Source organism: Curtobacterium sp. ME-Dv--P-122a, assembly GCF_030209645.1.
Taxonomy (GTDB): domain Bacteria; phylum Actinomycetota; class Actinomycetes; order Actinomycetales; family Microbacteriaceae; genus Curtobacterium; species Curtobacterium flaccumfaciens.
Genome location: NZ_JARVRO010000009.1, coordinates 1 through 181,376 on the forward strand (window position 1 = coordinate 1; position 181,376 = coordinate 181,376).

At 71.8% G+C, this 181,376-nt stretch carries 163 protein-coding genes, 2 tRNA genes and 1 other RNA gene; 104 read left to right on the forward strand and 62 right to left on the reverse strand.

The window, feature by feature from the left end; all coding sequences use genetic code 11:
- The first annotated feature begins 162 nt into the window (after positions 1–162).
- The 9 genes from gltX to QRN49_RS10670 all read left to right on the forward strand — a co-directional run bounded on the left by gltX (position 163) and on the right by QRN49_RS10670 (position 15,175).
- A complete protein-coding gene (gene gltX / locus QRN49_RS10630; RefSeq protein ID WP_284755681.1) occupies positions 163–1,650 on the forward strand; it encodes a glutamate--tRNA ligase in 1,488 nt (495 codons plus the stop codon).
- A gap of 6 nt (positions 1,651–1,656) precedes the next feature.
- The gene (locus QRN49_RS10635) at positions 1,657–2,688 is read left to right on the forward strand and encodes an NAD(P)/FAD-dependent oxidoreductase (protein WP_284755682.1); all 1,032 of its coding nucleotides are present in this window, start codon (positions 1,657–1,659) and stop codon (positions 2,686–2,688) included.
- 45 nt (positions 2,689–2,733) lie between these two features.
- Positions 2,734–2,805, forward strand: a tRNA-Gln gene (locus QRN49_RS10640).
- Between the two features lie 380 nt (positions 2,806–3,185).
- The gene (locus QRN49_RS10645; RefSeq protein WP_284755684.1) at positions 3,186–5,951 is read left to right on the forward strand and encodes an AMP-binding protein; all 2,766 of its coding nucleotides are present in this window, start codon (positions 3,186–3,188) and stop codon (positions 5,949–5,951) included.
- A 427-nt stretch (positions 5,952–6,378) separates the two neighbouring features.
- The gene (locus QRN49_RS10650; protein ID WP_245165670.1) at positions 6,379–7,350 is read left to right on the forward strand and encodes a glycosyltransferase family 2 protein; all 972 of its coding nucleotides are present in this window, start codon (positions 6,379–6,381) and stop codon (positions 7,348–7,350) included.
- The gene (locus QRN49_RS10655) at positions 7,347–8,312 is read left to right on the forward strand and encodes a glycosyltransferase family 2 protein (RefSeq protein ID WP_071405691.1); all 966 of its coding nucleotides are present in this window, start codon (positions 7,347–7,349) and stop codon (positions 8,310–8,312) included. Before QRN49_RS10650 ends, QRN49_RS10655 begins: the two co-directional genes overlap by 4 nt.
- Positions 8,309–11,872, forward strand: a complete 3,564-nt coding sequence (locus QRN49_RS10660; protein ID WP_284755689.1) for a glycosyltransferase — start codon at positions 8,309–8,311, stop codon at positions 11,870–11,872. Before QRN49_RS10655 ends, QRN49_RS10660 begins: the two co-directional genes overlap by 4 nt.
- A 58-nt stretch (positions 11,873–11,930) precedes the next feature.
- Positions 11,931–14,222 (forward strand): PIG-L family deacetylase, encoded by a 2,292-nt coding sequence (locus QRN49_RS10665; protein WP_284755691.1) that lies wholly within the window; start codon positions 11,931–11,933, stop codon positions 14,220–14,222.
- Entirely contained in the window at positions 14,207–15,175 is a 969-nt protein-coding gene (locus QRN49_RS10670; protein WP_284755692.1) for a glycoside hydrolase family 16 protein, read from the forward strand. The genes QRN49_RS10665 and QRN49_RS10670 overlap by 16 nt, the downstream gene beginning before the upstream one ends.
- Before the next feature lie 72 nt (positions 15,176–15,247).
- On the opposite strand, the gene QRN49_RS10675 is transcribed toward QRN49_RS10670, so the two are convergent.
- The 4 genes from QRN49_RS10675 to QRN49_RS10690 form a co-directional block, all read right to left on the reverse strand.
- Positions 15,248–16,459, reverse strand: a complete 1,212-nt coding sequence (locus QRN49_RS10675) for a glycosyltransferase family 4 protein (protein ID WP_284755693.1) — start codon at positions 16,457–16,459, stop codon at positions 15,248–15,250.
- Positions 16,456–17,988 carry a lipopolysaccharide biosynthesis protein gene (locus QRN49_RS10680; RefSeq protein ID WP_284755695.1) on the reverse strand — a complete coding sequence of 511 codons (1,533 nt, stop codon included), beginning with the start codon at positions 17,986–17,988 and terminating at the stop codon, positions 16,456–16,458. Before QRN49_RS10680 ends, QRN49_RS10675 begins: the two co-directional genes overlap by 4 nt.
- Positions 17,985–18,947 carry a beta-1,6-N-acetylglucosaminyltransferase gene (locus tag QRN49_RS10685; RefSeq protein ID WP_284755697.1) on the reverse strand — a complete coding sequence of 321 codons (963 nt, stop codon included), beginning with the start codon at positions 18,945–18,947 and terminating at the stop codon, positions 17,985–17,987. Before QRN49_RS10685 ends, QRN49_RS10680 begins: the two co-directional genes overlap by 4 nt.
- Positions 18,948–19,060: 113 nt before the next feature.
- Positions 19,061–19,234 (reverse strand): hypothetical protein, encoded by a 174-nt coding sequence (locus QRN49_RS10690; RefSeq protein ID WP_163343513.1) that lies wholly within the window; start codon positions 19,232–19,234, stop codon positions 19,061–19,063.
- 157 nt (positions 19,235–19,391) lie between these two features.
- Between QRN49_RS10690 and QRN49_RS10695 the strand changes: the two genes are divergently transcribed.
- A complete protein-coding gene (locus tag QRN49_RS10695) occupies positions 19,392–20,705 on the forward strand; it encodes a glycosyltransferase family 2 protein (protein ID WP_284755700.1) in 1,314 nt (437 codons plus the stop codon).
- Positions 20,706–20,807: 102 nt separating this feature from the next.
- Here QRN49_RS10695 and QRN49_RS10700 read toward each other — a convergent pair whose 3' ends face one another.
- Positions 20,808–22,136, reverse strand: a complete 1,329-nt coding sequence (locus QRN49_RS10700) for a glycosyltransferase (protein ID WP_259572851.1) — start codon at positions 22,134–22,136, stop codon at positions 20,808–20,810.
- 294 nt (positions 22,137–22,430) lie between these two features.
- Here QRN49_RS10700 and QRN49_RS10705 point away from each other — a divergent pair, with 294 nt between their 5' ends.
- The 10 genes from QRN49_RS10705 to QRN49_RS10750 all read left to right on the forward strand — a co-directional run bounded on the left by QRN49_RS10705 (position 22,431) and on the right by QRN49_RS10750 (position 30,092).
- Entirely contained in the window at positions 22,431–23,714 is a 1,284-nt protein-coding gene (locus QRN49_RS10705) for an ABC transporter substrate-binding protein (protein WP_111029128.1), read from the forward strand.
- Between the two features lie 104 nt (positions 23,715–23,818).
- Positions 23,819–24,844, forward strand: a complete 1,026-nt coding sequence (locus QRN49_RS10710; protein WP_502868999.1) for a carbohydrate ABC transporter permease — start codon at positions 23,819–23,821, stop codon at positions 24,842–24,844.
- A gap of 65 nt (positions 24,845–24,909) precedes the next feature.
- Entirely contained in the window at positions 24,910–25,752 is an 843-nt protein-coding gene (locus QRN49_RS10715) for a carbohydrate ABC transporter permease (RefSeq protein ID WP_241660376.1), read from the forward strand.
- Between the two features lie 5 nt (positions 25,753–25,757).
- On the forward strand, positions 25,758–26,255 hold the full coding sequence (locus tag QRN49_RS10720) for a hypothetical protein (protein ID WP_284755704.1): 498 nt from the start codon (positions 25,758–25,760) through the stop codon (positions 26,253–26,255).
- A 21-nt stretch (positions 26,256–26,276) separates the two neighbouring features.
- Positions 26,277–27,293, forward strand: coding sequence for a LacI family DNA-binding transcriptional regulator (locus QRN49_RS10725; RefSeq protein WP_284755706.1), 1,017 nt, complete (start codon positions 26,277–26,279; stop codon positions 27,291–27,293).
- Between the two features lie 10 nt (positions 27,294–27,303).
- A complete protein-coding gene (locus QRN49_RS10730; protein WP_284755707.1) occupies positions 27,304–27,939 on the forward strand; it encodes an MBL fold metallo-hydrolase in 636 nt (211 codons plus the stop codon).
- Positions 27,940–28,316: 377 nt separating this feature from the next.
- Positions 28,317–28,392: transfer RNA gene (locus QRN49_RS10735), tRNA-Glu, on the forward strand.
- A gap of 271 nt (positions 28,393–28,663) precedes the next feature.
- Positions 28,664–29,104 carry a fluoride efflux transporter FluC gene (locus tag QRN49_RS10740; RefSeq protein WP_284755709.1) on the forward strand — a complete coding sequence of 147 codons (441 nt, stop codon included), beginning with the start codon at positions 28,664–28,666 and terminating at the stop codon, positions 29,102–29,104.
- Complete coding sequence (gene crcB / locus QRN49_RS10745; RefSeq protein WP_152377728.1) at positions 29,101–29,490, forward strand: fluoride efflux transporter CrcB; 390 nt, start codon at positions 29,101–29,103, stop codon at positions 29,488–29,490. Before QRN49_RS10740 ends, crcB begins: the two co-directional genes overlap by 4 nt.
- Positions 29,487–30,092, forward strand: a complete 606-nt coding sequence (locus QRN49_RS10750; protein ID WP_027465908.1) for a histidine phosphatase family protein — start codon at positions 29,487–29,489, stop codon at positions 30,090–30,092. The genes crcB and QRN49_RS10750 overlap by 4 nt, the downstream gene beginning before the upstream one ends.
- A gap of 344 nt (positions 30,093–30,436) precedes the next feature.
- Here the strand turns inward: QRN49_RS10750 and QRN49_RS10755 are convergent, their stop codons facing one another.
- Positions 30,437–31,504, reverse strand: coding sequence for an FUSC family protein (locus QRN49_RS10755; RefSeq protein WP_128780091.1), 1,068 nt, complete (start codon positions 31,502–31,504; stop codon positions 30,437–30,439).
- A 202-nt stretch (positions 31,505–31,706) separates the two neighbouring features.
- On the opposite strand from QRN49_RS10755, the gene leuC reads away from it, so the two are divergent.
- From leuC to QRN49_RS10785, 6 genes are all read left to right on the forward strand, one after another.
- Positions 31,707–33,164, forward strand: a complete 1,458-nt coding sequence (gene leuC, locus QRN49_RS10760; protein ID WP_284755712.1) for a 3-isopropylmalate dehydratase large subunit — start codon at positions 31,707–31,709, stop codon at positions 33,162–33,164.
- Positions 33,164–33,760, forward strand: coding sequence for a 3-isopropylmalate dehydratase small subunit (gene leuD / locus QRN49_RS10765; protein ID WP_111023957.1), 597 nt, complete (start codon positions 33,164–33,166; stop codon positions 33,758–33,760). The genes leuC and leuD overlap by 1 nt, the downstream gene beginning before the upstream one ends.
- A complete protein-coding gene (gene murA, locus QRN49_RS10770) occupies positions 33,760–35,127 on the forward strand; it encodes a UDP-N-acetylglucosamine 1-carboxyvinyltransferase (RefSeq protein WP_071405672.1) in 1,368 nt (455 codons plus the stop codon). The genes leuD and murA overlap by 1 nt, the downstream gene beginning before the upstream one ends.
- A gap of 5 nt (positions 35,128–35,132) precedes the next feature.
- Entirely contained in the window at positions 35,133–35,957 is an 825-nt protein-coding gene (locus QRN49_RS10775) for a lysophospholipid acyltransferase family protein (RefSeq protein WP_214542186.1), read from the forward strand.
- Between the two features lie 79 nt (positions 35,958–36,036).
- A complete protein-coding gene (locus tag QRN49_RS10780) occupies positions 36,037–37,050 on the forward strand; it encodes an NAD(P)H-dependent glycerol-3-phosphate dehydrogenase (RefSeq protein WP_031259730.1) in 1,014 nt (337 codons plus the stop codon).
- 59 nt (positions 37,051–37,109) lie between these two features.
- Positions 37,110–38,192, forward strand: a complete 1,083-nt coding sequence (locus QRN49_RS10785) for a D-alanine--D-alanine ligase family protein (protein ID WP_284755713.1) — start codon at positions 37,110–37,112, stop codon at positions 38,190–38,192.
- Positions 38,193–38,263: 71 nt separating this feature from the next.
- On the opposite strand, the gene QRN49_RS10790 is transcribed toward QRN49_RS10785, so the two are convergent.
- Entirely contained in the window at positions 38,264–38,749 is a 486-nt protein-coding gene (locus QRN49_RS10790) for a DUF3515 family protein (RefSeq protein WP_111110137.1), read from the reverse strand.
- Between the two features lie 24 nt (positions 38,750–38,773).
- Between QRN49_RS10790 and thiL the strand changes: the two genes are divergently transcribed.
- Positions 38,774–39,769, forward strand: coding sequence for a thiamine-phosphate kinase (thiL, locus tag QRN49_RS10795; protein ID WP_284755714.1), 996 nt, complete (start codon positions 38,774–38,776; stop codon positions 39,767–39,769).
- Between the two features lie 18 nt (positions 39,770–39,787).
- Here thiL and QRN49_RS10800 read toward each other — a convergent pair whose 3' ends face one another.
- Positions 39,788–40,348 (reverse strand): RsmD family RNA methyltransferase, encoded by a 561-nt coding sequence (locus QRN49_RS10800; RefSeq protein WP_111023963.1) that lies wholly within the window; start codon positions 40,346–40,348, stop codon positions 39,788–39,790.
- Positions 40,349–40,445: 97 nt separating this feature from the next.
- Here QRN49_RS10800 and QRN49_RS10805 point away from each other — a divergent pair, with 97 nt between their 5' ends.
- The 7 genes from QRN49_RS10805 to QRN49_RS10835 all read left to right on the forward strand — a co-directional run bounded on the left by QRN49_RS10805 (position 40,446) and on the right by QRN49_RS10835 (position 49,634).
- Positions 40,446–42,674 carry an ATP-dependent DNA helicase RecG gene (locus QRN49_RS10805; RefSeq protein ID WP_244993152.1) on the forward strand — a complete coding sequence of 743 codons (2,229 nt, stop codon included), beginning with the start codon at positions 40,446–40,448 and terminating at the stop codon, positions 42,672–42,674.
- A gap of 37 nt (positions 42,675–42,711) precedes the next feature.
- Entirely contained in the window at positions 42,712–43,197 is a 486-nt protein-coding gene (gene coaD, locus QRN49_RS10810) for a pantetheine-phosphate adenylyltransferase (protein ID WP_284755715.1), read from the forward strand.
- 130 nt (positions 43,198–43,327) lie between these two features.
- On the forward strand, positions 43,328–43,900 hold the full coding sequence (locus QRN49_RS10815) for a YceD family protein (protein WP_071405664.1): 573 nt from the start codon (positions 43,328–43,330) through the stop codon (positions 43,898–43,900).
- 55 nt (positions 43,901–43,955) lie between these two features.
- A complete protein-coding gene (gene rpmF, locus QRN49_RS10820) occupies positions 43,956–44,159 on the forward strand; it encodes a 50S ribosomal protein L32 (RefSeq protein WP_017888273.1) in 204 nt (67 codons plus the stop codon).
- A gap of 13 nt (positions 44,160–44,172) precedes the next feature.
- Positions 44,173–44,898, forward strand: a complete 726-nt coding sequence (gene rnc / locus QRN49_RS10825; RefSeq protein WP_173034235.1) for a ribonuclease III — start codon at positions 44,173–44,175, stop codon at positions 44,896–44,898.
- Positions 44,899–44,902: 4 nt separating this feature from the next.
- Positions 44,903–45,874: a bifunctional DNA-formamidopyrimidine glycosylase/DNA-(apurinic or apyrimidinic site) lyase gene (mutM, locus tag QRN49_RS10830; protein ID WP_284755716.1), complete on the forward strand. Its 972-nt coding sequence runs from the start codon at positions 44,903–44,905 to the stop codon at positions 45,872–45,874.
- A 31-nt stretch (positions 45,875–45,905) separates the two neighbouring features.
- Positions 45,906–49,634 (forward strand): AAA family ATPase, encoded by a 3,729-nt coding sequence (locus QRN49_RS10835; RefSeq protein ID WP_284755717.1) that lies wholly within the window; start codon positions 45,906–45,908, stop codon positions 49,632–49,634.
- A 99-nt stretch (positions 49,635–49,733) separates the two neighbouring features.
- Here the strand turns inward: QRN49_RS10835 and QRN49_RS10840 are convergent, their stop codons facing one another.
- Positions 49,734–49,892, reverse strand: a complete 159-nt coding sequence (locus QRN49_RS10840) for a hypothetical protein (protein WP_171907827.1) — start codon at positions 49,890–49,892, stop codon at positions 49,734–49,736.
- A 106-nt stretch (positions 49,893–49,998) separates the two neighbouring features.
- On the reverse strand, positions 49,999–50,868 hold the full coding sequence (gene ftsY, locus QRN49_RS10845) for a signal recognition particle-docking protein FtsY (RefSeq protein WP_017888268.1): 870 nt from the start codon (positions 50,866–50,868) through the stop codon (positions 49,999–50,001).
- 217 nt (positions 50,869–51,085) lie between these two features.
- Here ftsY and QRN49_RS10850 point away from each other — a divergent pair, with 217 nt between their 5' ends.
- Positions 51,086–52,111 (forward strand): TerC family protein, encoded by a 1,026-nt coding sequence (locus QRN49_RS10850; RefSeq protein ID WP_110859106.1) that lies wholly within the window; start codon positions 51,086–51,088, stop codon positions 52,109–52,111.
- 167 nt (positions 52,112–52,278) lie between these two features.
- On the opposite strand, the gene lipA is transcribed toward QRN49_RS10850, so the two are convergent.
- A complete protein-coding gene (lipA, locus tag QRN49_RS10855) occupies positions 52,279–53,262 on the reverse strand; it encodes a lipoyl synthase (protein WP_284755718.1) in 984 nt (327 codons plus the stop codon).
- Positions 53,259–53,996 (reverse strand): lipoyl(octanoyl) transferase LipB, encoded by a 738-nt coding sequence (gene lipB, locus QRN49_RS10860; RefSeq protein ID WP_194654852.1) that lies wholly within the window; start codon positions 53,994–53,996, stop codon positions 53,259–53,261. Before lipB ends, lipA begins: the two co-directional genes overlap by 4 nt.
- 84 nt (positions 53,997–54,080) lie before the next feature.
- On the opposite strand from lipB, the gene QRN49_RS10865 reads away from it, so the two are divergent.
- Both QRN49_RS10865 and ffh read left to right on the forward strand, forming a co-directional pair.
- Positions 54,081–54,731, forward strand: coding sequence for a VOC family protein (locus QRN49_RS10865; protein WP_284755719.1), 651 nt, complete (start codon positions 54,081–54,083; stop codon positions 54,729–54,731).
- Positions 54,732–54,775: 44 nt separating this feature from the next.
- On the forward strand, positions 54,776–56,326 hold the full coding sequence (ffh, locus tag QRN49_RS10870; RefSeq protein ID WP_282820063.1) for a signal recognition particle protein: 1,551 nt from the start codon (positions 54,776–54,778) through the stop codon (positions 56,324–56,326).
- Between the two features lie 206 nt (positions 56,327–56,532).
- Here ffh and QRN49_RS10875 read toward each other — a convergent pair whose 3' ends face one another.
- Complete coding sequence (locus QRN49_RS10875; protein ID WP_027465888.1) at positions 56,533–57,672, reverse strand: glutamate--cysteine ligase; 1,140 nt, start codon at positions 57,670–57,672, stop codon at positions 56,533–56,535.
- A 119-nt stretch (positions 57,673–57,791) separates the two neighbouring features.
- Between QRN49_RS10875 and aroA (QRN49_RS10880) the strand changes: the two genes are divergently transcribed.
- From aroA (QRN49_RS10880) to trmD, 8 genes are all read left to right on the forward strand, one after another.
- On the forward strand, positions 57,792–61,034 hold the full coding sequence (gene aroA, locus QRN49_RS10880) for a 3-phosphoshikimate 1-carboxyvinyltransferase (RefSeq protein ID WP_284755720.1): 3,243 nt from the start codon (positions 57,792–57,794) through the stop codon (positions 61,032–61,034).
- Positions 61,031–62,209, forward strand: coding sequence for an acyl-CoA dehydrogenase family protein (locus tag QRN49_RS10885; RefSeq protein WP_284755721.1), 1,179 nt, complete (start codon positions 61,031–61,033; stop codon positions 62,207–62,209). The genes aroA (QRN49_RS10880) and QRN49_RS10885 overlap by 4 nt, the downstream gene beginning before the upstream one ends.
- Before the next feature lie 84 nt (positions 62,210–62,293).
- Positions 62,294–63,157, forward strand: coding sequence for an SDR family oxidoreductase (locus tag QRN49_RS10890; protein ID WP_284755722.1), 864 nt, complete (start codon positions 62,294–62,296; stop codon positions 63,155–63,157).
- A 4-nt stretch (positions 63,158–63,161) separates the two neighbouring features.
- Positions 63,162–65,297, forward strand: coding sequence for an oxidoreductase (locus QRN49_RS10895; protein WP_284755723.1), 2,136 nt, complete (start codon positions 63,162–63,164; stop codon positions 65,295–65,297).
- A 164-nt stretch (positions 65,298–65,461) separates the two neighbouring features.
- The gene (rpsP, locus tag QRN49_RS10900) at positions 65,462–65,875 is read left to right on the forward strand and encodes a 30S ribosomal protein S16 (protein ID WP_027465884.1); all 414 of its coding nucleotides are present in this window, start codon (positions 65,462–65,464) and stop codon (positions 65,873–65,875) included.
- Between the two features lie 3 nt (positions 65,876–65,878).
- Positions 65,879–66,115: an RNA-binding protein gene (locus tag QRN49_RS10905; RefSeq protein ID WP_017888258.1), complete on the forward strand. Its 237-nt coding sequence runs from the start codon at positions 65,879–65,881 to the stop codon at positions 66,113–66,115.
- Positions 66,116–66,134: 19 nt separating this feature from the next.
- Entirely contained in the window at positions 66,135–66,680 is a 546-nt protein-coding gene (rimM, locus tag QRN49_RS10910; RefSeq protein WP_181421130.1) for a ribosome maturation factor RimM, read from the forward strand.
- 5 nt (positions 66,681–66,685) lie between these two features.
- Positions 66,686–67,378 carry a tRNA (guanosine(37)-N1)-methyltransferase TrmD gene (trmD, locus tag QRN49_RS10915; protein WP_111023974.1) on the forward strand — a complete coding sequence of 231 codons (693 nt, stop codon included), beginning with the start codon at positions 66,686–66,688 and terminating at the stop codon, positions 67,376–67,378.
- A gap of 170 nt (positions 67,379–67,548) precedes the next feature.
- Here trmD and map (QRN49_RS10920) read toward each other — a convergent pair whose 3' ends face one another.
- Complete coding sequence (map, locus tag QRN49_RS10920; RefSeq protein ID WP_110863976.1) at positions 67,549–68,331, reverse strand: type I methionyl aminopeptidase; 783 nt, start codon at positions 68,329–68,331, stop codon at positions 67,549–67,551.
- A 168-nt stretch (positions 68,332–68,499) separates the two neighbouring features.
- Between map (QRN49_RS10920) and rplS the strand changes: the two genes are divergently transcribed.
- The 9 genes from rplS (at position 68,500) to QRN49_RS10965 (ending at position 75,519) form a co-directional block, all read left to right on the forward strand.
- A complete protein-coding gene (rplS, locus tag QRN49_RS10925) occupies positions 68,500–68,856 on the forward strand; it encodes a 50S ribosomal protein L19 (protein WP_017888254.1) in 357 nt (118 codons plus the stop codon).
- Positions 68,857–68,980: 124 nt separating this feature from the next.
- The gene (gene lepB / locus QRN49_RS10930; RefSeq protein WP_027465880.1) at positions 68,981–69,724 is read left to right on the forward strand and encodes a signal peptidase I; all 744 of its coding nucleotides are present in this window, start codon (positions 68,981–68,983) and stop codon (positions 69,722–69,724) included.
- Positions 69,721–70,428, forward strand: a complete 708-nt coding sequence (gene rnhB / locus QRN49_RS10935; RefSeq protein ID WP_111023976.1) for a ribonuclease HII — start codon at positions 69,721–69,723, stop codon at positions 70,426–70,428. The genes lepB and rnhB overlap by 4 nt, the downstream gene beginning before the upstream one ends.
- Positions 70,429–70,473: 45 nt before the next feature.
- On the forward strand, positions 70,474–70,797 hold the full coding sequence (locus QRN49_RS10940; RefSeq protein WP_017888251.1) for a DUF2469 family protein: 324 nt from the start codon (positions 70,474–70,476) through the stop codon (positions 70,795–70,797).
- A gap of 117 nt (positions 70,798–70,914) precedes the next feature.
- Positions 70,915–71,265, forward strand: coding sequence for a histone-like nucleoid-structuring protein Lsr2 (locus QRN49_RS10945; RefSeq protein ID WP_017888250.1), 351 nt, complete (start codon positions 70,915–70,917; stop codon positions 71,263–71,265).
- 151 nt (positions 71,266–71,416) lie between these two features.
- Complete coding sequence (locus tag QRN49_RS10950) at positions 71,417–71,806, forward strand: YraN family protein (RefSeq protein WP_111054700.1); 390 nt, start codon at positions 71,417–71,419, stop codon at positions 71,804–71,806.
- Positions 71,803–73,326, forward strand: a complete 1,524-nt coding sequence (locus tag QRN49_RS10955) for a YifB family Mg chelatase-like AAA ATPase (protein ID WP_284755728.1) — start codon at positions 71,803–71,805, stop codon at positions 73,324–73,326. Before QRN49_RS10950 ends, QRN49_RS10955 begins: the two co-directional genes overlap by 4 nt.
- A complete protein-coding gene (dprA, locus tag QRN49_RS10960) occupies positions 73,326–74,561 on the forward strand; it encodes a DNA-processing protein DprA (protein WP_284755730.1) in 1,236 nt (411 codons plus the stop codon). Before QRN49_RS10955 ends, dprA begins: the two co-directional genes overlap by 1 nt.
- A 25-nt stretch (positions 74,562–74,586) precedes the next feature.
- Positions 74,587–75,519: a tyrosine recombinase XerC gene (locus tag QRN49_RS10965; RefSeq protein WP_502869000.1), complete on the forward strand. Its 933-nt coding sequence runs from the start codon at positions 74,587–74,589 to the stop codon at positions 75,517–75,519.
- A gap of 32 nt (positions 75,520–75,551) precedes the next feature.
- Here the strand turns inward: QRN49_RS10965 and QRN49_RS10970 are convergent, their stop codons facing one another.
- Positions 75,552–76,154 carry a murein hydrolase activator EnvC family protein gene (locus QRN49_RS10970; protein WP_284755732.1) on the reverse strand — a complete coding sequence of 201 codons (603 nt, stop codon included), beginning with the start codon at positions 76,152–76,154 and terminating at the stop codon, positions 75,552–75,554.
- Positions 76,155–76,487: 333 nt separating this feature from the next.
- Between QRN49_RS10970 and QRN49_RS10975 the strand changes: the two genes are divergently transcribed.
- From QRN49_RS10975 to QRN49_RS11020, 10 genes are all read left to right on the forward strand, one after another.
- Positions 76,488–77,930, forward strand: coding sequence for a sugar porter family MFS transporter (locus QRN49_RS10975; protein ID WP_051596806.1), 1,443 nt, complete (start codon positions 76,488–76,490; stop codon positions 77,928–77,930).
- Positions 77,931–78,252: 322 nt separating this feature from the next.
- Positions 78,253–79,170 carry a 30S ribosomal protein S2 gene (rpsB, locus tag QRN49_RS10980; RefSeq protein ID WP_284755735.1) on the forward strand — a complete coding sequence of 306 codons (918 nt, stop codon included), beginning with the start codon at positions 78,253–78,255 and terminating at the stop codon, positions 79,168–79,170.
- A gap of 88 nt (positions 79,171–79,258) precedes the next feature.
- Complete coding sequence (tsf, locus tag QRN49_RS10985; protein ID WP_027465873.1) at positions 79,259–80,086, forward strand: translation elongation factor Ts; 828 nt, start codon at positions 79,259–79,261, stop codon at positions 80,084–80,086.
- 127 nt (positions 80,087–80,213) lie between these two features.
- On the forward strand, positions 80,214–80,933 hold the full coding sequence (pyrH, locus tag QRN49_RS10990; protein ID WP_071406376.1) for a UMP kinase: 720 nt from the start codon (positions 80,214–80,216) through the stop codon (positions 80,931–80,933).
- 47 nt (positions 80,934–80,980) lie between these two features.
- Complete coding sequence (frr, locus tag QRN49_RS10995; RefSeq protein ID WP_027465871.1) at positions 80,981–81,535, forward strand: ribosome recycling factor; 555 nt, start codon at positions 80,981–80,983, stop codon at positions 81,533–81,535.
- A gap of 65 nt (positions 81,536–81,600) precedes the next feature.
- Positions 81,601–82,545, forward strand: a complete 945-nt coding sequence (locus QRN49_RS11000; protein ID WP_111024009.1) for a phosphatidate cytidylyltransferase — start codon at positions 81,601–81,603, stop codon at positions 82,543–82,545.
- 77 nt (positions 82,546–82,622) lie between these two features.
- The gene (locus QRN49_RS11005; protein ID WP_071406375.1) at positions 82,623–83,171 is read left to right on the forward strand and encodes a DivIVA domain-containing protein; all 549 of its coding nucleotides are present in this window, start codon (positions 82,623–82,625) and stop codon (positions 83,169–83,171) included.
- 147 nt (positions 83,172–83,318) lie between these two features.
- On the forward strand, positions 83,319–84,227 hold the full coding sequence (locus QRN49_RS11010; protein ID WP_284755743.1) for an aggregation-promoting factor C-terminal-like domain-containing protein: 909 nt from the start codon (positions 83,319–83,321) through the stop codon (positions 84,225–84,227).
- 12 nt (positions 84,228–84,239) lie between these two features.
- Entirely contained in the window at positions 84,240–84,542 is a 303-nt protein-coding gene (locus QRN49_RS11015; protein WP_110863985.1) for an Rv1322 family protein, read from the forward strand.
- Positions 84,539–85,288: an alpha/beta hydrolase gene (locus tag QRN49_RS11020; RefSeq protein ID WP_282819771.1), complete on the forward strand. Its 750-nt coding sequence runs from the start codon at positions 84,539–84,541 to the stop codon at positions 85,286–85,288. The genes QRN49_RS11015 and QRN49_RS11020 overlap by 4 nt, the downstream gene beginning before the upstream one ends.
- A gap of 87 nt (positions 85,289–85,375) precedes the next feature.
- Here QRN49_RS11020 and QRN49_RS11025 read toward each other — a convergent pair whose 3' ends face one another.
- Positions 85,376–87,217 carry a coiled-coil domain-containing protein gene (locus tag QRN49_RS11025; RefSeq protein WP_284755747.1) on the reverse strand — a complete coding sequence of 614 codons (1,842 nt, stop codon included), beginning with the start codon at positions 87,215–87,217 and terminating at the stop codon, positions 85,376–85,378.
- Positions 87,218–87,401: 184 nt separating this feature from the next.
- On the opposite strand from QRN49_RS11025, the gene QRN49_RS11030 reads away from it, so the two are divergent.
- Both QRN49_RS11030 and QRN49_RS11035 read left to right on the forward strand, forming a co-directional pair.
- Positions 87,402–89,144: a DUF8094 domain-containing protein gene (locus QRN49_RS11030; RefSeq protein ID WP_284755749.1), complete on the forward strand. Its 1,743-nt coding sequence runs from the start codon at positions 87,402–87,404 to the stop codon at positions 89,142–89,144.
- Positions 89,141–90,151 (forward strand): tetratricopeptide repeat protein, encoded by a 1,011-nt coding sequence (locus QRN49_RS11035; RefSeq protein WP_284755750.1) that lies wholly within the window; start codon positions 89,141–89,143, stop codon positions 90,149–90,151. The genes QRN49_RS11030 and QRN49_RS11035 overlap by 4 nt, the downstream gene beginning before the upstream one ends.
- Before the next feature lie 88 nt (positions 90,152–90,239).
- On the opposite strand, the gene glgB is transcribed toward QRN49_RS11035, so the two are convergent.
- From glgB to QRN49_RS11050, 3 genes are all read right to left on the reverse strand, one after another.
- Positions 90,240–92,792: a 1,4-alpha-glucan branching protein GlgB gene (gene glgB / locus QRN49_RS11040; RefSeq protein WP_209131823.1), complete on the reverse strand. Its 2,553-nt coding sequence runs from the start codon at positions 92,790–92,792 to the stop codon at positions 90,240–90,242.
- A complete protein-coding gene (locus QRN49_RS11045) occupies positions 92,789–94,789 on the reverse strand; it encodes an alpha-1,4-glucan--maltose-1-phosphate maltosyltransferase (protein ID WP_181242956.1) in 2,001 nt (666 codons plus the stop codon). The genes glgB and QRN49_RS11045 overlap by 4 nt, the downstream gene beginning before the upstream one ends.
- A 174-nt stretch (positions 94,790–94,963) precedes the next feature.
- Entirely contained in the window at positions 94,964–97,072 is a 2,109-nt protein-coding gene (locus QRN49_RS11050; RefSeq protein ID WP_284755753.1) for a glycogen debranching protein, read from the reverse strand.
- A 59-nt stretch (positions 97,073–97,131) separates the two neighbouring features.
- Between QRN49_RS11050 and QRN49_RS11055 the strand changes: the two genes are divergently transcribed.
- From QRN49_RS11055 to QRN49_RS11065, 3 genes are all read left to right on the forward strand, one after another.
- Positions 97,132–98,313, forward strand: coding sequence for a cysteine desulfurase family protein (locus QRN49_RS11055; RefSeq protein WP_284755889.1), 1,182 nt, complete (start codon positions 97,132–97,134; stop codon positions 98,311–98,313).
- A 68-nt stretch (positions 98,314–98,381) separates the two neighbouring features.
- A complete protein-coding gene (locus QRN49_RS11060; RefSeq protein WP_284755755.1) occupies positions 98,382–98,579 on the forward strand; it encodes a hypothetical protein in 198 nt (65 codons plus the stop codon).
- A gap of 2 nt (positions 98,580–98,581) precedes the next feature.
- The gene (locus tag QRN49_RS11065) at positions 98,582–99,079 is read left to right on the forward strand and encodes a hypothetical protein (RefSeq protein ID WP_284755757.1); all 498 of its coding nucleotides are present in this window, start codon (positions 98,582–98,584) and stop codon (positions 99,077–99,079) included.
- Here the strand turns inward: QRN49_RS11065 and QRN49_RS11070 are convergent.
- Positions 99,072–99,707: a hypothetical protein gene (locus tag QRN49_RS11070; protein ID WP_284755759.1), complete on the reverse strand. Its 636-nt coding sequence runs from the start codon at positions 99,705–99,707 to the stop codon at positions 99,072–99,074. The genes QRN49_RS11065 and QRN49_RS11070 overlap by 8 nt on opposite strands.
- Before the next feature lie 151 nt (positions 99,708–99,858).
- On the opposite strand from QRN49_RS11070, the gene QRN49_RS11075 reads away from it, so the two are divergent.
- Entirely contained in the window at positions 99,859–100,353 is a 495-nt protein-coding gene (locus QRN49_RS11075; protein ID WP_214564971.1) for a GNAT family N-acetyltransferase, read from the forward strand.
- Positions 100,354–100,495: 142 nt separating this feature from the next.
- Here the strand turns inward: QRN49_RS11075 and QRN49_RS11080 are convergent, their stop codons facing one another.
- Positions 100,496–101,518 (reverse strand): LacI family DNA-binding transcriptional regulator, encoded by a 1,023-nt coding sequence (locus QRN49_RS11080; RefSeq protein ID WP_111029174.1) that lies wholly within the window; start codon positions 101,516–101,518, stop codon positions 100,496–100,498.
- A gap of 68 nt (positions 101,519–101,586) precedes the next feature.
- Here QRN49_RS11080 and QRN49_RS11085 point away from each other — a divergent pair, with 68 nt between their 5' ends.
- From QRN49_RS11085 to QRN49_RS11130, 10 genes are all read left to right on the forward strand, one after another.
- On the forward strand, positions 101,587–102,474 hold the full coding sequence (locus tag QRN49_RS11085) for a sugar phosphate isomerase/epimerase family protein (protein ID WP_284755764.1): 888 nt from the start codon (positions 101,587–101,589) through the stop codon (positions 102,472–102,474).
- Between the two features lie 2 nt (positions 102,475–102,476).
- Positions 102,477–103,472: a Gfo/Idh/MocA family oxidoreductase gene (locus QRN49_RS11090; protein ID WP_284755766.1), complete on the forward strand. Its 996-nt coding sequence runs from the start codon at positions 102,477–102,479 to the stop codon at positions 103,470–103,472.
- Positions 103,473–103,516: 44 nt separating this feature from the next.
- Positions 103,517–104,626, forward strand: a complete 1,110-nt coding sequence (prfB, locus tag QRN49_RS11095; RefSeq protein WP_110863996.1) for a peptide chain release factor 2 — start codon at positions 103,517–103,519, stop codon at positions 104,624–104,626.
- A 61-nt stretch (positions 104,627–104,687) separates the two neighbouring features.
- A complete protein-coding gene (gene ftsE / locus QRN49_RS11100) occupies positions 104,688–105,443 on the forward strand; it encodes a cell division ATP-binding protein FtsE (protein WP_111023996.1) in 756 nt (251 codons plus the stop codon).
- Entirely contained in the window at positions 105,440–106,354 is a 915-nt protein-coding gene (gene ftsX / locus QRN49_RS11105; protein ID WP_027465852.1) for a permease-like cell division protein FtsX, read from the forward strand. Before ftsE ends, ftsX begins: the two co-directional genes overlap by 4 nt.
- 131 nt (positions 106,355–106,485) lie before the next feature.
- Positions 106,486–106,962: an SsrA-binding protein SmpB gene (smpB, locus tag QRN49_RS11110; RefSeq protein WP_027465851.1), complete on the forward strand. Its 477-nt coding sequence runs from the start codon at positions 106,486–106,488 to the stop codon at positions 106,960–106,962.
- A gap of 95 nt (positions 106,963–107,057) precedes the next feature.
- Positions 107,058–107,434: a transfer-messenger RNA gene (ssrA, locus tag QRN49_RS11115) on the forward strand.
- Positions 107,435–107,596: 162 nt separating this feature from the next.
- Complete coding sequence (locus tag QRN49_RS11120; RefSeq protein ID WP_284755770.1) at positions 107,597–108,460, forward strand: hypothetical protein; 864 nt, start codon at positions 107,597–107,599, stop codon at positions 108,458–108,460.
- A 48-nt stretch (positions 108,461–108,508) separates the two neighbouring features.
- Entirely contained in the window at positions 108,509–109,702 is a 1,194-nt protein-coding gene (locus QRN49_RS11125; protein WP_284755772.1) for a sensor histidine kinase, read from the forward strand.
- Complete coding sequence (locus tag QRN49_RS11130) at positions 109,699–110,355, forward strand: response regulator transcription factor (RefSeq protein ID WP_259572779.1); 657 nt, start codon at positions 109,699–109,701, stop codon at positions 110,353–110,355. The genes QRN49_RS11125 and QRN49_RS11130 overlap by 4 nt, the downstream gene beginning before the upstream one ends.
- Before the next feature lie 148 nt (positions 110,356–110,503).
- Here QRN49_RS11130 and QRN49_RS11135 read toward each other — a convergent pair whose 3' ends face one another.
- The 6 genes from QRN49_RS11135 to QRN49_RS11160 form a co-directional block, all read right to left on the reverse strand.
- The gene (locus QRN49_RS11135) at positions 110,504–111,067 is read right to left on the reverse strand and encodes a GlcG/HbpS family heme-binding protein (protein ID WP_284755790.1); all 564 of its coding nucleotides are present in this window, start codon (positions 111,065–111,067) and stop codon (positions 110,504–110,506) included.
- A gap of 123 nt (positions 111,068–111,190) precedes the next feature.
- Positions 111,191–112,507 (reverse strand): LLM class flavin-dependent oxidoreductase, encoded by a 1,317-nt coding sequence (locus tag QRN49_RS11140; RefSeq protein WP_111029177.1) that lies wholly within the window; start codon positions 112,505–112,507, stop codon positions 111,191–111,193.
- Positions 112,508–113,893: an O-acetylhomoserine aminocarboxypropyltransferase/cysteine synthase family protein gene (locus QRN49_RS11145; RefSeq protein WP_284755793.1), complete on the reverse strand. Its 1,386-nt coding sequence runs from the start codon at positions 113,891–113,893 to the stop codon at positions 112,508–112,510.
- 90 nt (positions 113,894–113,983) lie between these two features.
- Positions 113,984–114,697 (reverse strand): M50 family metallopeptidase, encoded by a 714-nt coding sequence (locus QRN49_RS11150; protein ID WP_181440684.1) that lies wholly within the window; start codon positions 114,695–114,697, stop codon positions 113,984–113,986.
- Positions 114,698–114,860: 163 nt separating this feature from the next.
- Positions 114,861–116,675, reverse strand: coding sequence for a glutamine--fructose-6-phosphate transaminase (isomerizing) (gene glmS / locus QRN49_RS11155; protein WP_284755795.1), 1,815 nt, complete (start codon positions 116,673–116,675; stop codon positions 114,861–114,863).
- A 402-nt stretch (positions 116,676–117,077) separates the two neighbouring features.
- Entirely contained in the window at positions 117,078–119,777 is a 2,700-nt protein-coding gene (locus QRN49_RS11160; protein ID WP_284755797.1) for a helix-turn-helix transcriptional regulator, read from the reverse strand.
- A 525-nt stretch (positions 119,778–120,302) separates the two neighbouring features.
- Here QRN49_RS11160 and QRN49_RS11165 point away from each other — a divergent pair.
- Positions 120,303–121,889: an MFS transporter gene (locus QRN49_RS11165; RefSeq protein WP_284755799.1), complete on the forward strand. Its 1,587-nt coding sequence runs from the start codon at positions 120,303–120,305 to the stop codon at positions 121,887–121,889.
- Positions 121,890–121,907: 18 nt separating this feature from the next.
- Here the strand turns inward: QRN49_RS11165 and QRN49_RS11170 are convergent, their stop codons facing one another.
- The 4 genes from QRN49_RS11170 to aroA (QRN49_RS11185) all read right to left on the reverse strand — a co-directional run bounded on the left by QRN49_RS11170 (position 121,908) and on the right by aroA (QRN49_RS11185) (position 126,693).
- A complete protein-coding gene (locus tag QRN49_RS11170; protein ID WP_284755801.1) occupies positions 121,908–122,696 on the reverse strand; it encodes an inositol monophosphatase family protein in 789 nt (262 codons plus the stop codon).
- 19 nt (positions 122,697–122,715) lie between these two features.
- Positions 122,716–123,888, reverse strand: coding sequence for an ABC-2 transporter permease (locus QRN49_RS11175; RefSeq protein ID WP_282819651.1), 1,173 nt, complete (start codon positions 123,886–123,888; stop codon positions 122,716–122,718).
- Between the two features lie 369 nt (positions 123,889–124,257).
- Positions 124,258–125,304, reverse strand: coding sequence for a ribosome small subunit-dependent GTPase A (gene rsgA / locus QRN49_RS11180; protein WP_194654821.1), 1,047 nt, complete (start codon positions 125,302–125,304; stop codon positions 124,258–124,260).
- 3 nt (positions 125,305–125,307) lie between these two features.
- Positions 125,308–126,693, reverse strand: coding sequence for a 3-phosphoshikimate 1-carboxyvinyltransferase (gene aroA / locus QRN49_RS11185; RefSeq protein WP_284755804.1), 1,386 nt, complete (start codon positions 126,691–126,693; stop codon positions 125,308–125,310).
- Between the two features lie 81 nt (positions 126,694–126,774).
- Here aroA (QRN49_RS11185) and QRN49_RS11190 point away from each other — a divergent pair, with 81 nt between their 5' ends.
- Both QRN49_RS11190 and QRN49_RS11195 read left to right on the forward strand, forming a co-directional pair.
- A complete protein-coding gene (locus QRN49_RS11190) occupies positions 126,775–127,626 on the forward strand; it encodes a sigma-70 family RNA polymerase sigma factor (protein WP_284755891.1) in 852 nt (283 codons plus the stop codon).
- A complete protein-coding gene (locus QRN49_RS11195) occupies positions 127,623–127,865 on the forward strand; it encodes a zf-HC2 domain-containing protein (RefSeq protein ID WP_027465838.1) in 243 nt (80 codons plus the stop codon). The genes QRN49_RS11190 and QRN49_RS11195 overlap by 4 nt, the downstream gene beginning before the upstream one ends.
- A 19-nt stretch (positions 127,866–127,884) precedes the next feature.
- Here the strand turns inward: QRN49_RS11195 and QRN49_RS11200 are convergent, their stop codons facing one another.
- Entirely contained in the window at positions 127,885–129,294 is a 1,410-nt protein-coding gene (locus tag QRN49_RS11200; RefSeq protein ID WP_284755807.1) for a LamG-like jellyroll fold domain-containing protein, read from the reverse strand.
- A gap of 80 nt (positions 129,295–129,374) precedes the next feature.
- Complete coding sequence (locus tag QRN49_RS11205; protein ID WP_284755809.1) at positions 129,375–129,956, reverse strand: hypothetical protein; 582 nt, start codon at positions 129,954–129,956, stop codon at positions 129,375–129,377.
- A 114-nt stretch (positions 129,957–130,070) separates the two neighbouring features.
- Between QRN49_RS11205 and QRN49_RS11210 the strand changes: the two genes are divergently transcribed.
- Entirely contained in the window at positions 130,071–130,511 is a 441-nt protein-coding gene (locus QRN49_RS11210; protein ID WP_181440596.1) for a GNAT family N-acetyltransferase, read from the forward strand.
- A 76-nt stretch (positions 130,512–130,587) separates the two neighbouring features.
- Here the strand turns inward: QRN49_RS11210 and QRN49_RS11215 are convergent, their stop codons facing one another.
- On the reverse strand, positions 130,588–134,370 hold the full coding sequence (locus tag QRN49_RS11215; RefSeq protein WP_284755811.1) for a multifunctional oxoglutarate decarboxylase/oxoglutarate dehydrogenase thiamine pyrophosphate-binding subunit/dihydrolipoyllysine-residue succinyltransferase subunit: 3,783 nt from the start codon (positions 134,368–134,370) through the stop codon (positions 130,588–130,590).
- A gap of 177 nt (positions 134,371–134,547) precedes the next feature.
- On the opposite strand from QRN49_RS11215, the gene guaB1 reads away from it, so the two are divergent.
- Positions 134,548–135,987 carry a GMP reductase gene (gene guaB1 / locus QRN49_RS11220; RefSeq protein ID WP_111054022.1) on the forward strand — a complete coding sequence of 480 codons (1,440 nt, stop codon included), beginning with the start codon at positions 134,548–134,550 and terminating at the stop codon, positions 135,985–135,987.
- 96 nt (positions 135,988–136,083) lie between these two features.
- Here the strand turns inward: guaB1 and QRN49_RS11225 are convergent, their stop codons facing one another.
- From QRN49_RS11225 to QRN49_RS11240, 4 genes are all read right to left on the reverse strand, one after another.
- Complete coding sequence (locus QRN49_RS11225; RefSeq protein WP_027465832.1) at positions 136,084–137,121, reverse strand: hemolysin family protein; 1,038 nt, start codon at positions 137,119–137,121, stop codon at positions 136,084–136,086.
- Entirely contained in the window at positions 137,118–138,500 is a 1,383-nt protein-coding gene (locus QRN49_RS11230) for a hemolysin family protein (protein WP_284755815.1), read from the reverse strand. Before QRN49_RS11230 ends, QRN49_RS11225 begins: the two co-directional genes overlap by 4 nt.
- Positions 138,501–138,656: 156 nt before the next feature.
- The gene (locus QRN49_RS11235) at positions 138,657–139,739 is read right to left on the reverse strand and encodes an NADH:flavin oxidoreductase/NADH oxidase (protein ID WP_284755816.1); all 1,083 of its coding nucleotides are present in this window, start codon (positions 139,737–139,739) and stop codon (positions 138,657–138,659) included.
- Between the two features lie 9 nt (positions 139,740–139,748).
- A complete protein-coding gene (locus tag QRN49_RS11240; protein WP_146246970.1) occupies positions 139,749–140,381 on the reverse strand; it encodes an HAD family hydrolase in 633 nt (210 codons plus the stop codon).
- 24 nt (positions 140,382–140,405) lie between these two features.
- Between QRN49_RS11240 and QRN49_RS11245 the strand changes: the two genes are divergently transcribed.
- Entirely contained in the window at positions 140,406–141,266 is an 861-nt protein-coding gene (locus QRN49_RS11245; protein WP_284755819.1) for an ADP-dependent NAD(P)H-hydrate dehydratase, read from the forward strand.
- Between the two features lie 265 nt (positions 141,267–141,531).
- Here the strand turns inward: QRN49_RS11245 and QRN49_RS11250 are convergent, their stop codons facing one another.
- Positions 141,532–142,242, reverse strand: coding sequence for a YceI family protein (locus QRN49_RS11250; RefSeq protein ID WP_284755820.1), 711 nt, complete (start codon positions 142,240–142,242; stop codon positions 141,532–141,534).
- Positions 142,243–142,327: 85 nt separating this feature from the next.
- On the opposite strand from QRN49_RS11250, the gene QRN49_RS11255 reads away from it, so the two are divergent.
- Together QRN49_RS11255 and QRN49_RS11260 are read left to right on the forward strand one after the other, a co-directional pair.
- On the forward strand, positions 142,328–143,641 hold the full coding sequence (locus QRN49_RS11255) for a glycosyltransferase 87 family protein (RefSeq protein WP_284755822.1): 1,314 nt from the start codon (positions 142,328–142,330) through the stop codon (positions 143,639–143,641).
- A complete protein-coding gene (locus tag QRN49_RS11260) occupies positions 143,638–143,946 on the forward strand; it encodes a thiamine-binding protein (protein WP_071404568.1) in 309 nt (102 codons plus the stop codon). Before QRN49_RS11255 ends, QRN49_RS11260 begins: the two co-directional genes overlap by 4 nt.
- 3 nt (positions 143,947–143,949) lie before the next feature.
- Here QRN49_RS11260 and QRN49_RS11265 read toward each other — a convergent pair whose 3' ends face one another.
- Entirely contained in the window at positions 143,950–144,138 is a 189-nt protein-coding gene (locus QRN49_RS11265; protein ID WP_262133148.1) for a hypothetical protein, read from the reverse strand.
- A 128-nt stretch (positions 144,139–144,266) separates the two neighbouring features.
- Here QRN49_RS11265 and QRN49_RS11270 point away from each other — a divergent pair, with 128 nt between their 5' ends.
- The gene (locus tag QRN49_RS11270; RefSeq protein WP_111038590.1) at positions 144,267–144,446 is read left to right on the forward strand and encodes a hypothetical protein; all 180 of its coding nucleotides are present in this window, start codon (positions 144,267–144,269) and stop codon (positions 144,444–144,446) included.
- Positions 144,447–144,570: 124 nt separating this feature from the next.
- Entirely contained in the window at positions 144,571–145,836 is a 1,266-nt protein-coding gene (locus tag QRN49_RS11275) for an MFS transporter (protein ID WP_111024824.1), read from the forward strand.
- Positions 145,837–146,011: 175 nt separating this feature from the next.
- Here QRN49_RS11275 and QRN49_RS11280 read toward each other — a convergent pair whose 3' ends face one another.
- From QRN49_RS11280 to QRN49_RS11305, 6 genes are all read right to left on the reverse strand, one after another.
- Complete coding sequence (locus tag QRN49_RS11280; RefSeq protein WP_017888182.1) at positions 146,012–146,683, reverse strand: response regulator transcription factor; 672 nt, start codon at positions 146,681–146,683, stop codon at positions 146,012–146,014.
- 87 nt (positions 146,684–146,770) lie between these two features.
- Entirely contained in the window at positions 146,771–148,093 is a 1,323-nt protein-coding gene (locus QRN49_RS11285) for a hypothetical protein (RefSeq protein WP_111024825.1), read from the reverse strand.
- Positions 148,090–149,247, reverse strand: coding sequence for a sensor histidine kinase (locus QRN49_RS11290; protein WP_259532658.1), 1,158 nt, complete (start codon positions 149,245–149,247; stop codon positions 148,090–148,092). Before QRN49_RS11290 ends, QRN49_RS11285 begins: the two co-directional genes overlap by 4 nt.
- 132 nt (positions 149,248–149,379) lie before the next feature.
- Positions 149,380–150,582 (reverse strand): homoserine O-acetyltransferase MetX, encoded by a 1,203-nt coding sequence (gene metX / locus QRN49_RS11295; RefSeq protein WP_284755831.1) that lies wholly within the window; start codon positions 150,580–150,582, stop codon positions 149,380–149,382.
- Positions 150,583–150,840: 258 nt separating this feature from the next.
- Positions 150,841–152,172: a bifunctional o-acetylhomoserine/o-acetylserine sulfhydrylase gene (locus QRN49_RS11300; protein WP_110864019.1), complete on the reverse strand. Its 1,332-nt coding sequence runs from the start codon at positions 152,170–152,172 to the stop codon at positions 150,841–150,843.
- Positions 152,173–152,460: 288 nt separating this feature from the next.
- The gene (locus QRN49_RS11305) at positions 152,461–153,549 is read right to left on the reverse strand and encodes an acyltransferase family protein (protein ID WP_194621822.1); all 1,089 of its coding nucleotides are present in this window, start codon (positions 153,547–153,549) and stop codon (positions 152,461–152,463) included.
- A 123-nt stretch (positions 153,550–153,672) separates the two neighbouring features.
- Here QRN49_RS11305 and QRN49_RS11310 point away from each other — a divergent pair, with 123 nt between their 5' ends.
- From QRN49_RS11310 to QRN49_RS11330, 5 genes are all read left to right on the forward strand, one after another.
- Entirely contained in the window at positions 153,673–154,446 is a 774-nt protein-coding gene (locus QRN49_RS11310) for an SDR family oxidoreductase (RefSeq protein WP_111033738.1), read from the forward strand.
- A gap of 113 nt (positions 154,447–154,559) precedes the next feature.
- Positions 154,560–155,087: a phosphoribosyltransferase gene (locus tag QRN49_RS11315; RefSeq protein ID WP_181436808.1), complete on the forward strand. Its 528-nt coding sequence runs from the start codon at positions 154,560–154,562 to the stop codon at positions 155,085–155,087.
- Positions 155,084–155,803 carry a Type 1 glutamine amidotransferase-like domain-containing protein gene (locus QRN49_RS11320; RefSeq protein ID WP_284755836.1) on the forward strand — a complete coding sequence of 240 codons (720 nt, stop codon included), beginning with the start codon at positions 155,084–155,086 and terminating at the stop codon, positions 155,801–155,803. Before QRN49_RS11315 ends, QRN49_RS11320 begins: the two co-directional genes overlap by 4 nt.
- Before the next feature lie 5 nt (positions 155,804–155,808).
- Positions 155,809–156,492, forward strand: a complete 684-nt coding sequence (locus QRN49_RS11325) for a uracil-DNA glycosylase (RefSeq protein ID WP_284755839.1) — start codon at positions 155,809–155,811, stop codon at positions 156,490–156,492.
- A gap of 9 nt (positions 156,493–156,501) precedes the next feature.
- Positions 156,502–157,107, forward strand: coding sequence for a GNAT family N-acetyltransferase (locus QRN49_RS11330; RefSeq protein WP_027465815.1), 606 nt, complete (start codon positions 156,502–156,504; stop codon positions 157,105–157,107).
- Positions 157,108–157,214: 107 nt separating this feature from the next.
- Here the strand turns inward: QRN49_RS11330 and QRN49_RS11335 are convergent, their stop codons facing one another.
- Entirely contained in the window at positions 157,215–157,913 is a 699-nt protein-coding gene (locus QRN49_RS11335) for a FadR/GntR family transcriptional regulator (protein WP_181433269.1), read from the reverse strand.
- Between the two features lie 207 nt (positions 157,914–158,120).
- Here QRN49_RS11335 and QRN49_RS11340 point away from each other — a divergent pair, with 207 nt between their 5' ends.
- Both QRN49_RS11340 and QRN49_RS11345 read left to right on the forward strand, forming a co-directional pair.
- Positions 158,121–159,677 (forward strand): GntP family permease, encoded by a 1,557-nt coding sequence (locus QRN49_RS11340; RefSeq protein WP_071404580.1) that lies wholly within the window; start codon positions 158,121–158,123, stop codon positions 159,675–159,677.
- On the forward strand, positions 159,674–160,243 hold the full coding sequence (locus QRN49_RS11345) for a gluconokinase (protein ID WP_284755842.1): 570 nt from the start codon (positions 159,674–159,676) through the stop codon (positions 160,241–160,243). Before QRN49_RS11340 ends, QRN49_RS11345 begins: the two co-directional genes overlap by 4 nt.
- Positions 160,244–160,259: 16 nt before the next feature.
- Here the strand turns inward: QRN49_RS11345 and QRN49_RS11350 are convergent, their stop codons facing one another.
- The gene (locus tag QRN49_RS11350) at positions 160,260–161,183 is read right to left on the reverse strand and encodes a L,D-transpeptidase (RefSeq protein WP_284755844.1); all 924 of its coding nucleotides are present in this window, start codon (positions 161,181–161,183) and stop codon (positions 160,260–160,262) included.
- A 24-nt stretch (positions 161,184–161,207) separates the two neighbouring features.
- Complete coding sequence (locus QRN49_RS11355; protein ID WP_284755846.1) at positions 161,208–162,881, reverse strand: ABC-F family ATP-binding cassette domain-containing protein; 1,674 nt, start codon at positions 162,879–162,881, stop codon at positions 161,208–161,210.
- A gap of 52 nt (positions 162,882–162,933) precedes the next feature.
- Here QRN49_RS11355 and QRN49_RS11360 point away from each other — a divergent pair, with 52 nt between their 5' ends.
- Complete coding sequence (locus QRN49_RS11360; protein WP_176708923.1) at positions 162,934–163,350, forward strand: HIT family protein; 417 nt, start codon at positions 162,934–162,936, stop codon at positions 163,348–163,350.
- A 36-nt stretch (positions 163,351–163,386) separates the two neighbouring features.
- Here QRN49_RS11360 and QRN49_RS11365 read toward each other — a convergent pair whose 3' ends face one another.
- On the reverse strand, positions 163,387–163,686 hold the full coding sequence (locus QRN49_RS11365; RefSeq protein WP_284755850.1) for a hypothetical protein: 300 nt from the start codon (positions 163,684–163,686) through the stop codon (positions 163,387–163,389).
- 40 nt (positions 163,687–163,726) lie between these two features.
- Here QRN49_RS11365 and QRN49_RS11370 point away from each other — a divergent pair, with 40 nt between their 5' ends.
- The gene (locus QRN49_RS11370; protein WP_284755852.1) at positions 163,727–165,172 is read left to right on the forward strand and encodes an amidase; all 1,446 of its coding nucleotides are present in this window, start codon (positions 163,727–163,729) and stop codon (positions 165,170–165,172) included.
- A gap of 99 nt (positions 165,173–165,271) precedes the next feature.
- Here QRN49_RS11370 and QRN49_RS11375 read toward each other — a convergent pair whose 3' ends face one another.
- The 6 genes from QRN49_RS11375 to QRN49_RS11400 are packed head-to-tail and all read right to left on the reverse strand — an operon-like array spanning position 165,272 to position 171,298.
- Positions 165,272–166,057, reverse strand: a complete 786-nt coding sequence (locus QRN49_RS11375) for an ABC transporter ATP-binding protein (RefSeq protein WP_284755854.1) — start codon at positions 166,055–166,057, stop codon at positions 165,272–165,274.
- On the reverse strand, positions 166,054–166,884 hold the full coding sequence (locus QRN49_RS11380; protein WP_284755856.1) for an ABC transporter ATP-binding protein: 831 nt from the start codon (positions 166,882–166,884) through the stop codon (positions 166,054–166,056). Before QRN49_RS11380 ends, QRN49_RS11375 begins: the two co-directional genes overlap by 4 nt.
- The gene (locus QRN49_RS11385; RefSeq protein WP_194653125.1) at positions 166,881–167,750 is read right to left on the reverse strand and encodes an ABC transporter permease; all 870 of its coding nucleotides are present in this window, start codon (positions 167,748–167,750) and stop codon (positions 166,881–166,883) included. Before QRN49_RS11385 ends, QRN49_RS11380 begins: the two co-directional genes overlap by 4 nt.
- Entirely contained in the window at positions 167,747–168,700 is a 954-nt protein-coding gene (locus QRN49_RS11390; RefSeq protein WP_071404591.1) for an ABC transporter permease, read from the reverse strand. The genes QRN49_RS11385 and QRN49_RS11390 overlap by 4 nt, the downstream gene beginning before the upstream one ends.
- A 46-nt stretch (positions 168,701–168,746) precedes the next feature.
- Positions 168,747–170,291 (reverse strand): ABC transporter substrate-binding protein, encoded by a 1,545-nt coding sequence (locus QRN49_RS11395; protein WP_284755861.1) that lies wholly within the window; start codon positions 170,289–170,291, stop codon positions 168,747–168,749.
- Positions 170,288–171,298 carry an alpha/beta fold hydrolase gene (locus QRN49_RS11400; protein WP_282818878.1) on the reverse strand — a complete coding sequence of 337 codons (1,011 nt, stop codon included), beginning with the start codon at positions 171,296–171,298 and terminating at the stop codon, positions 170,288–170,290. Before QRN49_RS11400 ends, QRN49_RS11395 begins: the two co-directional genes overlap by 4 nt.
- Before the next feature lie 66 nt (positions 171,299–171,364).
- On the opposite strand from QRN49_RS11400, the gene QRN49_RS11405 reads away from it, so the two are divergent.
- Both QRN49_RS11405 and QRN49_RS11410 read left to right on the forward strand, forming a co-directional pair.
- Positions 171,365–172,264: a siderophore-interacting protein gene (locus QRN49_RS11405; RefSeq protein WP_284755866.1), complete on the forward strand. Its 900-nt coding sequence runs from the start codon at positions 171,365–171,367 to the stop codon at positions 172,262–172,264.
- Entirely contained in the window at positions 172,264–173,082 is an 819-nt protein-coding gene (locus QRN49_RS11410; RefSeq protein WP_284755867.1) for an ABC transporter ATP-binding protein, read from the forward strand. The genes QRN49_RS11405 and QRN49_RS11410 overlap by 1 nt, the downstream gene beginning before the upstream one ends.
- Before the next feature lie 630 nt (positions 173,083–173,712).
- Here the strand turns inward: QRN49_RS11410 and QRN49_RS11415 are convergent.
- The 5 genes from QRN49_RS11415 to QRN49_RS11435 form a co-directional block, all read right to left on the reverse strand.
- Positions 173,713–174,069: a Fe-S oxidoreductase gene (locus tag QRN49_RS11415; protein WP_284755869.1), complete on the reverse strand. Its 357-nt coding sequence runs from the start codon at positions 174,067–174,069 to the stop codon at positions 173,713–173,715.
- A gap of 2 nt (positions 174,070–174,071) precedes the next feature.
- Positions 174,072–175,475: a dihydrolipoyl dehydrogenase family protein gene (locus QRN49_RS11420; protein WP_027465800.1), complete on the reverse strand. Its 1,404-nt coding sequence runs from the start codon at positions 175,473–175,475 to the stop codon at positions 174,072–174,074.
- 55 nt (positions 175,476–175,530) lie between these two features.
- Positions 175,531–176,352: an arginase family protein gene (locus tag QRN49_RS11425; RefSeq protein ID WP_282818843.1), complete on the reverse strand. Its 822-nt coding sequence runs from the start codon at positions 176,350–176,352 to the stop codon at positions 175,531–175,533.
- A gap of 44 nt (positions 176,353–176,396) precedes the next feature.
- Positions 176,397–177,122, reverse strand: coding sequence for a PspA/IM30 family protein (locus QRN49_RS11430; RefSeq protein ID WP_017885772.1), 726 nt, complete (start codon positions 177,120–177,122; stop codon positions 176,397–176,399).
- Positions 177,123–177,202: 80 nt separating this feature from the next.
- A complete protein-coding gene (locus tag QRN49_RS11435; protein WP_284755875.1) occupies positions 177,203–179,128 on the reverse strand; it encodes a TPM domain-containing protein in 1,926 nt (641 codons plus the stop codon).
- Between the two features lie 284 nt (positions 179,129–179,412).
- On the opposite strand from QRN49_RS11435, the gene QRN49_RS11440 reads away from it, so the two are divergent.
- Together QRN49_RS11440 and QRN49_RS11445 are read left to right on the forward strand one after the other, a co-directional pair.
- Entirely contained in the window at positions 179,413–179,616 is a 204-nt protein-coding gene (locus tag QRN49_RS11440; protein WP_017885770.1) for a hypothetical protein, read from the forward strand.
- A gap of 72 nt (positions 179,617–179,688) precedes the next feature.
- Positions 179,689–180,243: a 4'-phosphopantetheinyl transferase family protein gene (locus QRN49_RS11445; RefSeq protein WP_284755877.1), complete on the forward strand. Its 555-nt coding sequence runs from the start codon at positions 179,689–179,691 to the stop codon at positions 180,241–180,243.
- Here the strand turns inward: QRN49_RS11445 and map (QRN49_RS11450) are convergent.
- Entirely contained in the window at positions 180,227–180,994 is a 768-nt protein-coding gene (map, locus tag QRN49_RS11450; protein WP_284755879.1) for a type I methionyl aminopeptidase, read from the reverse strand. The two genes, QRN49_RS11445 and map (QRN49_RS11450), sit on opposite strands and share 17 nt — an antisense overlap.
- A gap of 32 nt (positions 180,995–181,026) precedes the next feature.
- On the opposite strand from map (QRN49_RS11450), the gene QRN49_RS11455 reads away from it, so the two are divergent.
- On the forward strand, positions 181,027–181,296 hold the full coding sequence (locus QRN49_RS11455; RefSeq protein WP_027465796.1) for a helix-turn-helix domain-containing protein: 270 nt from the start codon (positions 181,027–181,029) through the stop codon (positions 181,294–181,296).
- The last annotated feature ends 80 nt before the right edge of the window (positions 181,297–181,376 follow it).

A 181,376-nucleotide genomic window follows, 5' to 3' on the forward strand; every position in this document is an offset into this window, starting at 1 on the left:
ATGGTACTGCAAGGGGGACCTTGTGGGAGAGTAGGACGCCGCCGGACTTAACGTAGAAACACCAGGGCACCCCTGACCATTCGTGGTCAGGGGTTTTCTGCGTTCCCGGCCCGTCCACAGAGCAGGTGGCAGGGACAGACACCGCGGTAGGGTTGTCGGGTCATGACTGCGCCATTCACCACCGCCTCCGGCTCCGACATCCGCGTCCGCTTCTGCCCGAGCCCGACGGGGACCCCGCACGTGGGGCTCATCCGCACCGCGCTCTTCAACTGGGCCTACGCCCGCCACACCGGCGGCAAGCTCGTGTTCCGCATCGAGGACACCGACGCCGCCCGCGACAGCGAGGAGTCGTACGCGCAGATCCTCGACGCGCTCCGCTGGCTGCGGCTCGACTGGGACGAGGGCGTGGACGCCGGCGGCGAGCACGGACCGTACCGGCAGTCGGAGCGCACCGCGATCTACGACGACGTGATCGCGAAGCTCAAGGAGTCGGGACACATCTACGAGTCCTTCGTCACGCCGGACGAGATGGAAGCCCGCAACAAGGCGGCCGGTCGTGACCCCAAGCAGGGCTACGACAACCACGAGCGTGATCTGACCGATGCCGAGCGCCAGGCGTTCCGCGACGAGGGCCGCGAGCCGGCGCTCCGTCTGCGGGTGCCCGACCGTGACCTGAGTTTCGACGACCTGGTGCGCGGGGAGATCACCTTCAAGCAGGGCACGTTCCCCGACTTCGTGGTGGTCCGCCCGAACGGCAAGCCGCTGTACACGTTCACCAACCCGGTCGACGACGCCCTGATGGGCATCACGCACGTGCTCCGGGGCGAGGACCTGCTGTCGTCGACCCCGCGCCAGATCGCCCTGTACGAGGCGCTGTACGAGATCGGCCTCGCGCCCTCCATCCCCGTGTTCGGACACCTGCCGTACGTGATGGGGGAGGGCAACAAGAAGCTCTCGAAGCGTGACCCCGAGTCGAACCTGTTCCACCACCGCGCCGCCGGCATGATCCCGGAGGGGCTCGTCAACTACCTGGCGCTGCTCGGCTGGTCGATCGGGCCCGACCGCGACGTGTTCTCGATCGACGAGATGGTCGCGGCGTTCGACGTCACCGACGTGAACCCGAACCCGGCCCGTTTCGACCACAAGAAGGCCGAGGCGATCAACGGGGACCACATCCGTCTGCTGGCGCCGGAGGACTTCCGGTCGCGCCTGCTGCCGTACCTGTCGGAGTTCATCAGCGACCCGGCGACACCGGAGCAGCTCGAGGTCCTGACCAAGGCGGCTCCGCTCGTGCAGGAGCGCATGCAGCTGCTCGGCGAGGCACCGGCGATGCTCGGGTTCCTGTTCACCTCCGACGCCGACCTGGTGGTCGAGGACGACGCGCTGGCCTCGCTCAAGGGCGACACGGCGACGGTCCTGAACGCGAGCACCGCCGCGCTCGAGGGTGTCCAGGACTGGACCACCGAGGCCATCGAGGGTGCGCTCCGTTCGGCCCTCATCGACGAGCTCGGCCTGAAGCCCCGCGTCGCCTTCGGCCCGCTGCGCGTGGCAGTGTCCGGGCGTCGCATCAGTCCGCCATTGTTCGAGTCGATGGAGATCCTGGGCAAGGAGTCCACCCTGACCCGGCTCCGCGCCCTCGCGGCGCGCTGACCGACCGTGAGCAGCACGGAGCACGCCGACCAGGTCGTGCACGACGTCGCGGTCATCGGCGCCGGGCCGGCCGGGCTGAGCGCTGCGCTCAACCTGGTCCGGGCGAAGCGGACCGTGCTGCTCGTCGACGCGAACCGACCCCGGAACGCCGCGACGCTGCGGTCGCACGGGTTCCTGACGCGCGATGGCATCTCGCCGCTCGAACTCCGCAAGCTCGGGCGGACCGAGGTCGAGGGGTACCCGGAGGCGACGGTCGTGCAGTCCGTCGTCGACCTGGTGACCCCGGACCCCGACACGGACACCTGGCGGGTGCACGGTTCGTGGCGGGGCGCCGAGCTCGAGGCCCGGGCCCGGACGGTCGTCGTGGCGACGGGGTTGCGTGAGGAGTTCCCGTCGCTGCCGATGCTCCGCGCGTTCTACGGCACCGCGGTGCACAGCTGTGTCGAGTGCGATGCGTACGACAAGGCCGGGCAGCCGCTCGCGTTCATCTGCGAGACCGACGACGTCGTCGACCGCGCACTGCTCATCGCCGCGTGGACCGACGACCTGATCGTCTACACGAACGGGGTGGCGCCGCTCGACGACGCCGGCCGCGCTCGACTGGCGGCCGCCGGGATCGTCGTGGACGAGCGGGTCGTCGAGGACCTCGAGGGCGATCGCACCGGGATGACCGGTGTCCGGCTCGCCGACGGCCACGTCGAGCCACGGACCGGCGGGTTCGTCCGACCGGTGTGGCACGCCGACCTCGACTGGCTGCGCACCAGCGCCACCACGAGTCCGAGCGCAACGAGCGGGAACACGGCCGCGAACGACGACACGCCCGAGGCGCTCGACGGGCTCCAGCGCGACACGCAGGGACTCCTCGTGGTCGACCGGGTGGGCCGGACGTCCGTCCCGGGGCTCTACGCCGTGGGAGACGTCACACCTCCCGGGCCGGAGCAGCTCATCGTCGCCGCCGGACACGGAGCCGCGACCGCCGCCGCCGTGCACCGAGACCTGGTGGGTGGTCTTGCGGACCTCCGGGATGCTGTACAGTAGTTGATCGTGCCCCGGGTGACCGGGCCAGAAGGCCGACAGGCCTTTTGGGGTATGGTGTAATTGGCAACACAGCGGTTTCTGGTACCGTCGTTCTTGGTTCGAGTCCAGGTACCCCAGCACTCGACGAACAGCCCTCGGGACATCCCGGGGGCTGTTCTCGTTTCCGGGACCTTCTCGTTTCCGGGACCTTCTCGTTCCGAGCGTCCTCATCGGCGATGCACGGCGCATCCACGGTGCCACCACGGCTGATCCGGAGGTTGCGCGGAACCGCACGATCCCCGAGCCGGGGGAGCCGCCGTGCGGGAGGCGCCCACGGCGGTGGACCGGTCGTTCCGGAGTCGTACCGTCCGGGGCGGACGCAGGCCGCGCCTCCCGGCCGGTTGCGGTTCCCCGCACCGGGCCGACGCCTGCTCGCGGGCCGGGGGAACGCGGACCTACGGTCGGAGGACCGTCGCGGGAGTCGTGGCGGTCCGCTGCTGAGCACCCGAGGTGTCATCGTGACCTCCGTCGACCCGCTGACGACCGTCGATCCCTGGAACCACCCCGCAGCCGTGCCCGCGGCGGCCGACCACTCCGTGCTGGACCGCTGGGACCGCGTGGTGGCGCTCCGGGGCGACGCCGCCGCGCTCGCGGGGGACGGCCGTCCGTACACCTACGCCGAAGCGGACCGGGCCTCGCGCGCGCTGGCCGCAGCCCTGGCCGTGACGCTCCGACCCGACGACCACAGCGGCGCCGGTGTCGGCGACACCCCGGGCGGGGCGTCGAAGCCGGTCGGGCTGATGGCGGGGCAGTCGACCGAGGCCGTGATCGGCATCCTCGCGCTGGTGCGTGCCGGACGGACCGTGGTGGTGCTCGACGACCACCTGCCCGCAGCACGCCTGGCGCACGTGGCCCGGCTCGCCGGCGTCGACGAGATCGTGGCAGACACCGAGCGTGCAGCGCTGGCCGCCGACGCGGTCGCGGAACGGGACGGCCGGGTGCACGCACTCGGCGAACTGCTGGACGCGGGTGAACCGGGCGCGGCCCCGTCGGCGGACACCGTCGGCGTGCGCCCGGGAGGGCGGGACCCCTTCGCCATCGTCTTCACCTCCGGCTCGACCGGCATGCCGAAGGGCGTCGTCCTGACGCACCGGCAGCAGATCGCCGACGCCGAGCAGGACGCGGTCGCGCTCGGCCTCGGCCCCGGCGACCGGCTCGGTGTCGTCCTGCCGCTCTCCTTCGCGGCCGGGCTCCTGTTCTCGTTCGACACGTTGCTCTGCGGCGGCACCATCGTGCTGCTCGAGCCGCGTGAGCTCGGTGTCGAGCGGCTGCTCGGGCGGTTCCGGGACGACGACGTGAACGTGCTCGTCTGCACCCCGCACCTGCTGCGCTCGATCATCGGGTCGCAGAACGCCCCCGGGTCGCACGGGACGGCCGCCGGGACCGCACCGGTGCTCGGCGGGCTGCGCTTCCTGATGACCACGGGCGAGTCCGTCACCGGCGCCGACCTCGCCGCTGCCCGACCCCACCTGGACCCGGACACGCTGCTCCTGAACGCCTTCGGCTCGAGCGAGACCGCGTGCGTCGCGTACTGCCCGGTGGCCCCGGGTGAGCCGGTGCCCGAGGGCGTCGTGCCCGCCGGGTGGCCGTTGCCCGGCAAGACGGTCCTCGTGCTCCGAGAGGACGGCAGCCCTGCCGACCCGGGGGAGACCGGCGAGCTCGTCGTCGTCTCCGACGCCCTGACCGCGGGCTACTGGGGTGCGCCGGAGAAGACCGCCGAACGGGCGGGACACACCGGCGAGGCCGAGGCCGTCGCCGGCATCCCCGTCGGGACCCCGAGCTGGCGGCAGGGCGACCTGGCACGCGTCGACCCCGACGGGCGGCTCGTGCTGCTCGGCCGATCCGACGACGCCGTGAAGGTCCGTGGCTACCTGGTCGAGCCGAGCGAGGTCGAGGCGGCGCTCCGCGCGGTCCCCGAGGTGCACGACGCGGTCGTGACGGCACAGGTCGACCCCGGTTCCGTCACCCGGCTCGTCGCCTACGTGGTCGGTCGCCCGGGGCACCGCACCCCGGCACCGGGTGCGCTCCGACGGGCGCTCCGTGAGCGGCTGCCCGAGTACATGGTGCCGGCCTCGATCGTGCCGATGACCGAACTGCCGCGGAACGAGCGCGGCAAGGTCGACCGGGCCGAACTCCCCGGGGCGCCGAGCGTCGAGACCGAGATGGTCGAGGGCGAGTACGACCAGTGGGAGCTCGTCGTCGGGCAGATCTGGGCCGAGGTGCTCGGGCTCCGGGGCGTGCACCTGGACGAGGACTTCTCCGCCCTCGGCGGCGACTCGCTGTCCGCCGAGGAGATGCTCGCCGTCGTGCAGGACCGGCTCGGGGTCGACCTGCGCTCCTCGGACGTGCTCGAGCACCCGACGCTCCGCGCCTTCGCCCGACGGGTGCGGAGCGGGACGAGCGCGCTGCCGAGCCACCCCGACGTCGTGAAGGTGTCCGAGGCGCGCGAGGGCGGCCGTCCGCCGGTGTTCTGCTTCGCCGGTGGCGGTGCCCTGGCGCTGACGTTCCTGCCGCTCTCGCGGCACCTGCCCGCGCACGACCTGTACGCGTTCCAGCAGCACGCCCTCGAACGCCGCGGGATGCCGGACTGGAACATCGAGCGGAGCGCCCGCCGCTACCTCGCCCTGATGCGCATCGTCCAGCCCCGCGGCCCCTACCTGCTCGTCGGGCACTCGCTCGGCGGACTCGTCGCGCTCGAGATCGCCCGGCTCCTGACCGAGAGCGGCGAGCAGGTGGAGCACGTCGTCCTGCTCGACACCTACCTGCCCCGCACGAAGTCCGAACAGGCCCGCCTGCACTTCGGCCGGATGGAGCCGCGCGACCAGCCGAACACCGCCGTCCGGGCCGTGCAGCGGGGGCTCGACCGCGCCGTCAGGCGGGTCCTGCCCGCGGGCGTGCCGTACGGGGCACTGTTCGCCAAGCGGCTCCGCGCGTACACCGCCGGCGTGCTGCGGCACGGTGGGCAGAAGGACTTCGACGCCTTCTTCGACCAGGCCGAGATCGTCACCAGGCGCCACCACCCGACGCCGTTCCACGGGCGCGCCACCTACGTCCTCGCCGACGCCAACCCCGACGCCGCCGGGTGGTCCGCCCTGCTGCGCGGGCCCACCGAGATGGTGCGGATCGCGAGCGAGCACACGTCGCTGCTGCGGGAACCGCACGTCGCCGAGCTGGCGGTCGCGCTGCGGGCCGCCTTCGAGGCGGCGGACGTGCCGCAGGGCTGAGACCGGCCCACGGGCGGACGGGAGGCGCGGTGCCGGCTGGCACACCTCCCTCGCAGGCTCGGTCAGCGCGCCCCGCGCAACGCTTCGCGTTGCCGCTCTGCGGGGCGCGCCCGTCCGCTCGTCCTGCGTCCACCACCCGCCGGCCGCCGCGCCGGACCGCGAACCTGCACGACCGTTGCGGGTTTCCGTATCCGCACCCGGGTGTCCGCAAGGGACCGCACCGCGCATTGACCCTCCCGCTGGCCACGGCGATGGTTGGAACCGCGGGGGAGAGTACCCACTCACCCGCGGCAAGCAGGCGGCGTCGTACCCGCGTCCCGCTGCTCGACCGACGACGGTCACCGTCGTCGATGCGTCATCCGAGGACGCGCCGCTCGTCTCGACGAGCCACCACCCGACAGCAACCCTGACCCGACAGGACCGCGCCATGCCCGCACGTACCGTTCGCCCTGCAGACCCGAGGGTCTCCGTCGTCATCCCGGCACGGAACGAGGCCCGCAACCTCGAGATCATCCTCCCGAAGCTCCCGCCCGTGTACGAGGTGATCCTGGTCGACGGCAACTCCGTCGACGATACCATCGCCGCCGCCCAGCGCGTGATGCCCGACATCCGCGTCGTGCACCAGACCCGCAAGGGCAAGGGCAACGCCCTGGCCTGCGGCTTCGAAGCGGTCACCGGCGACATCGTCGTCATGTTCGACGCCGACTGCTCCGCGGACCCCGACGAGATCCCGCGGTTCGTCCAGGCGCTCGTCGACGGCGCCGACGTCGCGAAGGGCACCCGGTACTCGCTCGGCGGTGGCAGCGACGACATCACGATCGTCCGGAACATGGGCAACCGCGGCCTGAACATGCTCTGCAACATCATCCTCGGCACCCGCTACAGCGACCTCTGCTACGGCTACAACGCCTTCTGGGCGGACGTCCTGCCGGAGATCGGTCTGCTGTCGTCCGAGCTGCCGAAGCCGGCCGACGGTTCGATGCTGTGGGGCGACGGGTTCGAGATCGAGACCGTCCTGACCTGCCGCTGGTCGGCCGCCGAGCTCGCGATCACCGAGGTGCCGAGCCACGAGAAGCTCCGCGTGCACGGTTCCAGCAACCTCAACGCCGTGACCGACGGCATCCGCGTGCTGAAGTCGATCATGCACGAGCGTCGTCGTGCCGCGATCGGCCGTGCCGAGGTCCGTCGCGCGGCGATGAGTGTCGTGCCGCCGGCCGAGCAGCTGGCCGCGCCGGCTGCTGCGCCGGTTGCTGCTGCTCCCGTCGCTGTTCCCGTCGCTGCGACGCCCGTCGCCGCTGCGCCGGTCGGTGCGTCCGTCGCGACCCCCGTCGCCGCGTCCGCCGTCGCCGGGGCAGCCGTCGTCGCGTCCGTCGTCGCCCTCGAGGAGGACGTCGCGTGACGACCGTCGCGGTCGTCATCTGCGCCTACACCCAGCAGCGCTGGGGCGACCTGCAGGACAGCGTCGAGTCGGCCAAGCGCCAGCCCGAGGCCCCCGAGGTCGTCGTCGTCATCGACCACGAGCCCGAGCTCCTGGCCCGCGCCGCCGCGCGCTGGCCGGAACTCCGGGTCGTCCCGAACACCGAGGACCGCGGACTCTCCGGGGCCCGGAACACCGGTGTCGCCCTGACCGACGCCGACGTCGTCGCGTTCCTGGACGACGACGCCACCGCGGACCCCGACTGGCTCGGACACATGCTCACCGCGCTCGAGGACCCCGACGTCGTCGGTGTCGGCGGTCGTGCCACGCCGTCCTGGCCGACCGCGACCGGCCCCGGCCCGTACGCCGACGAACTGCTCTGGATCGTCGGGTGCTCGTACCGCGGGCTGCCCGAGACCCCGGGCGACGTCCGCAACGTCATCGGATCGAGCATGGCGTTCCGCCGCGACGCGATCCTGCTCGCCGGCGGCTTCCGCTCCGGCATCGGCCGCGTCGGCAACCAGCCGCTCGGTTGCGAGGAGACCGAACTCTGCATCCGCATCGCCCAGGCCCGTCCCGGCGCGCGGATCCGGCACGAACCGCGCTCGAACGTCTCGCACCGGGTCTCCCCGGACCGTGTGACGATGCGCTACCTGCGCCGCCGCAGCTACTACGAGGGCATCTCGAAGGCCGTGCTGAGCCGTCGGGTCGGCACCGGCGACTCGCTCGCCAGCGAGTCGACCTACCTGACCCGGGTGATCCCGGGCGCCGTGCTGCGCGAACTGCGCCACGTCGGTCGTGGCGGAGGCCTGCGGGCGTACGCCATCGCGCTCTCCGTCGTCTCGACGGTCGCGGGCTACGCCGTCGGCCGGGTCCTCGGCACCGTCGTCGTGCGGACCCCGCCCGCACCCGCACCGCTCCCGCAGCCGGTGGGCACACCGTGACCCGCGCGACCCTGGCGATGGTCCTCTCGCCGGTCGTGACCGGGCCGCTCGTCCCCACCTGGGACGGCGCGCTCTGGGTCGGCGAGGTGGACCGTGCCGACGTGCACGCGACGAGTCACCGGGACGTCATCGCCCTGCAGGGATCTGCCGGGTACGGGCGTGCCCGCCTACTCGTCCGCGACCACGGCGAGCCCCTCGGCTTCGTCGAGGCCGAGATCACCGAACGCCGTCGCATCGGCGGCACCATCGACGTCCGTGCGCTCCTGCGCGCGATCCGGCCCATGCCGGCACCCGAGCGTCGGCCGGCAGCAGGTCTGGTGCTGCCGTCCGTCACCGTGGTGCTCTGCACGGACGGCGCCGCCGGCACGACCATGCGGTCGGTGCTCGCGAACGGGCACCCCGACTTCGACGTCGTCGTCGTCTCGCACGGCGCCGACGACGGCGGTGTGGCGACCGTCGACATCGGCGGACGCCGCATCACCACCATCCCCGCGCCCGACGGCGGACTCGCCGCCGCGCGGAACGCCGGCCTGCTCGTCGCGACCGGCGACGTCGTCGCGTTCGTGGACGAGGGCGCCGTCGTGGACGGCGACTGGATCGCCGCGATCGCCCGCGCCTTCGCGGCCGACCCCGACGTGGCCTGCGTCACCGGGCTCGTCCCGAGTGCCGAGCTCCGGACGCCGGCGCAGCGCTGGCACGACGACCGCACCCCCGGTGGGCGGACCGTCCGCCGGCGGGTGTTCCGGCTCGACGACCCGGTCGACGACCTCCCGCTGCACCCCTTCGCCGCCTCGGCCTACGGCACCGGCGCGAACCTCGCCGTGCACCGCGCGACCGCGCTCCGGATCGGCGGGTTCGACACCGCCTTCGGGCCCGGCACGCGCGTCGGCGGTGGCGACGACCTCGACCTCTTCACACGACTGCTGTTCGCCGGATCCGCGATCGCCGTCGAACCGGCCGCGATCGCGTGGCAGCGATCGGCGGACGACGTCGCGTCGCTCCGCGCCGCCGCTGCCGCGCACGGCCACGGACTCGGAGCCTGGATGACCAAGAACGCACTCGACCGCGACACGCTGACCGCCTCGGTGGACGCGGCGCCGGAGGCCATCAGCGCCTTCGCACGCCTCGGCCTCGAGCAGGGCGACGACGTTGCCGACGCTGCTCCGGCGAACGGCCACGGGACGGGTGCCGCGCGTGACGCGGACACCGTCGACGCCGTCGACGCGGAGTTCGCGGCGACGAAGCGCCGGTTACGTCGCGTCGAGCGGCGCTCCGTGCTCACCGCACCGGTCCTGGCGCTCCGCGAACGCATGGGCGGCGCGGGGACGATCGACCGGACGGCGCACGGTCGCCACGAGCTGCAGCGCGGCCTCGACACCGCCGGGCCGGCACGACCGACCCCGGGTGGCGCGATGAGCCCGGCGGCGCGACTCGGTGCCGCCGCGATCGTCGTGCTGACGCTCGTGCTGGCCGCCGTCGGCAGCGTCGTCGAGCTGCCCACCCTGCGGGCGAGCGCCGTCGCGGTCTTCCTGTTCGCGCTGCTCGGGGTCGCCCCGATGCTGCTCGTCCGTCCGATGTCCCTCGCACGGTTCGCCGTCCTCGCTGTCACGGGGTCGCTCGTCGGCACGATCGGCATCGGCTACACCATGGCGACCTTCCACATCTGGGCGCCGACGGTTCCCTTCGTCGGTGTCGTCGTGCTCACCGCGGCGGCGCTCGCCGTCTCGGTACCGCGTGACCTGGCGGAGCTCCGTCGCGCCGGCCTCGTGCGCCGCGAGACCGCCCGGCCCCGGTGGAGCACGACCGCCACCGCGACGGCGCTCTCGCTCGGCGGGCTCGTCGTCGTGGTCGTCGCTGCGCTCACCCACATGGGCGACCCGGTGCCCGCAGGCCTGTTCGGCTCGCTCGGCCCCGGCCTGGTCGTCGGCCTCGTGCTCGTCGTCGCCGCGGCGGTCATCGCCCTGGTCCGCGGCCGCGCGCTCGCCGTGCCCGTCGTCGTGCTCGGCGGTGTCGTGCAGCTCGCCCAGGCGATCACGTACGGCGTGCCCACCGTGACCGCCGCCGCGCGGCACATCGGTGTCGTCGAGTACATCCGCCAGTTCGGTGGGACCAACCCGTCGGCCGACATCTTCCAGACCTGGTCCGGCCTGTTCGCCGGCGCGGCCTGGGTGGCCGACGTCGGGGGCATCGTCAACACGATCCTCATCGCCGCGTGGGTGCCGGTCTTGCTCGCCTTCAGCACGACCATCGCCGTCGGGGTCCTGGCGGCGCACTGGCTGCCCGGTGCCCGTCGGCCGTGGATCGCAGCGCTGCTGACCGCGATGACCGGTTCGCTCAACACCACGTACTTCTCGCCGCAGTCGACCGGCATCCTGATGTCGATCGTGATCCTCGTGCTCGCCACCGGACCGCTGCGCGATGCCGCAGTCACCACCGCCGACGGCTCCGTCGCCGCCAAGCCGCGGGCACGGCGGGTGGGGCTCTCGCGGATCGTCGCGATCACCCTCATCGGCATCGTGCTCGCCGTGACGCACCAGATCTCGCCGTACCTGACGGTCGCCGCACTCGTCACGCTCATCGTGTTCCGGATGCTCCGCCCCTGGTGGCTGCCCGTCGTCGTGCTCGTGCCGGCGGTGGTCTTCGCCGCGCTGAACGGCGACATCCTCGGACGGTTCCTGTCGCTCGCGGCGGTCGGACGGGTGCTCGACAACGTGCAGCCGCCCGCGCACGACATGACCGTCCTGCCGAAGCCGCTCGTCACGCGTCTGGCGTTCGACATCCCGGCAGCCGCGCTCGTCGTGCTCGGGCTCATCGCCGTGCTGACGGTGCTGATGCGGCGCGACCGGACGCACTGGGCGCTCCTCGCCACCGCCGCGAGCCCGATCTCGCTGCTCGTCGCCACGAACTACGGCCAGGAGGGCGTCTTCCGCGTCGTGCTCTTCGCGACGCCGTGGATCGCGATCCTGGCGGCGGCGCTCCCGATGCCCGCCGGTCGGTTCGCCCCGGTCGGGGCGGTCCTGCAGCGGGGGATGCGCCCGTCCGCCGTCCGGTTCGCGGTCGCCGGAGCAGCGGTGGCGGCGCTCGTCGCGATCGGTGCGTTCGGGCAGACCTCGCTCGACTGGAACCGCGTCATGACCCGGAGCCAGTCCGCGGCGACGCAGTACTACGACCGCACGGCACCCGCGGGCTCCGTGATGCTGCTCACCGGGTCGGCCAACGCCGTCCCGAGCAACACCGGCGCACGGTACTTCGACGTGGGCTACCTGTCCCGCGAAGCACTCGGCCCGTACCCGGACCCGACCGGCGGCTACGACGCCGAGGCGGACCTGTCGAACGTGACGCGGGAACTCGTCGTGAACTGGTCTGCCACCGGCTACTACGCCCTGGTCGCGGAGCCCTTCGGCGCCTACGACGAGCGGTACGGCTACCAGAGCGACGCCGACTACCAGGAGCTCGCCGCCGCCATGGCGTCCTCGCCCTACTGGAAGCGGGTCTGGTCGTCGGGGACGACCGCGATGTACGAACTGACGACGGAGGGCCTGCGCCATGCGACCGACTGAACCGACCTCCGACAGACCGCGACGGACGCGACGGGCCACCGTCGCGTCCGTCGCGGGCGTGGTCGCCACGGTGCTCGCCGTGCTGGTCGCGCCGAACCTCGCGGTCCAACCCGCCGCGGCCGCGGCCGCGGACTGCAGCGCCGGGCGGGTGCTCAACGTCGTCGCCCACCCCGACGACGACCTGCTCTTCCAGGGCACGGACCTGCGGAAGGACATCGACGCTGGGCGCTGCGTGCGCTCGGTGATCGTCACCGCCGGTGACGCCGGCAAGCCCGACTGGTACTGGCAGGAACGCCAGGTCGGGCTGATGGCCGCCTACGCGAGCATGGCGGGCGTCGACCCGGCGTCGACGACCGGCTCCACGACGGTCGCCGGACGGACCCTGCTCACCGAGACCCTGACCGCCGACCCGCGGATCAGCCTGGTCTTCATGGACCTGCCGGACGGCAACGTCGAGGGCAACGGCTTCTGGGCGAACGGCTACGAGAGCCTCCAACGCCTGTACACGGGCGACATGGACACGCTGCACACCGTCGCGGACGCCCCGCACGCCGCCACGTACACGCTCGCGCAGCTCCGGGCGACGCTGCAGGGGATCGTGCAGGACTTCGCACCGACGGACATCCACACCCTCGACCACGAGGGCGAGTACGGCGACGGTGACCACAGCGACCACCACACGGTCGCGTACCTGACCGACCAGGTGCAACAGCAGTACACCGGCACGCACGGCTTCACCGGGTACATGGGGTACCCGATCGCCGACCGTCCGGCGAACCTGACGACGGCCGAGACCCAGGCGAAGGCCGACGCGTTCTTCACCTACGCCGCGCACGACAGTGAGACCTGCGCCTCGTACGAAGCCTGCTCGGCTCGACCCGAGACCTCGTGGCTCAGCCGGCAGTACACCGCCGGCTCGCCGGTGCCGACCGACCCCACCGACCCGACCGACCCCACGGACCCGACCCCGACCCGGACGGACGTGACGGGTTCGGCGTCGGTGACGGCGAGTGCGGAGAACCCGGCTGACGGTCAGACGGCCGTGAAGGCGGTCGACGGTGTGGTGAGCGGGTACCCGGATGCGCCGACGGCGGAGTGGGTTGCGCCGTCTGGTCGTGCGGGGACGTGGATCCAGCTCGGGTGGGCGGGGGCGACGGCGTTGGACGCGGTCGACCTCGCTGATCGGCCGAACGCGGTGGACCAGGTGCTGGGTGGGACGTTGACGTTCTCGGACGGCTCGAGTGTGCAGGTGCCGGCGTTGAGCAACGGTGGTGCGGTGCAGCGGATCACGTTCGCGGCGCGCAGTGTCACGTGGGTGCGGTTCACGGTGACGGCGGTCAGTGGCGGGACGCAGAACGTGGGCCTCGCCGAGATCCGCGCGCTGGCCCCGGCCGACACGACGACGCCACCGCCGACCCCGACCCGGACGGACGTGACGGGTTCGGCGTCGGTGACGGCGAGTGCGGAGAACCCGGCTGACGGTCAGACGGCCGTGAAGGCGGTCGACGGTGTGGTGAGCGGGTACCCGGATGCGCCGACGGCGGAGTGGGTTGCGCCGTCTGGTCGTGCGGGGACGTGGATCCAGCTCGGGTGGGCGGGGGCGACGGCGTTGGACGCGGTCGACCTCGCTGATCGGCCGAACGCGGTGGACCAGGTGCTGGGTGGGACGTTGACGTTCTCGGACGGCTCGAGTGTGCAGGTGCCGGCGTTGAGCAACGGTGGTGCGGTGCAGCGGATCACGTTCGCGGCGCGCAGTGTCACGTGGGTGCGGTTCACGGTGACGGCGGTCAGTGGCGGGACGCAGAACGTCGGACTCGCCGAGATCCGCGCGTTCTCCCCGGCGAGCAGCGGCGGTACGACGCCGACGCCGACGCCGACGCCCACGCCGACCCCGACGCCGACGCCCACCCCGACGCCCACTCCGGGCCTGCGGGACGTCACCGGCTCGGCGACCCCGACGGCGATCGCCGACAACCCGGCCGACGGCCAGACGGTCGCGAAGGCTGTCGACGGCGTCGTGTCCGGCCACCCGGTCGACCACACCGCGGAGTGGGCCGTGCCCTGGGGACGGACCGGCATCTGGATCCAGCTCGACTGGTCCGCCCCGGTCGCGCTCCAGCGCATCGTCCTGCACGACCGTCCGAACAGCGACGACCAGATCACGAGCGGCACGCTGACGTTCTCGGACGGCAGCCAGGTCGCCGTGGGCGAGCTCCCGAACGACGGCAGCGCCCGGACGGTGGACTTCACCGCCCGCAACGTCACCTGGGTGCGGTTCACCACCACCGGGGTGTCGAACAGCACGATCAACGTCGGTCTCTCGGAGGTCCGCGCATGGACAGCTGGATGACCCCGGACGAGGACGGCCGCCGTCCCGTCGCCGAGCAGTCGGCCGCCGCGCACGGTGCCCCACCCGCGCACGGCCTCGGCGCCTCCCGTCACCGCACCCCGCTCCGGACACGGGGACGACGGGTCGCGATCGTGGCCGCCGCCCTGGTGGTCGCGGTCGGTGCCGTCGCCGCGGCGACCACCGGCACGACGTCCGTCGGCCCCGGACCCAGCGGGGTCGCGATGCCGACCGGCGACGGGGACGGCTGGAAGCGGGTGTTCTCCGAGGACTTCGACGAGTCCGCCCCGTCCGGCGGGTTCGAGGCGGCCTACGACGACCGGTTCACCGTCTACCACGGCTTCGCGGACACCGCGGGGACCGGTCGGTACCAGGCGTCCACGCTGAGCGCCCACGACGGGATGCTCGACATGCACCTCCGCACGACGAAGGCGGGCACCCCGCTCGCCGGCGGGGTCGTGCCGCTCGTCGACGGACGATGGGGCGGACAGACCTCGGGCCGGTACAGCATCCGGATGAAGAGCGACGAGGTCGACGGCTACGGGGTGGCGGTGCTGCTCTGGAGTGACGAGAACGTCTGGGCGCACGGCGAGATCGACTTCCCCGAGGGTGCGCTCGGTGCGCCCGCCTGGCTCAACGTGCATTGCCTGGTCGACCCGGCCGAGAAGTGCATCCACCACGAGACCGACGCATCGCTGGCCGATTGGCACACGTACACGATCGAGTGGACGCCCTCACGGATGTCGTTCCTGGTCGACGACGAGGTCGTCGGGAGCACCACCCAGGACATCCCCGTGGAGCGCATGCACCTGGTCGTGCAGACGGGATCCCTCGAGGGCCTGCCGCCCCGGGACGCCGCCGGGTCGTTGCTGGTCGACTGGATGACGATCGACGTGCCCGCGGACGGCGAGAGCCCCCGGGCCACGCTGCCGTCCACGGAACCCACCGCCGGCTGACGCCGCCGAGCCCGGCGCAGATCGATGCCGCCGCAGCCCGGCGCGCACGCACGACGCCGGGCCCGGCGCCGTTCAGCGCCGGGCTTGTGCCAGCAGCGCCTGGAGCAGCGCTCGCACGTGCGGCTCGCGCCCGTAGCGGTCACGCACCCACGCGCGGCACCGTGCGGCGAGTGACGGGTCGAGCTCGGCGTCGTCGAGGGTGTCGAGCAGCTTCTCCGCCAGTGCGTCGGGGTCGGCCGGGTCGACGGTGTACCGCGCCCAGTCGCCGGACAGGATCTCCCCGGTGCCGCCCGATGCGGCCGCGACGACGGGACGGCCGGCGGACATCGCCTCGACCACGACCCGGCCGAAGCCCTCGGGCTCGATGGACGGCGCCACCACGACGTCGGCGGCGTGCAGGAGCGGGACGACGTCGTCCCGCTCGGGGAGCACGAGCACGGAACCGGCGGGGAGCGCGTCGATCGCGGCGTGCACGGCGTCGGCTTCCTCCGGGTAGAGGGCACCGGCCAGCACGAGGAGCGGCGCGGGTGCCGCGTGACCGGCCACGGGGGGAGTGGTGATCGGCACGCGTGCCGCGGCGCTCGTGCGGACGCGACCCCACGCCTCCAGGAGGGCGAGCACGCCCTTCGACCGGGTGAGCCGACCGTAGTAGAGCACCGTCGGGGTGTCCTCGGCGATGCCGAGTGCTGCGCGGGCGTCGTGCACCGACGCCGGGGTCGCGGCCGGGAACGCGTCGGTGTCGACACCGTTCGGCACGATCGTGATGCGGTCCGTCGGCACGCCGGACGCCGCCCAGGCGCGCGCCATCGCGTGCGAGACGGCGAAGTAGCGGGTGCGGCCGCCGGCGATCGGTCCGAGCCGCCGGTAGTTCGGCGCGTGGTGCAGGTGCACCGCGAGCGGGACCCCGGAGACGAGCGACGCGACGCGGCCGAACGGCAGGTACTCGGGGCGGTTCAACCAGAGGACGTCGAGGTGCGATCGTCGGATCCGCAGCCCCTCGCGGGCGAACCGCCAGGCGTCGCGGAGCGCGGTGGTGATGCCGAACCGGTAGTCGGTGGCCTCCACCAGGCGCACGCCCATCGCCTCGTAGGGCGGCGGGCCCTCGGCGGCGCGCGGGGACTGGGCGTTCCGGTGCCAGACCTCGACCTCGTGGCCGGCGGCGACGAGCTCGCGGGTGTCCTCGAGCACGCAGCGTTCGAGTCCGCCGGTGATGGCGAGTCCGGTCACCAGGACGCCGACGCGGAGTCGGCGGGTGCCGTCGGTTGCAGTCTGCCGCGGTCTCACGAGACACCACCCCTTGCGGTCTTCAGTCGGCGGAGGAACCAGGGGAGGCAGGCGACCACCCCGGCGATGCGGACCCAGTTCCAGAGCACGTCCTGCGGTAGGAGCAGGGACGCGGCGGCCACGACGAGCGCGGCGAGGGTCGTCAGGACGATCCGGGCTCCCGGTCCGCGCCACTCACGGCGATCGGGCAGGGCCAGCAGCTGCATGGCGGCCAGGATCGCGTAGGCGACGACGGTGGCGAGGCCCGCGCCGGCGATGCCCAGCACGGGCACGAGCACGAGGTTCGCGCCGATGTTCACGGCGCCGGCGATCGCGGCGATCACCCCGACGGCGACACCGCGGCGTTCGACCAGCAGCAGGCGTCCGGTCGCGCCGCTGGCGACCACGGGGAACGCGGTGATCGCGACGACGAAGACGACGACGGAGAGCTCCTGCACGCGGTACGACGCCGGGGCGAGGATCGGCAGCGCGACCGGTGACACCAGGGTCACGGCGAGCAGGACCGGTCCGAGCATCTTGTACAGCTCGTCGCGGGAGTGCATGGCGAGCTGTCGGCGGGCGACCGGGTCGCGGAGGGCGGCGAAGTGCGGAGCCCACGCTTGGTTCGTGAAGGTCAGGAGCAGGATGACGGCCGAGCCGACGACGTAGGCGATCTGGTAGCGGGCCACCTCGTCCGGGCCGAGCAACCGCTGGACGACGATCCGGTCGCCGGCGTTGAGCACGAAGTACGACAGGTTGCCGAGGGCGATCGGCACGCCGAGGCGGAACGCCCGGGCGGTGGTCTTGCGGTCGAACAGGCCGGCGAGACGCGGGCGGGTCGCCGCGATGCCGATGACCATCGCCACGCCCTGGGCGACGACGCCGCCCCACGCGTAGGTGGTCGCGTCGGCCTGCACCCAGGTGAGGAGCCCGAGGCCGATGGCCGAGCCGCCGATCGAGGACAGCAGGCTCGTGACCGCGAAGACCCGGATGCGGTCCTGGGCGACGAGCAGCGCCAGCGAGATCTGCACGATGGCGGCGGGGCCGGTCCAGAGCACCGCGACGAGGAGCAGCGGGTGGTTGCCGACGAAGCCGGCGGCGTCGGCCCAGACCGGGATCGTGGTGAGCGCGGCGACGGTGACGACGATCGCGGTGACCATGCCGACGGCGAGCAGGCCACGCGCCCGGCGGTCGTCGCCGTCCTCGGCGCGCTGCAGCACCGACGCCTGGTCGATGCCCAGCACGGCCAGCACGACGAGCGCCTGGTACAGGGCGATGGCCGAGGCGAGGACGCCGAACTCGGCCGGCGGCATCAGGTGTGCGAGCACCGGGGAGATGAGCGACGAGACGACGAGCTGCATCGACCAGACGACGACGTACAGCAGGCCGCGGCCGAACAGGACGGAGGCGCCCTTCCGCACCGCGATCGACCCGGTGTCGAGCGACTCGGGCACGGGTGCGATGGGCTCCGCGGCGAGGGGCACGGGCGCGGCTACCTCGGCCTCGCGCGCTGCGCGGGCCTCGCGGCGGGTCTGCGGGGGGAAGCTCACGGCGCGATCACCGCTGCCGCATCCTGCCGTGCGGACGCCGACGCCGACGCCGTCGCGGACGCCGATGCCGTCGCCGCGCCCTGGCGCAGCCCGAAGGCAGCGTCCACGACGTCGAGCAGGTCACCGCTCAGGTCGGTCGAGAACTTCCGCGCGAACAGGTGCTGCACCTCGACGTCCGCGTCCGTCCGACGCTCGAGCAGCTGCCCCGCGTCGGCGACGGTCAACCACGGCGGGCTCTTCCGCGCGGTGCCGTCCCACCCGATCCACCAGAGCGGCTGGGAGACGTGCTCGTCGGCGAACCCCGGTGTCAGCGACGGCGAGTTGAGCACCGACGGCACGAAGGTCTCGTCGGCGACCCAGGTGCGCTGCCAGAACCGGACCAGGTCGGGGCGCTGGTCGACGGTGTCCACGACCGCGGCGGCGTGCCGACGGGCGAGGACCTTGAGCTGCGAGCCCCCGGCGAAGGAGACGTTCGCCGGCACGCGGCGGGGGACCGGCAGCCGGAGCATGTGCTTCCGCCACGCCCAGTGCCGGAACCGGATGCGGGAGATGCCGCCGTCACGGCCCCACGGTGCGAACGGCAGCGGGTTGACCGAGATGAACGACTCCTCGCGGTGGGACTCGAGCAGGGCCGTGATCTCGGCGGGGTTCGCGAGCGGGTAGTCGCTGCCGGTCAGCACGGCCACGTGCGAGGCGTCGGTCTCGGCCAGGGCGGCCCGGTAGCCGGACACCTCGGCGGCGACGTTCTCCCAGCGTGCCCAGCCGGTCCGGATGCGGGGGAGCAGGCGGACGCGGTCCGGCAGTCCGTCGGTCATGGCGCGGAACACCGTCTCGGGGGTGCGCGCGTCGCAGTGCAGGAACACCGGGAACGGGTCGAGCGCCTCGACGAGTCGGCGCACGTGTGCCGGGTCCTCGTGGGCGAGGACGATGCACGCGGGGACCGCGGGGGAGATGGCCATGGACGCGACGCTAACCGCGCCCTTCCGGGGCCGACAAGGCGACCCGTGCCCGTCTGCGGGGAAGCGGCGGTTTCCCGCACCGCCCCCGATCGGTCAGCGCTCGGAGCGCCGGATCAGCGCTTCTTGCGGAACTTCTGGCAGTCGCAGAGGGCGCAGTCCGTGCCCGGACGGTAGTGCTCGTGGGCGTCCTGCACGTGGCCGCAGACGCAGGTCACGGCGTCGACCACGAAGACGCTCTGTTCCGAGGGGAGCACAGCGCCGAGCTCGTCGGTGGGGCCCATCGACATGCGTCCTCCTCGTGCCCGGCGTGCTGCCGCCGAGTCGTCCTCACGATCCTACCGTCCGGGGGTGTGCACTGGCGGCAAACCGCAAGTCGGACGACCGTCGCCGCAACCGCGGGCGGCCGCCGTTGACCCCGCAGCAGGCCCACCGGAGCATCGGACCATGACCGACCAGCAGGCCACCACCACCCGCGTGCTCACGCTCACGCCCGCGATGCCGTCCCCGGACGTGCCCGCCTGGGCCGGCGCGGCCTGGGTCGGTGCCGTCGACCGACGGGAGGCGCTCGCCGCGTCCGCCGTCGAACTCGCCGGCGCCACCGGCTTCCGCCGCGCCCGCCTGCTCGTCCGTGACGGACGCGAGATCGCCGGGTTCGTCGACGTCAGCGTCGACGCGGACGGCGGCGTGGACCCGGCCGAGCTGGGACCGGCCCTGCGCGCGCTGCGCACCACGGGCCTCCCGGACGCCCCCGCGAGGACGCCGGTCGGGCGCATCTCCGTCGTCATCGGCACCCGCGACCGGCCGGACGACCTGCGCCGCTGCGTGCGCTCGGTGCTCGCGTCCGAGCACGACGACTTCGAGGTCCTGGTCGTCGACAACGCGCCCACCACCACCGCCACCCGCGACGTGGTCACGTCGCTCGCGGACCCACGCCTGCGGTACGTCCTGGAGGCCCGACCCGGCGTCTCGCGCGCACGGAACGCCGGACTCGCCCTCGCGTCCGGGGCCGTGGTCGCCTTCGTCGACGACGACGTGGTCGTCGACCGGCACTGGCTCGCAGCGCTCGCCGACGCGTACGCCCGCGACGCGGACGTCGTCTGCGTGACCGGCCTCGTGCCCAGCGGCGAACTCCGGACCCCCACGCAGCGGTACTTCGACGAGCGCGTCACCTGGGCGCGCAACACCGACCGCCGGGTGTTCCGTACGTCGGCGCCGCCGGCCGACCTGCCGCTGTTCCCGTTCTCCGTCGGCGCGTTCGGCACCGGTGCCAACATGTCGCTCCGCCGCTCGGCCGCGCTCGCCCTGGGCGGGTTCGACGTCGCACTCGGCCCGGGCACCCTGGCCCGCGCCGGCGAGGACCCCGACCTGTTCACCCGGGTGCTGTTCTCCGGCGGCGCGCTCGCCGTGGAGCCCTCGGCCGTCGTCTGGCACAAGCACCGGCCGGACCGTGCGGCGCTGCGCTCGCAGGCGCTCGGCTACGGCACCGGCCTCGGCGCGTGGGTCGCGAAGCTCATGCTGCGCCCGCGCACCGCACTGGCCGTGCTGCGTCGGGCGGTCGGGGCGCTGCGGCAGCTCGGGGCGCTCGGGCAGGGCACCGGTGCCGACGCCGACCAGGTGTCCGCCGCGGTGGACGCCGTGGGCGGGTGGCCGGTCGACGACGCGTTCCGCGAGGCGACGGCCGGCCTCAAGCGCGTCGAGCTCGTGGCGGCGCTCGGCGGACCGTGGCGGTACGTCGTCGGGCGGTCGCGGCGCGGGTGACCGCGCTCCGCGTGCACGGCACGCACCGGACGGACGGGAGGCCCGTGGCGACGCTGCCACGGGCCTCCCGTCCGTCCGGTGCGGACGTCTCCTGCACGCCGCCTACGGGCGGAAGCGGCCCTCTTCGACCTCGCGCCAGAACCGACGGCTGCGGAAGTACGCCGCCGGACCCGCCGGGAAGCCGCGGAACTCGTGGTAGGCCAGCGAGCGCGGGATCCGGGTCGTGGAGGCCTCGGTGATGCTCTCGGCCGCGGCGTCACGCCGGCCGGCCAGTCGCGACACGAGCTGCTTCAGTTTGATCTTGCCGGCGCGGGGCATCAGCCGTGCGAGCACGAGCGCGTGCCGGCGGTCCTTCGCGATGAGCTCGCACATCAGCGCCGTGAACCCGACGCCGTTCGAGTGGAGCTGTCCGTGCAGCCCGGCGAGGTCCTGGCGGTGCCGGTGGTGCACGACCGCGCGTGGTTCGAAGCCGATCCGGCCACCGCTCCACAGGATGTCGATGAAGATCGCCAGGTCCTCGCCGCCGCGGGCCGGCACACCGGCACCGAGCACGGGGTCGAACCCGCCGACGGCGTCGAACGCCGACCGTCGGACCGCCCAGTTCGCGCCGGCGCCGTAGCCGCCGATGCCGTACACGGCGAAGTGCTTCTGCACCGAGCCGTCGGGTCGGACGGCGCGGGCCTGCGCGTGCCGCATGACCCCGGGGACGTCGTCCGGCACGATCGTCACCGGCTGGAAGGTGCGCTCGCCGCTGAAGCCGCCGTAGTACGCCTCGTACCAGATCTGCGCGGGGGTCTCGAGCTCGACGGGCAGGATCATCCCGGTGACCGCGGCGACCTCGGGCTCGCGGACGAAGCGCGTGCCGATGGACCGGAGCCACTGTGCGTCGACCCGGACGTCGTCGTCGGTGAACGCGATGATCTCGCCGTGCGCCGCGGCGACCCCGGCGTTGCGGCCGGCGGAGCAGCCCGGACGGCGCTCGGTGACCAGCCGGACGTCGCGGCCCTCGAGCAGCCCGGGCAGGGCGTCGACCTCGGGCAGCTTCACGCGGTTGTCGACGAGGATGACCTCGTACCGCGGGTAGTCGAGGTGCTCGAGGAAGTCGAGCAGCTTCCGGATGTCCTCGACCCGGGTGACGATGGTCGACACGACGATCGAGATGAGCGGGAGCTCGAGGTCGGGGATCGGGGTCTCCGTCGCACCGGAGGTCCGTGCGATGCCGTCCACCAGGGGCGCCATCGCGCGGGCGGCGTCGGCCGGGTCCGCGGTGAGCAGCACGTCGAGGGTGGTGACGGGGAAGCCGTCGCGGTAGCCGACGACGAGCGCGGAGGAACCCGACTCGTCGGCGACCAGGCGCGGCAGCGGAGCGTCGAGGTCGACGCTGACGACCCGACGGGGGCCGGGCACGGTGACGGAGGAGTGCAGGGTCATGGTCGGGACGCTACGACCGCCCGCGGTGTCCGGACAACGGAGCGGACCAGCAGTGGCGGGGTTCGTGCGGGGTTCCGCAGTGCGGTGCGTGTGCCCCGGACGAGGGTGAGCGCTCACCCAGGAAGCCACGGGAACCTCATGGGTCACGCTCAGGTCACGGAACCGATGCAACCGGTTGCGCTCCCGCTGGACCGGGCGTAGCTTCCTCCACCAGCAGGCAGCGGCGCCTGCTCCAGGGCAGTGTCGTCGAACCCGGTCGATGCCCCCTGGTGATCTCAACGAGGAGACAACGCTGTGAAGACAACACGCTCCAGGGTGCGGTTCGCATCCGTTGCCGGGGTCGCCGTCATCGGCCTCGTGCTCACCGGCTGCTCGAGCGGGAGTTCCGGCACCGGCTCGGACGACGCCAAGAGCGGCCAGGACAGCCGCGGCCCCATCACCTACGTGCAGGGCAAGGACAACTCGAACGTCGTCCGCCCGCTCATCGCGAAGTGGAACAAGGCCCACCCGGACGAGAAGGTCACCTTCAAGGAACAGTCCGACCAGGCCGACCAGCAGCACGACGACCTCGTGCAGCACTTCCAGGCGAAGGACGAGAACTACGACGTCGTCGACGTGGACGTCGTCTGGACCGCCGAGTTCGCCGCCAAGAGCTGGCTGACGCCGCTGACCGGCGACATGGAGATCGACACCTCGAAGCTCCTGCCGTCGACGGTGAAGACCGCCACCTACAACGACACCCTCTACGCCGCTCCGCAGACGTCGGACGGCGCGCTGCTCTACTACCGCAAGGACCTCGTCAAGACGCCCCCGACGACGTGGGACGAGATGATGGACGACTGCAAGATCGCGAAGGACGCCGGCATCGGTTGCTACGCGGGGCAGTTCGCGAAGTACGAGGGCCTGACGGTGAACGCCTCCGAGGCGATCAACGGCTCCGGCGGTTCGGTGCTCGGCAGCGACGGTGCGCCCGACGTCGACACCGACAAGGCGAAGGCCGGCCTGCAGAACCTGGTGGACGCGTTCGAGGACGGGAACATCCCGGCCGAGGCGATCACCTACCAGGAGGAGCAGGGCCGCACCGCGTTCGAAGCCGGCAAGCTGCTGTTCCTGCGCAACTGGCCGTACGTCTACAGCCTCGCCAAGACCGACGGCTCGTCGAAGGTCAAGGACACCTTCGGCATCGCGCCGATCCCCGGTGCCGACGGCGTCGGCGCCTCCACGCTCGGCGGCCACAACGCGGCGATCAGCGTGTACTCGAAGCACAAGGCCACGGCGCACGACTTCCTCGAGTTCCTGACCTCGGACGAGACGCAGAAGTTCTTCGCGACCCAGGGCTCGCTCGCCCCGGTCGTCGGTGACCTGTACACCGACCCCGAGCTGACGAAGCAGCTGCCCTACCTGCCGACGCTCCTGAAGTCGATCGAGTCGGCGGAGCCGCGCCCGGTCACGCCGTTCTACCCGGCCGTCACGAAGGCGATCCAGGACAACACCTACGCGGCGCTCAAGGGATCGAAGTCGGTCGACGAAGCCATGAAGGACATGCAGGACGCCCTCAAGTCCGCGACCAGCAGCTAGCGGCTAACACCGCTTGATGGACGGGAGGCCCGTGGCGGGTCCGCCACGGGCCTCCCGTCCGCCCCCTACTTGCGTTCCGACACCCCCGGCAAGGAGGCCGACACGTGTCAGCAGCAACCGAGATCCCCGCAGCCATCCCCAACCCGACGGGCACGGAACCGAAGCGCCAGCGGCGCAAGGGCGGACTCAACGCCGAGCACGGCCGGTGGGCCGTGTACCTCATCGGCCCGACGATCGTGCTCCTGGCGATCGTCATCGGCTACCCGGTCGTCAGCGCGGTCATCCAGTCGTTCCAGCTCGACCAGGGCCTCGACAAGGCCACCGGCCTGTTCGTGCAGGGCGGGTTCGCCGGCATCACGAACTACGCGCACTGGCTCGGCCAGCAGTGCGGCAACGTCACGTGCCCGCCCGGTAGCCTCGGCTCGCAGTTCTGGGTGTCGATGGGCAACACGTTCTTCTTCACCGTCGTCACCGTGCTCGCAGAGACGGTCATCGGCGTGTGGATGGCCATCATCATGAACCGCAACTTCAAGGGCCGCGCGCTCGTCCGTGCCGCGATCCTGGTGCCGTGGGCGATCCCGACGGCCGTCACCGCGAAGCTCTGGTACTTCATCTTCGACGCGAACGGCGTGCTGAACCACGTCCTCGGGCAGCAGATCCTGTGGACGAGCGGCGAGTGGGCGTCCCGGTGGGCGGTCATCATCGCCGACACCTGGAAGACCACGCCGTTCATGGCGCTGCTCATCCTGGCGGGACTGCAGCTGATCCCGGAGGAGGTCTACGAGGCCGGCAAGATGGACGGCGCGTCGACGTTCCAGCGCTTCGTGCTCATCACCCTGCCGCTGATCAAGCCAGCGCTGATGGTCGCGATCCTGTTCCGCGTGCTCGACGCGCTGCGCATGTACGACCTGCCCGCGATCCTCACCGGCGGTGGCGGTGGTTCCGGCAACGCCACCACGACCCTGTCGATCCTGGTCGTCGAACAGATCCGGCAGGGATTCAACTCCGCGTCGGCCCTGTCGACCATCACCTTCCTGGTGATCTTCATCGTGGCGTTCGTCTTCGTCCGGTTCCTCGGCGCCAACGTCGTGCAGACGCAGGCCGCCCAGCAGAAGGGTGAACTCAAGTGACCCTCGCAGCAGACCGCCCGCGGTCCTCCGCAGCAGCACGCGACCGCGCCGTCGACCGCACCGAGGTGCGCGTCCGCCGCGACACCGGGCCGCGCATCCGCACAGCCGTGCAGGCGATCGTCATCGCCGTGTGGTGCCTCCTGCCGTTCTACTGGATGGTGGTGACGAGCTTCCGCGACGTCGGGTTCACGTTCGACGCCACCCCGTGGCCGACGCACGTCACGCTCGACAACTACGCGACGGCGTTCTCCACGTCGCTCGGCAACCACCTCGGTCGGGCGCTCGCGAACAGCCTGCTCATCGGTGGGGTCGTGACGATCATCGCCCTGCTCGTCGGCACCACGGCGGCGTACGCGCTCGCCCGGCTCGAGTTCCGCGGCAAGTCGCTCATCGCCGGCGCGATCCTGGCCGCGTCGATGTTCCCCGGCGTCGCCCTCATCTCGCCGCTGTTCCAGCTGTTCACCGACATCGGGTGGATGGGGTCGTACCAGGCGCTCATCCTGCCGAGCATCTCGTTCGTGCTGCCGCTGACCGTGTACACGCTCGCGTCGTTCTTCCGCGAGATGCCGTGGGACCTGGAAGAGGCAGCCCGCATCGACGGGTGCACCCGGGTGCAGGCGTTCCGGCGGATCATCCTGCCGCTCGCGGCGCCCGCGGTGTTCACCACGGCGATCCTGGCGTTCATCTCGAGCTGGAACGAGTACCTCATCTCGTCGCAGCTGTCGAGCGACGCGACCCAGCCGGTGACCGTGGCGATCGCCTCGTTCGCCGGGTCGCAGCCGCACCAGGAGCCCTACACGGCGGTGATGGCCGCCGGCACGATCGTCACGATCCCGCTCGTCATCCTCGTGCTGATCTTCCAGCGGCGCATCGTGGCGGGGCTCACCGCCGGCGGCGTGAAGGGCTGACGACCATGGCCCAGCGCGGACCCACCCGTCCCACCGCCCACATCGAAGAGTCGATCGGCTTCGTCGGGATGTTCGGCGTCCTGTTCCTCGGCGTCACGGTGTTCTGCGAGCTCACCGGGCGACCGGCGCTCGGCTGGGCGCTCACCCTGCTCGTGTGCGTGCTCGGCGTCGTCGCCCTGGACCGGTGGCGGGTCGCCGTCCTCCGCCGGACCGCACCGCAGGACGGCACGGGTGCGTCCGCTCCCGGGGGCGTCGGTGCTGCGCCCGCGGTCGCCCCGGTGCACACGTCGGTCACCGACCCCACCGGTCGCCGACCCCGACCCGGCGCGGACGGACGGGTGCACCAGCACGCGGGCTGGGACGAGGTCGCACCGGCTGCACGACGGCCGGCGCGCCCCGCACGGGTCCCGCAACGCCGGGCGGGCCGCGGCGTGCCCGCGGTGGCGGCCCGACGGGGTGGACCCGACACACCGGCGGACGTGACGCACGGCACGGACGGCTGACGGGCCTCCCGGGTCGCACCGATGGGGATCCAGGAGATCGCGACCGTCACGGGGCTGTCGAAGTCCACCGTCTCGCGGGCACTCCGCGGCATGTCGAACGTGGCCGACACCACGATCGAGCAGGTGCAGCGGGTCGCCGACGAACTCGGGTACGTCCCGAGCTCGGCGGCGGCCGGCCTCGCCACCGGGCGTCAGCGCGCCGTCGGGGTGGTCGTGCCCGTCATCGACCGCTGGTTCTACGTCAAGGCACTCGGCGGTGTCGACGCGGAGCTCCGCCAGGCCGGGTACGACCTGGTCCTCTACAACCTCGGCGGCCCGGGCGGCGACCGCGACCGGGCGTTCCGACGCTCGATGCTGCGGCACCGCGTCGACGGCCTCGTGCTGCTCTCCCTGGTGCTCGACGCCACCGAACGGGCCGAACTCGAACTCAGCCGGCACCCCATCGTCGTCATCGGCGGCCCGGCACCGGGTCTCCGGAACGTGGGCGTCGACGACCGCGAGGTCACCCGGATCGCGGTCGAGCACCTGCACGGCCTCGGCCACCGGCGCATCGCCTACGTCGGCGGGCAGGACGAGGCCGGCATGAACGTCGCCGTGCCGCACCTGCGACGGGAGGGGTTCCTCGACGCCGTGCGGTCGTCGGGACAGGCCGTGCCGGAACGGTGGTCCCTCGACGGCCGGTTCTCGTTCGCCGGCGGGACCGCCGCCGGGGCCGTGCTGTTCGCCGAACCGGCGTCGGAGCGACCGACGGCGGTGCTCTGCGCCTCGGACGAGATGGCCCTCGGTGTCCTCCTGGCCGCACGCCGAGCCGGACTCGCGGTCCCGGAGGACGTGTCCGTGATGGGGATCGACGGCCACGAGTACGGCGCCACAGTCGGACTCACCACCGTCGCGCAGGACCCGGTGGCCCAGGGACGCACCGCTGCACGGGCGGTGCTCGCCGAGGTCGACGGCGGTGTCGCCGGCCCGATCGCGGCGGCACCGGCGCACCTGGTCGTCCGCGCGACCACGGGACCCCGCCCGCACGGTCCCGCGTAGGGTCGCCCGCATGGAGGTCACGAAACTCGAACACGCCTGCCAGATCATCACCGAGGGCAACACCCGCCTGGTGCTCGACCCCGGCAACTTCACCCGCCCGGTCGACGTCACGGGTGTCGTCGCCGTCGTCGTGACCCACGAGCACCCGGACCACGTCACGCCCGAACAGCTGCACCGGATCCTCGCCGCCAACCCCGACGCCGTGGTGTTCGGCCCCGAAGGCGTCCGCGCGGCGCTCGCCGACTCCGGCATCGCGGTCGAGGTCGTGACCGACGGCGACCACCGCACCGTCGGCCCGTTCGAGCTCTCCTTCCACGGCACCCGACACCAGCTCATCCACTCCTCGGTGCCGATCGTCGACAACACCGGCGTGCTCGTGAACGGCCAGCTGTTCCACCCGGGGGACTCGTACACGGACCCGGGGGTCCCCGTCGAGGTCCTCGCAGCGCCCGTCGGGGCACCGTGGCTCAAGGTCGGCGAGATGATGGACGCCGTCGCGGCGATCGCGCCGTCCCGCGCGTACCCGATCCACGAGGCCACGCTCTCCGACGTCGGCTACGACATGCACACGGGGCGGCTTCGGGAGGCCGTCGAACCCGCGGGGTCGCTCGTCGTGCTGCGCCCGGGGGAGTCGCTCACGATCTGACCGCGCGGGGCGGCGTGGGGCGGCTCCCTGCTCGCTTCGTGAGCAGAACGGGTCGGGTGGGCGTGACCGACGCGACCGTTCCTGCTCACGAAGTGCGGCTCCGGACGTGCGCGCGGTCGGATGGGAGGCCCGTGGCGGGCCCGCCACGCGCCTCCCGTCCGGGGGGCGGTCGCGTCCACGGCCGCGCGACCGATGCGCACGCAACGGATGCGTGTGCAGAATGCGACAGAACGCGCGTCGTTCGACCGGTGTTCCGTCGGAATCTGCACGCGCAGCGAGCGCCGTATGCCGGGCGCAGCACGACGGCGCACCCGGGCGACACGCCCCGTTTTGGTACGGATGCAGGGCTTGTGCAATACTTGTCGAGTTGTCGGAACGGCCCCATCGTATAGCGGCCTAGTACGCTGCCCTCTCACGGCGGTAACGCGGGTTCGAATCCCGCTGGGGTCACCAGCACACGAAACCCCCGCCGAGCTCCTGCTCTGCGGGGGTTTCGTCGTCCCGTCCGACAGACGGTGTCGACCCGGCTCGGCACATGTGCGCATCCACACACCGTCCAGGTGCGGGCGATCGCGGGCGCCGCGGGTGGGGCGGTACGCTGTCGACGTCGCCAGACCCGGCAGTGGGGCCTGCCGGACCCAACCGCGCACCAGCCGCCAACGGTCCCTATCCCGAACACCGCACGCACGGAGACGATCCGGCGTGCTCGGCGATAGGAGTACCGATGACCGATGAGCGCCCACCACACCTGCGATGGGGCTTCATCGCCCTGGTCGCCCTCGGCGGCGCGATCGGGACGGCCGTTCGCGCACTCCTCGCCGCGGCGTTCCCCGCGCACGACGGGATCAGCTGGACCATCCTGGGGATCAACGTCGTCGGGGCGTTCTGCCTCGGGTTCCTGCTCGACGCGCTCGCACGCCGCGGCCCGGACGTCGGTCGTCGTCGTGCGGTCCGGCTGTTCGTCGGCACCGGCGTCCTCGGCGGATTCACGACCTACAGCACGCTCGCGGACGACACCGCGCAGCTGCTCGACCTCGGGCGCTGGACGGCGGGCACCGGGTACGCGCTGCTGTCGGTCGTGCTCGGACTCGTCGCGGTCGTCCTCGGTCTGTGGGTCGCTGCAGCCACCCGCACCCGCCCCGAACCCCGAGAGGACGCCCGATGACCCCGGTGGAACTGGTCCTGGTCGCCGTCGGCGGCGGAGCCGGCGCCGCGCTCCGCTTCGTGCTCGACGGGCTCGTCAAGGGCCGCGTCGCCGGGTCGCGGTTCGCCGGGTTCCCGGTCGGGACCCTGCTCATCAACGTGTCCGGATCGCTCGTGCTCGGGGTCCTGACGGGCCTCGGGCAGGCCGGCACCATCCCCGCCTCGACGGTCGCTGTGCTCGGGACGGGCATGATGGGTGGGTACACGACGTTCTCGACGGCGAGCGTCGAGACCGTACAGCTCCTCCGATCCGGCAAGACCCGGCTCGCCGTCCTGAACGGCCTCGGGATGCTCGTCGTCTCGGTCGGCGCAGCTGCGCTCGGCCTCTGGATCGGAAGGAACTCATGACCTCGGAACGCCCCGGCGAACTCGTCCTCGTCCGTCACGGAGAGACGGAGTGGTCGAAGAGCGGGCAGCACACCGGCCGCACCGACATCCCGCTCACCGACAACGGTGTCGAGCAGGCGAAGCGCGCAGGCCGGTACCTCGGGGACCGGTCGTTCGCGCTGGCGCTGTCGAGCCCGCTGCAGCGCGCCCGCGACACCGCGCACCTGATCGGCGTCGAGCCGGAGCTCGACGAGGACCTGTACGAGTGGGACTACGGCGCGTACGAGGGCCTCACCACCCCGCAGATCAAGGTGCTGCGCCACGGGCCGTGGGACCTCTGGACCGACGGCGTCCCCGCCGGCGACACCCCCGGTGAGAACGCCGCCGAGGTGCGGGTCCGCGTCGAGCGCATCCTGAACCGTGCCCGTCCGGTGCTCGCCGAGGGCCACGACGCGGTGTTCATCGCCCACGGCCACGTGCTGCGGGCACTCGGTGCCGCGTGGATCCGGCTCGCGCCGCAGGACGGCGCCGTGCTGAAGCTCGGCACCGCCTCGGTGAGCATCCTCGGCTACGAGCACGGCCGCCCCGTCATCGACGCTTGGAACATCCAGCCGCGCGACTGACGCGGGGGTGAGGCGGACGGGCTCGCGAAAGCGACAGACCCGCGGCACGCGGTGCCGTCCCGTCCGCGAGGGCGACAGATCCCCGCGGTTGTCCCGCAGCGATCTGTCGCTTTCGCAGGAGGCAGTGGTCGCGACCACGGCCGGACGGGAGGCCCGTGGCGGCGCCGCCACGGGCCTCCCGTCCGCCGTCCGCGCACGTTCCTTCCCCTGTCACGCGCGATGGCAGGCGGAATCGGGCATTCCTGGTCGAAAGGAACGACCTGGTACGCCCGATTCGACCCGGTACGCCCGATTCGACCAGGTACGCCCGGTTCGACCAGGCACGCCCGGAACGACCGGGCGCGTCAGACGGTCCGGATCGCGCTCGTCGCACCGAGGGCACGGCCGCGCCGGCGCTCGATCGCACGCCCGACGAGCAGCAGCCCCACGCTGACCACGGCACCGAGCACGGTCTGCGCGATGCGGTCGAGCGCCAGCAGCTGGGGCGCCTCGGGCAGGCTCAGCCACGACACCGCCAGGGCGAGCGGGGTGAGGAACAGCAGGCACACGGCGTAGTTCCGGGCGACGAAGATCTCGGCGAAGAACTGCCCGACGACGGCCAGCACGACGATCCACCACGCCGACGGCTCGAGCAGCAGGATGCCGACCGCGATCACGGTGCCGCCGATCGTGCCGACCACACGCTGCCCGGCGCGGACCACGGTGTGCCGCTGGCGGATCGCCGGCAGGGTCGACACCACCGCGATGACCGCCCAGTACGGGTGCCCGAGCCCGGGGATCGACTCCGCGACCGCACCCGCGACGAGGGACCCGACGACGTTGAGCGCGACGGTCTCCCAGAGCGCCGGCGTGCGCAGGACCGCGAGCGACCGGTGCTTGCGGTCGGCCAGCGGGCGGAACCGGTGCGGGGCGTGCGGGTGGAGCACCCGGCGGAGCACCGCTCCGGACATCGCGACCAGCCAGGCCCAGACCACCGAGCAGACGATGATCGTCGTGACGAGCGGGACGTCCGCCGGGCGCATCGGCACGAGTGCGGAGACGACGAACGCGAACACCGGGAAGATCGGCTGCGCGGGGATGGCCCGGAGTGTGGAGAGGGTGCAGACCGCGACCACCAGGACGACGACGAGACCCACGGCCTGCAGCCAGAGCGGCGACCCGACGAGCCCGACACCGATACCCGCGAACATGCAGAGCGCCTGCAGTGCGCCCGCGACACCGGTGGTGACGGCACGCTGCCGGTAGGGCTCGGTCGCACCGAAGATGGCGGTGAACCCGGCGAACATGGCGAAGGCGGCGTACCCCGGCATGCCGAGGGCGATGAGCAGCGCGAGCGGTGCGCCACCGGCGATCGCAGCGCGTGCCGCGCCCTCGAGGTTGATGGTCCGGGTCGAGTGCGCAGGTGTCGTCATGTCGCCACCATCTTCCCACCGCGACAGGTGTCGGGGAGTCGCCACGGGCCTCCAGGCCGTGCCGTCACGGGGTGACGGGCGTGCGACGGCGAGGTGACGGACCCGTGACGGGCGGGGTGCCGCGCGTTGGTATACCAATGGTAGAGTCGCCTGATCGCGCCGCGGTCGCGGCGCAACGACGAGGACGAGGAGGGCTGAGCTCATGGGAAAGACGCTCGCCGAGAAGGTGTGGGACGACCACGTCGTGGTCAAGGGCGAGGACGGCAACCCCGACCTCCTCTACATCGACCTCCACCTCGTGCACGAGGTGACGAGTCCGCAGGCGTTCGACGGCCTGCGGCAGGCCGGGCGACCGGTGCGTCGCCTCGACCTGACGATCGCGACCGAGGACCACAACACCCCGACGCTCGCCATCGACCGCCCCATCGCGGACCCGACGAGCCGGATCCAGATCGAGACCCTCCGTCGCAACTGCGAGGAGTTCGGCGTCCGGCTGCACTCCCTGGGGGACAAGGAGCAGGGCATCGTCCACGTGGTCGGTCCGCAGCTCGGCCTGACCATGCCCGGCATCACCGTGGTCTGCGGCGACTCGCACACCAGCACCCACGGGGCCTTCGGCGCGATGGCGTTCGGCATCGGCACGTCCGAGGTCGAGCACGTCCTCGCCACGCAGACCCTGCCGCTCAAGCCGTTCAAGACGATGGCGATCACGGTCGAGGGCACGCTGCGCCCGGGGGTGACGGCGAAGGACATCATCCTGGCCGTCATCGCGAAGATCGGCACCGGCGGCGGCCAGGGCTACGTGCTCGAGTACCGCGGCTCCGCCATCCGTGCGCTCTCGATGGAGGGCCGCATGACGATCTGCAACATGTCGATCGAAGCCGGCGCCCGCGCCGGCATGGTCGCCCCCGACCAGACCACCTACGACTACGTGCAGGGCCGCGACCACGCGCCCACCGGTCAGGACTGGGACGACGCCGTCGCCTACTGGGAGACCCTCGCCACCGACGACGACGCCGTGTTCGACGCCGAGGTGTTCATCGACGCGGACGAGCTCGAGCCCTTCGTCACCTGGGGCACGAACCCCGGCCAGGGCGTCTCGCTGTCCGAGAGCGTGCCGGACCCGGCCGCCTACAGCGACCCCAACGACCAGGCCGCCGCACGCCGCGCCCTGGAGTACATGGACATCACCGCCGGTACCCCGATGAAGGACATCGCCGTCGACGCGGTGTTCATGGGGTCCTGCACGAACTCACGCATCGAGGACCTGCGGGCCTTCGCGTCGATCATCAAGGGCCGCACCAAGGCCGACGGCGTCCGGGTGATGGTCGTACCCGGCTCCGCCCGCGTCCGGCTCGAGGCCGAGGCCGAGGGGCTCGACAAGGTCTTCACCGCGTTCGGCGCCGAGTGGCGGTTCGCCGGCTGCTCGATGTGCCTCGGCATGAACCCGGACCAGCTGGCACCGGGGGAGCGCTGCGCCAGCACCTCGAACCGCAACTTCGAGGGGCGCCAGGGCACGGGCGGCCGCACGCACCTGGTGTCGCCGCTCGTCGCCGCCGCCACCGCGGTGCGCGGCACGCTGTCGAGCCCGTGGGACCTGGAGACCGACGACGAGATCGCGGCGGCGACGTCCGCCACCGCCACCGAGGGGACCTTCTGATGGACAAGATCACCACCGTCACCGGCATCGCCGCGCCGCTCAAGCGGTCGAACGTCGACACCGACCAGATCATCCCCGCGGTCTACCTGAAGCGCGTGACGAAGACCGGCTTCGAGGACGCCCTGTTCTCCGGGTGGCGTCAGGACCCCGACTTCGTCCTGAACCAGGAGCGCTACCAGGGTGCCCGCGTCCTGATCGCCGGCCCCGACTTCGGCACCGGGTCGTCCCGCGAGCACGCCGTCTGGGCGCTCCGTGACTTCGGCTTCTCGGTCGTGATCTCGCCCCGGTTCGCGGACATCTTCCGGGGCAACGCCGGCAAGCAGGGCCTGGTCACCGCGATCGTGACCGAACCGGAGGTCGAGCGCCTGTGGGCCGCCATCGAGGCGAACCCGGGCATCGAGGCGACGGTCGACCTCGTGACGCAGCGCGTGTCGCTGGGGGATGTGGACGTCCCCTTCGAGATCGACGCTTACACTCGTTGGCGGTTGATGGAAGGGCTCGACGACATCGGGCTCACCCTCCGTGACGAGACCTCGATCACGGAGTTCGAATCCCGCCGCTCCAGTTGGCGGCCGAAGACATTGCCGGTGAAGTAGTGAACTCTCTCGTACAGGACGCAGCGGCCGCAGGGGCGCGCGTGGGCCTCAAGTCGGACGAGATCGTCATCCGCGGGGGCAAGCCGCTCGTGGGACGCATCGAGGTCCGTGGGGCGAAGAACCTCGCGACCAAGGCCATGGTGGCGTCGCTGCTCGGTGACACCCCGTCGATCCTCCGTGACGTGCCGGACATCTCCGACGTCAAGGTGGTCCGCGGGCTGCTCGAGGTGCACGGCGTGCGCATCACCGATCCTGCACGAGGCGAACTCATCCTCGACCCGTCGCGGGTCGAGTCGGCGCACTTCGCCGAGATCGACGCGCACGCCGGCTCGAGCCGCATCCCGATCCTGTTCTGCGGTCCGCTGCTGCACAAGCTCGGCGAGGCGTTCATCCCCGACCTCGGCGGCTGCCGCATCGGCGACCGCCCGATCGACTTCCACCTCGACGCCCTCCGCGCCATGGGTGCGGTCGTCGACAAGCAGGTCAACGGCATCCACCTGACGGCCCCGGACGGCCTGAAGGGCGCCTCGATCGAGCTGCCGTACCCGAGCGTCGGCGCCACCGAGCAGGTCCTGCTCTCGGCGACCCTCGCCAAGGGCGTCACGGAGCTGCGGAACGCCGCGATCGAGCCCGAGATCATGGACCTCATCGCGATCCTGCAGAAGATGGGCGCCATCGTCTCGGTCGAGCCGAACCGCGTCATCTTCATCGAGGGCGTCGAGTCGCTCCGCGGCTACACGCACCGCGCGATCAACGACCGCAACGAGGCCGCGAGCTGGGCCTCCGCCGCGCTCGCCACCAACGGCGACATCTTCGTCGAGGGCGCGAACCAGCAGGAGCTCATGACGTTCCTCAACGTCTTCCGCAAGGTCGGCGGCGGGTTCGACATCCAGGAGGACGGCATCCGGTTCTACCGCGAGCTGGACACCCTGAAGCCCGTCGTCATCGAGACCGACGTGCACCCCGGCTTCATGACGGACTGGCAGCAGCCGCTCGTCGTCGCGCTGACCCAGGCCGACGGTCAGAGCATCGTGCACGAGACCGTCTACGAGAACCGCTTCGGCTTCACCGACGCGCTGAACGAGATGGGTGCCGACATCGTCGTGCACAAGGAGGGGCTGCCCGGCCACGACCGCCGTGTCGCCCGCCGCCCGTTCGAGCAGGCCGCCGTCATCACCGGTCCGACAAAGCTGCACGCCGCGAACGTCCGCGTCCCCGACCTGCGCGGCGGGTTCAGCCACCTCATCGCGGCGCTGACCGCCGACGGCGAGTCGCACATCACCAACGTCGGCATCATCAGCCGCGGCTACGAGCACTTCATCCCGAAGCTGCGCAAGCTCGGCGCCGACTTCGACTTCGCTGGGTAGGCACAGTGCCGGTAGAAGGAAAAGGCGACGGTCTGGAGGCCCGTGGCGGCTCCGACGCGCAGGTCGCGACCGGCCTCCCCGTCCGTGGGCGCCGGTGGCGCCGCGGCGAGCTGAACACCGCGTTCCGGATCGTCGCCTCGATCGTCATCCCGACGTTCCGATTCTCGGCGCGCTACCACTGGCACGGACCGAATCGCCTGCCGGCGGAGGGCGCGTTCGTGCTCGCGCCGAACCACTTCACGAACATCGACCCCCTGGTCGTCGGCACCGCCGTGTACATCTCGAAGCGGGCGCCGCGCTTCCTCGCGAAGGCGTCGCTGTTCAAGGTCCCCGTGGTCGGCAAGCTCATGTCCGGCATGGGGCAGATCCCGGTCGAACGCTCCGGCCGGACGCGCCTGAGCGACCCGCTCGGTGGCGGCCGGTCCCTGGTCGAGCAGGGTGGGGCGATCATCGTCTACCCCGAGGGCACGCTCACCCGCGACCCCGACCTGTGGCCGATGCGCGGCAAGACGGGCGCGGTGCGGATCGCGCTCGAGAACGACGTGCCGCTCATCCCGATGGCCCACTGGGGCACGCAGAACATCATGGCGCGGTACGGCAAGAAGCTCCGGCTGTTCCCGCCGTCCCGCGTCGACGTGATCATCGGTGACCCGGTCGACCTGTCGGCGTACCGCGGTCGGCAGATCGACCAGCAGATGCTCGGCGAGGCCACCGAACTCGTCATGCGCGAGATCACCGCGCTGCTCGAGGTGCTCCGTGGCGAACGGGCACCCGCGACCCGCTGGGACCCGGCGGCGAACAACCAGAAGGAGACCGGCCGGTTTGAGTGACCTCCGACCCCACGACGACCGACCCGACCCCGCCGCCGCTGCTCCGGGGGCCTTCGACACCGCCGCGATCCGGGTGGTCATGCAGTCGACCGACAAGCCCCGGGTGGCCGTGATCGGTGCCGGCAGTTGGGGCACCACGTTCGCGAAGGTGCTGGCCGAGGGCGGTGCGTCCACCGTGGTGTGGGCCCGACGCCCCGAGGTCGCCCGCGAGATCACCGAGACCAAGCGCAACTCGGACTACCTGCCCGGCATCAACCTGCCCCGGACCCTGACCGCCTCGACGTCCCTCGAGCGCGTGCTCGACGGCGCCTCGCAGGTGTACGTCTCGGTGCCCTCGCAGACCCTGCGCTCCAACCTCGCCGCGATCCGCGAGCTGCTGCCGGCCGACGTGCCGGTCGTCAGCCTGATGAAGGGCGTCGAGAAGAGCACGGGTCTGCGGATGAGCGAGGTCCTGCTGCAGGGCCTCGGCATCGACCAGGACCGCATCGCGGTGGCCAGCGGCCCGAACCTGGCGCTCGAGATCGCCCGTCGGCAGCCGACCGCCGCCGTGGTCTCGTCGTCCTCGCTGGAGACCGCCACCGACGTCGCCGCCGTCGCGACGAACCCGTACTTCCGGTCGTTCATCAACACCGACGTCATCGGCACCGAGTTCGGCGGTGTGCTGAAGAACCTCATCGCCGTCGCGATCGGCATCGTCGACGGGGTCGGGTACGGCGAGAACACCAAGGCCTCGATCATCACGCGCGGCCTCGCCGAGATGACCGACTTCGCGGTGTCGCTCGGCGCGCAGTCGTCCACGCTGTCCGGGCTCGCGGGCCTCGGCGACCTCATCGCCACGTGCCAGTCGCCGCTGTCGCGGAACAACACCGCCGGGCGGTTGCTCGGCCAGGGCTACCGGTTCGACGAGGTCGTCCGCCAGATGAACCAGACCGCGGAGGGGCTGGCCTCGGTCGCCCCGATCCTCGAGCTGGCCGCGGCGAACGGCGTCGACATGCCCATCGTCAGCCAGGTCGGCGAGGTCCTCGCCGGTAGGCTCGATCCGCGCAACATCGCGCCGCACCTCACCGAGACCGACGAGCCGCAGGGCGAGTGACCGGTCCCGCACCGAGTCACGAAGGGACTCCCGTGCCCACGATCCCCGAGGGAACCCCCATGCCCAGGACCACCGTCGCCGTGCTCTTCGGAGGTCGCTCGAGCGAGCACGAGATCAGCTGCGTGACCGCCGGCGGCATCATGGACGTCGTCGACCGGGCCGAGTACGACCTCGTGCCGATCGGGATCACCCAGGACGGTGCCTTCACGCTGCAGTCGGACGACCCGGCGCAGTGGACGATCCGCGACGGTGCGCTGCCGACCGTGCCCGACAACGGCACGCGGATCGCGTTCCCGACCTCGCCGGCCACCAACGAACTCGTCGTGTCCCACCCCGACGGCACCGTCACCGCGATCCCGGTCGACGTGGTGTTCCCGATCCTGCACGGCCCCTTCGGCGAGGACGGCACGATCCAGGGCCTGCTCGAGATCGCCGGGCTGCCCTACGTCGGCGACGGCGTGCTCGCGAGCGCCCTGGCGATGGACAAGCACGTCGCCAAGGCCGTGCTCGAGCACGCCGGGCTGCGGGTCGCCCCGTGGACTCCGGTGCTCCGCCGGCAGTGGGCGGCCGACCCGGTCGACGTCGCCGAGACGGTAGCGGCACACGGCTGGCCGCTGTTCGTCAAGCCTGCCCGAGCGGGATCGAGCATGGGCGTCTCGCGCGTCGACGAGCCGTCGCAGCTGGGTGCGGCCATGGACCTGGCGTTCGAGCACGACTCAAAGGTCATCGTCGAGCCCCGTGTGATCGGGCGGGAGGTGGAGGTCGCCGTGCTCGAGGGCCGTGACGGTGTGCCGCGCACGAGCCTGCCGGGCGAGATCGTGGTGGCCGAGGACGGCTTCTACGACTTCGCCTCGAAGTACCTGGGCGGCGACGAGTCGCTGCTCTGCCCGGCACCGCTGACCGACGACGAGACCGACGAGATCCGCTCCATCGGTGCCCGCGCGTTCGAGGCCATCGGTGGTTCGGGGCTCGCTCGTGTCGACTGCTTCCTGACCGACGACGGCTTCGTCGTGAACGAGGTCAACACGATGCCGGGCTTCACGCCGCTGTCGATGTACCCGCGCTGCTGGGCGGCGTCGGGGGTTTCCTACGGCGAGCTGATCACGGAGCTCATCGAGCTGGGTCGCGCCGCAGTCCGCTGACCAGTTCGGTCAGCCCTGCACGTCGGCGGGGTCGAGGCACTGGTTGGGTTGGCGCTGCCCCGTCCGCTGGATCAGCCCTGCACGTCGGCGGGGTCGAGGCACTCGTGTCCGTCCTTCGGCAGTGACGACACGGCGTCGGACAGCTCCTGCACGACCGATGACGTGGTCTTCGTCGAGTCGACCACGACCTGCACGGCCGGTGACCGACCGAACGTCGTGTAGACGACCTGGTCGCCGCGGTCGTCGCGGATCCAGTCGACGCCGCCCTGCGAGAAGCACGGCAGGTCGGACACGGTGGGGACGGCGACACCGCAGTGGTAGATCGCCACCTCGGGGTCGCCCCAGGCTGCTGTGGCCTGCGCGTTCGTGTTCCGCAGGTCGAACTTCGAGTCCACGGTCGCGGGCAGTCGGACCTGCACGGCCGCGCACGCCGCTGCGTTCGCCGAGGGGGCTGCGGACATCGACACGGCGTTCGTGCACCCGGTCAGCCCGGCGGCGAGGGCGATCACGGCCCCCACGATCGCGAGGGTCCGAGGGGTGCGGCGCGCGGTGTCCATCGCCGTCCAGGCTACCGTTCTCGTGTGGATGCGACGGACGACGCCTGGGCCGGACCGACGGTGGGGGAGCTCGGCGAACTCGTCGTCCTCGACCGGATCACGAGCCGTCTGCCCGCGGGGACGCCGATCCTCGGCCCCGGTGACGACTGCGCGCTCGTGGCCGCCCCCGACGGCCGCTTCGTCGTGACGACGGACATGATGGTCCACGGTCCGGACTTCCGGTGGGCGTGGTCGTCGCCGACGGACATCGGCTGGAAGGCGGCCGCCACGAACCTCTCCGACGTCGCCGCGATGGGTGCCGTGCCGAGCGGCCTCGTGATCGCCCTCGCCGCACCGCAGGACACCCCCGTGGCCGTCCTCGAAGGCATCGCCGACGGCTTCCGGCTCGCCGTCGACGCACTCGCGCCGGGGTGCGGGGTCGTCGGGGGAGACCTCTCCACCTCGGCGACGTTCACCGTGGCCGTCACCGCCTTCGGTGACCTGCTCGGCCGCGCGCCCGTGCTGCGGTCGGGCGCGGGCGTCGGTGACGTGCTCGCGGTGTCCGGCGAGCTCGGACGTGCCGCCCGTGGGCTGTCCCGGCTGTTCCGCGACGGCGTCGACGACCGGGGCGAGCCGGACCGCACCGCGACGGTCGTGAGCTGCGCGGACGTCGACCCCGACGTCGGACGCCAGCGCCGCCCGGTGCCGCCGATCGCTGACGGGCCGCTCGCGGCCGGGGCCGGGGCCACCGCGATGCTCGACCTGTCCGACGGCCTGGCGATCGACGCCGGTCGGCTCGCTCGTGCCAGCCGGGTGACGCTCGAACTCGATGCCGCCGCCGACCTCGACGAGGTCGCGCTGCACGGTGGCGAAGACCACGGACTGCTCGCCACGTTCCCGGCAGGCACGGCTCTGCCCGGGGGCTTCCGGCGCATCGGTGTCGTGCGCGAGCGTGGGGACGCGGACCTGCTGCGTGCCGGGTCGCCGGTGCCGACGACCGGCTGGGACCCCTACGCGGACTGGGACGGCGCCGCCGGCTGACCGGGCTGACCGGCTGCCTCAGTCGGCGGCGACGGCCTCCCACGCGACGGTCTCGCCGTAGCTGCGCTTGCTGAACGGTGCGAGCCCCGCCGGCCAGGTGGGCTCGGGGGAGCGCTTGCTCCGCTCCACCACGACGACGGCATCCGGCGTCAGCTTCGGCGACAGGGCCTCGAGCACCTCGGCGAGCTCGTGCTCGGTGACGTCGTAGGGCGGGTCGATGAACACCAGGTCGAAGGTGCGGACGGTCCCGCGCAGGTACCCGAGCACCGGCTGCGGCTGCACGTCGATCCGGACGCCCGGCACCCGCTGCTGCACGGCCTTCGCGTTCGCCCGGCAGGCCTGCGCGGCGGCGGACGCCCGGTCGACCAGGACCACCTCGGCCGCACCACGGGACGCCGCCTCGAGCCCGAGCGCGCCCGTCCCCGCGTACAGGTCGGCCACCGACGTGGCCTCGACGAGCCCCCGTGCCTCGAGCGACGAGAACAGCGCCTCGCGCACGCGGTCGCTCGTCGGGCGGGTGCCGGACTTCGGCACCCGGAGCGTCAGGGAGCCGGCGGCGCCGGCGATGATGCGGGTCATGCAGCCACCGTATCGGCCCGGCGGGTCCGGTCCGGCGTTCTCCACAGGCCGCTCGGGAGGCGCGGGTGGGGTCGGTCGTGCCGGGTACCGTTGGAGCGTGGTCACCTCCGGAACCCCCGCTGCGCCGGCCGCGCCCGACCTCGGTCCGGCGCCGCTCGACGCGCGGCTCGCGAACGTGCTCGGCGGTCGGACGGCGACCGCGATCGAGAAGGCCTTCGGCTACCGCACGGTGGGGGAGTTCCTCGAGCACGCGCCCCGCCGCTACGCCGAGCGTGGTGCACTGACTGCCCTCGACTCGCTCGCGATCGGCGAACCCGTCACCATCGTCGCCGAGGTGGTCGACGTCCGTGAACGCACCATGCGCGCGCGCCGCGGCTCGATCCTCGAAGCGAAGATCGGCGACGGCAAGGGCCTGCTCACCCTCACGTTCTTCAACCAGGGGTGGCGCACGAAGGACCTCGTCCCCGGCGCCCGGGGCATCTTCTCCGGCAAGGTCAGCGACTACCGGGGTGCCCGGCAGCTCGCCCACCCCGACTACGAGCTGTTCGACCCCGACGACCCCCGCGCCACGGCGGAGCCCGGTTCCGACGAAGCGATCCGGTGGTCGCGCCAGCCGATCCCGATCTACCCGGCGACGGCCTCGCTCACGTCGTGGCAGATCGCGAAGTCCATCGGGATCGTCCTCGACACCCTGCCGGACCTGCCCGACCCGGTGCCGGCGTCCGCGCGGTCCCGGCTCGACCTCGTGCCGTTCCGCCGGGCCCTCGAGCTGCTGCACCGCCCCGAGAAGGTCGCGGACTTCAAGCGCGCGCAGGACGCCCTGCGCTACCGCGAGGCGTTCGTGCTGCAGACCGCCCTGGTGCAGCGCCGGATCGCGGCCCGTCGCACCGCTGCCACTCCGCGTGTGGCCGCCCCCGGTGGCATCCTCGAGCGCTTCGACGCCACCCTGCCCTTCACCTTGACGGACGACCAGCGGGCCGTCGGGGCCGACATCGACCAGGACCTCGCCCGCACCTGGCCCATGCACCGGCTGATCCAGGGCGAGGTCGGTTCGGGCAAGACGCTCGTGGCGATCCGGGCGATGCTCACGGTGGCCGAGTCCGGCGGCCAGTCCGCGCTCATCGCCCCGACCGAGGTGCTGGCGGCCCAGCACCTGCGCTCCATCGTGAAGTTCCTCGGGCCGGACCTCGCCGCCGAGCTCCGACCGGTGATCCTGACCGGGTCGCAGTCCACCGACGAACGGCGCCGGGCCCTGCTCGCGGCGGTGTCGGGCAGCTCACGGCTGGTCGTCGGCACCCACGCGCTCCTGGGCGACCGGGTGGACTTCGCCGAGCTGGGGCTCGTGGTGGTCGACGAGCAGCACCGCTTCGGTGTCGAGCAGCGCGAGGCCCTCCGCACCAAGGGCACGACCCCGCCGCACGTGCTCGTGCTCACCGCGACGCCGATCCCGCGCACCGTCGCGATGACGGTGTTCGGCGACCTCGACGTCTCGACCATCACGGGCATGCCGTCGGGGCGCGCCGGCGTCGAGACCTTCACGGTCCCGCTGGCGGAGCACCCCGGGTGGGAACCCCGGATCTGGTCCCGCATGGCGGAGGAACTCGCCAAGGGCCGCCAGGCGTTCGTCGTCTGCCCGGCCATCGACGACGCCCACACCGAGGACGACGGCGAGCCGGAGCCGGCCGAGGGCGAGGACGACGCCCCGAAGCGTGCCCCGGCGACCGTGCTCGCCACGGCCGAGCGGATGCGCACCATGCCCGTGCTCGAAGGGCGCTCGATCGCGGTCCTGCACGGCCGGATGACCGCCGACGAGAAGGACCGCGTGATGACCTCCTTCGCTGCCGGCGACCTCGACGTGGTCGTGGCGACGACCGTGATCGAGGTCGGCGTCGACGTCCCGAACGCGGCGATGATGGCCGTCCTCGACGCCGACCGGTTCGGGGTCTCGCAGCTCCACCAGCTCCGCGGCCGCATCGGTCGTGGGCAGTGGGCCGGCGTCTGCCTGCTGGTCACCTCCGCCGAGCTCGAGACCACCTCGCGCGAGCGCGTCGACGCCGTGGCCGCCTCGGACGACGGGTTCGAGCTCGCCCGGGTCGACCTCGAGCTCCGGCGCGAGGGCGACGTCCTGGGCGAACGGCAGTCCGGTGGACGGTCCTCGCTCAACCTGCTCCGGGTGGTCGAGCACGCCGACCTCATCGTCGACGCGCGGGAAGAAGCGGAGCGCGTGCTCGAACCCGATCCCGAGCTCGAGGGGTCCCCGGCCCTCCGTGACGCCCTCGCCCGGCGCCTCGACGAGTCCGACGCGGCGTTCCTCGGCAAGAACTGACCCGGAGCCCGACGGCCCGCGCGGTATCGTCGCTGCCATGGCGCAGATCGCGGTGGTCCCCGGTTCCTTCGACCCCGTCACCCTCGGGCACCTCGACGTCATCGGCCGCGCGGCCGGGCTCTTCGACGAGGTGCACGTCCTCGTGGTGCACAACCCCGACAAGAAGCCGGCGATGTTCGAGGCGGTCGACCGGGTCCGGCTCATCAAGGACTCGCTGGTCGAGGTCGGCGCGCCGGAGACGGTCACGGTCGGCGAGTGGACGTCCGGGCTGTTGGTCGACTACTGCCGGCGGGTCGGGGCGAAGGTCCTGGTGAAGGGCGTGCGGTCCGGCGAAGACGTCGCGTACGAGACCCCGATGGCCATCATGAACCGCCACCTGGCCGACGTCGAGACGGTGTTCCTGCTGCCCGAGGCGTCGCGGGCGCACGTGTCGAGCTCGTTGATCCGCCAGGTGTCGTCCCTCGGCGGTGACGTCACGCCCTACGTGCCGAAGACGGTCGCCGACGCGCTCGCGGCCCGCTGAGCGCGCCCGCTGAGCACGCCCGCCCAGCCCGCCCAGCACGCGCACTGCGCCCCACCGCGTCCGGACACGCCTGTCGCCACCTCGACTCTCGGCCCCGATCGCGCTAGGCTTGTCGATCGTGTCTTCCCCCGTGAACAGCCCCTACGCCCTGCGCGTGCGCGACCTCGCGCACCGGCCGGGTGAGATGCGCGAGCACTCGCTCGACATCGAGGTGCCCGACGCGATGGGGGCGGGTCTGATCGGCGTCCGACAGGGTGCCGAACTGCACATCGACGTCAAACTCGAAGGCCTGCACGAGGGCGTCCTCGTGTCCGGACACGCTTCGGCCGACGCCACGGGGGAGTGCTCGCGCTGCCTCATCGACATCAGCGAACCGATCGAGGTCGATTTCGCCGAGCTGTTCGCGTATGATGCCTCGGAGGATTTCGACTTCTTCGTTCGCGATGACCACGTGGACACCGAACAGGTCGTTCGAGATGCGGTGGTGCTGTCGCTGCCGTTCCAGCCGGTCTGCCGACCGGACTGCCCAGGACTCGACCCGGTGACGGGCGAGCGTCTGGCCGACCTCGGCGAGCAGCCCGCTCGTCAGGTGCTGGATCCCCGCTGGGCAGCGCTCAGCGCGATCGAGCTCGACGACAGCACCGACGGTGACACCACCGCACCGAAGACCACCGAGGGCGAGGAGCGGGCCGAGACCGAGTAGGTCCCGACACCGCCAGCCCCCGTACCGACCACCGACCAACCGAAAGAGATTCACCATGGCCGTTCCCAAGCGCAAGCAGTCCCGTGCGAACACGCACGCCCGTCGTTCGCAGTGGAAGGCCACGCCGATCCAGCTCGTGAAGACGATCGAGAACGGTCAGGTCACCTACAGCCTCCCGCACCGCGCGAAGGTCGTCGAGGACTCGGCCGGCACGCCCCTGTACATGGAGTACAAGGGCCGCAAGGTCGCCGACGTCTGATCGGACCGAACGCATGACGACAACGTCCGGCGCTGCGGGGTCTCGCCCCGCGGGGCCGGACGTCGTTCGTCTGCAGGGCATCCTCGGGGCCGACATCGACCTCGAGCTGCTCCAGCTCGCCCTGACGCACCGCTCCTACGCCTACGAGCACGGGGGCATCAAGCACAACGAGCGCCTCGAGTTCCTCGGGGACTCGATCCTCGGCCAGGCCGTGACCGTGAAGCTCTACCGGTCGTTCCCCGACCTCGACGAGGGTGACCTCGCCAAGCGTCGGGCGAGCCTGGTGTCGACCGTGGCGCTGGCCGAGATCGCCCGGATGATCGGGCTCGGCCGCTACCTGCGCCTCGGCAAGGGCGAGGAACAGACCGGCGGGCGCGACAAGTCGTCGATCCTGGCCGACACCGTCGAAGCCGTCATCGGCGCGACGTACCTGTCGGCCGGTCCCGACCCGGCGACCGAGCTCGTGCTCCGTCTGGTCGAGCCGCTCATGATCGACCCGGACCGCTTCGGCGCCGCGATGGACCCGAAGACGAGCCTGCAGGAGCTCGCCTCGAGCCGCTCGCTCGGCAACCCGGCGTACCGCGTCACCGAGACCGGCCCGGACCACGACAAGACCTTCATGGCGACGGTCGTCCTGCAGGGCGAGGACATCGCCACCGGCACCGGGTCGAGCAAGAAGGCCGCCGAGATGGCCGCTGCGCTCGACGCCTGGACCCGGTTGTCCGGCCGAGCGGCCTGACCGCGTGCCCGAACTCCCCGAGGTCGAGGTCGTCCGCGCCGGCCTCGAACCCGCCGTCAGCGGCGCGCGGGTCCTGCACGTCGACGTGGTCGACGACCGCGCCCTCACCCGGCACGACGGCCCCGCCGAGGACTTCGCCGACCGACTGACCGGTCGCACGATCGCCGCTGCCGTCCGCCGGGGCAAGTTCCTCTGGATGCCGCTGCAGCCCGAGCACGACGGGGACCGCCCCGAGGCGCTCGTCGCCCACCTCGGCATGAGCGGGCAGATCCTGCTCGGCCGTGGTCGACCGGCGGCCAAGCACCGGCGCATCCTCATCGACGTGCAGCCCGCGGGCACCGACCGCTCGGGTGCGGCGGAGCCCCCGGTGGAACTCGAGTTCGTCGACCAGCGCACGTTCGGCTCGATGGCGATCGACGCGATGGTGCCGACGATCGACGGTGCTCCGGCCGGGTTCGGCGGGCAGGTCGACGCGATCGACCCCGATGCCGTGTGGCGCCGCTGGGTGCCCGGGCAGGTGTCGCACATCGCCCGTGACCCGCTCGACCCCGGGTTCGACGACGACCGGTTCACCGCGATGGCCCGGAAGCGTTCGAGCGGCATCAAGCGGGTGCTGCTCGACCAGGGCGTCGTGAGCGGCATCGGCAACATCTACGCCGACGAGTCGCTCTGGGCCGCGAAGCTGCACTACGACCGCGCCGCCGACCGCCTCACCCGTGCCGACCTGCGACGACTGCTCGACGAGGTCCGCGCCATCCTGCACCGGGCGCTCGAGGACGGCGGCACGAGCTTCGACGCCCAGTACGTCAACGTCAACGGGCAGTCCGGGTACTTCTCGCAGCGCCTGAACGTCTACGGGCAGCAGGGGAAGCCGTGTCCACGCTGTGGCACGACGATCGTGCGCGAGGCCTTCATGAACCGGTCGAGCCACATCTGCCCCGTGTGCCAACCCCGTCCCCGCGCCCGCACGCGTTAGCCTGACGCCAACCAGAGCATCCGGAGACCGCATGTACTTGAAGAGCCTGACCATCAAGGGGTTCAAGTCCTTCGCGCAGCCGACGACGTTCGCGTTCGAGCCGGGCGTGACGTGCATCGTCGGCCCGAACGGCTCCGGCAAGTCGAACGTGGTGGACGCCCTGGCCTGGGTGATGGGGGAGCAGGGTGCGAAGACCCTGCGCGGCGGCAAGATGGAGGACGTCATCTTCGCCGGCACCTCGACCCGCGGTCCGCTCGGTCGGGCCCAGGTGCTGCTGACCATCGACAACAGCGACGGTCTGCTGCCGATCGAGTACTCCGAGGTGACGATCGCGCGCACGCTGTTCCGCAACGGTGGCAGCGAGTACGCCATCAACGGCGAGAACTGCCGGCTGCTCGACGTGCAGGAGCTGCTGAGCGACACCGGCCTCGGCCGTGAGATGCACGTCATCGTCGGGCAGGGCCAGCTCGACAAGGTGCTGCACGCCACCCCGGAGGACCGCCGCGGCTTCATCGAGGAGGCCGCCGGGATCCTGAAGCACCGTCGCCGCAAGGAGAAGACCCTCCGCAAGCTCGACGCGATGCAGACGAACCTGACCCGCCTGTCCGACCTGGCCGGTGAGATCCGGCGGCAGCTGAAACCCCTCGGGCGCCAGGCCGAGGTCGCACGCAAGGCCCAGTCGGTCGCCGCGGTCTTCCGCGACGCCAAGGCCCGCATCCTCGCCGACGACGTGGTGCGCCTGCGCCGCGAGCTGCACGACCACCAGGAGGTCGAGGCGGGCCGCAAGTCCGAGCGCATCGTCCTGACCGAGCGGCTCGACCAGACCCGGGTGCGCCAGCAGCACGTCGAGCAGAGCATGGTCGGCGACGACGTCGACCGTGCCCGCACCGTCGTGCACCGGCTCGAGAGCGTGCAGGAGCGCCTCCGTGGCCTGTCGAGCCTGGCGAACCAGCGCCTGATGTTCCTCGCGCAGCAGGCCGACGCGCCACAGCAGGGCCCCACCGTCACCCAGGAGCAGGTCGCCGGGGTCCGTGCCGAGGCCGACCGCCTCGCCGCCCGCGCCGACGAGATGCAGGGTGGCTCGGCGACGACCGCCCGCGCGGTGCAGGACGCCCGCGCCGCGCTGGACACCCTGGACGAACGCATCGCCGCCCAAGCTGCCCGGGTCTCGCAGCACGACCTCGAGGCGCAGCGGCTCGCCAGCGCCGTCGACGTCGCCCGGTCGAAGCGCGGTTCCGCCGTCGCCGACCGCGAGCGCCGGGAACGGGCACTGGCCGAGGCCGGGGAGCGTGCCGAGCGTGCCGCGGCGGCCCTCGCCGAACTCGGTGTCGACCCGTCCGAGGGCGTCGACGAGTCCGCGCTCGCGCAGACCCTGGAGCAGGCGCGCGCCGAGCTCGAACGGGCCCAGACCACGCGCGACGAGCAGCGCGACCGCCTCCACGCCCTCGAACGCGAGCGGGACGCCCTCGACGCCCGGGTCACCGCGCTCGGCATGTCGATCGAGGTCCGCGACGGTTCGCAGGCCCTGATCGACGCCGGTCGCGCGGGCATCGTCGGTCGCCTGGCCGACAGCCTGACGGTGTCGCCCGGGTTCGAGGCCGCGATCGCCACCGCGCTCGAGGGACTCGCCGACGCCGTCCTCGTGGACGACCGCGGTGCAGCGCTCGACGCCGTCGACCACGCCCGCGCTGCTGACCTCGGCCGGATCGACGTCGTCGTCGCGGACGCCGCGTCCGTCACCACCGCCCTGCCCGAGACCCTGCCGGCCGGCGTCCGCCGTGCCACGGACCTGGCGCAGGGACCGCCGGCGCTCGCGTCGATCCTGCGGGACACGCTGGTCGCGGAGACCGACGACCTCGACCTGGAGGCGGTGCTCACGGCCGCCCCGCACGCCACGGTGGTCACGCGGTCCGGCGACCTCGTCCGCGCGGTCCGCGTGACCGGCGGCGGGGAGCGCGTGACCTCGCGCATCGAGCTCGTCGCGGAGCGCGACGACGCCGTGACGCGCCGCGACGCGATCGCGACCGACGCCGAGGACGCGGCCACGGGCCTCCAGGCCGCACGCAGTGCCGTCGAGGACGCACGCCGCCGTGCGGACGAGGCCGACGCAGCATCCCGCTCGTACACGCGGGCGAAGGCCGAGTACGACCGCACGAGTGCGTCGACGCGGGCGAAGGCGGAGAACGCCGCGGCCGAGGTCGAGCGGCTGCGTGCCGCGCTGGCCGAGACCGACGGCGCCGTCGAGACCGCCGAGGCGGTGCTGGCCGAGGCCGAGTCGGCGCACCGGGCCTTCACCGAGCAGGAGCGTCCCGTGGTCGACGCCTCCGAGCGTCCCGCGCTGCAGGACGCGCTCGAGGCCGCACGTGCCGCCGAGGTCGAGCAGCGGATCCAGGTCGAGACCGTGCGCGAGCGGGTGCGCGCCGAACGGAACCGCGCCGACCAGCTCGAACGCCAGCTCGAGGCCGAGCGCGCCGCTGCCGAGGAAGCCGCGCGGCTCGCCGTCATCCGACGCGGCCAGATCCGGACCGCGGAAGCCGTGCTCGCCGACCTGCCCGGGGTGCTCGGTGCGGTCGACCGTTCGCTGGCCGAGGCCCGGGTGCAGCTGGCGACGGAAGAAGCCGAGCGGTCGAAGCGCAACACCGAGCTGCAGACCATCCGCAACGAGGAGCGCGAACTCCGCGACCGCCTGCAGACCATCACCGACGGCGTGCACTCGCTCGAGATGGAGATCTACGAGAAGAAGCTGCACGTGTCCGGCGTCCTCGACCGGGCGCAGAGCGAGCTCGGGCTGACGGAAGCAGTGCTGGTGGCCGAGTACGGGCCGCACGTCCCCGTGCCGGTCGACGTGCTCGTGGACCCGCGGGTGCGCGCGCGGAAGCACCGCGAGGCGGAGCGCGCGGCGGCGGCCGCCTCGGCCGACGCCGCGGGCGTGACCGAGCCGGAGGAAGCTGCTGCAGAAGCGGGTCCCGACGCCGACGACCTGACCCTCGTCGACGCCGAGTCCACGCTGCCCGGCGGCCCCGCCCTGCCCGAGTTCGACACCACCGACGAGGTCGACCCCGCCGACGTCGAGACCGTGCCCTACGTCCGTGCCGAGCAGGAGCGCCGACTCAAGGCGGCCGAGCGCGACCTCGGGCAGCTCGGCAAGGTGAACCCGCTCGCGCTCGAGGAGTTCCAGGCGCTCGAGCAGCGGCACGCGTTCCTCGCCGAGCAGCTCGAGGACCTGCAGAAGACCCGGACGGACCTGCTGACGATCATCGACGAGCTCGACACGAAGATGCAGACGATCTTCGAGTCCGCGTTCAACGACACGAAGGAAGCGTTCGACGTCATCTTCCCGATCCTGTTCCCGGGCGGCTCGGGGTCGATCAACCTGACCGACCCGACCGACCTGCTCGGCACCGGGATCGACGTGCAGGTGAAGCCCGCCGGCAAGAAGATCGACCGCCTGACCCTGCTGTCCGGCGGCGAGCGGTCCCTGGCGGCGGTGGCGCTCCTCGTCGCGATCTTCACCGCGCGGCCGTCGCCGTTCTACATCATGGACGAGGTCGAGGCTGCACTCGACGACGCCAACCTGGGCCGCCTGCTGACCGTGTTCGAGCGGCTCCGCGAGTCGTCGCAGCTCATCGTCATCACGCACCAGAAGCGGACGATGGAGATCGCCGATGCCCTGTACGGGGTGTCGATGCGGCAGGACGGCGTCTCCGCCGTCGTCGGCCAGCGGGTGCAGAAGCGCGAGCCGGCGGACGCGGTCGCCTAGGCGCCCTGGTCGCGACCGGACGACAGAACGGGAGGCGCGGTGCCAGCTGGCACCGCGCCTCCCGTTGTGTCAGGTGCGTCCGGACAGGACGCCGGGTCGCTACGCGCGACCGCGGATCGTCCGGAGCAGCCAGCCGATGACCGCCAGCAGGATGAGCACGATGCCCACCCAGAGCAGGAACTTCAGCGCACCGACGAAGATGCCGCTGAAGAGCAGGACGAGGCCGACGATGATCGCGATGATCAGCAGTGCGGGCATGAGGGTCTCCTATCCCTGGAACGAGACCGAGCAGATGCCCGGACCGTCAGGGACGCTACTCCTCGGCGTGCCGATGCGTTCGCTCAGCCGACGAGGCCGCCTTCGCTCAGCCGACGAGGTTCTGCACGAACACGTGCGGCGTGAAGCCCGTGAGGTCGTTGATGCCCTCGCCCTGCCCGATGAGCTTGATCGGGATGCCGGTCTTCTCCTGCACGCTCAGCACGAAGCCGGCCTTGGCCGAGCCGTCGAGCTTCGTGATGACGAGGCCGGTCACGCCGGCGCCCTCGATGAAGGCCTGAGCCTGTGCGAGGCCGTTCTGGCCCGTCGTCGCGTCGAGGACGAGCAGGACCTCGCTGATCTCGGTCTGCTTCTCGACCACGCGCTTGATCTTGGTGAGCTCGTCCATCAGGCCGGCCTTGGTGTGCAGGCGCCCGGCGGTGTCGATGACGACGATCTCGGTCTGGTCGCGGATCGCCTTCTCGACGGTCTGGTACGCCACCGATGCCGGGTCCTGCCCGGGCTGCGACGGACGGACGACGTCGACGCCGGCGCGCTGGGCCCAGGTGGCGACCTGCTCGACCGCCGCGGCGCGGAACGTGTCCGCCGCGCCGACGAGCACCGTGCGGTCGTAGGTCTTCAGGAACTTGGCGAACTTGCCGATCGTCGTGGTCTTGCCGACGCCGTTCACCCCGACGACGAGCACCACGGCGGGCCGCGCGCTGAGCTTCAGGGTGGTGTCGAGCTTGGAGAGTCGTTCCTCGAGGACCTCGCGGAGCATGCGCTGCAGGTCGGCGGGGTCGGTCGTGCCGTACCGGTCGACGCGGGCGTGCAGGTCCTCGATGATCTCCTCGGAGATGTCGGGCCCGAAGTCGGCGCCGATGAGGGCGGTCTCGAGGTCCTCCCACGTGGTCTCGTCGATCGTCTTGCGCTGGAAGAGGCCGCGCAGCCGTGTGGACAGTGACCAAGAACTCGCCATGCTCCCAGCTTAGAGCGCGGCACATGTCCGCTGTGCCCGGTATGCTCGGGATCACGAAGGGGAGTATTCCCTCTCGGTGACCCCGTCAGTACGGTCCGGAACGATCCGGCCCCGGGGCGCCGGTCGTGCGACACCGGTTCCGGTGCCGAGCGACGGAAGAGACCTTCAGGCCTCGGCGTACCCGCACAGCAGCGGCACGCCCTACCTGAAGGAAACCGTGGACGTCCCACTCTTCGTCTGGCTCATCACGATCGCCGGCATCCTCGCGCTGCTGGTGTTCGACTTCTACTCGCACGTGCGCACGCCGCACGTGCCCCACATCCGCGAATCCGCGTTCTGGTCGGCCTTCTACATCGGGCTGGCGATCCTGTTCGGCATCGGGATCCTGGTGTTCGGCGGCGGGCAGGCCGGTGGTGAGTACTTCGCCGGCTGGCTGACCGAGAAGGCGTTGTCGGTCGACAACCTCTTCGTCTTCCTCATCATCATGTCGAGCTTCGCCGTGCCGAAGGAGTTCCAGCAGAAGGTCCTGCTGGTCGGCGTCGCGATCGCGCTCGTCGCCCGCGGCGTCTTCATCGCCCTCGGCGTCACGATCATCGAGAACTTCTCGTGGGTCTTCTACCTGTTCGGTGCGCTGCTGTTCTGGCTCGCCTGGTCGCAGGCCCGCAGCGGCAACGACCACGGCAGCGAGGGCGAATCCCGGCTCATCCGGATCCTCAAGCGCATCATCCCGACCTCGGACCACTACGACGGCGACCGTCTGACCACCCGCGTCGACGGCAAGCGGCTGTTCACCCCGATGCTGCTCGTCATGGTCGCCATCGGCCTGACCGACGTGCTGTTCGCGCTCGACTCGATCCCCGCGATCTTCGGGCTGACGCAGGACGCCTTCATCGTGTTCACGGCGAACGCGTTCTCGCTGCTCGGTCTCCGGCAGCTGTACTTCCTGATCGCCGGGCTGCTCGAGCGCCTCATCTACCTGGGTCAGGGCCTGGCCGTCATCCTCGCGTTCATCGGTGTGAAGCTCGTCTTCCACGCCATGCACGTCAACGAGCTGCCCTTCATCAACGGTGGCGAGCACATCGAGTGGGCGCCGGAGATCCCGATCTGGTTCTCGCTGGGCTTCATCGCGCTGACGATCGCGGTCGCCACGACCGCGTCGCTGGTGGTCTCGAAGCGCCGCCAGGAGCGCGGGCTCACCCCGACCGGCCAGCCGAAGGAGTCGGTCGAGGCCGACGCGAAGTAGCCGTCACCACCTGACGGACAGGAGGCGCGGTGCCAGCTGGCACCGCGCCTCCCGTCTGTCCGGAGCGTCGTCCGCACGCACGGGATTTCGGCCTCAGCGACAGTTCACGTGCTCGGCAGCCCGTGAACTGTCGCTCAGCGCGAAACGCCGGCCGCGCCGCGCGCGCGTCAGACGGCCTGGCGACCAGGGGTCGCGTCGAGCAGGTGGGCCAGGTGCTCCGGAACCGAGCCGCCGCGGGCCACCGTCGCCCGTGCCCAGAGCCGGCCCGCCCGGTACGACGACCGGACCAGCGGTCCGGCGAGCACCCCGGCGAAGCCCATCTGCTCGGCGACCCGGCGGAGCTCGACGAACTCCTCCGGCTTGACCCAGCGCGCGACCGGCAGGTGCCGGGGCGACGGTCGGAGGTACTGCGTCAGCGTGATGATGTCCGTGCCCGCGTCGTAGAGACGCTGCAGGGCGTCCTCGATCTCGATGCGCTCCTCGCCCATGCCGAGGATCAGGTTCGACTTCGTGACGAGTCCGGCGTCGCGGCCCTGGGTGATGACGTCCAGTGAGCGTTCGAACGTGAACGCCGGCCGGATCCGCTTGAAGATCCGCGGGACGGTCTCGACGTTGTGAGCGAAGACCTCGGGGCGGGCGTCGAACACCGGGCCCAGCTGGTCCGGTCGTCCGTTGAAGTCCGGCACCAGGATCTCGACGCCGGTGCCGGGGGAGTGCTCGTGGATCGCCCGGATGGTCTCGGCGTAGAGCCAGGAGCCGCCGTCGGGTAGGTCGTCGCGGGCGACGCCGGTCACGGTCGCGTACCGCAGGCCCATCTCCGCCACGGAGTCCGCGACCCGGCGGGGCTCGTCGCGGTCGAGGGGTTCGGGCTTGCCGGTGTCGATCTGGCAGAAGTCGCAGCGACGGGTGCACTGCGAGCCGCCGATCAGGAAGGTGGCCTCGCGGTCCTCCCAGCACTCGAAGATGTTCGGGCACCCGGCCTCCTGGCAGACGGTGTGCAGCTGCTTCTCGCGCACCAGGCTCGACAGCTCGCGGAACTCCGGACCCTGGGTGGCACGGGTCTTGATCCACGCGGGCTTCGTCTCGATCGGGGTCTCGGCGTTCCGGGCCTCGACCCGGAGCATGCGGCGGCCTTCGGGGGCGAGGGTCATACGAGGGTCTCCTGTCGGGCGGGCGCGGTGCTGGTGCTCGTGCACGTGCTGGTGCTGGGGGCCGTCGTCCTGATCCGGCGGCCGCTGTGCATGCCGTCGACGGCCTGTTGGACGCCCTGCGCTACCCGGGGCGCGAGGTCGTCGACGGTCACGGGAGCGAGCCCCAGGTGCGCCGCCGCGGCGCTCAGCGTCGTGACCCCGGCGTCCGCGATCCCGCACGGGACGATCGCGGCGTAGGCGTCGAGGGCGTTGTCGCAGTTGATCGCGATGCCGTGGCTCGTCACGCCCTCGGCGACGTGCAGCCCGATGGCGCCGACCTTGGCGGCGGGGGACCCGTCCGTGCCCGGCACCCAGGCGCCGCTGCGACCCGCGACCCGTTCGGCGTGCACTCCGACGGCAGCCGCGGCGTCGATGATGACCTGCTCCAGGTCGCGCACCCAGGCGACGACGTCGAGGGGTTCGGCGAGCCGGACGATCGGGTAGGCGACCAGCTGCCCCGGCCCGTGCCAGGTGATGCGGCCACCGCGGTCGGTGTCGACCACCGGGGCGCCGTTCGTCGGCAGGTCGGACGGTTCGGTGCGGCGTCCGGCGGTGTACACGGACGGGTGTTCGCACAGGACGAGGGCTCCGGGGGAACGGCCGGCGACGACGTCGGCGTGCAGGTCCCGCTGCAGGGCGAGGCCGTCCGCGTAGTCGAGCAGGCCGTGGTGGCGGACGATCTCGAGTTCCGGCATGCGGCGAGCGTACGACAGTTTCTGGACGGCGTCCAACAACCGGGTGCTTGACCTCAACAATGGTTGAGATGGTCCGATGAGGACATGGACATCCGACAGGTACAGCTCGCCACCCGATCGCTCTCCGACACCGCCCGGTTCTACGAACGACTGGGGTGTCCGGTCGAGATCGTCGACGCCACGGTGCGCATCGTGGTGGGGTCGACGCTCCTCGTGTTCCGCGAACTGCCGGAGATGACCGGGGCCCTGCACCTGACGATGACCATCCCCACGGGGACGTTCGAAGCGGCCAAGGCCTGGACCGCCGGACTGACGACGGTGCTCGGCACGGACGACCAGGACGAGTTCGAGGGGCCGCCGAACTGGAACTCGCGGTCGGTCTACTTCGAGGGGCCCGACCAGCAGCTCCTCGAGCTCATCGAGCGGCGGGACCTGCCCGTAGACGTGGGCGAGAACACGGCTGTCCCGCTCGTCTCCGTCAGCGAGGTCGGTGTCCCGGTCCCCGACGTCCTCGGCGCCGTCGAGGCCCTGCGACGCGCCGGTCTCGAGCCGTACGCCAACCCGCCGGGGGAGTCCTTCGCGGCGGTCGGCGACGTGGACGGCCTCGTGATCCTGGTGTCGCCCGACCGGCGCTGGTTCCCGACCGGTGACCGGAGTCCGTCGAGCGCGCCGGTGGTCATCGACGTGGGGCTCGACGCACCGGTCGGACTGACCGAGGGAGTCCTCCTGCGGTGAACGGACCGGCGTCGTCGGCGGGAGCCTTGTAGAATCGACGGATCATGGCGCAATTCGGTTCACTCTCCGATCGGCTGACCGAGACCTTCCGCAATCTGCGGAGCAAGGGTCGGCTGACTCCGTCCGACGTCGACGGCACCGTCCGCGAGATCCGGCGGGCGCTCCTCGACGCCGACGTCGCGCTCGAGGTCGTCAAGGCGTTCACCGCATCGGTGCGCGAGCGTGCCCTCTCCGACGAGGTCAACCGCGCGCTCAACCCGGCACAGCAGGTCGTCCAGATCGTCAACGAGGAACTCGTCGGCATCCTGGGCGGGCAGCAGCGACGGCTCGAGTTCGCGAAGAAGCCGCCGACGGTCATCATGCTCGCGGGTCTGCAGGGTGCCGGTAAGACCACCCTCGCGGGCAAGCTCGGCAAGTGGCTCAAGAAGGACGGCCACACCCCGATGCTCGTCGCGGCGGACCTCCAGCGCCCGAACGCCGTGCAGCAGCTGCAGGTCGTCGGCGAGCAGGCCGGCGTGCACGTCTTCGCGCCCGAGCCCGGCAACGGTGTCGGTGACCCGGTCAAGGTCGCCAAGAACGCCATCAAGGCCGCGATCGACCAGCAGTACGACACCGTCATCGTCGACACCGCCGGTCGACTCGGTGTCGATGCCGAGCTGATGAAGCAGGCCGCGAGCATCCGCAAGGCCGTCGACCCGGACGAGGTCCTGTTCGTCATCGACGCGATGATCGGTCAGGACGCCGTCAACACGGCCCGTGCCTTCCAGGAAGGCGTCGACTTCACCGGTGTCGTGCTCTCCAAGCTCGACGGTGACGCACGCGGTGGTGCCGCCCTGTCGGTGGCCAGTGTGACCGGCCGCCCGATCATGTTCGCGTCGACGGGTGAGTCGCTCGACGACTTCGAGCCGTTCCACCCGGACCGCATGGCGAGCCGCATCCTCGACCTCGGCGACATCCTGTCCCTCATCGAGCAGGCGCAGGGCGCCTTCGACGAGGAAGAGGCGCGCAAGGTCGCGGACAAGATCGCGACCGACAACTTCACGCTGAACGACTTCCTGCAGCAGATGCAGCAGCTCCGCAAGGCCGGCTCCATCAAGGGCATGCTCGGCATGCTCCCCGGAGCGAAGGGCATGCGCGAGGCGCTCGACAACTTCGACGAGCGCGAGATCGTCCGCACCGAGGCGATCATCCAGTCGATGACGCCCCAGGAGCGCGAGCTCCCGAAGCTCCTGAACGGTTCGCGCCGTCTGCGCATCGCCCGCGGTGCCGGATCGACGGTCACCGAGGTCAACGCGCTGGTCAACCGCTTCGAGCAGGCCGCCAAGATGATGAAGACCGTCGCCCGCGGTGGTGTGCCGCAGATGCCGGGCATGGGTCCGATCCCGGGCATGCACGGTGGCAAGAAGCAGCAGCAGGGCGGCAAGAAGAAGTCGAAGGTGGGCAACCCCGCCAAGCGCGCGGCCCTCGCGGCCGGCGCGGCGGCTGCGCCGCAGCAGGCCCCGCAGGGGTCCGGCCTCGGCCTCGGGGGTGCCAAGGGCGGCAAGGCACCGACCGAGGAAGAGCTCGCGTCGCTGCAGAAGTTCCTGGGTCGCTGACGCGGCTCGCGATCGCGACCACCTGACGGACAGGAGGCCCGGTGCCAGCTGGCACCGGGCCTCCCGTCCGTTCGTGGTCCCGTCGCGACGTTCCTTCCCATCGCACGCGCGATGGAAAGTGGAATCGGGCGTACCTGGTCGAAAGGAACGACCAGGTACGCCCGATTCGACCAGGTGCGCCCGATTCGGGGGCGGGCCGGTCGCGGCTAGAGCGCGTCGCGGAACTCGGTCACCAGGTGGCGGACCACGGCGCGCAGGTCGCCGCCGTTCTCCTGCGCGACCTGCAGCTGCCGCTGGTACGAGGCGCCGCGCTCGATCATCGTGTCGAGGTGGTGCAGCTCGTCGAGGCAACCGAGCCGCTCGGCGATCGGGTCGAGCCGCTGCACCAGGTCGTGCACCTCGTCGGTCACGAGCCGCTCGTCGCCGGCGACGTTCGTGATGATCTCGGCCTCCATGCCGTAGCGGGCCGCGCGCCACTTGTTCTCGCGGATGAACCACGGCTGCATGGTGGGCAGGGTCTCACCGGCGTCGAGCCGGTCCGAGCAGGCGGTGACCAGGCACTGCACGAGCGCGGTGACGGCGCCGACCTCGTGCAGGGTCGAGATGCCGTCGGAGACCCGGTTCTCGAGGGTGCCCCAGCCCGGCGAGGGGCGGATGTCCCAGCGGAGGTCCTTCACGCCGTCGATGACGCCGGTGTGCGTGAGGTCGCCGACGACCTCTTCGAAGTTCGCCCAGGCGCCGAGCTGCGGCGGGAGCCCGCCGGTCGGGAGCTGCTGGAACATGAGGGCGCGGTTCGAGGCGTACCCGGTGTCGGTGCCGCCCCAGAACGGGCTCGATGCGGTGAACGCCTGCAGGTGCGGGACGTAGGCGAGCATCGCGTTCATGATCGGGACGGCCTTGTCGCGGTCGTCGATGCCGACGTGCACGTGCACGCCCCAGATGAGCATCTGGCGTCCCCACCAGCGGGTGCGGTCGATGAGGGTCGTGTAGTGCTCGCTGTCCGGGGTGATCTCCTGCTGGTCCCACACCGCGAACGGGTGCGTGCCGGAGCACATCACCTGGGCGTCGAGCGGCTCGGCGGCGTCGATGACCTCGCCGATGATGCCGGACAGCTCGCTCGTCGCAGCCCCCACGCGGTCGTGGACGCTCGAGACGACCTCGACCGTGTTGGTCAGCAGCTCCTCGGTGACGCGGTCGTGGTCACCGAGCCGCTCGTGCACGGCGGCGATGACGGCGGGGGCGCGGGGAGCGAGGTCGCCGGTCGCCCGGTCGACCAGGGGGAGTTCCCACTCGACGCCGATGGTCGACGGGCGGGACTCGGTGAAGCGGATGTCCATGCCGTCCATCCTGCCCGGGTCCTTGTCGGACACGCACAACGAAGCGTTGTCCCGATCGTGCGGATCGTCCTGCAACTAGTTCCACTGTGGGCGTACCGTTGAAATGTTCCTACAGGGAAGAGGTACGCATGCAGTTGGTGGTGCGCGGGACGAACGCCCCGCTCGTCGGAGAACTCGACATCCCGGTCTCGAAGTACCACGCGCACCGCGCGCTGGTGCTCGCGTCGCTCGCGAAGGGGACGAGTGTCGTCTCCGGGGTGAGCGCGACGCGACAGGTGGAGTGGACCGTGGGCACGCTCCGCGCGCTCGGCGTCGACGTCAAGCGGCGCGGGAACGCGTACCACGTGACCGGGCTGGGCGGCCGGTACCAGGCGACCGACGTGGTGGACCACGGTTCGCGCGGTGCCGACGGACTGCTCAACATGGGGTCCTCGGGCACCACGCTCTACTTCATGACCGGGCTCGCCTCGCTGGCCGACCGCCCGATGACCTTGTCGGGCATGAAGTACTTCCAGCGCCGCCCGATCAAGGCGCTGCTCACCTCGCTGACGCAGATGGGGGTGGAGCTCGAGGCGACGAACGACTGCCCGCCCGTCACCGTGCAGCCGAAGCGTCCGCGTGGCGGTGACGTGACGATCGCCGGCACCCTGTCGCAGTGGGTGTCCGGGCTGCTGCTCGTGGCGCCGTTCGCCGAGCACGAGACCCGGATCCACATCACCGGCGGGCGGCTCAACGAGCAGCCCTACGTCGAGCTCACCGTGCGGATGATGCGGCAGTTCGGCCTGACGGTGGAGGTCTCCGACGACTGGCTCGAGTACCGGATCCCGGCGGGCCAGCAGGCCACCCCGCACGACTACGTCATCCCGCCCGACATCGGCTCCGCAGCGTTCGGCATCGCGGCGGCCGGCACCCGCGAGTCGAACGTGCTGCTGCGGGGCATGACGGCCACGACGACGGCCGAGACCGACCACCCGGAAAGCGAGTTCCTGGACCTCGCGACCGCGATGGGTGTCCCGATGCGGATCGACGAGGAGACCGGCTTCGTCCGGATCGAGCACGACGGGTCCCCCCTCCGGCCGCTCGACGTCGACTGCCGTCCGATCCCGGACCTGCTGCCCGTGTTGTCGACGATGGCCACCTTCGCCGAGGGCACGAGCCGACTGTGGAACGTGGCGCACATCCGGCTGAAGGAGTCCGACCGGGTCGCGGCGATGCTCCAGCTGAACCGGATGGGCGGCCGTGCCGAGCAGGGTGCGGACGAGCTGCGGGTCACCGGTGTCGGTGCGGCCGGGTTGCACGGAGCGCCGATGTCCTCGTTCAACGACCACCGCGTGCTGATGTCGCTCGCGGTCGCGGCGTCGGGTGCCGACGGGGTGTCCGGCCTGACCTACCCACACGCCTACCGGATCTCCTACCCGACGTTCCTCGAGGCGATGAACTCCGTCGGGCTCGACATGTCCGTCGGCGACCGGCTCGCAGCCCAGGTGGCACTGGACGACCGGATCGACGCCGCCGAGGCCGACGGGGTCCGCACGCACCTGGGCACGCCCCTCGAGACGTCTGCGGCGCCCGAGCCAACGGAGCAGCCGCTCGCGCAGCCCGCCATGCAGCCCGCCGCTCCGCAGGCCACCGCCCCGCAGCCCGCCGTCGCCGTGCCCGAGCTCGCCGGCGTCGACGCCGACCCGCTCGTCCTGAGCGAGCGGGTCCGTGCCCTGTCCCAGACCGACCCCGACGGCCTGGCCGTGATCGAGGTCGGCGGTGCGACGCCCGTGAACACCACGTGGAAGGAGCTGCAGGACGAGGCCGACCGGGTCTCCGCCCTGCTGCTCGAACTCGGCGTGCGCACGGGTGAATCCGTCGCGATGCAGCTGCCGAACTGGCGCGAGTTCGTGTCGATCACCCTCGGTGCGATCCAGATCGGCGCCGTCGCGACCCCGATCATGCCGGTGTTCGGTCCCCGCGAGACCACGATGACGCTGGCGCGTTCGAAGGCCCGCGTGGTCTTCCTGCCGAACGTGTTCCGGAAGCGCCGTCCCGCGCTCGAACTCCTCGACGTCATCGACGAGGCCGCCGCGCAGGACCGCCGCCTGTCGCTGGAGCACGTGATCGTGCTCCGCGCCGAGGCCCGCGGGCAGGGGGACACCCCGACGAACCAGCCGCCGCTGCCCGCCGACGCCCTGGAACGGGTCGTGGCGAGCGACTGGCACTGGCGCTACTTCGAGAACGCCCTCGCCGCCGTGCACGTCGAGGTGGACGAGATCGCGTCGCACGCTCCCGGGCCGGACGACGTCTGCCAGCTGCTCTTCACCTCCGGCACCACGGGGGAGCCGAAGGGCGTGCAGCACCCGCACCGCACGCTCGGGCTCGCGACCGCCATGCACGTGGCGCAGTCCGGGCTGACCAGCGCCGACCGCATCTACATCCCGTCGCCGCTCGCGCACCAGACCGGGTTCCTGTACGGCATGCTGCTGGCGTTCCGGCTCGGTGCCCCGCAGGTCATCCAGCCGGTGTGGGACGGCCGCGTCGCACTCGAGCAGGCGTTCGGCGTCGCCCGGGCGTCCTTCGTGCAGTGCGCGACACCGTTCCTGACCGACCTCGTCGACCTGGTCGAGGCCGGTGCTCCGCAGCCCGAGTCGCTCCGGATCTTCGTGCCGACGGGCGCCGCGGTGCCCCGCGCACTGGCCCAGCGAGCGAGCACGGTGCTCGGCAGTGCCATCCTCGGCGCCTTCGGGACGAGCGAGACGTGTCTCGGGGCCCTGTCCAGCCCGAGCGACGACCCCGCCGACGCCTACGGTCACGACGGCCGGGCGCTGCCGGGCATCGCGATCCGCATCGTCGACGACGCGGGGATCGAGCTGCCCGCCGGGACCGAGGGCAACTTCGAGCTGCACTCGCCGACGATGTTCGCGGGCTACCTCGACCGTCCGGACCTGACCGACGACGTGTTCACCGCGGACGGCTGGTACCGGACCGGCGACCTGGCGAAGGTCGACGAGAAGGGCTTCCTGTCGATCACCGGACGGGTGAAGGACGTCATCAACCGCGGCGGCGAGAAGATCCCCGTCGTCGAGATCGAGAACCTGCTGTACCAGCACCCGCTGGTCACGGACGTCGCGATCGTGGCGATGCCGGACGAGCGGCTCGGCGAGCGTGCCTGCGCCTGGGTCGTGAACGCCCGCGCGGACGAGCCGCTCGACTTCGCCGGGATGCAGCAGTACCTCGACACGGCCGGCGTGAGCAAGTACTACTGGCCGGAGCGACTCGAGTACACCACCGAGCTGCCGCGCAACGCGGTCGGCAAGGTCCAGAAGAACATCCTGCGCGAGCAGGCGGCCGCGCTCGTCGCGACGAAGGAGAACGAGACACGATGACGATCGTCGAGCAGACGAGCACGGGCTTCGACGAAGCCGCCTTCCAGCAGCTCAAGGCCGAGGTCACCGAGTGGGTCCGCGGCCCCGGTGAGGAGTGGGCGGACGAGATCGAGCGCACCGGCCGGGTCGCTCCCGAGCTGTTCCAGGAGCTCAAGGACAAGGGGTGGCTCAGCCTCGCTGCCCCGACCGAGCTCGGCGGACGGGCCATCCCGTTCTCGCGCTACCTCGAGATCATGGAGGTCGTCTCCCGCTCGCACGCCTCCATCCGCATGCTCGTGCACGTCATCAACGGCACCTGGCGCGCGATGGCCCCCTACGCGACGCCGGAGCAGATCGAACAGGTCGTCAAGCCGAGCGTCGCCGGCGACAAGCTCGTCGCGTTCACCCTGACCGAGGCCACCGCGGGCACCGGAGCGGACATCCGGACGACGGTCCGGCGCGAGGGCGACACCTACGTGATGAACGGCGAGAAGCACCTCATCACCTTCGGCGTCAAGGCCGACCACTGGCTCATCGCCGCCCGCCTCGAGGGGACGAGCGGCCAGGACGGCACGGTCGCGTTCCTCATGCCGAACAACGGGCTGCCGGGTGCCGAGGTGATCGACGACTCCGACACCATGGGCATCCGCGGCACCGACCACGCGATCCTGCGCTTCACCGACGTGCCCGTGCCGGCGAGTGCACTGCTCGGCGCCGAAGGCCAGGGTCTCGAGGTCGCGCTCGGCGGCTTCCTGCTGCCGAGCCGGGTGTCCGTCGCGATGAGCGCCGTCGGGCTCGCGGAGCGGGCGAACGAGCTCGCCGTCGAGTACGCGAACAAGCGTGAGACCTTCGGCAAGCAGCTCTCCAGCCGCCAGGCGATCCAGTTCTACCTGGCCGAGAACTACGCCGACATCGCCGCAGCACGCGCCCTGGTGCTCGAGGCCGCTCGCGCCTACGAGGACGACCGTCCCGACGCCGGCACCCTGTCCAGCGCCTCGAAGATGGTCGCCGTCGACATGCTCGCGCGCGTCACCGACAAGGCCCTGCAGGTGCACGGCGGGCAGGGCTACTGGAAGCGCAACGCCATCGAGCGCGTCTACCGCGACGCACGCGCGCAGCGCTTCGAAGAGGGCACCAACGAGATCCAGAAGCTGATCGTCGGCCGCGCCGTCGTCACCGGCCAGGCCGGGTTCTAGACCGCAACCAACCACCGGACGGGAGGCCCGTGGCGGGCCCGCCCCGCGCCTCCCGTCCGTCTCCCACTCACCTGAAGGACCGCAGTGACCGACAGCACCAACGCACCCATCGCGCTCAACTCGCCCATCGCACTGATCACCGGCGCTTCGCGCGGCATCGGCCGCCTGCTCGCGCAGAAGCTCGGCCAGCGCGGCGTCACCGTCGTGGTGACGTACAAGGGCAACGCCGACCTGGCCGAGGAGTCCCTGGCCGACGTCAAGGCGGCCGGCGGCGACGGCATCACGGCGCAGGTCGACATCGAGCAGCCGGAGTCGATCGACGCCCTGTTCGACCTGGTGCGCGACACCTACGGACGCCTCGACATGTTCGTCGCGAACGCCGCCGCCAGCGCGTTCAAGCCCGTCGCCGACCTCAAGCTGCACCACCTCGACCGCAGCTACGCCACGAACGCCCGCTCGTTCGTGCTCGGCGCCCAGCGCGCCGCGGAACTCATGGACCGGGGCGGCCGCATCGTCGTCGTGACGTCGTACGGATCGCTCCGGGCGTTCCCGACCTACGCCGCACTCGGTGCCGCCAAGGCCATGAGCGAGGCGTACATGAAGTACATGGCGGTGGAGTTCGGTCCGCGCCAGATCACGGTCAACGCGGTGAACGGCGGTCTCATCGACACCGACTCGCTCGAGTACTTCTACACGAAGGTCCCCGGGCAGGCCCCGATGGACACCGTGCTCGAGAAGCTCCCGCTGCAGCGCCCCGGGACGGCCGACGACATGGCCGACGCCGTCGACTTCCTGCTGTCGGACAAGGCCGGGTACATCACCGGGCAGGTGCTCTCGGTCGACGGTGGGCTGACGGTCATCGCCCCGCCGTACTGGTCGGACACGACGTCGCCCCTCCGCGACGCGGTGCTGCCGGCAGACGCTCCGGCCGCGGACACCGCAGAATAGGCGCATGAGCAGCGTCGCTTCCGCCCCCGTCGTGCCGGAGTCCCTCCGGACCGTCGCGTCACCCTGGACCCTCGGCCCCCTGCACCTGGCGAACCGGGTGGTGATGGGGTCGATGCACACCGGGCTCGAGGTGCACGACGACGGCGGAGCAGGCATGGCCGCCTTCTACCGCGAACGGGCGGCCGGCGGGGCGGCGTGCATCATCACCGGCGGCATCGCGGTGAACGACGAGGCCCGCGGCGGTCCGGACTTCGCGGTGTTCGGCGTCGGGGGAGCCGACGAGCGGTTCCGGGTGGCGGTCGACGCCGTGCACGACGAGGGCGGGACGATCCTCGCGCAGCTGTTCCACGCCGGGCGGTACGCGCTCGCGTCGGGCATGGTCGACCGGCACGGCGACCCGCAGCGCGTCGTGGCGCCTTCGGCCCTGCCGTGGGCGGCCGCCCGCGGCGTGGTGCCGACCGAGCTGACGTCGGCAGAGGTCGAGCGGACCATCGAGGGCTTCGCCGCCGCGGCCCGCACCGCCCGCGCGATCGGGTTCGACGGCGTCGAGATCATGGCGTCCGAGGGGTACCTGATCAACCAGTTCCAGTCGCCGCTGACGAACCTGCGCGACGACGAGTGGGGCGGTGACGCGGAACGGCGTCGGCGCTTCGCGATCGAGGTCGTCCGCGCCGTGCGCGCCGCGGTGCCCGAGCTCGCCGTGACGATCCGGCTGTCCGGCGCCGACCTGATGCCCGGCTCGTCGACCGAGGACGAGGTCGACGCGCTCGTGCACGACCTGCTGCCGCTCGGGCTCGACGGCATCTCGGTCGGCATCGGCTGGCACGAGTCCCGCACCCCGACCGTGCAGGCCTCGGTGCCGCACGGGGCCTGGCTGGCGTACGCGACACGGATCGCCGCGGTGGTGCGCGCGTCCCCGTACCCGGACGTCCGCGTGATCGCCTCGAACCGGATGACGGACCTGCGCGACGGCGAGGCCGTGCTCAGCGACGGACTGATCGACGCCGTCGCCCTCGCCCGGCCGTTCCTCGCCGACCCCGCCATCGTGTCGCGCTCGCTCGCGGGTGGGTTCGCCCTGGTTAACACCTGCATCGGCTGCAACCAGGCGTGCCTCGACCGTTCGATCATCGGCGCACCGGTGTCCTGCCTGGTGAACCCCCGTGCCGCCCGCGAGGTCGCGTTCCCCGCCCGCCCGACCACCGACCCGAAGCGCGTCGACGTCGTCGGTGGCGGACCGGCCGGGCTCGCCGCCGCGGTGGACGCCGCACGCCGGGGCCACGACGTCACCGTCTGGGAGGCGTCCGACCGCCTCGGCGGCCAGTTCGGTCTCGCCGCACTCGTCCCGGGCAAGGAGGACTACGCCGCCACGGTGCGGTCCGCCCGCGCCGAGCTCGCGGAGCGGGGCGCCACGATCCACCTCGGACGCTCGGCGACGGCTCGGGACCTCGTCGACAGCGACGCCGTCGTGCTCGCGGCCGGGGTCGTCCCGCGGAGCATCGACGTCCCCGGCAGCGACCTGCCGCACGTGCTGTCCTACGAGCAGGCCCTGCGGAACGGCGTACCCGAGGGCACCGTCGCGATCATCGGCGGCGGCGGCATCGGCGTGGACACCGCGGCGTTCCTGACCGAGTCACCCGACGAGGTCGTCCGGGCCGCCGAGTTCGCGGCCCGCTGGGACCTCGACGTGTCCGAGGAGCTCGTCGGCGACGTGCCGCAGCGCCTCCCCGCGGTACGGCGCACCACCCGACGGGGGTCGCAGGTGACGGTGCTCCGGCGTTCGGGCAAGTTCGGCCAGGGGATCGGCATCACCTCGCGCTGGGTCGCGATCGGTCGGCTGCGGGACGCCGGGGTGCGGATGGTCGGCGGCGTGCAGGAGTACCTGCGCATCGAACCCGGGGTGCTCTGGATCCGCGACGAGCACGGGGACGAGGTCGGCGTCCCGGCGGACACCGTCGTGGTCTGCGCCGGGCAGGAGCGCGCGACCGACGCCGAGGGCGACGCGCCCGACGGACTCGCCACGGGCCTCCAGGCCGCCGGCGTGCCGTACGCCGTCGTCGGCGGCGCGCGTGACGCGCGGAGCGTGGACGCGGTCCGGGCGACGTCCGAGGCCCTCGAAGCGGTGCGGAGGCTCGCGCCGTAGCGAGTCGGCTCGCATCACGGCCGGGAATCTGCAAGAATGAACGGTCGAATCGCCGCAGCTCGACCCTCTATCCAGCTGTGAGCGATCTCTCTCGAGCTTTCGCCGTGTGTGCCCCCACGCCCGCGGTTCCAGTTCAACCACAACGAAAGCAAACAGGAGCAATTGTGGCTGTCAAGATCCGTCTGAAGCGTCTCGGTAAGATCCGTGCGCCCTACTACCGCATCGTCGTCGCCGACTCGCGCACCAAGCGCGATGGTCGTGTCCTCGAGGAGATCGGTCAGTACCACCCGACCGAGGAGCCCTCGGTCATCAAGATCGAGTCCGAGCGTGCGCTCTACTGGCTCGGCGTCGGCGCGCAGCCGACCGAGCAGGTCGCGGCCCTCCTCAAGCTGACCGGCGACTGGGCCAAGTTCAAGGGCGAGAAGGACACCGAGTCCAAGGTCAAGGTCGCCGAGCCGAAGCCGGCCTTCCAGGTCGACTCCTCGAAGAAGGCCGTGCTCAAGCCGAAGTCGGAGAAGACGGCTCCCGCCGCCAAGGCCGACGACGCCGAGACCGCCGACGAGACGACCGAGGCGTAGTCCTTGCTCGAATCCGCGCTGACGCACCTCGTCAAGGGGATCGTCGATCACCCTGACGACGTGCGCGTCGCCAGCTCCACCTCCCCACGCGGCGAGGTCCTCGAGGTGCGCGTGCACCCCGAGGACCTCGGCCGCGTGATCGGTCGCGCCGGGCGTACCGCCAAGGCGCTCCGCACGCTCGTCACGGCCCTGGCCGACGGCAAGCGCGTGCGGGTCGACGTGGTGGACACCGATTCCTAGGGAGACGACCCAGCTCCGGGTGGGTCGAATCACGAAGGCGCACGGGCTCAAGGGCGGCATCAAGCTCGAGCTCTACACCGACGACCCGGATCGTCGGTTCACCCCGGGCGCCACCTTCACGCTCCAGGTCCCCGACGACTCACCGTGGTCGGGCAAGACCCTCGAGCTGGACGAACTCCGCTGGTACAACGGTCACCCCGTCGCGTTCTTCGCCGGGATCGACGACCGCACCGCGGCCGAGTCCCTGGCTCGCATCATCCTCTGGGTCGAGCAGGACGCCGACGCCGAGACCGGTGAGGACGACGCCTGGTACGACCACCAGCTCGTCGGGCTCAAGGTCCTGCGTGACGGCGTCGAGGTCGGCACGGTCGCCCGTGTGGACCACATGCCCGCACAGGACCTGCTCGCGATCGACACGCCGTCCCGCGGCGAGGTCCTCGTGCCGTTCGTCTCGGCCATCGTGCCCGCGGTCGACATCTCCGCCGGCACCGTCACGGTCACGCCGCCGCAGGGCCTGTTCGAGGATCCCGAGGACACCTCGCGCCCCGAGACGGTCACGGACTAGTCCCCGTGCGGATCGACATCGTCACGATCTTCCCGGAGTTCTTCTCCGTGCTGGACGTGTCCCTGCTGGGCAAGGCCCGCTCCGGCGGTCTCCTCGACCTGCACGTGCACGACCTGCGGTCGTGGACGACCGACCGGCACCGCACCGTCGATGACACCCCGTACGGCGGTGGCGCCGGCATGGTGATGAAGCCGGAGCCGTGGGCGCAGGCGCTCGAGGCGCTCTTCCGCCCCGACGGCTCGTCGACCCTGGTGGTCCCGACGCCGGCCGGCACACCCTTCACACAGTCGATCGCACGGTCGCTCGCGTCGACGTCGGAGCACCTCGTGTTCGCCTGCGGGCGGTACGAGGGCATCGACGCCCGCGTCTTCGAGTGGGCATCGTCGCGCGCCACCGTCGTCGAGCTCTCGCTCGGCGACTACGTGCTGAACGGCGGCGAGGTCGCCGCGATGGCGATGATCGAGGCCGTCGGACGACTCGTCCCCGGCGTCGTCGGCAACCCCGAGTCGCTGGTCGAGGAGTCCCACGAGGACGGCCTGCTCGAGTACCCCTCGTACACCAAGCCCGCGTCGTGGCGCGGCCTCGACGTCCCCGACGTCCTGCTCAGCGGGCACCACGCCCGCGTCGGTGCCTGGCGGCACGAGCAGCAGCTGGAGCGGACGCGGCGCGTCCGTCCGGACCTGCTGCCCGACGAGTAGCGCCACCCGTCTCGCGAAAGCGACAGATGTCCGCGGAACATCCGCGGACATCTGTCGCTTTCGCTGTTGTGACGGTCCGCGGGCCGCGAGATCTGTCGCCTCCGTGGGGTGGGGACGACGCGTGACGGACTGGAGGCGCGGTGCCAGCTGGTGCCGCGCCTCCAGGCTCGCTACTGGTCGCGCTGGGCGCGACGCAGGGTCAGGACCTCGGGGCCGGCCTCGGTGACCGCCACGGTGTGCTCGACGTGCGCGGCACGCGAGCCGTCGACGCTGCGCAGCGTCCAGCCGTCGTCGTCCTGGTAGAGCTCGTCGGTGGTCTGCATGAGCCACGGCTCGATCGCGACGACCAGACCCGGCCGGAGCTTCAGGCCGCGACCCGGACGGCCGTCGTTCGGCACGTGCGGGTCCCCGTGCATCGTGCGACCGACGCCGTGCCCGCCGAACTGCAGGTTCACGTCGTGACCGGCCTGGTGCGCCACGTGACCGATGGCGTGCGAGACGTCGCCGAGCTTGTTGCCGGGAGCCGCCTGGGCGATGCCGGCGGCCAGTGCCCGTTCGACCGTGGCGATCAGTGCCTGGTCCTCGTCGCGCGGCGTGCCGACCTGGACGCTGACGGCGGAGTCCGCGACCCAGCCGTCCACGCTCGCGGCGAAGTCCAGGCTCACCAGGTCGCCGTCCTGCAGGGTGCGGTCGTGCGGCAGGCCGTGCAGGGCGGCGTCGTTGACCGAGGTGCAGAGGTTCTTGCCGAACGGCGACATGCCGAACGAGGGGTGGTAGTCGACGTAGCAGCTCTCCGCCCCGCGTTCGGCGATCATCCGGGCCGCGACGCGGTCGAGGTCGAGCAGGTTGACGCCGACGTCAACGGTCTCGAGCAGCTCGTCGAGGACGTCGGCCACGAACCGGCCGGCGACGCGCAGTCCGTCCAGCTCGGCGGGGGTGCGGAGTTCGATCATGGGTCCATCCTCGTCGTTTTGTCTCCCGCGCTCTCTGTGGCAGTATTGAACGCTGTGCCCTGGCTGGACTCTGCCACGGGGGAGTCGCCGACACCGGGCACGCACCACCACTTTCCGAACCTTCGATCCGCGGCGACCCGTGCGCGTCCGCAGAGAGTGAAACCCACCATGAGCCAGCTCCTCGACAACGTCGACGCAGCATCGCTGCGTACCGACGTCCCGGACTTCCGTCCCGGCGACACCATCAAGGTGCACGTCAACATCATCGAAGGCACGCGCTCGCGTATCCAGGTCTTCCAGGGAGTCGTCATCGGCCGTCAGGGCCACGGCATCGGCGAGACCTTCAAGGTCCGCAAGGTGAGCTTCCAGGTCGGCGTCGAGCGCTGGTTCCCGGTGCACTCGCCGATCATCGACCACATCGAGATCGTCACCAAGGGTGACGTCCGTCGTGCGAAGCTCTACTACCTGCGCGAGCTCCGCGGCAAGGCGGCCCGCCGCAAGATCAAGGAGAAGCGCGACGCCTGATCGCCTTCACAGTGAACGTCCGCGAGCCGGACGCCGCTGCGAGCCCCTCGTCCATGTACGGTTGTGCATCGACGGGGGGCTCTTCCCATTTTGCGGGGAGTCAGTGGTTCGAACGAGAGCGGAAATGACGGACACGACAGAGGATTCCGGGCGCAGGCCACGTGCCGAGAAGCAACGGAACGGTGTCCTCACATTCCTCCGCGACCTCGTCATCATCTTCATCGCGGCACTGCTCGTGTCGTTCCTGGTGAAGACGTTCCTGATCCGGTCGTTCTACATCCCGTCGGCGTCGATGGAGAACACGCTCCAGATCAACGACCGCGTCATCGTCAACGAGCTCGTCCCCGGCGCCGTGGCGCTGAAGCGGGGAGACGTCGTCGTCTTCAAGGACCCGGGCGGTTGGCTCACCGGGTCCGAGGTGCCGAGCGTCACGCCGGACACCCAGCCCGCGAAGGCCATCGACTGGGCACTCACCCAGGTCGGTCTCGGCACCGGTGACAGCGACGACCACCTGATCAAGCGCGTCATCGGTCTGCCCGGTGACAAGGTGTCCTGCTGCAACGACCTCGGGCAGATGTCGGTGAACGGTGTGCCGATCAAGGAGCCGTACCTGAAGCTCCCCGCCGGCGCACCGGCCTCGGCGACCGACTTCTCGGTCACCGTGCCGAAGGGCACCATCTGGGTGATGGGCGACAACCGGAACGACTCGAAGGACTCCCGGTACAACGGCGACACCCCGTCGAAGGGCTTCGTCCCGATGTCCGACGTCACGGGTCGCGCGTTCGTCATCTCGTGGCCGGCGAGCCGCTGGACGTGGCTCGACGACCACCCCGAGGTGTTCGCCGGCGTGGAGGAGCGCGACGAGTGACCGCCGTCCGTCCGTCGCTCCGGGTCGAGAAACGTCTGCTCGCCGAGGGCCGCGTGACGGTCATCGGCATGGACGAGGTCGGCCGTGGCGCCATCGCCGGTCCGGTCGGCGTCGGTGTGGCCGCGGTGACGCTCGACATCGGTCGTGTGCCCCAGGGGCTCGCGGACTCGAAGCTGCTGTCGGAGGCGCGCCGGACCGACCTCGTGCCCGTCGTGCAGCGCTGGGCGCGCACGGCGGTCGGCATGGCCTCGGCGGACTTCGTCGACCAGCAGGGCATCGTGCCCGCTCTCGGTGCAGCCGGTGCGCAGGCGCTCGGCTCCCTGGTCGCCGACGGGGTGTCCCTCGACGGCGCGGTGGTGGTGCTCGACGGCTCGTTCGACTGGTTGAGCCGTGCGCTGCCCGCGTCGCTCCGTCCGGCCGCCGATCCGCTCGAGGTCGTCGTCCGGGTCAAGGCCGACCGCGACTGCGCCTCGGTGGCCGCGGCGTCCGTGGTGGCCAAGGTCGCCCGTGACGCGCTCATGATCTCCGCGCACGACGAGGCTCCGCACTACGGGTGGGTGTCGAACAAGGGCTACGGGTCGACGGCGCACTACGACGCGATCCGGGCGATCGGGGCGCACGCGCTGCACCGGAAGTCGTGGCTGCACCAGGCCTCGAGCGTCGCGCTGGACGGGTTCGACGAACTCGACGCCCTCGCCGGTTGAGCCCGTCGTCCGCACGGGCCTCCGTCGCCGTAGACTGTGGGCGCAATGGATGAGGACGAATTCGACGACTACGACCGCGAGGTCGAGCTGGCCCTGTACCGCGAGTACCGCGACGTGGTGTCGCAGTTCCGTTACGTGGTCGAGACGGAGCGCCGTTTCTACCTGGCGAACGAGGTCGAACTCGTGCGCCGTGACACGGAGCACGACTTCTACTTCGAACTGACGATGAACGACGTCTGGGTCTGGGACGTCTACCGTTCCGACCGGTTCGTGAAGGGTGTCCGGGTACTCACGTTCAAGGACGTGAATGTCGAGGAACTCACGACGCGGGAACTCGAACTGCCGAAGGAACTCGCACTCGACGAGTGATCGTCAATTTCCTTTCTCCTGCTTCTTTCTCGGTGAATCGCCGCTGATCCAGACCGTCAGGGAAATGTGCGCGCTATTCTGATCGGGAAACAACCGCCCCACGAACAGGAGCACCCCATGGCACAGAAGGTCACCGTCCAGCTCGTCGACGACCTCGACGATTCCCCCATCACCACCGGTGAAGGCCGGACGGTCGAATTCGCGTTCGACGGCTCGTCGTACGAGATCGACCTGTCGAACGACAACGTCGACAAGTTCCGCGAGGCGATCTCCGACTACATCGCCGCAGCGCGCAAGGTCTCCGGTCGTCGCACCGGCGGCGGTTCCGCGCCGAAGTCCGCCCCGAAGCGCGGCAACTCCGAAGAACTCGGCAAGATCCGCGAGTGGGCCAAGGAGAACGGGTACGAGGTCTCCTCCCGCGGGCGCATCTCGACGCAGGTGCAGGAAGCCTACGCAGCAGCGCACTGACGCTCGTCGCAGCAGGACCCGGGTGATCTCGATCACCCGGGTCCTTCTTCTTTCCTCCACAGGGGCAATTCGCCCACGCTGATTCCACAGACTCTCCGACTCCGCCGATCGGTGTGTTCGTTCCGGAGATCGTTGTCGTGGAGGCAACGACATGGAACAAGACGTGCAACGAGCACCGGGGCGGTCGCTCCGGAACGGCCGACTCGGACGATTCGGTGAAGAACGAGCGGTGGCCTGGCTCGAAACCCGGGGATTCCGCGTGCTCGAGCGGAACTGGCGATGTGCGCGCGGTGAGATCGACATCGTCGCGTGGGATTCCTGCACGCTCGCCTTCATCGAGGTGAAGACCCGTTCCGGTGCCGCCACCGGTCACCCGTTCGAGGCGATCACGGCGGCGAAGCTCACCCGGATGCGACGACTCGTGCCCGAGTGGTTCGACGCGCATCCCGAGGTCTCGGCGCGCGCGGTCCGGGTGGACGTCGTCGCGGTCCACGTCGACGGTCCCCGCACCGTCGTCGAGCACCTTGCGGGTGTGCTGTGACGGGCATCGGTCGCGCTGCCGCGGTCGCGCTGCTCGGGGTCACCGGTCGCCGCATCGAGGTCGAAGCGCACCTGACCAGTCAGCTCCCGGCGTTCAGCATCATCGGTCTGCCCGACACCTCGTTGGGTGAGGCACGGGAACGCGTGCGATCCGCGGCGGCGAACGCGGGGTGTCCGCTGCCCGCCCGCCGGATCACCGTGAACCTGACCCCGGCGGCGATCCCGAAACGCGGTTCGGGGTTCGACCTCGCCATCGCGATGGCCGTGCTCGCCGGTGCCGGTCTCGCGCCGGACGTCTCGGAGCGCATCGTCTACATCGGCGAACTCGGCCTCGACGGGCGGGTGCGTCCGGTCCCCGGCGTGATCCCGATGTTGATCGCCGCGCGCGACGCCGGTGTGGACCGCGTCGTGCTGCCCGTCGGCAACCTGACCGAGGCCCGTGTGGTCGGCGGGGTCCGGATCCGGGGCGTGGACTCGTTGCGGGCGGCGGCGATCGACGCCGGGGCGCTCCTGCCGACGGTCGAGGTCGACCCGGTGCTGCCGGTCCCGGTCACAGCGGTGCCGCGTCCCGTGGCCGAGCTGTCGGACGTCGTGGGGAACCCGGTCGGCGTCCGAGCGCTCATCGCCGCGGCGGCCGGTGGACACCACGCACTCCTGCTCGGTCCGCCGGGCGCCGGCAAGACGATGCTCGCCGAACGGCTGCCCGGGTTGCTGCCCGATCTCGACGACGAGACCGCGCTCGAGGTCGCCGCGGTCCGGTCCGTCGCCGGGCTGGGCCCCGCGTCGTGGAGCACGAAGCCACCGTGGGAAGCCCCGCACCACTCCGCGTCGGCGGTGTCGCTCATCGGCGGTGGATCCGGGGTCCTGCGTCCCGGAGCCGTGTCGCGCGCCACCGGGGGCATCCTGTTCCTCGACGAGGCGCCGGAGTTCCCGCGGGCCGTGCTCGACGCGCTCCGGCAACCGCTCGAGTCCGGTCGGATCACGATCCACCGTGCGGCGGGAGCGGCCGAGTTCCCCGCACGCTGCCAGGTCGTCCTGGCGGCGAACCCCTGTCCGTGCGGCAACGCCGGTGGTGCGCACGGGCAGCCGTGCGAGTGCTCGCCGAGCACCGTCCGCCGGTACATCGGCCGCATGTCCGGGCCGCTGCTCGACCGGATGGACATCCGGGTGCTGGTGCCCCGGGTGACGACGGGTCGGATGCGGGACGCGGACGGCAGCACCCCGACGACGGCGGTCGCGCGTGCGGCGGTCGCGGCAGCACGAGCCCGGATGGCGGAGCGACTGCACGGGACAGGATGGACGCGCAACGCCGAGGTCACCGGGACGTGGCTCCGAGCCGAGGGGCGCATCGAACCCGGGTCGACGTCGGACCTCGACCGCGCACTCGACCTCGGGACCCTGACGATGCGCGGGTGGGACCGTGTGATGCGCCTGGCGTGGACGCTCGCCGACCTCGACGCGGTGGAGCGGCCCACGGGTGCGCACGTCCGCGGCGCCCTGGCTCTGCGGAGCGCGCTGTGATGCCGGCGGGCACGGAGCTCCTCGACACCGTGGCGCGCCTGCTGGGACGGAGCGGTGCCGCGGTGGATCCGGTGCAGGCCGCGGCACGGGTTGCCTGGTCGGCCATCGTCGAACCGGGGGACTCCGTCGCCGGAGAGCTCCTCAGCGGCCTCGGACCCGAGCGCGCACTCGGTGCGGTGCTGCTCGCCGCCGACGGAGACTTCGATTCGCTGCTGGGATGCTGCGTCGACGCCGAGGTGCCGGGTGCGGAGGACCCAGCGGTGCTGCTCGGCGTGCTGCAGACCGCGGTGGAACGCTGGCGGCCCCGATTGGCCGCTGTCGAGGTGGGCGACGTGCTCGCGGCGGCCGGTGCGGTCGGTGCCGGACTGCTGGTCCCCGAGAGCGACGGGTGGCCGACCCCGATGGACGACCTCGGGCCGCACGCCCCGGTGGTCCTCTGGACGCGCAGCACGGGCGCGCGCCTCGGCGACGGGATGCCGGCGCTCGGGGTCGTGGGGTCCCGGGCGAACACGGTGGCCGGTGCCGAGGCCGCGGCGGAGATCACCTCGACGGCGGCGGACGCGGGATGCCTCATCGTGAGCGGGGGTGCCTACGGCATCGACGCGGTGGCGCACCGTGTCGCCGTCGCCGCGGGGACGCCCACGGTCGCCGTCCTGGCGGGTGGCATCGACCAGCTCTACCCGGTGGGCAACGCGCAGCTGCTCCACAACGTGGCGCGGCAGGGGGCGTTGCTCGCCGAGTCGGCTCCGGGGACGCGACCGACGCGGTGGCGTTTCCTGGCGCGGAACCGGCTGATCGCCGCGCTGGCCGACGTCACGGTCGTGGTCGAGGCCGGCGCCCGGTCGGGGGCACTCAACACCGCCCACCACGCCGCGCAGCTCGGCCGGCCGGTGTTCGCGGTGCCGGGAGCGTTCGCGTCCTCGGCGTCGGTCGGGTGCCACCGGCTCATCGCACAGGGGCGGGCGCAGATCGTCGTGCACCCCGGCGATCCGGTCGCGGCGGCGAGGCCGGCGACCGGGACGAGCGGGGGAGCGGTGCCGGACGAACCGCTCCTGTCCGGTCGGCAGGACCCCGAGGTGCTCCGGGTGCTCGACGCGCTCGGTCGTCGCGCTCTGCCCGAGGCCGAGATCGCCCGTCGGGCGGGCATGTCGGCGGCCGACGTCGCCGACGCGCTCGCCCTGGCGCAGCTGCAGGGACTCGTCGTCGCGAGCGGCGGCGGGTGGGGCCGGGCATGACGGTCGACAGTCGTACGCTGACGTCGTGGTTGCGCGGACGGACGGTCGACTGGTGGTGGCGGTGGACACCTTCCTCGGGCACGCCCGGCACGCGCGTGGCCTCAGCGAGCAGACCCTCCGCGCGTACGCCAACGACCTCGAGCAGCTCGTGGCCTTCGCGGACGCCCGAGGGGTCGACCGCGTCGCCGACGTCGAGCTCGAGCTCCTGCGTGACTGGCTGTGGGACGCCGACCACCGGGGGCTCGCCCGGTCGACCATCGCTCGGCGGTCCTCGTCCGTGCGGGCGTTCACGCGGTGGGCGAGCGAGACCGGGGTGACGACGACCGACGCCGGGGTCCGGCTCCGTGCGCCGAAGGGCGGGGCGCACCTGCCCCGCGTCGTGTCGGCCGACCAGGTGCGCGTCCTGCTCGACGGGCTCGGTGCCCGAGGGGCGACGGACGACCCGACGGCGCTGCGGGACCTGGCCCTGGTCGAGCTCCTGTACGCGGCGGCCATCCGGGTCAGCGAACTCGTCGGGATCGACGTGACCGACGTCGATCGCGGACGCTTGACCGTGCGGGTGCTCGGCAAGGGCGGCAAGGAACGCGTGGTGCCGTTCGGGGTGCCGGCGCGGGACGCACTCGAGGCGTGGCTCGAGCGCGGACGGCCCACCCTCGCCGCACGGGCGGAGGGACCTGCAAGCACGGCGCTGTTCCTCGGCGACCGTGGTGCCCGACTCGGCGTCCGCAGCGCGTACCGCGTGGTGGCGCGGTTGCTCGGTGACCTGCCGGGCGAGGGGCCGAGCGGGCCGCACACCTTCCGGCACACCGCGGCGACGCACCTGCTCGACGGGGGAGCGGACCTGCGCGCGGTGCAGGAACTCCTCGGTCACGCCAGCCTCGGCACGACGCAGATCTACACGCACGTGTCGTCGGCGCGGCTGCGCGAGGTCTACCGGACGGCGCACCCGCGCGCCTGACGGGGGGCGACGCGCGTTCCGGTCGGCTCCGCTCACCCGGGCCAGGCCGACTCGGGCAGGAGCACCGGCCACTCGGCGGGTGGCAGGTACGCCATCGGGTCGACGTAGCGACCGTCGACGCGAGCACCGAGGTGCAGGCACGGTGCCGACGCCGGACAGTGCCCGACCGAGACGCGCCCGACCGGCGCGCCCTGCACGACCTCTTCCCCGGCGGCGACCAGGGGTGTCACCGAGTCGAGCGTGCTGACCAGCCCGTAGCCGTGGTCGATCGTCACGACGGTGCGGCCGCCGACCGCGCCGGCGAACGCCACGGTGCCGTCGTCCACCGCCGAGGCAGTGCTGCCGAGGGCGGCCGGGACGTCGAGGCCACGGTGGCCGGCGGCGTAGTCCGAGGACGGTGCCTCCCACGCGCGCTCGACCACCCGCGATCCGGTGGGCCAGACCCAGCGAGCCTCGACCCGCCCCGAATCGGTCGCAGTGCCCACCGACACCCCGGCTCCCGCCGACGGCGCGGCACCGAACAACGCCGTCCCGCTCAGCACCGTCCCGCCCAGCACCGTCCCGCTCAGTACCGTCCCGCCCAGCACCGCTGCGCACACCACGGACAGCAGGACGGGACGTGCGCTCGATCGCATGTCACCAGCCTGGGCAGTGGAACCCGGCCCCGGGGCGGGCGTGGGCGATCCGTGGAGGGGGAGTCGCGCCTCCAGGCCTGGGGAGGAACGTGCCGAGGACGGAAACGACAGAACCGACGTCGTACGACGGCGACAGTGTCGTTCCGCGTCGGCACCCAAGCGAGCCCGCCCGACCCCGCGCCGTCCCGATCACGCCCCCGGTTATGACCAGATCCCGAGCGAGGAGTACAGTCGGGGCCGCTCCGGAACACGCAACGCCGCTCGGACGGCGAACCAGCCGACCGCCGGGGCACCGTGCTGCACACCGGCACGGCGGCAGAACCCAGGAGCATCGTGTCCACCACGACCACCGGGCACGGCGAAGACCGTGCGTTCAAGGGGAAGGTCACCCTGTTCGCCATCGCGGCGGCGGTCGGTGGCTTCCTGTTCGGCTTCGACTCGTCCGTCATCAACGGCGCCGTCGACGCGATCAAGGGCGAGTTCAACCTCTCCGACGCGGCCAGCGGCTTCGCGGTCGCATCGGCCCTGATCGGCTGCGCGTTCGGCGCCTACTTCGCCGGGCGCCTCGCCGACCGCTACGGCCGCACCCGGATCATGTTCTGGGCCGCCGTGCTGTTCTTCGTCTCGTCGATCGGTTCGGCGTTCGCGTTCGCGACGTGGGACCTCGTGATCTGGCGTCTCGTCGGAGGTCTCGGCATCGGTACCGCCTCGGTCATCGCACCGGCGTACATCTCCGAGGTCTCCCCGAAGGCGATCCGCGGGCGGCTGGCCTCGTTCCAGCAGCTGGCGATCACGCTCGGTATCTTCGCCGCGCTCCTGTCCGACCAGCTCTTCGCCGTCACCGCGGGCAGCGCCTCGGCCGAGGTCTGGGGCCTGGCCGCCTGGCGCTGGATGTTCCTGGTCGGGGTGATCCCCTCGGTCGTCTACGGCGTCCTGGCGATCACGCTGCCGGAGTCCCCGCGCTACCTGCTCACCAAGGGCCGTGCTGACGATGCGCGCGTCGTGATGGGCAAGATCGTCCCGCGCGACACCGTGAACACGAGCCTGGAGGAGATCCAGGACGGCATCGAGAAGGAAGCCAACGAGAAGAAGGGCTCCATCCGGGGCAACCGCTTCGGGCTCCAGCCGATCGTCTGGGTGGGCATCATCCTGGCCGTGCTGCAGCAGTTCGTCGGCATCAACGTGATCTTCTACTACTCGACGACGCTCTGGCAGGCCGTCGGCTTCAAGGAAGAAGACTCGTTCCTCATCTCCACGATCACCTCGGTGGTCAACGTCGCCGTGACCTTCATCGCGATCTTCCTGGTCGACAAGGTCGGCCGCAAGCCGCTGCTCGTCGCCGGTTCCGCGGGCATGTTCGTCTCGCTCACCATGGTCGCCATCGCGTTCTCGCAGGCGACGATCGTCGACGGCAGCCCGAGCCTCCCCGGCTCGTGGGGCGTCATCGCGCTGATCTTCGCGAACCTCTTCGTGGTGTCCTTCGGCGCCACGTGGGGTCCGCTCATGTGGGTGCTGCTCGGCGAGATGTTCCCGAACCGCATCCGTGCCACGGCACTCGGCATCGGTTCGGCCGCCAACTGGATCGCGAACTTCATCGTGACGATCTCGTTCCCGGTGCTCTCGGGCTTCAACCTGACGGTCACCTACGGCATCTACGCGCTGTTCGCGCTGCTGTCGCTGTTCTTCGTCATCGCCAAGATCCCTGAGACCAAGGGCCGCTCGCTCGAGGAGATGGGCATCTCCGCCGACGGCGACACGGTGGACGCCAAGGCCTGATCGGCCGGTCGCGCACCGCGTCCGTTCCGCACGGATCGCCGGACAGGAGGCCCGGATCACGTCAGCCGCGAGGCGCGCGTGATCCGGGCCTCCCTTCTGTTAGCATCTATCCAGCAGCGTGCTGATGCGCGCTGACTTCGCGTGTCCACCATGCCCTCACGGGCTCGGTACCCGACCACCGGTCCCGCTCTCACGAGCGGGCGGTCGCGTGCCAGGACACCAGGGACCACGACAAACGGTCGTGATCGACACAACCGCAACAGGTCCGCAGCGACGTGCGAGAGCACGGCTGCGCGCCGAGAACACAGAAGGAGGACGGCACATGGCCGTCGTCACCATCCGCCAGCTGCTCGACAGCGGCGTCCACTTCGGACACCAGACCCGTCGGTGGAACCCGAAGGTGAAGCGCTTCATCCTCGCCGAGCGCTCGGGCATCCACATCATCGACCTGCAGCAGTCGCTGGCCTTCATCGACCGCGCGTACGACTTCGTCAAGGAGACGGTCGCGCACGGTGGCACGATCCTCTTCGTGGGCACCAAGAAGCAGGCCCAGGGCTCCATCGCCGAGCAGGCGACCCGCGTCGGCCAGCCGTACGTCAACCAGCGTTGGCTCGGCGGTCTGCTCACGAACTTCCAGACGGTCTCCAAGCGCCTCGCGCGCATGAAGGAGCTCGAGGAGGTCGACTTCGACGACACGACGAAGGGCTTCACCAAGAAGGAGCTCCTCATCAAGAAGCGCGAGCTGGACAAGCTCCACAAGACCCTCGGTGGTATCCGCAACCTCACGCGGACCCCGAGCGCGCTCTGGATCGTCGACACCAAGAAGGAGCACCTCGCAGTCGACGAGGCGCAGAAGCTCGGTATCCCGATCATCGGCATCCTCGACACCAACTGCGACCCCGACGAGATCACGTACCCGATCCCGGGCAACGACGACGCGATCCGCTCCGTCGGGCTGCTGACCCGCATCGTCGCCGACGCCGCGGCCGAGGGCCTGAAGACCCGCCACAACGGTGGCGACGAGGACGAGGCCAGCGAGCCCCTCGCCGAGTGGGAGCAGGAGCTCCTCGGTGGCCAGACCGCCGCCACGACCGAGGCGCCCGCCGCCCCCGTCGAGGAGAACGACGCTGACGCGCAGGTCGCCGCGAAGGAGATCGGCGAGCCGATCGCCGACGAGGCGAAGAACGCGGAGCCGACGGCCGAGGCCGAGGCAGCCGCGGAGACCACCCCCGCCGAGTGAGTCGCCGGGGCGTCGGACCCCACCGGGTCCGGCGCCCCGACTGCACTCCACTCTCCACACACGTACAGTCCAGAAAGGACTCCAGTCAATGGCAAACTTCACCGCTGCTGACGTGAAGAAGCTCCGCGAGGACCTCGGCGCCGGCATGATGGACGCGAAGAACGCGCTCGTCGAGGCCGACGGCGACTACGACAAGGCCGTCGAGCTGCTCCGCATCAAGGGTGCCAAGGCCGTCGCCAAGCGCGACGACCGTGCCACCTCCGAGGGTGTCGTCGTCGCGACCTCCGAGAACGGCGCCGCCACGGTCGTCGAGCTCGCGAGCGAGACCGACTTCGTCGCGAAGAACGAGAAGTTCACGACCCTCGCCGACAAGGTTCTGGGCGCGGTCGCCGCTGCCGGTGCCGCCGACGTCGCTGCCGCCAACGCCGCACCGCTGGACGGCAAGACCGTCCTCGAGGTCGTCAACGAGTCGGCTGCCGCGCTGGGCGAGAAGCTCGAGGTCCGCACGGTCCGCCGTGTCGAGGGCTCGGCCTTCGAGATCTACCTGCACAAGACCAGCCAGGACCTGCCGCCGCAGATCGCCGTCGTCATCGCGTACGAGGGTGACAACGCCGCCGAGGCGCGTTCGATCGCACAGCACGTCGCGTTCGCGAACCCGACGTACCTGACCCGCGACGAGGTCCCGGCCGAGGCCATCGAGAAGGAGCGTGCGACCGTCGAGGCGATCACGCGCGAAGAGGGCAAGCCCGAGGCTGCGCTCCCGAAGATCGTCGAGGGCCGGGTGAACGCCTACATCAAGCAGGTGTCGCTCCTCGACCAGGACTACGCGAAGGACAACAAGATCTCCGTCGCGAAGGCCGCCGAGAACGCCGGCATCACGATCCAGGGCTTCGCCCGCGTCAAGGTCGGCGCGTAACGAACCCGTGACGGGGTCAGGAACCAACCAGGTTCCTGGCCCCGTTTTTCGCGCGCGCCGGCACGACACGCGCGCGACACATCCGCGAGTACATTTCCACGAGACCACGACGAAGGGTGCGGACCAGATGACCGACGAGAAGACCGGACGACGCCGCGTTCTGCTGAAGCTGTCGGGAGAGGCGTTCGGCGCCGGCTCCCTCGGGGTGAACCCCGACGTGATCGGCACCATCGCCAAGGAGATCGCCGTCGCCGCGCGCGAGGTCGAGATCGCGATCGTCGTCGGCGGGGGCAACTTCTTCCGCGGAGCCGAGCTCTCGCAGCGCGGCATGGACCGCGGGCGCGCCGACTACATGGGCATGCTCGGCACGGTGATGAACGCACTCGCGCTGCAGGACTTCCTCGAGCAGGCGGGCGCTGCGACCCGCGTGCAGTCCGCCATCGCGATGACCCAGGTCGCCGAGCCGTACATCCCGCGGCGCGCCGAGCGGCACCTCGAGAAGGGCCGGGTCGTCATCTTCGGCGCCGGTGCCGGACTGCCGTACTTCTCCACCGACACGGTGGCGGCGCAGCGTGCGCTCGAGATCAAGGCGGACGAGGTCCTCGTCGCCAAGAACGGCGTCGACGGCGTGTACACGGCCGACCCGAAGAAGGACGCCACCGCCGAGAAGCTGCACCACGTGACCTACCAGGACGCGCTGCTCAAGGGCCTCAAGGTCGTCGACGCCACCGCGTTCTCGCTCTGCATGGACAACGGCATGCCGATGCACGTCTTCGGCATGGAGGGCGACGGCAACGTCCAGGCCGCGATCCGTGGCGAGCGCATCGGCACCGTCGTCAGCAACTGACCCCCGGCGCTGACTAGACTCGACGCCAGTACCGAAGGAGTAACACCGTGATCAGTGATGTCCTGACCGAAGCCACCGAGAAGATGGCGAAGGCTGTCGAGGTCGCCAAGGACGACTTCTCGACCGTCCGCACCGGCCGCATCAACGCGGCGCTCTTCCAGAAGATCCCGGTCGAGTACTACGGCACGCCGACGCCGCTCGCGCAGCTCGCGTCGCTGCAGACGCCCGAGGCCCGCACGCTCATCGTGACGCCGTACGACAAGACGGCGCTCAAGGAGATCGAGCGCGCGATCGCGACCTTCCCGAACCTCGGCGCCAGCCCGACGAACGACGGCGACATCGTCCGCGTGACGATCCCCGAGCTCACCAAGGACCGCCGCAAGGAGTTCGTCAAGCTCGTGCGGACGAAGGGCGAAGACCACAAGGTCGTCGTCCGGAACATCCGCCGCAAGGCCAAGGACGACCTCGACGCACTCAAGGGTGAGATCTCCGACGACGAGATCTCGCGCGGCGACAAGGACCTCGAGGCCCTGACGAAGAAGCACGTCGACCAGATCGACGAGTCGCTGAAGAAGAAGGAAGCCGAACTCCTCGAGGTCTGATGCGTCGCTCCGACCAGGGCGCTGACCGCCCCACAGCAGAGCACGGGCCCGCGTCGAGCGGGCCCGTGAAGAAGGGGCTCCGTCAGGACTTCGATGCGCGCGCACGAGCGGCGCGCACCGACTTCGAGGCGCAGCTCCGCCAGCGGAAGGCCGACTTCGGCGCGCGCAACGAAGCGCTGACCGCGCGGACCGGGCGCAACCTGCCGGCGGCGATCGGCATCGCGCTCGCGTTCGCGGTCGTGATGCTCGGCACGCTGCTCCTCTGGCCACCGTCCTTCATGGTCGTCGCGGCGTTCCTGCTGGGCGTCGGCGTCTACGAACTCACGAGCGCGATGCGGTTCGCCGGCCGCGACGTCCCGAGGATCCCGAGCGTCGCCGTCGCGATCGCGATCGTGCCGGCGGCGTTCCTGCTCGGCCAGGTGGCGGCGCTGTTCACCCTGCTCGGCGGCATCGTCCTGATCAGTGTCTGGCGACTGCTCGAGGTCGCCGTCGCGCGGCAGAAGCCCCCGGCGGGCAACGTCGCCCGTGACCTCACGAACGGGCTGTTCGTCCAGGCCTACATCTCCCTGCTCGGCGCGTGCGTCGTGCTGCTCTCTGCCCAGCCTGCCGGCAACCTCTGGGTGATCGGGTTCATCCTCGTCGTCGTCGCGGTCGACACCGGCGCGTACGCCACCGGGCTGAACCTCGGCAAGCACCCGATGGCACCCCGCATCAGTCCCAAGAAGACGTGGGAGGGCTTCGCCGGGTCCGTGGCGGCGAGCATCGTCGTCGGCATCCTGGTGACCGTGTTCATGCTCGGGCTGCCCTGGTGGACCGGTGTCCTGCTCGGTGTGCTCATCTCCGGTTCGGCCACGCTCGGCGACCTCACCGAGTCGATGATCAAGCGCGACCTCGGCATCAAGGACATCTCGTCGTTCCTGCCCGGTCACGGCGGCCTGCTCGACCGCATCGACAGCATCCTGCCGTCCGCCGCGGTGGCCTACGTGCTGTACCTCGTCGTCAACCACTGACTGCGCCCGTGCCGGGCTGAACGCCGCACTCAGCGCGTCCAGGTTGTGCCAGGGGTCCGGACTGGCAGAATGACGCCGTGGCCACCACCTTCCCGACCGCAGCCCGTTCCGCCCTCGGTTACGACGTCGACGAAGTCGAGCGTTTCCTCGAGGACGCCCGGCGCGCGTACTCCGCCGACGACAGCGCCCCCGGCATCGAGGCCGCGAAGATCCGCGCCACGGCGTTCTCGATGCGCAAGGGCGGCTACTCCACGTCGCACGTCGACGCCGCACTCGAGCGACTCGAGGACGCCTTCGCGGCCCGCGAGCGTGAGCGGGAGATGAGCGAGGTCGGCAAGAAGGCCTGGTACGCCGAGGCGCGGACGAAGGCCTCCGACGTCGTGGCGCGGCTCGAACGGCCCGACGGGCAGCGGTTCAGCCGGGTCAGCGTGCTCGGCACCGGCTACCACCCGAAGGACGTCGACGCGTTCGCCGCCCGGCTCGCCGGGTACTTCCGCGAGGGCAAGCCGCTCAGCCTCACCGAGGTCCGCTCGATCGTCTTCCGCCCGAAGCACGGCGGGTACCGCGAGGCGCAGGTCGACGCGCTGCTCGACGCCGTCGTCGAAGTGATGCTCGCTGTCCGCTGACGACGCGCTGTCCCCAGGTGCTTCGCTTTCCGTGATCGTTCCGTTACCCTGGTCCTACTCATGGGCAGGCACACGGCAGACTCAAGCTCCGACCGCGATACCCGCGAGCACCTCAGCCTCCAGGCTTCCGGTGAGCGCCGCGCGGCAATGCAGCGAACCCGCACGACGGAGACGTCGGCGTTCGGGGTGACCCCGCAGGCAGCGCCCGCGACGACGGGTCCGGTCGCCACGCCGAAGTCGGTGGCGGCGAACCGCGTCTCCGACGAGCGTGTGGCGTCCTTCGCCCACGACGCCCTGGCCGACGCCGACCAGCGTCCCGCGAAGCAGCGCACCGCGACGGTGCAGCGCCGTGCAACGCCGAAGCTCGTCAAGCCCACCGCGTCGTCGGTGAACGCCGTTGCCCGCAAGCGCGCGGTCGCCCCGATGATGTCCTTCGTCGGCGTGTTCCTGTTCGTCGGCGGCTCGCTGTTCAACCCGCTGCAGGCCGACGTGGCACAGGCCGCCGTCGACACGCCGGTGCTCGTGAAGACGCCGCCGGCACCCCAGCAGTACACCGCGCACGGCACCTACGCCGTGGCCGCCGCCGACCGTGACGGCTACGACGTCACCGTCCCGGCCCCGAAGGTCGTCAAGCCGGTCGTCGAAGAGGACGAGGCCGACGCCGAGACCACCGACGACAGCGCGGACGCCGCGGCCACCGACACCCAGCCGGTCTCGGCCGCCAACACGCTCGCCGCCACCGCCGCGACGCCCGACCCGGGCAGCGCGCAGGCGATCGCCCTGCAGCAGGTCACGGCTCGTGGCTGGGGCACCGACCAGTACAACTGCCTGGTCTCGCTGTGGAACAAGGAGTCCGGCTGGCGGGTGAACGCCTACAACCCCAGCGGTGCGTACGGCATCCCGCAGGCCCTCCCCGGCAGCAAGATGGCCACGGCCGGCGCCGACTGGCAGACCAACCCGGCGACGCAGATCACCTGGGGTCTCAACTACATCGCCGGCGTCTACGGCACCCCCTGCGGTGCCTGGGGACACAGCCAGGCCAACAACTGGTACTGATCGGCTGCTCGGGTGCCGCGCAGCAACCGGCCGCGGCGTCCCCGTGGTCGCGACGTCGAGCCTGACGAGGAGACCACCCTCGACCGGCTGATGAGCTCGTGGAAGCGCACCGAGGTCCGCCACGGTCGCGAGTACCAGGTGCAGCCGATCTCGGCCGCGTCGGCGCAGAAGGAGTACATCTGCCCGGGGTGCGGTGGAAGCGTCCTGCCCGGCACCGCCCACGTCGTGGTCTGGCGTGCGGACGGCGTGCTCGGCGACGCCGCCGACCTGGCGTCGCGCCGGCACTGGCACAACCACTGCTGGAGCATCGCATGACCGAGCCAGACGTGCCGCACGACACCGAGATCCGATCCGCCACCGTGCTGCCGGCCCGTCGCACCGATGTCGAGCTCGTCACGGACGACCACCTGACGCTCGTCGGTGAGCTCGCCGAGCCGGCCGACACCCCGGCCCGCGGGACCATCGTCACGCTCCACCCCCTGCCGACCGCGCACGGGTTCATGGACTCGCACGTCCTGAAGAAGGCCGCGGCACGGTTGCCCGCCCTCGCCGACATCGCGGTGCTGCGGTTCAACTTCCGGTCCGTCACGTCTCCGCGCGGCACGTCCGAGGGCGTCTTCGGCGAGGGCGTGTCCGAGGGCTTCGACCTGCGCGCCGCCGTCGCCGAGGTCGTCGACCGCGGCCTGCCGACCCCCTGGCTGGTGGGGTGGTCCTTCGGCACCGAGGTGATCCTCAAGCACGCGCTCGAACACGTCGAGGCCGGCACCGTCGCCGGGGTCGTCCTGCTGTCCCCGCCGCTGCACCGCACCTCGGACGAGGAGCTCGCCCGCTGGGCTGCCGTCGGGGTCCCGGTCGTGGCGCTCGTCCCCGAGCACGACGACTTCCTGCAGCCCGAGGCCGCGGTGGCGCGGTTCGCGCTCGCCCCGAACGTCCGGGTCGTGCCCGTCGACGGTGCGAAGCACCTGTGGGTGGGGGAGCGGTACGTGCGGATCGTCCTCGACGCGATCGCCGACCTCGTCGTGCCGGGCAGCGCCCCGCTGCCGACCCACTGGCCCGTCTGAGCACGTCCCCACGACGCCCTGCGGCCCGCCACCTGCACCAGGTGGGACGGCCTGGAGGCGCGGGTCGCGCCTCCAGGCCGTGGACCGTCAGCGGTCGGTCGCGTCCACGTCGTCGTCAGCGTCCGCAGCGGACGCCGCGGCGGGTGCCGTACCGAGCAGGCCCGTGGCGTTCGTGAGCACCCCGCGGAGGTTCTCGAGGTAGCCCGCGACGGCTTCGCGTTCGGTGCGGATCGCCGCCAGGCGGTCCTCGGCCTCGGCGATGACGCCGGCGGTACGCTCCTCTGCGTCGGCGACCATCCGGTGCACCCGGTCCTGCGCGTCGGCGACGATGGTGCGGGCGTGCTCCTGGGCCTCGGCCGTGCTGGTGCGCTCGAGGTCATCGGCCTCCTGCTGCAGGCGTTCGGCGCGTTCGCGGGCCTCGGTCGCGCGGCGCGTGGCCTCGGCGAGCTGCAGGTTGGCCTCGTCCAGGTACTTCTGCGTCTCGGTCACCGTCTCGTGGTGCTTCCGCAGGTAGTCCTGCTCGGCGTCGTCGCGGCGGGACGCGAGTTCCGACTCGAGCGTCGTGCGGGCTTCGTCGCGCTCCCGGGCGATCTCGGCACGGACCTCGTCGCGCTCCTTCACCAGGGCGGCGCGGGCGGTGTCGATCTCCTGCCGCAGGGCGGTGCGCTCGGCCTCGAGCACCCCGAGCTCGGCGGTGCGGCGGTCGGCGATCTCGGTGTCGACCTCGGCGTGCTCGCGCTCGCGTCGGGCGGCGATGGCGTTCTCGTGCTCCCGGACGGCACGCTCGGCTGCCGCGTCGGCCTCGGCGCGCTCCTGCGCGATCCGGGCGTCGTGTTCCTCGAGCTCACGGGCGATCCGGTCGGCGGTCTCCTGCACCAGGCGCGCGTTCTCGACGCGGGTCTGCTCCTCGTCGACGCGGAGCTGCGCGTGGGCCGCCTCGATCTCCTGCTCGAGTGCGGTGCGGGCTGCGGCCAGTTCGCGGTCCCACTGGGCGCGGGCGGCGGCGAGTTCCTCGTCGAGCTCGCGGCGGCGGTCCGCGACCTCGGAGTCGAGCTCGGCGCGTCGGCGCGTGACCTCGGACTCGAGTTCGGCGCGACCGGTCTCGAGTGCCAGCGCGTGTGCCTGCTGCTCCTCGTCACGCTCGCGGCGCCAGGCGGCACGACCCTCGGTGACCTCGCGCTCGAGGGCCTCGCGTCGGGTCGTCTCCTCGCGGTCGAGGTCCTCGGTACGGCGTGCGTGGTCGGCCTCGAAGACCGAACGGCGGTGCTCGGTCTCGCGGTCGAGCTCGGCGGCGGCGGTGCGGGCGTCGGCGGACTCGCGCTGGGCGATCTCGCGCAGCTCGGCGACCTCGTGCTCGACCTGGGCGCGCAGCGCGTTCGTCTCGCGGATGGCGACGGAACGGACCTCGGCGGCCTCGGTCACGGCTGCCCCGCGGATCGCGGCGGCTTCGTTGCGGGCGTCCTGCGTGAGGAGACCGGCCTCGGCACGGGCACGTTCGACGGTGTCGGCTGCCTCGGCGCGGGCGCGGGTCAGTTCGTTGGTGGCGCGGGTGCGGGCGTCCTCGAGGGTGTCGCGCGCTTCCTCCTGGGCCTCGCGGACGGTGCGCTCGGCTTCGGAACGGCTCGAGGCACGGAGGCGCTGGGCATCGATGTCCGCCTGGCTGATGAGACGGGTCGACTGCTCCTCGGCCACGCGCAGGGTGGACTCGAGGCGGGTGCCCAGTCCGCTGTACGTGGGGGTGCCGGCTTCGTCGAGCTCGCCCTGCAGTTCGGAGACCCGGGCCTGCAGGAGACGGATCTCCTTCGCGGCGTCGGCGCGGTCGTTGTTCGACTTGATGAGCTCGCGACGCAGGTCGTTCAGCGAACGCTCCACCTCGTCGCGGCGGTACCCCCGCAGCTCGGTCCCGAACTCGGCCTCGTCGTTCGCCACGTGTCGCTCCTGGGTGCTCGGCGGAGGGCCTGGATCGGCCCGCGGTCGATTGTAGTGGCGGCCGGAGGGGGTCGTCTGAGTCCGGCGACAGCGCGGATTGATGCGCTGTCCAGCGTTGCTCGCTATCCTGAGTCGCTGATTCGCGCGCCGACATCCCCACCCCGGCGCGGTAGGGAGAGAGTTCGTGCGATTCGTCCTGGCGATCGTCAGTTTCGTCATCGGTCTGCTGCTCGTGGCGCTGGCGGTGGGACAGCGGACCGTGTTCGCGCCGCCGTCCTCGCTCGTGGCCGAGAGCTCGACGACCAGTTCCGCCCCGGTGACCGTGATCCCGGGGACGACGCTCAACGCCAACCCCGGCTACCAGCGCATCAACGTGTCCGGCTCCGGCAAGGTCTTCGCGGCCTACGGCAAGACCGCCGACGTCGACGCCTGGATCGGTGACGCCGAGCACACCACGCTCCGCTTCGACGCCGAGAAGGGCTCGCTGGTCGGGTCGACCTCGGGCAGCGAGACCAGCGTTCCCTCGCCGAAGGGCAGTGACCTCTGGTACCAGGAGTACGACGGTGCCGGACAGTTCACCGTCCGCCTGCCGCAGGACGTCTCGGTCCTCATCGTGAGCGACGGCAAGGCCGCAGCGCCGAGCGACGTGTCCGTCACCTGGCCGCAGGACACCGCGACGCCGGCGGTCGGTCCGCTGCTCGTGGCCGGCGGCGTGTTCGTCCTCGGAGGCCTCGTGTTGCTCGTCCTCGCCTTCCTGCACCAGCGCCGTGGCCGCGGTCCCCGCCGTCGCAGTGGTGGGAGCCGCCCGCCGCGGGTGCGTGCGTCCCGTCGAGCCGCCGCCGCCGGAGCGCAGGTACCGCGCCGCGGTCGTCGCGGCACGCGCGCCCTCGTCGGCGTGCCGGTGCTGCTCGTCGGTGCCCTGACCCTGGCCGGCTGTTCCTCGGACTACTGGCCGCAGGGCGGCGACCCGTCGCTCGCCACGCCGACCCCGACGGCCACCGCCACGGGGGCTGCTGAGACGACCGAGCCGACGGCTGCGACCAAGCAGCAGATCACCCGCATCGTGCAGCGCACCGCCGCCGTCGCGAAGCAGGCCGACGGGGCGCGCGACCGTGACCTGGTCCGGACCCGGTTCTCCGGGGCGGCGCTCGACCTCCGTCTGGCGAACTACTCGATCCGCGGCAAGGACTCGGACGTCAAGGCACCGCCGGCGATCTCGGCCGCGCAGGTGTGCGTCGCGCTGCCGCAGCAGACCGACACCTGGCCCCGAACGGTCTTCACGATCGTCGCCGAGGACTGTGACGCCAAGTCCGCGCCGCAGGCCCTGACCCTGGTGCAGGACACCGCCCGCGATCCCTACAAGGTCGCGTACGACGTCTCGCTCGAAGCCGACGCGAAGATCCCGAGCCTCGCCCCGACGACGATCGGCGCCGCACTGCTCGCGCCGGAGTCGAAGCTCCTGACGATCCAGCCCGACCAGGTCGCGACCGCCTACGGCGACATCCTGTCGAAGGACACCGCCAGCGAGTACGCCGACCTGTTCGCGACCGAGGGCGATGCGCTCCGCACCACCATCGGCAAGGCGTACAAGGACAAGAAGGCCAAGGCCCTGCCGGACACGGCGAAGATCGAGTACTCGTCCGAGGTGCCCGCCGACTCCGCCGTCGCGATCGCGACCGACGATGCCGGCGCCCTGGTCTCCGCCGACCTGGACGAGATCGAGAAGGTGACCCCGACCGCGTCGGGCGCCGAGGTGAACACCGAGGGTGCCGTCAAGGCACTGTCCGGCGTGGACACGAGCAAGAAGGGCATCAGCGCGACCTACAGCGTCCAGCTGCTCTTCTACGTGCCGCCGGTCGCCTCGGATGGCAAAGTGGTCCTGCTCGGGTTCACACAGGGCCTGACCGCAGCGAGTGAGGTGCAATGAGCAACATCCCCCCGACCCCGTCCGGGCTCCGCGGAGCCGTGGACCTGTCGTCCCTCGTCGACCGTGCACAGCGGCCGCCCCAGCCGTCCGGTGCTCCGGCCTCGGCGGGTTCCGCCGGCGGAGCCGTTCCCGGCACCGAGGCCGGCACCGTGAACGGTGCCGACCTGACCGTCCCGTCGCTCGTGATCGACGTCACCGACGCGACGTTCCAGGACGTCCTGGAGCTGTCGAACGTCGTCCCGGTCATCGTGGACATCTGGGCCGAGTGGTGCGGGCCGTGCAAGCAGCTCTCGCCGATCCTCGAGCAGCTCACCGCGGAGTACGACGGCCGCGTGGTGCTCGCCAAGGTGGACGCCGACACGAACCCCCAGCTCGTGCAGGCGTTCCAGGCGCAGTCGATCCCGACCGTCGCAGCCGTCATCGGTGGACGCCCGCTCGGGCTCTTCGTCGGGGCACTGCCCGAGGCGCAGGTCCGCGACGTCTACGAGCAGGTGCTCCAGGCCGCCGAGCAGAACGGCGTTGGCGGTCGCGTGACCGTCGACGGCGCTGTGACCGAGGTCGACGCTGAGCAGGGCGAACCGGAGCCGGAGCCGCTCCCGCCGCACCACCAGGCCGCGTACGACGCGATCGAGCAGGGCGACTACGCCACCGCGATCGAGGAGTACAAGACCGCGATCCTGCAGGACCCGCACGACCAGATGGCCGTGGCCGGGCTCGCACAGGTGTCGCTGCTCGACCGGCTGAACGGCCGGACGGCCGACGAGATCCGTGCGGCAGCAGCCGCCGGGCCCCAGGACGTCCAGGCACAGCTCGCGGTCGCCGACCTCGACATCTCCGGCGGGCACGTCGACGACGCGTTCGGCCGTCTGCTCGACCTCGTGCCGACGGTGTTCGGCGATGACCGTGAGGCCCTGCGCGTCCGGCTCGTCGAGTACTTCGAGCTCATCGGCAGCGAGGACCCGCGCGTCGTCGCGGCGCGTCGCCGCCTGGCGAACGCCCTGTACTAGACCCGGCACGAGACAGACGGGAGGCCCGGTGCCAGCTGGCACCGGGCCTCCCGTCTGTCCGTCGGTCGCGTCGCGGACGCTGGCCGGGCTACTGGGCCAGCTTCAGCCAGACGGCGCCGAGCGGCGGCACCACGAGGTGTGCCGAGGCCGGGCGGCCCGCCCAGGGGGTGTCCTCGGCCGTGACGACGCCGAGGTTGCCGACTCCGGAGCCGCCGTACTCGGCAGCATCGGTGTTGAGGACCTCGTGCCACTCGCCGGCGGTCGGCAACCCGAAGCGACGCTCCACCGGCACGCCGGAGAAGTTCACGAACACCGCGACCCGGTCGTCGCCGTCCTTCCGCAGGAACCCGAGGGTCGAGTGCGGTGCGTCGCCGCCCTCGAGCCACTCGAAGCCGTCGGCCGTCGAGTCGTGCGTCCAGAGCGCCGGGGAGTCCTTGTACACGCGGTTGAGCTCCGCGACGAGGTCCTGCACACCGCGGTGACCGGGTTGGTCGAGGAGCCACCAGTCGAGGCCCTTCGCCTCGGACCACTCGGCGGGCTGCGCGAACTCCTGGCCCATGAAGAGCAGTTGCTTGCCGGGGTGCGCCCACATGAACGCCAGGTAGGCGCGCACGTTGGCGAGCTTCTGCCACTCGTCGCCGGGCATCTTGCCGTACAGGGAGCCCTTGCCGTGCACGACCTCGTCGTGGCTGATCGGCAGCGTGAACTGCTCGCTGAACGCGTAGACGAACGAGAACGTGATCTCGTCGTGGTGGTAGCTGCGGTACGCGGGGTCGCGCTGCACGTACTCGAGCGAGTCGTGCATCCAGCCCATGTTCCACTTCTGCCCGAAGCCGAGTCCGCCGGCGCTCGTCGGCTGGGTCACGCCCGGCCACGAGGTGCTCTCCTCCGCGATCATCACGATGCCGGGGTAGCGCTTGTACGCCGTCGCGTTCGTCTCCTGCAGGAACGAGATCGCGTCGAGGTTCTCGCGGCCGCCGTGGATGTTCGGCAGCCAGTCGGTGCGGGAGTAGTCGAGGTACAGCATCGAGGCGACTGCGTCGACCCGCAGGCCGTCGATGTGGAACTCCTCGAACCAGTACAGCGCGTTCGCGACCAGGAAGTTGCGCACCTGCGGCTGTCCGAAGTCGAACACGTAGGTGCCCCAGTCGAGCTGCTCGCCGCGGCGGGGGTCCGGGTGCTCGAACAGCGCGTAGCCGTCGAAGCGCCCGAGGGCCCACTCGTCCTTCGGGAAGTGCCCGGGGACCCAGTCCATGATCACGCCGATGCCGGCGGAGTGCAGGCGGTCGATCAGGTAGCGCAGGTCGTCCGGCGAACCGAAGCGCGCGGTCGGCGCGTAGTACCCGGTGACCTGGTAGCCCCACGACCCGCCGAACGGGTGCTCGGCGAGCGGCAGGAACTCCACGTGCGTGAAGCCGGTGTACTCCATGTGCCCGATGAGCTGGTCGGCGACCTCGCGGTACGACAGGCCGGGGCGCCACGAGCCGAGGTGCACCTCGTAGACGCTCATCGGGGCGTCGTGCGTGGTGGTCTGTGCGCGGCGCTCCATCCACGCGGCGTCGCCCTCGGACCACGTGTACGTGGACTCGGTGACGACGGAGGCCGTGGCGGGCGCGATCTCGGCCTCGCGGGCGAACGGGTCGGCCCGCTCCACCCAGCCGGAGTCGGTGAGGATCTGGAACTTGTAGCGCTGCCCGACGACGGCGCCGGGCCAGAACAGCTCCCAGACGCCGAGGTCGCTCAGACGGCGCATCGCGGTGGTGCGGCCTTCCCAGCCCTCGAAGTCGCCGATCACGCGGACGGCGGTGGCCCGGGGCGCCCAGACGGCGAACGCGACACCGTCGACACCGTCGACCGTGCGGGCGTGTGCGCCGAGGTGGTGCCAGAGCTGCTCGTCACGGCCCTCGCCGAACAGGTGCAGGTCGAGCTCGCCGAGCGTCGGGGCGAACCGGTACGCGTCGTCGGTGGTCCAGGTGGCGTCGTCCTCGTCCGTGGACTCGTCGTAGTCGTACTCCGACTCGACGCGGTAGCGACCGAGGGTCTCGGCAGTGGCGCCGGCCCAGAGCCCGTCACCCTCGTGCGTGAGTTCGATGTCGTCGCCGTCGGGGCGCACGAGGCGCACCGCGCGGGCCAGGTGCCGGACGACGCGGACGCTGGTGCCGCCGTCGACCGGGTGCGGGCCGAGCACGTCGTGCGGCTGGGACCAGCGGCCCTCTGCCACCTGCAGACGCAGCCAGTCCTCGATCGGAGCCGGACGCGGATCCGTGGCAGTACCGGTGGCGGCCGGAGCCGAGCCAGCAGTCGGCGCCGAAGCAGCAGCGCCGGGGGCGACGGGCGCGTCGACGGAGGCCGGGCGGACCACGGGGGCGGCGCCTCCGGTCGGGGCCGTCGGGACGTCGGACGATGCTGCGGCTGCCACGGACGGCTGCCGCGGGTGTGTCGGGTCGGCGGGGTGCCCGGCGAGCGTGGCCGATTCCGCCACGCCGCGGTCGGGCGCCTCGCGCTGCACCGGCGGAGCGCCGGGCAGGTCCTCGTCGGGCGCGGACACCTTCGGCTCGTACCGCGGCACGGCCGGCGGCGGAGGCGGCACCGGCGGGACGGCCGGTCCGCGCTTCGTGGGGTCGGTCGGTTCGGGGGTCATCGGTGGGGTCCTTCCACGACGAGCAGGTGCACGGGCTCCTGGAACGCGTCCAGGCGGACGTAGTTCGACGCGCCCCAGGTCCAGCGCTGACCGGTCACGACGTCACGGACGTCGAACAGGCCCTCGGTCGGCAGACCGAGTGCGGCGAGGTCCAGGTGCACGGTGGTCTCACGGGCGGAGTGCGGGTCGACGTTGGCGACCACGATCACGGTGTCGGGGCGTCCTGACCGGATGTACTCGCCCGACAGGTGCTTCGAGTAGACGACGATCGCCGGGTCGTCGGCGGCGTGCACGTGCAGGTTCCGCAGCTGTCGCAGCGCGGGATGCGCCGCACGGAGGCGGTTGAGCATCGTCACGTACGGCGCCAGGGACGCACCCTCGGCCTCGGCCAGGGCGAAGTCACGCGGCTTGTACTCGTACTTCTCGTTGTCGATGTTCTCTTCCGAGCCCGGTCGGGCGACATCCTCGAAGAGCTCGTACCCGGCGTACATGCCCCACGTCGGCGCACCGGTGGCGGCGAGTGCCGCGCGCACCTTGTAGCCGGCACGGCCGCCGAACTGCAGGTACTCGGTGAGGATGTCGGGCGTGTTCACGAAGAGGTTCGGGCGCAGGTAGTCGCTCGTCTCGTGCGAGAGCTCCGTGAAGTAGTCCTCGATCTCGTCCTTGGTGTTGCGCCAGGTGAAGTACGAGTACGACTGCTGGAACCCGGCCTCGGCGAGCGCGCGCATCATCGCCGGGCGGGTGAACGCCTCGGCGAGGAACACGGTGTCGGGGTGCTCGTCGCGGATCTCACGGATGACGCGTTCCCAGAACCAGAGCGGCTTGGTGTGCGGGTTGTCGACGCGGAAGATCCGGATGCCGAAGTCGATCCAGTGGCGCAGGACACGCTCGACCTCGGTGACCAGGCCCTCGGGGTCGGTGTCGAACTGGATCGGGTAGATGTCCTGGTAGCGCTTCGGCGGGTTCTCAGCGGTCGCGATGGAGCCGTCGGCGCGCTGCGTGAACCACTCCGGATGCTGGGTGACCCAGGGGTGGTCGGGGGAGCACTGCAGCGCGAAGTCGAGCGCGACCTCCATGCCGGTGTTCTTCGCCGTCTCGACGAAGTCGCGGAAGTCGTCCTCGGTGCCGAGGTCGGGGTGGATCGCGTCGTGCCCGCCCTCGGGGGAGCCGATCGCCCAGGGGCTGCCGGGGTCGTTCGGCCCGGGCGTGAGCGTGTTGTTCGGCCCCTTGCGGGCGGTGGTGCCGATGGGGTGGATCGGCGGCAGGTAGATGACGTCGAAGCCCATCCGGGCGACGGCGGGCAGCCGGCGGGCCGCGGTGCGGAAGTCGCCGCTCTTCCAGGAGCCGTCGGGGTTCTTCTTCGCGCCTTCGGAGCGGGGGAAGAACTCGTACCAGGCGCCGACGCCGGCGCGGGTGCGTTCGACGTCGAGCAGCTGGGTGGCGGAGTGGGTCCGGAGCGAGGTGAGCGGGGCTTCCTCGACCTCGGCGACGATCCGCGGGTCGTCGACGGCGGCCAGGCGCTCGGCCGGGTCGAGGTCGGTGTCGCGGACCCGTGCGGCGGCACGGGTGGCGGCGGGGGAGTCGGTCTCCTCGGCCAGCCGGTCGAGCAGCACGGCACCGTCGAGCAGGGTCGCCTCGGTGTCGACGCCGGCCGCGATCTTCAGGCGTGCGCCGTGCAGCCAGCTCGCCCAGTCGTCGGAGTACGACTCGACGTGCCACGTCCAGACGCCGACGTGGTCGACCTGCACCGTGGCTTCGTAGCGGTCGGTGCCGGGGGCACCGAGGGTCATGGGGACGGTGCGGGTTCCACCGTCTGGGCGTTCGAGGACGAGGTCGGCGCCGATGATGCCGTGTCCTTCTCGGAAGACGGTTGCACCGAACGTGATCACCTCGCCGTCGAATGCCTTGCCGGGGAAGCCGTTCGGCGTCCTCGGGGCGAGCTCGGTGATCGGGATGCGCCCGATCTTCGGGCGGCGGGGTCGGTCTGCGGTGGCCACGGAAGCGACGCTACCCGGCGAGCGGCTCCGCGTTCCCCGGAATCGGCCCGCTGTGGAGGGCCGGGCGCGCCGTGGAGCCTGTTGAGGACCGGACGCAAGGCCCGTGGCGGAGCTGCCACGGGCCTCCCGTCCGCCACCCGGTCGCGACGCCGGGCCGCACCCGCCCGCTCGGCGCTACGCCACCTCGAACAGGTGGATGCCGGGGCCGTAGGCGGTGAAGACCTGCCCGGCGGGACGCAGGCGCTCGTGGTCGCGGTGCTTCTCGCTCGACCAGGCCAGGCGGTACCCGAGGACGTCCTCGCGCACCGGCAGGGTCAGGTCGCGGGTGCGGCCGCTGCCGTGCACGACCACCAGGACGCGGTCGAAGGGCTCGTGCTCCGGCGTCGACTCGACGAAGTACTGCAGGGCGCGGTGCACGGGCTGGTCCCAGCCCTCGATCGTCATCGGGTGTCCGTCCGGCCCGTACCAGGACATGCGAGAGGCCCCGGGGGTCTCCTGCCCCTCGACGCCGAAGCGGGTGGGGCGGAGCGACGGGTGCGCCTGCCGGAACCGGGCCAGCGCGGCGACGGCCTCGGTCATCGTCTCGGCGTCCTCGTCGTCGGACCAGTCCACCGGGGTCAGGTCGTCGGACACCACGTAGGCGTTGTTGTTGCCGTGCTGCGTGCGGCTCCGCTCGTCGCCGGCGGTGAGCATCGGCACCCCGGCGGAGAGCATCAGGGTCGCCACCAGGTTGCGCATCGACCGGCCGCGCGCGGCGCGGACCCCGCGGTCGGCGGTGTCGCCCTCGATGCCGTGGTTGAACGAGCGGTTGTCGTTCGAGCCGTCGCGGTTGTCCTCGCCGTTCGCCTCGTTGTGCTTGCCGTCGTACGACACCAGGTCGAGCAGGGTGAAGCCGTCGTGCGCGGTGACGAAGTTGACGCTCGCCAGCGGCCCGCGGTCGGCGCCGAAGACGTGACGCGACCCGGTCAGGGCTCCGGCGAGCGCGCCGATCCCGGTCTGCGGCAGGCCGGTGCGGCGCTCCTCGGCGATGTCGGTGAGCCAGAACTGGCGGACCGTGTTGCGGAACCCGTCGTTCCACTCGCTCGTGCGGTGCCCGGCTGCGCCGAACTCCCCGGTCTTCCAGCCGTCCGGGCCGACGTCCCACGGCTCGGCGATCACCAGGGTGTCCTGCAGGTCGGGGTGGTTCCGGATGCGCTCGAGCAGCGGGTGCGACGGGTCGAACCGGTGTTCGCCGTCGCGGGCCAGGGCGGCCATCAGGTCGAAGCGGAACCCGTCGACCTGCACCTCGCGCGCCCAGTACACCAGGCTGTCGACGATGAGGTCCGCCGTCGCCTCGACCGAGGTGTCGAGCGTGTTCCCGCACCCGGTGGTGTCGTAGTAGGTGTCCCGACGCGGTGGGTCGGTCTGCGCCCAGCGGTAGCGGTTCGCACCGTCGATGCCACGCAGGCTCGTCGTCGGACCACCCAGGCCCTCTTCCGCGGTGTGGTTGTAGACGACGTCGAGGACGACCTGGATGCCGGCCTCGTGCAGCAGCCGGACCATGCCCTTGAACTCGCGCAGGACGGCGTCGGCGCCCTCCTGCTGCGCCGGTGCCGAGGCGTGCGCGGCGTGCGGGGCGAAGAACCCGAGCGTGTTGTAGCCCCAGGCGTTCTGCCGGCCGGCATCGCGGAGCCACCGCTCGGTGTCGAACGCCTGCACGGGCAGCAACTCGAGCGTCGTGACGCCGATGCGGTGCAGGTGCGCGATCGTGCTCTCGTGGGCGACCCCGGCGTACGTGCCGCGCAGGTGCTCCGGCAGTTGCGGGTTCGCGGCCGTCAGGGTGCGGACGTTCGCCTCGTAGACGACGGCACGGTCGAGCGGGACCTGCGGCTTCACGACGCCGCCCCAGTCGAACGCGTCGTCGACGACCACGCTGGTCCAGCGGGGGCCGGCCGCCTCGTCGTCGCCGGTCGGCAGGATGCCCCGCGCGTACGGGTCGAGCAGCGGACGCGTCGGGTCGAACTCGTGCCGCGGCCCGACCGGCCCGTCGACGAGCAGGTGGTAGCGGTCGCCGGGCACGACCCCGGGGACCTCACCGGTCCACACGTCCGTGTCCGGCACGCGCTCGAGCGGGTGTCGGGTCGGCCGGCCGACGGCGCGGTCTTCCCCGACCGCGCCGTCGGCGCTCCCCGCGCTCGCCACGACCAGGACGACGTCCGTCGCCGTCGCGGACCGCAGGGTGAACCGGGGGACGGTCCCGCCCAGGGAGAACCCCGGCGTCAGGTCGATCGCTGTCTCGTGCACGCGACAAGGGTACGAGGACCGGCGCGTATCCTGGACACTGCTCGATCCAGGGGGTGCATTTGTCGGTCTACCTCGACCACGCCGCGACGACGCCGATCCTGCCGGAGGCGCTCGCCGCCTTCACCGATGCCCTCAGCACCGTCGGCAACCCGTCGTCCATCCACAGCGCCGGCCAGCGCGCCAAGATGCTGCTCGAGGACGGCCGCGCCGCCGTCGCCCGCTCGCTCGACGCCGACCCGGTGGAGGTCGTGTTCACCTCCGGCGGTACCGAGAGCATCAACCTCGCCGTGAAGGGCCTGTTCTGGGCTCGCCAGCGCGACCGTCATCGGCCCCGCATCGTCGTCCCGGGCGGCGAGCACCACGCCACCGTCGACACCCTGACCTGGCTGGAGACGCACGAGGGCGCCGTGATCGACGTGGTCCCGTTGGACGCGCAGGGTCGCGTCGACCTCGCCGGACTGGAGGCGCGGCTCGCCGACGCCTCGGACGTCGCCCTGGTCACGTTCCTGTGGGCGAACAACGAGGTCGGCACCATCCAGCCCGTGTCACGGATCGTCGAGCTCGCCCACGCCGCCGGCGTGCCCGTGCACAGCGACGCGGTCGCCGCCTACGGGCAGGTGCCGGTGTCGTTCGCCGGGTCCGGCCTCGACGCCCTCAGCGTCTCCGCGCACAAGATCGGCGGGCCCGTCGGTATCGGTGCGCTCGTGCTCGGGCGGAAGGCCACCGTCGAACCCCTCATCCACGGTGGTGGTCAGCAGCGGCAGGTGCGGAGCGGCACCCAGGACGCCCCGGCGGCTGCGGCCTTCGGTGTCGCGGCCAGCGCGGTCGTCGCCGAGCCGATGCCGCATCCGTCGCTCGTCGCCCTGCGGGACCGCCTGGTCGCCGGGGTCCGTGCGGCCGTGCCGTCAGCGGTGCTGATGGGGGACCCGGTCGACCGGCTGCCGGGCAACGCCCACTTCACGTTCCCCGGGTGCGAGGGCGACTCGCTCCTGTTCCTGCTCGACGCCGCCGGGGTCGCGGTGTCGACCGGATCGGCGTGCCAGGCCGGTGTGCCCGAGGCGTCGCACGTGCTGCTCGCGATGGGACTGTCGGAGCAGGACGCCCGTGGTGCGCTCCGGATCACGCTCGGCCACACGACGACCGATGCCGACGTCGACGCGTTCCTGACGGCGCTGCCCGATGCCGTCGCTCGGGCCGGTGCCGCGGGGATGGCGTCGCGGGAGCCGCTGCTCGGGCGGTAGTGGTTGACTCCGGGCATGCGTTGTTCGCCCGGCCGTGATCCCGGCCTTCACGCCGGTAGCCTGAGCTCGTGACCACGCCGAAACGACCGGGCAGTGCCGACCTGGTGAGTCTGCTCGTCGGTGCTCCGCTCGCGCTCATCGGGATCGTGCTGCTCGTGTCCGCAGGAAGTACGCCGACAGCCGTCCTCGGGGCCGCGGTGCTGGTCTCCGGCACGATGCTGGTGTGCACCGCCCTGCTCATCCGAGGGCTGCGCCGGGAGCGCTGACCGTGGCCACGAGCAGCGGTGAGCACCACCCGCGGAACGGCACCCGGCGGGACAGCCGCTGGGCCGTCCCGATCCGTCGGGTCTTCCCCTGGTGGTACCTCGGCGGTGCGGTGGCGACACTGGCGATCCTGATCCTGGTCGATCCCGGCGGCAGCCAGGCCACGGTGGCGTTCTGGGGGCCGATGATCGGGATCACGATCCAGGACCGCGAGCGAGCTGCGCGTGCTCGACTGGACCGCGGCCTCCCGGTCGACCGACGCTCGCTCCTGTCGCCTCCGTGGCTCGAACCGACCTGCGCGGTGTTGCTCACCGGCGTGGCCGTCGGACTCGGCATGCTCATCAACGCGCTCTTCGGGCACGGCACGTCCGTCACGACGTGGGTCGGAGCGGGGGTGTTCCTCGGGAGCGCCGCGTCGTTGGTCGGTCTCCTGCTGGTCCTGAGGAACCGACGTCGCCGACGGTCGAGCGTTGCGGGCGGCCAGCCGGACGACGTCAACTGACGGGGCGCTCCGAGAGGAACCGCCCGGCTCGTCGGTACTGCACGGCCAGTTGCACGAGCCCGAGCACCACCGCGAACGACGCGACGAGCTCGATCAGCTTGATGGGCAGACTGTCCGTGCTCACCGCCGTCGAGGCGGCGAACAGCATCACGGCGCCGAAGATCGGCAGGATCCCGAGCGTGGCTCGACGGTTCTGCGCGGCCACCGCGGCGACGATGTCCGCGTGCTCGTCGTCGATCGGCTCCTTGCCGGCGATCTGACGCCGCACCGACCGCTGCTCCGCGCGGGAGAGCGGGCTGCTCACCGATCGCCAGCGCGTGACGTAGTGACCGGAGCGGTAGGCCCACACGAAACCGACGATGCCGACGACCAGCCCGAGCAGCAACAGCACGAGTTGGACGAGCAGCTGCACGCCACCGTCGCCACTCGCGTGGTCGCTCCCGTTGGCAGGCACCAGCACCAGTGCCAGGACCACCCCGACCGCCCACGACACCAGGACGAGTGCCCCCACCCACACGAACACGCGCGTCCGGCGGCGGCGGAGCCCGTCGTCACTCTGGCCGTCGGCGAGCCGGGCGGCGGCTGCCCACCGCTCGGCTCCGGCTGGGGCGGTTGCGGGGCTGGTCATCGTTCGGGTCCTGACGTCGAGAGCCTCTCGACTCTACGGGTCACGGTCGGTGCGGGTCGCGCGTGCGACTCCGGAAGCGACTGCGGTCGGTTCCGCACGAGGGGATCGCCACCGACCCGCTTCGTTGTGATACTTGGACATGCTCGAGTTGGTGAGACCGCAGACGGCGTTGTACGAGGCGTGGGCCGAAGCGCATGCCGAGTGGGGGCCGGGTGTGCACGAGGACGGATTCGGGATCACCGCCCACGACGACGTCGGCGACGAGGACGGGTTCCGCACCTGGGTCGGCCGACTGCACGCCAGACCCGGGGCCCTCTGGTGGATCGTCGAGGACGGCCGCGTCCTGGGCGGGATCGCACTCCGGGCGCCGGGAGACGCGGCCGGCGTGCAGCGGTTCGGCCACGTCGGGTACGGGATCCGCCCCTCGGCGAGGGGCCGAGGCGTGGCGACCTGGGCGCTGGGCCAGGTGCTCGCGCACGCATCGCGCGTCGGGATCGACCCGGTGATCGCCGTCTGCCGTGATGACAACGACGGCTCCATCGGGGTGTTGGAGCACTACGACGCCGTCCTGTTGTCGACCGAGCGCCGCGGGGGTGTGCGGCTGCGACGGTACGCCATCGCCAGGTCGCACCGGAGACCCGGATGACGGGGCCGGGGCGGGTGTGCGAGGCGTGCGGAGGAAGACCGCGACAAGTGGGACGGACCTGCGCCGGGCCTCCCGGTCGCCTTCCGGGTGCGCGCCGGACAGGCGGGCGCGCTGGGACCCCGGACCGTCGGCGTCGTCGTCGTCAGCGGTCGCCGTCCGTCGGTCTCGGACCGCTCGTGGTGCGCCGCACCACGAGTGACACCGGTACTCGGTGCACGCGCGGCTCCGGGTCTCGCCCCTGCACACGTTCACCGAGCCACCGTGCCGCCTGGGCCCCGATGGCGAACGTCCCGTTGTCGACCGTGGTGAGCGAGATGTGCCGGATGCTGCCGAGGTAGGTGTCGTCGTACCCGACGAGGGACACGTCGTCCGGGACGACGAGGCCGAGGTCGTCGGCCGCGGACAACGCGCCGATGGCGACGAGGTCGTTGTAGGCCACGAGCGCGGTCGGACGGTCGGCCGTGCCCAGGACTCGTCGGGCCGCCGCGTACCCGCTCTCCTCGCTCATGCCGGCCGGCACCACGACGGCGTCGGCACCGTGGCGGGTCATGGTCGCGCGGAAACCCTGCTCGCGGAGCTCTCCGACGCGCCCCGGGCCGACGAGGTGACCGATCCGGGTGTGTCCGAGCGCGAGGAGGTGCTCTGTCGCGATCGACGCGCCGGCATGGTCGTCGTTCACGACCACGTCGGCGTGCAGGTCGTCAGGCTCGTACGTCCCGGCGAGCACCACCGGGACCTCCTGGACCGCCCGACGGAGGGCGGCGTCGTCCTCTGTGGTGCCGACCACGACGATGCCGTCCACCTGTTGTCGCAGGAGCATGTCCACGGGCGAACCGCCCACGCGCCGTGTGGTCGCCGAGTCGACCAGGATGGGCGCCAGTCCGACGGTGTCGAGCGTCGCGGTGAGTCCGGCGAGCAGGTCGACGAACCAGGGGTTCCGCAGGTCGTTCAGGAGCACTCCGACCGTGCCCGTCCGCTGCTCGCCGAGGCTCCTCGCCGCGCGGTTCGGTCGGTAGCCGAGTTCGTCGACTGCTCGTTCGACGGCCGCCCGACGGGCGTCGCTGACCCCTGGGTCGCCGCGGAGCGCGAGTGAGACCAGCGACTTCGAGACCCCGGCGCGCTCGGCGACGTCCCGGATGGTCGGAGCGTGGTGCGGTCTCGACATGAGAGCAGGCTAGTCCTATTCTGGACCGGTCCAGTTTGTTCCAGTGCTGTCCAACGAAGCGAGCGCAGATGCCCCCGAAGATCTCCATGAACGTCACGACGACGTTCCATGGCAACGTCGTCCAGGACGTCCGCCTCGCGAGGGAAGCCGGCTACGGCGGCATCGAGCTGCAGAGCCCGAAGCTCTACCGGTACCTCGATGCCGGCTACGACGTCCAGACACTGCCGCCACTGCTCGAGGGCCTCGAAGTGACGGGGCTCGGTGCCGTGCTCGACATCGAGCGTCAAGGTGCCGGTCGCGACGACTTCGTCGCGGAGGTCGAGCGGATGTGCGGTGTGGCGACCGCCGTCGGTGCGCCCATCGTGCAGCTGTGCACCGGGCCGGTCGATTCCGCCGTCGTCCGTGACCACCGCGCTGGCCGGCTGGCCGACGACGACACCCGGTACCGGGCGACGCTCGGACTCGACGAGGACGCAGCGGTCCGCATCACCGGTGCGAACGTCCGTCTGGCGGCGGACATCGCCGCGGACCACGGGCTCGAGGTCTACCTGGAGCCCCTCGCCTGGGCGCACCTCAACCGATGCCGGCACGCGCTGGACATCATCGAGGAGGCCGGGCGCGACAACGTGGGGATCGCACTCGACACCTGGCACTTCTGGACGACCGGGGACACGCTGGCCGAGGTCCGAGCGCTGCCCGCGTCGGTCATCAAGGCCGTCCACCTGTCGGACGGGTTCGACCTGGACCGTGACCGGACGGTTCCCGACCAAGCCGTCCACCGGAACGTCGTCATCGGAGGCGGTGCGATCCCGCTGCAGCAGTGGGTCGACGCGATCAAGGCCACCGGGTACGACGGATGGTGGGTCACCGAGATGTTCTCCGACCGGGCGAACGAACAGGATCCCGCCGTCGTCGCACGCACCATGCACGACCTGACCGCGATCCTGGTGGGCTGATCATGACGCAACGCTTCGCACTCGTCGGTGCCGGGTTCATCGGCGCCGTGCACGCCGCGTCCCTCGCAGCGCACCCCGACGTCGACTTCGTGGGGATCCACGACGTCGACCGCGACCGCGCTGCATCGCTGGCGGCACGGCACGGCACGCGGGCGCTCACCCAGGACGAGATGTTCGACGCGGCGCAGGTCGACGCGGTCTTCGTCGCTTCCTCCACCGACACCCACGCGCAGCACCTGCGCGCTGCCGCCGACGCCGGGATCGCCGTGCTCTGCGAGAAACCCATCGCTGCCGGGTTCGCCGACGCGGTCGCGGTGGTGGAGCACGTGCGTGCCAGCGGCGTGCCGGCGATGCTCGACTTCAACCGGCGGTGGGACCGTGACCACGCCGAGCTGCAACGGATCGTCGCCGCAGGGGAGATCGGTGCGGTCGAACTCGTCCAGCTCAGCTCCCGCGGCCCGTCCCTGCCGCCGCTCGACTACCTGCGGGTCTCGGGCGGCCAGCTCCGCGACCAGACCGTGCACTTCTTCGACCTCGTGCGGTGGATCACCGGCGAGGACCCGGTGACGGTCGCGGTGGCGGGTTCGGCGCTCGTCGACCCGGCCATCCGCGAGTTCGGCGACGTGGACACGTCGGTCACGACCCTCACGATGCCCTCCGGCGCGCTCGTGCAGATCGACAGCGTGCGGCGCACCGGTTACGGCTACGACGAGCGCATCGAGGTCATGGGGTCGTCCGGACTCGTCGAGTCGCGGCGGAACCGCCGCGGGAACGTCGCTCGCTACACCGACGGGCACATCGTCGCGGACGGACTCCACGACGGCTGGTTCGAGCGCGTGCAGCCCACCTACGCCGCGACGCTCGCCGCCTTCGTCGCGTCGCTCGAGTCCGGATCCGAGCCGCCGGTCTCCCTGGAGGACGGGCTCAGGGCCCAGGCCATCGCCGAGGCGGCCACTCGTGCCCTGTCGTCGGCACGGACGGAGCACATCGACTACTGACCCCGGTCGGCCGAGTCGGACTCGCGCCGGTAGGATCGATGACCATGGTCGAACTGGACTTCACCGAGCAGCTCTCCGCCCTTCGCGAGACCTTCGGCAACATCCGCTCGGTGGTCGACGTCGACCGCCTGCAGCGTGAGATCGCCGACCTCAGCGAGCAGGCCGGGGCCCAGGACCTCTGGGACGACGTCGACCACGCGCAGCAGGTGACGAGCGCGCTCTCGCACCGCCAGTCGGAACTGAAGAAGATCACCGACACCGAGCAGCGCATCGACGACCTCGAGGTGCTGGTCGAGATGGCGAACGAGGGCGACGACCAGGAGTCCGCCGACGAAGCGCTCGCCGAGCTCAAGGCGATCCAGAAGATGATCGGCGACTTCGAGGTGCAGACGCTCCTCGACGGTGAGTACGACGACCGTCCGGCGGTCATCACGATCCGCGCGGGTGCGGGTGGCGTCGACGCGGCGGACTTCGCCGAGATGCTCCTCCGCATGTACCTCCGCTACGCCGAGCAGCACAACTACAAGACCACCGTGATGGACACCTCGTACGCCGAAGAAGCGGGCATCAAGTCCGCGACGTTCGAGATCGACGCCCCGCACGCGTTCGGCACCCTGTCGGTCGAGGCCGGCACCCACCGCCTGGTGCGGATGTCGCCGTTCGGTGCCGCCGGCAAGCGCCAGACGTCCTTCGCCGCAGTCGAGGTCATCCCGCTCATGCCGGAGACCGCCGTCATCGACATCCCCGAGAACGACATCCGCGTCGACGTGTTCCGCTCGTCGGGCCCCGGCGGGCAGTCCGTCAACACGACCGACTCTGCGGTTCGCCTGACGCACATCCCGACCGGCACCGTCGTCTCGATGCAGAACGAGAAGTCGCAGATCCAGAACCGTGCGGCCGCCATGCGCGTGCTGCAGTCGCGCCTGCTCCTCCTGAAGAAGGAAGAGGAGAACGCGAAGAAGAAGGAACTCGCCGGCAACATCACGGCGAGCTGGGGCGACCAGATCCGTTCCTACGTCCTGGCGCCGTACCAGATGGTCAAGGACCTCCGGACGGAGCACGAGGTGAACAACCCCTCAGCCGTGTTCGACGGCGATCTGGACGGCTTCATCAACGCGGGCATCCGCTGGCGCAAGCAATCCGCTGCCGAGTAGGGGTTCCTGAGCCGCGCGCCTCGCTTGCTTTCCAAGCGGGGCGACCTACCCTGATCCGGTCATGATCAAATTCGACCAGGTCACCAAGGTCTACTCGGGCAACCCGAGTCCGGCGCTCGACAACCTCACCCTCGAGATCCTCAAGGGCGAGTTCGTGTTCCTCGTGGGCGCGTCCGGTTCCGGCAAGTCCAGCTTCCTGCGCCTCGTGCTCAAGGAGGAGAAGCCCACCAGCGGGCAGATCCACGTGCTCGGGCAGCGCCTCGGGTCCCTGGCATCGCGGAAGGTCCCGTACTTCCGCCGCAACCTCGGCGTGGTCTTCCAGGACTTCCGTCTGCTGCCGAACAAGAACGTGTTCGACAACGTGGCGTTCTCGCTGCAGGTCATCGGCAAGAGCAAGGGCTTCATCAGCGAGGCCGTGACCGACGTGCTGAAGCTCGTCGGTCTCGCCGGCAAGGCCTCCCGCATGCCGCACGAACTCTCCGGTGGTGAGCAGCAGCGTGTGGCCATCGCCCGCGCCGTCGTGAACAAGCCGGCGATCCTGCTGGCCGACGAGCCCACCGGGAACCTGGACCCCACCACGTCCGCCGGCATCATGGCGCTCCTCGAACGCATCAACCAGGGAGGCACCACCGTGCTGATGGCGACGCACGACGCCAGCATCGTGAACCAGATGCAGCGTCGGGTCATCGAGCTCTCGAACGGCACCGTCCTGCGCGACGAGCAGTCCGGCGGCTACCAGACCCAGGCCGTCCCGATCCAGCGAGGCACCGTGTCCAACACCACCGGCATCCAGACGATCCCGGGGCTCATCCGATGAGGCTCGGGCTCGTCATGTCCGAGGTCGGCTCGGGCCTGCGGCGCAATGCGTCGATGGTCGTCTCCGTCGTCCTCGTGACCTTCATCTCCCTGACCTTCGTCGGCACCGCGATCCTGCTCCAGATGCAGATCAACCAGATGAAGGGGTACTGGTACGACCGGGCACAGGTCGCCGTCTACCTGTGCACCGACACCGACACCACGGGCAACTGCACCGGCGCGAAGGCGACCGCGGACCAGCGCGAGCAGGTCCAGGCGCAGCTCGACTCGTCGACGCTCAAGCCGTACATCGAGAAGACCTACTACGAGAACCAGGACCAGGCCTTCACCCGGTTCAAGGAGCAGTTCAAGGACTCGGCCGCGACGGAGTTCGTCAAGCCGGAGTACCTGAACGAGACCTTCTGGGTGAACCTGAAGAACCCGTCGCAGGCAGACGTCCTGGTCGAGAGCCTGTCGAAGGTCGCCGGCGTGCAGAGCGTCGTCGACCAACGCGGGTACCTGCAGCCGATCTTCAACCTGCTCAACGCCTCGTCGTACACGGCGATCGGCATCGCGGCGCTCATGCTCGTGGCCGCGGTGCTGCTCATCGCGACGACGATCCGCCTGTCGGCGTTCAGTCGACGGCGAGAGCTCGGCATCATGCGGCTCGTCGGTGCGTCGAACCGGTTCATCCAGACACCGTTCGTGCTCGAGGGGGTGATCGCCGCCGCCATCGGAGCCGTCCTGGCCGGAGGCGCCATCACCGCCGTGGTCTGGTTCTTCGTCCGGAACTTCCTGGCGGAGCGCTTCACCGGCACGGCGTTCATCGGCATGGGAGACGCGGCCATCGTGGTCCCCGCGGTGATCGTGATCGGGGTGCTCCTCGCCGCGGCATCGGCGTCGATCGCCATCCGCCGGTACCTGAAGGTCTGACGCAGCACAGCATCCGCGAACGGGCGGCGCGCCGGGAAGGTGCGCCGCCCGCTTCGTGTTGAGTAGTCTGTAGGGCTGCGCGGAACCACCCACGCAGCGCACTGCACCGGTCACCATCGAGAGGAGTCGTCATGGCGAAGGAACGCGGGGAGAAGATCGTCGCGACGAACCGTCGCGCCCGGCACGACTACCTCATCGAGGACACGTACGAAGCGGGCATGGTCCTGTCCGGCACCGAGGTGAAGTCCCTGCGGATGGGGCGCGCGTCCCTGGTCGACGGGTACGCCTACATCGACGGTGGCGAAGCGTGGATCGACGCCGTGCACATCCCGGAGTACACCGAGGGCACGTGGAACAACCACTCGCCGCGGCGGAAGCGCAAGCTGCTCCTGCACAAGCAGCAGATCGTGAAGATCTCGCACAAGACGGCGCAGGGCGGCTACACCCTCGTGCCGCTGCAGATCTACTTCCACGACGGTCGGGCCAAGATCGAGATCGCCGTCGCGAAGGGCAAGCGCGAGTTCGACAAGCGCCAGGCCCTGCGCGAGAAGACCGACAAGCGTGAGGCCGAGCGGGCCATGCGCACCCGGAACCGCGTCGGGGAGTAGCGCCGATGCATCTCCTCGGCTAGACTGAGGGACTGCTCCGACAGGGGCATTGGCAACTCAACAGCGTGACAGCGGCTCGCACGTCCGGCCCGCATGGGGATGATCGGTTTCGACATTGCCTGTGTGCCGACGGGAAGCGGGCCGAGGACCCACGGTTATCTCGTAAACGATCCGTGGAAAACAACAAGTGCCAATTCCAAGCGCACTGACTTCGCTCTCGCTGCGTAAGCAGCCCAGCACATGAAGTCCGTCGGCCAGGTGACCGTCTTCTAACCTGATCCCGACGTCATCCAGAGGACTTGCTGCACGGTTGCGCCTCAGGGCCGTGCGGGACTTGCACTGAGACTGGGCCCGTCGTCCTAGAAGCCGGTAGCAAAGGACGGGGCCGAGCAGAACGAACTATCCGGATACGCCCGTAGAAGACGTCGAATTGCAGCGATGGACGGGGGTTCGATTCCCCCCATCTCCACCATTCGCCGAACGACGAACCGCTGTCACGCTGCGCCACCTGAACGCCCCGGCACCGTCCCCTGGACAGTGCCGGGGCGTTCGCTGTTCCGCCACGTCCGAGGACTACGCTCCGGAGCAGGCGCGCAGAACACGCTCGCGTCGAACCCGAACGAGAGGTCAGCACGTGGTGCAGGAGATCGCGATCCGTGTCCGTCTGCGGGAGCAGGAACGAGTGGTGCTCAGCGAGTACGAGCGGATCGTGGGCTCCGTCGCCACGGTCGCCGCTCTCGCCGCATGGCTGCCGAACCCCGACACCCGTCTGGTCGTTCGCGGCCGCGGCGCGGAGCCGGTTCGCCTCGAGACCGTCACCTACGGCTCGGTGGTCGAGATGCTCGTCGTGCTCGACCAGCGCTCCGCCGGCGTCGAGCGTGCCGCAGCCGCCATCGCCGCGCTCATTGAGTCGGTCCGCCACGAGCACGTCGCCGACGACGTCTCCGGTGTCGCCGGAGAACTCGATCGACTCGACCGCGCTGCCCCGCGCGGACGCTCCGCCGTGGAACGCGCGCTGCGCACGTTCCTCGAGGGGGCACGGTCCGACGTCCTCGAGCGGAAGACGACCACCCGGGTCCGGACCGCGCAGGCGCTGCTCCGGCTCGCCGAGGCGGACGCGGTCCTGACGGTCGAGCGGGTCGCCGACGCCCTGGCACCGGTGCTCGAGGAGCACGCGGTCGACGTCGAGCTGGACACCGGCTCGGCCGTTGTCGTCGAGCCGATCGACGGGGTGGAGTCGCCGGAGACCGAGGCTGCGTCCGACGACGCCGACGCCGACGCCTCGCAGGCGGAGCCGGAGGCCGTGTCGGCCGTCCTGCCGCTGCCGACGGGTGCGAGCAAGGCGAAGTCGAAGAAGGACGACGGCAAGAAGAAGAATTCCAAGAAGGACGACGACAAGAAGAAGTCCAAGAAGGACGACAAGAAGAAGAAGTCGAAGAAGGACGACGACAAGAAGAAGTCCAAGAAGGACGACCACAAGAAGAAGTCCAAGAAGTAGCAGGGGCGGCACAGCAGATCTCCGACCGGGGGTCCGTACCCTGGTGCGGTGCCCCCGGTCCCACCCTCGTCGTCCTGGCGCGGGCTGGGCCGGCTCCTCGGCCGCCGGGCGAGCACCCTCGCCGCCGCAGCCCTGGCGCTCGTCACCGCCGTCGGGACGCTGCGGTACCACCAGTTCCACGCCGGTGAGCCGAACCACGTCGTCGCGGTGGCCCTCGGGGTCGCCCTGATCGCAGCGGGTTCGGCCAGTGCCGTCGTGCTCCTGGGCCGGCCGGTTCCCGTCGCGGTGTCCCTCGGACTCGTGCTCCTCACCGTCGTGCTCGTCGTGGTCGCTCCGAGCGCCGCGTGGAGCGTCGTCCCGCTGGTGGTCCTGCTGCAGACGACCATGCGGGTCGTCCCAGCCACGCTCGCCAGCGCTGCGGCGATCGTCGTCGCAGCGGTCTCGGTGCCCCGTCTGACCGGGAGCGACGACCCGGGGTTGCTCGCGGGGTGCCTGCTGTCCGGCTCGGTGTTCCTCGCCGCGATCGTGGTGTCGCGGGTGGCACTGCACGAGCGATCGCGAACCGTCCGGCAGCTCGTCGCCACCCGCGCGCGACTCGTTGCCTCCGAGCGTCGGGCCGGTGCGCTCGAGGCACGCCAGCACGTCGCCGCTGAGCTCCACGACACCGTGGTGCAGTCGGTGGCGGGCGCACTGTTCCTGACCGAAGCGGCGGAACGGTCCGGGGACGATGCCCTGGCACAGCAGGCACGCCGTGCACTGCGCAGCGCGGTGGTGGACACCCGCGCGCTCGTCGACGGCCTCGGAGCAGACCGACCGGACGCCGGCGAGTCGGCGAACGGCGCGGCGGACGGGCTGACCGACTCGTTGACGGCCGCGCTCTCCACGGCCGCCGAGCGCGTGGGCGCCCGCTGGTCGGCGGTCGGGGAGCGGCAGACGGTGACCCCGATGCGAGCACTGGCCTTGCTGCGGACCGCGCAGGGGGCGCTCGGCAACGCCGAACGGCACGCCGGCGCCGAGTCGATCTCGCTGGAGCTCCGGAACCAGGACGACTCGGTCGCGGTCGTCATCCGCGACGACGGCCGCGGCTTCGACCCGAGCCTGCCGGTCACGCCCGGGCCGACCGGGGGCCACGGCCTGACGATGATGCGCCGGCGACTCGAGGCCGTCGGCGGCACGCTCGACATCCGCTCCGGCCCGGACGGTACGGTGCTGCGTGCGACCGTCCCGTTGGAGGAACCATGACCCGCGTCCTGCTCGTCGATGACCATCCGGTGCTCCGGTCCGGTGTCGCGGCGATCCTCGGCACCTTCCCCGACATCGACGTCGTCGCGTCGACCGGGGACCCGGAAGCCGTGACCGCACTGGTCGCCGAGGCTGCCCCGGACGTCGTCGTGCTCGACCTGGGTCTGGGGACGCGGAACGGCGTCGACCTGATCCCCGGACTGGTGCGGACCACCCGCGTGCTGGTGTTCACGGCCACGGGGACCGACGTGGCGATCATGCGGGCGCTCGATGCCGGGGCGACGGGGTACCTGCTCAAGGACGCCACGGCCGAGGAACTCGCCGCCGCGGTCCGGGCCGCCGCCACCGGGACCGCCGTGTACGCGCGGGCCGTGGCGGAACGCATGCTCGACCGTGGTCGCCGACCGGACGAGACCCTGACCCCTCGTGAGCTCGACGTGCTCGAACTGCTCGCCGACGGCTCGACGAACCGGGTGATCGCAGGGCGGCTCTTCATGAGCGAGTCGACGGTGAAGACGCACCTGGTGCGGGTGTTCGCGAAGCTGGGTGTCGACGGCCGGGCCGGCGCGGTGGCCGAGGCCACCCGACGGGGCATCATCGCCTTCGACGGCCAGGCGCAACCCGCACGCTCGCCCGACGACGTGACGACGTGACGACGTGACGACGTGACGACGTGACGACGTGACGACGTGACGTCGTGACGACGTGACGACGTGACGACGTGACGACGTGACGACGTGACGACGGCGGGGTGACCGATGGTCGCCCCGCCGTCGTCACGATCGACTCAGCGCCGCCGGGTCACTTCGCGATCGCGTCGAGCCCCGCCTGCGCGTACTCCTGGTCCGTGGCGCCGGACGGGGTGCCGCCGACACCGATGCCGCCGATGGAGGCCTCGCCCGCCTTGACCGGCACGGCCCCGGCGAGGAACAGCGTGCCGGGCAGGTCCTTCAGCCCGGCGTTGTCGCCCGTGGCGCGCTTCGCGAGTTCGGACGTCGGCGCCCCGAAGGCCGCGGCGGTGTACGCCTTCTGCCGTGATGCACTGATCGTGTGCGACGCGGCGTTCTCCCCGCGCACGAAGGCCTGCAGCTGGCCGTTGCGGTCGACGACCGAGACGCTGACGAAGCCGGCGCCGTCCGCCTCTGCAGCAGCGAGGGCGGCCGAGGCCGCCCGCACGGCGTCGGCGGAACTGAGCCGCTTCGACTCGACGACGGCGTCGCCGGTGACCGCGACGGTGCGGGCGTCCGTGGCGGTGCGGACATCGGCGGTGGCGCTGTTCGACGAGGTGACGGCAGCGCCGGCCGTGATGCCGGTGACGGCGAGGGCTGCAGCGGCGGTGGCGACGAGGGTGCGGGGGAGACGCATGGGGATGGACCTTCCGTTCGGTGTGGTGGGTCCAGCCTCACGCCGACGGGTGGTGCGGCACATCGACCGTCCGGACCGCGGATCCGGACCGAACGGTCGACCGGGCGCCCGCAGCCGCTCCCGCTAGAAGTCGAACAGGTTCGCTCGGATCCCTCCGGCGCCGTACTCCCGTCGCAGGAGCCCTCGGCGCCGGAGCACCGGCACCAGGTCACCGAACATCCGGTGGATCTGCGCCGGGTGCAGGTCGCCCGAGAAGATGATCCCGTCGTTGTCGGCGTCGCTGCCGAGCTCCTCGATGAAGTCCGCGAACTCGTCCGCCGTCCCGACGAACCCGGACCGCGATCCGGACCCCGGCGCGATCCGCCCCTGCCGCGCCTTGCGGGTGAGCAGCTCCCGCAGCGGCGCGTCCGGGGTGTCCCCGAGCAACCCACGGATCGTGCCAGCCGAGACGTGCTCCCCGAAGGTCCCGGCGGGCACCGGGGCGTCCAGGTCGAGCGCGAGCAGGTCGGTCTCGGAGTCGCTCGACCACGCGATCGCCGCCGCACGCAGCGCGTCGTCGGTGGGGTGCTCGGACGCCGCGACGATGCGGTCTGCCTCCTCCGGCGAGGACACGATCACGGGCTTGAGCACGAACAGGATCCGCAGGTCCGCGGTGGACCGCCCTGCGGCCTCGGCTGCCGCGATCACCCGGGCGCGGTAGTCCGTCACCGCGGCGGCGGACAGCGGCGCGAGCGCGAGCTGCACGTCCGAGTGGGTGCCGGCGAACGCGAGCCCTCGGCCCGAGCCACCGGGGGAGACGACCACGGGGTCCGACGCCAGCGGCAGGGCGTTGAGCGGACCGTCGGCGGTGAAGTGGGCGCCCTCGTGGTGGAACGCGTCGAGCGCGTCGCCGTCCGCGAAGTGCCACGAGTCCGGTGCGCCGACGTACGCGTCGCCCCACGAGTGCCAGAGCCGGCGGAGCAGCGTGATCCACTCCTCGGCGCGGTCGTACGCCTGGTCGTGCGGCAGCGGCGGCAGGCCGGCGTGCCGTGCGCTGCCGACGTCGGTGACGACGTTGATGCCCAGACGGTCCGAGGACAGGTGCGCCAGGGTCGCGAACTGCCGTGCCGCCAGGTACGGCGGGGTGATGCCCGCGTTGACGGTCGGCGCGATGCCGATGTGCGAGGTGGCGGCGAACAGGTACGGGGCGAGCAGCAGCGGGTCGTGCTTCGGGCCGCCGTACGCCTGCCGGATGCGCAGGTCGAGGGTGGCGGGGGAGCCGAGCGAGACGGCGTCCTCGGCGATGACCAGGTCCATGCCGGCCTGCTCGAGCGTGCGGACGGACTGCTGGTACAGGTCCGGCTTCGTCCAGTCGTGGCCCCAGTCCCAGTCGGACCGCCCCCAGGCCTGTGGGCCGAAGCCGCGCGAGAAGAAGTACCCGAAGTGCTGCAGCTCGGCCATTCAGCGCCCCTGCCGGTCGAGGGCCGGCCCACCGACCGCCGTACGGTGCGCGTCGGACGCTCCACGTGCCTCCAGGCCGGCGGCGGCGTCTGCGGACCGCACCGCGACGAGCCCGCGTTCCAGGTCGCGGAGCAGGTCCGCGACGTCCTCGATGCCGACCGACAGGCGGATCAGGCCGTCGTCGATGCCCTGCTCGGCTCGCTCCTCCGGCGTGCGGCCGGCGTGCGTGGTGGTCGCCGGGTGCAGGATCAGCGAGCGGACGTCGCCCAGGTGGGTCATCCGGCTGAACAGCTGCACGGCGTCGATGAACGCCCGCGCGGCGGCTTCGCCGCCGGCGAGCGTGAAGGCGAAGACGGACCCGGCCCCGCGGGGCAGGTAGCGCTGGGCGAGGTCGTGGAACGGACTGGAGGCCAGGCCCGCGTGGTCGACGCTCGTCACCTCCGGCTGCTGGTCCAGCCAGGACGCGACGGCCAGCGCGTTCGCGCAGTGGCGTTCCACCCGCAGCGACAGCGTCTCGATGCCCTGGCGGAGCAGGAACGCGTTGAACGGCGACGGCGCCGGGCCGATGCGTGCGGCGACCACGTCGCGGGCGAACACGGCGAAGGCCCGGTTGCCGTACCGCTCGACGTAGCTCTCGCCGCCGAGGGACCGTTCGGGGCTGGTCAGGTGGGTCCAGCGCTCGGGGGCGGCGGACCAGTCGAACCGGCCGCCGTCGACGACCACACCGCCGAGTCCGGCTCCGTGGCCGGACAGGAACTTCGACGCCGAGTGCACGACGATGTCCGCACCGTGCTCGACCGGGCGCACCAGGTACGGCGTGGCGAGGGTGTTGTCGACGATCAGCGGGACGCCGGCGTGGTGCGCGGTCTCGGCGACGCCGGTGATGTCGAGGACGTCGTTCTTCGGGTTCGGGATCGTCTCGGCGAAGAACGCCTTCGTGTTCGGTCGGACCGCGGCGGCCCAGGCGTCGAGGTCGCGGGCATCGGTGACGAAGTCGACCTCGATGCCGAGCCGGCCGAGGTTCTGCAGCAGCAGTCCACGCGTGCCCTCGTAGATGCTCCGGGCGCTGACGACGTGGTCGCCGGCCTGCAGCAGGCCGAGGAACGCCACGGTCGCCGCAGCCTGACCGCTGCCGACCAGGATCGCCTGGACACCGCGTTCGAGCAGCGCCACGCGGCGCTCGACGTCGGCGTTCGTCGGGTTGCCGAGACGCGTGTAGGTGTAGCCGTCGTCGGTGTCGGCGAAGCGGTCACGGGCCTGGTCGAAGTCGTCGAACAGGAACCCGGAGGACATGTGGATCGCGGGGATCCGGGCGCCGTGTCCGGCATCGGGCACGAAGCCGCCGTGTACCTGCTCGGTCGCGAAGCCGTGGTCGTCGGTCGCCATGGGACACCTCCGGGGGTCGTCTGGTGGTAGCCTCGCAGCCCCTCGGCGCGGACAGGCGATTGCGGCCCCCGGTTACATGGCCGCGACCCCTCAGACGAGCGCGCGGACCCCGGTGACGACGGTGTCCCAGACCTGGAGCAGCGGCTCGCGCGCCAGCCACACGGCGACGGCGTTCACGGCGACGAACAGCACGAACCACAGGGACGCCGGCACCCGCATCTCGGCCGCGGCGATGTGGAAGTCGGTCTGCACCCGGGCGCCGGTGACGAGCCAGCGACCGACCTGCACCACCGAGCGCAGGCCGTCGACGACGAAGAACGCCCCGACAGCGGCGACCACCAGGACGGTGGCCTCGGACGGGCGGACGGCCACCCACAGGGCGAGCGCGTCGAAGCCGAGCACGACGAGCAGGCCGAACCAGTTCCGGACGAACGCCAGCGCCACGAGCCCGATGACCGCGAGCACCACCACGGGCAGCCAGCGGGAGCCGTGCAGCACCCCGGTCACCAGGAGCACGCCCGCCCACAGGGGTGCGCTGTACCCGGCGTACAGGTTCAGGATCCGGACGAGCCACCGGATGCCGCCGGGCACCCGGCCGAGCTGGACCCAGGCCTCGCCGGACCCGTCCGGGTGCAGCTCGATCCGCTGGATCCGCCCGCCGAACGGCACGACGACGATCGCGTGCCCGACCTCGTGCGCGATGGTCGCGGCGATGCGGGCCACGCGGCCGACGAACGGCACGAACGGCAGGACGGCGCCGACGAGGAGCGCGACGAAGACGAGGGGCGGGGCTGCGGTGGTCAAGTGACCAGCATCGCAGCCCCGCCCAGGAAGACCCTGCGGGATCGGCGTCAGGAGAGCCCGGGCGTCGTCAGCACCACCGTGACCAGGACCACGGTGCCGGCGATGGCCAGGGCGGTGAGGACGGCGAGGAAGACCGTCAGGCGGTTCACGCGTCGGCGCCCGGCTATTCGACCGTCACCGACTTCGCGAGGTTCCGGGGTTTGTCGACGTCGCACCCGAGCTGCAGGGCCAGTTCCCGCGCGAGCATCTGCAGTGGCACGACGGCCTCGAGCGGACCCCACGGGGCGGTCATCGCGCCCCAGGCCAGGTCACCGGTGCCACGGCGGCCGAGCGCGGGGATGTCCGCGGACTCGCCGCCGATCGTGATGACGAAGCCGCCGCGGGCCCGGACCTCGGCGATCGCCGACTGGATCTTCGGCTCACCGTGGTCGATGACGACCACCGGGGTGCCGTCGTCCACCAGCGCGAGCGGCCCGTGCTTGAGTTCGCCGGCGGGGTACGCCTCGGCCCAGCGGTAGCTGAGCTCCTTGAGCTTCAGGGCGCCCTCGGCGGCGTACGGCAGTCCGGCACCGCGGCCGAGGAACAGGAAGCCCGTCGCCTCCTTGACGCTCGACACCAGCAGCGGCATCCGCTCGGCGGACACCCGCGCGGCGTGCTCGATCCGGGCCGGCAGGTCGAGCAGTTCATCGACGAGCACCTGCGCGTGCGACGGTTCGATGCGACCGGAGGCCACCATCGCCGAGATCATCGCCGCGACCCCGACGACGACCTGCGCCGTGAACGTCTTCGTCGCGGCGACCCCGATCTCCGGGCCGGCGTGGCAGTCCAGCACGGCGTCGGCCCGTCGGGCGAGCGAGGAGTGCATGTTGTTCGTCAGCGCGAGCACCGGGTGGCGGTCCTCGAACCGGTCCAGGGCGCGGAGCACGTCAGCCGTCTCGCCGGACTGGCTGATCGCGACGACCAGGGTGCCCGGGCCGAGCACGGCCTGGTCGGCCTCGCTCGCGACGACGATGTCGGTCGGCACACCACCGATCCCGCGCAGTGCGGTCGCGATCACCTGGCCGGCGTTCAGCGACGTGCCGCAGGCGACGATCGCCAGCCGGTGGAAGCCGGCCAGGCCGAGGCCCACCCACATGCTGCCGTCGGCGGTGCGGCGGGTCACCCGGTCCAGGATCGTGGCGACGACGTCGGCCTGCTCGTCGATCTCCTTCGCCATGTGGTCGGTGTGGTCGCCGAGGTCGAGCGCGGCGGCGGCGAACGGGGACGGCGTGGGGAACGGCACGGGCACCGTGATGCCGTCGGACGACCAGGTCCAGGCCTCGCCGAGCTCGACGACGTCGCCGTCGCGCAGCGCCACGAAGGTCTCGCACCACTCGGCGATCGCGCCGATGTCGCTCGCCACGAAGTCACCGCGGCCGGAGCGGGCGACGACGAGCGGCGAACGGTCCGCCGCCACGACCATGCGGCCGTCCCGGGCGTCCAGGACCACGATCGCCCACGAGCCCTCGAGCTGCGCCGTCGCGATCTGCACCGCGAGCATCAGGTCCGGGTCGACCGCCAGCGCCCGCTCGACCAGGTGCGCGATGACCTCGGAGTCGACGTCGGACCGGAAGCGGTGGCCCTGCGCCTCGAGCGTCTGCCGCAGCCGCTCCGCGTTCTCGACGATGCCGTTGTGCACGATCGAGATCCGGCCGGTGCAGTCGGCGTGCGGGTGTGCGTTCGCCTCGCGCACGGCACCGTGCGTGGCCCAGCGGGTGTGACCGATGCCGACGCCGGTGAGCGCGTCACCGGAGCGTGCCGCGACGAGCGTGCGCAGGTCGCCGACGCGGGAGACCGAGCGGATCGTCTCGGTGCGGCCGACGGCCGTCCGGACGGCGATGCCGGCGGAGTCGTACCCGCGGTACTCGAGTCGTTCGAGTCCGTCGAGCAGGTAGGGGGTCGCGTCGTCAGACACGCGGGCCGCGATGATGCCGCACATCGGCTGTCCCTTCGGGGGAACGAGGGTGGGTGGAACGGGGAGGTGGGACTGGTGCGGCACCGACCGCCGTCGGGTCTGCCGCGCGTCCGGGGCCTCCCGGCCCGGGAACCGACGCCCGTCCTCGGATCAGGCGAGGACGGACGTCGGTGTCGTTGGGCCGAGGGGTTCGGGTACCGGACGGGGTACCGCGGGCTGGCCCCCGGGGGAGGGGCACGGCGGTCGGTGCAGGAGAAGCCTCACCCGCCGCCGACCACACGGCAACACCCGTCGGACGCTCTTGCGGTTCCCCGCGTGCGGGGGCACACCGCGCTGCGGTCGCGTGCGGACTCCCGCAACCGCGCGCAGACAGGAGGCCCGGTACCAGCTGGTACCAGGCCTCCCCTCCGTCCTGTGGTGCGTCTCCTACGTGAGGAGCGCGACCAGGTGCGATCGCGACCGCGCGCCGACCTTGCGGTAGATCTGCGTGAGCCGCAGCTCCACCGTGCGCTGCGACATGAACAGCGACGAGGCGATCTCGCGGTTGCGGTAGCCCTCGGTGACCTTCTGCACCACCGCACGCTCCTCGGCGGTCAGCGACGTGAGCACCGCCGACGCTTCGGGAGCGCTGCGCGGCGTCCCGGGGAACGCCGGCGAGAGCACCGGTGCGGACCGGATCGACGACGAGCCCGTGCCGAACTGCGGCATCGCCGGAGCCGGCGCCGGCGTCACGAGCGGTCGACGCAGGCCGGCCGCCTCGTACGCCGCTGCGGCCGCCGCGCCGAGACGCGGCCGTTCCGCCGGGTTGCCGACCGCGGCCAACGCCGCGAACGTGCGAGCCCGTTCGTACTGCGAGTCGTGCGGCTGGAACAGCTCCAGCGCACGGCGACGGGCCGGCTCGCGGGTGGTGTCGTCGGCGACGAGCGCGAGGCTCCGCGCCAGCACCAGGGCACCCCAGCGTCCGGGCCGGGCGTGGTGGTCCGCCGCCAGGCGGGCCGTGATCGTCCGGGCGTCGTCGATCCGTCCGAGCCGCACGTACGCCTCGACCAGGTCGCCGAGGTGCCGGAGCACCGCGGGGTTCCGGAGCGACCGACCGATGGCGTCGGCTGCCTCGAGCGCGGTGGCTGCCTCGTCGAGGCGGCCGTCGAGCAGCAGGACCTTGCCGCGGAGCGCGTGCAGCTTCGCCGTCGCACCCCAGAGCCGACTCGTCGAACGGTGCGCGAGGCACCGGTCCACGACGTCGAGCGCCTCGGCGGAACGGCCCTCGGCGAAGTGCCGCCACGCGACGGCGATCGCCCTGGAGGGCTCACGCAACCGCTCGGCGACGGACGAACCGGACTCCCACACGTCGATCGCGCGGAGCGCCTGCCGGAAGTTCCCGGAGCGCACCTCGTTCTCGGCCGTCAGGTAGCGCGCCGCCTCGGTCCACACCGCTGCGGTCTCCTGCCCCCGGGCGAGCACGAGTGCGAACACCCGTCGCGCGCTCCGGTAGCGCTCGCCGATGCTCAGCGCGTGGGCGAGGAGCAGCAGGGCCGGGTCGGACATCGCCACGAGCTCCGACGTCGCGAGCCCGTCGTGCAGCTCGGTGTCGGGCGGCAGCACGCCGTCCACGGCGGCGATGAGCTCCCGCGCGGTCGTCGCGATCTCGAGGGTGTGCGCGGACGCCGACCCCTCGAGCGGTTCGATCCGGTGCAGCAGGTCCTTGGCCTGGTCGAGCTCCCACGCCTCGGCACGGAAGCACGCCACCATGGCCATCAGCCCGGCGACGGCGTCCACCTCGGCCGGGTCGGTCGCGTCGACGGGGACGAGCAGCTCGTCCGCGTGCACGGCGTCACCGCTGAGGTACTCGGCCGAGTACTGCAGGCGGAGCCGGCGGACCTCGTTCGGCGTCGTCCGGAACGGACGGAGCGCCGCGAGGTACCGCGCGGCGAAGCCGAGCAGGCGCTTGCCGAGCATGGCCTCCGCGACCCCGAGGAGCGCGACGTGCTCGTCCTCGGTCCCGCCACCGACGTGCAGTGCACGCTCGGTCAGGGCGATCGCGGCGTGCACGTTGCCGTCCACGACGTACGACCGTGCGGCCTGGAGCAGCGCCACCACGTCGGGGACGTCGTCGACGAAGCTCCGGTGCCACGCGGCCGACCGCGGGTCGGTCTCCGCGCTCGCCGTCGCCAGCTCGGCGTGTGCCGCACGACGGTCACGGGCGGGCATCCGCCAGTAGAGCGCGGAACGGACGAGCGGGTGCCGGACGGTGACGCTCTGGCCGCGGACGGTCGCGAGACCGGCCCCGACCAGGTCGTCCAGCTCGTCGCGGTCCCACGCCATGGTCTTCGCGACGGGCACCAGGGCGAGCTTCGCGAGGACGTCCAGATCGCGTCCCGCGGCGGGCCCGAGTGCGAGTGCCGCGATGGCCTCGGTCGTCGGAGTGGGTCGGAGCGGGAGCACGATCGGCTCCGCGCCGGTGAGCTGCTCCCGGGTGAGCACCGCGAGCTGTTCGCGGAGCGCGCCGGGGTTGCCGCCGGTCTCCTCGGCGAGGACGGCGAGGACGCCGTCGTTCGCCTCGGCCGGTGCCATGGCCCGGGCGAGGATCAGTGCCTCGTCCGATGCCAGCGGTTCGATGCGCAGGGTCGGCAGGGCCGCGAGCGGACCGTCCGACGGCACCGAACGGACCGTCGCCACGACGCGCAGCGCGGTGCCCGCGAGTCGTCCGGCGAGGAACGCGATGAGTTCCTGGCTCTCCGCGTCCATCCGGTCGAGGTCGTCGATGAGGACGAGCGTCGGCGGGAGGGTCAGGGCGTGCACGGCGTCGAGGAAGTCGTGCGCCGCCGCCAGCCCGGCCGTCACGGCGGCCGCGGTCCCGCCGGCCTGCAGCAGGTGGGCGATGTGCGCGGTCGCTCGGGGGTCGTCGAGCGCGGTGAACAGGGAGGTCACCCCGGCCAGTGGCCAACGGGACTCACTCCCGTTGACACCGACCCGGACGACGGGGAGGGAAACGCGGTTCGAGACCGCGTCGAGGACGCTGCTGCGTCCGGAACCAGGGTCGCCGACCACGACCATCGCGGACTCCCGTGGGAGCACTGCGAGGGTCGCGATCCGGTCGACCTCGAGACGTCGACCGGTGAGTGCCATGACTCACCGGCCTCCGGGTCCGGAGGCGGATGCTGCGAGGAGGGCGTCGGCGAACGCGGGGGTCGCTGCGACGGGGCGCACGGAGGCGGACCGGACTGCTGCACGGCGGGTGACCGTGGCGGAGTGCGGACGAGCGGCGGCGACTGAGCGCGCGCCGGAACTGTCGTGGATTGGATGCGGTCGACGAGTGTGGGTGCACTCGGTTCCGCTCGGGAACGATGATGTCATCGTCTGTATCACCCCTCGGGTTAGGGTCTTCGGACGAACACGACCGGTCTGTTCCGCCGTCCGGATCTAGGGAATCCGAGAGCATCACGTGACCTGCCGTCTGGAGCACGATAACTCAGGTACCGGTCCGCGAGGCGGACTCCCGCGACCAGATGTCCAGAACGGTGCCCCCAGTACGGGGGGCCACGACGGGGGAGTTGCACCCGCCCTCCTGACCCCGATCCGGGTCCTCCGGACGGAACCGGGGTACAGGTCTGTCCGGACCTCGTTCGTCGTCGCAGGTGTAGCCAGGACGGGATGTCCAACGCCGAACCGACCGACGCCCGTCTCGATGACCGCACCCGGTGGCGGGCCTTCGCCGTGTGCGTGGCGGTGGCGGCCCTGACGATCCTCGACCTGTCCAAGGTGAACGTCGGGCTGCCCTCGATCGAGCAGTCCCTCGGGGCCACCAGTTCGTCGCTCCAGCTCATCGTGGCGGGGTACGCGCTGGCGTTCGGCCTCGCCCTCGTGCCCGCTGGTCGGCTCGGGGACCTGAAGAGCCGACGGGTCATGTTCATCGTGGGGCTCAGCGCGTTCACCGGATCGAGCCTGCTGTGCGCCGTCGCACCGAACATCGAGGTCCTGATCGTCACGCGGATCCTGCAGGGCATCGCCGCCGGGATCCAGATGCCCCAGGTCATCGGACTCGTGCAGCAGCTGTTCCGCGGGCCGGAGCGGGGCCGCGCGTTCGGGCTCTTCGGGGCGATGATCGGCATCTCCACCGCCCTCGGGCCGACCATCGGCGGTGGCCTCATCGCGATCGGCGGCGAGGAGTCCGGCTGGCGGCTGCTGTTCTGGATGAACGTGCCCCTCGGGATCGCCGCACTGCTCTTCGCCATCCGCCTGCTGCCGAAGGGTGCCCAGGGGAAGGCGCAGGACCGTGAACTGGACATCGTCGGCATCCTGCTGCTCGGCGCCGCGATCATCACCCTGATGCTGCCGTTCGTGCTGGCCAGCGGCGGGGGTGGTTCCGCGACCCGCTGGTTCTGGCTGGTCGGCTTCGCGGTGTTCCTCGTGCTGTTCGTGCTCTGGGAGCAGCGGTTCAAGCGGCAGGGCAAGTCGCCCGTGGTGCACTTCGAGCTGTTCCGGCTGTCGTCGTACCGCAACGGGCTGTCGATCGTCGCCGTCTACTTCGCGGCGCTGCCGGCGTCGTTCCTCATGGTCACGCTGTACCTGCAGGAGGGCCTCGGGCTCTCGCCCCTGTTCGCCGGCATGGTGAGCATCCCCTTCGCCGCGACGAGTGCCGTCGGCTCGTACATCGGCGGACGGATCGTCGACCGGGTCGGGCGGGCGCTGGTCGTCGCCGGGCTCGGGATGGTCGTCGTCGGCTTCCTGCTGCTCATGGTCGCCGCCGTCGCCACCCCGCCGGAGGTCACCCCGTGGGCGATGGCGGGCGCGTTCCTGGTGGGTGGACTCGGTGGCGGGTTCGTGGTGTCGCCGAACCAGACCCTGACCCTGGCCGAGATCCCCGTCGAGCAGTCCGGGGTGGCGGGGTCGATGCAACAGCTCGGGCAGCGTGTCGGCACCGCGATCGGCACCGCGGTCGCGACGAGCATCTTCTACGGGATCGTGCGGAGCGAGGCGGCGGGCTCGGGGTCCGGTGGGGCCGGCGCTCGGCTCGACGCGTACCACGACGCGTTCCGCAGCGGCACGACGTTCACGGTGTCGCTGATGGCGCTCGCACTGGTGCTGGCCGGTGCGGACCTGGTGGCGCGACGTCGGGCGGCGCGGCGGTCGGACGGGGACTCCGGGCACTCGGACGCGGCTGCGGGGTCCGCCGAGCGCACCGGGGCGAACGGATCCGCCGAGCGGACCGAGGCGCCGGGGTCCGCCGAGCGGGGCTGACCGGCCCGCCGACCGTGCCTAGGAGTCGCGGCGGATGACCCCGACGACGGCGTCGTGCACCAGGCCGTTCGAGGCGAGGGCGCTGCCGTGCCACGGCCCGGGATCGCCGTCGAGCGAGGTGAAGCGGCCACCGGCCTCTTCGACGATGGGGACGAGGGCTGCGATGTCCCACGGCTTCAGGTCCGGTTCGCCGGCGACGTCGAGGACGCCCTCGGCCACCATCATGTACGACCACATGTCGCCGTAGGCCCGGGTCCGCCAGACCCGACGCGACAGGTCGACGAGCGGCTCGAGGCGGTCGTCGTCGTCCCACTGCTGGATGCTGTTGTAGCTCAGGCTCACGTCGGCGAGCTCGGACACCCCGGAGACCCGGAGCGGTCCGTCCAGCGAGAACGCGCCGGAGCCCTCGGCCGCCCACCAGCGCTTGCCGAGGGCGGGGGCGCTGACGACGCCGAGCACCGGGCGGCCGTCGACCGCGAGCGCGATGAGGGTCGCCCACACCGGCACGCCGCGCAGGTAGTTGGCGGTGCCGTCGATCGGGTCGACCACCCACTGGCGGTGTCCTTCGCTGACGGCCTCGGCCCCGGTGTCCGCCGTCGTCTCCTCGCCGAGGAACGCGTCGTCCGGTCGCTCGGCGGCGAGCCGCTCGCGCAGGGCGCGTTCGACGGCCTGGTCGGCGTCGGTGACGTGCGTGCTGTCGGCCTTCTTCGTCACGTGCAGGTCTGCGGCACGGAAGCGCTCGAGGCTGATCGCGTCGGCGGTGTCGGCGAGGGAGCGGGCGAAGTCCAGGTCGGCGCTGAGGTCCACGTCGCCCAACCTACCGTCGCTATGCGGCGACGACCTCTTCTTCCTCGAGCCGGGTCACCTCGCGCTCGCGGGCGATGCGGGTCCGGCGGGCGACGAGCCCGTGCACCACCACGCAGAGCAGGAGCGCGGCGGCCAGCCAGAGGGCGAGCACGAGCGACGACCGGCCGAGCGAGGCGTCCGGGAAGTACTGCAGGTCCTGCGCGGCCTGCAGCCACGCGGCACCGCTCCAGAAGGTGTGCAGGGCGGCGAAGAACCCGGGCTGGAACGCCGGCTGGAAGATACCGCCGGACGACGTGAAGTTCAGCATCACGAACAGCATCGTGAGGATCGGGGTGGTCCACCGGCCGAGCACGGGGTGCAGCCCGACGCCGAGCGCGACGATGATCGCGTCGTAGAGCCAGGCGAACAGGAACACCTGCCAGTGGTGGGTGGTGATGACGCCGTAGATCGGTCCGGCGACGATCACGCCGATGCCGGCGACGATCCCCGCGGTGGCGAGCCCGATGACCGCGGTCCACACGGCGCGGAGCTTCGTCGCGACCGAGGCCACGGCGATCGCGGACGCGTACCCGCCGACGCTCAGGGCCACGAGCAGGAAGAACAGCCCCTGGCCGGTGGTGTCCTGGTCGCCCGTGGGCACGACGTCGACGACCCGGAACGGCACGTGCTGGTCGTAGGCGATCGGCAGGAAGACCTTCTGCGCGGCGCTCGCGGTGGTCTCCGACGCGGCGGTCGAGACGTAGAGCGTGGCACCCGTCGCCGTCGGTGCGTACACGGCGGCGAGGTCGCGGTCGCGCACCTGCTGCTCGGCCGCCTTCGTCGAGGCGACGACGTGGGCAACGAGCGCGCCGTCGGACTGGTCGGTCACGGTCTGGGCGAACACCTGGGTGGCCGCGCCCTGGCCGACGATGCCGACGGGCAGTTCCTGCGGGGCCGGGGCGTGGAAGGCACCGAGGTAGGCCAGGCCCATGCCGGCGGCCAGGAACAGCGGCACGAGGATGTGCGAGGCGAACGTCAGCAGCACGCGACCGAGGCCGGCGGGGCGCAGGACGCTGTCGGACCGCTGCGGCTTCGGGGCTCGTGGGGACTTGTGGGTGGGGGAGTGGTGCGCGTGCGACGTCGTCGTCGTGCTCGGGGACGGGGCGTCGACAGCGGGGGTCGGCGCAAAGTTGTACTTTGCAACTTCAGACACGACCGCAACTGTACAACCCCGATGCGTGCTTGTCGACGCCAGGCTGGTGCCGAGGCGCCGTCCGGTGCGAGCTTGCCCACTCCGTGCGACGCACGCGAGGCCGCACGGAGTGCACGACCTCGCACCATTCGTGCGCCCCTCGCACGGTGCGAGGGGCGCGGTGCGAGGGGACGCGGTGCGAAGGGGCACGGCGCGAACAGGCGCCGGAGTGGTCACGACTCACCGCGCCCCGGCGCACGAGTGGTCACGAACTGTCGGGTGCCGCCCCGCCATCCGACAGTTCGTGACCACTCGACGCATACACCGCGGGGTGTCGTGACCAGTCGCCGACCCGCAGGCGACAAGTGCCGACCGGCACCGCCCGCCGCGCTACTCGGAACCGGGGTCGGACGCGCCCATCCCGGTCAGCAGCGCCCGGAACGAGTCGAGCCGCTCGACGCCGGTCGGCCCGAGCTCCCCGTCCTGCACCCGGTCGACGATCTCCCAGTCGTGCGCCTGCGCCAGCGGGATGCCGTCCCGCGCGGGCAGCACCGGCACGGCGTGCGACGCGAACGCCCGGAAGACGTTCGCGGGGTCGACGTGCCCCAGCCCGAACGACCGCACACCGGGCGTGTCGATGATCCAGCCACCGTCGCGGACCTGCAGCGCGATGGACGACGACGACGTGTGCCGCCCGCGACCGGTCACGGAGTTCACGACGCCGATCGCGCGCGTCGACCCGGTCAAGGCGTTGACCAGGGTCGACTTGCCGACACCGGAGTGCCCGACGGTCACGGTCACCTTGTCGTCGAGGAGCTCGTGCAGCGCCTCGAACGGGACGTCGTCCGATCGGCTCGTCACGATCCGCAGATCCAGGCACGCGAAGTGCGCCAGGAACGCAGCCGGGTCGGCGAGGTCGGTCTTCGTGATGCAGAGGATCGGGTCGAGGCCGGCGTCGAACGCGGCCACCAGGTACCGGTCGATCAGGCGGGTGCGCGGCTCGGGGTCGGCCGCGGCCACCACGATGAGCATCTGGTCGGCGTTCGCCACGATGACGCGCTCGACCTCGTCGGAGTCGTCGGCACTCCGTCGCAGCAGTGTGGTGCGCTCGGCGACCTTCACGATGCGCGCGAGCGAGCCGGGGTCGCCCGAGACGTCCCCGACGAGCGACACGTGGTCACCCGTGACGACGGACTTCTTGCCGAGCTCGCGGGCCTTCGTGGCGGTGATGACGTGGTCGTCGATCAGCACGCCGAACCGCCCGCGGTCGACGTTCGTCACCCACCCGACGGGGGCGTCGTCGTACGTCGGCCGGGTCTTCGTGCGTGGCCGGTTGCCCTTCGGGTTCGGACGCACCCGGACGCTCGACTCGTCGTACTGCCCGTACGGCTCGTCCGCGTCGGAGTCGTCACCGTCGACGTCGTCCCACCAGCTCATGCGTCAGTCCCCACTCACCGGTGCAGCGGACACCGAGGATGCCACGAGCGCGGCCCACAGCTCCGGGAACTGCGGCAGCGTCTTCGCGGTCGACCCGATGTCGTCGACGGCGACGCCGTCGACGACGAGGCCCACGATCGCCCCCGCGGTCGCCATCCGGTGGTCGTCGTACGCGCCCCAGGCGCTGCCGTGGAGCGGCGCCGGCTCGATCCGCAGGCCGTCGTCGAGTTCGTGCACCGCGCCTCCAGACCGGTTGAGGTCCGCCGCCAGCGCGGCCAGGCGGTCCGTCTCGTGCCCCCGCAGGTGGCCGATCCCGGTGATCTCGCTCGGTCCGTCCGCCAGCGCGGCCAGCGCGACGAGCGCCGGGGCGAGTTCGCCGCCGCGGCTCAGGTCGAGTTCGAGACCCCGCAAGGAGGCCCCACCGCGGATCCCGACGCCGCCGTCGACGACCAGGTCGTCACCGTCACGGGCCACGCTCGCCCCCCACAGGGGCAGGAGCGTCTCGAGGTCGGCACCGACCTGGGTCGTCTCGGTGGGCCAGGTGCGGATGCGGACCGTGCCGCCGGCGACGAGCGCGGCGACCGCGAACGGCGCGGCGTTCGACAGGTCGGGCTCGATCGTGACGTCACGCGCGCCGATCGGGCCGGGGTGCACGACCCACTCGCCGATCGACGGCTCGTCGACGCGGACGCCGCGGGCACGGAGCGCCGCGACGGTCATCTCGATGTGCGGCATGCTCGGCAGGCGCTCGCCGACGTGGGTGAGGTGCAGGCCCTCGTCGAAGCGGGGGGCCGACAGCAGCAGGCCGGAGACGAACTGCGAGGACGCCGAGGCGTCGATGGTCAGGGCGCCACCGCGGACCGAGCCGGTGCCGGTGAACGAGAACGGCATCGAACCGCCGCCGTCGTCCGTGACGTCGACACCGAGGTCCACGAGTCCCTGCACGATGGCGTGCATCGGCCGCTTGCGGGCGTAGGGGTCGCCGTCCACCGTGACGGGCCCGACGGCCAGGGCGGCGAGCGGCGGCAGGAAGCGCATCACGGTGCCGGCCAGCCCGCAGTCCAGGCGGACGTCGCCGTGCATCGGGGCGGGCGTGATCCGGAGGTCCGGGCCGTAGGGGTTCGGGGCGGTGCCGGCCGCCGGCTCGAGCTCCTCGATGCCGACCCCGAGCGCACGGAGGCCCGCGATCATCAGCGCCGAGTCACGGGAGTGCAGTGGGAGCCGGATCGTCGAGGGGCCGTCCGCGAGGGCCGCGAGCACGAGCTCCCGGTTCGTCAGCGACTTCGACCCGGGCAGCGCGACGTCGCCGCGCAGCGGACCCCCTGCGACCGGGGCGATCCAGGGGTCGGCGGGCTGGGTCCCGCTGTGGGAATGCGTCGTGTCTGCCATCGGTTCACCAGGGTACTGAACGCACCGGGAGGATCAGTGGCGACAGCAACACTCGCACGAGAGCGGACCGGCACGGCGACCGTGCTGACCGCGGTGCCGACGACGCTCGGCACGCTCGGCCTAGACTTGGCGGCGATGACGACCGACGAACCGCAGGCAGCTCCGCACCACCTGGTCGACGAGACCGAGGTGCAGCTCGACGCCGTCGAAGAGGAGCACGAAGCCCTCGACGACGCCGCAGACGAGCCGGTGGACGCGAAGACCGTCTCCGAGGCGGAGCTGCGGTCCTTGTTCGAGGACCAGGCCCTGCCCTTCATGGACCAGCTCTACGGTGCGGCCATGCGGATGACCCGCAACCCGGCCGACGCGTCGGACCTGGTGCAGGAGACGTTCGTCAAGGCATTCGCCGCGTTCCGCCAGTTCAAGCAGGGCACGAACCTGAAGGCCTGGCTGTACCGGATCCTCACGAACACGTTCATCAACACGTACCGCAAGAACCAGCGGAACCCGTACCAGGGCACCATCGACGAGCTCGAGGACTGGCAGCTCGGCGGCGCCGCGAGCGTCACCCAGTCGATCTCCGCCCGGTCCGCCGAGGCCGACGCGATCGACCACTTGCCGTCCTCTGCCGTGAAGGACGCACTGCAGGCCATCCCGGAGGACTTCCGGATGGCCGTGTACTTCGCCGATGTCGAAGGCTTCTCGTACCAGGAGATCGCCGACATCATGAAGACCCCCGTGGGGACGGTCATGAGCCGCCTCCACCGTGGCCGCCGGCTCCTCCGTGGGCTCCTGGCGGACCACGCCCGTGAGACCGGCATCGTCCCGGACGCAGCGTCGACGGCGACGATGCGTGGACGGGGACGAGGCGCGGCACAGACGACGAAGGCAACCGCGGCCACGGGTCGCACCGGACGGAAGGACGCACGATGAGCGGCTGCGACTGCTCGAAGGCGAAGGCCGAGCTCGAGGAGTTCCTGCACGACGAGCTCCGGCACGAGGACGCTGCGGACATCCGTGAGCACATGGATGGTTGCGAGGACTGCCAGACCGAGCACCGCGTCGGCGTCGTGCTCATGGAGACCGTCCGTCGTGCCTGCAAGGAGACCGCTCCCGACCAGCTGCGCAGCGAGATCCTCGCGCGGATCCGGGTGGAGCAGGCGACGCACTGACGCCGCGCCGGGCCGGCGATCAGCGGCCGGCCAGGTGGTGTGCGGCGATGGCGTCCGGGTCGAGGACCCGGTCGTACACCCGCACGGTGTCGACGTCGCCGCGGAACGTGTAGTCGGAGGGCTGGCCGGGCCAGGGCGCGAGTGACTCACGCCCGACCCGCCAGTGGCCGTCGTACTGGTGCGCGCCCCTGACGTCGGTCCGCGTGCCGACGAGCACGCCATCGAGCCACAGCTCGGCGCGACCGACCCGCAGGGTGCCGACCGCGTGGTGCCACTGTCCGTCGTCCACCCGTGCTGTCGATCCGGTCGCGAACCGGAAGCCGTTCGCAGGTCCCTGCACCCCGTACATGAGCTGGCCGGTGGCGCCGACGTACAGGTGTCGGTCCTTGTAGGACGAGGCCGAGTCCTGGCTCGAGCTGAATCCGAAGATCCGGCCACCGGCGCGGTCGGTGCGGAACCACACCTCGATCGAGAAGACCTGGGGTGCTGCCGTCGGGGTGTTCGTCGCCACCCGGCTGTCGTCGGTCTCGAAGTGCATCGAGGGGTTCCCGGAGCACGGGCCGTCGTTCCGGACGGGCCCGAGTCGCCCGGTGCCGTCCGCGCCGTGGCCGCTGGTGTCCCGGACGGCGTTCCCGCCCTTCTCGTCGAAGTCCCACGCCAGCACGGGCGCGTCGAGCGGTCGAGCGAAGCACGGGAACGACTGTGTCCGGAGTGACGATGCGGTGGCGGTCGTGTCGCTGAACCCGGCTCCGGCGACCACGGTCAGGGCGACCGCCGTGACTGCGACTGCGGCCATGGTCGGCAGCGCCCACGAGGAGCTCTGCGCGGACGCGACCCCGGGGGCGACCGCCGGACTGGTGGTGTCCCATCGGGGTGCACCGCACCGCGGGCACGGCAGCCCGGTGATGACCCCCCGGTCCGCGCGGGCGGCGACGACGAGCACCGCGGCGGCAGCGGCGGCGAGCAGGAGCATGGTCCAGGACCGCTCGCGGACCCAGACTCCGGGGAGCCCGACGCCCGGGAAGCGCAGGACGCCGACACCGAGGACGGCGTCCGGAGCGACGGCCGTTCGGTCGGCCGTCGGGTTGGCGTCCCCGCGCAGACGCAGGGCTCCGTCCTGTTCGACGCGCTCGAGCCGGTGCAGCCGGAGTCGATCCCGGTGGTCCGGGTCCTCGACGAGCAGCACCCGTCTGGCCTCGAGGTCGTCCGGTCCGACGGGCATCGCAGCGACGACGTCACCGGTCCGGATCCCGGGGGCCATCGAGTCGGAGACGACCGTCGTGACGTGCCACCCGAACGCCGCGGGGAGCGACGCCCAGAGTGCGAGCAGCAGCACCGACCAGAGGACCGTCCGCGCTGAGACCGCGAGGAGCAGCCGGGGCAGGTCGCCGACGCATCGGACGTGACGGCGGGTGGCGACGTTCGGCATCGGCTGCTCCTCGGGTCGGGCGGGACGGGCGGGACGGGCGGTTCTGGCGGGACGGATCGGGACGGGGACGGGGACGGAGATCAGTCCGTCTGCGCTTCCCACACGAACGTGGTGCCGGCCTCGGACGACTGCACGGTGTTCGGCGCGCCCTCGCTCAGGTCGTAGCTGAAGCGGTAGGTCGTGCTCGCCGTGTCCGTCGCGGGCTGCCACGCGTCGACGCCGGTGCCGAAGGACTCGGACGCCATGAGGCCGGCGAGCGTCCCGTCGTGCACGGTCGTCGTCGTGGTGAACGTGCTGCAGTCGTCGGGGGTGCCGAGGCTGCCGCGCTCGACCGTCAGGCCGACGTGCTCGGCGAGTGCGTCGTCGTCGGCCGGGTCGGTGGTGAAGAGCTTCACGGTCGAGGCGTTGGTGGTGTTCGCCGTCACGGTGATGCAGTTCGAGCCGGCGGACCCGGGCACGAGGTCCTCGACGTCGAACAGCGCGACGCCCTGGTCGTCGTCGCTGAGGGAGACGGCGCCGGTGCGCCAGCTGTTCGCGGCGTTGTCGGTGCTGCTCGAGAAGGCGGCGTACGAGGCCGTGGCGATGAGTGCGCCACTCGCGACGACGGCGAGGGGGAAGGCGATCCAGGCGGCGGTGCGGCCGTGGCGGGAGGTGATGTGCATGGCTGTCCTGTCGGTCGGTTCACCCGGCGGGTGATATGACAGCAGAGTATATGAATATCAGTTGTTATGGAACCCCGTCGCAACACGACCGACGGCCCGGGTAGGTTGGCCGACATGACCCTCTCCGTCGAGTCGACCACCACCTGGTCCGACACGGACGTCGCCGACGTCGCCGCTCTCGTCCGCCTGCTCGGTCACGACGTCGACGACGCGTCGATGCGCGCCCGCCTCGACCGGCTCACCCCCGAAGCCGGGCACCGCACGTGGGTGGTCCGTGGAGACGACGGCCGGGTCGTCGCGGTCGCCGGCGCGCAGGTCACGTGGGCGTACGCCAGCGACGAGCCGACCGCGCAGCTGCTGCTGCTGGTCGTGGACGACACGGCCAGGAGGCTCGGCACCGGTTCGGCGCTCATCGGCACGTTCGAAGCATGGGCGGTCGAGCAGGGCGCCCGTCGCCTCAGCGCCGTCAGTGCGGCCGCGACGGACAACGCGCACCGGTTCTACCAGAAGCGCGGGTACCACGACGCCGGGGTGCGGTACACGAAGATCGCGTAGCGCCGCCGACCTGGCGAACGTCGAAGCGCCCCGTGCAGGAGTCCCTCGGACTCCCGCACGGGGCGCTTGCTCGTGACTAGGCCGACGCGCTCAGTGCCGTGTCGATGACGTCGGCGGCCTCTTGCGCGGAGCGCTTCGAGGAGCCCGTGGCCGGCGCGGCACTCGCCGAGCGGGCCGCGACGGACAACGGCCGACCGCCCAGGTGCGGCGACAGGTTCATGCAGACGAACGGCCAGGCGCCCTGGTTCTCAGGCTCCTCCTGCGCCCACACGACGTCGGCGTCCGGGTAGCCCGCCAGGACCTCGAGGATGCGGTCGAGGGGGAGCGGGGCGAGCTGCTCGAGGCGGACGAGTGCGACGTCGGTGACGCCGCGCTTGTCGACCTCGGCACGCAGGTCGTGGTGCACCTTGCCGGAATGCAGGACCACGCGACGCACGGCGCTCTTGTCGGAGATCCGCGCGTCGTCCAGCACGGGCTCGAACGTTCCCGTCGTGAAGTCCTCGACCGCGCTCGTCGCCTGACGGAGCCGGAGCATCGCCTTCGGGGAGAACACGATGAGCGGCTTCTGCGGACGGGCCCAGGCCTGCCGGCGGAGCAGGTGGAAGTACGAGGCGGGGGTCGACGGACGCGCGACGATCATGTTGTCCTCGGCGCACAGCTGCAGGTAGCGCTCGATGCGCGCCGACGAGTGGTCCGGCCCCTGGCCCTCGTACCCGTGCGGCAGCAGCAGGACGAGGCCGGAGCGCTGTCCCCACTTCTGCTCGGCGGACGAGATGAACTCGTCGATGACGATCTGGGCGCCGTTCGCGAAGTCGCCGAACTGCGCCTCCCAGAGCACGAGCGACTCGGGGCGTTCCACCGAGTAGCCGTACTCGAAGGCCATCGCCGCGTACTCGCTCAGCAGCGAGTCGTACACGTAGAACCGGGCCTGGTCCTCGGTGAGGTTCGACAGCGGCAGCCACTCCTGGCCGTTCACCCGGTCGTGGAACACCGACTGGCGCTGGACGAACGTGCCGCGTCGGGCATCCTGTCCGGCGAGGCGGACGGGCTTGCCCTCGACCAGGATCGAGCCGATCGCCATGAGCTCGGCCATCGCCCAGTCGATGCCGCCGTTTCGCGTCATCTCGGTGCGCTTGGTCAGCAACTGCTGCAGCTTCGGGTGGATCGAGAACCCGGCGGGCGGGTTGCTGTGCGCGTCGCCGATCGCCCGGACGAGCTCCTCGGACACGGCGGTCTCGTGCACCTCGACCTCGGAGTCGTCGCGCTGCGCGGCCGGGCGTTCGAGCCCCTGCACCGCACCGTCGTCGTCGACCTCGATGACCGGGATGGTGCCGGTCTGTGCCTCGTGCGTCTCGGCGAAGGCGCGTTCCAGGCGGTCCTGGAAGTCGCGGTGCGCCTCGTCGTACTCCTCTTGCGTGATGTCACCGCGGCCGACGAGGGCCTCGGTGTACAGCGTGCGGACGGAGCGCTTCGCCTCGATGAGGTTGTACATCAGCGGCTGCGTCATCGAGGGGTCGTCGCCCTCGTTGTGCCCACGGCGGCGGTAGCAGATCAGGTCGATCACGACGTCGCGGTGGAACTCCTCGCGGTACGCGAAGGCGAGCTCGGCGACGCGGGCGACGGCCTCGGGGTCGTCGCCGTTCACGTGGAAGATCGGCGCCTGGATCGTCTTCGCGACGTCGGTGGAGTACACCGAGCTGCGCGCGGACTCGGGCGGGGTGGTGAACCCGACCTGGTTGTTGATGACGAGGTGGACCGTGCCGCCGGTGCGGTAGCCGCGGAGCTGCGACATCTGCAGCGTCTCGACGACCACGCCCTGGCCGGCCATCGCCGCGTCGCCGTGCACGAGCACGGGGAGCACACCGAAGCTGCCGGGGGCCTCGCGGTCCTGCTTGGCGCGGACGATCCCCTCGAGCACGCCGTCGACGGCTTCGAGGTGGGACGGGTTCGCGGCGATCGTCACCGGGATGCTCGAGCCGTCGGACGTGCGGAACACGCCCTCGGTGCCGACGTGGTACTTCACGTCGCCGGAGCCCTGACCGGACACCGTGCCCGGCAGCGAGGACCCCTCGAACTCACGGAAGATCTGCCCGTAGGTCTTGCCGGCGATGTTCGTCAGTACGTTCAGGCGGCCGCGGTGGGCCATGCCGATCGCGACCTCGGCCAGCCCGGCTCCGGCGGCGTGCTGGATCAGGGTGTCGAGGAAGGCGATGGTGGACTCGCCGCCCTCGAGCGAGAAGCGCTTCTGGCCGACGTACTTGGTCTGCAGGAAGGTCTCGAACGCCTCGGCCTCGTTGAGCTTGCCGAGGACGCGGAGCTGTTCTTCCTTCGAGGGCTTCGAGTACGGCACCTCGATGCGCTCCTGCACCCAGCGACGCTGTTCCGGGTCCTGGATGTGCATGTACTCGATGCCGACCGTGCGGCAGTAGGCGTCGCGCAGGATCCCGAGGACGTCGCGGAGCGGTGCCGAGGTGGTGCCGGCGAGGCCGCCGGTGACGAACTCGCGGTCGAGGTCCCAGAAGGTCAGCCCGTGGCTCTCGATCTCGAGGTCGGGGTGCGTGCGCTGGCGGTACTCGAGCGGGTCGATGTCGGCCATCAGGTGCCCACGGACGCGGAAGCTGTTGATGAGCTCCTGCACGCGAGCGGTCTTGTTCACCCGGTGCGCCAGGTCGACGTTGATGTCGTTCGCCCACTGGATCGGCTTGTAGGGGATCCGGAGCGCGGCGAAGATGCCGTCGTAGAAGCCGTGCTCGCCGATCAGGCGCTCGTGCACGTGCTTGAGGTACTCGCCCGAACCGGCGCCCTGGATGACGCGGTGGTCGTAGGTGCTCGTCAGGGTGATGGTCTTGCCGATGCCGAGCTCGACCAGGGTCTTCGACGCCGAGCCCTGGAACTGCGCCGGGTACTCGAGGGCGCCGGCACCGATGATCGAACCCTGCCCCTTCGTCAGACGCGGGACCGAGTGCACGGTGCCGATGCCGCCCGGGTTGGTGAGCGAGATCGTCGTGCCCTGGAAGTCCGCCGGGGTGAGCTTGTTGTCGCGGGCACGCTTGACGAGGTCCTCGTAGGCGGAGAGGAACTGGCCGAACGTCAGGGTCTCCGCGCGCTTGATGCTCGGCACCAGGAGCGAGCGCGTGCCGTCCTTCTTCGGGACGTCGATCGCGATGCCGAGGTTCACGTGCGCCGGGGCGACGACGAACGGCTTGCCGTCGCGCTCCTCGTAGAAGACGTTCTGGCTCGGGAAGTCCTTGATCGCCTGCACCATCGCCCACCCGATCAGGTGCGTGAAGGAGATCTTGCCGCCGCGGGCGCGTCGCAGGTGGTTGTTGATGACGATCCGGTTGTCGATCATCAGCTTCGCCGGGATGGTCCGGACGCTCGTCGCGGTCGGGACCGTCAGCGAAGCGTCCATGTTCGACGCCAGCGTCTTTGCCATGCCGCGGAGCGGGGTCGCCACGTCCTCGTGGGTCTCCTCGTGGTCGTCGGCGGCGTCGTTCGCCTCGGCCGGGATCGGCTGCGGTGCCGGCTGGCGCGAGGTGGTCTTCGCCTGGATCGGGCCCGACTTCGCCTCGCCCGGGGTGTCCCCGGTGGCCGGCTGCTGCGTCGACGACTGCTGCTGGGTCGGTGCCTGCTGCGAAACCGGGGCCTGCTGCCCAGCCGGCACCTGCTGCGCGGGGGAGCCCGCCGGAGCCGGAGCGTCAGCGACCTGCGTGCGGTGGTAGCTCTCGAGGACCGGCCACCAGGACTTGTCGACCGACTCCTTGTCCGCGACGAACTGCTCGTAGAGCTCGTCGACGAGCCACTCGTTCGCCCCGAATTCGCCCGCGGTCTCGTCCGTTCCGGTCAGATGGCTCGACACAGCCGATCGCCCACTCTCCGTCGATAGATGCTCGTGTGTGTCGTGCGGAGCAACCCTGCGCCGCACAGGTGCCAAGCCTAGCCGCTCCGACATGTCCGTTCCGTGTCAGCCGCGGCGCGAGTCGGCAGCCCCCGAGCACCCGGTCGGGGCCGTGACGGGAGCCGTACAGTGGAGCGCATGAGGTTCTACGAGACGCGGCCGACGCACGACCTGACCTACTCCGACGTCTTCCTCGTCCCGAGCCGTTCCGGCGTGACGAGCCGCTTCGACGTCGACCTGGCGGCGAACGACGGCAGCGGTGCCACGATCCCGATCGTCAGCGCCAACATGAACTCCGTCACCGGCCCCCGGCTCGCCGCCACCCTGGCCCGCCGCGGTGGTCTGGGCGTGCTGCCGCAGGACATGCACCTGCAGGACCTCGACGCCGCGATCCGCTGGGTGAAGGACCAGCCGGTCGACTTCGACACCGCCTACGACATGGGTGCGCAGACCACCGTCGCCGAGGCCCTCGAACAGCTCCTGCCGGTGGCCGGCCGTGGTGTGGTCGTCCGCGACGCCGACGGCGAGTACCTCGGCTGCGTGCCCGCGACCCGGCTCGGCACCGCCGGCCCCGACGCCGTCCTCGGTGACCTGCTGCACGGCGCCTCGACCGCGATCGACGCCGAGGACGCCGGCACACCCCGCCACGTGTACGACGTGCTCTCGGCCGCCGAGGTCGACTTCGCGCCGGTCATGCGGCACGGCCGGGTCGTCGGGACCACGAGCCAGACGAGCGCGATCCGCTCCGACATCTACACGCCCGCCGTCGACGCCTCCGGCCGGCTCCGGGTCGCCGCCGCGCTCGGCATCAACGGCGACGTCGCCGCCAAGGCCAAGGCGCTGGCCGCCGCGGGCGTGGACGTCCTGGTCCTCGACACCGCGCACGGTCACCAGGACGGCATGCTCCGCGCACTCCGCACGGTCGCGTCGCTGCAGCTCGGCATCCCGCTCGTCGCCGGCAACGTCGTCACCGCCGACGCCGTCGCGCACCTGGTCGGGGCCGGAGCGGACATCATCAAGGTCGGCGTCGGACCGGGCGCCATGTGCACCACCCGCATGATGACGGCCGTCGGTCGTCCGCAGTTCTCCGCCGTGCTCGAGACCGCCGCGGCGGCCCGCTCGCTGGGCGCACACGTCTGGGCGGACGGCGGGGTGCGCTACCCGCGCGACGTCGCCCTGGCGCTGGCAGCCGGGGCGTCCGCCGTCATGATCGGCTCGTGGTTCGCCGGCACGCTCGAGGCCCCCGGCGTCCTGCGTCGCGACGCCGCGGGCAAGGCGTACAAGGAGAGCTGGGGCATGGCCTCGGCCAAGGCCGTGCGCGAGCGGTTCGAGCGGCTCGACCCGTACGAGCGGGCCCGCAAGGCGCTCTTCGCCGAGGGGATCTCGTCGTCGACGATCTACCTCGACCCGGAGCGTCCGAGCGTCGAGGACCTGCTCGACATGATCACCACCGGCGTCCGCAGCTCCGCGACCTACGCGGGCGCGTCGTCCCTCGCCGAGTTCTCCGAGCGCGCGCTGGTCGGCATCCAGTCCGCGGCCGGGTACGAGGAGGGCAAGCCCCTGCCCGTCAGCTGGTAGCGCGGACGGGGCGCGCGTCGCCCTGGTCGCGACCACGAACGGACGGGAGGCGCGGTGCCAGCTGGCACCGCGCCTCCCGTCCGTCTGCCGGTGGGTCTACCGGCGTCGGGTCGCGTCCTCGACCTCGCCCACCAGCTCTTCGAGGATGTCCTCGAGGAACAGCACGCCGATCGTGCGGCCGTCCGCGTCGAAGGCGCGGGCCACGTGGCGCCCGGCGGCCCGCATGGTCGCGAGCGCGTCCTCGAGGTCCATCTCGGTGTACAGCGAGATGAGCTGACGGATGCGTTTCGGCGGCACCGGGTCGTCGAACTCGTCCGGACGCAGGTCGATGACGTCCTTCACGTGCACGTAGCCGGTGGGGGAGCCGTCCTCGCCGACGAGCACGTAGCGGGAGAACCCGCGCTGTGCCACGGCGTGCTCGACGTCGGCGGGGGTGGCGTCGTCGGGCAACGTGACGAGCTCGGCCATCGGCACGGCGACGTCACGGACCTTCTTCTCGGTGAACTCGAACGCCAGGGCGAGCTTGCCGTCGTCGGTCAGGGTGCCCTCACGGCGGGACTGCTCCACGATGGTCTGCACCTCCTCCACCGTGAACGCGCTCACCGCTTCGTCCTTGGGCTCGACGCGGAACAGCCGCAGCACGGCGTTCGCGACCTCGTTCAGGCCGACGATGACCCAGTGCAGGCCGTGACCGATGTACCAGAGCGTCGGGACGAGCAGCAGCGCGGCGCGGTCCGGCATCGAGAACGAGATGTTCTTCGGCACCATCTCGCCGAACACGACGTGCAGGAACGACACGAGCAGCAGCGTGAACACGAAGGCCACGGTGCCGATCACCTCGGCGCTCCAGCCGGTCAGGTGCAGCGGGACCTCGAGCAGGTGGTGGATCGCCGGCTCGGACACGTTCAGGATGAGCAGCGAGCAGACCGTGATGCCGAGCTGGGTGGTCGCGAGCATGCGGGTGGCGTGCTCCATCGCCCAGAGCGTCATCTGCGCGGCCTTCGAGCCCTCCTCCGCGCGGGGCTCGATCTGCGAGCGGCGTGCGGAGATGACGGCGAACTCGGCCGCGACGAAGTACGCGTTGCCCATCAAGAGGACGACGAGCCAGAAGATCCCCCACCAGTCAGAGCTCATCGGGTGCTGCCCTTCGTCGTGGTGGTCGGGGTGCTCTTGGTGGACGGGATGATGATCGCGGTCGCCGCCGTGTCGGTCGACGCGCGCGTCGGGGTCCAGCGGATGCGGTCGATCCGACGGCCGTCCAGCCGCTCGACCCGGAACACGCCGCCGTCCAGGGGCACCTCGTCGCCGACGACGGGCAGGCGGCCCAGCGTCGACATGACGAACCCGCCGACGGTCTCGTACGGGCCCTCCTCGGGCACCTTCACGCCGGCGCGGTCCTCGAGCTCGTCAGGACGCAGCAGACCGGGGAAGGTCAGCCAGTCGCGGGAGCGGACCACGTCGATGCGGGCGCGGTCGTGCTCGTCGGAGACCTCGCCGACGATCTCCTCGATCAGGTCCTCGAGCGTGACGACCCCGGCGGTGCCGCCGTACTCGTCGACGACGATGACCATCTGGTAGCCGCGACCGCGGACCTCGGCGAGCAGCGTGTCGCCGGGCATGGTCTCCGGCACGCGTTCGGCGTCGGTCATGAGCGCCCCGACGGGGACCTCCGGACGCTTCTCGCGCGGCACGGCGACGGCCTGCTTGACGTGCACGATGCCGACGACGTCGTCCGCGTCCTCCTCGATGACGGGGAAGCGGCTGAAGCCGGTCTTGCGTGCGAGGGCGATGACGTCCTCGGCGGACTCCGACACGCGGATGGTGGAGAGCCGTGGGCGCGGGGTCATCACGTCGCTGGCGCTCAGCTCGGAGAACGAGATGGTGCGCTCGAGGAGCGTCGCGGTGTCCTGTTCGAGCGAGCCCTCGGACGCCGAGCGGCGCAGCAGCGAGGTGAGTTCCTCGGCGCTGCGGGCACCGGAGAGTTCCTCCTGCGGCTCGATGCCCAGCGACCGGAGCACGGCGTTCGCGGTGCCGTTCAGCAGTGCGACGGCGGGCTTGAAGACCGTCGTGAACGCGATCTGCAGCGGCACCACGAGCCTGGCCGTCTGCAGGGGCAGCGCGAGCGCGAAGTTCTTCGGCACGAGCTCGCCGAGGATCATCGACAGCAGGGTCGCGATGACGAGCGCCACGATCGAGCCGACGGTCTCGACGATGCCCTCTGGCAGGTTCATCGCCAGGAACGGTGCCTCGAGCAGCTTCGCGATCGAGGGTTCGAGCAGGTAGCCGGTCAGCAGCGTGGTCAGCGTGATGCCGAGCTGTGCGCTGGACAGGTGCGTCGAGGTGACCTTCAGCGCGCCGATGACCGGCGCGAGGCCGGCTTCACCGCGGTCGCGCCGCGCTTCGACGTCGGCGCGGTCGAGGTTGACCAGCGCGAACTCGGACGCGACGAAGACACCCGTGCCGAGGGTCAGCAGGATGCCGCCGATCAGCATGACGATGTCGATCGGACTCATGATTCACCCCCGTTCGCGCACAGGGATGACGTGCAGCTCACCGAGTGAGCGGCGGATGAGTGAGGCGAAGAACTATTCGGGGGATCGTCCACAGTGCTGCCAATCGTACTGCCTGCGCGGTCGCTGAACCGTGAATCCGTACAGAACCGACCGCGCCTAGGCCGTGATCCGCGCGCGGTGGTACTGCTGCGGCTCGTAGTCGACCGGCACGCGGAGTTCGACGGCGGCACGGAGCGCGAACGACGGGTCGCGGAGCATCTCGCGACCGATCATCACGACGTCGGCCAGGCCGGTCGCGACGATCTGCTCGGCCTGGAACGCCTCGGAGATCATGCCCACGGCGATCGTCGGGATGCCGGCGTCGCGCTTGATCGCCGCGGCGTGCGGCACCTGGTAGCCGGGGCCGACCGGGATCGGTGCGCTCGCGACGTTGCCGCCGGTCGACACGTCGGCCAGGTCGGCGCCGTGCTCGGCGGCCCAGCGGGCGACGACGGTGGTCTCGTCGAGCGTGAGCCCGCCGTCGACCCAGTCGGTGGCCGAGAACCGGACGACGATCGGGAATCCCTCGCCGACCTCGGCGCGCACGGCGTCCACGACCTCGAGCAGCGCGCGGGCACGGTTCTCGAGCGAGCCGCCGTACTGGTCGGTGCGCTGGTTGCTCAGCGGCGAGAGGAACTGGTGCAGCAGGTAGCCGTGGGCCGCGTGGATCTCGACCAGGTCGAACCCGGCCTCCACCGCGCGGCGGGCGGACTGCGCGAAGGCGAGGGCGACGACGCGGATGTCCTCCACCGCGAGCTCGCGCGGGACGTCGTAGCCGTCGAAGGCCACGGCCGACGGCGCGACCGTGGTCCAGCCGCCCTGGTCGGCGGGGACGGTGCCGTGCGTGGTGTCCCAGGGGCGGTACGTCGACGCCTTGCGGCCGGCGTGCGCCAGCTGGATACCCGCCGAGGCGCCCTGCTCGTGCAGGAAGTCGACGATCGGCTTGAACGCGTCGCGCTGCTGGTCGTTCCACAGCCCGAGGTCCTGCGGGGTGATCCGTCCCTCGGGCACGACGCCCGTCGCCTCGACCACGACCGCGCCGGCGCCGCCCTTGGCGAAGCCGCCCAGGTGCACGAGGTGCCACGGGGTCGCCACGCCGTCCTGCTGGTCCACCGAGTACTGGCACATCGGGGAGACCCAGATGCGGTTGCGGACGGTCAGGTCACGGACGGTGATCGGGTCGAACAGGGCGTGCGTCACGCGGGCTCCTCAGAGGACGGGTGCCGGCGCCTCGGCCAGTCCCGTCAGGAACGACCGCAGCGACGCCGGCGACGTGTAGTGGTGGCCGACCGCCCCGATCGCTTCCGCACCGGTGGCGTTCTCGGCCCTGTTGTCCACGAACACCATCTGACCCGGGTCGATTCCCAAGCGCGCACAGGTGTCGCGGTAGATGGATGCCGCGGGCTTCAGGACGTGCTCCTCGGCGCTCACCACGACGGTCTCGAACAGCGAGCCCATCGGGGAGCGGCGGTACGGGTCACCGAAGTCGAAGCCCGCGTTCGAGAGCAGGGCGACACGGGTACCGGCGTCGTGCAGCTCCTCGACGATCTCGAGCGTCTCCGGCTCGACCTCGAACCACCCGGTGAAGTCGATCGCCCAGAACCGGTGGATCTCGGAGATGCTCCAGGTCCGTCCGGTCCGCTCCGCGATGGCACGCCAGTACGCCACGACGGACAGGTCGCCGCGGTCCAGGTCGTGCCGGAGCTCCTGGTACACCGGGAACAGCTCGTCGGCCGGGACCCCGGTGGCGGCCACGAGGGCGTCCCGCGAGGCGTGCGGTGTCCGGCTGATCACCTCGCCGTAGTCGAAGACCACCACGCGACCAGGCAGGAACAGGCTCATGTGCTCCACCGTAACGTGGGGCCGGTGAACGACTTCGTGCCCGTCCGACCGTCCGATGCCGCCGCGTGGGTCACCGCGCCGACGGGGGAGTCCACCAAGTACCGCCGCGGGGTGCTCGGCGTCGCGACCGGGTCCGACCAGTACCCCGGCGCCGCGGTGCTCGGGGTCGACGCCGCCGTGCACACCGGCGTCGGCATGGTCCGGTACGTCGGACCCGCACGCGCCACCGACCACGTGCTCACCCGCCGCCCCGAGGTCGTGTCCGGCGTCGGCCGCGTGCAGGCCTGGCTCGTCGGCTCCGGGATCTCGGCACCGACGCTCGGTGACCTGGACGAGACGACGGCGTCGGGCTTCTCGCACGCATCTGACGACGGCGTGCCGGTCGTCGTCGACGCCGGGGCGATCCCGCTCGTCGACCTCGGGCCGCTCGCCGTGCTCACCCCGCACGCCGGTGAGCTCGCTTCGTTCCTCGGAGCCGATCGCGCCGAGATCGAGCAGGACCCGGCCGCCGCAGCGCTCCGGGCGGCCGAGCAGACCGGAAGCGTCGTGCTGCTCAAGGGGGAGCGGACCCACGTGGTCACCCCGGACGGGTCGGTGCGGCTCGTGGCGTCCTCGGCGACGCCGTGGCTCGCGGCGGCTGGGGCCGGAGACGTGCTGGGCGGGGTCCTCGGGGCGCTCGTCGCCGCGCGGCAGGGCTCCGTCGAGGCGGCCGGTTCGTCGCTCACGCCGTCGGACCTCGCGCACCTGGCCGCGTCGGCCGCGGTGGTGCACGGGCTCGCGGCGCGGCGGGCCTCCGGCGGCGGACCGTTCCCGATGACGACGCTCATCGCCGAGCTGCCGGGGGTCGTGCGGGACCTGGTCGTGGACGGGGACGCGCGCGGGTAGCCACCGACGCGGAACGACGGTGTCGACGTCGTACGACATCGACTTCGTCGTTCGTTGTGCGGGCGCACCGTTGCGGACGCGCGGCAGCGACAGTGTCGACGTCGTACGACGACGACCGTGTCGCCGGTTGCGGACGCAACGCGCGTGGCCTGCGCGGGTGCGGCCCCGGACGCGACGACGGACGGCCTGGAGGCGCGGTGCCAGCTGGCACCGCGCCTCCAGGCCGTCGGCGGGCACGTCACGGGCGTGACGCGCGTCGCGGACGTCAGCTCGCGGGGGTCGCGTGCACCAGCAACTCGACGGAACCGGCGTCGTCGACCTTGACGAACCCCAGGCTCGGGGCCTGCACGCCGTAGTCCGAGAAGGTGATCGGGACCGAGCCGGAGATGTCGACGCCGTCGCCGTTCAGGCCGACCTGCAGCTTCGCGGTGACGTCCTTCGTGACGCCGTGCAGGGTGAGCTTCCCCAGAGCCGTCACGGTCGTCGTGTCGGAACCGCTCGGGACCGCGTCGGCGATCGGTCCGGTGAGTTCGAAGGTGGCTTCGGGGAAGGCCGCCGCGTCCATCGCGGAGTCGCGGAAGTAGGCGTCGCGCTGGTCGGAGTCGGTGGTGATGTCGGCGACCTGCACCGTGATCTTCGCGGCGGTGATGCTCGTGCCGTCGACGGTCGCGGTGCCGGAGACGCTGTCGGTGCGGCCGGTGACGGTGACGTCGGAGCCGTTCAGGACCTCGTGGACGCGGTACCCGGCCTCGGAGTCGCCGCCGACCGTCCACCCGCCGGACAGGTCCGTGTCGTCGAGGGTGGAGGCCTGGCGGGTGGCGGCGACGGACGGCGCGGCCGAGGCCTTCGCGTTCTCGTTGCTCGTGTAGACGTTCGTGAAGACCACCGCGCCCACGACGCCGAGGACGACGACGGCGGCGATGACGGAGATCCAGATGACGGCCTTGCGGCGCTTGCGCGGGGTGTCGGTGGTCACGCGCAGAACGGTGACACGTCATGCTCGGGAGACCCTGAGTCCGTGGCAGCGATCGCCCCCTCGGTCCGGCCGCTACGCTCGTCCGGTGCAGACGACCTCGACCCGGTGGCTCGAACTCGCCGGCTTCGTCCTGGCGTTCGTCGCCGTGCACGGGTTCCTGTGGTGGCTGACCCTGGTGTGCGCGAACCTGCCGCTCGGCGACGTGACCATCACCTACAGCCGCTGGATCGAGACCGGGCGGACCGCGGACTTCTGGGTCGGCATCGACGGCGCCTGGGTGTACCCGATCCTGGCGATCGTGCCGATGGCGGCAGCGGCCCTCGGGGGCGTCGCGTCGATCGGCACCGGCTGGCTGCTGCTGATGGTGTTGCTCGACGCCGCGGCGTGCGCGTTCCTGTGGCGGTTCCGGGCGCGTGTGGGGTCGTCCGACCGCTTCGGCGTGCACGGCGTGCGGGTCGCCTGGTGGTGGCTGCTGTTCCTGCTCGCGCTCGGCCCGATCGCGCTCGGTCGGATCGACACCGTCGCGACGGTGTTCGCGCTGGTGGGCGTGGCGTTCGTGGCCTCGAGGCCGGCCGTCGCCTCCGCACTCTTCACCGCCGGCGCGTGGACGAAGGTGTGGCCCGCGGCGCTCGTCGCGGTGCTGCTGCTCCTGCGTCGCGGACACCGCCGGGGTGTGCTCGCCGGAGCCCTGGTGCTGAGCGCCCTGATCGTGCTCGTCGACGTGCTGTGGGGCGGTGCGCCGTACCTGCTGTCCTTCGTCGGTGAGCAGACCGGCCGTGGGCTGCAGATCGAGTCACCGCTCGCGACGCCGTTCATGTGGGCCGCAGCGTTCGGCGTCCCCGGAGCGGCGGTGTTCTACGACCAGGAGATCCTGACCTTCGAGGTGTCCGGTGCCGGCACGTCCGTCGCCGCCGCGGTGTCGACGCCGTTGATGGCCGTCGTCGTGGTGGCCGGGGTCGTGCTCGCGCTCTGGGCCGCGCGCCGCGGTGCCCGTCGGGCCGAGCTCGCGCCGGTCCTGGCGCTGCTGTTCGTCGCGGCGCTCATCGCGACGAACAAGGTGGGGTCGCCGCAGTACATCGGCTGGTTCGCGGTGCCGATCGTCTGGGGCCTCGCGGCGGGTGCCCCGAGTGCGCGCCGGTTCGTGCCGATCGCGGTGCTCGCGCTGCCGATGGCCCTGCTCACGCAGTTGATCTACCCGGGCTACTACGACCAGTTGCTCGGCGTGCAGCCGTGGATCCTCGTGGTGCTCACGGTGCGGAACGTGCTCGAGGTGGCGATCCTGGTGTGGAGCGTCGTCGTGCTGGTGCGGATGGGCCGTCGCGCGGGGTCCGGACGGGTGCCGGCGCGCTCGTCGCCGTCCGTGCGCGACCAGCCCGAGCCGGGCAAGATGGACGCATGATCGTCGCCTTCTCCGTCGCTCCGTCCGGTGGTCCCGCTGCAACGTCCGACGGGTCCGTGCACGACGCCGTCGCGGCCGCCGTGCGCGTGGTGCGCGAGAGCGGGCTGCCGAACCGCACCTCGTCGATGTTCACCGAGATCGAGGGGGAGTGGGACGAGGTCATGGACGTCGTCAAGCGCGCCACCGAGGCCGTCGGAGAGTACGGCACGCGGGTGTCGCTCGTGCTGAAGGCCGACATCCGCCCCGGGCACACGGGCGAGATCGACGGCAAGCTCGAACGGCTCGAGGCCGCGCTCGGCGAGTAGTGGTCAGCGGCGCCGACGCGGACGCCTGCGGCGACGGGGGTCGGTGCCGGCGACCGCGGCGACCGTCAGCAGGACGAGGCCGGCGACCGCGAACACCACGACGACGACGATCCCGAGCGGGTCGGTGACGTCCTCGCAGTTCGCGGGCGCGCCGGCGGCGCAGGAGGCCAGGACGGTCGTGACGGTGGGCACGTCGTCATCCTGCACCGCAGCGTCGCCCGACACGCCGTATCGGTCCCTCGGATGTCGGTGGCCGGGTGTCTCATGGTCTGCATCGAGCCACTTCCGGTGGCCTGCGAGACGACGATGAGGAGCGCGTGATGATGCACGACGGCTGGTGCCCCGACTGCGACCTGCGAACGGTCGTCATCGACACGGACGAACAGGGCGAGAACGCCTGGGCGAGCTGCGCGGAGTGCGGCACCGGGTGGGTGCACCGCGACGAGCTGCCCGAGCAGGCCCCCGCACGGACCCGCACCCCGGAGCGCCAGGCGGCCTGAGCTCCCGCGGGCTTTCGCTGGTCCGTTGGAGCGGTCTACACTCGACGGACCAGGACATCACGGCCGCCCCGTCCGGTGGGGTGCTGCCCCGTCGTCCCGCTCCGCCCGCACGAGAACAGGCCCCATGTCACAGCTCACGCCTGCGCGTCGCACCCTCGCGCTCATCTCGCTCGCCCTCGGCGGGTTCGCCATCGGCTCGACCGAGTTCGTCGCGATGGGACTGCTGCCGAACATCGCGCAGGCCCTGCTCCCCGAGCAGTACGGCATCGACCCCGACGCCGGGATCGCCCACGCCGGCTGGCTCGTCAGCGCGTACGCCCTCGGGGTCGTCGTCGGTGCGCCGACCATCGCGGCGATGTCCGCCCGGTTCCCGCGCAAGGGCCTGATCCTCGTGCTGCTCGTCGGGTTCGTCGTCGCGACGATCGCGAGCGCGCTGCTGCCCTCGTTCGGCCTGGTGCTCGTGGCCCGCTTCGTCGCGGGGCTGCCGCACGGCGCCTACTTCGGCATCGCGTCGATCGTGGCCGGCGACATGATGGGCCCGGGCAAGCGCGGCAAGGGCATCGCCATGGTGCTGCTCGGCCTGTCGGTCGCGAACGTCGTCGGCGTCCCGGCGATCACGTGGGTCGGACAGGTGGCCGGGTGGCGGGTCGCCTACGGTGTCGTCGCCGCGCTGTTCGCCCTGACGTTCCTGGCCGTCGCGGCCTTCGTGCCGAAGAGCGCCCGCGACGAGCACGCCACGATCGGCCGTGAGCTCCGGGCGTTCCGCGTGCCGCAGGTGTGGATCGTGATGGGCCTCGGCGCCGTCGGGTTCGGCGGCTTCTTCGCGGTGTACTCGTACATCTCCCCGCTCGTGCAGAACGTCACCGGGATGCCCGAGTCGTTCGTGCCGATCGTGCTCGTCGTCGTGGGCATCGGCATGGTCGTCGGCGGGGTGCTCGGCGGACACCTGGCCGACCACAGCGTGAAGCGCACGATCTACGTCGGCATGTTCTCGCTCATCGGAGCCCTGCTCATCACCGTCCTGACGGCGCAGTGGCTCTGGGGCATGCTGCTCGGCGCGTTCCTGCTCGGTGCGACCTCGTCGGCGATCCCGCCGGCGGTGCAGTCGCGCCTGATGGACGTCGCGGGGGATGCCCGCACGATCGCGGCCGCGCTGAACCACTCGGCGTTCAACATCGGCAACTCGATCGGTGCGGCTCTGGGCGGCGCGGTCATCGCCGCCGGCTTCGGGTTCCTCGCACCGGGCTGGCTCGGCATCGGCCTCGCGCTGCTCGGCGTCCTGGTGACGATGGTCAGCTACGCGGTCGAGCGGCGGAGCACCCGTCGTGCCGCGGTCCGCTCCTCGTCGCCCTCCACCGGTCCGATCACCGCACCCGTCCCGACGGCCTGACACGCGGGGCGCGCGCACGCACCCACCGGACGGGAGGCCCGTGGCGACGCCGCCACGGGCCTCCCGTCCGTCACGCGGTGCGGCCACCGCACATGGTGAGCAGCAATGGTCGGGTCCCGTGACGGGACCCGACTATTGCTGCTCACGAAGCGCAACGCGCAACGCGCAACGCGCGCTACAGCCCCAGGGGGCTGCCGTCCTGCACGATGATGCCGTCGGTGATCGCGCGCTTCCGGAGCGCCACCTTCGTGCCCACGTCGAAGCCGGCGACGCGGTACTTCTCGCGGATGCGCTTGAGGTAGCTCTTCGCGGTCTCCTCGGAGATGCCGAGCTGGTAGGCGACGCTCTTGACGGGCTCGCCACCGCCGTACAGGGCCATCACGCGACGCTCCTGGGCGCTGAGCTTCGGGACGCCGCCGACGTCGCCGCTGTTGATGGCGAGGTCGAGCTCGGCCGAGACGTACTGCTCGCCGCGCTGGGCGGAGCGGATGGCCTCGACGATCATGTCGGCGTCCTCGCTCTTGACGAGGTACCCGAGGGCCCCGGCTCCGAGGGCCTCGCGCACGACGTTCGGCTCCGAGTACGTGCTCATCACGACGGTCTTGACGCCCGCGGTCTTGAGCGTCGAGATCTTCAGCGACACCGGGATGGAGTCCTTGAGGTCCAGATCCAGCAGCACCACGTCGACCGGGAACGCCGGGCTCGTCAGGAGCTCGGGCCAGGTCGTGACGGCGGCCACCAGGGTGATGTCGTCGGCCGCGTTCCGGATCCACTCCGTGAGCGCGCCGAGGAGCATCCTGTGGTCGTCGACCAGTGCGAGTCGGATCGGTTCCTCTGGAGTCGCCATGCTGGCGTCCTTTCTCGGTGCGGATTGCTCGGCCGATCCTAGGAGGATGCGGGCCGGAAGTCGGTCAGGCGTGCGGGTGTCCGGCAGCTACATCGACGGATGTCGGTTCACGACGCAGTGCGCGACGATGTGCAGCGCGCCGTCGCGGACGGTCTCGGTGTACGGGCCGATGCGCTGCAGGGCACTCCACGCCGTCGGGCCGAGGCTGCGCCGGGGCACCCCGCGGGACTCGATGACGACGGGCACGTCCATGGTGTCGTCGCTGACCGGGTGACCGTCGGAACCGATGGGGCCGAGGGTGACGGAGACGACGGGCATGCCGGGCTGGGCGGTGCGGCCGTCGCCGACCATCTGCCAGATCGCCTGCAGCAGTCCGTCGCGCTGCGTGGGGGAGAGGTGCCCGGCCAGTGCGGTCGGGTCGGCGACGCTCACCGAGCGACCGAGGTGGTCGGACTCGGTGATCGCGTGGTAGAGCCAGGTCTCGCGACGGCCCTCGATCAGGTGCAGGCGGAGCTCGGTGGCGAGCGATGCGGCGACGGAACTCGAGGCGTCGGACAGCGGCAGCGGGTCGGTGCCGTTCGCGACGGCGTCGAGCAGCTTCTCGGCGGCCAGGTCGAGCCGGGCGAGCTCGTCCGAGGCGAGCATGCCGACGGCGAACTGCGGCGCCTGCACGTTGCTCTGCACGAGCACCCGGTCGAGTTCGCGCTGCACGAGCTGGCGGAACCGCTGCACGACGTACAGCGCGAGCGACGGCGGCACCACGACGAGCGACAGCAGGGACACGATGCCGGGCATGGTGTCGTGCGTGATCGGCGTCGACACGACGGCCATCACGATGAACGCGATGCCGAGCGCACCGATGGCGGCTGCGACCTCGCGGGCGGGTCGGAGCGTGGCGATCGGCAGCAGGGCGAACCCGGCGGCCATCGACGCGGTCGCGGTGTGCGCGATGTCGTGCTCGGGCCAGATGCCGATGAAGTCGAGCGTGACCACGCACGCCAGCACGACGCAGATCAACGCGAAGGCCGGACCCGTCAGCCGTTCGCCGTAGGTCAGGACGCTGAGTCCGACCCCGACGGCGGCGACGACGTAGAGCCCCCAGGCGACCGCGGGCAGCCACGGGTCGGAGTACTCGTTCCAGCGCACCAGGAAGAACGCGATGCCGGCGACGGCCTCGATCGCGGTGAGGACCGCGGCGCCGAGGCCGAGGTAGCCGGCACCGAGCGACGCGCCGGGCTTCGCGGCCTGCCGCAGGGACCGGGCACCGGTGGACGTCGACGGGAGCCCTCGGGCCTGGCGCCGTTCGCTCGTGCGGTACCGCTCGCGCGCCTCGCGGCGGGTGCGGGGTGCTGGTGGGGCCGTCTCGCCGGGCAGGCTGCGGCCGATGGTGTCCTCGGGGACGCGGGTCATCGCGGTGCCTCCAGGACGACGGTGGTGCCGGAGCCCGGCGCGGAGAAGAGCTTCGCGTCGCCGCCGACCTCGCGCAGGCGGTTCACGACGCTCTCCTTGAAGCCGAGTCGCTCGGCACTGACGGTGGTGAGGTCGAAGCCGACGCCGGAGTCGGTGACCATCGCACGGACGACCTCGTTGTCGTGGACGATCGTGACGTGGGCCTCGCCGACGCCGGCGTGCCGACGGACGTTCTCGAGGCACTCGCCGAGCGCGAGCAGGAACGCGTCGAGCACGTTCGACGGCAGCAGGACCTGCCCGGTGCCGTGCCAGCTGACCTCGAGCCCCATCCGACCGAAGCGCTGCTTGACCGACTCGAGGGTCTGCCCGAGGGGTGATTCCTCTTCGCGGGTGAGCGAGTAGTCACCGGACTGCGAGGGCTGCGGGGTCGCACCGAGGCGCAGGTGCCGCAGTAGTCGGGCGTCCTCGGCGGCCTGCTCGCGCATCGCCTGCTCGGAGACGCCGACGCCGGAGTGCGCCAGCAGCGTCAGGGTCGCGAGCACGGTGTCGTGCAGCAGGCGGGCACCCTGGCGGCGCTGTGCCTCGGTCTCGCTGGCCTGCCGTTCGGCGCGGTGGGCGGTGCCGATGCTGTAGATGCGGCGGGCGACGCGGGGGATGCTGCGCGAGATCCAGATCGCCACGACGGCCATCAGGATCCACCCGAGCAGTGCGCCGCTGACCGGGGTCGACAGGAGCGAGCCCGAGCCCCAGACCATGAGCACCACCACGGCGCCGCCCCCGGCGATCGTGATGCCAAGACCGACCGGGTGCCCGCGCTGGGCCATCAGCGGTGCCGAGAGCCCGCCTGCGGCCAGGGGCATGACGGCGCTGGCGACGAGGGGCCTCGCCGAGTCGTCGACGCCGGTGAAGAGCAGCACCATCGTGGCGAGCCCGGCGACGACGATGGCGGCGGTCCACCACACTTCGCCGCCGCGGCCGAAGCACACGAGCGCGGTGATCATCGCGGCGATGCAGAGGAGTGCGCCGATGAGGGGCGGCGCGGGCACGGCGGCGGCGGAGAGGATGCCCACGACGCTGACGAGCGCGCAGACGATGCCCACGACACGGGTCGCCGACCGCAGCAAGCGGTCGCGTTCCTGTGCGATGAAGTCCATCGATGTCCTGGTTGGTGACGATCTGGCGGTGCGGGAAACCGAGCGTCGGTCAGTGCCGAGCTCCACGCCATCATTCCACGCGCGCCACCCGTTGGGGGGTCTTCGGCGCGCCGTGGTGGCAGGCGGGCCCGCTCAGGAGTCGAGCAACCGCCGCAGGTGCGCCCCGACCTGCTCGTGCTCGATGAGGAACCCGTCGTGTCCGAACTCGCTCTCGATCACCGCGGCGGAGTCCCCGTCGAGCGCGTCCGGCACGCCCGCGGCGATCCGGTGCTGGTCCTCGACGGGGAACAGCCGGTCGCTCGAGATCCCCACGACCAGTGTCCGTGCGGTCACCAGCCCGAGTGCCGCCGACACCCCGCCGCGCCCGGCGCCCACGTCGTGCGAGTCCATCGCGTACGTCAGTGTCACGTAGCTCGAGGCGTCGAACCGCCGCGTGAACTTGTTGCCGTGGAAGTCGAGGTAGCTCGCCACCGAGAACCGGCCGTCGTCACCGAGCGGGGAGACGTCGCTCTGCCAGGACCGCGCAAAGCGGCTGTTCAGCTCGTCCGACGCCCGGTAGGTCATCAGCGCCATCCGCCGGGCCAGCGAGAGTCCGCGGTGCGGGCCCTCGCCGACGTCGGCCTCGTAGTAGTCGCCGCCCGCGAACGCCGGGTCCATCTGGATCGCCGCCCGCTGCAGCGAGTTCGCCGCGATCTGGTCGGCGGTGGTCTGCGCCGTCGACGCGAGGACCGCCAGCCGCCGCACACGCGCCGGGTGCGAGACCGCGAACTCGAGGGCGTGCATGCCGCCCATCGACCCGCCGACGACGGCCGCGAAGGTCTCGATGCCGAGCCGGTCGGCGAGCTGCGCCTGCACCTCGACCTGGTCGCGCACCGTGACGAACGGGAACCGCGAGCCCCACTCTGCGCCCGTCGGCGACACCGACGACGGCCCGGTGGTGCCCTGGCAGCCGCCGAGCATGTTCGGCGCGATCACGAACCACCGGTCGGTGTCGATCGCCCGGCCGGGGCCGACGACGTCGCCCCACCAGCCGGCGGTGCGGTGGCCCGGGCCGGCGGCACCCGTCACGTGCGAGTCCCCGGTCAGTGCGTGCAGGACGAGCACCGCGTTGTCGCGGGCGGCGTTGAGCGTGCCCCACGTCTCGTACGCCACGCGCACGGACGGCAGGCGGCCGCCGCGCACCCACTGCTCGCCGAGCGACTCGAAGTGGCGTGCACCCGGGTGGTCACCGGGACGCCAGGCACCGGTCACGGGCGGTTTGCCGAGGGTGCCGAGTTCGGTGCCGGGCACCAGGGTGGACGGCACGGAGTCCTCGGGGGTCGTCTGCCAGTCCATCGTGCGTCCAGTCTGCCGGGAGGCGCGGGTCGCCGCCGCCGTGTTACGTCACGCCCGGCGGGTGGCCGGCCTTCGGACCGCGCTCGCCGTTCCGTGCGTGCGCATGTTCCGACGTCGTGCGCGTTGTTCGACTCGTGGATCGTCGCACCATGCGCACGTACCGGATGCGTGTGCAACGAGCGACGTCCCACGCGTCGATCGACACGTGGGACGTCGCAACATGCACGCGCATCGCCAGGCAGGCAGGCCCCGCGGGCTCTACGCGCGCTGGCTCTCCTGCGCGGTCGCCCGGGCCGCGGCCAGCCCGGCCTCGAGGTCCGCCTTCAGGTCGGCGATGTTCTCGATGCCGACCGACAGGCGCACCAGGCCGGGCGTGACCCCGGTCGTGAGCTGCTGCTCGGGGGTGAGCTGCGAGTGCGTGGTCGACGCCGGGTGGATCACGAGCGAGCGGACGTCACCGATGTTCGCCAGGTGCGAGAACAGCTGCAGGTTGTCGACGAACGCCTTGCCCGCGGTCACCCCGCCCTTGAGCTCGAACGACAGCACGGCGCCGACGCCCTTCGGCGCGTACCGGTTGGCGGCCGCGTACCAGGGCGACGTCGGCAGCCCGGCGTAGGCGACCGTGGCGACGTCGGGGTGCTGGTCGAGCCACTCCGCGATCTCCTGCGCGTTCGACACGTGCCGCTCGATGCGGAGCGACAGGGTCTCGATGCCCTGCAGCAGCGCGAACGCCGTGTCCGCGGAGTTCGACGCACCGAGGTCGCGGAGCAGCTGCACCCGGGCCTTCACGATGTAGGCGAGCTCGTTGCCGACCGCCTCGGCGAAGACCGCACCGTGGTACGACGGGTCGGGCGTGTTGAACTCCGGGAACCGGTCGGCGTGCTGCGACCAGGCGAACTTCCCGCCGTCGACGATGATCCCGCCGATGACCGTGCCGTGGCCGCCGAGGAACTTCGTGGCCGAGTGCACCACGATGTCCGCGCCGTGCTCGAACGGACGGATCAGGTACGGCGTCGCGATCGTGTTGTCGACGATCAGCGGGACGCCGGACTCGTGGGCGACGTCGCTGACGCCCGTGATGTCGAGGACGTTGATCTTCGGGTTCCCGATGGTCTCGGCGAAGAACAGCTTCGTGTTCGGGCGGACGGCGCGGCGCCACTCCTCGAGGTCGTCCTGGTCCTCGACGAACGTCGTCTCGATGCCGAGCTTCGCCAGCGTGTACTTGAACAGGTTGTACGTGCCGCCGTAGATCGACGACGACGACACGATGTGGTCACCCGCCCCCGCGATGTTCAGCACCGCGTAGGTCTCGGCAGCCTGGCCGGAGGCGACGAGCAGGGCCCCGGAACCGCCCTCGAGCGCGGCGATCCGCTGCTCGACGACGTCGTTCGTCGGGTTCATGATCCGGGAGTAGATGTTGCCCGGCTTGGCGAGCGCGAACAGGTCGCGCGCTTCGTCCGAGTTCGCGAAGACGTACGAGGTCGTCTTGTAGATCGGCGTCGCTCGAGCCCCGGTGGTCGGGTCCGGCTGTGCGCCGGCGTGGACCTGGGTGGTCTCGAACTGCCACTGCGCGGCGTCGTGCTCGGTCATCTTGGTGCTCCTGTCCGGTGCGGCTGGTCGTCGGGTCGCCCTGCGCTCGGCCTGGAGGCGCGGCGCGGCTGTGCGTCGGGTGTCACGGTACGCAGGTGGCCGGGCCCGCACCACCGCACCCGCCTCGGGACGTAACGCACCCGCCCGACGCGCCCCGGGCCTCCCGTCCGCGGAGCGCGACGCTGGGTCGCACCGTGCGAGGTCACCTGTGGTGCGAGGTTGCGGACTCGGTGCGAGCCTGCGCCCCCTGCACCACGGACGGAACCTCGCACCGTTCGTGGACGGCCCTCACCCGTCGCGGCGGAACAGCCAGTCGACCTTCGGCTCGAGCAGCCACCGCATCCCGCGCCGCACGAAGGGCTGCGCCAGGAAGAGGCTGACGGCGCACGCGATGACGACCATGAGGAGCACGAACGGCCAGGCCGAGTGCTCGCCGGCCAGGACGCCGGACTCCCGGATCGGGTAGAGCACGAACGTGTGGAGGAGGTAGACGTACATCGTCGCCGCGCCGAACCGGGTGATCCAGATGTTCCGACGGGGGATGAGCACCAGGAACGACGCCGTCAGCAGGGTCGCGAGCAGCATCAGGCCGAAGCGCACCGCACCCGCCCACCAGGCGTCCTCGCCGAGCCCCGAGTAGGAGTCGTCGTAGAAGAACCAGTGGTGCAGGTCGAACTCCTTGAACTGCGGGATCCAGACCGCGCACGACACCGCCCACGCGGCGAACACCACGACGGCGGCGATCCGCACGCGGACGACCACGCGACGGGACGCCTCGTACCAGCGGTCGAAGACGCCCCACTGCTTGACCTGCCACCCGAGCAGGAAGAACGGCAGCAGGCTGATCGCGCGGGACAGCGAGAGCGTCGAGTCGACGTTGTCGAAGTAGCCGACGCCGATGCTGAACACGACCGCCCAGAACAGCGGCCACCGCAGCTGCGCCAGGTACGGCAGGATCAGCTTGAAGATGCCCAGGGCCAGCAGGAACCACAGGGTCCAAGTCGGCTGCGTCGGGTTGAAGTCCTTGCCGCCCTCGACGATGCCCTGCACCACGGTCCAGATCGTCTGCATGATGATGTACGGCACGACGATGTCCGTGATCGTCCGGCGCATGCGCTTCGCCGTCGGGGTGTCCGCCGACGAGAAGTACCCGCTGATCACGCCGAACGCCGGCATGTGGAACGCGTAGATGAACGTGTAGAGCGCCAGGGCGTGTTCGCTCGCCGGCGTCTGCCGCTGGATCGCGTGGCCGATGACCACGAGCGTGACCGCGACGAACCGCGCGGTGTCCCACATCGGGATCCGGCGCGGGGCTCGACCGGGCTCGAGCTGCGTCGCCGGGGCCGAGGGGGCGGGAGGGGCGGCATCCGTCGTCATCGCTGGTCACGTTACCGGATCGTGATCTGGACGGCCCGGTGCGGTGCCGGAACCGTCCCGCTCGGTACGGTGGGCGGACCGGGCAACCACGTGCCCCGGTCACCGACGCAGGAGGCAGATCACATGGCAGCACGGCGCGCAGTCGTCACCGGAGCGAGCTCGGGCATCGGGGCGGCCACCGTCCGGCTGTTCCGGTCGCGGGGCTGGGACGTGCTCGCCGTGGCCCGCCGCACCGCGAAGCTCGAGGCGCTCGCCGCGGAGACCGGGGCCGACACCCTGGTCGCCGACATCACGGACGCCGACGACGTGGCGGCGCTCGCCGCGCGGGTCGCGGACCTCGGCGGTGCCGACGTGCTCGTGAACAACGCCGGTGGGGCGTTCGGTTCGGCGAGCGTCGAGGAGTCCGACGTCGACGACTGGCGCGCCATGTTCGAGGTCAACGTGATCGGCACGAAGCGGGTCGTCTCCGCGCTGCTGCCGCACCTGCGCGACCGGGCCCGGGAGTCCGGGAGCGCCGACATCGTCACGGTGACCAGCACCGCCGGGTTCGTCGCGTACGAGAACGGTGGCGGCTACAACGCCGCGAAGTTCGCCGAGCACGCCCTGGTCGGCGCGCTCCGGCTCGAGCTGAACGGCGAGCCGATCCGGGTCGTCGAGATCGCGCCGGGCATGGTGAAGACCGACGAGTTCGCACTCACCCGGTTCCGTGGCGACGAGCAGAAGGCCGCCGCGGTGTACGACGACGTGCCGGAGCCGCTCGTGGCCGACGACGTCGCCGAGGCCATCGTGCACGCGGTGGAACTGCCGGCGCACGTGAACCTCGACCTCGTGACGATCCGGCCGGTGGCGCAGTCGGCGCAGCACAAGCTGGCGCGCGGCCCGCTGACGCCCCGCTGAGCCGACCCGCGCCGGACTCGAGCCCGAACCCGCACCGCCGCGCCGGACCCGCGCAGCGCCCGGGCTGCTGCCGCGGGTCGCGGGCGCGGGCTCCCTGCCGGTACCGTGGTCGGATGCCGATCAGCAGCGAACCCGAGCCCGCGGCTCCGTCCACCGTGACCGTGACGAGCGGGCCCGAGGTACTCGGCTGGCTCGAGTTCGGTGACGCCGCACGCCTGCTCGCCAAGGACGTCCTGTCCAGCGGCTTCGAGCCCGAGGTCGTCGTCGCCGTCGCCCGCGGCGGACTGATCATCGCCGGCGCCGTGGCGTACGCCCTCGGCACCAAGGAGTGCGGCTCGATCAACGTCGAGTTCTACACCGACGTCGAGCAGCGGCTGGAGGAGCCGGTCGTGCTCGCCCCCGCCCTCGACGCCCCGAGCCTGTCCGGCAAGCGGGTCCTCGTCGTCGACGACGTGTCGGACTCCGGCCGCACCCTGCGCCTGGTGGTCGACATCATCCGGAACGCCGGTGCCGACGTCCGGAGCGCCTGCCTGTACTCGAAGCCCGGCACCGTCCTCGAGCCCGACCACGTGTGGCGCCGGGTCGACGGCTGGATCACGTTCCCGTGGAGCGCCCTCGCCCCCGTGACGGCCGAGTCGTGAGCATCCACCTGGTCGGCGGCGGTCTCTTCGCCGCCTCGGACGCCGCAGCACCGTTCCTCGCCGAGGCCACCGCCCGTTCGGCAGCGGTGGGCCGGAGCGCCCCGCGCATCGCCCTGCTCTCCGTGGCGGGCCCGGACGGCGGCAGCCCGTCGTCGACCGCCGACATCGCCGAGGTCCTCGGCGGCCCGCGCACGGCCGAGGTGCTCGTCACCGAGGTCGCGGCCGGTCAGGTCTTCGACACCACCGTCCTGAGCGACGTCGACGCCCTGGTGGTCGGTGGCGGCGTCACCCCCGACTACCTGGCGGCGATCGCCCCGCTCGTCGACCAGCTCCGGCTGCTCGTCTCCGACGGGCTGCCCTACCTCGGCTACTCGGCCGGCGCGATGATCGCCGCCGACCGTGCCCTGGTGGGCGGCTGGCGCATCGGCGGCGTCGAGATCTGCCCCGAGGCGGCGTCCGAGGGGCTGGACGAGGTCGAGCTCCGCGAGGGCCTCGGCCTGGTCGACCTGACCATCGACGTGCACGCGGTGCAGGCCGGCACGCTCGCGCGGCTCATCGCCAGCGCCGAGGCCGAGTTCGTCACCGCCGGACTCGCGATCGACGAGGACACCACGCTCGTCGTCGGCGAGGGCGCGCTCGAGGTCCGCGGGACCGGCAGCGTCTGGCGTGTGATGGCCGGCGAGGAGTCGGTGGCCGTCGCCACCATGGGCGCGTAGCCGACGTGGAACCACGGCCGCTCGCCGACCTGGTCGACCCCGGCTGGGTCGATGCCCTCGCGCCGGTCGAGCCCGACGTGCACCGGATCGGCGCGTGGCTGCGGGACGAGACCGCTGCGGGCCGTCACTACCTGCCCGCGGGCGGCGACGTGCTGCGCGCGTTCACGACTCCGTTCGACGCCGTCAAGGTGCTGGTCGTCGGGCAGGACCCGTACCCGACGCCCGGCCACCCGATCGGGCTGTCCTTCGCCGTCGACCCGGCCGTCCGTCCGGTGCCGCGGAGCCTGGCGAACATCTACCGCGAGCTCGCCGACGACCTCGGCGTGACGCCCCCGCCGCACGGTGACCTGCGGGCGTGGTCCGACCAGGGCGTCCTGCTGCTCAACCGGGTGCTCACCGTGCAGGCGGGCGAGGCCGGCAGCCACCGCGGCAAGGGCTGGGAATCGGTGACCGACCAGGCCGTCCGTGCCCTGGTCGCCCGTGGCACCCCGCTCGTCGCCGTGCTCTGGGGCGCCCAGGCCGGTTCGGTGCGACCGCTCCTCGGCGACACCCCGGTCGTCGCGTCGGCCCACCCGAGCCCGCTCAGCGCGTCGCGCGGGTTCTTCGGCAGCCGCCCGTTCTCGCAGGTGAACGCGCTGCTCGAGTCGCAGGGCGCACCGCCCGTCGACTGGACGCTGCCCGCTCAGTAGGCTCGGCACGTGCTCGAGGAGGAATACCAGCGACGGCGGGTCCTGCCGCGACACCTGCGTGCCCCGGCGGCGACCGAGACGGCCTTCGAGTACCGCATCCGTGCGGCCGAGGTGGGGGACCTGCCCCACGTGCGCGAGATCCACACGCACTACGTCCGCAACTCGTCCGTGACCTTCGACCCGGCGGCGTTCACGTACGCCGCGTGGAAGAAGCGCTACGACGACATCCGGAAGCGCCGCCTGCCGTTCCTGGTGGCGGAGAACCCCGCCGGGCAGATCCTCGGGTACGCCCTGGTCGACGCGTGGAACCCGCGGGACCGCTCGAACCACGTCGTCGAGGACTCGATCTACCTCGGCGCCGCGTCCGGTGGCAAGGGGCTCGGCCGCGCGCTGATGGAGGCGCTGCTCGACGAGTGCCGGTCGGCCGGCGTGCGCGAGGTCGTCGCCGTCATCGCGGACCGCCAGGCCGAGGCGTCGATCCGGCTGCACGAGCGGCTCGGCTTCGAGGAAGTGGGCCGGATGGGCAAGGTCGGCTACAAGTACGACCGCTGGCTCGGCACCGTCACGATGCGGCTCCGCCTGCGCGGCCCGCGGCTGTTCGCGCGACGACGCTGACGGAGCCGACGCGGTCGACGCGCGTCACGCTCGAGACGCGGCCGCAGGGCGGACGGGAGGCCCGTGGCGGCCCCGGCACGCGCCTCCAGGCCCGTCGCCCGGTCGCGTCAGCCCGCCGGCGCCTCGGTGATGAACTCGTCGCGCGTCACGCGGAGCAGCGCGGTGGCCGCCGCCGCCGCGGCGTCCGCGTGACCGTCGACCGCTGCGCGCCCGACCGCCTGGTGCCGGAGTGCCGCCTCGCGCGTCCAGCGCGTGATGGGGTCCCGCGACTCCGACGTGCGGGTGCGCAGGAGCGCCTCGACCGTGCCGGCGAAGTGCGCGAACACGGCGTTCCCCGACCCGGTGAGCAGTGCACGGTGGAAGCGGACGTCGGCCTCCAGGTAGGCGCGGCTGTCCTCGCGTCCGCAGGCGTCGAGCATGTCCTCGGCGGCGGCGAGCACGGCGTCTGCGCCCGCGGAGCCGGCGGTCAGGGACGCCGCGACCGGTTCGACGCCGAGCCGGAGTTCGACGAGCTCCCGCTGCTGCACGAAGTACGCCGGTGAGGTACCGCGCCACCGGATCACGGTGGGGGCGAGCAACTCCCACGCGGTGATGTCGCGGACGAGCGTGCCGACCCGCTGCCGGGGCTCGACCAGGCCGAGGGACTGCAGGACGCGCAGCGCCTCGCGGACGACCGAGCGGGACACCCCGAACTCGTCGGCGACCAGTTCGGGTCGGACGACGGAACCCGTGGCCAGGTCGCCGTCGACGATCCGCTGGCCCAGGGTGTCGAGCACGTGGGCGTGCAGTCCGCGTGCGGTGGGCATCGTTTCCTCCGTGCAGTACGGGTCACGCGGTCGTCGTGACGCCGGTCCCATCGAAGCGGCAGACTCCGGGGACGGGCGGTTGGCGCGCGGGACGACGTCGTATAGTCTGATTAATCAGATTATTGAGGGTCGGCGTTCGTCGCGCCAGTCCACCCTCGACACGAAGGCGACGGAGCCGCGCAGCAGCGACTCCAGGAAGGGGCGCTGATGCCTCACGCTCTCCCGGACCACCTGCTCGCCGCAGGTGGCACCACCGAGACGGTCGATCCGTCCGGTTCGATCCCGCAGCTGATCATCGCGGCGCTCGTCGGCATCGTGGTGATCATCGCGCTCATCACCTGGCTCAAGGTGCACCCGTTCATCGCGCTCACGATCGGCGCGCTCGGCGTCGGCATCGGCGCGGGGCTCGCTCCCGACAAGGCGGTCACCAGCTTCGGTGACGGCTTCGGCGCGACCATGACGAGCGTCGGCATCCTCGTCGGGCTCGGGGCGATGTTCGGCAAGATGCTCGTCGACTCCGGCGCAGCGGACCGCGTCGTGGACACCCTGGTGCGGAAGTCGTCGAAGGCGGCGCTGCCGTGGACGATGGCCCTGATCGGTGCGCTCATCGGGCTGCCGATGTTCTTCGAGGTCGGCCTCGTCCTGCTCATCCCGATCATCGTGCTGGTCGCCAAGCGGAGCGAGGTGCCGATCATGAAGATCGCCGTCCCCGCGCTGGTCGGCCTGTCGACGATGCACGCGTTCGTCCCGCCGCACCCCGGCCCGCTCGTCGCGATCTCCACCGTCGGCGCGAACCTCGGCACCACGCTCGCCTTCGGCATCGTGCTGGCGATCCCGGTGATCATCCTGGCCGGGCCGCTCTTCGCCCGCTTCGCGGCCCGCTGGGTCGACATCCCCGTCCCCGACATGTTCGGGTCGCGTGGGGCGGTCGCCACCGCCGGCCCGGGTTCGGGGTCGGGTTCCGGGTCCGCCGCCTTCGCCGACGACCCGGCACACCCCGGACGGGAGGCCCGGCGCGGCCCCGCCACACAGGACACCGCGTCCCTGCCCAACGGCAAGAGCGACTTCACGCGCGTCATCAGCGAGCCGCGCAGCCCGTCGTTCACCGTCGCCCTGATCGGCATCCTGCTGCCGGTCGTGCTCATGCTCGCCCAGGCGATCCGTGAGGCCACCGCCCCCGACGCTGCCGGCTCGTGGGTGAGCCTGCTCGACTTCCTCGGTTCGCCGATGATCGCCATCGGCATCGCCGCCGTCTACGCGATGGTCTTCTTCGCGATCGGCGGCGGCATGGACCGCTCGGCGGTGTCGAAGTCGCTCGAGAGCGCGCTGCCCCCGATCGCCGGGGTGCTGCTCATCGTCGGTGCCGGCGGTGGCTTCAAGCAGGTGCTCATCGACACCGGGATCGGCGGCGTGATCGCCGACGCCGTCAAGGACTCCGGCGTCTCGGTGCTGCTCGTCGCCTGGGTCGTCTCTGCCCTGGTCCGCGTGGCGACCGGGTCGGCCACGGTCGCCACGGTGACCGCCGCCGGCATCATGGCGCCGATCGCCGCCGACCTGTCGACGCCGATGACCTCCCTGCTCGTACTCGCGATCGGCGCCGGCTCGGTGTTCCTGTCGCACGTGAACGACGCCGGGTTCTGGCTGGTGAAGGGGTACCTCGGCACCACGGTGGGGCAGACGTTCAAGACGTGGACGGTGCTCGAGTGCCTGATTTCGGTGTTCGGTCTGCTCGGGGTCCTGCTGGCCGGGGTGTTCATCCGATGAGCGGCGCAGACCTCGGTGCGGCCGCTGCTGCCAATGCGTCCGACGCCGGGCTGGATGCCCGCGTCCTGGTCGTGATGGGGGTCTCCGGGTCCGGCAAGTCGACCGTCGCCGCCATGGTGGCGGAGCAGGTCGGGTGGGAGTTCGCCGAGGGCGACGCGATGCACCCGCCGGCGAACGTCGACAAGATGCACGCCGGCACCCCGCTCACCGACGAGGACCGCTGGCCGTGGCTCGACGTCGTCGCCGGCTGGATCCGCGGACACCTGGACGCCGGCACGAACGGCGTCGTGACCTGCTCGGCCCTGAAGCGCTCGTACCGCGACGTGCTGCGGGCCCCCGGGGTGGTGTTCGTGCACGTGGCCGGTGACGGTGCGCTCATCGAGGAGCGGATGTCGCAGCGTTCCGGGCACTTCATGCCGACGTCGCTGCTGCAGTCGCAGCTCGCCACGCTCGAGCCGCCGCAGCCCGACGAGGCCCACCTGACGATCGCCGCCGACCGCACCCCGGAAGAGGAGAGTGCCGAGGTCGTGGCGCGGCTCGGACTGGTCCGGATCCCGAGAGCCTGATCGGTGGTACCGAGGCTCAGCTGAACCGGATCGGGGTGCCGACGGGCAGCGCCGCGAGCGTCTTCGTCATCTCCGCCGAGATCCGGACGCAGCCGTGCGAGCTGCCCGTCGGATCCGGGTAGTAGTGCAACGCGGTCAGCGCAGCGTTGCCGCCGTACGACGGGATCCGGGACGAGTGCGCCCCGGTCAGGATGATCGGGTTGCCCTGCGTGTACGCGACGCGGGTGTCGACGTACGCCGCCTCGACGTAGGTGGCGGTGTCGGTCGGTGTCGGGTCCTCCGGCGTCCCGAGCCGCGCGGCCTCGGTGGCGGTGACCTTCCCCTTCCGGGTGACGACGGACACCGTGCTCGCCGCGACGTCGACCGTGATCATCCGGTCGGTGCGCGTCACGGTGAAATCGGCGGCCCGGGCCCAGGCGAACGTCGCGCTCGGGGCGTCCGGGTCGCCGCCGTCACCGGGGGTGCGGTTGCGGGACGGCGTCGACACCAGGAGCATCCCGCCGTCCCGGCCGGGGGAGCGACCCCACACCGCGGTCGCCGCGGGTCGGTTGATCGTCGACACCAGGTGGGACAGGGTCGCCACCGGCCGGGCGCGGCTCGACGGGCTCGCGTACAGGGCGACGAGCTGCGTGCGCGGGGTCGCGATCTGCCACGTGTCCTCGGGCTCGACGTCCCCGCCGTCGAGCAACTGCGGCACGACGGCGTCGTGGAACGCCAACGGCAGCGCGGCCAGGGTCGCGTCGGACGGTGCAGCGGGGACGGCCGCGAGCGTCGGCTTCGGGGACGCGGTCGGCGTGGGGCTCGGGGTCGGTGTCGTCGTGGCCCGGGCCGCACGGGTCGGCTCCGGTGCCGGCGACCCCACGGTCACCCCCACCACGACGGCTGCGACGGCGAGCACCACCACCCCGGCGGTCGTCGCGATCCAGGTGTTGCGTCGCATGGTGCTTCCCCCTCGGTCGATCCGTCAGCGTTCGGTGACGGTGCCGCCCTCGACCCGCCACTGCCGGTCGAGTCGGACGGTCTCCAGCATGCGCCGGTCGTGTGTGACGAGCAGCAGGGTCCCGTCGTAGGACTCCAGCGCCTGCTCGAGCTGCTCGATCGCGGTGAGGTCCAGGTGGTTGGTCGGTTCGTCGAGGACGAGCACGTTCACCCCGCGGGCCTGCAGCAGCGCGAGTCCGGCCCGGGTGCGCTCGCCGGGGGAGAGCGCCGAGGCAGGTCGGCCGACGTGGTCCGCCTTCAGCCCGAACTTCGCGAGCAGCGTCCGGACGTCGGCGGTCGTGTACTCGGGGACGATCGCCTCGAACGCCGCTGCCAGGGGCTGGTCACCGGTGAACGCCGCACGCGCCTGGTCGACCTCGCCGACCGCGACGCTGGACCCGAGCGAGGCCGTGCCCGTCGTCGGCGCCTGCTTGCCGAGCAGCGCCCGCAGCAGGGTGGACTTGCCGGCGCCGTTCGGGCCGGTGATGCCGATCCGGTCACCGCCGTCGACCTGCAGCGAGACCGGGCCGAGGGTGAAGTCGCCCTGGGTGAACGTGGCGTTCGACAGCGTCGCGACGACCGCCGACGACCGGGGTGCGCTGCCGATCGTGAACTCCAGCTGCCACTCCTTGCGCGGCTCCTCGACCTCGTCGAGCCGGGCGATGCGGGACTCCATCTGCCGGACCTTCTGCGCCTGCTTCTCGCTCGACTCCGAGGCGGCACGACGGCGGATCTTGTCGTTGTCCGGGCTCTTCTTCATGGCGTTCCGCACACCCTGGCTCGACCACTCGCGCTGCGTCCGTGCCCGCGAGACCAGGTCGGCCTTCGTCGACGCGAACTCGTCGTACGCGTCACGCTTGTGCTGCCGGGCGATCTCGCGCTCCTCGAGGAACGAGTCGTACCCGCCGCCGAACAGCCGGTTCGACGACTGCGCCAGGTCGAGCTCGAGCACCGAGGTCACCGAGCGCGCCAGGAACTCGCGGTCGTGGCTGACGAGCACCACCCCGCCGCGCAGCCCGCGCACGAACGCCTCGAGCCGGTCGAGGCCGTCCAGGTCGAGGTCGTTGGTCGGCTCGTCGAGCAGGACGATGTCGAACCGCGACAGCAGCAGCGCGGCGAGCCCGACGCGGGCGACCTGCCCACCGGACAGCGCGGTCATCAGGGAGTCCGGGCCGACGCCGTCCGCACCGGAGTCGCCGGTGCCGGGTTCGAGGCCGAGGTCGGCGAGCACCGCCGGGATCCGGTCCTCCATGTCCGCGGCCCCCGCGGCGAGCCAGCGGTCGAGCGCCGCCGAGTACCGGTCGGCCGCTGCGTCGCCGGCATCGGGGTCCCCGAGCGCCGCCGCCGCTGCGTCCATCGTCACCGTCGCCTCGGTGCAGCCGGTCCGCCGCCCGAGGTACGCCGCGACGGTCTCGCCCGCGATGCGCTCGTGCTCCTGGGGGAGCCACCCCACGAACGCGTCCGTCGGGGCCAGGGAGACCGTGCCAGCCAGCGGCTCGTCGACCCCGGCCAGCAGCCGGAGCAGCGTGGACTTGCCGGCACCGTTCACGCCGACGACCCCGATCACGTCACCGGGCGCCACCGTCAGGTCGAGGGAGTCGAACAGCGTGCGAGCGGCGTACCCGCCGGACAGGCCCTTGGCGACGAGCGTGGCGGTCATGCGCCCATCGTCCCACGCGGAGCGGGCACCCCACGTGCAGCAGACTGGGCCGATGGACTCCTGCGTCTTCTGTGCCGTGATCGCCGGTGACGAACCCGCCGTCTGGGTCGAACGCGAGGAGCACGCCGTCGCCTTCGCACCCCTGCCCGACTCGGCACTGGCTCCCGGCCACACCCTGGTCGTGCCGGTCGAGCACACCGCTGACCTGCTCACCGCCGGGCCCACGGCACTCGCCGCCACCACGGCACTGGCGCAGCGCGTCGCCCGTGCGATGAAGGGGGCGCTCGGCGCGACCGGGACCGTCGTGCTGCAGGCATCGGGTGCGGACGCCGGCCAGAGCGTGCCGCACCTGCACCTCCACGTCGTGCCGTGCTGGCCGGACGACGCCACGACGCACTGGCCGGAGCGACGATCGGCGCACGTGGTCGACGGTGACCCGCACGCTCTCCTCGCCGAGATGTTCGAGTAGCCGCCCGAGCAGACCCTGCCCGGCCCGGCGCGACCCTCAGCCCCGGGGCACCAACCGACCCGCACCCACCGGCAGCAGCCCGCCCCGGTACTCGAGCGCCGTCGCACCGCCGACCGACACCGATGCCGCCCCGAACCGCCACGCTCGGTTGAACAGGTACACGCCGATCACCGTGCCGCCGTCGTCCGGCACCGCCCACGTGCCGGTGCCCCACTGCGCCGGGTGCCCCACCCCGTCGACGGTGACGGTCGGCCGGGCGAACCAGGCGAACATGGGTCGGACGAGCCGGAGTTCGATCCGGCGCTTCGTCGTGCCGGAGGGGAGAGTGGTGTCCACCGTCGAAGGATACGGGCCACCGCCGCCTAGGCTCGGAGCCGTGTTCGAACTCCACCACCTCTCCGCACAGGAACTCTGGGACTGGATCCGCCGGGGCGAGGCGACCGCCCTCGAGGTCACCGAGCACTACCTGTCCCGCGTGGAACGCCTGGACGCCGGACTCGGTGCCTTCGTGACGGTCACCGCGGACGCGGCCCGGGCCCGAGCCGATCGCCTCGGCCACCTGGTGCCGACGTCGAGACCGTTGTGGGGCCTCCCGTCCGCCGACAAGGACCTGTACGACCGCGCCGGCGTCCCCACGCGGAACGGCACCGCGAGCCTGCCGGAGCGGCCCGCGTCGGCCGACCACCCGCTCGTCGCCGCGCTCGACGCGGCCGGCACCGTCAGCATCGGCAAGACGGCGTCACCGGAGTTCGGCATGTCCTCGTCGTCCGAGACCCGGCTCGGCGTGACGCGGAACCCCTACGACACCACGCGCGCGCCGGGCGGGTCGTCGAGCGGAGCGGCCGTCGCCGTCGCCGCCGGACTCGTGCCGGCCGCGGTCGGGTCGGACGGCGGCGGATCGGTGCGGATCCCCGCCGCGGCGACCGGACTCGTCGGCCTGAAGCCGAGCCGCGGCCGCGTGCCGTCGATGCCCGGCCGCTCCGGCGTCGGCGGCCTGTCCGTCGCCGGGCCGCTCACCCGGTCCGTCGCCGACGCGGGCATGCTCCTCGACGCGCTGGTCGCGCCGACCGGACTGCCCGAGCCGTCGCCCTACGCGCTCGTCACCCCCGACGTCGGCGAGGGGCCGTTCACCGCGGCCGCCGTCCGCGGCGAGGGCCGGTTCGTCGTCGGGGTGCTCGACGGCTCGCCGTGGGACGACACCGTCGACGTGGTCGTCGACCCCGCGGCCCGGGCCGCCGTGGAGACCGCCGTGCGGGTGCTCGGCGAGGTCGGGCACGGCGTCGAGGACGTCCGGATGCCCCGCGTGCCGTACGCCGACGCGTTCCGGGTGGCGTGGGAGAGCTCGGCCGCCCGCCTGCCGCAGGTGCCCGGCATCGACCTGTCGTCGCTGACCCCGCTCGTGGCGTGGCTCGTGGCCCGCGGACAGGCGCTCTCCGGCACGCAGGTCCTCGAGGCGATGTCGACGCTCGACACCTTCTCGACGACGCTCATCGGCGCGTTCGACCGGTTCGACGCGGTGCTCACGCCGACCCTCGCGATGACGCCGCGGCCCCTCGGCTGGTACGGCGACGACCCCGACGAGGACTTCCGCCGCCAGTGCGCCTACTCGCCGTGGACGTCGATGGCGAACGTGTCCGGGCTCCCCGCGATCACCCTGCCGGTCGGCATGACCGACGACGACCACCCCGACGGTGGCGGGCTGCCGATGGGCGTGCAGCTGATCGGACGCCCCGGCGGCGAGCGCGTCCTGCTCGCGATCGGCGCGCAGCTCGAGCGCCGGTTGCGCTGGCAGCGGCGGCACCCGGCTGCCTGGACCGCCTGACGAGAGGCCCGGGGCTGGGTCGCGTGGACACGCGTTCCCCGACAGACCACCAGTCGAACGACGCGTGGATCGTCGCAGAACCCGCCCCGCAGCCGCCGCCTACGGCAGCGTCGGCGCCGCCGCCACCAACGCCCGCGTCACCGGATGCTGCGGCGCATCGAGGAGCGACACCGGCCCGTGCTCGACGATGCGGCCGTCGGACATCACCGCGACCGTGTCGCACAGCCGCTGCACGACGCCGATGTCGTGCGACACCAGCACGAGCGTCAGCCCGAGGTCGTCGGCGAGCGATCGGAACAGCTCGATCACCCGGGCGCGGACCACCACGTCGAGAGCGCTCATCGGCTCGTCGCCGAACAGGATCCGGGGCGAGTGCACCACGGCCCGGGCGATCGCGATCCGCTGCCGCTGCCCGCCGGAGAACTCGTGCGGGTACCGCTCGACCGCGTCGGTGGGCAGGTCGACGCGCTCCAGCACGGCACGCACGAGCTCGTCGTGCGACCCCGGCACCTGCAGGGCCCGCAGCGGCTCGGCGACGATCGCGCCGACGCGCATCCGCGGGTCGAGGGACGCGTACGGGTCCTGGAACACCACCCCGGTCTCGCGACGGAACCAGCGCAACGCACGCGCGGACCGGGATGCGACCACCGGACGGCCGGAGGCGGCGACGGTGCCGGCGGAAGGGGCCTCCAGGCCGGCGAGCAGCCGGACCAGCGTGGACTTGCCGGATCCCGATTCGCCCACGATGCCGAGCCGTGCGCCGGGGGCGACCGTCAGGTCGACGCCGTCGACGGCGGTGCGGACCGGACCGGGCTCGAACGGGCCGCGGCGGGGGAGTCGGTAGGTGCGGTGGAGACCGGTGGCCTCGAGGACGGGGAGGGTCACGGGGCGGTCCTCCTGGCGGTGGCGCGGGCGGCGTCGACGAGCGCGACCGTGGCGGGGTGCCGCGGTGCGGCGAGCAGGTCCGCGACGCGACCCTGCTCGACCACCCGGCCGGCGTCGAGCACCACGGCGGTGTCGGCGATGCGCGCGAGCACGGCGAGGTCGTGGGTGACGAACACCATGCCCGCCGGCAGGCGCTCGAACAGGTCGAGGATGCGGGCCTCGGTCGTGACGTCGAGCGCCGTGGTCGGCTCGTCGGCCACCAGGTACGACGGCTCGCCCGCCATCGCCATCGCGATGCAGATCCGCTGCCGCTGTCCGCCGGACAGCTGGTGCGGGTACTGCCGCAGCAGCGACTCCGGGTCGGGCAGGCCCACGGACGCCGCCAGGTCGACGGCCGCCGCGCGGGCCGCGCGACGGTCGAGCCCGCGGTGCAGGCGCAGCGGCTCGGCGACCTGCGCGCCGACCCGTCGCAACGGGTCGAGCGCGGTCCCCGGCTCCTGGAACACCATCGCGATGCCCGATCCGCGGTGTCGCGCGCGCTCACGGTCGGGCAGGCCGACGAGTTCGGTGCCGTCCAGGCGGACGCTGCCGGTCACGACGGCGCCGGTGGGCTCCAGGCCCATCAGGGCGAGCGAGGTCATCGACTTGCCGGATCCGCTCGCGCCGATCACGCCGACGCGCTGGCCGGGAGGCACGGTGAAGGTGACGTCGTCGAGGATCGTCCGCCCCGTGATGCGGACCGACAACCCGCGCACCTCGAGTCCGGAGGTTGCGGTGGCGTGGGTGGTGCCGGCTGCGCCGGTGGGGCCCGGGGCGTGGTCGGTCATGCGGTCACCCCCGGCGTGGTCGTCACCGGGTCGGCGCTCCGGTCGCTCGTCGTCAGCCGCGGGTCCGAGGCGTCACGCACCGCGTCGCCGAGCAACGACAGTGCCGCGACGACGAGGGCGATGGCGGCTCCCGGCCAGGTCGCACTCCACGGGTGGACGCCGATGTAGGTCTGCAGGTCGGACAGCAGGCTGCCCCACGACGCGGTGTCCGATCCGGCGCCGTAGCCCAGGTAGGACAGCCCGGCCTCGGCGAGCACCGCCGTGGCCATCGCGAGCGACAGCTGCACGGTGAACAGCGGCGCCGCGTTCGGCACCAGGTGACGGAAGAGCACCCCAGCACCGCCGACGCCGGACGCCCGCGCCGCGGTCACGTAGTCGCTGCGGGCGATCCGCCGGATCTCGCCGCGGGCCACGCGGGCGATCGTCACGCCGAAGGACAGCCCGACGCTGACGATGACGACGCCGAGCGACCCGCCGAACACCGCGGTCAGGAGCATCGCGGTGAGCAGGGTCGGGAACGCCACCAGGATGTCGAGCAGGACCGCGGTGCCCTCGCGCACCCAGCGGGCGGTGAGCGAACCGATCGCGGTGAGGACGATGCCGACGACGCTCGCGATCACCCCGGAGCCGACGGCGACGAGCACGGTGGTGCGGGTGCCGGCGAGCAGGTAGCTCGCGATGTCGCGGCCGGCGGCGTCGGTGCCGAACCAGTGCGCGGCGCTCGGCCCCTCCCACTGGTGGAACGGGTCGGCGCGGAACGGGTTCTGCGGTGTCCAGACGAGCGACACGGCGGCGAGCACGAGCAGCAGGCCCAGCACGACGACGGCGAAGACCCCGGTCGGGCGGGACACCAGACGGCGGATCATCCCTGCACCTCGCGCTGTCGGGGGTCGAGGGTGCGGTGCACGACGTCGACGGCGAACCCGACGAGCAGCACGAGTCCGGTGAGCACGAGCAGTTCCGACTGCACCTTCGTGATGTCGCGGCGGCCGACGTCGGTCACGAGCATCCGACCGACCCCGGGCAGCGAGAACAGCTGCTCGACGACGACGGCCCCGACGAGCAGCCCGGCGATCTGCACCCCGAGCACGGCGAGCACCGTGAGGGCGACGCTCGGCAGGCCGTGGCGGAGCAGGGCCTGCGTGCGGGTGAGCCCGACGGCTGCGGCGGTGCGCAGGTGGTCGGCATCGAGGACGGAGAGCGTGGCGGACCGGGTGAACCGGAGGATCACGGCGCCCTCGACGGCACCGATCGTCAGCGCGGGCAGCACGAGCGACGCGAATGCCCGCCCGGGTTCGGACCAGCCGTCGAGCGGGAAGCCCTGCGTCGGCAGCCAGTGCAGCGTCACCGCGAAGAGGGCGACGAGGAGCATGCCGGCCCACACGACGGGCACGGCGGCGACGGCCTGCGCCGCGAACCCGATCACCGCACCGCCCGGGCGGCGACGGAGCACCGCGGCGACCACCCCGAGCGGGACACCGATCACCAGCGCGGTCGCCAGGGACATCGCGGCGAGCGGCAGGGTGATCGCGAGCTTCTGCGCGATCTCCGGTGCGACGGCACCGTTCGTCACCAGCGAGCGGCCGAGGTCACCGCGGAACACCCCGCCGATCCAGTCGAGGTACTGCACCACGACGGGCCGGTCGAGTCCGAGCTGCTGCCGGAGCTGCTCCACCTGCGCGGGGGTCGACTGCGTGCCGGCGACGACCTGGGCGACGTCACCGGGCAGCACGCGGAGCGTGGCGAAGATGATGACGCTCGCCACGAGCAGGCCGACGACGAGCAGGAGCACCCGCCCGATGAGGAACCGGGTCACGACACCGATGCTACGGGGACGGACACCCCGCCGCGGCCGCTCCGGGTCACTTGACCGCGAGCTTCGCCAGGTCGAGGCGCGAGTTGCCGCCGTCGACCGGGAAGCCCGTCACGCCGGAGCGCACCGCGGTGATCTCGGTCGCCGTGTAGAGCCACTCACCGGCCGCGTCCTCGCTGACGATGCGTGCCGCCTTCCGGAGTGCCTCGGTCTTCGTGGCCTCGTCGGTCGCCGCGATCGACTGGGCGTAGAGCGCCTGCACCTTCGGGTTGTCGTAGCCGAAGTAGTAGTCCGGGTTCGCCCAGTTGCCCAAGTCACGGGCCTCGACGTGGTCGACCATCGACAGGTCGAAGTCCCGCTCGCCGGACTTCGGTGCCTGGAACACCGAGGACAACCAGGTGGCGAAGTCGACACGCTTGACCGTCAGGGTGATCCCGACGTCGGCGAGCTGCGACTTCAGCACGTCGCCGATCGTCGTCGGGTAGATGTTCGCGTAGGTGAGCGTCAGCTTGAGGTCCTGCTGCCCGGCGGCGGCCAGGAGCTTCTTCGCGTTCGCGGGGTCGTACGCGTCGATGTCGGTCAGGTCCTCGTAGCCGGGGTCGAGCTCCGGGATCGGGCCGCCCTGCTCCACGCCGGTGCCGCCGATCGCCTTGATGAGCGCCTTCGCGTCGATCGCCTGCCGGATGGCCCGGCGCACGCGCTCGTCCGTGAAGGGTTCCTTGCGGTCGTTGAACGCGAGCGTGTACTTGTCGGTCGTCTTGCCGCTGTGCAGCGCGATGTCGGCGTTGCCCTGCAGCTGGCTCTTGAGCGTGCCGTCGACGGGGTTCAGGACGTCGAGGTCACCGTTCGCCATCGCGTTGACGGCGGTCGACGGGTCCGTGATGTACCGGAAGACGATCTTCGCGACCTTCGCCTTCGTGCCCCAGTAGTCCTCGTTGCGGTCGAAGGTGAGCGAGTCGCCCTGCTTCCAGCTCGCGACCTCGAACGGGCCGGTGCCGTTCGCGCTGTCGGACAGGTCGTTGTCCGCGGCCTTCTCGAGCACCAGGCCCGAGCGGCCGGTCAGGTTCCAGAGCAGGTCGGAGTCGGGCTTCGCGAGTTGCAGCACGACGGAGTCGTCCGACGGCGAGGTGATCGACGTGACGCCCGCGAGCTTGGCCGAGTCGACGTACGAGTCGTTCGACTTGACCTGCTCGAGCGACCACACGACGTCGGCCGCGGTGACCGGCTTGCCGTCCTGGAACGTCGTGCCGTCCCGCAGCGTGAACGTGTAGGTCAGGCCATCCTTCGAGACCTCGTGCGACGAGGCCAGCACGTCACGGATCTCGCCGTCGGCGGTCCGGCCGACGAGCCCCTGGTACACGTTGTCGATGAGCACCTGGTCGAGCGCCGCCCCGGACTGGGTGCGGATGTCGAGACTCGTCGGCTCGAGCACCAGCCCGACGCGCACCGTGGCGTCCTTGCCCCCGGTGGTGTCGGACGAGCCGGAGCAGCCGGTCAGCGCCAGGGCGGAGACGACGGCGACCGCGGTGGCGGCGAGGGCAGCGCGCCCGATGCGCGAGGTGCGCGCGGTGCGACGGGGCAGGAGCGGACTCATGGGGTTGTGGGTTCCTTCCGGGCACGAGGGCTGGGATCGGGCCTCGCGCTCGCACGAGGGTACCGGCGGCTGGTGCCGTCCGGCGACGGTTCTTCGATCGGGTGCAACAATCCGTGCCGCTCCGCCCATGCCCGGATCGCCGAAGCCAGTTCGAGGGGTGCCTGGTTCTGCACCGCGTGCCGCGAGGTGACCGTCACGATCTCGGCGTCCGGCAGGCGTTCCGCGAACCCGGCGTGCAGCTTCGGGGAGACGTACCCGCGGTCACCGCGGACGAGCAGGATCGGCACGCGCAGTGCCTCGAGGTCCGGCCACGCATCGGCGAAGCGCCCCACCGACGACGTCCGCCCGGCGGGCAGGTGCGGGAAGTGGTGGCGGCGAACGAGTCGCCCGTCCGCACCGAGGGCCGTCGTGTGCCGGGCCTCGCGCAGCAGCACCTGCCGGTCGTCGCCGACCCGCGCCTCGATCGCCCGGTCGACGACCTGCTCGAGCGACTCGAACGGCTCCTCCGCCTCGAGCGCGCGAGCGATCCGGTCCACCGCACGCTGCGCGAAGTCCGGCGACATGTCGACGAGCACGAGTCCGGTCACCCGCTCCGGCGCGGTGGCCGCGAGTCGAGCGGACAGGATGGCGCCGAGCGAGTGGCCGACGACGATGCCCGGCGGCACCGCGAGTGCGTCGAGCGCGGCGAGCACGCTCGGCGCCGTCGCGGCCGCCGCGTAGTCCGCGTCCTCCCGCCACGACGACCGGCCGTGGCCGGGCAGGTCGAGGGCGACCGCCGGCTCGCCCACGGCGAGTGCCGTGGTGTCGAAGCTGTGTGCGTCGATGCCGAGCCCGTGCAGGTAGGTGATCCGGGCCTCCTGACCGTCGTCGCCCCACCGGATCGCGGAGGTCTCCTGCCCGTCCGCGGTGCGGACCACCTGTCTGGAGGCGCGGAGCGGCGTGACCACGCCGCTCGCGCTGGCGAGGGCGGGCAGGTCGGCGAATTCGTCGTCGGGGGCTTCGGACACGGGGACGATCCTCGCACCGTTCCGGGGGCCTGGAGACGTTAGGTAAGGCATGCCATACTCGATCCCGTGGCAACCCGGTATCGCGTCTTCTCCGTCCGCGTGGCCGCCGTCACGTCGCTCACCCCGAACTTCGTCCGGGTCACGCTGACGGGCGACGCGCTCGCCGACTTCTCCTCGGTCGGTCTCGACCAGCGGATCAAGATCGTGCTGCCCCTGCCCGGCATCGGCTTCTCCGAACTGCCGGAGGACGAGGACTGGTACGCCGCCTGGCGCGCGCTGCCGGACGACGCCCGCAACCCGCTCCGCACGTACACGGTCCGCTCGTTCCGGCCGGACGCCCGCGAACTCGACATCGACTTCGTCGCGCACGGCGACACCGGTCCGGCGTCGCGCTGGGTGTCGTCCTGCCGCGTCGGCGACGAGCTGCGCATCGTGGGGCCGCGGGTCCCCGAGTCGCCGGAGGACCTGCCGACCGGGGCTGCCGAGTTCGCTCCCGGGCACGCGAACCGGATCCTGCTCGCCGGGGACGAGACCGCCGCACCGGCCATCTGCGCCATCCTCGAAGCCCTCGACGTCTCGACCGTCGGCCACGTCTTCATCGAGGTGCCCACCGACGCCGACCGGCTGCCGGTCACCGCGCCCGCCGGGGTCGAGGTCCGCTGGATCGCCCGCAACGGCGCCACCCACGGGGTCCGGATGACCGACCAGGTGCACGCCTGGGCGTCCACCGTCGCGCCGTCCGCCGCCGCGTGCGAGCCGGCCGCCGAGCTCACCGACGTCGACGTCGACGATCAGGTGCTGTGGGACGTCCCCGCGCCCGTCGACGAGCGCCCCGTCTACGCGTGGATCGCGGGCGAGGCCGGCTGCGTCAAGGAACTCCGCCGCCACCTGGTGCGCGGCGTCGGCATCGACCGCAAGCAGGTCGCGTTCATGGGCTACTGGCGGCACGGCAAGGCCGAGCACTGATGCCCACCTCGGGCACCGCGCTCGGTCCGGTCCCGACCACCGCGCTGGGGGCCCGTGGGCTGACCCTGGCCTACGATGACCGGGTCGTGGTGGACACGCTCGACGTCGACATCCCCGACGGCGAACTGACGGTCATCGTCGGGCCCAACGCCTGCGGCAAGTCGACGCTGCTGAAGTCCTTCGCCCGCACCCTGAAGCCGCGCGCCGGCACGGTGTTCCTCGACGGGGCACCGATCGACTCGTACCGCCCGAAGGCCGTCGCCCGGCGGGTCGGCATGCTCCCGCAGACCCCGATCGCCCCCGACGGCATCACCGTGCGTGACCTGGTGTCCCGGGGCCGGTTCCCGCACCAGGACCTGCTGCACCCCTCGTCCGGATCTGACCGGCAGGCCGTGCAGGCCGCACTCGAGCAGACCGACACGGCTTCGCTCGCCGACCGGAGCGTCGACGAGCTCTCCGGCGGGCAGCGGCAGCGGGTGTGGATCGCGATGGTGCTCGCGCAGCAGACCGACATCGTGCTGCTCGACGAGCCGACGACGTTCCTCGACATCGCACACCAGTACGACGTGCTCGAACTGGCCTCCACGCTGCACGCCGCCGGTCGCACGGTCGTCGCGGTGCTGCACGACCTGAACCAGGCCGCGCGCTACGCCACCCACGTCATCGCGATGCGCGACGGGGCGATCGTCGCAGCGGGGAGGCCGTCGTCGGTGCTCACCGCGGACCTCGTCGAGGACGTCTTCGGCCTGCCGTGCGTCGTCGTCCCCGACCCCGAGACCGGCACGCCCCTCGTGGTGCCGCGGCGGCGCGCGGCCTGACGCGCGGGCCGGCTGGCGCCGGGCCGGGCCGAGGTCGCACGATCTGCCGCTTGCTCGGCGTCCGGACGACCGTTCGCGCGACCACGACGATGCGCACGCGGCGTGTCGCGCGACTTCGGTCACGTGCCGCCGCCGAGTGGTCACGACTCGTCGTCGGCCGGGCACCGAGCGGTCACGAACTGTCGGCTGGCGGCGCCGCAGGCGACGGTCTGCGACCGCTCGCCGCGTGCCCGGCGGGGTGTTGTGACCGGCGGGCGCGTGCAGTGGGCGTGGGGCGCGGCGGCCTGGAGGCCCGGGGCGGCGCCGGCACGCGCCTCCAGGCCGTCGACTGGTCGCGTCCCGTCGCCTGGCCGGCCCGCGGTCGAGTGGTCACGACTCGTCGTGGGCCGGGCGTCTCGCGGTCACGAACTGTCGGCAGGCGGCGCCGCAGGCGACGGTCTGCGACCGCTCGCCGCGTGCCTGGCGGGGTGTTGTGACCGACGGAGCCCCGGTCGGCAGACGCGCCGAGGTCGCACGATCTGCCGCCCGGCCGGAGTCGGGGCGACAGTTCGCGCGACCACGACGACGCGCACGCGGCGTGTCGTGCGACCGCAGCTCACCCGCCCCGCCCCGCACCCGCACCCGCCCCCGTCAGCGGTAGCCGCCGTCCTCCAGACCGGCCTCGACCTCGAAGCGGTTCCGCAGCGGATCCCGCCCGGCCACGGCGTAGAGCAGCGGCATGAGCATGCCGTACCGGCGCCACTGCTCGACGTGCACCCGCTCGTGCCGGAGCACCCGCGGGCCGTCGTTGTCGCGGGTCAGGTACACCGACCCGACGCAGGTGCCGCCGCGCCGGAACACCCAGCGCGGCAGCCCCGTGCAGACGACGAGCCCGTCCTCCACCCGGATCCGCCCGGACGACAGGGGGACGCCCACGGCGAGCCCGACGGCGGTCGCGAACACCCACCCCGCGCGGGAGACGGGGGAGTCGAGCAGCGGGTTGCGCACGCTCAGGCCGGGCGGCCGTACGTCTCGAGCAGGCGGAGCCAGATCTCGTTCATCGTCGGGTAGGCCGGCACCGCGTGCCACAGGCGGTCGATCGGGACCTCGCCCACGACGGCGACGGTGGCACCGTGCAGCATCTCGGCGACGTCCTGGCCGACGAACGTGACGCCCACGACGACCCCGCGGTCCTCGTCGACGACCATCTTCGCGCGGCCCGTGTAGCCGTCGGCCTGCAGGGAGGACCCGGCGATCGCACCGAGGTCGTACTCGACCGCGCGGACGTTCAGCCCCTGCTCGCGGGCCTTCGCCTCGGTCAGGCCGACGCTCGCGACCTCGGGGTCGGTGAAGGTGACCTGCGGCGAGGCTGCGTGGTCGGCGGTGGCGACGTGTGCACCCCACGGCTCGGTGTGCAGCGGCGTGCCCTGGTACCGGGCCGCGATCGCCTCGCCGGCGGCACGCGCCTGGTACTTGCCCTGGTGGGTGAGCAGGACGCGGTGGTTGACGTCACCCACGGCGTACAGCCAGTCGGTGCCGTGCACGAGCATGGTGTCGTCGACGTCGAGCCAGTCGCCCGCGGTCAGGCCGACGGTCTCGAGCCCGAGGTCACGCGTGTGGGCGGCGCGGCCGGTGGCGGCGAGCACCTCGCTCGTGATGACCGTTGTGCCGTCGTCAAGCTCCGTGGTGACGAGACCGTGCTCGTCGCGGTCGACCCGGACCGGGTTGACGCCGGTGCGGACGTCGACACCGAGTTCGCGCAGGGAGTCGGCGACGAGTTCCCCGGCGAAGGGTTCCATGCCGCCGAGCAGACCGTGCCGGGCGACGAGGGTGACCTTCGCGCCGAGGGACGCCCACGCGGTCGCGAGCTCGGAGCCGGAGACGCCGCCGCCGATGACGAGCAGGCTCTCGGGGACCTGCTGGGCGCTGGTGCCCTCGCGGGTGCCCCACGGCTTCGCCTCGGCGAGACCGGGCACCGGGGGCAGCGTGTGCAGGGATCCGGTGACGACCGCGACGGCGGCGCGCGCGGTGTGCGTCTCGCCGTCGACGTCGATGGTCTTCGGGCCGGTGATGCGGGCGTGCCCGCGGATCAGGTCGATGCCGGCGGACTCGAGCCACGAGACCTGGCTGTCGTCCTTCCAGTCGGAGGTGAACGAGTTGCGGCGGGCGAGCACGTGGGCGGCGTCGAGCGTGCCGGTCACGGCCTGCTTCGCACCGTCGAGCCGCTTGGCGGCGGCGAGGGCGTGTCCGCTGCGCAGGAGCGCCTTCGAGGGCATGCACGCCCAGTAGGAGCACTCGCCGCCGACGAGCTCGGCCTCCACGATCGCGACCGACAGGTCGCGCTTCCTGGCGTAGTCCGCCACGTTCTCGCCGACAGCGCCGGCTCCGATCACGATGAGGTCGTAGTCCGTCATGTTGCCGAGCGTACGCGGACCGGCAGGGGGTCCGCCGGTCGCGTCGTGAGCGTGGTCAGCCCACCCGGGAGGCGCTGGTCACCGCTCCGACGACGCGCAGGATCACGCCGAGGTCGTCCACCGCCCGGTCCGGGTCGACGGGGGCGAATCCGGTGAGCGCGGCGCCGACGAGGCGGCGGCCGCGGGTCGCGGCCTGGATGCGCTCGACGAGCGCTGCGCCGTCGAGGCCGAACGGCACGGGTTCGAGCAGCCCGTCGACCTCGGACGGGTCGAGGACGTCGAGGTCGACGTGCACGAAGACCGATGCGGCACCGGTCCGCTCGACCGCTGCGGCGACGGCGTCCGGGGTGGCGGCGTCGACGTCCAGGTGCACGATCCCGGCCTTGTCGAGGGCGGCCCGTTCGGCGTCCTCGACGCCGCGGACCCCCGCGACGACGACCGAGGACGCCGGCACTACCGGCAGGCCGGGGAACAGGTCGTCGGGGCGGTCGACCAGCAGGCGCAGGGCGGCGGTCTCGGCGGCGACGGGCTGGGCCCGGTTGAGCGCGCGGTACCCGCTGGACCCGGAGATCCGGACGAACGCGGTGTCCGGTGCGAGGGCGGCGGTCGCGCCGAGGACACTGGCGCCGTCACCGCCGACGACGAGCACCGGTTCGGTGGCGACGGCGGTCTCCTCGGCGACGCGTTCCGAGACGGCGAGCACCGAGGTGTAGCGGGCGACGGCGGTCTCGAGGCGGTCACCCGCTCCGGCCGGGACGTCGACCACGGTGGTGGACGCCCGGGGGAGGTCGGCCGCGATCGCCGACGCACCGTCCCCGAGGCGCATCGCGCGTGACGACGCCGAACCCTGCCACTGACCGACCACGAGGAAATGCATCGTCTCAGTCTGTCAGCTGGGGTCCGGCGTCGTCAGGGCGTTCGTCAGATGCTCGAGGATCCGCCGGACTTCAGCGCGGCGAGCCGTGCCTCGACCTCGGCGTCCTTGCCGACGTCCTCGAGGCTCTCGAACTGGGCGTCGAGGCTGGACGACTGCAGCTCCTGCTGGCCGAGCACCTTCGCCTCTTCGCGGCGGACCTTCTCCTCGAAGCGGCCGAGGTCGCTCGTCGGGTCGAGCACGTCGATGTTGCCGAGGGCGTCGTTGACGCGGGACTGCGCCTCGGCGGTCTTCGAGCGGGCGACGAGGTTGTCCCGCTTCGCGCGGAGCTGCTCGAGCTTCTGCTCCATGCCGGCGAGACCGGTCTTGAGCTTCTCGACGGCTTCGTTCTGCGACGCCAGGTTCGGCTCGGCGTCCTTGACCTCCTGCTCGGCGGCGATCTGCTTGCCGATCGCGATCTTGGCGAGGTTGTCGAACTTGTCCGCCTCGGCCGACTTGCCCTCGGAGCGGTACTTGTCGGCGGCGGTGGAGGCGTTGGCGGCCTTCTGGCCCCACTCGACCGCGGCCTTCTTGTCCTCTTCGTGGTCCTGCTCGAGCAGGCGCACGTTGCCGATGGTCTGCGCGATCGCGGTCTTCGCGTCGGCGATGTTGTTCGTGTAGTCGCGGACGAGCTGGTCCAGCATCTTCTGCGGGTCCTCGGCGTCGTCGATGATCTGGTTGATGTTCGCGCGCACGAGGGTGGAGATGCGTCCGAAGATGGTCTGCTTGGCCATTGCTGTTCCCTTTCGTGGAAGTCCTGTGGACGGTGTTGTCGGGTCGTGTCTGGTTCTGGGTGCCGGGGGAGTGCGTCGGGTCAGAAGCGGCCGCCGCCGGAGAAGCCGCCGCCGCCCCCACCGCCGCCTCCGCCGAAGCCGCCACCGCCGCTGAAGCCCCCGCCGCCGCCGAAGCCGCCGCCCCCGAAGGAGCCGCCGCCGTAGCTGCCGCCGCGTCCGCCGAGCAGGCCGCCGAGGACGAGTCCGGTGACGAGGCCGCCGAGCTGGGCACCACCACCGCCACCGCCCTGGCCGCCGCCCCAGCCGCCGAGGTCGTCGTTGGCGGCATCCATCGCGGCGGCCGCGTACTGCTCGGCAGCGCGGGCGGCGTTGAGTGCCTGGCCGGGGTTGCTCGGGGCGAGCTCGACGGCGTCGTCGTAGGCGCGCTGGGCCTCGGACAGCCGGGTCCGGGCGGTCGGGCCGATGCCGCCGCGGTGCAGGGAGACGTAGTCGCGGGCCTGGCTGATCCGGTTCCGGGCATCGCGCAGGGCCGCGTCGAGCGCCTGGGTGGCCCGCTGGCGCTGTTCCTCGGCACCCCGCGCCGCGGCGATGGCCTGGTCGATCTCGGTGTTCGCCCGGGTCAGCGCGTCGACGGCCGCCACGGGGTCCTTCGGGTCGAGCCCCTGGCGGAGCACGGCCTCGGCGCGGGTGACCGCGGCGGCGAGGTCCGGCCCGCCCGAGCGCAGGCTGCGGGCGGCGGCGACGTCGCCCTGGATGTCGATGCGCATCGCCTCGGCGCGGGCGGTGGCCTCGTCGAAGGACTGCTCGGCGGCGAGTGCGCCGTCGGTGAGCTGCTGCACCTGCGCGAGCGCGTGCTGGGCGTCGCGCACGGCGACGACCGCCTCGCCCTTGTCGCCGGCCGCGATGGAGGCGGTGGCGGCGTTCGAGCGTTCGGTGGCGAAGGCGAGCACCTGGTGGGCCTGGTCGACGTTGTTCGCCACGGTCGCGAGGGTGCGGCCGGTGTAGCGCGCGCGGACACGGTCGAGCGCAGCGGCTGCGGCTCCGACCGAGGCCGGCGCGGCGGCGACGGCCTGGGCGAGCGACGCGGCGGCGTCCTCGATGCCGTCCTCGAGCGAGCGGAGCTGGTCGAACGCCTCGGTCTGCTCCTCGATCGCGGCGTGCGCCCGTTCGCAGATGACGATGATCTGGTTCGCCCACTCGGCGCGCTGCTGGGGGGTGTCGGGGATGTCGTCGTCGAGCTGCTGCCGGATCGTGAAGGCCTTGCGGACCTCGCGCTGGGCGGCCTGCACGGCGTCGGCGAAGGGCTTGGCGGCGTCGGGGCCGAACTGCGCGCTCGCGAACCCGACCTCTTGCTCGGCGGTGCGGAGTTCGTCGTCGATGGTGACCAGGGCGCCGCCGGCGGTGCGTTCGAGGTCGGCGAGCGAGGCTTCCTGCGCCTCGGTCGCTGCGGCGGTGCGGCGCTTGTTGCGGGTCCGGATGACCAGGACCACGACGACGAGCCCGACGACCACGACGAGCAGCAGGATCCACAGCCAGGTCAGGTCCACCGGGGCCTGCGACTGGGTCAGCCCGTCGGCGAAGGCCACGGCGGCGCCGGACCAGTCGCCCTGCTTGAGCTCGGGGAGCAGCGCGTCGTTGACGGCGTTCTCCACGTCGGACGAGGAGATCGCGGTCTCGTTCGTCTGCTGCACGTCGTAGTTGCGCTCGGTGACCGCGACCGAGAGCAGGATGCCGTCGCTGTCGATCTGGTTCTGCTCGAGCACCGCCCGACCCCACTCGGTGTGGTCGGTGGGGTCGGTGAAGGACGGCACGAACACGACGTACAGCTGCGTCTGCGTCTCGGAGTACAGGTCCTGCACGGCCTGCTCGACCTTCGACTGCTGGGATGCGGTCAGCGCGTCGGCCTCGTCGAGGACGTACGCGCCGCTCAGGTCGACGGGCGCCGTGGCGTGGGCGGTCGCTGCCGGAGCCAGGACGATCAGCATCGCGACGAGGGCGGCCGTCACACGGCTCCACAGCCGCGTTGTCCCCCTGTGCCCGCTCGATCCGTCCGTGCCCGATCCGTGCTGGACCGCTCGCATCCGTCCTCCGTCCGTCGCCGGTCGGTACCCCGTGGCACCGCACCGGACCGCGCCACGAGTGCGCTGTCGCCCGGAGTCTATCCAGGCCACGCAGGGGCACCGCCAGACTCTGGGGGAACGCTCCGGACCGTGCTTCCTGTGGACGTCTTGTCCCCCGTACCGGGGTATGCTGGCGCCACTGTTCGAGGATGAACGGAAGGGGAAGAACGATGGAACGCACCACGAGCACCGAGGTCGTCCCGCTCGAGGACGGCTACCACCGGGTGTCGACTCCGGCGACGGGCGTGATCGGTTTCGTGCGCGAGCACGACGGCCGCTACGAGGTCCTGCGCGGACGAGTTCGCCAGGCGACCCGCTCCGAGGGGCAGTACAGCACCATGAACGTCGCGCTCATCGCGCTGACGCACGCCTGATCCGCTCTGGGCGCGACCACACGACCGACGGGCGCTGCCCCGGTCGGTGGGTCGCGCCTCCAGACCGTCACGGTGACGCTCCGGACGCCGGCTGCTGACCGCGCGGACGACCGGGAGGCCCTGGTCGCCGCCGTCGCGTCGGCGACCGGCGTCGAGCCGGTCGTCGTGCGCGCGGGGCGCGTCTGTCCGCACTGCGCGGGGACCGACCACGGTCGTCCGTGGGCGACCGTCGCGGGCGTCTCGGTCGGTGTGAGCCTGTCGCGCGCACCGGGCGTCGTCGCCCTCGCGGTCGGACCGTCGGCACTCGGTGTCGACGTCGAACGAGTGTCGCGGGTCGCCGCCGCGCCGCTCGATGCCTTCACCCCGGACGAGCTCCGTCGCGCCGACGGGGACCCGGCGCTCCTCGCCACGGCGTGGGCGGCGAAGGAGGCCGTGCTGAAACGCGACGGACGCGGGCTGCGCGTCGACCCGCTCGCGGTGGAGGTCGACGTGGCCGCCGGCACCGCCCGGTTCGAGGGTGCCGAACAACCGCTCACCGTGTTGTACCCCGCACCGGACGTCGTGCTCGTCGTCGCCGCGGGTGGCCTGCCCGTCGAGGTCGTCGGGGCGGTCAGCGGGGGAGCGTGAGCACCTCGGCGCCGTCCTCGGTGATCGCGATGGTGTGCTCGGTGTGGGCGGTCCGCGCTCCGGTGGCACTCCGCAGGGTCCACCCGTCGGCGTCGGTGACCAGGGCGTCGGTGTCCGCCATCACCCACGGCTCGAGGGCGAGCAGGAGCCCGGGTCGGAGCGTGTAGCCGCGGCCGGGGCGCCCGGTGTTCGACACGTGCGGGTCCTGGTGCATGGTCGAGCCGATGCCGTGCCCGCCGAACTCGACGTTCACCGGGTAGCCCGCGGCTTCGAGCACGGTGCCGATCGCGTGGGACAGGTCACCGATGCGGGCGCCCGGTCCGGCCGCGGCGATGCCCGCGGCCAGCGCGCGTTCGGTGGCGTCGATGAGTGCGAGGTCCTCGGGGCGTGCGGTACCGACGACGAAGCTGATCGCGGCGTCGGCGGCGATGCCGTCCAGGGACACCGCGAGGTCGAGGGTCAGCAGGTCGCCGTCCTGCAGCACCTGGTCGTGCGGCAGCCCGTGCAGGACGGCGTCGTTCACGGCCGTGCAGATGTGGTGGCCGAACGGGCCGCGGCCGAACGAGGGTGCGTAGTCGACGTAGCAGGAGTCGGCACCGGCGGCCTCGATCATCTGCTTCGCCCACCGGTCGATCTCGAGCAGGTTCGTGCCGACGCGGGTGCGTTCGCGCAGGGTCTGCAGGATCGTGCCGACGAGGGCTCCGGTGGCGCGGCCCTTGTCGACCTCGGCGGGGGTCAGGATCTCGATCACGCCGATGATCATACCGGTATTACTATGTGGTCATGGTCCGTCTACCACTCCGCCCCGACGAGGTCGCGCGCGGTCGTCGCCTCGGTGCGTTGCTCCGTCGTGCCCGTGGTCCGCGGTCGATCGTGGACACCGCCCTGGCCGCGGGGATCTCGCCGGAGACGCTCCGGAAGATCGAGACCGGCCGCATCGCGACGCCGGCGTTCTCGACCATCGCGTCGGTCGCGGGTGTGGTCGGGCTGTCGCTCGACGCGGTGTGGTCCGAGGTCAGCTGCGACCCGGCCGACGGCGAGCTGGCGGGCTAGCCGACGCGGCGGGGGAGCCTGCTGACCGACGCGGCGGGGGAGCCTGCTGACCGACGCGGCGGGGGAGCCTGCTGACCGAC

What these genes read in the sequence shown, in the direction of transcription:
- gltX (WP_284755681.1), top strand. Translation starts at nt 163, where the DNA reads ATGACTGCGCCATTCACCACCGCCTCCGGCTCCGACATCCGCGTCCGC.
- QRN49_RS10650 (WP_245165670.1), top strand. Translation starts at nt 6,379, where the DNA reads ATGCCCGCACGTACCGTTCGCCCTGCAGACCCGAGGGTCTCCGTCGTC.
- QRN49_RS10670 (WP_284755692.1), top strand. Translation starts at nt 14,207, where the DNA reads ATGGACAGCTGGATGACCCCGGACGAGGACGGCCGCCGTCCCGTCGCC.
- QRN49_RS10685 (WP_284755697.1), bottom strand. Translation starts at nt 18,947, where the DNA reads ATGGCCATCTCCCCCGCGGTCCCCGCGTGCATCGTCCTCGCCCACGAG.
- QRN49_RS10690 (WP_163343513.1), bottom strand. Translation starts at nt 19,234, where the DNA reads ATGTCGATGGGCCCCACCGACGAGCTCGGCGCTGTGCTCCCCTCGGAA.
- QRN49_RS10695 (WP_284755700.1), top strand. Translation starts at nt 19,392, where the DNA reads ATGACCGACCAGCAGGCCACCACCACCCGCGTGCTCACGCTCACGCCC.
- QRN49_RS10700 (WP_259572851.1), bottom strand. Translation starts at nt 22,136, where the DNA reads ATGACCCTGCACTCCTCCGTCACCGTGCCCGGCCCCCGTCGGGTCGTC.
- QRN49_RS10720 (WP_284755704.1), top strand. Translation starts at nt 25,758, where the DNA reads ATGGCCCAGCGCGGACCCACCCGTCCCACCGCCCACATCGAAGAGTCG.
- QRN49_RS10725 (WP_284755706.1), top strand. Translation starts at nt 26,277, where the DNA reads ATGGGGATCCAGGAGATCGCGACCGTCACGGGGCTGTCGAAGTCCACC.
- QRN49_RS10730 (WP_284755707.1), top strand. Translation starts at nt 27,304, where the DNA reads ATGGAGGTCACGAAACTCGAACACGCCTGCCAGATCATCACCGAGGGC.
- QRN49_RS10740 (WP_284755709.1), top strand. Translation starts at nt 28,664, where the DNA reads ATGACCGATGAGCGCCCACCACACCTGCGATGGGGCTTCATCGCCCTG.
- crcB (WP_152377728.1), top strand. Translation starts at nt 29,101, where the DNA reads ATGACCCCGGTGGAACTGGTCCTGGTCGCCGTCGGCGGCGGAGCCGGC.
- QRN49_RS10750 (WP_027465908.1), top strand. Translation starts at nt 29,487, where the DNA reads ATGACCTCGGAACGCCCCGGCGAACTCGTCCTCGTCCGTCACGGAGAG.
- QRN49_RS10755 (WP_128780091.1), bottom strand. Translation starts at nt 31,504, where the DNA reads ATGACGACACCTGCGCACTCGACCCGGACCATCAACCTCGAGGGCGCG.
- leuC (WP_284755712.1), top strand. Translation starts at nt 31,707, where the DNA reads ATGGGAAAGACGCTCGCCGAGAAGGTGTGGGACGACCACGTCGTGGTC.
- leuD (WP_111023957.1), top strand. Translation starts at nt 33,164, where the DNA reads ATGGACAAGATCACCACCGTCACCGGCATCGCCGCGCCGCTCAAGCGG.
- QRN49_RS10780 (WP_031259730.1), top strand. Translation starts at nt 36,037, where the DNA reads ATGCAGTCGACCGACAAGCCCCGGGTGGCCGTGATCGGTGCCGGCAGT.
- QRN49_RS10785 (WP_284755713.1), top strand. Translation starts at nt 37,110, where the DNA reads ATGCCCAGGACCACCGTCGCCGTGCTCTTCGGAGGTCGCTCGAGCGAG.
- QRN49_RS10790 (WP_111110137.1), bottom strand. Translation starts at nt 38,749, where the DNA reads ATGGACACCGCGCGCCGCACCCCTCGGACCCTCGCGATCGTGGGGGCC.
- QRN49_RS10800 (WP_111023963.1), bottom strand. Translation starts at nt 40,348, where the DNA reads ATGACCCGCATCATCGCCGGCGCCGCCGGCTCCCTGACGCTCCGGGTG.
- coaD (WP_284755715.1), top strand. Translation starts at nt 42,712, where the DNA reads ATGGCGCAGATCGCGGTGGTCCCCGGTTCCTTCGACCCCGTCACCCTC.
- rpmF (WP_017888273.1), top strand. Translation starts at nt 43,956, where the DNA reads ATGGCCGTTCCCAAGCGCAAGCAGTCCCGTGCGAACACGCACGCCCGT.
- rnc (WP_173034235.1), top strand. Translation starts at nt 44,173, where the DNA reads ATGACGACAACGTCCGGCGCTGCGGGGTCTCGCCCCGCGGGGCCGGAC.
- QRN49_RS10835 (WP_284755717.1), top strand. Translation starts at nt 45,906, where the DNA reads ATGTACTTGAAGAGCCTGACCATCAAGGGGTTCAAGTCCTTCGCGCAG.
- QRN49_RS10840 (WP_171907827.1), bottom strand. Translation starts at nt 49,892, where the DNA reads ATGCCCGCACTGCTGATCATCGCGATCATCGTCGGCCTCGTCCTGCTC.
- ftsY (WP_017888268.1), bottom strand. Translation starts at nt 50,868, where the DNA reads ATGGCGAGTTCTTGGTCACTGTCCACACGGCTGCGCGGCCTCTTCCAG.
- lipA (WP_284755718.1), bottom strand. Translation starts at nt 53,262, where the DNA reads ATGACCCTCGCCCCCGAAGGCCGCCGCATGCTCCGGGTCGAGGCCCGG.
- lipB (WP_194654852.1), bottom strand. Translation starts at nt 53,996, where the DNA reads ATGCCGGAACTCGAGATCGTCCGCCACCACGGCCTGCTCGACTACGCG.
- QRN49_RS10865 (WP_284755719.1), top strand. Translation starts at nt 54,081, where the DNA reads ATGGACATCCGACAGGTACAGCTCGCCACCCGATCGCTCTCCGACACC.
- ffh (WP_282820063.1), top strand. Translation starts at nt 54,776, where the DNA reads ATGGCGCAATTCGGTTCACTCTCCGATCGGCTGACCGAGACCTTCCGC.
- QRN49_RS10875 (WP_027465888.1), bottom strand. Translation starts at nt 57,672, where the DNA reads ATGGACGGCATGGACATCCGCTTCACCGAGTCCCGCCCGTCGACCATC.
- aroA (WP_284755720.1), top strand. Translation starts at nt 57,792, where the DNA reads ATGCAGTTGGTGGTGCGCGGGACGAACGCCCCGCTCGTCGGAGAACTC.
- QRN49_RS10885 (WP_284755721.1), top strand. Translation starts at nt 61,031, where the DNA reads ATGACGATCGTCGAGCAGACGAGCACGGGCTTCGACGAAGCCGCCTTC.
- QRN49_RS10895 (WP_284755723.1), top strand. Translation starts at nt 63,162, where the DNA reads ATGAGCAGCGTCGCTTCCGCCCCCGTCGTGCCGGAGTCCCTCCGGACC.
- map (WP_110863976.1), bottom strand. Translation starts at nt 68,331, where the DNA reads ATGATCGAACTCCGCACCCCCGCCGAGCTGGACGGACTGCGCGTCGCC.
- rplS (WP_017888254.1), top strand. Translation starts at nt 68,500, where the DNA reads ATGAGCCAGCTCCTCGACAACGTCGACGCAGCATCGCTGCGTACCGAC.
- lepB (WP_027465880.1), top strand. Translation starts at nt 68,981, where the DNA reads ATGACGGACACGACAGAGGATTCCGGGCGCAGGCCACGTGCCGAGAAG.
- QRN49_RS10940 (WP_017888251.1), top strand. Translation starts at nt 70,474, where the DNA reads ATGGATGAGGACGAATTCGACGACTACGACCGCGAGGTCGAGCTGGCC.
- QRN49_RS10945 (WP_017888250.1), top strand. Translation starts at nt 70,915, where the DNA reads ATGGCACAGAAGGTCACCGTCCAGCTCGTCGACGACCTCGACGATTCC.
- QRN49_RS10950 (WP_111054700.1), top strand. Translation starts at nt 71,417, where the DNA reads ATGGAACAAGACGTGCAACGAGCACCGGGGCGGTCGCTCCGGAACGGC.
- dprA (WP_284755730.1), top strand. Translation starts at nt 73,326, where the DNA reads ATGCCGGCGGGCACGGAGCTCCTCGACACCGTGGCGCGCCTGCTGGGA.
- QRN49_RS10970 (WP_284755732.1), bottom strand. Translation starts at nt 76,154, where the DNA reads ATGCGATCGAGCGCACGTCCCGTCCTGCTGTCCGTGGTGTGCGCAGCG.
- rpsB (WP_284755735.1), top strand. Translation starts at nt 78,253, where the DNA reads ATGGCCGTCGTCACCATCCGCCAGCTGCTCGACAGCGGCGTCCACTTC.
- tsf (WP_027465873.1), top strand. Translation starts at nt 79,259, where the DNA reads ATGGCAAACTTCACCGCTGCTGACGTGAAGAAGCTCCGCGAGGACCTC.
- pyrH (WP_071406376.1), top strand. Translation starts at nt 80,214, where the DNA reads ATGACCGACGAGAAGACCGGACGACGCCGCGTTCTGCTGAAGCTGTCG.
- QRN49_RS11010 (WP_284755743.1), top strand. Translation starts at nt 83,319, where the DNA reads ATGCAGCGAACCCGCACGACGGAGACGTCGGCGTTCGGGGTGACCCCG.
- QRN49_RS11020 (WP_282819771.1), top strand. Translation starts at nt 84,539, where the DNA reads ATGACCGAGCCAGACGTGCCGCACGACACCGAGATCCGATCCGCCACC.
- QRN49_RS11035 (WP_284755750.1), top strand. Translation starts at nt 89,141, where the DNA reads ATGAGCAACATCCCCCCGACCCCGTCCGGGCTCCGCGGAGCCGTGGAC.
- glgB (WP_209131823.1), bottom strand. Translation starts at nt 92,792, where the DNA reads ATGACCCCCGAACCGACCGACCCCACGAAGCGCGGACCGGCCGTCCCG.
- QRN49_RS11070 (WP_284755759.1), bottom strand. Translation starts at nt 99,707, where the DNA reads ATGACCAGCCCCGCAACCGCCCCAGCCGGAGCCGAGCGGTGGGCAGCC.
- QRN49_RS11080 (WP_111029174.1), bottom strand. Translation starts at nt 101,518, where the DNA reads ATGTCGAGACCGCACCACGCTCCGACCATCCGGGACGTCGCCGAGCGC.
- QRN49_RS11085 (WP_284755764.1), top strand. Translation starts at nt 101,587, where the DNA reads ATGCCCCCGAAGATCTCCATGAACGTCACGACGACGTTCCATGGCAAC.
- QRN49_RS11090 (WP_284755766.1), top strand. Translation starts at nt 102,477, where the DNA reads ATGACGCAACGCTTCGCACTCGTCGGTGCCGGGTTCATCGGCGCCGTG.
- prfB (WP_110863996.1), top strand. Translation starts at nt 103,517, where the DNA reads ATGGTCGAACTGGACTTCACCGAGCAGCTCTCCGCCCTTCGCGAGACC.
- ftsE (WP_111023996.1), top strand. Translation starts at nt 104,688, where the DNA reads ATGATCAAATTCGACCAGGTCACCAAGGTCTACTCGGGCAACCCGAGT.
- ftsX (WP_027465852.1), top strand. Translation starts at nt 105,440, where the DNA reads ATGAGGCTCGGGCTCGTCATGTCCGAGGTCGGCTCGGGCCTGCGGCGC.
- smpB (WP_027465851.1), top strand. Translation starts at nt 106,486, where the DNA reads ATGGCGAAGGAACGCGGGGAGAAGATCGTCGCGACGAACCGTCGCGCC.
- QRN49_RS11130 (WP_259572779.1), top strand. Translation starts at nt 109,699, where the DNA reads ATGACCCGCGTCCTGCTCGTCGATGACCATCCGGTGCTCCGGTCCGGT.
- QRN49_RS11135 (WP_284755790.1), bottom strand. Translation starts at nt 111,067, where the DNA reads ATGCGTCTCCCCCGCACCCTCGTCGCCACCGCCGCTGCAGCCCTCGCC.
- QRN49_RS11140 (WP_111029177.1), bottom strand. Translation starts at nt 112,507, where the DNA reads ATGGCCGAGCTGCAGCACTTCGGGTACTTCTTCTCGCGCGGCTTCGGC.
- QRN49_RS11145 (WP_284755793.1), bottom strand. Translation starts at nt 113,893, where the DNA reads ATGGCGACCGACGACCACGGCTTCGCGACCGAGCAGGTACACGGCGGC.
- glmS (WP_284755795.1), bottom strand. Translation starts at nt 116,675, where the DNA reads ATGTGCGGCATCATCGCGGCCCGCGTGTCTGACGACGCGACCCCCTAC.
- QRN49_RS11160 (WP_284755797.1), bottom strand. Translation starts at nt 119,777, where the DNA reads ATGGCACTCACCGGTCGACGTCTCGAGGTCGACCGGATCGCGACCCTC.
- QRN49_RS11165 (WP_284755799.1), top strand. Translation starts at nt 120,303, where the DNA reads ATGTCCAACGCCGAACCGACCGACGCCCGTCTCGATGACCGCACCCGG.
- rsgA (WP_194654821.1), bottom strand. Translation starts at nt 125,304, where the DNA reads ATGAGCTGGTGGGACGACGTCGACGGTGACGACTCCGACGCGGACGAG.
- aroA (WP_284755804.1), bottom strand. Translation starts at nt 126,693, where the DNA reads ATGGCAGACACGACGCATTCCCACAGCGGGACCCAGCCCGCCGACCCC.
- QRN49_RS11195 (WP_027465838.1), top strand. Translation starts at nt 127,623, where the DNA reads ATGAGCGGCTGCGACTGCTCGAAGGCGAAGGCCGAGCTCGAGGAGTTC.
- QRN49_RS11200 (WP_284755807.1), bottom strand. Translation starts at nt 129,294, where the DNA reads ATGCCGAACGTCGCCACCCGCCGTCACGTCCGATGCGTCGGCGACCTG.
- QRN49_RS11205 (WP_284755809.1), bottom strand. Translation starts at nt 129,956, where the DNA reads ATGCACATCACCTCCCGCCACGGCCGCACCGCCGCCTGGATCGCCTTC.
- QRN49_RS11210 (WP_181440596.1), top strand. Translation starts at nt 130,071, where the DNA reads ATGACCCTCTCCGTCGAGTCGACCACCACCTGGTCCGACACGGACGTC.
- guaB1 (WP_111054022.1), top strand. Translation starts at nt 134,548, where the DNA reads ATGAGGTTCTACGAGACGCGGCCGACGCACGACCTGACCTACTCCGAC.
- QRN49_RS11225 (WP_027465832.1), bottom strand. Translation starts at nt 137,121, where the DNA reads ATGAGCTCTGACTGGTGGGGGATCTTCTGGCTCGTCGTCCTCTTGATG.
- QRN49_RS11230 (WP_284755815.1), bottom strand. Translation starts at nt 138,500, where the DNA reads ATGAGTCCGATCGACATCGTCATGCTGATCGGCGGCATCCTGCTGACC.
- QRN49_RS11240 (WP_146246970.1), bottom strand. Translation starts at nt 140,381, where the DNA reads ATGAGCCTGTTCCTGCCTGGTCGCGTGGTGGTCTTCGACTACGGCGAG.
- QRN49_RS11260 (WP_071404568.1), top strand. Translation starts at nt 143,638, where the DNA reads ATGATCGTCGCCTTCTCCGTCGCTCCGTCCGGTGGTCCCGCTGCAACG.
- QRN49_RS11270 (WP_111038590.1), top strand. Translation starts at nt 144,267, where the DNA reads ATGATGCACGACGGCTGGTGCCCCGACTGCGACCTGCGAACGGTCGTC.
- QRN49_RS11275 (WP_111024824.1), top strand. Translation starts at nt 144,571, where the DNA reads ATGTCACAGCTCACGCCTGCGCGTCGCACCCTCGCGCTCATCTCGCTC.
- QRN49_RS11280 (WP_017888182.1), bottom strand. Translation starts at nt 146,683, where the DNA reads ATGGCGACTCCAGAGGAACCGATCCGACTCGCACTGGTCGACGACCAC.
- QRN49_RS11285 (WP_111024825.1), bottom strand. Translation starts at nt 148,093, where the DNA reads ATGACCCGCGTCCCCGAGGACACCATCGGCCGCAGCCTGCCCGGCGAG.
- QRN49_RS11290 (WP_259532658.1), bottom strand. Translation starts at nt 149,247, where the DNA reads ATGGACTTCATCGCACAGGAACGCGACCGCTTGCTGCGGTCGGCGACC.
- metX (WP_284755831.1), bottom strand. Translation starts at nt 150,582, where the DNA reads ATGGACTGGCAGACGACCCCCGAGGACTCCGTGCCGTCCACCCTGGTG.
- QRN49_RS11300 (WP_110864019.1), bottom strand. Translation starts at nt 152,172, where the DNA reads ATGACCGAGCACGACGCCGCGCAGTGGCAGTTCGAGACCACCCAGGTC.
- QRN49_RS11305 (WP_194621822.1), bottom strand. Translation starts at nt 153,549, where the DNA reads ATGACGACGGATGCCGCCCCTCCCGCCCCCTCGGCCCCGGCGACGCAG.
- QRN49_RS11310 (WP_111033738.1), top strand. Translation starts at nt 153,673, where the DNA reads ATGGCAGCACGGCGCGCAGTCGTCACCGGAGCGAGCTCGGGCATCGGG.
- QRN49_RS11315 (WP_181436808.1), top strand. Translation starts at nt 154,560, where the DNA reads ATGCCGATCAGCAGCGAACCCGAGCCCGCGGCTCCGTCCACCGTGACC.
- QRN49_RS11335 (WP_181433269.1), bottom strand. Translation starts at nt 157,913, where the DNA reads ATGCCCACCGCACGCGGACTGCACGCCCACGTGCTCGACACCCTGGGC.
- QRN49_RS11340 (WP_071404580.1), top strand. Translation starts at nt 158,121, where the DNA reads ATGCCTCACGCTCTCCCGGACCACCTGCTCGCCGCAGGTGGCACCACC.
- QRN49_RS11345 (WP_284755842.1), top strand. Translation starts at nt 159,674, where the DNA reads ATGAGCGGCGCAGACCTCGGTGCGGCCGCTGCTGCCAATGCGTCCGAC.
- QRN49_RS11350 (WP_284755844.1), bottom strand. Translation starts at nt 161,183, where the DNA reads ATGCGACGCAACACCTGGATCGCGACGACCGCCGGGGTGGTGGTGCTC.
- QRN49_RS11355 (WP_284755846.1), bottom strand. Translation starts at nt 162,881, where the DNA reads ATGACCGCCACGCTCGTCGCCAAGGGCCTGTCCGGCGGGTACGCCGCT.
- QRN49_RS11360 (WP_176708923.1), top strand. Translation starts at nt 162,934, where the DNA reads ATGGACTCCTGCGTCTTCTGTGCCGTGATCGCCGGTGACGAACCCGCC.
- QRN49_RS11380 (WP_284755856.1), bottom strand. Translation starts at nt 166,884, where the DNA reads ATGACCGACCACGCCCCGGGCCCCACCGGCGCAGCCGGCACCACCCAC.
- QRN49_RS11385 (WP_194653125.1), bottom strand. Translation starts at nt 167,750, where the DNA reads ATGATCCGCCGTCTGGTGTCCCGCCCGACCGGGGTCTTCGCCGTCGTC.
- QRN49_RS11395 (WP_284755861.1), bottom strand. Translation starts at nt 170,291, where the DNA reads ATGAGTCCGCTCCTGCCCCGTCGCACCGCGCGCACCTCGCGCATCGGG.
- QRN49_RS11410 (WP_284755867.1), top strand. Translation starts at nt 172,264, where the DNA reads ATGCCCACCTCGGGCACCGCGCTCGGTCCGGTCCCGACCACCGCGCTG.
- QRN49_RS11420 (WP_027465800.1), bottom strand. Translation starts at nt 175,475, where the DNA reads ATGACGGACTACGACCTCATCGTGATCGGAGCCGGCGCTGTCGGCGAG.
- QRN49_RS11425 (WP_282818843.1), bottom strand. Translation starts at nt 176,352, where the DNA reads ATGCATTTCCTCGTGGTCGGTCAGTGGCAGGGTTCGGCGTCGTCACGC.
- QRN49_RS11430 (WP_017885772.1), bottom strand. Translation starts at nt 177,122, where the DNA reads ATGGCCAAGCAGACCATCTTCGGACGCATCTCCACCCTCGTGCGCGCG.
- QRN49_RS11440 (WP_017885770.1), top strand. Translation starts at nt 179,413, where the DNA reads ATGGAACGCACCACGAGCACCGAGGTCGTCCCGCTCGAGGACGGCTAC.
- QRN49_RS11455 (WP_027465796.1), top strand. Translation starts at nt 181,027, where the DNA reads ATGGTCCGTCTACCACTCCGCCCCGACGAGGTCGCGCGCGGTCGTCGC.